Origin of the sequence: Oricola cellulosilytica (genome assembly GCF_019966575.1) — a bacterium.
Classification (GTDB): domain Bacteria; phylum Pseudomonadota; class Alphaproteobacteria; order Rhizobiales; family Rhizobiaceae; genus Oricola; species Oricola cellulosilytica.
Map to the genome: position 1 here is coordinate 420,332 of NZ_JAINFK010000002.1, position 197,958 is coordinate 618,289.

171 protein-coding genes, 2 tRNA genes and 4 pseudogenes are annotated in these 197,958 nt (G+C 60.9%); 68 read left to right on the plus strand and 109 right to left on the minus strand.

Going from position 1 to position 197,958, the window contains the following annotated elements; all coding sequences use genetic code 11:
* Positions 1-195 precede the first annotated feature (195 nt).
* Positions 196-432 carry a hypothetical protein gene (locus LC298_RS06710; protein WP_131567900.1) on the plus strand — a complete coding sequence of 79 codons (237 nt, stop codon included), beginning with the start codon at positions 196-198 and terminating at the stop codon, positions 430-432.
* Between the two features lie 27 nt (positions 433-459).
* Here LC298_RS06710 and LC298_RS06715 read toward each other — a convergent pair whose 3' ends face one another.
* The gene (locus LC298_RS06715; RefSeq protein WP_131567898.1) at positions 460-951 is read right to left on the minus strand and encodes a CreA family protein; all 492 of its coding nucleotides are present in this window, start codon (positions 949-951) and stop codon (positions 460-462) included.
* Positions 952-1,104: 153 nt separating this feature from the next.
* On the opposite strand from LC298_RS06715, the gene LC298_RS06720 reads away from it, so the two are divergent.
* Together LC298_RS06720 and LC298_RS06725 are read left to right on the plus strand one after the other, a co-directional pair.
* Positions 1,105-1,995, plus strand: coding sequence for an NAD-dependent epimerase/dehydratase family protein (locus LC298_RS06720; protein WP_131567896.1), 891 nt, complete (start codon positions 1,105-1,107; stop codon positions 1,993-1,995).
* A gap of 171 nt (positions 1,996-2,166) precedes the next feature.
* Positions 2,167-3,612 carry a sensor histidine kinase gene (locus LC298_RS06725; protein ID WP_131567895.1) on the plus strand — a complete coding sequence of 482 codons (1,446 nt, stop codon included), beginning with the start codon at positions 2,167-2,169 and terminating at the stop codon, positions 3,610-3,612.
* On the opposite strand, the gene LC298_RS06730 is transcribed toward LC298_RS06725, so the two are convergent.
* Complete coding sequence (locus LC298_RS06730) at positions 3,597-5,291, minus strand: electron transfer flavoprotein-ubiquinone oxidoreductase (RefSeq protein ID WP_131568781.1); 1,695 nt, start codon at positions 5,289-5,291, stop codon at positions 3,597-3,599. The two genes, LC298_RS06725 and LC298_RS06730, sit on opposite strands and share 16 nt — an antisense overlap.
* 217 nt (positions 5,292-5,508) lie before the next feature.
* On the opposite strand from LC298_RS06730, the gene LC298_RS06735 reads away from it, so the two are divergent.
* The 3 genes from LC298_RS06735 (at position 5,509) to LC298_RS06745 (ending at position 8,365) form a co-directional block, all read left to right on the plus strand.
* The gene (locus LC298_RS06735; protein ID WP_131567893.1) at positions 5,509-6,123 is read left to right on the plus strand and encodes a hypothetical protein; all 615 of its coding nucleotides are present in this window, start codon (positions 5,509-5,511) and stop codon (positions 6,121-6,123) included.
* A gap of 46 nt (positions 6,124-6,169) precedes the next feature.
* Positions 6,170-7,027, plus strand: coding sequence for a uracil-DNA glycosylase (locus LC298_RS06740; protein WP_158284745.1), 858 nt, complete (start codon positions 6,170-6,172; stop codon positions 7,025-7,027).
* Between the two features lie 102 nt (positions 7,028-7,129).
* Positions 7,130-8,365: an MFS transporter gene (locus tag LC298_RS06745; protein ID WP_131567888.1), complete on the plus strand. Its 1,236-nt coding sequence runs from the start codon at positions 7,130-7,132 to the stop codon at positions 8,363-8,365.
* A gap of 3 nt (positions 8,366-8,368) precedes the next feature.
* On the opposite strand, the gene LC298_RS06750 is transcribed toward LC298_RS06745, so the two are convergent.
* Positions 8,369-9,325 (minus strand): DMT family transporter, encoded by a 957-nt coding sequence (locus LC298_RS06750; RefSeq protein ID WP_131567887.1) that lies wholly within the window; start codon positions 9,323-9,325, stop codon positions 8,369-8,371.
* Between the two features lie 45 nt (positions 9,326-9,370).
* Positions 9,371-10,852 carry an amidase gene (locus tag LC298_RS06755; RefSeq protein WP_223385570.1) on the minus strand — a complete coding sequence of 494 codons (1,482 nt, stop codon included), beginning with the start codon at positions 10,850-10,852 and terminating at the stop codon, positions 9,371-9,373.
* 227 nt (positions 10,853-11,079) lie between these two features.
* Here LC298_RS06755 and LC298_RS06760 point away from each other — a divergent pair, with 227 nt between their 5' ends.
* Positions 11,080-12,636 carry a globin-coupled sensor protein gene (locus LC298_RS06760; protein ID WP_131567885.1) on the plus strand — a complete coding sequence of 519 codons (1,557 nt, stop codon included), beginning with the start codon at positions 11,080-11,082 and terminating at the stop codon, positions 12,634-12,636.
* Between the two features lie 137 nt (positions 12,637-12,773).
* Here LC298_RS06760 and LC298_RS06765 read toward each other — a convergent pair whose 3' ends face one another.
* From LC298_RS06765 to LC298_RS06775, 3 genes are all read right to left on the minus strand, one after another.
* Positions 12,774-13,211 carry a YqaA family protein gene (locus LC298_RS06765; RefSeq protein ID WP_131567883.1) on the minus strand — a complete coding sequence of 146 codons (438 nt, stop codon included), beginning with the start codon at positions 13,209-13,211 and terminating at the stop codon, positions 12,774-12,776.
* An 8-nt stretch (positions 13,212-13,219) separates the two neighbouring features.
* Positions 13,220-15,832, minus strand: coding sequence for a sensor domain-containing phosphodiesterase (locus LC298_RS06770; RefSeq protein WP_158284744.1), 2,613 nt, complete (start codon positions 15,830-15,832; stop codon positions 13,220-13,222).
* Between the two features lie 382 nt (positions 15,833-16,214).
* Complete coding sequence (locus tag LC298_RS06775) at positions 16,215-18,527, minus strand: xanthine dehydrogenase family protein molybdopterin-binding subunit (RefSeq protein WP_131567878.1); 2,313 nt, start codon at positions 18,525-18,527, stop codon at positions 16,215-16,217.
* A 177-nt stretch (positions 18,528-18,704) separates the two neighbouring features.
* Between LC298_RS06775 and pepN the strand changes: the two genes are divergently transcribed.
* The gene (gene pepN / locus LC298_RS06780) at positions 18,705-21,350 is read left to right on the plus strand and encodes an aminopeptidase N (RefSeq protein WP_131567876.1); all 2,646 of its coding nucleotides are present in this window, start codon (positions 18,705-18,707) and stop codon (positions 21,348-21,350) included.
* Positions 21,351-21,563: 213 nt separating this feature from the next.
* Complete coding sequence (locus LC298_RS06785) at positions 21,564-23,876, plus strand: PAS domain-containing sensor histidine kinase (RefSeq protein ID WP_131567874.1); 2,313 nt, start codon at positions 21,564-21,566, stop codon at positions 23,874-23,876.
* A 9-nt stretch (positions 23,877-23,885) separates the two neighbouring features.
* Here the strand turns inward: LC298_RS06785 and LC298_RS06790 are convergent, their stop codons facing one another.
* From LC298_RS06790 to LC298_RS06860, 15 genes are all read right to left on the minus strand, one after another.
* Positions 23,886-24,377 (minus strand): EF-hand domain-containing protein, encoded by a 492-nt coding sequence (locus LC298_RS06790; protein ID WP_131567872.1) that lies wholly within the window; start codon positions 24,375-24,377, stop codon positions 23,886-23,888.
* 66 nt (positions 24,378-24,443) lie between these two features.
* The gene (locus LC298_RS06795) at positions 24,444-27,407 is read right to left on the minus strand and encodes a bifunctional [glutamine synthetase] adenylyltransferase/[glutamine synthetase]-adenylyl-L-tyrosine phosphorylase (RefSeq protein WP_131567870.1); all 2,964 of its coding nucleotides are present in this window, start codon (positions 27,405-27,407) and stop codon (positions 24,444-24,446) included.
* A gap of 62 nt (positions 27,408-27,469) precedes the next feature.
* Positions 27,470-28,879, minus strand: a complete 1,410-nt coding sequence (locus LC298_RS06800) for a sensor histidine kinase (RefSeq protein WP_131567868.1) — start codon at positions 28,877-28,879, stop codon at positions 27,470-27,472.
* On the minus strand, positions 28,876-29,547 hold the full coding sequence (locus LC298_RS06805; protein ID WP_131567866.1) for a response regulator transcription factor: 672 nt from the start codon (positions 29,545-29,547) through the stop codon (positions 28,876-28,878). Before LC298_RS06805 ends, LC298_RS06800 begins: the two co-directional genes overlap by 4 nt.
* Positions 29,548-29,697: 150 nt before the next feature.
* Entirely contained in the window at positions 29,698-31,224 is a 1,527-nt protein-coding gene (locus LC298_RS06810; RefSeq protein WP_131567864.1) for a Do family serine endopeptidase, read from the minus strand.
* 212 nt (positions 31,225-31,436) lie between these two features.
* The gene (locus LC298_RS06815; RefSeq protein WP_131567862.1) at positions 31,437-32,657 is read right to left on the minus strand and encodes a bifunctional alpha/beta hydrolase/OsmC family protein; all 1,221 of its coding nucleotides are present in this window, start codon (positions 32,655-32,657) and stop codon (positions 31,437-31,439) included.
* Between the two features lie 32 nt (positions 32,658-32,689).
* Complete coding sequence (locus tag LC298_RS06820; RefSeq protein ID WP_131567860.1) at positions 32,690-33,166, minus strand: cytochrome c-type biogenesis protein; 477 nt, start codon at positions 33,164-33,166, stop codon at positions 32,690-32,692.
* A gap of 4 nt (positions 33,167-33,170) precedes the next feature.
* Entirely contained in the window at positions 33,171-35,168 is a 1,998-nt protein-coding gene (locus tag LC298_RS06825; protein WP_131567858.1) for a heme lyase CcmF/NrfE family subunit, read from the minus strand.
* Positions 35,165-35,617, minus strand: coding sequence for a cytochrome c maturation protein CcmE (gene ccmE, locus LC298_RS06830; protein WP_131567856.1), 453 nt, complete (start codon positions 35,615-35,617; stop codon positions 35,165-35,167). Before ccmE ends, LC298_RS06825 begins: the two co-directional genes overlap by 4 nt.
* Positions 35,614-36,795 carry a c-type cytochrome biogenesis protein CcmI gene (gene ccmI / locus LC298_RS06835; protein ID WP_131567855.1) on the minus strand — a complete coding sequence of 394 codons (1,182 nt, stop codon included), beginning with the start codon at positions 36,793-36,795 and terminating at the stop codon, positions 35,614-35,616. Before ccmI ends, ccmE begins: the two co-directional genes overlap by 4 nt.
* Positions 36,796-36,889: 94 nt before the next feature.
* Positions 36,890-37,336 carry an RT0821/Lpp0805 family surface protein gene (locus tag LC298_RS06840; protein WP_131567853.1) on the minus strand — a complete coding sequence of 149 codons (447 nt, stop codon included), beginning with the start codon at positions 37,334-37,336 and terminating at the stop codon, positions 36,890-36,892.
* A gap of 100 nt (positions 37,337-37,436) precedes the next feature.
* The gene (locus LC298_RS06845; RefSeq protein ID WP_131567851.1) at positions 37,437-38,813 is read right to left on the minus strand and encodes an ATP-binding protein; all 1,377 of its coding nucleotides are present in this window, start codon (positions 38,811-38,813) and stop codon (positions 37,437-37,439) included.
* A 25-nt stretch (positions 38,814-38,838) separates the two neighbouring features.
* On the minus strand, positions 38,839-39,522 hold the full coding sequence (locus tag LC298_RS06850; RefSeq protein WP_131567849.1) for a response regulator transcription factor: 684 nt from the start codon (positions 39,520-39,522) through the stop codon (positions 38,839-38,841).
* Between the two features lie 84 nt (positions 39,523-39,606).
* Entirely contained in the window at positions 39,607-39,885 is a 279-nt protein-coding gene (locus LC298_RS06855; protein ID WP_223385571.1) for a hypothetical protein, read from the minus strand.
* 108 nt (positions 39,886-39,993) lie between these two features.
* Positions 39,994-40,203, minus strand: a complete 210-nt coding sequence (locus tag LC298_RS06860) for a hypothetical protein (protein ID WP_223385572.1) — start codon at positions 40,201-40,203, stop codon at positions 39,994-39,996.
* A gap of 164 nt (positions 40,204-40,367) precedes the next feature.
* On the opposite strand from LC298_RS06860, the gene LC298_RS06865 reads away from it, so the two are divergent.
* The gene (locus LC298_RS06865; protein ID WP_158284743.1) at positions 40,368-40,844 is read left to right on the plus strand and encodes a GNAT family N-acetyltransferase; all 477 of its coding nucleotides are present in this window, start codon (positions 40,368-40,370) and stop codon (positions 40,842-40,844) included.
* Positions 40,845-40,931: 87 nt separating this feature from the next.
* Here LC298_RS06865 and LC298_RS18175 read toward each other — a convergent pair.
* A pseudogene (locus tag LC298_RS18175) lies at positions 40,932-41,105 on the minus strand (BrnA antitoxin family protein); the annotation flags it as partial.
* Between the two features lie 363 nt (positions 41,106-41,468).
* On the opposite strand from LC298_RS18175, the gene LC298_RS06870 reads away from it, so the two are divergent.
* Both LC298_RS06870 and LC298_RS06875 read left to right on the plus strand, forming a co-directional pair.
* Entirely contained in the window at positions 41,469-41,687 is a 219-nt protein-coding gene (locus LC298_RS06870; protein WP_131567843.1) for a hypothetical protein, read from the plus strand.
* A gap of 254 nt (positions 41,688-41,941) precedes the next feature.
* On the plus strand, positions 41,942-42,835 hold the full coding sequence (locus LC298_RS06875) for a LysR family transcriptional regulator (RefSeq protein ID WP_158284742.1): 894 nt from the start codon (positions 41,942-41,944) through the stop codon (positions 42,833-42,835).
* A 6-nt stretch (positions 42,836-42,841) separates the two neighbouring features.
* Here LC298_RS06875 and LC298_RS06880 read toward each other — a convergent pair whose 3' ends face one another.
* Together LC298_RS06880 and LC298_RS06885 are read right to left on the minus strand one after the other, a co-directional pair.
* Positions 42,842-43,528 carry an RES family NAD+ phosphorylase gene (locus LC298_RS06880; RefSeq protein ID WP_131567840.1) on the minus strand — a complete coding sequence of 229 codons (687 nt, stop codon included), beginning with the start codon at positions 43,526-43,528 and terminating at the stop codon, positions 42,842-42,844.
* Complete coding sequence (locus tag LC298_RS06885; RefSeq protein ID WP_223385573.1) at positions 43,525-43,932, minus strand: helix-turn-helix domain-containing protein; 408 nt, start codon at positions 43,930-43,932, stop codon at positions 43,525-43,527. The genes LC298_RS06880 and LC298_RS06885 overlap by 4 nt, the downstream gene beginning before the upstream one ends.
* A gap of 421 nt (positions 43,933-44,353) precedes the next feature.
* On the opposite strand from LC298_RS06885, the gene LC298_RS06890 reads away from it, so the two are divergent.
* Complete coding sequence (locus LC298_RS06890) at positions 44,354-45,418, plus strand: sensor histidine kinase (RefSeq protein ID WP_131567838.1); 1,065 nt, start codon at positions 44,354-44,356, stop codon at positions 45,416-45,418.
* A 3-nt stretch (positions 45,419-45,421) separates the two neighbouring features.
* On the opposite strand, the gene LC298_RS06895 is transcribed toward LC298_RS06890, so the two are convergent.
* Positions 45,422-45,841 carry a response regulator gene (locus tag LC298_RS06895; protein ID WP_131567836.1) on the minus strand — a complete coding sequence of 140 codons (420 nt, stop codon included), beginning with the start codon at positions 45,839-45,841 and terminating at the stop codon, positions 45,422-45,424.
* Positions 45,842-46,145: 304 nt separating this feature from the next.
* Positions 46,146-46,739 (minus strand): hypothetical protein, encoded by a 594-nt coding sequence (locus LC298_RS06900; protein WP_131567834.1) that lies wholly within the window; start codon positions 46,737-46,739, stop codon positions 46,146-46,148.
* Positions 46,740-46,888: 149 nt separating this feature from the next.
* Here LC298_RS06900 and LC298_RS06905 point away from each other — a divergent pair, with 149 nt between their 5' ends.
* Together LC298_RS06905 and LC298_RS06910 are read left to right on the plus strand one after the other, a co-directional pair.
* On the plus strand, positions 46,889-47,443 hold the full coding sequence (locus tag LC298_RS06905; protein WP_131567832.1) for a hypothetical protein: 555 nt from the start codon (positions 46,889-46,891) through the stop codon (positions 47,441-47,443).
* A gap of 148 nt (positions 47,444-47,591) precedes the next feature.
* A complete protein-coding gene (locus tag LC298_RS06910) occupies positions 47,592-48,371 on the plus strand; it encodes an alpha/beta fold hydrolase (protein ID WP_158284741.1) in 780 nt (259 codons plus the stop codon).
* Positions 48,372-48,387: 16 nt separating this feature from the next.
* Here the strand turns inward: LC298_RS06910 and LC298_RS06915 are convergent, their stop codons facing one another.
* The gene (locus tag LC298_RS06915; protein WP_131567828.1) at positions 48,388-50,415 is read right to left on the minus strand and encodes a bifunctional DedA family/phosphatase PAP2 family protein; all 2,028 of its coding nucleotides are present in this window, start codon (positions 50,413-50,415) and stop codon (positions 48,388-48,390) included.
* Positions 50,416-50,660: 245 nt separating this feature from the next.
* Between LC298_RS06915 and LC298_RS06920 the strand changes: the two genes are divergently transcribed.
* The 3 genes from LC298_RS06920 to LC298_RS06930 are packed head-to-tail and all read left to right on the plus strand — an operon-like array spanning position 50,661 to position 52,690.
* Complete coding sequence (locus LC298_RS06920; protein ID WP_131567826.1) at positions 50,661-51,623, plus strand: DMT family transporter; 963 nt, start codon at positions 50,661-50,663, stop codon at positions 51,621-51,623.
* 54 nt (positions 51,624-51,677) lie between these two features.
* Positions 51,678-52,259, plus strand: coding sequence for a peroxidase-related enzyme (locus LC298_RS06925; protein WP_131567824.1), 582 nt, complete (start codon positions 51,678-51,680; stop codon positions 52,257-52,259).
* A 53-nt stretch (positions 52,260-52,312) separates the two neighbouring features.
* Positions 52,313-52,690, plus strand: a complete 378-nt coding sequence (locus LC298_RS06930) for a DUF983 domain-containing protein (protein ID WP_131567822.1) — start codon at positions 52,313-52,315, stop codon at positions 52,688-52,690.
* A gap of 18 nt (positions 52,691-52,708) precedes the next feature.
* On the opposite strand, the gene LC298_RS06935 is transcribed toward LC298_RS06930, so the two are convergent.
* Positions 52,709-53,041: a GYD domain-containing protein gene (locus LC298_RS06935; protein ID WP_158284740.1), complete on the minus strand. Its 333-nt coding sequence runs from the start codon at positions 53,039-53,041 to the stop codon at positions 52,709-52,711.
* Positions 53,042-53,129: 88 nt separating this feature from the next.
* Between LC298_RS06935 and LC298_RS06940 the strand changes: the two genes are divergently transcribed.
* Positions 53,130-53,858 carry a DUF998 domain-containing protein gene (locus LC298_RS06940; RefSeq protein ID WP_199223244.1) on the plus strand — a complete coding sequence of 243 codons (729 nt, stop codon included), beginning with the start codon at positions 53,130-53,132 and terminating at the stop codon, positions 53,856-53,858.
* Positions 53,859-54,383: 525 nt separating this feature from the next.
* A complete protein-coding gene (locus LC298_RS06945) occupies positions 54,384-55,145 on the plus strand; it encodes a helix-turn-helix transcriptional regulator (RefSeq protein WP_131567817.1) in 762 nt (253 codons plus the stop codon).
* Between the two features lie 146 nt (positions 55,146-55,291).
* On the opposite strand, the gene LC298_RS06950 is transcribed toward LC298_RS06945, so the two are convergent.
* Both LC298_RS06950 and LC298_RS06955 read right to left on the minus strand, forming a co-directional pair.
* The gene (locus tag LC298_RS06950; protein WP_131567815.1) at positions 55,292-55,759 is read right to left on the minus strand and encodes a hypothetical protein; all 468 of its coding nucleotides are present in this window, start codon (positions 55,757-55,759) and stop codon (positions 55,292-55,294) included.
* A 102-nt stretch (positions 55,760-55,861) separates the two neighbouring features.
* The gene (locus LC298_RS06955; protein WP_131567813.1) at positions 55,862-56,086 is read right to left on the minus strand and encodes a hypothetical protein; all 225 of its coding nucleotides are present in this window, start codon (positions 56,084-56,086) and stop codon (positions 55,862-55,864) included.
* A 352-nt stretch (positions 56,087-56,438) separates the two neighbouring features.
* On the opposite strand from LC298_RS06955, the gene LC298_RS06960 reads away from it, so the two are divergent.
* Positions 56,439-56,699, plus strand: a complete 261-nt coding sequence (locus tag LC298_RS06960) for a hypothetical protein (RefSeq protein WP_131567812.1) — start codon at positions 56,439-56,441, stop codon at positions 56,697-56,699.
* 386 nt (positions 56,700-57,085) lie between these two features.
* Here LC298_RS06960 and LC298_RS18100 read toward each other — a convergent pair.
* Positions 57,086-57,184 (minus strand): annotated as a pseudogene (locus tag LC298_RS18100) (toxin-antitoxin system HicB family antitoxin); the annotation flags it as partial.
* An 84-nt stretch (positions 57,185-57,268) separates the two neighbouring features.
* Between LC298_RS18100 and LC298_RS06965 the strand changes: the two are divergent.
* Both LC298_RS06965 and LC298_RS06970 read left to right on the plus strand, forming a co-directional pair.
* On the plus strand, positions 57,269-57,538 hold the full coding sequence (locus LC298_RS06965) for a hypothetical protein (RefSeq protein WP_131567810.1): 270 nt from the start codon (positions 57,269-57,271) through the stop codon (positions 57,536-57,538).
* Between the two features lie 66 nt (positions 57,539-57,604).
* The gene (locus LC298_RS06970; protein ID WP_158284739.1) at positions 57,605-57,757 is read left to right on the plus strand and encodes a hypothetical protein; all 153 of its coding nucleotides are present in this window, start codon (positions 57,605-57,607) and stop codon (positions 57,755-57,757) included.
* A 40-nt stretch (positions 57,758-57,797) separates the two neighbouring features.
* Here LC298_RS06970 and LC298_RS06975 read toward each other — a convergent pair whose 3' ends face one another.
* Both LC298_RS06975 and LC298_RS06980 read right to left on the minus strand, forming a co-directional pair.
* Positions 57,798-58,448, minus strand: coding sequence for an SOS response-associated peptidase (locus tag LC298_RS06975; RefSeq protein ID WP_131567808.1), 651 nt, complete (start codon positions 58,446-58,448; stop codon positions 57,798-57,800).
* 484 nt (positions 58,449-58,932) lie between these two features.
* On the minus strand, positions 58,933-59,460 hold the full coding sequence (locus tag LC298_RS06980) for a hypothetical protein (RefSeq protein ID WP_131567806.1): 528 nt from the start codon (positions 59,458-59,460) through the stop codon (positions 58,933-58,935).
* Between the two features lie 462 nt (positions 59,461-59,922).
* Between LC298_RS06980 and LC298_RS06985 the strand changes: the two genes are divergently transcribed.
* The 4 genes from LC298_RS06985 to LC298_RS07000 all read left to right on the plus strand — a co-directional run bounded on the left by LC298_RS06985 (position 59,923) and on the right by LC298_RS07000 (position 64,577).
* Positions 59,923-62,094: a transglycosylase domain-containing protein gene (locus LC298_RS06985; protein ID WP_131567804.1), complete on the plus strand. Its 2,172-nt coding sequence runs from the start codon at positions 59,923-59,925 to the stop codon at positions 62,092-62,094.
* A 58-nt stretch (positions 62,095-62,152) separates the two neighbouring features.
* The gene (locus LC298_RS06990) at positions 62,153-62,740 is read left to right on the plus strand and encodes a DUF1214 domain-containing protein (RefSeq protein WP_131567802.1); all 588 of its coding nucleotides are present in this window, start codon (positions 62,153-62,155) and stop codon (positions 62,738-62,740) included.
* Complete coding sequence (locus tag LC298_RS06995; protein WP_131567800.1) at positions 62,733-63,281, plus strand: DUF1254 domain-containing protein; 549 nt, start codon at positions 62,733-62,735, stop codon at positions 63,279-63,281. Before LC298_RS06990 ends, LC298_RS06995 begins: the two co-directional genes overlap by 8 nt.
* A gap of 312 nt (positions 63,282-63,593) precedes the next feature.
* Positions 63,594-64,577 (plus strand): DUF2336 domain-containing protein, encoded by a 984-nt coding sequence (locus LC298_RS07000; protein WP_131567798.1) that lies wholly within the window; start codon positions 63,594-63,596, stop codon positions 64,575-64,577.
* A gap of 11 nt (positions 64,578-64,588) precedes the next feature.
* Here the strand turns inward: LC298_RS07000 and LC298_RS07005 are convergent, their stop codons facing one another.
* The 3 genes from LC298_RS07005 to LC298_RS07015 are packed head-to-tail and all read right to left on the minus strand — an operon-like array spanning position 64,589 to position 67,391.
* Positions 64,589-64,948 carry a DUF1491 family protein gene (locus LC298_RS07005; RefSeq protein WP_131567797.1) on the minus strand — a complete coding sequence of 120 codons (360 nt, stop codon included), beginning with the start codon at positions 64,946-64,948 and terminating at the stop codon, positions 64,589-64,591.
* A gap of 12 nt (positions 64,949-64,960) precedes the next feature.
* The gene (locus tag LC298_RS07010) at positions 64,961-65,902 is read right to left on the minus strand and encodes a peptidoglycan-binding domain-containing protein (RefSeq protein WP_131567795.1); all 942 of its coding nucleotides are present in this window, start codon (positions 65,900-65,902) and stop codon (positions 64,961-64,963) included.
* Entirely contained in the window at positions 65,880-67,391 is a 1,512-nt protein-coding gene (locus tag LC298_RS07015) for a sensor histidine kinase (RefSeq protein ID WP_131567793.1), read from the minus strand. The genes LC298_RS07010 and LC298_RS07015 overlap by 23 nt, the downstream gene beginning before the upstream one ends.
* A gap of 449 nt (positions 67,392-67,840) precedes the next feature.
* On the opposite strand from LC298_RS07015, the gene LC298_RS07020 reads away from it, so the two are divergent.
* Both LC298_RS07020 and LC298_RS07025 read left to right on the plus strand, forming a co-directional pair.
* A complete protein-coding gene (locus LC298_RS07020; RefSeq protein ID WP_131567791.1) occupies positions 67,841-68,182 on the plus strand; it encodes a DUF5330 domain-containing protein in 342 nt (113 codons plus the stop codon).
* A 144-nt stretch (positions 68,183-68,326) separates the two neighbouring features.
* The gene (locus LC298_RS07025) at positions 68,327-68,752 is read left to right on the plus strand and encodes a SufE family protein (protein ID WP_131567790.1); all 426 of its coding nucleotides are present in this window, start codon (positions 68,327-68,329) and stop codon (positions 68,750-68,752) included.
* 21 nt (positions 68,753-68,773) lie between these two features.
* On the opposite strand, the gene LC298_RS07030 is transcribed toward LC298_RS07025, so the two are convergent.
* Together LC298_RS07030 and LC298_RS07035 are read right to left on the minus strand one after the other, a co-directional pair.
* A complete protein-coding gene (locus tag LC298_RS07030) occupies positions 68,774-69,568 on the minus strand; it encodes a DUF6456 domain-containing protein (protein ID WP_131567788.1) in 795 nt (264 codons plus the stop codon).
* A complete protein-coding gene (locus LC298_RS07035) occupies positions 69,561-70,007 on the minus strand; it encodes a helix-turn-helix domain-containing protein (protein WP_131567786.1) in 447 nt (148 codons plus the stop codon). Before LC298_RS07035 ends, LC298_RS07030 begins: the two co-directional genes overlap by 8 nt.
* Positions 70,008-70,519: 512 nt before the next feature.
* On the opposite strand from LC298_RS07035, the gene LC298_RS07040 reads away from it, so the two are divergent.
* Together LC298_RS07040 and LC298_RS07045 are read left to right on the plus strand one after the other, a co-directional pair.
* On the plus strand, positions 70,520-70,657 hold the full coding sequence (locus LC298_RS07040) for a hypothetical protein (RefSeq protein WP_158284738.1): 138 nt from the start codon (positions 70,520-70,522) through the stop codon (positions 70,655-70,657).
* 457 nt (positions 70,658-71,114) lie between these two features.
* Positions 71,115-71,675: a hypothetical protein gene (locus LC298_RS07045; protein WP_131567784.1), complete on the plus strand. Its 561-nt coding sequence runs from the start codon at positions 71,115-71,117 to the stop codon at positions 71,673-71,675.
* Positions 71,676-71,695: 20 nt separating this feature from the next.
* Here LC298_RS07045 and LC298_RS07050 read toward each other — a convergent pair whose 3' ends face one another.
* From LC298_RS07050 to LC298_RS07090, 9 genes are all read right to left on the minus strand, one after another.
* Complete coding sequence (locus LC298_RS07050) at positions 71,696-72,667, minus strand: IS1595 family transposase (RefSeq protein WP_131567782.1); 972 nt, start codon at positions 72,665-72,667, stop codon at positions 71,696-71,698.
* Between the two features lie 807 nt (positions 72,668-73,474).
* Complete coding sequence (locus LC298_RS07055) at positions 73,475-73,894, minus strand: Ros/MucR family transcriptional regulator (RefSeq protein ID WP_131567780.1); 420 nt, start codon at positions 73,892-73,894, stop codon at positions 73,475-73,477.
* 208 nt (positions 73,895-74,102) lie between these two features.
* Complete coding sequence (gene mnhG / locus LC298_RS07060) at positions 74,103-74,444, minus strand: monovalent cation/H(+) antiporter subunit G (RefSeq protein ID WP_131567779.1); 342 nt, start codon at positions 74,442-74,444, stop codon at positions 74,103-74,105.
* A 1-nt stretch (position 74,445) separates the two neighbouring features.
* Positions 74,446-74,931, minus strand: coding sequence for a cation:proton antiporter (locus LC298_RS18180; RefSeq protein WP_131567777.1), 486 nt, complete (start codon positions 74,929-74,931; stop codon positions 74,446-74,448).
* The gene (locus LC298_RS07070) at positions 74,928-75,401 is read right to left on the minus strand and encodes a Na+/H+ antiporter subunit E (RefSeq protein WP_131567775.1); all 474 of its coding nucleotides are present in this window, start codon (positions 75,399-75,401) and stop codon (positions 74,928-74,930) included. The genes LC298_RS18180 and LC298_RS07070 overlap by 4 nt, the downstream gene beginning before the upstream one ends.
* Positions 75,398-77,002: a Na+/H+ antiporter subunit D gene (locus LC298_RS07075; protein ID WP_131567773.1), complete on the minus strand. Its 1,605-nt coding sequence runs from the start codon at positions 77,000-77,002 to the stop codon at positions 75,398-75,400. Before LC298_RS07075 ends, LC298_RS07070 begins: the two co-directional genes overlap by 4 nt.
* 18 nt (positions 77,003-77,020) lie before the next feature.
* Entirely contained in the window at positions 77,021-77,398 is a 378-nt protein-coding gene (locus tag LC298_RS07080; RefSeq protein WP_131567772.1) for a Na+/H+ antiporter subunit C, read from the minus strand.
* Positions 77,398-77,817 (minus strand): Na+/H+ antiporter subunit B, encoded by a 420-nt coding sequence (locus LC298_RS07085; protein ID WP_131567770.1) that lies wholly within the window; start codon positions 77,815-77,817, stop codon positions 77,398-77,400. The genes LC298_RS07080 and LC298_RS07085 overlap by 1 nt, the downstream gene beginning before the upstream one ends.
* A 2-nt stretch (positions 77,818-77,819) precedes the next feature.
* Complete coding sequence (locus tag LC298_RS07090) at positions 77,820-80,177, minus strand: putative monovalent cation/H+ antiporter subunit A (RefSeq protein ID WP_131567768.1); 2,358 nt, start codon at positions 80,175-80,177, stop codon at positions 77,820-77,822.
* A gap of 237 nt (positions 80,178-80,414) precedes the next feature.
* Between LC298_RS07090 and msrB the strand changes: the two genes are divergently transcribed.
* From msrB to LC298_RS07115, 5 genes are all read left to right on the plus strand, one after another.
* The gene (gene msrB, locus LC298_RS07095) at positions 80,415-80,825 is read left to right on the plus strand and encodes a peptide-methionine (R)-S-oxide reductase MsrB (protein ID WP_131567766.1); all 411 of its coding nucleotides are present in this window, start codon (positions 80,415-80,417) and stop codon (positions 80,823-80,825) included.
* Positions 80,826-80,840: 15 nt separating this feature from the next.
* Positions 80,841-81,551, plus strand: coding sequence for a haloacid dehalogenase type II (locus tag LC298_RS07100; RefSeq protein ID WP_131567764.1), 711 nt, complete (start codon positions 80,841-80,843; stop codon positions 81,549-81,551).
* Positions 81,552-81,639: 88 nt separating this feature from the next.
* Positions 81,640-83,769, plus strand: a complete 2,130-nt coding sequence (locus LC298_RS07105; protein ID WP_131567762.1) for a S9 family peptidase — start codon at positions 81,640-81,642, stop codon at positions 83,767-83,769.
* A 106-nt stretch (positions 83,770-83,875) separates the two neighbouring features.
* Positions 83,876-84,247, plus strand: coding sequence for a flavodoxin domain-containing protein (locus tag LC298_RS07110; RefSeq protein WP_131567760.1), 372 nt, complete (start codon positions 83,876-83,878; stop codon positions 84,245-84,247).
* A complete protein-coding gene (locus LC298_RS07115) occupies positions 84,247-84,414 on the plus strand; it encodes a hypothetical protein (RefSeq protein WP_158284737.1) in 168 nt (55 codons plus the stop codon). Before LC298_RS07110 ends, LC298_RS07115 begins: the two co-directional genes overlap by 1 nt.
* 6 nt (positions 84,415-84,420) lie before the next feature.
* Here the strand turns inward: LC298_RS07115 and LC298_RS07120 are convergent, their stop codons facing one another.
* The 3 genes from LC298_RS07120 to trxC form a co-directional block, all read right to left on the minus strand.
* Positions 84,421-84,726, minus strand: coding sequence for a YciI family protein (locus LC298_RS07120; RefSeq protein ID WP_131567758.1), 306 nt, complete (start codon positions 84,724-84,726; stop codon positions 84,421-84,423).
* A 15-nt stretch (positions 84,727-84,741) separates the two neighbouring features.
* Positions 84,742-85,323, minus strand: coding sequence for a TetR/AcrR family transcriptional regulator (locus tag LC298_RS07125; RefSeq protein ID WP_131567756.1), 582 nt, complete (start codon positions 85,321-85,323; stop codon positions 84,742-84,744).
* 150 nt (positions 85,324-85,473) lie between these two features.
* Positions 85,474-85,911, minus strand: a complete 438-nt coding sequence (gene trxC, locus LC298_RS07130; protein WP_131567754.1) for a thioredoxin TrxC — start codon at positions 85,909-85,911, stop codon at positions 85,474-85,476.
* Positions 85,912-86,109: 198 nt separating this feature from the next.
* Between trxC and LC298_RS07135 the strand changes: the two genes are divergently transcribed.
* Both LC298_RS07135 and LC298_RS07140 read left to right on the plus strand, forming a co-directional pair.
* Complete coding sequence (locus LC298_RS07135) at positions 86,110-86,430, plus strand: hypothetical protein (RefSeq protein WP_131567752.1); 321 nt, start codon at positions 86,110-86,112, stop codon at positions 86,428-86,430.
* A 51-nt stretch (positions 86,431-86,481) separates the two neighbouring features.
* Positions 86,482-86,907 (plus strand): GNAT family N-acetyltransferase, encoded by a 426-nt coding sequence (locus LC298_RS07140; RefSeq protein ID WP_131567750.1) that lies wholly within the window; start codon positions 86,482-86,484, stop codon positions 86,905-86,907.
* Between the two features lie 85 nt (positions 86,908-86,992).
* Here the strand turns inward: LC298_RS07140 and LC298_RS07145 are convergent, their stop codons facing one another.
* From LC298_RS07145 to LC298_RS07160, 4 genes are all read right to left on the minus strand, one after another.
* Entirely contained in the window at positions 86,993-87,811 is an 819-nt protein-coding gene (locus LC298_RS07145) for a c-type cytochrome (RefSeq protein ID WP_223385574.1), read from the minus strand.
* A gap of 115 nt (positions 87,812-87,926) precedes the next feature.
* Positions 87,927-88,376 (minus strand): c-type cytochrome, encoded by a 450-nt coding sequence (locus tag LC298_RS07150; RefSeq protein ID WP_223385575.1) that lies wholly within the window; start codon positions 88,374-88,376, stop codon positions 87,927-87,929.
* Positions 88,377-88,557: 181 nt separating this feature from the next.
* Positions 88,558-89,160: a superoxide dismutase gene (locus tag LC298_RS07155; protein ID WP_131567746.1), complete on the minus strand. Its 603-nt coding sequence runs from the start codon at positions 89,158-89,160 to the stop codon at positions 88,558-88,560.
* A 132-nt stretch (positions 89,161-89,292) separates the two neighbouring features.
* A complete protein-coding gene (locus tag LC298_RS07160) occupies positions 89,293-90,159 on the minus strand; it encodes a branched-chain amino acid aminotransferase (RefSeq protein WP_131567744.1) in 867 nt (288 codons plus the stop codon).
* 143 nt (positions 90,160-90,302) lie between these two features.
* Here LC298_RS07160 and LC298_RS07165 point away from each other — a divergent pair, with 143 nt between their 5' ends.
* Both LC298_RS07165 and LC298_RS07170 read left to right on the plus strand, forming a co-directional pair.
* Positions 90,303-90,953, plus strand: a complete 651-nt coding sequence (locus LC298_RS07165) for a haloacid dehalogenase type II (RefSeq protein ID WP_131567742.1) — start codon at positions 90,303-90,305, stop codon at positions 90,951-90,953.
* Positions 90,954-91,141: 188 nt separating this feature from the next.
* Positions 91,142-91,867 (plus strand): L,D-transpeptidase, encoded by a 726-nt coding sequence (locus LC298_RS07170; protein ID WP_131567740.1) that lies wholly within the window; start codon positions 91,142-91,144, stop codon positions 91,865-91,867.
* A gap of 70 nt (positions 91,868-91,937) precedes the next feature.
* On the opposite strand, the gene LC298_RS07175 is transcribed toward LC298_RS07170, so the two are convergent.
* On the minus strand, positions 91,938-93,557 hold the full coding sequence (locus LC298_RS07175; protein ID WP_131567738.1) for a helicase HerA-like domain-containing protein: 1,620 nt from the start codon (positions 93,555-93,557) through the stop codon (positions 91,938-91,940).
* 151 nt (positions 93,558-93,708) lie between these two features.
* On the opposite strand from LC298_RS07175, the gene LC298_RS07180 reads away from it, so the two are divergent.
* Positions 93,709-94,053, plus strand: coding sequence for a DUF2267 domain-containing protein (locus LC298_RS07180; protein ID WP_158284736.1), 345 nt, complete (start codon positions 93,709-93,711; stop codon positions 94,051-94,053).
* Between the two features lie 92 nt (positions 94,054-94,145).
* Complete coding sequence (locus LC298_RS07185; RefSeq protein WP_131567734.1) at positions 94,146-95,519, plus strand: TIGR03808 family TAT-translocated repetitive protein; 1,374 nt, start codon at positions 94,146-94,148, stop codon at positions 95,517-95,519.
* Between the two features lie 4 nt (positions 95,520-95,523).
* On the opposite strand, the gene LC298_RS07190 is transcribed toward LC298_RS07185, so the two are convergent.
* Positions 95,524-96,534, minus strand: a complete 1,011-nt coding sequence (locus tag LC298_RS07190) for an asparaginase (RefSeq protein ID WP_131567732.1) — start codon at positions 96,532-96,534, stop codon at positions 95,524-95,526.
* 110 nt (positions 96,535-96,644) lie between these two features.
* Here LC298_RS07190 and LC298_RS07195 point away from each other — a divergent pair, with 110 nt between their 5' ends.
* Positions 96,645-97,382: a DUF3750 domain-containing protein gene (locus tag LC298_RS07195; protein ID WP_131567730.1), complete on the plus strand. Its 738-nt coding sequence runs from the start codon at positions 96,645-96,647 to the stop codon at positions 97,380-97,382.
* A 28-nt stretch (positions 97,383-97,410) separates the two neighbouring features.
* A complete protein-coding gene (locus LC298_RS07200) occupies positions 97,411-97,836 on the plus strand; it encodes a GFA family protein (protein ID WP_131567728.1) in 426 nt (141 codons plus the stop codon).
* A gap of 39 nt (positions 97,837-97,875) precedes the next feature.
* Here LC298_RS07200 and LC298_RS07205 read toward each other — a convergent pair whose 3' ends face one another.
* Positions 97,876-99,390: a phosphomannomutase/phosphoglucomutase gene (locus LC298_RS07205; protein ID WP_131567726.1), complete on the minus strand. Its 1,515-nt coding sequence runs from the start codon at positions 99,388-99,390 to the stop codon at positions 97,876-97,878.
* A gap of 180 nt (positions 99,391-99,570) precedes the next feature.
* Here LC298_RS07205 and LC298_RS07210 point away from each other — a divergent pair.
* Together LC298_RS07210 and LC298_RS07215 are read left to right on the plus strand one after the other, a co-directional pair.
* Positions 99,571-99,647 (plus strand) — tRNA-Pro (locus LC298_RS07210).
* Between the two features lie 124 nt (positions 99,648-99,771).
* Entirely contained in the window at positions 99,772-100,908 is a 1,137-nt protein-coding gene (locus LC298_RS07215) for an anhydro-N-acetylmuramic acid kinase (protein ID WP_131567725.1), read from the plus strand.
* On the opposite strand, the gene LC298_RS07220 is transcribed toward LC298_RS07215, so the two are convergent.
* Positions 100,898-101,761 carry an NAD(P)-dependent oxidoreductase gene (locus tag LC298_RS07220; RefSeq protein WP_131567723.1) on the minus strand — a complete coding sequence of 288 codons (864 nt, stop codon included), beginning with the start codon at positions 101,759-101,761 and terminating at the stop codon, positions 100,898-100,900. The two genes, LC298_RS07215 and LC298_RS07220, sit on opposite strands and share 11 nt — an antisense overlap.
* Positions 101,762-101,900: 139 nt before the next feature.
* Between LC298_RS07220 and gndA the strand changes: the two genes are divergently transcribed.
* The 3 genes from gndA to LC298_RS07235 all read left to right on the plus strand — a co-directional run bounded on the left by gndA (position 101,901) and on the right by LC298_RS07235 (position 105,657).
* Positions 101,901-103,325: an NADP-dependent phosphogluconate dehydrogenase gene (gene gndA / locus LC298_RS07225; RefSeq protein WP_428977554.1), complete on the plus strand. Its 1,425-nt coding sequence runs from the start codon at positions 101,901-101,903 to the stop codon at positions 103,323-103,325.
* Between the two features lie 242 nt (positions 103,326-103,567).
* The gene (locus tag LC298_RS07230) at positions 103,568-105,241 is read left to right on the plus strand and encodes a peroxidase family protein (protein WP_158284735.1); all 1,674 of its coding nucleotides are present in this window, start codon (positions 103,568-103,570) and stop codon (positions 105,239-105,241) included.
* Positions 105,242-105,261: 20 nt separating this feature from the next.
* Positions 105,262-105,657, plus strand: coding sequence for a hypothetical protein (locus tag LC298_RS07235; RefSeq protein WP_131567718.1), 396 nt, complete (start codon positions 105,262-105,264; stop codon positions 105,655-105,657).
* A 68-nt stretch (positions 105,658-105,725) separates the two neighbouring features.
* Here LC298_RS07235 and LC298_RS07240 read toward each other — a convergent pair whose 3' ends face one another.
* Together LC298_RS07240 and LC298_RS07245 are read right to left on the minus strand one after the other, a co-directional pair.
* Entirely contained in the window at positions 105,726-107,765 is a 2,040-nt protein-coding gene (locus tag LC298_RS07240; protein ID WP_158284734.1) for an AfsR/SARP family transcriptional regulator, read from the minus strand.
* Positions 107,766-107,826: 61 nt separating this feature from the next.
* On the minus strand, positions 107,827-109,002 hold the full coding sequence (locus tag LC298_RS07245; protein WP_131567714.1) for a YcaO-like family protein: 1,176 nt from the start codon (positions 109,000-109,002) through the stop codon (positions 107,827-107,829).
* A gap of 523 nt (positions 109,003-109,525) precedes the next feature.
* Here LC298_RS07245 and LC298_RS07250 point away from each other — a divergent pair.
* Positions 109,526-110,266 carry a helix-turn-helix transcriptional regulator gene (locus LC298_RS07250; RefSeq protein ID WP_158284733.1) on the plus strand — a complete coding sequence of 247 codons (741 nt, stop codon included), beginning with the start codon at positions 109,526-109,528 and terminating at the stop codon, positions 110,264-110,266.
* 21 nt (positions 110,267-110,287) lie between these two features.
* Positions 110,288-110,755: a PAS domain-containing protein gene (locus tag LC298_RS07255; protein WP_131567710.1), complete on the plus strand. Its 468-nt coding sequence runs from the start codon at positions 110,288-110,290 to the stop codon at positions 110,753-110,755.
* Between the two features lie 18 nt (positions 110,756-110,773).
* Here the strand turns inward: LC298_RS07255 and LC298_RS07260 are convergent, their stop codons facing one another.
* Complete coding sequence (locus LC298_RS07260) at positions 110,774-113,026, minus strand: mechanosensitive ion channel domain-containing protein (protein ID WP_131567709.1); 2,253 nt, start codon at positions 113,024-113,026, stop codon at positions 110,774-110,776.
* Positions 113,027-113,289: 263 nt separating this feature from the next.
* Between LC298_RS07260 and LC298_RS07265 the strand changes: the two genes are divergently transcribed.
* Both LC298_RS07265 and LC298_RS07270 read left to right on the plus strand, forming a co-directional pair.
* A complete protein-coding gene (locus LC298_RS07265; RefSeq protein WP_428977541.1) occupies positions 113,290-115,269 on the plus strand; it encodes an autotransporter assembly complex protein TamA in 1,980 nt (659 codons plus the stop codon).
* Complete coding sequence (locus LC298_RS07270) at positions 115,269-119,582, plus strand: translocation/assembly module TamB domain-containing protein (RefSeq protein WP_131567706.1); 4,314 nt, start codon at positions 115,269-115,271, stop codon at positions 119,580-119,582. Before LC298_RS07265 ends, LC298_RS07270 begins: the two co-directional genes overlap by 1 nt.
* A gap of 301 nt (positions 119,583-119,883) precedes the next feature.
* Here the strand turns inward: LC298_RS07270 and kynU are convergent, their stop codons facing one another.
* The 3 genes from kynU to LC298_RS07285 all read right to left on the minus strand — a co-directional run bounded on the left by kynU (position 119,884) and on the right by LC298_RS07285 (position 124,423).
* Positions 119,884-121,077 carry a kynureninase gene (gene kynU / locus LC298_RS07275; RefSeq protein WP_131567704.1) on the minus strand — a complete coding sequence of 398 codons (1,194 nt, stop codon included), beginning with the start codon at positions 121,075-121,077 and terminating at the stop codon, positions 119,884-119,886.
* 8 nt (positions 121,078-121,085) lie between these two features.
* Positions 121,086-123,011 carry a 1-deoxy-D-xylulose-5-phosphate synthase gene (dxs, locus tag LC298_RS07280; protein WP_131567702.1) on the minus strand — a complete coding sequence of 642 codons (1,926 nt, stop codon included), beginning with the start codon at positions 123,009-123,011 and terminating at the stop codon, positions 121,086-121,088.
* Positions 123,012-123,100: 89 nt separating this feature from the next.
* A complete protein-coding gene (locus tag LC298_RS07285) occupies positions 123,101-124,423 on the minus strand; it encodes an NAD(P)H-dependent oxidoreductase (protein WP_131567700.1) in 1,323 nt (440 codons plus the stop codon).
* A 148-nt stretch (positions 124,424-124,571) separates the two neighbouring features.
* Here LC298_RS07285 and LC298_RS07290 point away from each other — a divergent pair, with 148 nt between their 5' ends.
* Positions 124,572-125,570, plus strand: a complete 999-nt coding sequence (locus tag LC298_RS07290) for an MraY family glycosyltransferase (RefSeq protein WP_131567699.1) — start codon at positions 124,572-124,574, stop codon at positions 125,568-125,570.
* A gap of 12 nt (positions 125,571-125,582) precedes the next feature.
* Here LC298_RS07290 and galU read toward each other — a convergent pair whose 3' ends face one another.
* Complete coding sequence (galU, locus tag LC298_RS07295; protein ID WP_131567697.1) at positions 125,583-126,455, minus strand: UTP--glucose-1-phosphate uridylyltransferase GalU; 873 nt, start codon at positions 126,453-126,455, stop codon at positions 125,583-125,585.
* Between the two features lie 253 nt (positions 126,456-126,708).
* Here galU and cysQ point away from each other — a divergent pair, with 253 nt between their 5' ends.
* The 3 genes from cysQ to cysN are packed head-to-tail and all read left to right on the plus strand — an operon-like array spanning position 126,709 to position 130,361.
* Positions 126,709-127,500: a 3'(2'),5'-bisphosphate nucleotidase CysQ gene (gene cysQ / locus LC298_RS07300; RefSeq protein WP_131567696.1), complete on the plus strand. Its 792-nt coding sequence runs from the start codon at positions 126,709-126,711 to the stop codon at positions 127,498-127,500.
* A 51-nt stretch (positions 127,501-127,551) separates the two neighbouring features.
* Positions 127,552-128,454, plus strand: coding sequence for a sulfate adenylyltransferase subunit CysD (cysD, locus tag LC298_RS07305; RefSeq protein ID WP_131567694.1), 903 nt, complete (start codon positions 127,552-127,554; stop codon positions 128,452-128,454).
* Entirely contained in the window at positions 128,454-130,361 is a 1,908-nt protein-coding gene (cysN, locus tag LC298_RS07310; protein WP_131567692.1) for a sulfate adenylyltransferase subunit CysN, read from the plus strand. Before cysD ends, cysN begins: the two co-directional genes overlap by 1 nt.
* A gap of 17 nt (positions 130,362-130,378) precedes the next feature.
* Here cysN and LC298_RS07315 read toward each other — a convergent pair whose 3' ends face one another.
* The 5 genes from LC298_RS07315 to LC298_RS07335 form a co-directional block, all read right to left on the minus strand.
* Positions 130,379-132,346, minus strand: coding sequence for a polysaccharide biosynthesis protein (locus LC298_RS07315; RefSeq protein WP_131567690.1), 1,968 nt, complete (start codon positions 132,344-132,346; stop codon positions 130,379-130,381).
* Between the two features lie 228 nt (positions 132,347-132,574).
* Positions 132,575-133,684, minus strand: a complete 1,110-nt coding sequence (locus LC298_RS07320) for a type 1 periplasmic-binding domain-containing protein (RefSeq protein ID WP_131567689.1) — start codon at positions 133,682-133,684, stop codon at positions 132,575-132,577.
* Positions 133,685-133,743: 59 nt separating this feature from the next.
* A complete protein-coding gene (locus LC298_RS07325; RefSeq protein ID WP_223385577.1) occupies positions 133,744-134,547 on the minus strand; it encodes a lytic transglycosylase domain-containing protein in 804 nt (267 codons plus the stop codon).
* Between the two features lie 19 nt (positions 134,548-134,566).
* Complete coding sequence (locus LC298_RS07330; protein ID WP_131567687.1) at positions 134,567-134,920, minus strand: hypothetical protein; 354 nt, start codon at positions 134,918-134,920, stop codon at positions 134,567-134,569.
* 152 nt (positions 134,921-135,072) lie between these two features.
* Positions 135,073-138,927: a DUF5801 repeats-in-toxin domain-containing protein gene (locus tag LC298_RS07335; RefSeq protein WP_223385578.1), complete on the minus strand. Its 3,855-nt coding sequence runs from the start codon at positions 138,925-138,927 to the stop codon at positions 135,073-135,075.
* Between the two features lie 264 nt (positions 138,928-139,191).
* Here LC298_RS07335 and LC298_RS07340 point away from each other — a divergent pair, with 264 nt between their 5' ends.
* Positions 139,192-140,187, plus strand: coding sequence for a transglutaminase-like cysteine peptidase (locus LC298_RS07340; protein WP_131571668.1), 996 nt, complete (start codon positions 139,192-139,194; stop codon positions 140,185-140,187).
* Positions 140,188-140,208: 21 nt separating this feature from the next.
* Here LC298_RS07340 and LC298_RS07345 read toward each other — a convergent pair whose 3' ends face one another.
* The 5 genes from LC298_RS07345 to LC298_RS07365 form a co-directional block, all read right to left on the minus strand.
* The gene (locus LC298_RS07345; RefSeq protein WP_158284808.1) at positions 140,209-140,802 is read right to left on the minus strand and encodes a ribbon-helix-helix domain-containing protein; all 594 of its coding nucleotides are present in this window, start codon (positions 140,800-140,802) and stop codon (positions 140,209-140,211) included.
* A gap of 42 nt (positions 140,803-140,844) precedes the next feature.
* Positions 140,845-142,134, minus strand: a complete 1,290-nt coding sequence (locus tag LC298_RS07350; RefSeq protein WP_199223350.1) for an HlyD family type I secretion periplasmic adaptor subunit — start codon at positions 142,132-142,134, stop codon at positions 140,845-140,847.
* A 15-nt stretch (positions 142,135-142,149) separates the two neighbouring features.
* The gene (locus LC298_RS07355) at positions 142,150-144,324 is read right to left on the minus strand and encodes a type I secretion system permease/ATPase (protein ID WP_223385579.1); all 2,175 of its coding nucleotides are present in this window, start codon (positions 144,322-144,324) and stop codon (positions 142,150-142,152) included.
* Between the two features lie 22 nt (positions 144,325-144,346).
* Positions 144,347-145,798, minus strand: coding sequence for a TolC family protein (locus LC298_RS07360; RefSeq protein ID WP_131571662.1), 1,452 nt, complete (start codon positions 145,796-145,798; stop codon positions 144,347-144,349).
* Positions 145,799-145,966: 168 nt separating this feature from the next.
* Positions 145,967-146,593: a L,D-transpeptidase gene (locus LC298_RS07365; protein WP_223385580.1), complete on the minus strand. Its 627-nt coding sequence runs from the start codon at positions 146,591-146,593 to the stop codon at positions 145,967-145,969.
* Between the two features lie 488 nt (positions 146,594-147,081).
* Here LC298_RS07365 and LC298_RS07370 point away from each other — a divergent pair, with 488 nt between their 5' ends.
* A complete protein-coding gene (locus LC298_RS07370) occupies positions 147,082-147,576 on the plus strand; it encodes a LacI family DNA-binding transcriptional regulator (protein WP_131571654.1) in 495 nt (164 codons plus the stop codon).
* Between the two features lie 697 nt (positions 147,577-148,273).
* Positions 148,274-149,377: a glycosyltransferase gene (locus LC298_RS07375; RefSeq protein ID WP_131571651.1), complete on the plus strand. Its 1,104-nt coding sequence runs from the start codon at positions 148,274-148,276 to the stop codon at positions 149,375-149,377.
* A 295-nt stretch (positions 149,378-149,672) separates the two neighbouring features.
* Here LC298_RS07375 and LC298_RS17985 read toward each other — a convergent pair whose 3' ends face one another.
* The 6 genes and pseudogenes from LC298_RS17985 to tnpA form a co-directional block, all read right to left on the minus strand.
* Positions 149,673-149,846, minus strand: a complete 174-nt coding sequence (locus LC298_RS17985; RefSeq protein WP_280176626.1) for a hypothetical protein — start codon at positions 149,844-149,846, stop codon at positions 149,673-149,675.
* Between the two features lie 61 nt (positions 149,847-149,907).
* Positions 149,908-150,318: a plasmid pRiA4b ORF-3 family protein gene (locus LC298_RS17990; protein ID WP_317851174.1), complete on the minus strand. Its 411-nt coding sequence runs from the start codon at positions 150,316-150,318 to the stop codon at positions 149,908-149,910.
* Positions 150,315-150,418: pseudogene (locus LC298_RS18185) on the minus strand (transposase domain-containing protein); the annotation flags it as partial. The gene LC298_RS17990 and the pseudogene LC298_RS18185, both read right to left, overlap by 4 nt.
* Positions 150,414-151,196: pseudogene (gene tnpC, locus LC298_RS07385) on the minus strand (IS66 family transposase); the annotation flags it as partial. The pseudogenes LC298_RS18185 and tnpC, both read right to left, overlap by 5 nt.
* Positions 151,193-151,636 (minus strand): IS66 family insertion sequence element accessory protein TnpB, encoded by a 444-nt coding sequence (gene tnpB / locus LC298_RS18190; RefSeq protein WP_131571648.1) that lies wholly within the window; start codon positions 151,634-151,636, stop codon positions 151,193-151,195. The gene tnpB and the pseudogene tnpC, both read right to left, overlap by 4 nt.
* Positions 151,633-152,031, minus strand: a complete 399-nt coding sequence (tnpA, locus tag LC298_RS07395) for an IS66-like element accessory protein TnpA (RefSeq protein ID WP_131571645.1) — start codon at positions 152,029-152,031, stop codon at positions 151,633-151,635. Before tnpA ends, tnpB begins: the two co-directional genes overlap by 4 nt.
* 115 nt (positions 152,032-152,146) lie before the next feature.
* Between tnpA and LC298_RS07400 the strand changes: the two genes are divergently transcribed.
* Both LC298_RS07400 and LC298_RS07405 read left to right on the plus strand, forming a co-directional pair.
* A complete protein-coding gene (locus LC298_RS07400) occupies positions 152,147-152,368 on the plus strand; it encodes a hypothetical protein (RefSeq protein WP_131571643.1) in 222 nt (73 codons plus the stop codon).
* Between the two features lie 14 nt (positions 152,369-152,382).
* A complete protein-coding gene (locus LC298_RS07405; RefSeq protein WP_131571640.1) occupies positions 152,383-154,386 on the plus strand; it encodes a DUF4214 domain-containing protein in 2,004 nt (667 codons plus the stop codon).
* Between the two features lie 63 nt (positions 154,387-154,449).
* Here LC298_RS07405 and LC298_RS18105 read toward each other — a convergent pair whose 3' ends face one another.
* The 19 genes from LC298_RS18105 to LC298_RS07500 form a co-directional block, all read right to left on the minus strand.
* A complete protein-coding gene (locus tag LC298_RS18105) occupies positions 154,450-155,568 on the minus strand; it encodes a glycosyltransferase family 4 protein (RefSeq protein WP_131571637.1) in 1,119 nt (372 codons plus the stop codon).
* Between the two features lie 38 nt (positions 155,569-155,606).
* Positions 155,607-156,851, minus strand: coding sequence for a class I SAM-dependent methyltransferase (locus tag LC298_RS07415; protein ID WP_131571634.1), 1,245 nt, complete (start codon positions 156,849-156,851; stop codon positions 155,607-155,609).
* 12 nt (positions 156,852-156,863) lie between these two features.
* Complete coding sequence (locus LC298_RS07420) at positions 156,864-162,443, minus strand: glycosyltransferase (RefSeq protein ID WP_131571631.1); 5,580 nt, start codon at positions 162,441-162,443, stop codon at positions 156,864-156,866.
* Positions 162,433-163,725, minus strand: coding sequence for an ABC transporter ATP-binding protein (locus tag LC298_RS07425; RefSeq protein ID WP_131571628.1), 1,293 nt, complete (start codon positions 163,723-163,725; stop codon positions 162,433-162,435). The genes LC298_RS07420 and LC298_RS07425 overlap by 11 nt, the downstream gene beginning before the upstream one ends.
* A complete protein-coding gene (locus tag LC298_RS07430; RefSeq protein ID WP_131571625.1) occupies positions 163,722-164,507 on the minus strand; it encodes an ABC transporter permease in 786 nt (261 codons plus the stop codon). The genes LC298_RS07425 and LC298_RS07430 overlap by 4 nt, the downstream gene beginning before the upstream one ends.
* 17 nt (positions 164,508-164,524) lie before the next feature.
* Positions 164,525-165,475 carry a GDP-mannose 4,6-dehydratase gene (locus LC298_RS07435; RefSeq protein WP_131571622.1) on the minus strand — a complete coding sequence of 317 codons (951 nt, stop codon included), beginning with the start codon at positions 165,473-165,475 and terminating at the stop codon, positions 164,525-164,527.
* 8 nt (positions 165,476-165,483) lie between these two features.
* Positions 165,484-166,470, minus strand: a complete 987-nt coding sequence (gene gmd, locus LC298_RS07440) for a GDP-mannose 4,6-dehydratase (protein ID WP_131571687.1) — start codon at positions 166,468-166,470, stop codon at positions 165,484-165,486.
* Positions 166,471-166,493: 23 nt separating this feature from the next.
* Entirely contained in the window at positions 166,494-167,909 is a 1,416-nt protein-coding gene (locus tag LC298_RS07445) for a mannose-1-phosphate guanylyltransferase/mannose-6-phosphate isomerase (RefSeq protein WP_131571619.1), read from the minus strand.
* The gene (locus LC298_RS07450) at positions 167,906-169,339 is read right to left on the minus strand and encodes a phosphomannomutase (protein ID WP_131571684.1); all 1,434 of its coding nucleotides are present in this window, start codon (positions 169,337-169,339) and stop codon (positions 167,906-167,908) included. The genes LC298_RS07445 and LC298_RS07450 overlap by 4 nt, the downstream gene beginning before the upstream one ends.
* 258 nt (positions 169,340-169,597) lie before the next feature.
* Positions 169,598-169,672 (minus strand) — tRNA-Gln (locus LC298_RS07455).
* Between the two features lie 564 nt (positions 169,673-170,236).
* Positions 170,237-171,568: an HlyD family type I secretion periplasmic adaptor subunit gene (locus LC298_RS07460; protein WP_131571616.1), complete on the minus strand. Its 1,332-nt coding sequence runs from the start codon at positions 171,566-171,568 to the stop codon at positions 170,237-170,239.
* Between the two features lie 27 nt (positions 171,569-171,595).
* Entirely contained in the window at positions 171,596-173,425 is a 1,830-nt protein-coding gene (locus LC298_RS07465; RefSeq protein ID WP_223385581.1) for a type I secretion system permease/ATPase, read from the minus strand.
* A 119-nt stretch (positions 173,426-173,544) separates the two neighbouring features.
* Positions 173,545-173,910 carry a hydroxyisourate hydrolase gene (gene uraH / locus LC298_RS07470; RefSeq protein ID WP_131571614.1) on the minus strand — a complete coding sequence of 122 codons (366 nt, stop codon included), beginning with the start codon at positions 173,908-173,910 and terminating at the stop codon, positions 173,545-173,547.
* 2 nt (positions 173,911-173,912) lie between these two features.
* The gene (uraD, locus tag LC298_RS07475) at positions 173,913-174,425 is read right to left on the minus strand and encodes a 2-oxo-4-hydroxy-4-carboxy-5-ureidoimidazoline decarboxylase (protein ID WP_131571611.1); all 513 of its coding nucleotides are present in this window, start codon (positions 174,423-174,425) and stop codon (positions 173,913-173,915) included.
* Entirely contained in the window at positions 174,422-176,758 is a 2,337-nt protein-coding gene (gene xdhB, locus LC298_RS07480; protein WP_131571608.1) for a xanthine dehydrogenase molybdopterin binding subunit, read from the minus strand. Before xdhB ends, uraD begins: the two co-directional genes overlap by 4 nt.
* Positions 176,755-178,170, minus strand: coding sequence for a xanthine dehydrogenase small subunit (gene xdhA / locus LC298_RS07485; RefSeq protein WP_131571605.1), 1,416 nt, complete (start codon positions 178,168-178,170; stop codon positions 176,755-176,757). The genes xdhB and xdhA overlap by 4 nt, the downstream gene beginning before the upstream one ends.
* Entirely contained in the window at positions 178,170-178,697 is a 528-nt protein-coding gene (locus tag LC298_RS07490) for an ureidoglycolate lyase (protein ID WP_131571602.1), read from the minus strand. Before LC298_RS07490 ends, xdhA begins: the two co-directional genes overlap by 1 nt.
* A 3-nt stretch (positions 178,698-178,700) precedes the next feature.
* Positions 178,701-179,624: an allantoinase PuuE gene (gene puuE, locus LC298_RS07495; RefSeq protein ID WP_131571600.1), complete on the minus strand. Its 924-nt coding sequence runs from the start codon at positions 179,622-179,624 to the stop codon at positions 178,701-178,703.
* 89 nt (positions 179,625-179,713) lie between these two features.
* Positions 179,714-180,301 carry a biotin transporter BioY gene (locus LC298_RS07500; RefSeq protein WP_131571597.1) on the minus strand — a complete coding sequence of 196 codons (588 nt, stop codon included), beginning with the start codon at positions 180,299-180,301 and terminating at the stop codon, positions 179,714-179,716.
* A 121-nt stretch (positions 180,302-180,422) separates the two neighbouring features.
* Between LC298_RS07500 and LC298_RS07505 the strand changes: the two genes are divergently transcribed.
* Positions 180,423-181,331 carry an MBL fold metallo-hydrolase gene (locus LC298_RS07505; protein ID WP_131571594.1) on the plus strand — a complete coding sequence of 303 codons (909 nt, stop codon included), beginning with the start codon at positions 180,423-180,425 and terminating at the stop codon, positions 181,329-181,331.
* Here the strand turns inward: LC298_RS07505 and LC298_RS07510 are convergent.
* Positions 181,328-182,140 (minus strand): DUF1499 domain-containing protein, encoded by an 813-nt coding sequence (locus LC298_RS07510; RefSeq protein ID WP_131571590.1) that lies wholly within the window; start codon positions 182,138-182,140, stop codon positions 181,328-181,330. The two genes, LC298_RS07505 and LC298_RS07510, sit on opposite strands and share 4 nt — an antisense overlap.
* Before the next feature lie 147 nt (positions 182,141-182,287).
* Between LC298_RS07510 and LC298_RS07515 the strand changes: the two genes are divergently transcribed.
* Positions 182,288-182,689, plus strand: a complete 402-nt coding sequence (locus tag LC298_RS07515) for a hypothetical protein (protein ID WP_131571587.1) — start codon at positions 182,288-182,290, stop codon at positions 182,687-182,689.
* 22 nt (positions 182,690-182,711) lie between these two features.
* On the opposite strand, the gene ppdK is transcribed toward LC298_RS07515, so the two are convergent.
* The gene (gene ppdK / locus LC298_RS07520; RefSeq protein WP_131571584.1) at positions 182,712-185,375 is read right to left on the minus strand and encodes a pyruvate, phosphate dikinase; all 2,664 of its coding nucleotides are present in this window, start codon (positions 185,373-185,375) and stop codon (positions 182,712-182,714) included.
* 368 nt (positions 185,376-185,743) lie between these two features.
* Here ppdK and LC298_RS07525 point away from each other — a divergent pair, with 368 nt between their 5' ends.
* Positions 185,744-187,969, plus strand: coding sequence for an EAL domain-containing protein (locus LC298_RS07525; protein WP_131571581.1), 2,226 nt, complete (start codon positions 185,744-185,746; stop codon positions 187,967-187,969).
* 66 nt (positions 187,970-188,035) lie between these two features.
* Positions 188,036-188,728 (plus strand): hypothetical protein, encoded by a 693-nt coding sequence (locus tag LC298_RS07530; protein WP_131571578.1) that lies wholly within the window; start codon positions 188,036-188,038, stop codon positions 188,726-188,728.
* 108 nt (positions 188,729-188,836) lie between these two features.
* Here the strand turns inward: LC298_RS07530 and smc are convergent, their stop codons facing one another.
* The 5 genes from smc to LC298_RS07555 all read right to left on the minus strand — a co-directional run bounded on the left by smc (position 188,837) and on the right by LC298_RS07555 (position 195,206).
* Complete coding sequence (smc, locus tag LC298_RS07535) at positions 188,837-192,298, minus strand: chromosome segregation protein SMC (RefSeq protein WP_131571574.1); 3,462 nt, start codon at positions 192,296-192,298, stop codon at positions 188,837-188,839.
* A 72-nt stretch (positions 192,299-192,370) separates the two neighbouring features.
* Positions 192,371-193,030: a DsbA family protein gene (locus LC298_RS07540; RefSeq protein WP_131571677.1), complete on the minus strand. Its 660-nt coding sequence runs from the start codon at positions 193,028-193,030 to the stop codon at positions 192,371-192,373.
* A 138-nt stretch (positions 193,031-193,168) separates the two neighbouring features.
* On the minus strand, positions 193,169-194,062 hold the full coding sequence (locus LC298_RS07545) for a mechanosensitive ion channel family protein (protein WP_131571571.1): 894 nt from the start codon (positions 194,060-194,062) through the stop codon (positions 193,169-193,171).
* 51 nt (positions 194,063-194,113) lie between these two features.
* Positions 194,114-194,533 (minus strand): secondary thiamine-phosphate synthase enzyme YjbQ, encoded by a 420-nt coding sequence (locus LC298_RS07550; protein ID WP_263289055.1) that lies wholly within the window; start codon positions 194,531-194,533, stop codon positions 194,114-194,116.
* A gap of 28 nt (positions 194,534-194,561) precedes the next feature.
* Entirely contained in the window at positions 194,562-195,206 is a 645-nt protein-coding gene (locus LC298_RS07555) for a glutathione S-transferase N-terminal domain-containing protein (protein ID WP_223385582.1), read from the minus strand.
* Between the two features lie 222 nt (positions 195,207-195,428).
* Between LC298_RS07555 and LC298_RS07560 the strand changes: the two genes are divergently transcribed.
* Positions 195,429-196,361, plus strand: a complete 933-nt coding sequence (locus LC298_RS07560) for a DUF5996 family protein (RefSeq protein WP_131571563.1) — start codon at positions 195,429-195,431, stop codon at positions 196,359-196,361.
* A gap of 29 nt (positions 196,362-196,390) precedes the next feature.
* Here LC298_RS07560 and LC298_RS07565 read toward each other — a convergent pair whose 3' ends face one another.
* Positions 196,391-196,684, minus strand: a complete 294-nt coding sequence (locus LC298_RS07565) for a GYD domain-containing protein (RefSeq protein WP_131571560.1) — start codon at positions 196,682-196,684, stop codon at positions 196,391-196,393.
* Between the two features lie 150 nt (positions 196,685-196,834).
* Here LC298_RS07565 and ung point away from each other — a divergent pair, with 150 nt between their 5' ends.
* Positions 196,835-197,551: a uracil-DNA glycosylase gene (gene ung, locus LC298_RS07570; protein ID WP_223385583.1), complete on the plus strand. Its 717-nt coding sequence runs from the start codon at positions 196,835-196,837 to the stop codon at positions 197,549-197,551.
* Positions 197,552-197,958: the final 407 nt, after the last annotated feature.

The window sequence follows — 197,958 nt, forward strand, 5'->3', positions numbered from 1 at the left end:
GCGCCACGTCCACGACATCGACGAGGTGCTCGTCGAATGCAACTGGCTGGCGCACTACGCGCGGGAAAAGACCGCCGACCCTCCCCCTTGAGGAGAGGGATACCCCGCCGCCACGAATCCGCCCAAATCGAAGCGCCCGCTTGATCGCGCGGCGCCGTTCGGGCTTGCCGCACCAACACGTGTGGAGGAAAATCGATGAAGAAGATCATTGCTCTGGCCGCAGCGCTTGCATTCGCGACGCCAGCCCTCGCCGCGCAGTGCCCGGGCGACATGGCCGCGATCGACGCCGCGCTCGGAACCGCCAGCCTCACCGACGAACAGATGGCCGAAGTGAATGAACTGCGCGCGCTCGGCGAAGAGCAGCACGCGGCCGGAAGTCACGCGGACTCGGTCGAGACACTGGCGAAAGCCAGGGCTATTCTGGGTATCTGACCGGTCGTGCCGCCCGGCGCCGTCCGGCTATCGGGTGACGGGCGGCTCGACCTCGCCATAGAGCGGCACGGTTGAGATCGACATCTTCGCCGAACCCTCCTGCACCTGGCGCGAATGCGACAGGTAGATCAGCGTGTTGTTCGAGCGGTCGTAGATGCGCTTGACCACCAGCTTCTTCCAGATCAGCGAACGGCCGCTCTTGAAAATCTCCTCGCCGTCCTCGTCGAGATCAATGTCGCCGATCTCGATCGGCCCGGTCTGGCGGCAGGCGATGGAGGAATTGGACGGATCCTCGAACCAGTTGCCCTTCTGCAGACGGTCGATCAGGCCGCGATCGAAATAGGCGACGTGGCAGGTCACGCCCTTCACCTCGGGGTCGGCGACGGCCTCGATCTTGATGTCGTTGCCGAGCCAGTCGACCCCGACCTCGCCCACCTCCTCGGCGGCGACACTCGCCGGGGCGGCGAGCATCGTTACTCCAAGAATGGCGGCGGCAGTTTTGCGAAGGGCGTGGTGCATGGCGGATCTCCTGCAGACGTAAGCGTTCAGCCTCATCTTGGTTCCCCGGCAGGAAAGCGCAAGGCGCGCAGCGGCGGCACCCGGCGCGGAACGCCGTTGTGAATGCGGACTCACCTGTTAGATAGACCCGAAACATGAGGACGGGACGCAGACATGAAAAAACGCATTCTCTTCACAGGCGGTTCCGGCAAGGCCGGGCGGCACGTCGTTCCCTACCTGCTCGACCGCGGACACCGTGTCGTCAATGTCGACCTGACGCCGCTTGACCACCCGGATGTCGACAACCTGACAGCCGACATCACGGATTCCGGCCAGATGTTCAACGTGATGACGTCCTACGCCAACTTCGACGAGTTGGAGCCCGGGACCGGCGTTCCCGCATTCGACGCCGTGGTGCATTTCGCCGCCGTGCCGCGCATCCTCATCCATCCCGACAACGAGACGTTCCGCGTCAACACGATGGGCACCTACAACGTCATCGAGGCGGCGGTGAAGCTCGGCATCCGCAAGATCGTGATCGCGTCGTCGGAGACGACCTACGGCATCTGCTTCGCCGATGGGCGGGCTGACCCGAGATCCCTGCCCCTGGAGGAGGACTACGACATCGACCCGATGGACAGTTACGGGCTGTCGAAGGTCGTCAACGAGAAGACCGCGCGCGCTTTCGCGCGGCGCTCCGGGTTCGACATCTATGCGCTAAGGATCGGCAACGTGGTCGAGCCGCACGAGTATGCGGAGAATTTCCCGACGTACTTCGCCAATCCCGAAATGCGGCGGCGCAATGCGTTCTGCTATATCGACGCCCGCGATCTCGGCCAGATCGTCGACCTGTGTATCAAGGAGGACGGCCTCGGCTTTCAGGTCTTCAACGCCGGAAACGATACCAACGGGATGAACATTCCGACGGAGGAACTCGCAGCACGCTTTTTTCCGGGCGTGCCGGTCACCCGCGAGATGGGCGAGAACGAAGCGCTGTTCTCGAACAGGAAGATCAGGGACGTGCTCGGTTTCACTGAGCAGCACGATTGGCGGAAATACGTGTAGGGCTGACAATCGCTGCGCAACGGCGGCAGCCACGGCAAGATATGCCAATGGACAGTTCTCGCGACTTGACCAATCAATAGCCTTCGGAACGCCGAATTTCCGAATTATCTGCACTGGCATCGACCGATCCGCGGCCATTGGGGCTTCGCGGCGAGAAGGAAGGGTATCCGTTTGGCGCAGGCAGCATTCGATCAGAGCACACAGCCGCAATATGGCGGGAGCGAGAGCGAGTTTCGCCTCGACCTGGCGCTACGTGCCGCTCAAATCGGCATCTGGGATTGGGACCTCCGCACGGATCGAATGGAGTACACCCCGCGCGCCCGGGAAATATTCGGGTTTGGCGATAACGAGGAGATAACCCTCGACCGCGTTCGGGGCACCACCCATCCTGATGACGCAACCCGGACGAGAGCGCTGGCTCGCCGGTCGCTCGACCCGGCGATCAGAGAGCGTTCGCCTTATGAATACCGGATCAGACGCGCCAACACCGGGGAAGTCCGCTGGGTCCTCGCCTTCGGCGAGCCGATTTTCGCCGAGGAGAACGGAATTTCGAAGGCGGTCCGCTATGTTGGAACCGTCCAGGACATCACAGACCGCAAGGCAGCCGAACACGCCTTGCGGGAAAGCGAGACGCGTCTCCGCCTTGCCATCGACGCCTCGAAAATGGCGGTATGGGAAGTTGATCTCGCCACCGACGAAGTCAGCAAGTCAAAGAACCTGAACCGGATCTTCGGCTTTCCCGAAGAATATACACCGACTCTCGACGAACTTCGTATGCGATATGCGCCCGGGGAACGCGAACGCGTTCAAAAGGCCGGTCGCGCCGCGATGGACAACGGCATGGCGGAGTTCGAGATCGAATACGAATGCGTGCGTCTGGACGGACAAAGGCGCTGGCTTCTGCTACGTGCAGAAATCATTCGAAAGCCCGACGGCACACCCACACGTGTCATCGGCGTTCTTGCCGATATCGACGACAAAAAACGGACAGCCGAGCAGCAGAAACTCATACTTGGCGAGCTTAACCACCGCATGAAGAACACGCTTGCTGTGGTCCAGTCAGTGGTCTCCCAGACCTTCCGCGACGAAAAAGTCGATCCGGACATCCTTCGCAAGTGCCGCGAGCGCATTCATGCGTTGGCAAGCGCGAACGATGTTCTCGTGCACGGAAACTGGTCGCATTCCGACCTCGGCATGCTGGTTGCCAAGATCATCGAACCGTTCCACGACCGGAACTCGGACGCATTCAAGCTAGACGGTCCCGACCTGCAGCTTCCGTCAGCCATGAACGTACCGCTTGCAATGACCCTGCACGAGCTGAGCACCAATGCGGTGAAGTATGGCGCGCTATCGCGCGACGGCGGCCAAGTGGAAATTACCTGGCGGGGGGGCCACGACGGCGCCATCACCATCGACTGGCGCGAGCGCGGCGGCCCGAAAGTCAGGCCGCCGGCGAAAACCGGATTCGGAAGCCGGTTGCTCGAGAAAGGACTCTCGAGTCAGCTTGGTCGCATCGACCTGGATTACCGGCCCGATGGGCTGCTTTGCAGCATTCAACTTTCAACGCTGGAGAACGGTGCAACGACCGACCTCTCGGCGCATCACATGTTCGGATAAACAGGTCCTTCACCGCCCTGCGGTACCGTCCACCTGATGTTCTGGTTCGGGTCCTTGATGTCACACGTCTTGCAGTGAACACAGTTTTGCGCGTTGATCTGGAAACGGACATTGTCGTCCGGCTTGCGTTCGGCGTCGGCCGGCACGGAGTTTCCGTCCGAATCCAGCCACTCATAGACGCCGGCGGGGCAGTAACGCGCCGACAATCCGGCAAATTCCGCATATTCGGACGTCTTCTGCAGGGCCTCGTCTTTCACCTTCAGATGGACCGGCTGGTTTTCCTCATGGTTCGTGTTCGACAGAAACACCGATGAAAGCCTGTCGAAGGTGAGCTTGCCGTCAGGCTTGGGATAGGAAATCGGCTTGAATTTTTTCGCCTTACCGGTCGCTGCATAGTCCGGCTTGCCGTGTTTCAGGGTGCCAAGCGGCGACCAGCCTCCCGTGATCTGGTTAATCCACATATCGATGCCACCGATGGCCACTCCAAGCGCGGTTCCAAAACGCGACCAGAGCGGTTTGACGTTGCGCACCCGCTTGAGATCCTTGCCAATCTCTCCGTCGCGCCACTCGTTCTCATAAGCATCGAGCGCGTTATCTTTCGACCTTCCGGCGGCGAGTGCCTCCGCCGTCTTCTCCGCTGCCAGAATTCCGGACAACATTGCGTTGTGCGAACCCTTGATGCGCGGGACATTGAGAAATCCGGCGGAGCATCCGATCAGCGCGCCGCCTGGGAAGGAAACCTTCGGCACCGACTGCCAGCCACCCTCGGTGATGGCGCGCGCGCCATAGGCCAGTCGCTTGCCGCCCTCGAACGTGCCGCGAACCGACGGATGGGTCTTGAAGCGCTGAAATTCCTCGAACGGATACAGATACGGATTCTCGTAGTTCAGGTGCACCACGAATCCGACGGCAACCTGGTTGTCCTCGAGGTGATACAGAAACGATCCGCCGCCGGTCTTCATGTCGAGCGGCCAACCGAAAGAGTGCTGCACGAGCCCGGGCTTATGGTGTTCCGGCTTGACCTCCCAGAGTTCCTTGATGCCCAGTCCGAATTTCGGAGCGTCGCTATTCGCATCGAGACCGAACTTCGCGATTAGATCTTTGGCTAGCGAACCGCGAACGCCCTCCCCGATCAGCGTGTACTTGCCGTGCAGTTCCATGCCCCGGGCAAACATTGGCCCCGGCGTACCGTCCCTTTCGATGCCCATGTCGCCCGTGGCGACCCCCTTCACCGAGCCATTCTCGTCGTAGATAATCTCCGCGGCGGCGAAACCGGGGTAAATTTCGACGCCCAGCCCCTCGGCGCGCGCGGCCAGCCAACGACAGACATTGCCAAGCGATACGATGTAGTTGCCGTGATTGTTCATTAGGGGAGGCATCAGGAAGTTCGGCAAGCGAATCGATCCTCCCGGACCGAAAAGCATGAACCGGTCCTCGGTGACGGCCGTCTTGAACGGGTGATCAGCGTCGTCGCGCCAGTCGGGAATGAGCTTATCGACCCCGACCGGATCGATAACCGCGCCGGAGAGGATGTGAGCGCCGACCTCTGCGCCCTTTTCGAGGACAACGACGGAAATTTCGGGGTTGATCTGCTTCAACCGGATCGCAGACGCCAAGCCAGCCGGGCCTGCCCCAACAATCACCACGTCGAACTCCATGCTTTCGCGCGGTTCGTTCATCGGATTACCGGCACCGTTCCCGTCACTCATTCATACCTCCGTTGCGGCCGACTGTTTCCCTTAGGCCGCTTGATATCTCCAATTCGCGCCGACCATAATCCACGCCCTGCTCTTCGCAAGGATATTGTGCCGCGCGTTTCGCCGCACGTTATCGACCCTGTCCTGAATGCCAGACCTGCGCGCTGTCATAACAAGCCGATTCGCGCTAGAATTTTTTATGGCGACTCATCTCGTCCGCATGGCTGTTGCGACCGCGCTGATATGCCTTCTTGCCGGCCGGGCGCGCACAGAAAGCGACATTGCTCCGGACAAGACCTTCAGCCGGCCCGCTCCCTATATGTTCTCTGACGAGTTGGGGGGATTTTCCATCGTTGCCGTCTCCGGCGTCGGGACCCGCTCCGACCCGGTCCTCGTCTCGAAAATTGTGCGGACCCACACTTCGGCTACGATGATCATCCGCGCTACGCGCCCAATCAATGCGTTCGGCCAGACCGGCTACTTCTCCACCGGCACCGTCCACATCGTCCTCGATATCATGAACGATACGGGCGTCCCTTGGATCGGTTTCGAACTTGAATTGCAGGAAGAGTACGAGCAGCCGAGCGTCTACGGAGATGGCCTTTCATTCGATCAACGTAGGCAGGAAGAAATGCGCGTGTTCTCGAGCGCGTTCGCGCATGTCCGCCGGGATTTCGAGCCGTTCGACCGACTTCTTTTCGAGCAAGGCGCACTCGATCACCGCGCCCGCGCCCGGTTTCGCTTTCTGGTCACCGACCTGACGCCGACATCCGTCTTCTATATCAAGTTCGATCCGCGCATTCCGGCCTCGTGACACCGTCGCGCTTGATGGTTTGGCCATCCTCTGCGAAAGGATGAAGATGAAGAACACCACCGGTCCGTCACGGGGCGAGCTGGAGAACCTGCTGCGCTTCTATGCGGAAAGCGGGCTCGACTTCCCGCTGGCCGATGAACCGGTAGACCGTTTCACGCCTGTCGAGCCCCCGGCTCGTGAGGCCGCACAAGCGGACCCCGGGGAAAAAGCGGCGCAAACGGCTCATGACGCGCGATCGGGCGGAGACCTTCAGCCGACCCTGACGCGGCTTCCGGCGATTCCGGACGCGGAAGCGAGTGCCCTCGCCGAAAAAGCGGCGGCCGGCGCTGAAACGCTCGATGAACTGCGCGGGGCGGTCGAGGCATTCGAAGGCTGCAATCTGAAAATGACCGCGCGTTCGACGGTTTTCGAGGGAGGAATGCGCGGAGCGCGCCTGATGATGATTTCGGACGCACCTGGCCGAGACGACGATACCAATGGCGAAGCCATCACTGGCCCCGAGGGGGCGCTGTTTGACCGCATGCTCGCCGCAATAGGACTCACACGGGACGATTGCTATCTTGGTTTCGCGGTCCCGTGGCGCGTGCCCGGCAACGGCGCGCCGTCGCCGCTTCAGGCGTCTATCTGCAAACCCTTCGCGGAACGTCAGATCGAACTCGCCAATCCTGAATTGGTCGTTCTGCTCGGGAATGGCGCGGCGCGAATATTTCTGGAGCGCACGGGCAACATCCTGCAGGTTCGCGGCAAATGGAAAATATTGAGAACCCGGAACGGTTTCGAGGCCCCCGTGATCGCGACACTTCAGCCGCGCTACCTGCTGGAACAACCCGCCCAAAAGCGCTTTGCCTGGGCTGACCTGCAGATGATCCGAGACAGGCTGGCAGAAACCGGGAGCGGCGTCTGACGGCGCATTTGCGGCATAAATGGTCGCCCGCTTTCGATGCGTCGACCGCATATCCGCGTTACGCCTTAGCCCACTCGAAACGAGCCGTCCGGGAGTTTGCACGTGGTTCAACTCGTTCTTCCCGTCCTGGGTCTCCTCGCGTCTACGTTCCTGCTGCTGGCCGGCAACGGTCTCTCCGGAGTCCTGCTCCCCATTCGCGCCGCTATCGAGGGTTGGAGTCCGTTCGTCATCGGCTGGATCGGATTCGGCTACGCGCTCTGCTTCAGCGCTGGCTGTCTCGTTGTGCCTCGACTGGTGCTCCGGGTCGGCCATGTCCGTGTCTATGCCGTGCTGGCGTCGCTTCTGGCGATTTCCGCTTTGCTGCACGGGCTTTTCGTGAACCCCTATGCGTGGATGGTCTTCCGCGGTCTCGCCGGATTTTCGCTGGCCGGAACCTACATGATCGTCGAGAGCTGGCTGAACGAGAAGACAAGCAACGAGGCGCGCGGCCAGATGTTTTCGATCTACATGGTCTGCAACATGGTCGGCCTCATGTCCGGACAGTTCTTGCTGATAACCAGCGATCCGGGGGGCACGGCTCTCTTCATGATTGCGGCGCTCCTGTTCGCCAGCGCCGTTATTCCAACCGGGCTCTCCAACGCGTCTTCACCTAAGCCTCTGACTGAGGTCTCGCTGGACCTGCCGAAACTTTTCACCAACTCTCCCCTGGCGTTTGTCGGTGTGGCGGTGACAGGATTCACGTTCGGGGCCTACGCGTTCCAGATGCCAGTCTACCTTCAAATGACAGGCATGACGGAAGCACAGATCGCAACGCTGATGGCCGTTGCCATGGTCGGCGGGATGGTATTCCAGTATCCACTCGGGCGTCTCTCCGACCGTATGGACCGGCGCTACGTGATCCTCGCAACGGCCTCGGCGGGAGTGCTCCTTTCCATCCTGTTTGCGGCCGCCGGGGCAACGCTTGCGGTCATTCTCGGCCTGATGTTCCTTTTCGGCGGCGTGCTCATGCCGCTATATTCGCTGGTGACCGCCTACGCTAACGACCACGCCTCTCCGGATGAATTCGTCGAAGTCTCATCCGGCCTGCTGGTGGTCTACGGGGCCGGATCAATGGCTGGCCCGGTCGTGGCGGGCACGGTCATGAGCACCATCGGCGCCAGCGGTTTCTTCGTCACAACCATGCTCTGCTATCTGGCGTTCAGCCTCTACACTGTCTGGCGCATGACGCGGCGTGTGGCAGTTCCGCAGGAGGAAATGACGGACTTCACCTATGCCCCACCCTATGCCCCCTCGCAGACGCCGGAATCGCTCCAGCTCGACCCGCGCGCGGATGACTGAGGCTTATCCCTGCGGCGTGATCGCTCGGCGCGAAGCCGCGCGTTCGAGGCCGAGGCGATGTTCGCGGATGATGATGAAGATTCCGGACGCCGTAACGATCGCGGAGCCTGTCAACGTGGCCCAACCCGGAACCTCCGCGAATACGAAATAGCCGATGGTGATGCCGAGAATGACGGACGTGTACTCGAACGGAGCTATCGTCGACGTATCGGCGTAGCGATAGCTTTGGGTCAGCAGGATCTGGCCAAGTCCGCCACAAAAGCCTGACAATACCAACGCGATCGTCTGGACCCGGTCCAGTGCCTGCCAGCCGAACGGGACTGTTGCGAGCGCGAGCAGGGAGGCCGTGACCGAGAAGTAGAGCACGATGGTCGGAGTGCGTTCGGTGTCCAGCAGACGCCGCACCAGGACCATGGCAAGGCCCGCGATGCACGCCGACGCAAATGTCGCGGCGACGCCGAGCGCCTCGCTTCCGCCAAAATCGCCACCACCGCGAAACAACTGCAGCTTGGGCCATGAAATCACCAGCACCCCCAACAGGCCGACGATAACGGCGCCCCAGCGATAACGGCGCACCACTTCGCCCAGGAGCACCGCACCCAATATGACGGTCACGAGCGGCCTTGCATATCCGATGGCGATCGCGTCTGGCAGCGGCAGCCGGGTGAGACCATAGAAACCGAGCGTCATCGCGGTAACGCCGACCATGCCCCTCATGACATGCCCCATCGGTCGATCCGTCTTCCACGCGCCGAGGAACTGCCTTGTGGCGAGCAGATAGGCGCATATCGGCAGCATGGCGAAAAAGGAGCGGAAGAAAACGATCTGCCCCGCCGGCAACTGGCCGGCATATTTGATTGCTGTCGCCATTCCCATGAAGGCACAGACCGACCCGACTTTCAGGCCTATGCCGAGAAGAGGATTTTTTTCCGAGGCTTCGAGAAGACTGGTGGATGACATCGCCGCCCGTGCGTAGCGCTGTTGCGCGCGTATGGATAGTGTCAGTTATTGCGGTTCAAGGAGCGGTGCCCGTCTGTCGCGCCAACCGACCTGTGCCTCCAGCTGCGCAGCGAGCGAAAAGAGCGTCTCCTCGTCACCCATGCGGCCGACCGCCTGAATGCCGAGAGGCAGTCCCTCCCCCGTGACATGGACCGGCAGCGCGATCGCCGGCTGACCTGTGACGTTCTGGATGGCCGGCCAGTGAGTGAACCACAGGCTCTGATCGATGAGCTTGTCGATGAGCGGCGAAAGGCGAAGCGCCGGCGTCAGGTGGAGTGCATCGAGCAACTGCTCGCTGAGCAGATCAAGCCCGCGCGGATCGAGACCGCCGCACGGCAGGGGCGGATGTGCGATCACCGGCATCAGCACGGCATCGAAGGCCGCCGTCTGCGTAAGAATTCCATGGGTCACTTCCTGCATGCGCAGGACCGAGGCGGAGAATTCGCCGCCCCCGGTCAACTCGCCATATCTGCGCAGGACTCGCGCAATTCGTCCCAGTGTTCCGGCTCCGCGAAGACGAACACCCTCCATCCGCATTTGCCCGGCAAACGAAACGGCGACGATCCGCGCGAAATCGGCGAAGAAATCGCGTGTGACCGGCAGATCGATTTCCTCGACGCGGTGCCCTGCCTCTCTTGCGAGATCGGCAGCCCTCTCCAATGCCGTTTGCGTCTCGTCGGACACGGCAAGACCGAGGGGCGAAGTGCCGTAGATGCCGATGCGAAGCCCTTTCGGACGCCTGTGTGCGGCCTCGGAAAATGTTCCAGCCGGCTGGCTGGCCTGATACGGGGAGTAAGGGTCGGGAGCGCTGGCGAGGTCAAGGATAGCGGCCGAGTCGCGCACGGAACGGGTGACGACATGCTGTGCTAACAGGCCGAACCAGCCCTCGAGAAAATCCGGTGTGAAGGGTACGCGCCCACGGCTCGGCTTCATCCCGACCAGACCGCAACACGCAGCCGGCACCCGGATCGAGCCGCCACCGTCGGAAGCGTGCGCGACCGGCACGACCCCCGCCGCCACGAGCGCCGCGGACCCGCCGGAAGAACCGCCGGTTACGTGGCCGGTATTCCACGGGTTCCGGGTAACTCCGAAACGTTCTGTCTCGGTCACCAGTCGCAGACCGAATTCGGACGTTGTCGAGGTCGCGAGCGGGACGAATCCGGCCGCCCGGAACCGCTCTACCAGCGTCGAATCCTCAGTTGAAATGTTCGGTCTGACGCGGCTGCCCCAATGGATCGGCACACCGTTGATAGAAATTCCGAGATCCTTGATCGCCATCGGCACACCAGCGAAGGGTGCCGCCCGATGCACCTTCTTCGCGGCAGCGCGAGCGCTGTCGTAAAGATGCTCCGCAATGGCATTGATGTAAGGATTGACCGCCTCGGCGCGGGCGATTGCCGCTTCCATCACTTCGGCTGGCGAAACATCACCTTTCCTGATGTGCGCTGCCAGGCCCGTCGCGTCGCTGGCCCAGACAATATTTTCCACGTCTCCCAACCTTACCCCCTCTTAGACGAAAGGCTGCGACAAAATGGTCTGCCAGAACAAGCCTCGAGTAAATTACTGATTAACAATTTTCCTAAATTCTTGCGTACATGCGATGACCCGGCAATTGCGCATTCCTTTGGTGCGCAGGGGGCATGATGCCCACCCCCTATTCTCCCTGTACGGATGGTGCGCGGAGTAACTTCTCTTGATAGTGTGGAGCAAGCATCATGGAACAGACGCCAGCCAAGATCAAAGCAGCCGGCGAGGATATCGACGGCAGACTTTCGTTCTTGGGATTGGATCAGAAGAGCCGGAAAAAACTTTCCAGCCTTCGGCCGCTCATCGAAAAAGAGCTCCCCAGCGCGCTCGATAAATTCTACGGCCTCGTGAAAAAGACGCCCGAGACCAACAGGTTCTTTCGCGACGATGAACACATGGCCGGCGCCAAAAATGCGCAGCTCGGACACTGGGCCGCGATTGCAAGCGGGAAGTTCGATGAAGATTACGCTGATAGAGTTCGGAAAATCGGAAAAGTTCATGCTCGCGTTGGACTGGAACCTCGATGGTATATCGGCGGGTACGGCGTCATAATCGAACATCTCGTCAAGGCAGCGGCCACTTCATATTGGCCAAAGACCGGTTTCTTCACAAAGGGAAATCCGGGCCCGGAAGAGTTTTCCGAGGCGCTGTCGATTCTTCTTAAGGCGATAATGCTCGACATGGATCTTTCTATCTCGGTCTATATCGACGAAGCCGAAGCGGCCAGACAGCGGATAAGTGAAGACGCGCTGAAGGCGCAAAAAGATATTGTCGAGAGCTTTGGGAAGGCGATCCGTCACCTGGCCGAGAAAGATCTGACCTACCGTTTGGCCGACGACATGCCCGAAGCCTATGACGGGCTGCGAATGGACTTCAACGAGGCGCTTGCCGCTCTCGCCGAGACGATCCGGAACATCGGCGACTCGGCCGAGCAGATTTTGAGCGGCTCAGAGGAAATCAGGTCTGCCGCCGATGACATGGCGAGGCGTGCCGAACGGCAGGCCGCGTCGGTCGAGGAAACCGCCGCGGCCGTAGAGCAGATCACGGCGACCGTAAAATCCTCCTCGGAACGCGCCGAAGAGTCGGGCAAACTCGTGCGACGCACCAGGGCTAATGCGGAACAGTCCGGCGAAGTTGTTCGCAGGGCGGTGGAAGCCATGGACCGCATCAACAAATCCTCCGATGAAATCGCCAAGATCATCACCGTCATCGATGACATAGCGTTTCAGACCAACTTGCTGGCTCTCAATGCGGGCGTAGAAGCAGCGCGCGCGGGCGAGGCCGGCAAGGGCTTTGCCGTGGTCGCGCAGGAGGTGCGGGAACTGGCACAGCGGTCGGCCGGAGCTGCAAAGGAAATCAAGGACCTGATCACATCTTCCGGTGAAGAAGTGAAAAGCGGCGTCTCGCTTGTCAATGAGACCGGCGAAGCCCTCGAGTCGATTGTCATGGAAGTGTCGGAGATCGACCAGAACGTTTCGTCGATCGTCGAGGCCGCGCGTGAACAGTCTGGCGGCCTCGCGGGGATAAACAGCTCGGTTTCCTCAATCGACGAGGGCACGCAACAGAACGCGGCAATGGCGGAGCAACTGACCGCGAGCAGCCACTCGCTCAGCGATGAGGTAAGGACGATCAATGAAATGCTGCGCCAATTTGTTGCCGGGTCCCAAGGCTCGGCTTCGCCAGCCGCCGTCGCGCACGTATCCGGGAAAGGGACTGACAGCGCCTCGGCTCGCGACGCCGCCTAGAACACCTAGCCAGTGTCGCACGGGGAGTACGGCATTGGCTGCGGAGGAATGGACATTTCTGATCGCCGCATTTTGGCAGACTATGAACCAGGCGAGGCTCAGCGCTTCGGCAATCGGCCTCCTCAGGATTCCGTCCGCTAGACTAGCTGCAGTGTTATCGCTGCCACGACCATGTAGCGGGTAGTCTTTGCGATCGCGACGAGCGCCAAAAAACTGGGGAGCGGCTCGCGCAGGACCCCGGCGATCACCGTCAAGGGATCGCCGATCACAGGCATCCAGCTTAGCAGAAGCGACCACCGCCCGAACCGGTGATACCATTGTGATGCGCGTTCCATCTGGGCCGGACTTGCCGGAAACCACCGCCGGTGGCGGAACTGTTCAACGCCGCGCCCCAACAGCCAGTTCACCACCGATCCCGCTGTATTCGCGATGCTGGCGATTGCGACCAGCCAGAATACCGGGTAGGCACCCGTGCCGATCAGCCCGGCGAGGCCCAACTCCGAAAGTCCGGGCAACACCGTGGCGGCCGCGAAAGCGCTTCCGAAAAGGGCCAGATAGACGCCTAGGTCGGTCAACGGCCCGCTCAGGCTGAATTGGCCACCAGGGTGCGGCCGCCACTGAAGAGTTCGTCCGCGGTCACTGAGGTCCCGATGTGCTCCCCCTGGCCGTGTACGCAGCCGGCCGCCGTGAGCATCGCCATCTGCATTTCTCCCTCGATACCATCCGCGGTGGCTTCGATACCCAAGTCCTTGGCCAGACCGGCGATTGCGCACATAATCGAGGAAGATTGCGGATCCTCGTCAAGGCGTTGCGCCAGACACGCATCAATCTTCACGCCGTCGAACGGGAAGCGACACAGATTATTGAACGCGGCGTCGCCCGTGCCAAAGCCGCGCAAGATGATCCGCACTCCCAGTTTCCTGAGGGCATGCAGTTCGTCGAACGAAGCTGCATCGTCGCGCGTCAGAACCTGGCCACAAATGGCGAGTTCCAGCCGCCGGCCTTCGAACCGGTATCTCTCCAAGGCGGATCTGACCTGTTTCAGCAAGTCACCCTGCCCAAGCTGCCGCATTGAAACGTTGATGCATAGCGCCTTGTCCCATTCCCATGCGCAAGCGTCCGAGATTGCCCTCTCGATGATCATGCCGCCCAGTTCCGTCGTCGCGCCAATCTCCTCTGCGGCGCGAACAATTTCGGCGGGCGTCAGGTCGCTATACGTGGAGTCTCTCCAACGAACCGAAACTTCCGCGCCCGAGAAGCTGCGATCGCGCAGTTTCATGATCGGTCGATAGACGAGGTCGAGAGCTTTCTGCTCAATTGCCGCCCGCATCGCCGCAGCTCTTTCGCGGCGACGTGCCATTTCCTCAGCAATGGCCGTGTCGAAGAACCGATAATCGCTGCGGCCGTTTTGTTTCACCTTGTACAAGGCGCTGTCCGCTTGGGCCAGAAGCGTTTCGGCATCGCAATCCGTCGGAGAAGCAATTGTAATACCGATGCTCGCGCCGATCTCGGTGGTATGCCCGTTAATCTTAAACGGACGTGAAATGTCGCGAACGATCCTGCCGGCTATCTTCGCAAGGTTGTCCTTCGAAATGTTGCGATCGCGGAAGATGACGGCGAACTCGTCACCGCCAAGCCGGGCAACGAGATCGGAGGGCCGGACGCAAAACCGAAGACGCTCGGCGACCTGGACCAGCAGCGCATCGCCCACTGGATGCCCGAGCAAGTCATTGACCTGCTTGAACCTGTCCAGATCGAGCAGCATCAGCGCCATTTGCTGGCGGCCCGACCGCACGTTCTCAATGGTGCGCTCGATCTCAAGGTTGAAGAGGGAGCGGTTCGCGAGCCCGGTCAAGGTGTCGTGCAGGGCAGCATGCTGGATGCGCTCGGCCGCCTCCACCTGCGCCGTTATGTCGGCATGAGTCCCGACCCAACCGCCGCCCGGCATGGGGGCATGTACAGACGAAACGATACGCCCGGATCTCAGTCGCAGTTGGGAAACCTGCGTTTCCCCATCGCGCATCTTCTGGATCAAACCGCTGACCATCTCGTCGACGTCGCCCTCGAAATCTCCGCGCTCCTTCTCGGACTCGATGACGCGATGGAATGAGACCCCCTTCTCGATTTCACCGTCGGGCTTCTCGAAGATATCGATGTACTGTCGGTTCCAGACCGTCAGCCGGGCATTGCTGTCGAAGACGCTAACCCCTTGAGTCATATTGGAAAGCGTCACGTCCAGTTCTTCATAATGGAGGCGTGCAAGCCGCTCGGATTCCCGGAGTCGAAGCTCGGATTCCTTCCGTTCCGAAATATCCTGAAATGCGCCGACGAGACCTGTCAGTTGTCCGCCATCATATACCGGCGCCCCGACCGCGCGCACCCAGGTGTGGCGTCCCGTCGCCGTAATGAACGGCAATTCGACGTCCCACCCCCTGCCGGACTCTGTACCCTTTTCCACAGCAGTCTGAATGATCGGTCGGGCTTCCGGCGCGTAGAATTCGATGGCCGTATCAAGCTGCGGTTCATAATCCGCTGGAACCTCATGGAGCCTCTTCGTCTGGTCGGTCCATGTCAGCTTGTTATCGGGAAATTCGAGTTCCCATCCGCCCACGCCGGACACGCGGGTCACCTGCTCTAACAGCTTCCATTGACGCCGGATTTGCGCGTCGCGGATCTCCGCTGCTTCGGCCAGTTCCCTGGTGCGCCTGCTGCTGTCATGCGCGCGGATCAGTCCCTCCACGGCGGTCGCCAGCCGCTTGAGTTGGGAGCGCTCATAGGCGGTGGTCATCCGCGGTTCGCTGTCGATAACGCACAGCGTGCCGAGAACATGTTCACCGTCGACCGAGATTGGGCATCCTGCATAAAAGCGAATGTGCGGTTCGCCGGTCACAAGCGGATTATCAAGGAAGCGCGGATCCTTTCGCGCATCTTCGACGACAAGGATATCCTTTCCCATCAGAGCATGGGCGCAAAACGCGACACCCCGCGAAGTGCCGTCCGCGGCCAAACCGCACTTGGCCTTGAACCACTGCTCGTCCTCGCCGACGAGCGAGATCAGTGCTACCGGACAATCGAATACCCCTGCGGCCAGCTCGACGATGGCGTTAAATTCCGGCGTACGCTCCGATCGGAAGATTCTGAGTTCACGCAGGGCATTCAGTCGCGCCTGTTCATTGAACGGTAGAGGATAATTCACCTTACTCTCCATCATGCCATGCCTTGCCTCGGCGTGCCAAAATGGCTCCAGGCGTTTCCACCCGGTACAGGAACAGTCGACCTTTAATAAAACACTGGAATTTATGGTTAAGGGTCAGTGAACGAGCGCCAAAGTTCGCGCCGAATGGGGCGGCCGCGCCGCCTTACGTACGGCAGAACTGGGTAAACTTCCTTATCGCCCCTAGGGAAGGCGTGTGCTTCAGGCTGGTGACCAGCTATGGCTAAAATTTGGGGTGTTTTTCTGTATATTTTGTTCACGAATACGTTATCGGGCGGGCGGGCCGCTCTCCAATCGGCGGGCGCTAGCGGCGTGCCAAAAATGCGGTACTGCCCATCCTGCAGGCGTGCCGACAGAATACCCCTCACTCCCTTGCTCGCCGGATCGCCTCCCACACGGCGGCCGGGGTCGCTGGCATGTTGATATGGGTCACCCCATAGGCGCGGTACAGCGCGTCTGTGACTGCGTTCATCGCGGCCGGAGCAGCTCCAATCGTGCCGGCCTCCCCGGCACCCTTGATGCCCAGCGCATTGGTGATTGAGGGAACGTTGCGCGTTTCGAAAGAGAAGTTCGGTACATCGCCGGCGCGTGGCAGAGCGTAGTCCATGAAGCTGGCCGTGAGCAGTTGTCCGGTTTCATCATAGACAGTTTGCTCCAGCAGCGCCTGTCCGATGCCCTGCACAACACCCCCATGAACCTGACCCGCCAGAAGCATCGGGTTCACGGTCATGCCGAAATCATCGACAATCGTGTACCGGACTACTTCGGCGATGCCCGTGGCCGGATCGATCTCGACCTCGCAGATATGCGTTCCGTTCGGATATGTGGCCTCGTCCTGCTTGAACTCCGCCTCTGCCTTGAGGTCAGCCGGGTCGGTTGCCGCTTTGGCGATGTCGGCAAGCGAGATCGCCTTGTCTGTCCCGGCGACAACGGCTTGTCCGCCGGAGAGTTCAATATCGTCTGGAGAGGCTTCCAGCTCTTCGGACGCGATCTTGCGGATCTTGGTCGCCAGCGCCTCGCCGGCGCGATACGCCGATACACCACCGAGCGGAATGGAACGCGACCCGCCCGTTCCGCCACCTTTCGCGATGCGGTCGGTGTCGCCCTGAATGACTTCGACCGCGTTAATATCGAGACCGATCGTCTCGGCGACGAACTGCGCGTAGGCCGTCGCATGACCCTGACCGTTCGACTGCGTGCCGATATCCACCGTTACCGTTCCGTCATCCTGAAGAGCGACGAATGCGGGCTCCGAACCGGCAAAGGCGCAAGCCTCGATATACGAGGCCATTCCTATGCCCCGGACCCTTCCGCGGGCCTTCGAGGTTTCGAGGCGCGCCGGGAACCCTGCCCAGTCGGCGTTTTCCATGGCGCGGTCCATGTGGCCGGCGAACTCGCCGACATCGTAGAGTCGCCCGCCCGGGGTGCGATACGGCATTTGGTCCGGCCGGATGAAATTCCGCCGGCGTATCTCGTCCGGGGCAAGCTGCATGTCCCGCGCGCACGCGTCGACCAAGGTCTCGATCAGGAACGCCGCTTCGGGGCGTCCGGCGCCCCGATAAGCGTCGACCGGGCATGTGTGCGTGAATACGCCGGTGAGGGTAAAATCGAGCGCCGGAATATCGTAGACGCCGGTCGACATCGTCACGCCGAACCACGGAATGGCGACGCCGAACTGGTGCGTATAGGCGCCCATTGCTGCCGTCAGATCGATCCTCAATCCCAGGAACCGGCCCTCGCCATCCATCGCCATTTCCGCGTGAACGACATTGTCGCGCCCATGCGCATCGGTCAGAAAGTGCTCCGTTCGATCACCGACCCACCGAACGGGCCGCCCCAGCCGCTTCGCGGCTTCCAGCACGAGCGGGTATTCGCGGTATACGAACCCCTTCGGTCCAAAACCGCCGCCCACATCCGGCGTGATGACGCGCAGTTCCGCGTCGTCGCCGAGAATGCGGCTGACGATGTCGCGGGTGCCGTGAACCCCCTGCGAACCGACCGTCAGCGTGTAACGGTTTCTTTCCCCGTCCCAATCACCGATGGCGGCACGCGTCTCCATGTAATTGGAAACGAGGCGGTTCTGGACAAAATCGATAACCGTGACATGGTGGGCGTTCTTGAACGCCTCGGCCGTCGCGTCAGCATCGCCAAGGGTGTTGACATAGGCCCGGTTGCTGTCAGCGTCCGGCCACACGGGCGGCGCGCCGTCGGCAAGCGCCTCCCCGGTGTCGATGACAGCCTCGGCGCCTTCGAAACTGATCTCCAGCAGTTCGGCGGCATCGCGGGCCTGTTCAACGGTTTCCGCGACGACGAAAGCGATCGCATCGCCAACATAACGGACCTTGTCGCGACAAAGCACGGGAATGTTGCGATACGGCGCCTTTATGCCGTCCGGCCCCTTTCGCATGCCCATTGCCGGGAGATCGCTCATATGGGCCACGTCCTCCGCGGTCAGGATCAGTTTCACGCCGGAGGCGGCGAGCGCTTCGTCGAGCGAGTCGATCACGAACGAGCCGCTCGCCATGGGCGAACGGACGACAACTGCATGGAGCATGTTCTCCTTCGCGATGTCCCCGGTGTAGCAGCCGGCGCCTCGGACGAAGGCGTCATCCTCCTTTCTCCGAAGCGGCGATCCGACGAGCGATTTCGACCCGAAACGGGGTGGAGCGACATTCATCTTGATTTCATTCCCTTGATCCGTCATGCCGACCCGAAAGCAAATGCAGGCGTGGGCCATCAAGTTTGCGAACATATGCGACGCTGTCCGATTGTCGAGCGGATAGATGCGGTCGCGACTTTCCCTCATTAGCAGCCATACATTCGGTATGGCGCCGCGACGAAGCAGGATCGACTTATGCGCACCGAAACCGGCCCCGTCATTCGCCTCGAGGACTACCGGCCCAGCGATTACCTCATCGATACAACCGGGCTGCATTTCACGCTGCATCCAACCGCGTCCAAGGTTCGCGCGGTTCTTGCGGTGCGACGCCGCGAGGGTGTCGCCAGTGGGGCGCCGCTGGTGCTTTCCGGCGACGATCTGGCGCTCGACGCGCTGCGCGTCGACGGTGAAGCATGGCCGGACGAGCACCACACCGCCACGCCGGATGCCCTGACGATCCGGAATCTGCCGGACGCCCGGACGTTCGTTATCGAGATCGAGACCATCCTCGATCCGTCGGCCAACAAGCAACTGATGGGTCTGTACCGGTCATCCGACACGTACTGCACACAATGCGAAGCCGAGGGTTTCCGGCGGATCACGTACTATCTCGACCGGCCCGATATCCTTTCGGTGTTCACGGTCCGCATGGAAGCGCGCGTGGAGGATGCGCCGCTGCTTCTGTCGAACGGCAACCGCATCGAATCTGGCTTGCTGGACAATGGTTGGCATTATGCCGTTTGGCACGACCCCTTCCCCAAACCTTCCTATCTGTTCGCACTGGTTGCCGGCAATCTGGGCGTGGTGAAAGACAGTTTCACGACGATGTCGGGCCGCCAGGTCGCACTCGAAATTTATGTCGAGCACGGCAAGGAGCCCCGCGCCGGCTACGCCATGGATGCGCTCAAGCGTTCAATGCGCTGGGACGAGGAGGTGTTCGGCCGTGAATACGATCTCGATATCTTCATGATCGTCGCCGTGTCCGACTTCAACATGGGTGCGATGGAGAATAAGGGACTTAACATATTCAACGATAAATATGTGCTGGCCGATGCGCGCACCGCGACCGACGCGGACTACGCCAATATCGAGGCGATCATCGCACATGAGTACTTTCACAATTGGACAGGAAACAGAATCACTTGCCGCGACTGGTTCCAGCTCTGCCTGAAGGAAGGCCTGACGGTCTTTCGCGACCACGAATTCTCCGCCGACCAGCGATCGCGGACGGTTAAGCGCATCAGCGAGGTGAAGCTCCTGAAGGCCCACCAGTTCCCAGAGGACGCAGGGCCGCTGGCGCATCCGGTACGACCGCGCCGCTATACCGAGATCAACAACTTCTACACGGCGACGGTCTACGAAAAGGGTTCGGAAGTCGTCCGGATGATCCGCACGATCCTCGGCGTCGAACAGTTCCGCAAGGGGCTCGATCTCTATTTCGAGCGTCATGACGGCGACGCCGCGACCATTGAGGATTTCCTGCGCGCCTTTGAGGATGCCAGCGGGATGGATCTTGGCCAGTTCTCGCTTTGGTACGAGCAGCCGGGCACACCGAACCTGATTGTCGCATCCGAGTATGATGCGCAGGCGCAGCGCTTCACCCTGAGAGTCGATCAGAAACTGAAGCCACCGGTGGAGGGTGCGCCCCACGCCCCGATGCACATCCCGGTCAAGTTCGGGCTAGTCGGCGAAGCCAGTGTCGACCTTACCTGGAGTGCGGTTTCGGGAGCCGATATCAGTGAGGATGTGATCCACCTCCGCGAGCCGCGCCACGAGATCGTCTTCTACGGCATCGCGGAACGGCCGGTAGCCTCCCTTCTCAGGGGGTTCTCCGCGCCTGTGACCGTCTTCCCGGAGCCCGATGACGACGCGCTTACATTCCTCGCGCGCAACGATCCCGACGAATACGCGCGCTGGCAGGCCCTTGCGTCGCTCGTGACCCGGCAGATCAAGAACGCGGTCGCCATCGGCATGCCGGTCTCCGGGCCAGTGCTCGGCCGGACTGCCTGCGAGGTTCTGATGGAGATCGCCGACGCCGACGGTTACGAACCGGCATACCGGGCGCTGTGCCTCACCCTGCCCGGCGAAAACGACGTTGCCCGCGAGATTGGCGATGACATCGACCCCGAGGTCGTCCACGCGATCCATCGTGCCGCCTCGCGGCAGTTGGGCGCGCATGGAGAAACACTATTCGCAAGGCTCTATCACGGCCTTGCTCCGAACAGTGCCTATTCGCCGGATGCCGAAAGCGCGGGGCGGCGTTCGCTGCGCAACATCGCACTGAGCTATCTGTGCCATGCGAGAGCAGAGATCGACTTGGCTGCGGAAGCCTTTGCGGCGGCCGACAACATGACCGATCGGGCCCATGCGTTGGGACTTCTGGCCCACCTGGCCCCCACGAACCAGGCAACCCTCGACGCCTTGGATTCCTTCCGCACCGAGTTTCGCGACGATCCCATCGTGATGGACAAGTGGCTGATGATCCAGGCAACCGCGCCCGGCGCGACAACCTTGGAAACCGTCAGGAAGCTGACCGCCGAGCCTGCCTTTTCATGGGACAACCCGAACCGCATCCGCTCGCTGATCGGAGCGTTTGCAACCGGAAATCCCACGGGTTTCAACCGCGCCGACGGCGAAGGCTATCGCTTCCTCTGCGAGGCGATCGCGCGCATCGACGCGAATAATCCGCAGGTCTCTGCGCGCCTGCTCACAGCGATGCGGTCATGGCGAAACCTTGAATCTGGCCGCCGCGAACAGGCCCGCGCCGCAATGGCCGCGCTCGCCGAGCGGAAAAACCTTTCCCGAGACCTGAAAGACATTCTGGAACGAACACTCGCCTGACGTGCGATCGGAGAGTTTCCGAGACTGCAGAATTTAGGGATGGACAGCCCGAATCACTTTTGATTCATTAATAGCGATTCGGGGGTGCGGTATCCGAATCATGTCTCGGAAAATAGTTACAATGGGGGCGTATCAGCCGGTGTCTTGAAAGGCGCTGCTTGCGCCGGGGGATAAATTTTGTCGATTGCGGGGATAGATCAACCCACACCAGTCATGACCGGGCACGCCCGGTTCCTTGCGGGCCCGACCTATGAGCGCCTGGAGGCTATCGAACCGATCCTCAAGCGGTCCATTCCCGTCCTGATCACGATCTTCCTGCTGGTCATCTTCGTCGCCCGCGCAATGGCGCTGATGAATGACCGTGCCAGCACGGCCCATAATGGCGAACTCTTCCTGTCGCTCATCTCCGGTGCAGCCAAGTCCGGCGTGGACACGGCTCGCCAGAACGGCTTTACGCCCATAAGAGGAAGAGATTTCGAGCAGATTCTATTCCGGGCGCTTCCGGAAGAAGCCACCTTTGCGGGCCGGTTCGTCGCCGTGACGGACGAGGACGGCACCATTGTCGCGACGCGCGGGGCACAGGGCGAACTTCGGGATGTCCACCTGCAGACGCAGCTTGTGGGGGCCCAACCGCTCTTCATGTTCGGCGAGGAAGCCGGCGTCCAGCGCGTTGCCCTCAATGGCGAGCCCTACTATGCCGCCTTCGCGAAAATCGGCGAGGGCAACGCCGTGGTGGCCGTACTGCAGTCCGACAGGAACATGTTCTCGTCGTGGCGGAAGCGCGTCTCTCTCAATGTGACGTTGTTCGTCGCCAGTTCTTCGATCCTCATCATCCTGCTCTATGCCTATTTCGGACAGGCGGCGCGCGCGACCGAAGCCGACGAGACGTATTGCGAAGCGCAGAAGCGCGTCGACCTCGCCCTGACGCGCGGCCATTGCGGGCTGTGGGACTGGGACCTCGCCCGGGGGCGGGTCTACTGGTCGCGGTCAATGTTCGACATGCTGGGGTACCCGCAGAGTGACGAGATCCTTTCCTTCGGCGACGTCAAGGCGCTGGTGCACCCCGAAGACATCGATCTTTTCGACTTGGCGCAACGCGCCGCCGCTCAGGAAATCGACCGCGTCGATCAGCTTTTCCGGATGCGCCACGCTGGCGGACATTACCGCTGGATGCGCATCCGCACCGAGCTGGTCGAGAAAGGCGCAACCGGCGTCCATCTCATTGGCATTGCCGTCGACGTGACGGAGCAACACCGCCTCGCCGCCGAGAACGCCATCGTCAACGAGAACCTGCGTGCGGCCATCGAGAACACCACGGAATCGTTCGCGCTGTGGGACGAGAACGACCGGCTCGTGCTCTGCAACACCAAGTTCCAGGAATATAACGGCGTTCCCGCCGAAGCGCTCAAGCCCGGAACCCCGCGCGAGGTCATCAGCGCGATGATGCGCCAGCCGGTTTCTGAAAAACGCATTGCGAGCGCCAAGAACCAGTTCAAGGCGCAAACGTTCGAGCGCCAGATTGCCGACGGAAGGTGGCTGCAGATCAACGAGCGGCGCACGAACAGCGGCGGAACGATCTCGATCGGAAGCGACATCACGCAGCTCAAGGTCCAGCAGGAACGCCTGATTGACGGTGAGCGGCGACTAATGGCGACGATCGACGACCTTTCGATCGCCCGCAAGATCTCGCAGCAAAAGGCCGGAGAACTGGAGGAATTGAACGCGAGGTTCCTGGAGGCGCGCGACAGGGCCGAGGCGGCCAACATGGCGAAGTCCGGTTTCCTCGCCAACATGTCGCACGAATTGCGCACCCCGCTGAATGCAATCATCGGTTTTTCCGAGATCCTGCAATCGGGGATGTTCGGCCCGCTTGGCTCGGACCGGTACATGGAATATGCGAGCGACATCCACGCCAGCGGCACATTCCTTCTCGGCGTCATCAACGACATCCTTGACATGTCGAAGATCGAGGCGGGGCGCATGACGCTGGAGCACGAAATGCTCGACCTGCGCCCGCTGATCGACGAGACCCTTCTCATGGTCGCGATACAGGCCGAGGAGAAGAACATTTCGGTTGAGCAGACGATTGACGAAACGATGCGCTTTTTCGCCGACCGTCGGTCGATCAAGCAGGTTCTGATCAACCTGCTTTCCAACGCCGTAAAATTCACCGACGAGGGCGGCAGCATCCGCATTCGCGCCAAGGGCCTATCCAGCGCGGTGCAGATATCCATCGAGGATACAGGATGCGGAATACCGGCGTCGGCCATCCGGCGCCTCGGACGTCCGTTCGAGCAGGTTCAGAACCAGATGACCAAAAACCACACCGGGTCAGGACTGGGGCTCGCGATCTCGAAATCGTTGACAGAACTGCATGGGGGTTCGTTGAAGATCCGCTCGAGGGCCGGGGCCGGCACTATCGTGTCCGTGCGCATTCCCTGCGGAACCGGCGACAATTGTGCCGAGGCACCGGAAGCAGACCCTTCCGGCCAGGCGCAGCAGCCGGACTTGCCGGCCACCGCCTGAACGAATGAGTCAGTTACGGCCGTAGCGGCCCCGATGATGTCCGCCTCGGCCGACGCCGTGCTTGCGAAGCTCGTCCTCCTCGATTGCGCCTGAATTGTCGCGGTCGGCCAGCGCAAACATCTTTCGCTGCCGATCTTCGATTTCGGCGAGGGAAACAGAACCGTCTTCGTTGGAGTCGAAGCGCTCGATCATCCGCCCGGCGCGCCGCTGCAAACGCTCGCGCAACATCGCATCGGCCATCTCCTCCGCGGTGATGTTGCCGTCATTATCGGCATCGGCCGCCGCGAAACGCTCCGAACCCGCAGCGATAAACTCGTCGGCGGTGACGGTGCCGTCATTATCGGTGTCGGCGCGTTCGAACATGCTTTCCATTCCGTGTCCCCCGCCACGGTTCATGCCATGGTCCCAGCGCGCTCCGTCATCAGCATAAGCCGCCCCGAGAGATCCGGCGGATACTGTGAGGCCTGTGAGAAGAATGAGAATGCGGGATCGGGTTTTCATGAAAGTCGTCCTTGCATCGTTCGTCACCCCCGATGCTCGATAAGGACGCCCCGGTCGCGCTTCCCTTCACGAACCGGAACGCGGATCTCCGAGAACCCTGCGGAAAATTTCCGCAACCTGTTTCCCGGTCTCCACAATGTGCGCCTCGAGCGTTTCCACTGCGGGAAAGCCAAGGATGGCACATAGACGGTCGGTCAATCCCTTGGGCGCGGTGTTCGGGTCGAAACCCTTTTGGGTACACAGACGCACCAACTGCATGATCGCCGTATAATCCGAAAACGCTTTCGTCAGCCGTTCTCTTTCCTGCGGTCCGAGAAAGCCGTCTTCGGATGAGGAAATGATATGGGCGGCGTCGTGGCCATTCAAATTACCATTTCGTAATTCCGCCAGGATCAGGAATTGCGCAATGAAATCGATGTCGGTCATGCCGCCCTCGGTGCGCTTGACATCCCAGACCCCGGCAGGCGGCTTGTCGCGCAGAAGGCGACCGCGCATGGCCACGATGTCGGCTTTCAAGGTGTCGAGATCGCGCGGTTCGTTCAGAATGGCACGGATCTCCGCCTCCACCCTTTCGGACAGATCGCCGTCGCCGGCCACCACCCTGGCGCGGCAAAGCGTCTGGTGCTCCCATGTCCAGGCATCATTTCGCTGGTAGCGGATAAACGCTGCGAGCGAGGTCGCGAGCGGACCCTTGTTGCCGGACGGACGCAGGCGAAAGTCGACCTCGTACAGGACCCCCTCCGCCGTCGGCGCAGACAAGGCTGCCGTTAACCGCTGCGTCAGGCGGATGAAGTAGCGCGAAGCGTCAAGCGGCTTGGCACCGTCGCTCTCCGCGTCGGCGTCCGCCAGATCGTACAACACGATCAGGTCGAGATCGCTGCCCGGCGTCATCTCGCGCGAGCCGAGGCGGCCAAGCGCGATCACGCAAACGGCGGCGCCGGGGATGACGCCATGCTTTTCCTCCAGTTCGGCCTTCGCCGCCGCGAGCGCTTCATCCACCACAAGGTCGGCAAGGTCCGAGAACGCCTTACCCGCCAGACCGGGTTCGAGGCTGCCGGTGAGCAACCGCACCCCGATCAGGAATCGCTGTTCGGCGGCAAAAATTCGCAGCCGGTCGAGCGTGTCCTCATATACGCGCGCCTCGCCGAGGAACGCGTCGAGCCGCTCGCGCTGCGTTGTCTTGTCCGGCACGCCGCTGAAAAAAGCGGGATCGAGCATGCCGTCGAAAACCAGCGGTCGCGCCGTAATGATCGACGCCAGTCTCGGCGCCGACGACATGATCAGCGCAAGCAGCTCGATCAGACGAGGGTTCGATTGCAACATGGAGAAAAGCTGGATGCCGGACGGCAATCCGGAGATGAACCGGTCGAACCCGATCACGCTCTCGTCCGCCTGGCCGCCCTGTCCGAATACACGAAGCAACTCGGGAGTGATTTCGGTGAGACGGGCCCGTGCCCGTTCCGACTGCAGGGCCCGGTAGCGTCCCATGTGCCACTGGCTTACGACACGCCAGATGTCGGCCGGACGTTCGTAGCCAAGGCGGGAGAGCGTCTCCACCGTGTCGGGATCGGGCGTGTCGCCGGTGAACGAAAGGTTGCCCTCGGCTCCGAGCGCAGCCTCATGTTCGAAGAGTGCTGCGTATTGGGTCTCGACGCTGCGCAGCGTTCTCGTCAGATCGTGCCGGAAATTTCCGTCGCCGTCGTAGCCAAGCAGCCGGGCAACCTGTTCCACCCCTTCCGGATCGGCAGGCAATTTGTGCGTTTGCTCGTCAGCAATCATCTGGATCGCGTGCTCGGTCCGGCGCAGGAACGCGTAGGCCTGCTTGAGCGTTTCGGCGGCTTCGCGCGATATGCCGCCGCCGGCCGCGAGCGCATCCAGCATGGCCACCGTGTTGCGCTTACGCAGTTCAGGCGCGCGTCCGCCGAATATCAGTTGCTGGGTCTGGACGAAGAACTCAATCTCACGGATGCCGCCACGGCCCAGCTTGACGTTGTGCCCCTCGATGGCGACCTTGCCGTGCCCCTTGTGCGCGTGGATTTGCCGCTTGATCGAATGGACATCGGCAATCGCGGCATAGTCGAGATGCTTGCGCCAGACGAACGGACGCAGCTCGTAGAGAAAGCGCTCGCCGGCGGCGATGTCCCCTGCCGCCGGTTTCGCCTTTATCATCGCCGCGCGTTCCCAATTCTGGCCGCGCGCCTCGTAATAGACGAGTGCGGTCTCGAAAGGCAGCGCAAGCGGTGTGGAGCCCGGGTCGGGACGCAGGCGCAAATCGGTGCGGAAAACGTATCCGTCTCCAGTGCGCTCCTGCATGATGCGCACCAGACGCCGCGTCAGTCGCGCCATGGTCTCGCCGATCATGGAGCGGTCCGGCCATTTTACGCCCGGCGCATCGGGATCGAACAGCACGATGAGATCGATGTCGGAAGAGTAGTTGAGTTCGTGTGCGCCGAGCTTTCCCATGGCGAGCACGATCCAGCCGGTGTCTTTTTCCGGTTCACCAGGGTCCGCGAGTTCGAGCTTTCCAGCCGCCTCCGCGTCCTGGAGAAGAAAGCCGATTGATGCGCCAAGCGCCGCCTCGGCGAGGCGCGACAGGAAGCCGGTGGTATCCTCGACGGTGAAGCCGCCAGACAAGTCGCCTAGGGCCACCAGCAGATGCACGGCGGCCTTGGCGCGCCGCAGTTCGGTCATCAGGGAGGCTTCGCCTTCCGCGATACCGTCGCCCCGGCGCATCGCATCGACGGATTGGAGGATCGCTTCGAGCCGTTCGCGCACCGGCAGGTCGTACAGACCTTCCAGCAGAGAAGTCTGGCGTTCGATCTGGTGTGACAGGAACGGCGACAGAGCCATTACAGCTGTCAGAAATCCGGAAAGCGGCGCGTCTGCCTGCACCGTTGACAGCAGGCGGTGCGCCTGGGCGCGATTTGCGGCTTCGATCAAAGTATCACGCGCCTTGGCGGTTGCCTCGTCGCTGCCGGGAAACAATGGCTTGACCGGAACACCAAACCAAACCGAACCGTCGTCAGCCAATGTTCAACCTCCTTTCGCGAGGGTCACACGCTAAAGAGCTTCATCGCCAAAGGAAATGCGATTCAGGTTCTGGAGATCGGGAAAGACAACACCGCTTTCAGCCCTGGCTCGGCCTCGCGCAGTTCGAGCGTGCCGCCATGGAGGCCCACGATTGCCGAAACGAGACTGAGGCCGAGGCCGGAGCCCGGCTTTGTCCGGCTTTCATCCAGCCGCACGAACCGGCCGAGAACGCGCTCGCGCTCGCTTTCGGGAATGCCAGCGCCCTGATCGGCGACCGACAGCCGCGCCATCCCGGCGCGCTTGTCCCGCTCGGCCGCGAGCACAATCCGGCCGTCTTCGGTTGCGCCGTATTTCAGCGCATTGTCGATCAGGTTCGTGATTGCCTGTCCGATCAGTTCGCGGTTGCCGGCAATCGGCAACGGTCCCTTTACTTCGTTGACGAGCGTCATGCCGGCATCTTCGACCAACGGCTCGTAGAGCTCGGCGACCTCGGAAACAATGACGGCAAGGTCGACTTCGTCGAGCTTCTGTTTCGAGAAGCCGGCCTCGACGCGTGAGATCAGGAGCAGTGCGTTGAAGACCTTGATCAGCTGGTCGGCCTCGACGATCATGTCTTCCAGCACGGTGCGATAATCGGTCTCCTTCGGGTCACCGGCAAGCGCCGCCTCCGCCCGGTTGCGCAGACGCGAAAGCGGCGTTTTCAGATCGTGGGCGATGCTGTCGGACACGTCGCGCAGACCGTCGTTCAGTTTCGAGATCTTGGCGATCATCGAGTTGAGGCTTTCCGAAAGCCGGTCGAATTCGTCGTTGGCCCCGGTTACCGGCAGGCGCCCCGAAAGGTCGCCCGCAACTATCCGTGCGCTTGCCTCCGACACGCGGTCGATCCGCTGCAGGGCGCGGCGGCCGACGAAGAACCATATCAGGAAACCTCCGACCGCCATGACGGTCAGCGCGGTGATCAGCGCCCGCCTGACAATCTCGCGGAAGCGCTGCGGCTCGCCGAGGTCGCGACCGACCAGAACCCGCATGCCGTTGCTGAACACGATCACCTGCGCGAGCGCACGCGGCGCCCTCTGCGGATCGTTGATCACGCTCACGTCGTCCCCGTATCGGGCGTAGCCGAACGGCGCTTGCGTCCATCCCTCGCTGTCCAGAATTCCTGGCTCGAGGGCCAGCACGTTGCCGGCAAGAATCCGGCCAGTGTGGTCGGCCACCATGTAGAGATTGGCGCTCGGCCGGCGCGACCGGCGGTCGATCTCGCGCACCAGCCTGCGCAGTCCGCCGCGGCTGTAGACGTCGCCGAGGGTTTCTATCTCCTCGGTAACCGCGTTTCGGGTTTCGTTGATCAGGAAGCGGGCGGTGGACCCGGTCATGTAAAAGACAAGAACCACGGCGCAGGACGTGAAGAGGACCAGGTACAGCGCCGACAGACGCGTCGCGGTCGTGTTTATGGTCGAGGAAAACCGGCTCATTCGCGCATCATGTACCCGGCGCCCCGGATCGTGTGCAGCAGCGGCTTGTCGAAGCCCTTTTCGATCTTGGACCGCAAGCGGGATATATGCACGTCGATGACGTTGGTCTGGGGATCGAAATGATAATCCCAAACATTCTCCAGAAGCATGGTGCGGGTCACCACCTGCCCCGAGTGGCGCATCAGATACTCCAGCAGCCGGTATTCACGCGGCTGGAGCATGATCGGCTCATCCCCGCGCCGAACCTCGTGCGCCAGCCGGTTCATGATCAGATCGCCGACCTGGTAGCTGGTATCCTGCTCGGCTCCGCTCTGGCGCCGCAACAGCACTTCCAGCCGCGCCAGCAGTTCGGAGAATGCATAAGGTTTGGTCAGATAGTCGTCGCCCCCTGCCCGCAATCCGGTCACCCGGTCGTCAACTTCCCCCAGAGCGGAGAGAACGAGGGCCGGCGTCATGTCGCCCTTGGAACGAAGGGCGGAGATCACGGAAAGGCCGTCGCGTCGCGGCAGCATCCGGTCGACCACCAGCGCGTCGTATCCGCCGCCATCCGCCATGACGTAGCCCTCGTCTCCGTCATGGGCGACATCGGCCATATGGCCGGCCTCGGCCATCGCCTTCTTCAGATAGGCCGCGGCCTCGCGGTCATCTTCTATGATCAGAACCTTCATCGGTTGCTTATCGCGTTACTGCTCGAAAATGAGAAGCGCCCGCGGCAAAAAAGAGACGGCAGCAGGTTGAGGGGGGAAGCCTGCTGCCGCCGTATTTGCCTGCCCGGGGGGATGACATGGTTATGTCCGGACAGCCAAATTTTCGCGTCGTCAGCCGCGGTTAAGCGGTATCGCTGCGAACCGGCTGGTATCGTCGCGCTCAAGCAGCATCAGAGCCGCCTTACGGCCGGATTTGGCCACTTCATCGAGCGCTTCCTCAATGTCTGAAGCGGACTTGACCGGCTTGTTGTTGACCTCGCGAATGACCTCGCCGGCCCGGACACCCGCTTCCTCGGCGGGGCTGTCCGGCTCGACCGCCGTGACCACGACACCGTCACCGTCCTCGGCCGGAGCAATCGTCAGGCCGAAGTCCGATAGCGCGGTTTCCGGTGCTGCTTCCGGCGCGGCGTCCGCGGCAGCAACGGTCGGTCCCGGCAGTTCACCGAGTTTCACGTTGATGGTCTGCTCCTTTCCGCGGCGCAGAAGCGTGATCTCGACTTCAGTGCCGGGATCAAAGGCGGCAATGCGGCGCGACAGTCCACGCGGATCCTTCACCGCATCGCCATTGACCGCGGTGATGATATCGCCGGCGCGAATCCCGGCCTTTGCGGCTGGCGCATCGGCCTGCGGGTCCGCCACGAGCACGCCATTCGTCCCATCGAGGCCGAGGGCGTCGGCGATTTCGTCCGTCACCGCCTGAATGCGGATGCCGAGCCAGCCGCGTTCAACAGAGCCATCGTTCATGAGATCGGCAACCACGCTCCGTGCTGTCGACGACGGGACCGCAAAGGCGATGCCGACATTGCCTCCCGACGGCGAGAAGATCGCGGTGTTCACGCCGACGACTTCCCCGCTCAGGTTAAAGGTGGGACCGCCCGAGTTGCCGCGATTCACGGCGGCGTCGATCTGGATGAAGTCGTCGTAGGGGCCGGCGCCAATGTCGCGGCCGCGCGCCGAGACGATGCCCGCCGTCACGGTGCCACCGAGACCGAACGGGTTGCCGACCGCGACGACCCAGTCGCCCACGCGGGTATTCGCATCATCGGCAAAATCGACATAGACGAACTCGCGCGCTTCCTCGACCTTGAGCACGGCAAGATCGGTGCGCGGATCGGAGCCTATCAGTTCGGCGTCGAGTTCGGTTCCGTCATCCATGACGACGGTGAATTCGCTGCCGCCTTCGATGACGTGGTTGTTGGTCACGAGAAAACCGTCCTCGGAAATGAAGAAGCCGGAGCCCTGCGAGGTCGGACGCGGGCGGCGCGGACGCTGCTGATGGCGCTCGGCACGCGGACCGTCACGGAATTGCGGACCGAATTCGCGGAAGAACTTCTTGAGGGGATGGCCGTCCGGCAGATCATCGAAATTCCGACCGCCAAAACCGAAGTCGTCGCTCGATGCCGGCTGAATATCGGATTTCACGCGCACCGAGACCACGGCGGGCGACACTTTCTCGATGATATCGGCAAAGCCCGGAGCGGCGGCCGGCGTCTCGACCCGCACGGCCTCAGCGGTGGCCGGCGTCATCGAAGTGCCGGAAAAGCCGGCAACGCCTGCGCCGAGAACGGTGGTCGCGAGCAACGCGGCGGCGATCTTCGTTTGTACGGATTTACGGGGAGATTTGGGTGTTGTCGTCATCAATTCATGTCCTCGGGTTTGAATTGGAGTGCCGGCAGACCCGGCTTTGACGAGAGATATAGGGCCGAAAAAATTACATGCCGCTTTCCGAAACATGAAATTTTCGTAAGGTTTGGAGAGGTGGAGAGGGAGGACATGATCGGCGGGCGAACGTGTTTGCGGGCTTGCTCACCTTGCTGAGCGGTCGAAGGCATTTCAGTCCAATGCGAGCCCTAGTCGATCCGCGTTACGATCTTGGAGCTTGATTCGAGCGTCCGGTGCACCGGGCATTTGTTGGCGATTTCCTCCACCTTGGCGGCGAGATTCGGCTCGACGTCGCCCTCGATGGTGATCACCCGCTCGAACCGATCGATCTTGCCGCCTTTCGCCTTGTGTTCGTCAGTGCATTCAGCACAATCCTTGGCGTGCACCTTGTCGTGGCTGACATCGACAGTCACCGCTCCCAGATCGAGTTTCTTGTGGTCGGCATACATGCGCAGGGTCATCGATGTGCATGCACCGAGCGCCGCGGAAAGCAGGTCGTAAGGCGACGGGCCGCTCTCGGCGCCGCCCACTGACGCCGGCTCATCGGCGAAGAACCGGTGCACGCCCGCCTGCACGGTGTTCTGAAATTTCGACTGCCGGGTCTCGCTGACGCGCACATGCTCGATCGGCTCGACGCCCTGCGGCTGTTCCTTCGGCAGGAAGCGGCTCGCCCAGCCGGCGATCACCTGCGCGGCGAATTCGGCGTCCTCGGGCTTGGTCAACAGGTGGTCGGCCTTGTCGAGCGAAACGAAGCTTTTGGGGTGTTTCGCGGCCATGAAAATGCGCGTCGCATTGTCTATGCCCACCGTGTCGTCGACGGGCGAGTGCATCACCATCAGCGACGCCTTGAGGTTCGGCAAACGGTCGAGCAGGTTGGTCTGGCGTGCAGCGTCGACGAACGCCTTGCCGATCCGGAACTTGCGGGCGGCGAGTGTCACTTCGGCCGAGCCTTCGCGTTCTATCGTCTCGAGATCGCCTCGGAAATTGTCAAGCACGTGCTCGGCGTCGGCGGGAGCGGCGATCGTCACGACACCCTTCACTTCCGGTATTTCGTGGGCTGCGGAGAGCACCGCCGCCCCACCCAGCGAGTGGCCGATCAGCAGAATCGGCGCCTCGATTGTCTGGCGCATATGATTGGCCGCGGCCACAAGATCGGCGACGTTGGAGGTGAAGCTGGTGTTGGCGAACTCGCCTTCGCTCGATCCGAGCCCGGTGAAGTCGAAACGGAACACAGCGATGCCGAGGCGCGACAGGTTGGCTGCAATCCGCTTGGCGGCGAGAATGTCCTTGCTGCAGGTGAAGCAGTGGGCAAACAGCGCGCAGCCGCGAATCTCGCCGTCCGGCAGATCGAGGCGCGCCGCCAGCTTCTCGCCCGTCGACGACGGGAACTCACGTTTTTTGGATGGCATGGCCGCTCTCCGTGTCCAGGATCGATAAGACGCTAGCGGTCGCCATTCTCCACGTCAGTTAAAATCTTGGAGAGGCGTTCCTGCTCGGCGGCCGTCAGCCGCGCCCCCTGTGCCGGCTGCCTCCGGGAGCGAAATACGAACATGGCGGCGATACCGCCGAGCAGCAGGACGATCAGTGGCGTTGCCCAGAGCAGTAAATTCTGCGCCGAGAACCGCGGCGCGAGCAAAACGAACTCCCCGTAACGCGCGACCACGAAGTCGAGAACCTCGCCATCCGTATCGCCCTCGACAAGGCGCTCGCGCACGATAATGCGGAGATCGCGTGCGAGATCCGCGTCGGAGTCGTCGATGGACTGGTTCTGGCAGACAAGACACCGAAGCTTGGCGGAAATGTCGCGGGCCCTCTCCTCCAGGACCGGGTCGTCCAGGATCTCGTCCGGATTGACGGCGAGCGCTGGCGACACGGTCAGCAGGACCGCCAGGACAATCGAGGCAAGGCGATGAATCATTCGACTATTCCGCCGGCACGGGCGCGGCGGCCCGTTTCGGGCGCTTGCGCGAGGGCACTGGCGCGCCGACACGCAATCGCCGGTCTGACAGCGAGAACGCGCCCGCCAGAATCATGATCACCGCCCCGAACCAGATCAGCGTCACCATCGGTTTCCACCACAAGCGGACGACGATCTCGTCCGTACCCTCGGTGCGGTCGCCAAGGGCGATGTAGATCTGGCTGAACAGCCGCGTATGGATTCCCGCCTCGGTGGTTGGCTGTTGGCGCGCGGTATAAATGCGCTTGGCCGGTTCGATGGTGGCGACAGGGGCGCCGTCGCGCGTCACGCTAAAGGTCGCGACATCGTCGACATAGTTCGGGCCGCGCTGGCCGGTCAGACCGTCGAACCGTACCGAATAGCCGGACAGGTCCGTCACATCACCCGGCGACATGCGCAGCACCTGTTCCTGTTCGAACGCGGTCACCGAAACGACGCCGAGCGTCATCACGCCGACACCGGCGTGAGCGAACGCCGTACCCCAGACCGAACGGGGCAGACCGCGGAGCCGTGCCGACGCAGTCTTCACTCCGGCTTTCGGCAGACCCGACTTCTGCCAGACGTCGGCAAATGCGCCGAAGACGAGCCAGAAGCCGATCATGATTCCGATCGCGGCGAAAACAGGCGCGCCGCTGGCAAAATAAAGAACGGCAAGGCCCGCGAGCAGGCCCGCGCCGGCAAAGACGAACAGGCGCTGCCCGGCGGCGGCAAGATCGCCGCGCTTCCACGCCAGAACCGGCCCGAACGGTATCGCCAGAATTAGCGGGATCATCAGCGGCACGAAGGTCGCGTTGAAGTACGGCGCGCCGACCGAGATCTTCTCGCCGGTCACGGCTTCGACCGCGAGCGGATATAGGGTGCCGACGAACACAGTCGCCGTTGCAGTCGTCAGCAGCAGGTTGTTGAGGACCAGCGCTCCCTCGCGAGAGATCGGATGGAACATGCCGCCATTCGACAAGGTCGACGACCGCAGCGCGAACAGGAAGAGCGCTCCACCGATGAAGAAGACCAGAATGCCCAGAATGACCACGCCGCGTGTCGGATCGCTGGCGAAAGCGTGAACCGAGGTCAGAACGCCCGAGCGCACGAGGAACGTGCCGAGCAGCGACAGCGAAAATGTGAGAATGGCGAGCAGAATCGTCCAAATCTTCAGCGCCTCGCGCTTTTCCATCACCAGCGCCGAGTGCAGCAGCGCGGTTCCGGCCAGCCACGGCATGAAGGAGGCGTTCTCGACCGGGTCCCAGAACCACCAGCCACCCCACCCCAGTTCGTAATAGGCCCAGTAAGAACCCATCGCGATTCCGGCAGTCAGGAAAACCCAGGCGGCGAGCGTCCACGGCCGCACCCAGCGCGCCCAGGCGGCGTCGATCCGGCCCTCGATCAGCGCGGCGATCGCGAAGGAAAAGCACACCGAAAAGCCGACATAGCCCAGATAAAGCAGCGGCGGGTGGATCGCGAGGCCGACATCCTGAAGGATCGGGTTGAGATCCTGGCCCTCGAAGGGAGCCGGCGACAGCCGTTCGAAAGGATTCGAGGTCAGCAGTATGAAGCCGATGAATGCGACCGAGATCGTGCCTTGTACCGAGATAACCGTGGCCCGCAGACTGGGCGGCAGGTTTCCGCCAAAGGCCCCCACGAGCGCACCGAACAACGAAAGGATCAGAATCCAGAGCAGCATCGAGCCTTCGTGATTGCCCCAGACACCGGTGATCTTGAAGAGGAGCGGCTTTTGCGAATGGGAGTTCTCGAACACGTTCAGGATTGAGAAGTCGGAAACCACATAGCCCCATGTCAGGACCGTGAAGGAAAGCGCGATCGAGGCGAACACCGCAAAGGCCAGATTGGGCGCCATTGCTATCGAGCGCGCATCGCCAGTTCGGGCCCCCATGAACGGTATCACCGTTTGCGCCAGGGCGAACACAAGCGCCAGGATGAGTGCGTAATGGCCGAGTTCAATGATCATTGCGTTGCCGTCCCTTCCTCGCCCTGCCAGAAGCCCTGCTCTTTCAGGCTGTCTGCCACCTCTTTCGGCATGTAAGTCTCGTCATGTTTGGCGAGCACAGTGTCGGCGAGGAACGTGCCGTCCGGTTGCAACCGACCCTCGGCCACGACGCCCTGCCCCTCGCGGAAGAGATCGGGCAGGATACCGGCATAACGAACCACGATCCGTTCGTTCGTATCCTCGACCGCGAACTCCACCTGTGAATCTTCGCCCTGCGTAACCGAACCGGTCTCGACCAGTCCGCCGAGCCGAAGCCGCCCGGCGTTTTCCTCCGGCGAGGCCAGCAGTTCTGACGGCGTCCGGAAAAACGTCACCTGCTCGCTAAGCGCGGTCAGCACCAGCGCAACAGCAACGCCCAGCAGCGCGAGAGCGCCGAAGATCACGGTAAAACGCTTCTGCTTGCGGGTCATTGGTCTATGGCTCCCGTCGTCAGGCCAAGAGTTGCGGCGAACTCCTCGATCACCTCCTTCTTGGGAGCGTCCTCCTCGAACGCCTCCGATGCCCGTACTATGGCGGCCTCAGCGTCGGCAATGCGTCCGAGTACCGCATAGGAGCGAATGAGGCGCTGCCACCCGGCCAGATCATCAGGATTTTCGCGCAGCTTGGCATCGAGCCTCTCGACCATGGAAGCGATCATCGCCTGCCGGTCTTCAGCATCCATGGCCTGTCCCTCGCGCACCGTCTCCTCGTCGAGGGCGGGCGCGGCTATATCCGCCTGCGGTGCTGCAGCCACCGCCGTATCGAACTGGCGCAAAGCATTAGCGGCGCCGGCGCGCCACTCGGGTGCCGCTGTTGTGTCGGCAGCAAGTTCTCGCCAGCCCTTTACGGCATCGTTCATACGGCCCGACTCGGCAAAACCGAGCGTGGCGAAAAACCGCGCCCGGCTATCTGTCGGATCCAGTTCCAGGGCCCGGGCGACAGCCGCCCGGGCGGCCGTATTCATCGATCCGCTCGCGAGCATGTAATGCGCCTGGGCAAGGCCCGACTGACGCTCGGCTGTCTCGCCCAGCAGGTCGATGGCCCGTTCATAGGCATTTCGCGCATCCCATGGGCGGCCGAGCCGCAGATACATCGGTGCCAACACCGCCCAGCCCCTTCCGTCATCCGGCGTCAGAGCAAGCTGGTCTTCGGCCTGCTTGACCAACCGGCTGATTTCCACACCCTGCGCCGTCTGCGCGGCAGCCTGCCTGGCCCTTTCCTCCTCGATGCGCGCGAGAAGCGGCTGCGCCTTCATGCCCGGCGTCCCGAACCCGCCATAGAGAAGAGCCGCGGCAGCGGGCACGAAAAGCGCCAGAGCGACCGCCAGCCCCCTGCCTTTCCAGGCCGCATGCCGGTGCGAGGAGCGCATGGCATCCTCAACGGCCAAAATTCGCCGTCCGATCTCGGCGCGCGCATATTCCCCCTGTTCGGCATCGACGGCGCCGCGGGCGATGTCCGCATCGAGTTCGCGCATCTGCTCCTTGTAAAGCGTCAGGTCGTAGAGATGCTCGTCCTGCGCGGCCGCGGCGGGTTTGGCGCGCAACGCCGGGGCGAGCGCAACGAGGAGCATCACGATCGTGAGAATGGCGGCGGAAACGTAAAAAATCATGGCAGTCAGATACCGATCCCTGTCAGGCCTGCCAAATCACTTCACCGACAGACTTCAACTACATATTCGCAAAATGCGATATATGCCAATCCCGTCAGGCGAGCGGTGTCCAGCTGCCGTTCGGGTTGCGGCATGCCGCGCCGCGATTTTCCAGCGCCGTTCCCTCGGCGTAGACGGTATGGGTGTACTGTCGGCAATCCTGCGACCCGACGCGGTAAGGCTGCGAGGCCACCACCTCGCCGCGGAACCGCTGGTCGCTCCGGCCCCAGGTCACAGTCTCGCCAGCGGGGGTGCGTTCCAGCGCGCGATATTCCGCCTCCAGCGCCTTGTGGCGGGCATCGAGGCTCAATTGCTGTTGGACGGCGGGAGCGATAATCCCGCCGTTGAGCGAGGTGATAAGGACGTCGCTGTGCGACCGGGCCTGCCCGGCCTGCGTCGCGCCGAAAGCCAGGCCCGGTACGGGCGAACGCGCGGACGTGGTGCATCCGGACAGAGCCGCCACGGCGGCCACGAGGGTCGTGATTACGAGGTTTCTGGGCATGAACACTTGTAAACCTGAACGTGGTTCCCGGGGAACATGACAAACTGTCATGCCGATAACTGTGTCGGCATTTTGTCCCTACAGCGGCAACTGCCGGGTTTCAATGGGAGGCAGCTGGAAGAATGACCTCGGCGCGCAATCCGCCCGCCCTGCTCTCGCCCAATTCGATGGTGCCTCCATAGGCCGACGCGGTTTCCGCGACGATGGCCAGGCCCAGCCCGGTACCGGGCACCGATTCATCAAGGCGCTTGCCGCGTTTGAGAGCGGTATCGCGCTCCCTGGCGGGGATCCCCGGCCCGTCATCCTCGACGGCAAGCTTCAGCCAGGTCTTGCCCGCGTCGTCGGCGAAATGGTCAAGCGAGACATCGATGCGCCCGCGGCTCCATTTGGCCGCGTTTTCCATCAGGTTACCGGCGATCTCTTCGAGATCCTCCTTCTCGCCCATGAACACCGGCATCGCTCGCGTGGTTTCAAGTTCGACGGATTTTTCCGGATTGAGCTTGCGCATCACCCCAATCAGTTTCTCCAGCACCGGGCGCGCATCGGTGCGAAAGACGATGCTCTCGCGCTGGGCGGCAATGCGTGCGCGCTTCAGGTAGTGCTGGACCTGGAAATCCATGGCGCGCGCCTGCTCGGCGACGATCGTCCGCGACGGACTCTTCTTCGCGCCGGCCTCGTTGAGCAGAACCGACAGCGGCGTCTTCAGCGAATGCGCCAGATTGCCCACCTGCGTGCGCGACCGCTCGACGATGCGCCGGTTGTTGTCGATCAGCGCGTTCATTTCGTCGACAAGCGGCTGGATCTCCCTTGGAAACCGGCCTTTAAGGCTTGTCGCCGCGCCGCTTCTGATCTCCGCCAATGCCCGGCGCGCGCGGTCAAGGGGGCGCAATCCGAGCAGCAGAATGCCGACATTGATCAGCACCACCCCTGCGCCGAAGGCCAGAAGAATCAGGCCCACGCGACGGGCAAAATCGCGTATCGCAAATTCAAACTCGTCCTGGTTCCCCGCCAGTTGAAACCGGGCGATACGGCCTTCGCCGAGCTCGATCTCGGTTTCAAGGACCCGGATATTTACGCCGCCCGGCCCTTCGGCGAACCAGACGCGCTGGAATTGCTCGTCGAAGCCCAGTTCGGACAGCGGCGGTCCTTCAAGCGTCTCGCCGGAAAGCGAAGGCGAGGCCAGCGGCGGCCCCTCGACATTCTCGATGGGCTCCACCCGCCAATACCAGCCGGAAAGCGGCTGGAGAAAGCTCGTACTGCCGAAATCGGGAAAGCCGGTCAGTTCGCCGGCGTCGTCCACCGAGATCGCGCCGACGAGATTGTAGAGCTGCGCCTGCTGCAGGTTTTCGAAACCGCGTTCGGAATCGCTGCGGTACAGGCCGATCAACAGCCAGCCGAGAAACGCGATCGCCGCCACCGTCCACAGGCTCGACAGGAGAACGACCCGGACGGCAAGGGAATCGAGCCGGAGATTCAATCGCTTATCCCGGAAAGTTCAACGCTCATACGGCTTTCTTGTCCGCTTGCTCCGGAGAACTCATCCGGTATCCGAGTCCGCGGACGGTCTCTATCAGGTCATGGCCGAGCTTCTTTCGCAAACGGCCGACGAACACCTCGATGGTGTTCGAATCGCGGTCGAAGTCCTGATCGTAGAGGTGCTCTACCAGTTCGGTGCGCGAGACCACCTTGTCGAGGTGATGGGCGAGGTAGGAAAGCAGCCGGAATTCATGCGACGTCAGCTTCAGCGCCACCCCGTCGACCGTTGCCTTGGAGGATTTCGTGTCTATGGCGAGCGGCCCGCAGCGAATCTCCGACGAGGCATGTCCGGCGGCGCGGCGGATCAGCGCACGCACCCGCGCCAGCACCTCCTCGACGTGAAACGGCTTGGTGACGTAATCGTCGGCGCCGGCGTCGATCCCCGAAACCTTGTCGCTCCAGCGGTCGCGCGCTGTCAGGATCAGCACCGGCATCGCCCGGCCGTCCTCGCGCCAGCGCTGCAGCACGCTGATGCCGTCCATTACCGGAAGCCCGATGTCGAGGATCACGCAGTCATAAGGCTCGGTATCGCCGAGGAAATGCCCCTCCTCGCCATCGTTCGCCGCATCGACGACGTAGCCGGCATCCTCCAGCGCCGATCTGAGCTGGTCGTTCAGCGAAATGTCATCTTCGACGACGAGAATGCGCATGGCGCAGACCTCCAACTGTTTTCGAAGACGCTATATCAGAGGGGAATGATCGCAAACCAGCTTTTGCTGCGCGATCCTCGAGGATCAGCCGCTGACGACCACTTCCTCGCGGCGCGGACGCTGTCCGTTCTGGCCCGGAATCAGAAGCACGACGCGACAGACGGTCTGCCCCCCCTCCGTCACGGTCTGCGCACTGGCAAGCTGCGCGCCACGCTGTTCGGCTATCCGCTGCCCGACAGCGTAACAATCTTCGGCGGCGATCTGCACAGGCTCGCCGAAGCTGTCTGTCAGGCGCAGCCGTTCAGCGCCGGCGGTTGCCGATGCGGCGAGCAATGCGACTGCGGCGATGGTGGTACGAAACATTTCTTCTTGTTCTCCAACTTGGCCGCCAAACTAGCCGCGCGCGCCTGAACGGGACATGAATAATCAGTCTTAACGCCCAGTATTCAAGCCCCGTCCGAGGCTGAAAGTTCAACCGATTCGGCTATTTGCACCCACTCTCCCCACAATCGCAACGATTGCGGCCACTGCCGAGATGGTCTGGAGAATCGATTCCGTCAGCACCGCCTGACTGCCCGCATCGACCGGCATGCCAGCCATCATGGCAACGGTCGCTGACACGCTCACCAACGCTCCCCAGATGGTTTTCGACAAATACCACGGTTTCTGATCGTTCATCATCTTTCCTTTCCTGGTTGAAGAGATGCTCACGGGAGAATGACCGTGCGGCGCGCGGAAATGCCCGCGCCTGCCGCCCGACTGATCTGGGCGACCGAAAAATCGAGGGCCGCTCCAGGGGTATCGAGGGCCAGCGCCGTCACCGTCGGCGCGTCGAGCGTGAAGTCTTGCTGACCGCTTTCGGCTTCGAACGCTGCCGTTCCGCCAACAAGCTGGCGAAGGCCGGCAATGTACGCCTTTATGTCATGGTGTCGCCGCGCGGCGATCTGATCGGCTTTTATGCGCTGAACGCCCACGCGGTCGATTATCGCGATATTCCGGCGAGATACGCGCGAAACAGACCCGGGCACGGCGCGATTCCCGCCGCCTATATCTCGATGATCGGGCGCGACAGGCGGTTTCGCGGCGGCGGTTTCGGCGCGGATCTCCTCGCCGACGCGCTCCGGCGCATCGAGGCGGCGGCCGGCCGGATCGGCATCGCCCTCGTCAAGCTCGACGTGCTGGATTGCGGCGATCCGGAAAAAGTCTCCAGCCGCAAGGCGATCTATCAGGGCTTCGGCTTCCAGCCCCTCCCCTCCAATCCGCTGCGCATGTTCCTGCCGATAGCAACGGTGAGGCTGGTGCTGGCGGAAAAAGAAAGTTGAGCAGGCAGCGCCACTCCCCCACCCCCGCCGTCCTTGCCCAACCGCGCCGTATGCGGGCAAACTGCTACAAGAGCTGGCAGCGCCCCCTCCTCTCGACCGCCTGATACTCTCCGCCAGATCGGGAAACACCTCGGCAAAAGGCTTTGCCCGGGCAAGCTCTTCATCGGACGCTTCCCAGGTATCGGGATCGTCGGCGATCTGCTTCTGGATATTCGCCTCTTCCTGGTCCGTAAGGGGTTTGGCGTTGAATTTGCCCTTCATTGGCGGCTCCTCTCGCTACGGCGCACCGCGCACAAGCAAGCACGGAAGTCACCCGGCGAGCAAACTCCGGCTGGGCGGCGCTGATCCTCGCCGGAATGGCGGTGCTTGCGTGGCCACACTGGCACCCCCTCCCTTCCCAACCGCTGGCGGTCTGGGATGCGGGAATCGTCACGTTCGCCATCGGCGGCTGCAACGGGCGGTTGGTTGGTCGAACAGCACGGCGGTGGTATATTGAAAGCTCCCCTTTCCACGCTGTCGCGATTGCTCGCGCGCCGTCCGTCCCGTCAGCGGCTGGTGGAAGGTGCAGACTCCCGGCCGACGGCCGGGGGATCGCCTCCACCGTAGGTTAGGGAGGAGGGGCTGATGGCAAACAAGCAACTGCGATTTCCAAACGGATACCGCACGTCGTCGTCGAACATCACCAGGGTGAAGGTCTTCCCCGAGCGCTCGCTCTCATGGAACCGCGTCTACGTCGTGGTGATTGAGAATGACAAGATCGTCTATGAGGGGCTCGTCGAACTGGACAAGATCGAAGTGAAGAAGCCGCGCATCCGAAAATCGCGCCAGAAGGCGATGCTTTGAGGGCTGTGGAGGGCACGCCGGATCGGCATCGCCGTCGTCATGCTCGACGTGCCGGATTGCGGCGATCCGGAAAAGTTTCCAGCCGCAAGGCGATCTATCGGGGCTTCGGCTTCCAGCCGCTCCCCTCCAATCCGCTGCGCATCTTCCTGCCGATAGCAACGGTGCGGCGGGTGCTGGCGGAAATTGGCGCTTGACCCCCCATCCTTGCCCAACCGCGCCGTATGCGGGCAAACTGCCGCAGGGGTGGTGGAGCGATGTTCGACTGGAACGACATGCGTATCTTCCTTGCGGTCGCCGACGAGGGTTCGACGCTTGCCGCGTCCAGAAAGCTCGCCATCAACCAGACGACGGTCAGCCGGCGCATCCGGGTGCTGGAACATGCCCTCGGGCTGACCCTGTTCGAGCGCGACACGCGGGGCTATGCGCTGACTTCGCAGGGCAGCGCGATGATCGGCCTTGCCCGGGAGATGGCGGCCGTCGCCGAGAAGACGGTTTCGCGCGCCGACCATCTGGGGCGCGCCTCGGAAGGCCGGATAAGGGTCACGGCGGCCCATTCCAGCATGGCCCACTGGGTGCTGCCGCTGATCGCGGAATTCCGCAAACACAACCCCGACATCCATTTCGAGACGAACGCCGCCGAACACTATGTCTCCCTGGAAGACGGCGAGGCCGATGTCGCCATCCGCGCCGCCGACGCGATTCAGGGCGACACGTTGATCGCCAGAAAACTGCCGCCGGTCAGATGGGCGATCTACTGCAGCAAGGCCTATCTGGCGGCCAGGGGCATGCCGCGCTCGCTGGACGAGCTGGCAAGCCACCCGGTCCTCAGCTACCCCGAGCCGATGGTGGAAGGCGTCAAGCTGATGAAGTGGCTGCAGCAACATATGGACAGCGCCCGGATCGTCAGCACGGTCGATTCCGTCGTCACCATGTCGGCTTCGCTCAGGACCGAGGAGGCGGTCGGCGTCCTGCCCTGCGTCGAGGGGGATTCCCTGCCCGATCTCGTGCGGTGCTTCAATCAGGAGGAACTGACGAGCGGGCTCTGGCTTGTCGCGTCGCGTGACGCCTATCAGGAGCCGCGCGTGCGCAAGTTCCTGAAGTTCGTCGGCGAGAACTTTCCGAAGGACGGGGCGGAGGCACGGTTCTGAACCGCCCTACCCCTCCCTGATCTCCGGCCCCTTGCCGTCCTTCCATTCCAGGAGATAGCCGCCGCCACGCGTCACCTTGCGGAACGCGACGGTCGAGAACACCGCGACGCAGTTCCCGCCCGCGCGGCGCACCGAGGGATAGGCGATGCCGTGGCCGCCCCTCGCCCGCACCTCGCGGGCGACCTTTTGGCCTTCCGGGTAGCCCTTCGCCGGGTCGGGATCGAGGCAGGGGTGGCCGGGCTCCCGGTGCAGATCCGCCATCCAGCCCTCGACATGGGCGATGAGCTGCACGTAGCGCGAGCGGTTGTCGGTGCCGCCGGCATTGCGGATCTCGCGGTCGAGGTGAAAGGCGATCTCCGCCAGGCTGGTCTCGATCTCCAGCCCCGCATACCAGGCGCCGCGCCCCTCGCCGTTGAAGCGGTTGCCCCCGGCGCGCGTATAGACCAGCGCCGCGTTGACGAAGGAATGGCCGTAGCCGAAATCGGGCGTGAGCAATTCGCCCGGCGTCACCTCGTCCAGTTCACCGCGTTCGGCCATCAGCCGGCCGCTGGTGCGGGCCTCCAGCGCGGTGAGTATGGCGATCTCGGCCGCATCGTCGGCCAGCGGCGCGACGGCCGGCTCGTCGGCATAGGCCTGCGCGATCAGCCGGTGGGTGTTCTTCTCGTCGAAGGCGGCAAGGGGTATTTCGCTCACGCGCCGCCCCGCAGGGCGTCGACATGGCCGCGGATGCGCATCATGGCGGGAATGCCGCCGCCGATCATCATTTCGACCGGCGTCTTTCCGGCGAAGCCGGCATTGGCGCTTTTCGGCCAGCCGTAGGTCAGCGGGCCGTCAAACAGCAGCCGCAAGCCCTTGAAAAGCCCGACCAAAAGGCTCGCGCGCATCATCTGGTCCTGGTTCAGCGCGCCGCGAAAGCTGCCGTCCTTCATCCGCGACCATGTGCGCGGGGTGACGCCCGCCAGCGCCGCGGCTTCCTCGTTGGTGAGACGCCAGTGCTCGGCGACGCGCGCCAGCGCCTTGGCGATCACCGCGCGCTCGCCCGCGGTCGGTTCGAAGATTTCCGGCCCCTCGTCCGGCATCAGCGCCGCATTGGCCATGTCACGCCTCTTTCCTGCATCTCTTCGCCATATGGCAATATATGATTCGCCATATGGCAGGTCAAGAAATGGCGCGCGGGCTGCGGCGTTAACGCTTCGTTAACTTTTTTTAGCAAAAGATTACCGGCTTGGCTGATTTCCCCATCTGCCAGGAATGTCCCCTACGGAGAGATTCCTGGCCGCGTCTTGTTGGCAGCCGGACGCCTCGGGAATCTCTCCACCCTCCACGACAATGGTTAACGCCCCGTAAAACGCCCGACGAAGCGCGGCGGGAACGCCGGATCTGTGCACAATACCCGCCCGCCGCCTCGCGAATCACCCTCGGCAAAACAAAATCTTCCGGCGCAAGGCAAGAAATCACAGTTATTTTATACCTATTCGCGAAGATTCTCCGGCGCGAATCGCGTAATGACTCTCGCTCATGGACAGGACGGATCATTCGCTGGAGTTTCTCGACAATATCGGGATCCCGGCATTCGTTATCGATGTCGAGCGGGATGGCGGCCTGCGCTACGTGATGATCAACGCCGCCCACACGCAGGTCACCGGCCTCACCAACGCCGTCCTTGCAGGCAAGACGCCGGAGGAGCTTCTTCCGGAGCGCGTCGCCGAAACGGTTACCGAGAACTATCGCCGCTGCATCGACAGCGGCGAGTGCTACACCTACGAGGAATGTCTCAACCTGCCGGAGACCACGCTGTGGTGGCAGACGACGCTCTCGCCCTTTTTCACGAACGGCAGGGTATCCCGCCTGGTGGGATTTGCGATCAATGTCACCGAGCGCAAGGAAACCGAATTCGAGCTTTCCAAGAGCTATCACCGGATCAAGCGGCTGAATGACGAGATCGATGCGGTGGCGTCGACCGCCGCGCACGATTTGCGCGGTCCGCTGCGGCAGATTTCGATCGTGTCGGAAGTCCTCATGCAGGATTTCAACGATCTCGGAGACGGAAAGTTGGAATTGCTGCAAACCGTATCGGGCATGACCAGCAAGGCGCTGAAGCAGATCGACGAGGTGCTTTCCTACCAGCGCCAGCTCGGCATGGGCGAGGTCGCGCTATCGGACTGCGATCTCAGCCGGATCTGCGCCGACATCGTCGCGCTTCTCGATCCGATGGGGGACAAACAGATCGACTTTCCGAAGTCCGTCGTCATGACCGACCGGCCGGCGCTTCAGCTCGTCCTGCGCAACCTTTTCGACAATGCGCTGAAACACTGCCGGACGAAGGTGGCGCTCACGCTGGCTCCCGATTCCGAACCCGGCTGGATCAAGTTCATCATGTCCGACGACGGCTGCGGTTTCGACCCGAAAGACTTCCCGGCCGGCTCGGCGCCCGGCTCGAACGGATGCCCACCGACCGGCGGTTTTGGCCTTGCCGCCGTGCGCAAGATCACCGAGGCCCGCGGCGGCGCGGTCGCAGTGGAGGAACCGGTATTCGGAAAGGGCGCGACGATCAGCGTTACCTTCAGGGGCGAACGCGCCTGATCGTCAATGCCGCGTAAGCCATTTGGCGGCAATATCCTCGATCATCCGGTCGTAGCCGGCCAGCGAGTCGGGCTTGACCTCGTATCCGTCGGCGCCAAGCTCCTTGGCACGTCTCTGATCGCGCGGACTGGTGGAACTCGACAGCATGACGACCTTGGTCTCGCCGCCGTCCCGTAGTTTGCGTATGCGCGAGAGCACCGCGAAACCGTCCGGGGCCGGCATCCTTATGTCGAGAAGCACCAGGTCGGGCCGACTCTCGGCGACCGCGGGCGCCGCGCTGGCGCTCTCGCCGATCTCGATCAGGTGGCAATCCTTCATCGCCGCACGCATCTTGCCGATGATAAGCGAGCGGTCGAACGCGTTGTCGTCTACCACCATAATGCGTCCGCCAGGAAATCTCTCCTTCGCAACAGCCGCCATCATCGCTGTCCTCCGCCTCTCCGCCCCCTGCTGTTTCAATGACTCGACTACGGTTTCCCTTACCGGCGCCCATACTCGCCCGGGACTGAACCGTTCCAACGCACGATAACCTCTCTCGCCGCCAAACGGAATCCCGGCGCGGCGCGGGCCGCCCGACTTCCCACAATTTCTTTCGCCCAACCTGGGTCGATCTGTCCGCACGCTGCATAAAAATGGCCCCGTTTCCTCGGTGCCGCGATTGCACGCGCGTCGCCCGTTACGCCGGTGGTTGACCGGGGCGCATACCGCCTGACCGGGCCGGGCTGCCTCACTTCCCTTCCCCCCGCCGCTCGCGCACGACCTCGATGAAATCCTCCGCCGAGCCGTCGCGGGCAAAGCAGGTCTCGATATTGGCGATCCGGCTCGAAACGCTGATTTCCGGAAAGCCGATCCGTTCCATGTCGGCGCGCATGGCGGCGGCGACCCGCTCGAACCCGGCACGGCCGTAGCCCTCCTCGTCGCGCAGGCGAAGGATCGCGACGCAATCGCTGATCGACTCGTTCATCAGATGCTCGGGGCCGTTGCGCGGCGGATGCGGCCGGTCGACATCGCCTGTCTGGTGGTGGGCGCATTCGTGGAAGTCGATGAAACGCTGGAAGTCCGGCGGCGTGGCGGAGTAATTGGAGCGATAGACCACCGGCTCGCCGTCGCCGTCCCGCGCCGCCATGCCCGCGGCCAGGTCCGCGCGCCCGCCGTCACGGTCCTCGAAGCGCACCGGCTCGCCCTTGTCATTGACACAGGCGGGCGGCGCGACAACCTCATAGGGAGGCTGGCCGCTCGCCGCGGCCTCGCCTGCCCCCTGCGCCCATGCCTCGCCGCAAAGGGCGAGCACCGCAATCATGGCTGGAAGAATTTCGCGCATCATCGGTTCCTTGTCCGCCGGCTCCGCGTCCACCCTACCCTCGCAAGGGTCTCGGGCGGGAAGCAGCAGTCGCCGGCCTTCCCCCAAATAGCATTACGTAAGGTAATGATGTATCCTTTCCCCGGGGCGCACGGGAGAGGAGACACATCATGTCCCGTCACTGGCTAATTTCAATCCCTTTCGCATTCATCATACTGCTCGGCGGCCTCGGGCCCGCCGGTTCGGACGAACACGGCAAGGCAAACGTCTGCGAAATCCTCGGTTCGCTCGCCAGGGCAATGCCGGCCGCACCGGCGGGTGGCGCCGGGGTTTCGCTCGGCGACTACATCGAATGCGTCAAGGCTTGCAAAAGCGAATTCTCGGGTCCCGATCTGACGGTGTGCATCGAGGGGTGCCGCTTCATCGAAAGCGGCGTCGTGCAGGGAGGCGTCGTGCAGGGGGACGTCGTGCAGGGGGACGTCGTGCAAGACAGTGAAGAGCCGGGGGTCGCGTTCTCCAAAAAGGATGAGTTGCGCAAGGCGGTGATCCGGGTCGCCAAGATGCTGCTCGATCTCGGCATCGACGAGCTTAAATGCTCCAGTATCACCACCGTCGACGCAGCCTGCTGCCGGGCATGGAACAATCTGCTGAGCACCGTGAAGGGCGGCGGCAACACGTTCGACGCCGCCAACCGCGTGCTCGTCGAGTGCTCCGGAATCGGCTGACGGACTGGCACCTGCGGCGCGGCGCCGAAGCTGCCGCGCCACTCCCTTCAGGGGCGGAGCCAGAAAATGGAGCCCCCCGGGCGATTTGATCCCGATGCGCCGTGCGGCTAGCCTTGCCCTCCGCGCCACCACGTCTCCCGGAGGTCCGATGTTTCACCGGATGGGAAATCAATTCGTGCACTCGGTCTCGTTCGGCGCCGGGGAACCGCCGCTGGTGGCCATTCCCGGTTCGATCGCGAACTGGGAAATATGGCAGCCGCCTCTGGAAATTCTCAGCGAACGCTGGCGGGTGATCGCACTGGATCATGCCGGCGTCGGTCAGACAAGGGTTCCACCGGACGAGATCAGCTTCGAGACGCAGGTCGAGACCGTGCTGTCCGTGCTCGACTCCCGCGGGATCGACGCCTGCGTGCTGGCAAGCGACTCGCACAATGTCGCGGTGGCGATCGAGGTCGCGCTGCGATGCCCGGGGCGCGTCAGGGGGCTGGTCCTGATGGCGGGGCTTGCCTGGGGGTTCGACACGCCCGAGACGCGCCGGTTCATCGAGGCCCTCGAGGCCGATTTCGGTGCCGCCATCGGGTTTTTCGCGCGGGCCTGCCTTCCCGAGGAGAATTCCGGCCATCTCCGGCAATGGCTGACCGACATACTGAAAAGCACCGGCCCGGAACGGATCGTCGCCCTTCTGCGGTCCTATTTCCCGGTCGACTTGCGGGACAGGCTTTCCGATATTGCGGTGCCGACGCTCGTCGTCGCCGGCGCCCTCGATGCGCTTTCCGCGAACCGGAAGGATTTCGAGTATCTGGCATCGCAAATTCCCGGCGCGCGGCTCGAACTGATCGACGGTGCGGGGCATATCCCGATGTTTTCCGAGCCGGAGAAGGTTGCGGCCCTGATCTCCGCCCATATGCGAGACATCACCGCAGGGTGACCGTGGGGCGGCCCGATCAGTTCCCTTGCTGCGTGGCAAGCAGCACTTTACCGTCCCAGCCCGGGCCTTCGACCAGCCGGTCGCGGAGGACTGTCCTCTCCGCCGCCATCGCCTCCGCCAGCTTCCGGCGCGGCGCATCGAAATCCGGTTGCGTCCGGTAGAGCGTGATGAGCGAATAGTACCCGTCGACGCGCTCCTCGACGGCGGCCCCGATCCAAAGCGGCTCGGCCTTGCCGTTCACAACGCGCAGATCGACGCGCCAAATGCGAAGCACGAGGCGCGAATTTCCCGGGCCTGCCGCCTGCGGGCGAACCAGCATCAGGCTCGGAAGCCTGCCGTTCGAGAACTCCGGCATCACCGGCAGGTCCGCCGCCGCGGCGTCCGGCGTCAGCCACTTGAGCGCGCTCAGCGACGTCCACGGCGCGGCTTGGCTCCAGCCCACGCCGGCAAGCGCGGTCTCGAGCCCCTCGAGGCTGCCGGCCCACTGGAAGTTGATCGGCTCGGCGATTTCGCCGGTCAGGTCGATGCGCCTTGCGGGTTGCCGCCGCCAATCGGTGGCCCACCAGTTTTCGGCCCGCAAGACCGGCTGGCGGCTCTCGATCGTGTAGCGCTCGAGGTCTGCCTCATGGGTCCGGTAGGAATGAAATCCGCCGACTGCGATCAGCCCGACGCAGGCATACGCGAAAAGCCCGCCGGGATGGATCGGTTCGGACGGGCGGCGCGTATAGGCAAAGCCCAGAATCGCAAGCCACGCGCTGCCGAACGCCAGACCGCCAGCGACATCCGAGAACCAGTGCGCGCCGAGATAAAGACGCGAAAAGGCGATCAGCGTGATCACCGTCGCCGACGCCAGCGCCACGGACACGCGCCATCTGCGGCGCAGGTTGTAGGCGACGAGAATGGCGAGGAAGCCGTACAGAACGAGGTTCACCGTGCTGTGCCCGCTCGGGAATGAAAACGCGCTCCAGCCGGAATAAAGCGTCTCGTTCGGACGCGCCCGGTGCAACGCCACCTTGATGGCGGTGTTGAGGGCCGATGCGCCGGCGATCGCCACCAGCCAGTAGGCAGCGGTCCTCCAGGCGCGCTGCGCCACGAGCCAGAGCAGCACGCCGATTGTGACGGCGATCACGACCGTGGTGTCGCCGAATTCCGTAATCGCGATCATCACGGTGTCGGCGGGTCCGGTGCGCAAATCCTGCAGAGCGCGAAAGATGGCGGTGTCGACGAGGACGAGCGGATCGCCGCTTATGACATCCTCCAGAATGCCGAAGAAGAGCCATGCCGCGCCAAGCAGGAACAGGCCGAACACGCCGATCGTCCGCGCCTCGTGGCGGGCCATGTCAAGCGCGGCGCCAAGCTTGCGGCCGAATCCGTCGTCGCGGGCATTCGCCCAGGCCTGAATCCTGTCGATACCGGCGGTCAGGAGCGGAATGCCGCGTCTCAGCGCCCAGCGGACGAGACGCGAAACGATCCAGCCGGCGGCGATCGCCACCACGAGGAGTATGGCGACCGGCTTGGCCGCCTCGCCGAGGACGCCGAAGGCCGCCCCGACAAACACGCCCGGCAGTACATGCGCAGGCGCCCAGACGAGGGCCGAAAACACATTGACCCTATAGAAGCGGCTGACGGGCATGCCGAGCATTCCGGCCATAACGGGAACGAATGTGCGCACGCCGGGCGTGAAGCGCGCGAGAAAGATGCTCTTCCCGCCATGGCGTTCGATGAAGGCCTCGCTGCGCGCAACGGCTGCCGGATAGCGGCTGAACGGCCAGATCCCGAGCATCTGGCTCTTGTAGCGGTGGCCGAACCAGAACGACAGGCCGTCTCCGGCGATCGCGCCGGCGGTCGCGGCGATAAGCAGCGGCCAGAGCACCACGACGCCGCTCGGGACCAACGCGCTCAGCGCAAGGATCAGCGCCGTGCCGGGAACGACAACGCCGATGACCGGGATGGCTTCGGACGTCGCGAGCGCGAAGACCGCCCAATAGGCGACGTGAGGGTGGGCACTGAGAAAGGCGATCGCGGTTTCGATGAGGGACGTCATGTATGCGGAGATGCCCGGTGTCTGGACCCGTTCAGGGCCTCGCATTATCCCGATACACTCGACGGGACGAAGGTTCACCGGTCGGTAGCCGATGGCGCGGCCAGCACGCAAGGATTATCGCGCGGACGGTCCGCCGGTCCTCTCGCCCTTGCCCCCCTGAACCCGGGATGACCCGCTTCCCGCTTTGGCCTATAGGCTTGGACGGCGCGCAAACGGATTCGCGCGATTCACGGAGAGGCACCGGCATGGACGGCGGGAGACATTCGCCCGGACGCGGCATCGGCTTTGCGGTCGTCGCCTTCGCGCTGTTCGCAACGCACGACGCCATCATCAAGGGGCTCGGCGCCGGCTATTCGGTGTTCCAGATCATCTTCTTCGCCATGCTGTTCTCCTTCGTCGCCGCCGCGATCCTGGTGCTGGCCGACAGTTCCACCGGCAATTTCCGGCCGCGCCATCCGTGGCTGATCCTGGCGCGCTCGCTGCTGTCGGTGACCGGCATGAGCGCCGCCTTCTTCGCCTTCGTCTCGCTGCCGCTGGCGGAGGTGTATGCGCTTTTGTTCGCGACGCCGCTGCTGATCACCGCGCTGTCGGTGCCGCTGCTCGGCGAAACCGTCAGGGCGCAGCGCTGGGCGGCGGTCGTCGTCGGCCTGATCGGCGTCATCATCGTGCTGCGCCCCGGCGCCACGGCGCTGTCTCCGGGCCATGTCTCGGCGCTTGTCGCCGCGCTCGCCAGCGCGCTGTCGGCGATCATCATCCGCAAGATCGGCGGCGAGGAGCGCTCCGCCGTGATGATCCTCTATCCGATGCTGGCCTCGCTTGCCGTGATGGGCGCGGTGCTGCCCTTCGTCTACGTGCCGGTGGAACTGCCCGCGCTCGGCCTGATGGCGGGCGTCGGCCTGCTGTCGGTCGCCGCCCAGCTCGGCACCATCGCCGCCTACCGGTTTGCGCCGGCCGCCGTCATCGCGCCGATGCAGTACAGCCAGATCCTGTGGGCGACGCTCTACGGCATCGTGTTCTTTTCCGAACGCCCCGACGCGATGGTCGCGGCCGGCGCGGCGGTCATCATCGCGTCGGGCCTGTTTATCGTCTGGCGCGAGAGCCGCGCCAATGTCTCGCAGCGCACGCCGGTGCTGCGCAGCGCCAATCCGCGCTACGACGCCGGGCCCTCGCCGAAGCCGCGCCTGCTGCGGCGCAGGGACAGGGGATGACTGTTTCCTCAGCGCCGTCGTGGCGCTAGCCTGCGGCCAAAACCGGAGCCGCCCATGACCGCCGTCGACACACCGCCGATCAGCCGCTATCCCGTGCCCGCCCTCACCGACCTGCCGGACGACATCCGCCAGCGCATGGAGGCCGTGCAGGAGAAGGCCGGCTTCATCCCCAACGTCTTCCTCGTGCTCGCCCACAGGCCGGACGAATTCCGCGCCTTCATGGCCTATCACGACGCGCTGATGGAAAAGGAGGGCCCGCTCTCGAAGGCCGAGCGCGAGATGATCGTCGTCGCCACGTCGAACGCCAACCAGTGCCAGTATTGCGTCATCGCGCATGGCGCAATCCTGCGCATCCGGGCCAAGAACCCGCTGATTGCCGATCAGGTCGCGATCAACTATCGCAAGGCCGACATCACCGGCCGCCAGAAGGCGATGCTCGACTTCGCCATGAAGACTGCATTCGAGGCGCATGCGATCGGCGAGGCGGATTTCGAAATCCTCGCCGGCCACGGCTTCGACGCGGAAGCGGCGTGGGACATCGCCGCCATCGCCGCGTTCTTCGCGATGTCGAACCGGCTGGCGAACTTCACCGGCATGCGCCCGAACGACGAATTCTATGCGATGGGGCGGAGCTGAGTCCCTCGCCATCGCCCTTGCCCCGCTATTGCGCCTCGACACCGGAGCCCGCCATGAAAGACGACCAGTACCCGCCGATCCCGCCGAACATCACCGGCCCGCGCGCCAGGTGCCCGCGCTGCGGCGAAGGGTCGATCTTCACCGGCTTCCTGACGCTGAAGAAGGAGTGCCCGGTGTGCGGGCTCGACCTTTCCTTCGCCGACACCGCCGACGGGCCGGCCTTCTTCGTCATGCTGGTCGCCTGCGTCCCTGTCGTCGCCTTCGCGGTGTGGATGGAGGTGTCGATGGACGCGCCCTACTGGCTGAACGCGCTGCTCACGGTGCCGCTGCTCGTGCTGTTCTGCATCCTGCCGCTCAGGCCGCTGAAGGGCTGGCTCGTCGCCAGCCAGTATTATTACGGCGCGCGGGAGGGCAGCCTCGACCACGATTGAGAGCGAAACCGCTCTCTCTCACCCCGTCGGCGGCTTGAAGCTGGCGGCGGCCTTCTTTGCGGCCCCCATCGCCTCCTTGGCTTCCGCCGCGGTCATCAGTTTCGTCGTCGCCCCGCCGGAAAACGCGCCGGACGCGCCGACGGCGAAAGAAGCCGCCGCCATCGCCTTGTCGTCGGGCGCCTCGATCAGCGCGATGACATCCTCGGCCCCGAAACAGAAGAACAGGTTATGGAGCTTGCCGCCGACTGCCTCGACAAGCGGACGCGCCGCGGCCTCCCGGTCCTGGGGATTGTCGACCATCGCCTTGATGGCGGCCGGGCTGTAGCGGGCCTGGAACAGGTAATGGGGCATGGGACCCTCCTTTTCCTGAAAACAGGAGAGTTTACCACGGATCGGCCAGCCTGACCCGCGAAGGCCCGGGCAGCGAGCGGCGCTCGGAATGGGCGTCTCACCCGATGACGATCTGCCGCCCTGCGATGAACCAGACATCCGGTTGGCGCGTTGCCCCTTCGTCAATTGGAGAACTCAGCTCGTGCGCGAGGACATGAAACTGCCTGAAGCCGGCCACGAGCCCGCGCTCATCGTCGCCTTGGGATGGTTTGCCATTGCCGGCTGCGTCGCAATGGCGGCATCGATCCTGATTGCCGATTTCGTGGTACCCGAGCATAACTGGATTGCCGATACGATCAGTGACCTGGGTGCCGGGAAGTACGAGTTCATTGTCGATATCGGCATCTACGCGTTTTCCGCGTCGCTCATCGCGATCGCCCTGCTCGCGGCACACGTCCACATGGGCGGATGGGGCTGGAGTCTCGGAATAGCCGGTTTCGCGTTCCTCGCGCTTATCGTCTTTCTCGTGGGGGCACGCAACGAATATGGTGATCGTGACAGCGACGGGGTCGTGATCCACATCTATCTGGTCTACGCGCTCGGCGTCCTAATGGCTGCGATTCCCCTGCTGATGGTGAAAGGGGCCGGCCGGGCCGGAAAATTCTATGGCCGCACGCTGGTCGGAATCGCTGTTGTCTGGGCGATCTCCGCTCCGGTCTTCTTCTTCCTGCCCAGCAGCATCGACGGAATCTACGAGCGTTACCTTGGTCTCGTCGCCTTCAGTCTCGTGATCACCCTCGCGACGCTTTTCATCAAGTTTGCGCGCCGGCTCCAGTGACTGGCGCGAGGCCTGCAGTGCCTGCAAGCCGTCGCCGGGTGGAGGTGCATGCCGAATGGCCCTGCCCTCACCCCCGAGGTGCGCGGGACGCGGCGCCAATGCGTAGGCGGCACCCTCACCGGCCCGCGGTCGTGCTGTCGAGGAGCTTGCCGGGCCGGACCGGGAGCTGGCGCCTGGCTCGCGCAATGATGGGGCATAAGCATTGCGCGCATAACCGGGCGGACAGTCATCCCTGGTCCTCCGCTTCCCGGGGGAGGGGAAGGCCCCTCTTCCCGCGGCGGAGTCATGTGTCTTGCGCCGCTTGCAGAAGAGAGAACCGCCAGTCTAGAAAACCGGGGCCGCCGTACAAGCTGGCAGAACTGATAGGTCTTGCCCTGCTCCATTCGCCTGGCCCTTTCGACGCTATATCCGCCGTCCTCATACCCCAGTGCTCGGAGCATAATTTCTACAAATTTGCGGATTATTCTAACGTTGCGTTATATTCTTCTTCGGGCCACGGATCCGCATGAATACAGGGCGTTATGCATGAAGAACCAGCTGATTGATTTTCTTTCAGATCTGCGCGCGTCGGAAAATCTTGCGGATTTGTGGTTTACAATCGAGCGATATTTCACCGAGCTGGGTTTCGAGACAGTCAATTGCGGGGTGATAGACAAGGCCGATGGCGCGGTCGTCGGGGTGTTTTCGAACATGAGCGCCGGTTGGCTGGATCATTATGTCGATCAGGGCTACATGGCCCATGATCCTATCGTCGCGTATCTCCACCGGCATAACCGGGACGCCATTTACAGCCAGGCGCGAAGGCCGCTGTTCTACGGCGATCGGCCGGAGATGGCCGCCCGACTGTTCGACGAGGTTGCGGAAGAAGGCGTCATCTCTTCGCTGCTATCCCCGTTTCACCATCCGAACGCGCGGCGCGTGCTGGCCTTCAACATCGCCAACAGACTGGACGAACCCGAGTTCGCCCGGCTGCTGCGCCGCAACGAGAGGGAGTTGATGGTCGGGCTCGGCCTCGCCCACAGCTTTCTGACCGGCTCGCTTCCCGACGAGCAAAAATCGACACCGTGGTACCGAAGCCTGAAATCGGCGAGCGGGCTCACGAACAGGGAACTGGAAGTCCTGCGCTGGCTTTCGACGGGCGTGCGAAACGACCGGATCGCCGAGAAGCTCAACATCTCTCCCGCCACCGTGAATTTCCATGTGGGGGGCATCAAGAAGAAGCTGGGCGCCAAGACCCGCGAGCACGCCGTGGCGCTGGCGATTTCCGCCGGTTGTTTCCAGCCGTAGAGGGGGATTGGCCTGATGGCCCCCTGCCCTCAACCTCAGGTGCGAGCGCAGCGAGCCTCGAAGGATCAAGCCCCGTCTGCCGCCTTCTCCAGCACATCCTCGGCTCAGGTGCTAAGGCTCTTGCCGAAGAACGCCGCGGCGGTGCGTCAATCGCCGATCTGCCCAAAGTTCCTGAATCTGGCGCGCAGATCAATATTCGAATTATCGTTAGGGATACTGTCTTCGATCACCAGTGCCGCATGAACCAAGTGCGTGGACGGTGATTTGATCAGAAACGGGCCGTTCGGGACATTGCGGACCTTTACATAACTTACCTTTCCGTCCGTACCTAGGACCTTGATCTCGATGCGGCCCATGTCTTGGGCGCGCGTGCCTGCGTCCCCCGCACCCGTGCTGAACCTGCCAATGATTTCCACGGCCGCTCCTTCTCCAAAGCCTCCTGTCCAAAAATGACCGCCCTGCGCCCTGCGGAGTTCGTCGTCATTGAATCTATAAACTTGAACCGGAGCCTTTACTTCAGCCGGCGCATCCCGCAGCGGCTCCTCCTCTCCTAGAGATGGCGTTGCAGCTGCCGTAAGCGCAGCAATTATCATAGGTGAGAATTTGTTTTTCATTTCGACTACCTCTTTAAGAGTGCCTGTGGTCCACCACGCTCGCAGTCCCGCGACGTTTCTCGTTAAAGGTACGTCTGACGGCGTTCTATTGGCGCCCGGAGTTCAGCAGTTGTTCCTTGAGGAATTAGCGCAGCGTTGTCCTTCCCGGTCGTCGATGTCATTGAGGGACTGATTGTAGTCGTTCTGGTCGGCGAATCCGATTTCCTCGAGCACCTGCTGCCTTTCCAAAAGTTCTTCGCGTTCACGATCCCCCTGCTCGTCGGCGGTGGCCACCGGTACACTTGATACCACCATCAGCACTCCCATCGTAGACACCCAAGATTTCATGCTCCTTCTCCTCGCTCATGTACAAGTGGAACTTGCCCGACCAGTCTAGCTCGTCAGTAAGGTGCAACAAGCTATCAGAATTAATAGTCGGTCTTTGTCGAAACGCGGTTCGCCTGCGTTCGAGACACCGAGCTAGAACGATATCTGCGATACGACCGGCCTTTGCCCGCGGCGTGAATCTGAGTTTTTGGTCGAAGCAGGCGAGCCAAATCGCGAGAACGCCTGCTGAAAACGACCGCGGCAAAGTGCAAGACCGACTAATATTCATCAAGTAGACATTATTGGAAATTGACAATCAAGACATTCCAATCTAAAGTAAAAATTCTTCTCTTATTTGATTGAGGAGATAACAATGCCCCACCCCAAACTACTAATTTCGCTTGTGCTTTCCTGCGGATTGCTGGTCGCCGGCGCCCAGGCGCAGGAAAGCAGCATGAGTTCGCAGTTTGCCGAGGGCGCCGTCGGCGTGAGCTGTTCGTCGAAGGACGGGAAGGTCGACTGCTTTTGCACCGGCGGCTGCAAGCGGACACAGCATGACTGCTCTTGCACCGGTCTCCAGTCCTCGACGATAAGCAACGAGATGCTGAGAGAGCTGCTGCTAAGGCGCGAATGATCGCAGCGCAAGGGAAGCGGCAAGAGTGGCCACCCGCCTGAAACGCGGGCGGCCACCTTCCGGTCATTGCCGGCAGGTTCCCGGACACGTGCCCTCCCAGGCGCGTTGATCGGAAAGCTGCGCGGGCGCGCCTTCTCTCGCCCCTGCCCTGCGGGGGAGAGGTGGCGAGCGCAGCGAGACGGTGAGGGTGAGAAGCGGACGGCGCAGCCGGCCAATCGACAACGATTTGTCGATTGGAGCGACGAATGCCCGGAGCGAAAGCGAAGGGCCGGTCGATCGAGGCAGCAAACCCGCGGCTCGACCTCGGCAAGTTTGCCAAGACTTGTGAGCGCCCGCGAACCAAGCGCGGCTGGGTGGGGGTGAGAGAAGATGGTTTGCCAAAACCGTCAGCCGGCCCCGCCCGCCGCCTTTTCCAGAACCTCCTCGGCCCAGTTGTTGAGGTTCTTGCCGGAAAGTTCGGCGGCGAGCGCCGCGCGGGAGCGCACTCACCAAAAGACCCGGTTGCGGAACGAGCGAGAATCATAATAGGAATTTATTCCGGAGACGGCATATCAAAATGGAGATCAGCCATGGCCGCCCGCCGCCACACCCGCCGCAAGGAATTGCATTCGCTACACGTCAAACGGTTTGTCAAACTCTGCGTCCGCTGCCACGGCGAGATGATGCCGATCTCTACCGAACTGCATCCGACTTCGCCCCAGGCCAAGGCGATCGACCGCCTTTCCGACGCCATCAAGAATGCGATCCGCGAGGTCAGCGGCGAGGAGCCGCCCTGGCCGGGCGAGGCACACGGCGCCGGCCCCGGCTGGCGCGATCCGGACGGGACCCGATCCAACTAGTTGGAATGCAACAGCTTGGAGCCGTCGCCCACGCTTGCCCGGTCAGAAACCGGAAAGGGCAAAATCATGGATATCGTCCATATTCTCAATGTCGCGCACAAGGAGGCGGTTCGCTGCCGCCGCCACTTCCTCGCCTATCTCATCGGAATGGCGCTGATCGAGGCGCGGGAAATCGAAATGTCCGGTGAGCCGGACGGTGAACGTTTGAGCGGCACCTGACCCCAGCGGCCGGGAACGGATGTGCCGGCCCCGGCCGCATTTACGCAAATTCTTCTTCCATCACCTCGATCAGCCCGTCATCGGAAAGCGGGCGCTGCAACGCTCTTGCCTCCTCCCAGGGCGCGGTCAGCCAGGTCTCGATCTCGTCCGGCTTGGTCAGGATCACCGGCATCGCCTTCGGGTGGATCGGCGCGACGACGGCGTTCGGTTCGGTCGTGAAAAACGCGTAGAGATCGGCCGTGACCTCGCCCTCCTTCAGTTTGCGGACAGAGGTCCAGTTCGTCCAGATCCCGGCAAAGAAGAACAGCGGCCGGTCGTCGCCGATGGCAAACCAGTGATTGCCCTTGCGGCCGGTCTCCGGGTCCTTCTCGCGGGCCGGTTCGGCAAAGGAGGTTGCGGGAACGAGGCAGCGATTGTCGGTGCCCAGCCAGCGCCGCCAGTGCGGCGAAGCGGCATTGCGGACGTTCGTCACGCCCTTGTCGGTCTTTCTGCCCTTCAGCACGAATTGCGGCGACGGCATCCCCCAGCGCGCGCGCACCAGCTCCCGGCCGCCTTCCGAGTGGCGGACGATCGCCGCCGGATAGTCGGGCCAGACCTTTCCGGGCTCGAGATTGCCGGCGTGGTTGGTCATCGCGCCGGCCAGCTCGATCATCGCCGCGGGGCCTTTCGAAAGGGAATAGAGATTGCACATGCGGCCATATTACACGGCCCGGACGACGCCGGAACCGGTCGCGAACCTTGTGCAAAGGTCAAAGTAGCGCTTGTCAGTGGAGAAACGACGCTGCCAATCTGCCAAGTGACGCAAAGTCACGGTCGTTGAAGTTCGGGCACCAATCCGAGCAGAGGCCTTACGCTAAGCGGAAGTCAGGAGTGAGGGCGTCGGCCAAACCGAATTCCCTCACCCCTGGCGGTCCTACTTCAGTCAAGACTGAATTACAGTAGTTGTAAGTGGCATTTTTTGCCACAGTCAACGACCGCTCCTTGGTCTCCTGTTGAGAAACTTTGGCCTGACTGAAAATTCGCGATGTTTGTCGGCGGATCGGGACCACCTCCGGGCCAGTAGTTTTATCACCAGACCCGCCTTCGCCCGGAATATGGCGAGCGCTGGTTCTGCTCGGAGGCCGAGGCGCGAAGGACTGGCTGGCGCAAAGCCCGGCGGTAGCTTGGGCTCAGGATTAGTTATTGGGCTTTTTGAAGTCGGGATCGAGTAATTGATACGGGGACAATACGAATTCGTCGCTGAAGTTATACCCGAGCTTTTCCATCACCACTCCTACTTCGTTGACGTCCGCCTCTTGGAAGGTTTTTCCACCATCGAATGTGTATTTTATCCGCATGGATGACCGAATTTGCGCAATCTGCTCCTCAATGCGCTCCATACCGTTCCGTAGTTCCCGAATTTCTTGATTATTTTGGCCTTGATCCCCTCCCAACTCTCGCAGTTCCCGCGCGATTTCGAGAGCTAAGTTGGCACGCTCCCGTTCCAACGAGATCAACTGGGTACTCAAATTTGCATTGATCGAAGTTACAGTCGAATTGAGATCAGAGAGGTTGACAGAGAGCGTTTCAACAGCCGTGGTCAGGCCTCTGACCTGCTTTTCCGCGACATAATCGGCAATGTAGAAGGAGCCGACCCAGATCGGTATGGCCGCCAGCACGATGCTGGCAAGCGTCTTCAGGAGCCAAGGCAACAAACTCTGCATCTCATGTCCTCGCAGTATGAATATAGGGTTTGGCTGGAGATATTCCCGCCCCGCTACTTCACGATTACATCAAATCGCCTTTATGGAGCGCCTGCAACTCATATCGAGGAACTCAGGCCTGACGACGAGAGGAGGCACAAGCTGCAGATAAGCAATTCCCGCGTCTTCGTCCCCCCTCCGCCGGTGATCGAATATTTCAGTTCCACCTCCCCTATCGCGAAGCCAGCAAAGATCGTGCAGATATCGGGAGGTTCGTTGCTCCACATAAGAAACCGCCCCCCATTCACCACTTTCCCCCTTGCCGCTTGAGTCCCCCGCGCAAATGCGGCATGACTCGAAGCGAAGGGGTGCTCAACTGGTTGCGACGGCAGATCGCCGCCGCGGCGCAGGTCCGCAGGCCGCCGGCTCCGGCGGGCGCGCGGGCCGGACCTTTGCCAACCAGGTCGTGGACTCGGACAATCGATGGAAAATCCATTCAAGAACGGCGATGACGGCGACGGCGCAAAGCCGCTGAAGAAATCGTCCTTCCTGCTCGAGATCGACGCCTGGATCGATTCCTCGCTCTACGAATCGCGGTTCGCCGCCGGCCAGGCCTGGGAGGAAATCGTCATCTTCTTCCGCCGCTTCCGCGCGCGCGGCATAAAACGCTTCTTCGTCGAGATCATGAGCGAGGGCGCGACGCTGGGCGCGGGCGGCCTCGTCGTGCTGCTGGCGCTCGCCCTGCCCGCCTCCGACGAGATCGCCGGCAACTGGCGCGACCAGGAGGATTTCGCCGTCACCTTCCTCGACCGCTACGGCCGCGAGATCGGCAAGCGCGGCATCCTGCACACCGACGCGGTGCCGATGTCGGAACTGCCCGACCATCTGGTCAAGGCGGTGCTGGCGACCGAGGACCGCCGCTTCTTTGACCATTACGGCCTCGATTTCGTCGGCCTGGCGCGGGCGATGACCGAGAATGTGCGCGCCAATTCCGTCGTCCAGGGCGGGTCCACCATCTCCCAGCAGCTCGCGAAAAACCTGTTCCTGTCAAACGAGCGCACGCTCGACCGAAAGGTCAAGGAGGCGTTCCTGTCGCTGTGGCTGGAGGCGAACCTCACCAAGGAGGAGATTCTCAAGCTCTATCTCGACCGCGCCTATATGGGGGGCGGCACGTTCGGGGTCGCTGCGGCGTCGGAATTCTATTTCGGCAAGAATGTGCGCGACGTGTCGCTTGCCGAGAGCGCGATGCTCGCCGGGCTGTTCAAGGCGCCGGCCAAATACGCCCCGCACATCAACCTGCCAGCGGCGCGCGCGCGCGCCAACGAGGTGCTCACCAACATGGTGCAGGGCGATTTCATGACCGAGGGCCAGGTCGTCGGCGCGCGGCTGGAACCGGCCGACGTGGTGCTGCGCGACACCACGGACAGCCCCGATTATTTCCTCGACTGGGCGTTCGGCGAGGTCAAGAAATTCGTCCTCGAGAACCGCCTGCGCACCCGCTCGATCACCGTGCGCACGACGATCGACACCGACCTGCAGCGCGCGTCCGAGGAGGCGGTGCAGTTCTTCCTCAGGCAGAACGGCAAGGAGTACAACGTCTCCGAATCGGCCGTGGTGATGATGGAGAACAGCGGCGCTGTGCGGGCGATGGTCGGCGGGCGCGACTATGGCGAGAGCCAGTTCAACCGGGCGACCGACGCCGAGCGTCAGGCCGGCTCGTCGTTCAAGCCCTATGTCTATGCCGCGGCGCTGGAGCACGGCCTGTCGCCCGACGACGTCGTGCGTGACGGTCCGGTCACCTGGCGGGGCTGGTCGCCGCAGAACTACAACCGCCAGTTCTCCGGCAACGTCACGCTGGCGACCGCGCTGGCCAAATCGATCAACACCGTGCCGGTGCTGCTGGCGCGCGACTATCTGCGCGGCACCGAACCGATCGTCGAACTGACCCATGCGATGGGCATCACCTCGCCGATCATCTCGCACCACACGATGGTGCTCGGCACGTCCGGGATGACCGTGCTCGACCAGGCGACGGGCTATCTGACCTTCGCCACCGGGGGGCTCGCCGGGCGGCGCCACGCCTTCACGCAGATCATCAGCGCGTCCGGCGAGGTGCTTTACGACCGGCGCAACTCCGGCCCCGACGGCACGCGGGTGATGTCGCAGGCGAGCGCCGAGGCGCTCAACCGGATGCTCGCCAACGTTCCGGCGTGGGGCACCGGGCGGCGGGCGGCGCTGACCATGACCACCGCGGCCGGCAAGACCGGCACGACACAGTCCTACCGCGACGCGTGGTTTGTCGGCTATACCGGCAATTTCACCGCCGCCGTGTGGTACGGCAACGACAACTACACCCCTACGAACCGATTGACGGGCGGACGGCTGCCAGCAATGACTTGGCAACGGATCATGAGTTACGCACACAATGGCATCGAACTAACTAGCATCCCGGGTGTGGCGCAGCCCGAGATTCCAGCCGAGGATGCAGATGTGGTGGCCGAGGCGGTCGACGAAAACGGGACATCTAGACCTGATCGTCCCCGCACTCTGTCGCGGCCGATGACGCGCTTCCTTCAAGATCTGCGCGAGGACTTTGAAAACGCCGAACCTCTTGGAACGTCCGATCTTACCGTCGCCCGGGCGCACAAACGCTGAATGGGAAATTGTCTTCTGTACACGGTGAGCGTTCGTTGGGGGCCGACCGGGGTGCGTCATGATCCGTGACGCAATTTCGATCAGCTACGCGGTCATTCTGGCATTCGTTCTTGGCGTGTGGTCGGCCGTATGGGCGACCGCCGATTTACCCTTTTACAGCGAATTGCAGGTCAATGGCTGGCGGGCTCATCCGTCAGTCGGTGGCGACAATCCCGACCCCTATTCGACTGCTTTTCTAGCGCGATCCGGAAGATTTCAGCTAGCCGCTGCGGAGGGATTACAGTTTATATCGCGGGAGGATTCCGATGGTGAAGCGCTTGACGGCGCATGTATCTATCGGATCAGCGGAAATACACCCCTCACGCGCCTCTGGACGCTGCAGGTTGTCCGGGACGGGGTCCCAATCGATAGTGCTGCACTCGGCATTCCAGTCTCCACCCATTCACAAGCCTTGGTGCGGGATAGGGACGGATTTTTTGGCATAGTAATCTCGCCGACTCCAAGACCCGGAAATTGGATCTATCCCGGGCCCAATGGACCGTTTCGGCTCATCCTGACGCTTTACGACACGGCGATTGCCAGCAGCCGTGGGCTTTCGGAGATCGTCATGCCAACAGTCGAACGCGTGGATTGCGACAGTGGCTAGGTTTCTACTAATGACATTCCTCGGGCTGACTGGCGCCGCGCTGGTGCACCTGGCGATTGTACTGATGCTTCCGCGCCTCTCTGAAAACGATGTCTGGCGGCAGATTGAGACGGAGACGGCGCCTTACCGTGCCTTGCGGCTGGACAGCCAATCGGACCGGCTTGCCATGGCGAAGTCACTTGATCCGATGTTTGCCGAGTTCGTCTGCCGCTACGATCTGGCGGAAGGGATGTTCACTATCACCAACGACACAAACGCTGATTTCTGGTCGGTTGCCATCTTTGATGATCATGGCCGGATCGTGTTTGCGTCGAATGACAGAATCTCTCCCTCGCGACGCATCCGGCTGGGAGTTGCCATGCCCTCGCAGATACGGGCAATTCAGCAGGATCCGCGCGACGAGCTTCGCGGTTCGATTGTCGCGGAGTCTCGGCGTAGCGAAGGGTTTGCCATAGTCAGGCTCTTTCGCCCTGATCCGAGTTGGGAGCAGGTTGTCCGAAACTTTATTGCGCAAACGCAATGCGCGCCTGTTCCGGTCTAACCAACGTTATTTCTCGCGTGTCTTCGACTTAGCGCCGGACAGGCATTTCGGGGGTCTTGTCTTCTCGTGCCAGACCCCGGTGAAAATGACGACTTTGCCGATAAACCCGGCCCGGCCGTCTGGCCCGCGCGGCGTCCGATGCGCCGATGAACGCACCGAGCTCTTCGGAAACGCTATAACTTGCGCCATGCACCCTTCCCCGCTCGCAGATGTTCCTGAACGTAAGGACTGCAGCACCATGGTTAATAACTTGCTAATGATTGGCAATTACCTTCGCACCAACATTGATCAGGCGGGGGCCAAGATACGAGGATGCGCAGTCCGGGCGGCGAGCGGGAGCTAACGGGAAGCGACGCGACAGCTGTCGAGGCGGTGAGGCAATTCTGCCGAAGGACCCGAGCTGGTCGCGAAGAGAAGACGATGCTTGCCGATCTGGTGTTGCCGCTGCTGCCGCGCATTGGCGACGAGGCGCGGCGTACCGTCGCGACGCTTCTTGCGGGCTGCGGTTTCGCGCCGAAGGCGCTGCTTCTGGCGCTTGCCGATTTTCGTGTTGCCCTCTGCTCGCCGATCCTGACCCGGAGCCCCCTTCTCACCGACCCGGAACTGCTGGCAATCATTTCGCAGCATGGCGAGGAGCATGCGCGCGCCATTGCACGGCGCCCTGCCCTCAACTTTCCGGTCGTCAGCGCCCTGCGCGCGATGAACTCCGCCGGCGTGGACCGGGCGTTGGACCTGCGCCAGCGCGTGGACCCCGCCACCAGCCGGGATGCCGCGCAATCGCCAGCGACGCTCAATAATGCTTTCACGCCGATCCAGTCCGGAAACCCTTCTCCCTATAAACCGCAGGTTGTCGCATCGAGCGAAGCCGTGACGGGGTTGCCGCGAAGGACCGGGACCGACCATGGCGAGTTACTCGAATTGGCACGAGAGCAAAACCGAACCCTTCTGCATACGGCCTTTGCAGACGGGCTGTGCGTGACCGTCGCAAGCGCCGCTGCGCTCTGCTCCGATCCCACATCCAGAAACCTGATCCATGCCCTGCGTTTCCTGGAAGCGCCAACGCCCGTCGCCGGTGGGATCTTCCAGTGCCTGGCGCCAGCCCTGTCAAAGCAGGAGGGCGTGATGGCGAGATTCGAGGCCGTTTACGAGGCGGTAACTCCGGAACAAGCCGCCCGGAAGGTTCTTCAGTGGCGCAGCGACGATCTTCTTGCCCTGGCTCGCGAAGCGCTCGCCGCCAATGATTCCAGCGCCAGCGGCATGGACGATGGCGAAACGGCCCGTTCCATCGCATCGTAGAAGACCCAACCCTAAGCGATATCGAAGAACTCCTCGGGGCTGCGTCCTGACGCGTCGATCTCTATCGCCCAGAAATCGGGATCCATTCGCGTCTCGCGCTCAAACCTGGCAGCAAGATCCTCGTCGGTCAGAGCCTCACCCAGCAATTCGAACAGGCGCCCGCCGAAAGGTGTCTTCTGGCGTTCGGCGATAACGCTCTGGGGGGCCTGCCCGTAGAGCGAGGTGCCATTCCCGCGAGGGCCGGGCATGCACAAAAAAATCGCGCCGGCGTCGTCCGAACCCCGCTTGAGGACAGCCGCAAAACCACCCTCCGCATTGACCCGGCGCATAATGGAAGAAACAAAAATCGCCGATGTGACCCGGCCGTTCATCGTGCCCTCATCCTACTGAATGAGGCCGACCGTTCTCATCTTGTCAAGCAGCCCATCATCGACCGAGCCAGTTACCGGCAGCCGGAACAACGCCTGAAACTCGCGAATAGCCTGTTCGGTCTGCGCACCGGCCACACCGTCGACCACAACGTCCGAATTGCCGAACGCCCGCAGCGCCGCTTGTATCTTGACAACTTCGGCAGACGGTATCTGTGACGGCAACGGTTGGCTCATCGCCTCGCCTTCGCCGGCAAGCAGGCTCGCGACCGTGGTCGCTGCCTCATGCAGATGGCCAGCCGATTCATCCGTACCAGGCCTTGCTTCCGGGATCGCGGCCGTCACGTCCATGTTGTTGAGCATGGATGTTCGCAGTTCGGTGTCGGTCAACTCGATGCCGCGCAGGCCCGCGTTCTTCTTGTACGCTTCGATTGCGGAGTTGGTCATCGGGCCCTTCAAGCCGTCGACCGCTCCGTCATAATAACCCAGTTTGGCCAAGAGTTCCTGTATACCGGCGACGTCTGCATCCCCACCTTCCGCAACCGTATTGCGCGGCGCACCGGCTCGAACCACGACAGTCGAGCGAGGCTGCGGAACTGGCACAGCAGCAGGCGGAGAAGCTGCCGCCGAAGTCCGGCCAGAGACTTCCGGTTCGATCACAAAACGCGTCACATTGGGTTGGGCGGCTTTCGAACCGGGGACCGCGCCAGCGTCCTCTGGCGGGCGGCTCGCGATGCGGACCGCTTCACTGGCTGGGCGGGTCTCGAAAATGGCGGACGGATGGGCGGCCTCCTGAAAGAAGAGCGCATTTGACCCAAAAAAAGCCATCGCGACGGCGAAGGCGGTTACGCCTCCTGCCGCTGCCGGATTAGCCGCCAGCCGCTCCCCAACAAAGGATGCCGTGGCACCAAGCGCCGATGAGACCGTCAATCGGTCATCCTGCGAGTCGAACCGCATGTTCCTGCTTCCCGGATTGTTCTTCACCTTGTCCCGCCGGATACTGCCCACGCTTCTCAGATCCTCCACTTTCCACGTTCCTGACTTTGCCAGCGAAGGAAATGGCACGATCGGGTATGTAAACTGTTACCTTGGTGCCTTTCTCCGGTGCACTTTCGAAGCGAAGGTCTCCTTCGTGAAGGGCCGTCAGACCCTTGACGATCGCCAGTCCGAGCCCCGTCCCCTCGCACGTGCGCGTATAGGCATTGTTGACCTGCGCGAAAGGTGAACCGATTCGCCCAATTTCATCTTCGCTCATCCCGATGCCGGAGTCGGTAACGCAAATCTGGAAACCGCGCTCCCGCCGCTCAGCATCGATGCTTACGTGCCCGCCTTCGGCACTGAACTTGATAGCATTCGACAGCAGATTGATGATGATTTGCTTGACGGCACGGCGGTCGGCGTCCGCCTCCGAGATCTCCGGGGCAACATTCGCGGCGACCGTCACGTGTCTCTGCCCGGCTTGCGGTGTCAGCATGGACACACAGTCCTCGATCGTGCGGCTCAAATCGAATGATTCGCGATGTATCGTATATGTTCCGGCATTCAGCTTGGAGACATCGAGAATCGTGTTCACGACGGACAGAAGATGGTTTCCGGAACTGTGAATCAGATCGACATATTCGCGCTGACGCCGATTGGCGAGCGCTCCAAACAGATCACGCCTCAAGATATCGGAAAATCCGATGATGGAGTTGAGCGGCGTGCGCAGTTCGTGACTCACCGTAGCGATAAACCGCTGACGCGCTATGATGTCCTCCTCCACACGAACGTCTTGTCCGTCCTTCAGAGAGACGGTGATCAGAATTCCGCAGCCAATCCGCCGAATCGCGAGTGTCGCCCGCTCGAAGGTATGTGGCTGCCCCGCTTCATCCATGGTGAGACGCGCAGATATCTCCTGGTCGTCGCGAACACCATGAGCAGCGTCGGCGATCGCGCTGAGCACGATGATCCGCTCGGCCAAGTGAACATGCTCAATAAACGGACGGCCTGCTTTGAACTGCGCCGCTCGCGCGCCGTCACTGAAGCGGATCGCACCGTCAACGCCAACCGTGATCGTCGTAACGCCTGGTGTCAGGGATCCGGTAGTGGAGGCAGAAGGAGAACCGCCGTCCGACATCTCCCAGATTTTCCCGAGACGCGCCGCCGTGCCATTTCCGCCGGCGACAAAATAGATGATTGCGCCGCATGTCAGCGCAAGCACCGGCGAAATCCAGGCAAGCGTCCCCGTCAAAGCAACCCAAACACCCACCGCGAACGGAACTGCGCGCCAGGGGGCCGGCGCGATACCGATCCATGCCAGAGCCAGCACGGGAATTGCGACGAATACAAGTGCGATCGCCATTGCAGCGCCGTAGGCTCCGGGTGACCCGACTCCGGTCACCAGCACCGAGAGGGGCATTACGAGAAAGATGGCCGAGGCAGCGAGGACGATCAGGCGTTCCGCCAACAACTGTCTCAAAGATCTGTCGCGTGGCGACCGGTCCGCGACCCTTCCGGTCCACCGCTCGGCAATTTCGCCGAGTACTCGCTGGTACTGGCCAGAATAGGACCCAAAAATCGCCAAAACTTGCAACTCGCTACATATGCATTGCGACGACCATTGCCGCGCCCCGAGAATTGCAGCTAGCCTTTAATGAATGGATAAATCCACGGTATCCCGACCTCCAGCAATCCGCAGAAACGGCCGTTCAACGGCATATTCGCCGAGGCTTTAGCGAGTATGGTTAACGCCCGGTTGAGAAAGCAAGCTACTGAAAACGCGGGAAATTCGTCCGATGACTAAAGTTTTACGAAAAACCGCTTCAAAAGCGGCCCATGGAACTTCGATAGTTCCAACGGATTTCGATTACCGACGGCAGCGGGAATCGGTTTGATTAGAGGACTACGGGGAACACGATGCGTTTTCTCTTGAAATTGCTGGTCTTGGGCTTCATCGCACTTGCAGTGCTGCCAGCGTTTGCGCCTGCCGAATATCGCACCGCCACCGCTAACCACTCTGGCAGTGACGCGCCATCGGCATTTCAGGTCGCATCGCTCGTCGGTCAGGCGGTTGCCGATCTTCGCTCAATCTGCGAGCGCAACCCTGCAATGTGCAGCACCGGCGGCGAGATTTTTTCCTACAGCACTGCGCGGGCACGGGAAGGGTTGGTCATTGCCTATGCAATGTTCCGGCACGGTCATCCTTCGATGAACAAGTCATCCAGTAAGGAGACAACTGTCGGCGACACTGCAATCTGATCCATCTCCAGCGTTCCCCTCCCCTGGCGTCCCGACCGCAACTCTGCGGACCGATGTTCTTCCATTTGTTCCCGATCATATCTAGATAACGGAGAGACCGGGAGGTGCCCGGTCGATCGACAACCGTTATCCGGCAGGCCGTTCATGCTTCCGAACATCGCAACGATAATCGATGACTTCGAGTTTCTCGATGAGTGGGAAGACAAGTACCGCTACGTCATCGAACTGGGACGGCAGCTTCCAGAAATGCCGGAGAGCGAGAAGACGCCGGCCAACAAGGTCAATGGCTGCGTCAGCCAGGTCTGGCTTGTGCCGGAGATCACCGGCGCCGAAGACCCCGTCGTGTATTTCCGGGGAGATTCGGACGCTCATATCGTCCGGGGTCTCGTCGCGATCATGATCGCCGCGATGTCCGGCAAGCAGGCATCAGAGATCGAAACCTTCGACGCCCAGTCGTTGATGCACACCCTCGGTCTTGAGGAAAACCTGACGCCGCAGCGTTCAAATGGTCTGCGATCGATGATCGCCCGCATGAAGGACGAAGCCCGGTCGGCCGCCCAAGCGGCGTAGCAGCGAGGTTGGCGGCCGGGATCATATGGAGGGGCGGTAGCCGTCTGACCCCCAGTGGCGGATCGTCCACGCGCGTTCACGCCTTTCCGGATGATAGTGCCGATCGAGCGCACAGAGCGCCGTCTTGAGCATGAGCTTCGCCGAGCGTCGCGGCCAGCCGCGTTCGCGCTCCACCTGTTCCAGCCCCTTAAGGAAGCAACAAATATCCAGCAGTGGACCACCAAGGTCCGGGCCGACGGCAGTGACCGCCGCATCGACGCGCCTCCGGGCGGCAAGGACCCGGTCAGGAAAGGTCATCATCTCATTGCGCCATTTGCGCCGATTACCGGCAACCTGCGAGCCTTCCCACAGGGCCGTAACACGCGGCTGCAGCATTGCCTGCTCAAAATCCACTCGAAGCCGCTCGCCCGCGCCCAGTTCGCGTCGTTCGAGCCATGCAGTTCCATCGGAACGCCGCATATGAGCGAGCGACGAAAGCGGCGACTCATCAAGATTGACGGTAACCTCGATCGATCTACCATCGGACGACGCCTCCTTGCCCATCCGCTCGCCATGTTGTGCCTGGAACGAGCCCCCCGACCAGCGCGTTAGCGCCGCCCGTCCGGCGTCGGTGACGCGAAGGCGGCCTTCGCGCAGCCCTACGGACCCGCCCCGCAGCATTGCGTCGATCGTCGCACGAGGCGTGCGCACCGCGCGGTCGCCTTCGAAACGCATCAGAAGAGTTTCGGGATCTCCGGTTGCCTCGAGTTTCGCGTCCCGCCTTTCAAGCATGCGAAGGAACCGCATCGCTCTTTTCTGCATCCGTGCGTCACTCATCTTCCGAGAACTCTCCACACTCTGCAGGCAATGCAATCATCGCGAGTTTCTCGGTGCGCGCGACCAGGATGTCGAAATCCTCGTCGTCGCGCAGATCCTCAATCGCGTGACACGCGTGAACGACGGTGGACCTGTCCCGGCGAAAGCCGTCGGCTACCCAGTCCATTTTCATCCCGAAGGTCACATGAGCCACGTACATCCCGATCTGTCGTACCCGGCAAACAGGCTCAGACGTTCGCCTTTCCGAGCGAAGCTGCCGACTGCTGACGTCGTAAAAGACCGACAGCAGGTCAATCAGCCCCTCGCAAAGCTCCAGCGCCTGCTCGTAGCGCCTGCATTGGCGGCCGACGGACCCGTATTCCTCGAAAGAAGTGTCGGGAACACCCTCTTCCCAACCCCTGGTTCCGGCAACCAACCGCACCGGTTTCAGTTCGCTCATGTTTCGTAACATCCGCATTTTCCCGTTATAGGATTTTATTCCTAATTATATACGTGACAAAGTACGGCTGATTCGATAAACAGGGAGTGCGTGACAGGCCGGATAAAAGTTTCCACATCGGAAACTAAATTTTCGGGAGTGTCTTGTAGTCCTGCTAAAAGTGGCAAAATATGCATCTTGTGCATTTGATGCACAAAGATTCGGTGGAGGTGTCGGGGATCGAACCCGAGGGAGAGGATCGGTAGCCGCCTCCGGGACTCCAGTCCCACACCCCCACTGAGACAGGCTCCCGATGGCGGAGCCTGAATGCACCCGCAGAAATGCGGTGCGCCAGCCCTCCGGGCACAAGGCAGGGCGGTGGTTTAGGTGGTAGGACACCGAATCACCGCCCTTCCATCGCGGAAGGCACGCCCAGAAAAGGCGACTCGCAGATTGCGGTCAAGCGCTAGGATCGCCCATGAGCAAAAACCCAATATGTTGTGTGTGACTGTGTGGAAGCTGGGGATAAGACCATGCCCGATAAAGACCGCCAGGAAGATGAGGCCCGCTTCAACGAGACGCTCAAGCGGATGCTGGAGACGCCGCCCGATCCTAAGGGTGGTAAAAAACAAGATAAAAGCAAGCAGACCAAGACCAAGGAAAAAAACTAAAGACTTGAGAAGTTTGCGTATGTTGTGAATATTCTCCCCTTGAATCGGGCGGAGAATCAATGACACGGAAAACAGGTCCTGTTGTGCAGCCACGGGATGTGTCGTTGACACTTCATCGAGTTGATCAGTTCTACAGGACTATTCGAACCTTGATTAGGTCTGCTGCCGTCGTGGTAGCGATCGTTTTTTTCATGCGAGGGCTTGCGCCTCTGGCAGGTAAGGAAACCGTAGTATCTTTGGCGGTATCCTTCTTGGCGGACATCAAATTCATTCTATCTATTACATTGGCGGGAGCTGCAGCTGCGTGGGCAGTCGTTGAACGCAAGCTTCGGCACAGGAAAACGGAGTATTTTCAGGAGCGAATAAGAGGTCTGGAGACGCAAATTGACCCCGGTAGGTCGTCTTCAGGTTTGACGCCGGCGGGCAAAACGAACCCTGATGATCGGAGGCCGTAATCATGGAAAATGAGGCTGTTTGGGCGGTTCTTACGCTAGTTGCGCTCTGCTTGTTGTTTTACGGTCCTTGGCAAGACGTATGCACAGATTACGCGCGGCAAGTGATGTTCGAAAAGCGTGATGCGCTTTTCGATATGGGGGTGCGTGGAGAGATTGACCTCGGCTCCCCTCAATATCGAACCATCCGTTCATCTTTGGAGAAGGGGATTCGGTTTGCGCACGAACTCACGTTGCCTCGGTTCTTACTTTTCCGCTGGAACCTGCGCCGAACAAACTTGAAAAGGTCCGAGAGCGCGCTGTTTGATGCCATTGCGATGATCGAGAACCCTGAGACACGACGGAATGTCACGCGCCTTGTCGGCGAAGCGCAGCTGGCCTTGATCTTAATGGCTATGGCCAAATCACCGCTGACCGTGGTTATTTCGATAGTTGGCGCGTTGCTAATCAAGTTTAGGAATGGCTTCAAGAAGTGGATACGCGAGGCGGTGCAACCTCTCGCTGAAATGGTGCAAATCGAGGCCGAATATGCGCCGTCTAGCGTTTCAGATTCTTACGTTTCCTGAAAAGCCTACGCGCTTTCTGCTTAAGCGTAACCGGCTTCGTTAGTCCGCCGATAGGTAAGGCGCTTGCCGCCGATGCGTGACAGCAGATCGTCGTGGCGTTCTGTGTCAGTCACCTTGAGCGCGGTGCGGCGGTTGTAGCGGAAATCGAACTCGGCAAGGTAGCGGTGCAGATGCGCTTCGCCGCAATGCTGATAGACGCCGATCATACCGCGCTTGAAGATCGAAAAGACGTTCTCGATGGTGTTCGTGTGGACCACGGCCTCACCCTCGCGGCGGGCATATTCGCCAGCGGTGTGCTTCACGGTCTTGTGCGAACCGTATTCCTTGCCGGTCTCCCAATAGAGGCGGGACTCGTCGGTATAGAGTGTCGAGGCGCGGTCGGCATTGCGGACAAGGATTTCACGAACGGACGCTTTGGTCGCGTGCTGGACATGAACGGTGCGAACCTTGCCGCCACGTTCCACAAGGCCGACAACGGCATTCTTGCCGGGCTTCTTGCGCTTCAAGAGCGGACGGCCTTTGCGCTGGGGTGAGACGTAACCGTCCTCGCGGCGTCCAATGTAGGTTTCGTCGGCCTCGATGGTCTTGCCTTCGCCGCCCATGGGGCCGGAAGTGGACACATCCCCTTTCATGGCTTCGCGGATACGATGCGCCATGAACCACGCGGTCTTGTAGGTGACGCCCAGCATGCGGTGCAACTGGTGCGCGGACATGCCTTTCTTTGACGAGGCAAGCAGGAAGGTCGCCAGAAGCCACTTGTTGAGCGGGATCTTGGAACGCTCGAAAACGGTGCCGACAGTGATGGAGAACTGCTTGCGGCACTCCATGCAGTTGTAGAGGCCGGGACGGTGCTTCTTGCCTTCCATCTTGGTGATGCGGGCCGGGTCGGCATTGCCGCAATGCGGGCAGAGCGGCCCATGCGGCCAACGCTGCGCCTCAAGGTGCTCGCGGGCTGCGTCAACGTCGGTGAAGATAGGGGATTCGAGTTTCATGGCTATCAATCTTTCTGATCGTCAGCGCGCTAGGCTTGAGGGTTTAGAGCGTGCGCGATTTGGACCTGAAGTCGTTCTAGTGTGGGGCGATCAAGAACCACCGTTATCCCCGGTTCGCTGCCCTTCAGTTCAAACGCGAGCGAAAAAGCCCCTTCTTCCAAGTCGTCTGCGAAGGCTTCCGAGACTTCTACGATCCGTCTGTAATTGGGTTTCTGCACCATAGCGTCCTCCCTGCCTCCTAAACCTATGGATTCCCTCGTACTTTGTCAAGTATATAATTGAGATTTTATTCCTATATCAGGCTGAACAGGTGTGGATAAAAAAATTGCGCGATTTGCTCATATTCCTTGCGGCGCCGGGGAGATCGCGGTGTGGGGCCAATAGACTTATCCACGCTTGCCGGGGCGCGAATACGATTCCTGCGACTTCAAACCAAGGAGCGCAGAAACGTGTCCAGCCCCAAACCGCCACCATATTCCGAAACTTTGCGTTGCCGCTTCCGCCTCGCGCGCTCACCCCTCGACATTCTGATCGCCATGGAGACCGGGGAGCGTGGGTTGCGGAGCGCCACGTCTGAACAACTTCGAGAGTGGTCAAGTTCGCTCACTCTGGCCGTCCGCCGCGAACGTGCGAAGGCGTCAATGAGGCATTGGTCCTACGACCTTAACCGGCACATAGTGCTGAAGAGGGCCGGCGACCGCCTGCGCGACGAACTGGCTCGCCGGAAGGGCGAGCGTATCTGAAGAAATAGAAAAAGCCGCGAGCGTCCGCCCGCGGCTTTTCTCAGCCGAGCCGATTATCGGATGGTCACCGCTTGGAACCGCGCTTGCGGCCAAGTCCCATCTCGCGCGCCAGCTTGGAGCGCTGCGCGGCATAGGACGGAGCAACCATCGGATAGTCGGACGGCAGGCCCCACTTCTCGCGATAGTCTTCCGGAGTCATGCCGTAATGGCTCATCAGGTGCCGTTTCAGCGACTTGAACTTCTGTCCGTCTTCAAGGCAGACAATATAATCATCAGTGACCGAGCGCTTGGGGTTCACTGCCGGGCGGGGCTTCTCCTGGACTTCCTCGGCGGCGCCGCCAAGGGTCTTGCCCAGGGCCAAATGAATTTCCGAGATCAGAGACGGAAGTTCGGACGATGGCACCGAGTTGTTGCTCACATAGGCCGAAACCACATCAGCTGTCAGTTCGGCGAGAAGATCATTTTGGCCCGCATTTTCCGTCATTTTTGTTTATTCCCATTATTCCCGATTTGTATTTTTCGTTACTTCATATAAAGAAGCGCGCGCATCTCATACCTGCGCCCATGCGATTATGACACCTATCACAACTTGTTGCATGACGAAAGTAAAAATCGCGGCAACTTTCACAACTTAAGGTTGCAATTACGATATTCTCCAAACATTCCTAGCGTATAGGATGCATTCCTGAAGATCAGCGCAGCGTTTTCGATTCACGCATTTCATCAAGCACTGACGTTTTTGCTAACCCGTACCCCACTACATAGGCAGATTTTGCAAGCAAATGCGCTGAAATTGGGGCCGTGAGAAGAAAAAACACGATTCCGGCAAGTGCTCGCGTCACCGTTGCTGTGTCACCCGCATGCACGGCAAGCGCAAGCAAAACGAGTCCCGAGCCAAGTGTACCGGCTTTGGAAGCGGCATGCATCCGAGAATAGATGTCGGGGAAGCGCCACAGCCCGAGTGCCGCGACCAGCGCAAAGAAGGCGCCGCCAAGCACCAGCACCCCGGCGATCACGGTCGTCACCATTTCCATCTCAGCGCCTCCCCTCGCCCGGCTTGCCCTTTGGCGGTGCATTGTCGCCCGGTTCATGGCCGCCGGTTCCGGACTTGCCGGGCGGCGTCGCGCGCGGACCGGGCGCCGGCGGGTCGAGATCGATCCGCGACGTCACCGCATCGGGCGTGAGGGCGTGCGCCTCCGCCGTGATCAGCGGCGGCGTGCGCGTATCGCGGCGCGTCTCGATCTGGCCCCGCGCGAGGATGAAGCGGGCGAAGGCGACGGTCGCCAGGAAGCCGACTAGCCCGAGCGCGATCGCGACGTCGAGATAAAGCGTGTAGCCGGTCTTGATCCCGAGGACCGCGATGAAACCGATGGCAACCGCGACCAGCATGTCCAGCGCAAGAACCCGGTCCGGCAGCGTCGGGCCGTGGATCACCTTGAAGACGCTGAGCAGAAAGGACGCCGACAGCATCGCCAGCGCGATCTGCACGGCGAGGTCGAGAAACGCGGCCGAGGAGCTCATCGGAACGCCTCCAGGATCTTGCGCTCGAAGCCGTCGGCGATGTCCTCGCGGGTCTGGCCCGGATCGGAACAGTCGAGCGCGTGAACGTAGAGGTACCGCCGGTCATCGGACACATCGACCGACAGGGTGCCCGGGGTCAGCGTGATGAGATTGGCGAGCAGGGTGATCTCGAAATCGCGGTCCACCTTGAGCGGATAGGCGAAGATACCCGGCTTCAGGTTCATATCCGGCTTGAGGACGAGAACGGCGACCCGCACAGCCGACAGGACGAGTTCGTAGATAAACAGCCCCATCAGGGCGATGACCCGGCGCGAGCGGGAGAAATAACCGACCGAGCCGACCTGCTCGCGGATCAGCGACAGCGCGAGCGCGCCAAGCGCAAAGCCGAAAAGCAGATTGATCGCCTCAAAGGATCCGGTGATCGCACCCCATGCCAGCGCCATCAGGAGATTGACGAGATAAAGGGTCATGGTTCGGTTTGCTCCGTAGTGAGCGGTTCTGAGCCCGGCGGAAAGACTGCTTCCACATACCGCGACGGCGCCTTCAGTTCGGCAGCAATTCGATCCGTCACCCGCACCACCGGTTCCGGATATACGCCCACCGCCACGGTCAGAAGCAAGAGCGCCGTCAGCGAACCGGCCATCGCGCCGCTCGTCGCAGCGGGTGCGGGCTGCACCTCGCCTGCCCCTTTTTGAGCGGTGTCCCGTTCGCGCCAGAACGAGAAGGCGAAAACCCGCGCAACCGCGATGGTTGTCAACAAACCCGACAGGAGAATGGCAAAAGCGAGCCACCATGCACCGACATCGAGGGACGCCTTCACCAAAAGCGCCTTCGGCCAAAGTCCCGAGAACGGCGGCAGTCCAGAAACCGACAGGAACAACATCAAAGCCAATGCCGCGAGCCACGGCGCGCTCGAGTAAAGTCCCCCTGCTTCGCGCAACGTGAACACCTTCATGCGCTCCACCATAATTCCGACCAGGAAATAGAGCGCCGTCATGACGATCATCGAATGGACGGCGTAGAGCACTGCGCCCGACAATCCCGTCGCACTGCCGAGCGCGAGGCCTGCCAGCATGCTGCCGATGCCCGAGATCACCAGATAACCGAGGAGACGCCGGATATCGTTCTGAGCCAACGCGCCCATCGCACCCAGAACCATGGTCAGGGCGGCGATAACGGCAATGGTTCCGGCAAGGATGTCGCGCTCGGCTCCAAACAGCGTCAGGAATATGCGAAGCAGGGCGTAGACGCCGACTTTCGTCAACAATCCCGCAAACAGTCCGGAAACAACAATACGCGGCGTGTGGTATGAGGCCGGCAGCCAGAAATTCAGCGGGAAGGCGGCAGCCTTCATGGCGAAGGCAAACAGCAGCATCGCGGTGATTGTAAACAACGGTCCAGAGTCTCGCACGGAAGCGGCCTTGCGCGAGATATCCGCCATATTCAGCGTTCCAAACACGCCGTAGATATAGGCCACCGCCAAGAGAAACAGCGTGGTCGCGATCAGGTTCAGAAATGCGTATTTAGTCGCGCCGTCCAGTTGCTCGCGCTCCGACCCCAGTACCAGCAGACCGAAGGATGCGATCAGCAACACCTCAAACCACACGTAGAGATTGAAGATGTCCCCGGTCAGGAATGCCGCGGTAACACCGCTCAACATCAGCAGCAGAAAGGGATAGAACCCGTAGCGGCGGCCGGTCCGACTGATGTCCTGCAACGCATAAACGCCGCCAGCAAACCCGAGAATGCCCGTAACCAATGCCAAAAGCGCACCCAGCATATCGGCCGCAAAGGTGATGCCGAAGGGCGGCAGCCAGCGGCCCATGGTCATGACCACCGTTCCGTTCGTATAGACATGCCAAAACAAGCCGATATCGGCGGCCAGCATCGCCAGCAGACCGGTGATTGCCACAAAGGGCTGACGGCCTGTGTCCTTGCGCGTCATCAGGCAAAGCGCGCCAAAAACGAAGCCGACCACGAGAGGGGCGACCACCAGCCAGTCCGCGAGCGGCGGAAGCTCCACCACCATCGCTTGGGAAATATCAACGTCGTAGCTCGCGTCCAATGCCATCCGATTGCTATCCAGTCCTCAATAGCCGAGCGGCGGCGCGGGTTCGTTGGGGGGTTCGGCTTCGCGCATCTCGTCGGTGTCGTCGGTTCCGAGTTCCTGATAGCTGCGGAAGACGAGTACGAGGAGAAAGGCGAAGAACGCAAATGCGATGACAATCGCCGTCAGGACCAGCGCCTGCGGCAAAGGATTGGCAACTGCCTCGACCGGGAATGCCTTCCCTTCCGGAATAATCGGAGGCACTTCGCGCGTGATCCGTCCGTTGGTGAAAATCGTCAGATTGACGGCATTGGAGAGGATCGCCACGCCAAGCAGAATGCGGATGATGTGGCGCGACAACATCAGATAGATGGATACGGCAAAGAACAGGCCGGTCAGGATCGCCATGGCCGTTTCCATCAGTCGCGCTCCCTCTCTTCGAGCGCGAGCGCAGTTGACGTGATCGAGCCGAACACGACGAAATAGACGCCAATGTCGAAGACCAGGGGGGTCGACAGCGCCAGTTCGACACCGAACACCTCCGGATAGATCCAGAGGCCGGTGAGGAAGGGTACTCCGGGAAACACTGACAGGATGCCGGCAACCGAGGCCAGAAAGAGCCCGAAGCCCGAAAGTGCCATCGGATGAAAGCGGATCGCGCGCCGCACCGGCGAAACCCCGAACGCGATGCCGTAGATCGCCATCGCCGATGCAGCAATCAACCCGCCGATAAAGCCGCCGCCCGGTTCGTTGTGTCCACGCAGGAGAACGAATATCGAAAACAGGATCATCAGGCTCGACAGGTAGGGAGCGACGGAGCGAAAGATCAGCGTGCGCATGGTTACCCGGCCTCCTGAATGGGTTCAGCAACTTCCTTCGTAGGGGCTGCGGCATTGGCCGCCCGCCGTTTGGGCAGAACACGGATCAATGCCAGGATCGCGAGACCGGAGACCATCACGACGGCGATCTCGCCGAATGTGTCGATGCCGCGGAAATCGACAAGGATCACATTCACGATGTTCCGTCCGTGCGCGATCTGGACCGAATAGGTGTTGAAGAACTCCGTCAGCTCCGCATTGAATTCGGTAGCCAGCACCGCGAGAAGCAACAGGGTGAACCCTGCGCCGCTCGCCAGCGCGATCGCACCATCGAGGAAGAATTGCGCCCATGAGCGAGGATCCTGCGGCGACAACCGCAAGCGGGTCATCGCCAGCGCGAGTATGACCACCGACAGGGTCTCGACCATGAACTGCGTGAACGAAAGGTCGGGGGCGCCCATCAACATGAAGAGGACCGCCACCGCAAAACCCTGAATGCCCAGGGAAACGATGGCGGTCAGCCGGTCTTTCGCCCAAACCACCGCAAGGAGACCGAGAGCCGCAATCAGAATGACTGCCCATTCGTAGAAGAAAAGCGTCGGAAATTCCGGAAGTTCGGGCCATTCATCTGCGAGCCCCATGGGTATGAAGATGGCAAGAACGAGCAAGATGAACGTCGCAGTGACGTAGTACTCCATCCGGCCGTTCTGCACCCAACGCGTCACAACGGTGGAAAGACGAACGATCCCGTCGATCACCTGATCGAAGCCGCGGTCCGGCCCCCAGCCGATCGCAGTCAGCAAGCCCGCCATCCCGCTGCGCAGCCGGTCGAAACCCAGATAGAAGGCGATCCCGAGCGCGACCGTCGCCAGCGAAAGATAGAGCGCGGTACCGAGATGCGGCACGACCGAGATCGTGATGTCGGCATCATGTCCGGCGACCGCCCCGGCCATCGGATTCGAGATCAACCGGTGGAATTCGGATGAGAAGAGCGCCGAAAAAAGGCCCGCAACCGCCAGCACGACCGGCCCCGCCCACAGTAAAACCGGGCCTTCGTGAGGATGTTCGGGCGTCTCGACCTTCGGGCCGAAGAACGGCTTTATTGCGACCGCAAAGCCGACTGCGAACATGAGACCGTTGCCAACCATCGCGACCGCCAGAAACGTTAGCGACCACGGATCGAGCGAAGCCAGCCCGTAATACATCTCCTCCTTTGCCAGAAAACCGAAGAATGGCGGCAGACCGCCCATCGAAAGAGCAGCCAGGATCGCAGCGCCGAACGTGAGCGGCATAGCCGTCATGAGGCCGCCAAGCCTGGTGATGTCCCGCGTGCCGGTGCCGTGATCGACATTGCCCGCCACCATGAAGAGGCATCCCTTGAACATCGAATGAGCGACGAGATAGAGGATCGCGCCCTCGATCGCCTTTTCTGTGCCGAACCCGGTCAGCATGACGAGGAGGCCCAGCGAGGCCATCGTGGTATAAGCAAGCATCAGTTTGAGGTCGGTCTGTCGAACGGCTAGCAGCGTTCCCGCGATCAGCGTCGCGCCGCCGAAGACGGGAAGAACCGTCTCCCAGGGAACCGTGTCCCCCATCGCCGGATTGAGGCGCATCAACAGGTAAACACCGGCCTTTACCATCGTTGCCGAGTGCAGATACGCCGACACCGGAGTGGGCGCCTCCATTGCGTTCGGGAGCCAGAAATGCAGTGGAAACTGCGCCGACTTCGTAAAACAGCCGCCGAGCACCAGTACAAAAGCGGCGAGGTAGAACGGACTATCGCGCAACAGGTCGCCCGATGCGAGCAACAACGACAGTTCGCTCAGTCCGGTGATATTCCAGATCATCAGCAATCCGGCGAGAAGGGAAAGTCCCCCGAGGCCGGTCACTACCAGAGCCTGGATCGCCGAACGTCGCGACCGCTCCTCCGCATGATTGAAACCGATGAGCAGGAACGACGTGATGGACGTCAATTCCCAGAATACGAAAAGCATCAGAAACGAGTCCGACAGGACCAGTCCCTGCATCGCACCCATGAACATCAGAATAAACGAGAAGAACCGTCCCTGATGCCTGTGACCTTTCAGATAGCCGCCCGAGTAGAGCACTATCAGCGTGCCGATGCCTGAAATGAGGAGCGCGAATGTCAGCGAGAGGCCATCGACGAACCATGAGAAGTTGACGTTGAACGAGGGAAGCCACCTGACGCCCCCGGTAAACCGTTCACCCGCCGCGACGCCTTCGACAAAGCCCAGAAAATGCAGAAACAGTCCCGCGGGAGCGAGGGCCAGTATCCAGGCCGCGTTATGCTTGAACAGCCGCGTCAACGCCGGTGCGAATATTGCTGCAACGAACGGCACAAAGAGCGCGTAGAAGGTCATATCCTGTCACGCACCCTGTGTCTAACCCGACGCATGCGATGGCATTGCTTGAGTGGCTGGTTTCATCGTGCCACGAACTACGTGGAGTTAAAAAAAACTACAAGTCCCCGCGGTGCGGCGGGATGCCGTGGCAAGACTTGTACAACGCTTTCTGGCGGCAGGCACCGCGCCACGCCTCTGCTACCCGGTTGCCGCGCCCCGCGGCCGCCCTTATGTCTGTTGCCGAGAGGTACCCCGATGTCAGATACGAAAACGCCGAAAGTCCAGAAGACGGTGCAGGAATGGCGAGAGCAACTCACACCCGAGCAATTCCAGATAGCTCGCAAGGGCGGCACGGAGCGTGCGTTCACGGGTCCCAACTGGGACACGAAGGAAGCCGGCCTCTACACCTGCGTATGCTGCGACAGCCCGCTGTTTCGCTCAGAGACGAAATTCGATTCCGGGACCGGTTGGCCCAGTTTCACGGCTCCTATCAGCGACGATGCGGTTACGGCGCACAAGGACCGGTCCTTCTTCATGGTGCGCACGGAAACCCGTTGCGCGGTATGCGACGCTCATCTCGGACACGTTTTCAACGACGGACCGCAACCAACCGGGCTTCGCTACTGCATGAACGGAACGGCGATGAACTTCACTCCCGATGCATGATGTTCGGCTGAAGCGATGCCTTCTCCGCAAGCCTTGTTCTTCGACGTCTTCGGGACCTGCGTCGATTGGCGTTCGGCGGTAGAGGCGCTTGTCTCCCAGATGGTTAGGGAAAAGGGTTGCCAGATCGATTCATTTGCCTTCGCCGACGCCTGGCGCGCGAGATACCAGCCCGCAATGCAGGAGATCCGGGCCGGGCGGAGGTCCTATGCCGATCTCGATGTTCTTCATCGAGAGAACCTCGACGCCACGCTCCGCGAGTTCGGGCTCACCGACCGGTTCGACGTCCATGACCGGGCCGATCTCAACAAGGCCTGGGAAAAGCTGACACCATGGCCGGACACGGTGGCAGGGCTCTCGCGCCTGAAGTCGCGTTTCATCATCGCGCCCTGCTCGAACGGCTCTATTGCGCTGATGACCCGCCTGTCGAAGTTCGGCAACCTTCCCTGGGACTGCATTCTCGGCGCCGGTCTCGCGCGCGCCTACAAACCCGACCCGCAAGCTTACCTGCGTTCGTGCGCGGCACTGCAACTGGATCCTGCCGAGGTCATGATGGTCGCCGCGCACAATGATGATCTGGCGGCGGCGCGGAATGCGGGCCTTCAGACCTGTTTCATTCCCCGAACCATCGAATACGGGCCGGACCAGACCACGGATCTGAGGGCGGAAAGCGACTGGGAAATCGTCGCGCGCGATCTGGAGGATCTGGCCCTGCACCTTGCCTGCTGACCCCCATTGTCTTGACCTCCAGTGCGTCCCATGTTCGGGACCAGATCTGCTTCCCACCCGTTTCATCCCCGTGACCGTGAAAGCCCCGATGACCAGATATCCGTTTTCCTCCGCTGCTGCTGCCAATGCCCCCCGCGCCGAAAAACGGCCGGTGACCGATACCCGTCACGGCATCACCCGCACCGACGACTATGCCTGGCTTCGCGCCGACAACTGGCAGGAGGTGTTCAAGACGCCGGAGGTTCTCGACCCCGCGATCCGAAAACATCTGGAAGCCGAAAACGCCTATCAGGAAGCCCTGATGGCCGACACGAAGGCGTTGCAGAAGACGCTGTTCGAGGAAATGAAGGGCAGGATCAAGGAAGACGATTCCACGGTTCCCTCCCCCGACGGGCCCTGGGCCTATGCCTCATCTTACCGCAAGGGCGGCCAGCAGCCACTGTTTCAGCGGATGCCGCGCGGCCGCGCAGAAGCGGAAGAAGATGAAGACGAACGCCGCACGACACTGCTGGACGGGGACAAGGAAGCCGAGGGCAAGGCATATTTCCGGCTGTCGTCGGCCGATCACTCGCCGGACCACCACAAGCTTCTGTGGGGCTATGACGACAAGGGATCGGAGTTCTTCACCCTGCGCGTCCGCGATCTCGACACGCTGGCCGACTACGAGGACATGATCCTCGACAGCAATGGCGGCGGGGTATGGGACGCGGCCTGCAAGGGATTTTTCTACGCCAAGCTCGATGCCAACCACCGGCCCTCGAAGCTCTATTATCATGCGCTCGGAACGCCGCAGGAAGACGACCGGCTCGTCTACGAGGAAGCCGATGCGGGGTTCTTCATGGATGCCGGCGGTAGCCGCCTGCATGATTTCATCTTCATCAGCGTGCATGATCACGAAACGAGCGAATACCGGCTGATCCGGGCCGACGATCCGGATGGCGAGCCCATGCTCGTCGAACCGCGAAAGACAGGCCATGAGTACAGTCTCGAGGAAGGCGGCGACGTCTTCTTCGTTCTTACCAATGCCGACGGCGCGAAGGACTTCAAGATCATGACGGCGCCGGTCGACGCGCCGCAAAAGGCCAACTGGAGCGAACTTGTCGCCCATCAACCCGGACGGCTGATCATCAGCGTCCAGGCCTATCGCAACCACATCGTGTGGCTGGAACGCGAGAACGGCCTGCCGCGCATCGTCGTGCGCGACCGTTCGACGGGCGAGGAACACGGGATCGCGTTCGACGAGGAGGCCTACTCGCTCGGGCTGGTGGGCTCGTATGAATACGAGACCGAGGTCATCCGCTTCACCTATTCGTCGATGACGACGCCGGCGCAGGTTTTCGATTACGACATGCGGACGCTCCAGCGCGTGCTGAGAAAGACCCAGGAGGTGCCGTCCGGCCACGATCCGGAGGATTACGTCACGCGCCGCATCATGGTGCCCTCGCATGACGGCGCCGAGGTTCCGGTGTCCCTGCTGCACCGCAAGGACACGAAACTGGACGGCAGCGCCCCGTGCCTGCTCTACGGCTACGGATCCTACGGCATCACCATTCCCGCGTCCTTCAACACCAACTGCCTGTCGCTGGTCGACCGCGGCTTCGTCTATGCGATCGCCCATATCCGCGGCGGCAAGGACAAGGGGTTCGGATGGTACGAGGACGGCAAGCGGATAAGGAAGACGAATACCTTCGAGGATTTCGCCGCCGTCGCGCGCCACCTGGCGAAAGAGAAATACACCTCCGCCGACCGGATCATCGCCCAGGGCGGGTCGGCGGGAGGCATGCTGATGGGCGCGGCCGCAAATCTCGCGCCGGACGCATTCGGCGGCATCATCGCAGAGGTGGCCTTCGTCGACGTGCTGAACACGATGCTCGACGACACCCTGCCGCTGACGCCGCCGGAATGGCCGGAATGGGGCAACCCGATCGCTTCGAAGGAGGACTACGAAACGATCGCCTCCTATTCGCCCTATGACAACGTCGCCGCCCTGCCCTACCCGCCAGTGCTGGCGGTCGCCGGGCTGACCGACCCGCGCGTCACCTATTGGGAACCGGCGAAATGGGTGGCGAAACTTCGGGAGCATTCCACCAGCAACGGCCCCTTCCTGATGAAGACAAACATGGATTCGGGGCACGGCGGCGCGTCCGGGCGGTTCTCGCGCCTCGAGGAAATCGCCTTCAACTACGCCTTCGCGCTGAAGGTTGCGGGCAAGGCGTGAGGCATCAGGTTTCGCGTGGTGTTCAGAGGGCGAGAGCAGGATAAACTGTCTGCTAGCGAACCGGCAGCGCTCTGGGCGCGGCGCTCAACGTCAAGCGGAGATCGTCATGAAAGGCGTAATCTTCTTTTCGAGCAGATATGGCAGCACCGCGCAGTATGCCCAGTGGATCGCCGAGGCCACCGGCTTGCCCTCGTTCGACGTGGAAGAGGAGAGCGCCAATCCGTCGGATTACGACTTCCTGGTGCTTGGCAGCCCGGTCATCTACCACAAGCTGATGTTCCACAAATGGGTGAAAAGGAATCTCGCCAGCATCATGAGCCGGCCGGCGATCCTGTTCAGCGTTTCGGGCGCCGGGCCGGGCCGAAGCTGGATGGCTGGATCGCGAAAAGCCTTCCGGTTGACATCGTTTCCCACGTGGAGCACTTCGCCTTGCGCGGCCGTCAGAATCCGAAGGAGCTTACCTGGTACGACCGGTTGATGCTGATCGTCGGCGGATTGAAGAATCCCGATCCGGTCGCGAGCAGGGAAGAACAGAAGGGTTTTAACTACATGGACAGATCCAGCATCGGCCCCATTGTTGAAATGGTCGAGCAATGGGGGAACGGCAAGGCTGGAAACAAGTCCGGCGATTCCATTTCAAGATGAACGGCTCTAGCTGGCTGGCAGATCGGTACCCTTCAGGAAGTCCAGCGAGGGAATTGTGCGCTTGGGATCGATTTCGTGGATTTCGGCCGCCACCACGCCCTGGGCGACGAAAGGATCGGCTTCAACACGAGATTCAAGCGCCGTTCGTGCCTCGCCCTGAGCCAGAACCGCGCCGCCGGCTGCCGGTCCCAGCGAGCCTGCGCAGAGAAATACTCCGTCGGCGAACCCTTGCGCAATCCAGGCATTGTGCGCGGCCATATAATCCTGGGCGGCGGCCTTGTTGGATGAAAATCTCAGGAAAATTACGAACACCGGAACCCCCTGCTTTCAATTGCGGATATCGGGCTCGAACAGCGTTCCGAGCCAGATTTCGATCTCCCCGACCTCACGGCGGATGAAGTCCTCATCGGGGAAGGCGGTCATCATCACGGCCACTCCCTGCACCCGGCCAAGCAGGTGCATCGCCAGCGAGTCTGCCCGATCGCCCTGACCACCCGCGCGGAACTGATCGGACAGCCACTCCCGGTACATCGCGAATATCTCTGCCGCGCGGCCGTGTGCGGCATGGTCGAGCTTGGCCAGTTCCGTGCTGAGCGTGCCGACGGGGCATCCGAAAGCCATGATCTTGGTGCGGTTTGTAACGAGAATGCGAACGAAGGACAGGATGCGGTCCTTGGGCGCATCGTCCTCCTCGGCCCAGTTTCCGAGCATCGCACGGGTGTTTTCCATCCGGCGGTCGATCACCGCGTCGAGAATCTCGTCCTTGGTCCTGAAGTGGTAGTAAAAATTGCCCCGGGAGATTCCGAGCGCGGCAGCGATATCGGCAAACGAAGTAGCCTCGAAACCGCCGGCGTAGAAAAGCGCATCGGCTTTTTCCACGATCTGTTGACGTGTCGAGAGGGCTGGCATGGGAGCGCGGCGTCCTGTTGGTGTCGCGAACAGAATTAGGTCATTTGTCCTAATTAATCAACAGGTGAGAGCGGCGGCGGCCGAACCTGAGGCCAGGAAGTTCGTAACGAGCGGTTTTGCGGCGTAACAGAAAGCCGTTCCGCGGCCGGCCTATCCCAGATGCTGCCTGATCCAGCCAGTGATCTGGCTGGCGGACATCGCGCCCGACTGACGCGCAATCTCGCGGCCGCCGGAATAAAGGATCATTGTCGGAATGCCGCGAATACCGAGCTTTGCGGCGGCCTGCTGCTCCTTGTCGGAGTTCAGCTTGAGAAAGCGTACTTTCGGCTCCATTTCGCGAGCTACCTGTTCAAAGGCCGGCGCCATCATCTTGCACGGGCCGCACCACGGCGCCCAGACGTCAACCACGATGGGCACGGAAGAGCGCGCCACCTGCTTGTCGAACATCGCCGTATCCGCCTCCGCGGGATGGCCCTGGAACAGTTTCTCACGGCAACTTCCGCAGACGGCCTTTTCGGCGGGACGGTCGGAAGGAAGCCGGTTCACTGCGGCGCAGGCGGGACAAACGACTTGAACGCGATCGGGCATGAGCGGCTCTCCGGACTACTTCTTTCTTTAAATCTAGGCGAAGAGAGAAAGCGCCCCGTTGATTCCAGTCAACTCCGCTTCGGCCGCGTAAAAGCCGATCGCTGATTATTGCCGGAGACGTGACCGACGGCACAGAAACTCACGCCATAATTTGCAGGTATGGATAGCGCGAAGACGCGAATACAGGAGATCAAGCAGATGCCGTTTCGTTCAATCCTTGCGCTTGCGGTGATATTCCCCGCCGCATTGCTATCGCTGCCCGTCGATGAGGCCGCGGCGCGCACACTGACCAGCACCAAGGCGGGTGTGCGTTGCAGCTATTCTACGGCGCCATACGGTGTGTTCGTCGGGTTCTTCCTCGGATATGAAGAGTCAAAGTTCAATTTCAGCGATGCGATCCGGCAATTTACCACCCAACGCTGCTTCGCCAGCGCAACGGAATGCGATAACTGGCTCTACACGATGCAGTCGAAATATTCCGTCGGCGCGTCGCAGGCGCGCTGCCGCTACAAAGGATGAAGACTCAGCACCAGCCGGAAGACCGCTTGCGGAGGAAATGAAGACCGAGCGATGATCGCATTGGTGGAGAACGAAGACCAGGAGCGGGTCGCAAAAATCATCGAGCGCGAGCTTTTGAGCTCGCTGGCCGCCGCGAACACTCAAACGAGAAACGAAACCATTGTCCTGGCATCACGGGGCGACGACGGCACGCTTCGGGGCGGCCTCACCGCCTCGACCTCCTACGGCTGGCTGCTAATCAAGACCCTGTGGGTCGAGAAAAGGCTTCGCGGAAGGGGCCTGGGGCAAGCTCTTGTAAAGCGTGCGGAAGAAGAGGGACGCCTTATCGGATGTCATGGCGCCTGGCTTGACACATCAAACCCCGCCGCCAAGGCATTTTATGCGGGGCTCGGTTATGAAGTGTTCGGTGTACTTGAAAACGTTTCCGGCCAGGTTCCAGCAAATCATCGACGCTGGTTCATGAGAACCGCCCTTTGAGACTGTTTGTCTCGCAATCCACGTTCTGCGCGCAATCTGCCGACGAGCGGCAGGCGAATGGCGTGGGCCGCTTTGCTACCGACGGCTATTTCTCCGATGCGTGTTCCGGGACCGCCTTAAGATAGGCGGCGATGGCCGCCCGGTCCTCGGGCGAAAGCATCGCCATGTTTTCCTGAACCTTGACCATCGAACCGCCCACGGAATCGAAATCAGGCGTGAAACCGGTTTCAAGGTAATAGGCGATGTCGCCGACGCTCCACGAGCCGATACCGCCCTCGCCGGACGTGATGTTTGGAATGCGGCCCTCGCCTTCCGGATTGGGCGCGCCGGCGAGCCAGCGTTCCCTGATAAGACCTCCGGCGAAATCGCGCGGCGTATGGCACTCTCCGCAGTGGCCGAGTCCCTCGACGAGATAACGCCCGCGCAGCAGCACCGCATCGTTCCCGTCAATGTTGATGACCGGCGAAGGATCGGCGTAGAGCAGCTTCCAAACACCGATACCGCGCCGGACGCTGAAGGGGAATGCGAGATCATGCTCCGGCGCCTTGCTATCGACCGCCGGGAGCGTCTGCATGAATGCCCATAAATCGGCAACGTCATTGTCACTGATGCGGGCATAGGAGCCATAGGGAAAGGACGGGTAATAGTGATAGCCCTCCGGCGAGACGCCGAGGCGCATGGCAGCAGCGAAATCCTGGAGCGACCACGCGCCAATGCCGTCCGCTGCATGCGATGAGATGTTCGGCGCGATGAAATCGCCGAACCCCGTCTTCAAGACCACTCCGCCGCCCAATTTCAGTTTGTCATCGCCCTCGGCCTTCTCGGCGGCGTGGCAGGATGCGCAACCGCCGGCCCAGAATACGAGTTCTCCGCGGTCCGCCACGCCCTGGGGCATTCCGGCCATGGCTTTGGCTTCCATCCTTTTCGGGGAGGTCAGCCAAAAAAATGCAAGCCCGCCCGCGATTGCGGCCAAGAGCGCAATCAGGGCGAGTTTGCGGAACAATATCAGGAGCTATCTGCTAATTCTTGACGCGATACCCTTCATGACAGTCCTTGCACGTCCCGAGCACCGAGCCCGCCGCGGCCTTGAACGCATCCAGATCGGCGGGGCCGTCCTTCCCTGCTGCCTGCATCGCAGCAGCCGCGGCTGTCTGGAACTTGTCGAGTTCGGCCTCAAATCCCTCCATGTCTTCCCAGATCTTCGGGGAAGCTGTGGTATTCGCGTCCATGTCACTGCCCTCCGGGAAGTAATCGCCGAAGGCAGTGGCCGCGGCGTTGAAGGAGGCCAGAGCGGCCTTGGCAGCGGCTGCGTTGTACGGAATTTCGCCTTTCATCATGCCGCCTGACAGACCGGCAGCCGCGCCGTTGGACTGCATAAGCGCCTTGCGGGTCGCCACAGGATCTTCCGACGCAACGGCCGTCACACCGGAAACTGCAAGCATAGACAGGACAAACAGGGACTTTCTCACAAGAACCTCCTCGGTTTAGAGATCAGACATGCTTCAAGACGCACAGACTGCGATAATTAATTCCCTTTCGCCTATCACTGTTCTGTGAAGCCGAGACAGCGGCCGGTTACACTGCGTCAACAAAAAATGAACGCCGCCGCGGATTTTCCGGGGCGGCGCTTCTATTCGTTTGGAAACGGGATCAGGACGTAGCGTCTTCGTACATTTCAAGGACATAGTCCCAATTGATCAGGTTATCGACGAAGGCTTCGAGATATTTCGGCCGCGCGTTCCGATAGTCGATGTAATAGGAGTGCTCCCACACATCGACGCCGAGCACCGGCTTGGCGCCATGCACAAGCGGGTTCTCGCCATTGGGCGTTTTCATGATGGTGAGCTTGCCGTTTTCCACGGCGAGCCATGCCCAACCCGAACCGAACTGCGTGGTGCCGGCATTGATAAAGTCGGCGCGGAACTGATCGTAGCCGCCCAGATCGCTGTCGACAGCCGAAGAGAGCTTGCCCGGGAGGCCGCGTCCGCCGCCGCCCTTCTTCATCCATTTCCAGAAATGAATGTGGTTGTAGTGCTGGCCGGCATTGTTGAAGAGGCCGGGATTTTTCCCATGCGACTGCTTAACGATTTCCTCGAGCGAAAGGCCATCCATCCCGGCTTCGGCCGCCAGCTTGTTGCCATTGTCGACGTAGGCCTTGTGGTGCTTGTCGTGATGGTACTCCAGCGTCTCCTTCGACATATAGGGCTGAAGCGCTTCGTAATCGTAGGGAAGGTCGGGAAGGGTAAAGGCCATCACAATTCTCCTTTTTCAAATCGTTCGTAACAACAACGCGAGGCAACACGATCCGTTCAAGCCGCTCATCTCGAAACACATAGAAGTGTGGGACGCCGGCGGCAACAAACGACGCGTATTTTTATTGCCGACTCAGCCGTGTGCCCAATCCCAATATGACTGCCGTGCGGTTGCCGCGACGGGGCCTGGTTGAAGTTGGCGATCCTCGATCCTGATGATGGGAACGACCTTCGAATGGTTGCCGGTAGTGAAAATCTCGTCGGCGTCCATGAAATCAGCGACCGTCAGCGTTCTTTCGCTAACACGGTGTCCGCTCTCCGCCAGCAGCCCGATGATGCGGGAGCGCGTGATTCCGGAAAGAAACGTGCCGTTGGGAGTGGGCGTGACCACCTCCCCGTCCTTGACCATGAAGACGTTGGACGAACCGGTTTCGGCAACGTTGCCGAGCATGTCTCGCACCAGACAATTGTCGAACCCTCGCTGCTTGGCCTCGAGGATGGCGCGCCCGTTGTTCGGATAGAGGCAACCGGCCTTTGCATTCGTCGGCATGGTTTCAACGGTCGGCCGGCGGAACGGCGAGACGGTCACCGAGAAACCATGGGAGGGTATCATCGGAGCTTCGTAGAGGCACAGGCAGAAGCGCGTCGACTCCGGATCGGCAGGGACCGACATGTAACCGCCGTGTTCAGCCCAATACATGGGCCGGATGTACACCGCTGTCTGGCCGTCGAACTTCTTCAGCCCGTCCCAAGTGAGCGCGACAATCTCCTCGACGCTCATCGTCGGAGCGAGACCGAGCGCCAGCGCCGACGCGTTGACCCGTGCGGCATGCCTGTCGAGATCGGGCGCGACCCCCTCGAACCAGCGCGCGCCGTCGAAGACCGACGATCCAAGCCACATGGCATGGGTGCGCGGACCGACAATCGGGATGTTGCCCGCATGCCAGTCGCCATCGACATAGGTCCATGTGGTGGTTTGCGCCGAGGTGTCGACGGGCATCGCATTCGCTCCGATGAGTGCTTCTCGCGGCAGGCAAACCGGATTTCGGCCTGCGCGTCAATGTCCGAACGGGCCGGCCGCAGGTTGCTGCTATTGACCGGCGGGGGCCGATTGCCCAAGGTCTCCGCAACCGGAAGAGAAAAATGCCTTTGAATACATATGTCTTCGACGCCTACGGAACGTTGTTCGACGTTCATTCGGCAGTCCGCAAACATGCCGACTCCATCGGCGAGGAGGGTCCCCAGCTTTCGGAGATATGGCGCACGAAACAACTCGAATATTCATGGGTGCGTGCGCTGATGGGCTCCTACACAGACTTCTGGAAGCTAACCGAAGAAGCGCTCGATTACGCGTTGGCGGCAACGCCCGGGGTGGGCGCACATTGGCGCGAAAAGCTTCTCGAGGCCTACTGGACGCTCGATTGTTATCCGGAAGTACCCGGCGTGCTCGCCCGGCTGCGCGAGGAAGGAGCCAGTACAGCCATCCTGTCGAATGGCTCGACAGAGATGCTCGGTGCGGCGGTGACGTCGGCCGGTCTCGACGGACTTTTCGATGCGGTTCTGTCAGTAGACGCGGTGAAAACCTTCAAGACCGCGCCCCAAGTCTATCAGATGGTCACGGATACGTTCGAGGTAGAGCGCCCGGCGATTTCCTTCCAGTCATCGAACCGCTGGGACATCGCCGGGGCTGCGCGGTATGGCTTCAATGCCGTCTGGATCAACCGCGTCGGTCAGCCGGACGAATATCCCGCCTATACACCGGACAGGGTTATCGGGAGCCTCGCCGACCTGTAGCATTTTTGCCACGAACGCAAAAAACAGTTGCTTTTGTGCAACGATTTCGGGCTTTCGCGAATTGTGACCAAAATTCGCCACGATAGGGAAACCATACCCACACCCGGTCGCGTCATCATGAGTGCCGGCACCTTGAAACCACGACATTCCGCGTCTCAGCGGATCTGTCGAACAGTCACGGGAAAAGAATGAATACGATTTCGCGCCGTAAATTCCTCAGCAGATCCGCTGTTCTGACAGCGGGGCTGGCTGCCAGCGCCTGCAGCACGATCAACGTTCCGGGACCGGTCACGACACCTGCAAGGCGGTTCGGCGGCAGTCTTGGCCTTCAGCCGGATCTTCCGCCGAAGGAGGTGATGTACGCGGCAATGAGCGACGGCGGGTTCAATATACCTGCTATTCCCTACGAGCAGATCCCCGAACAGTTTCACCGCCAGGTCGTGCCGAACCGCACCGGAGAAAAGCCCGGGACGATCATTGTCGAGACGGGATCGCACTTTCTTTACTACACGCTGCCAAACGGCAATGCGATGCGTTACGGCGTCGGACTCGGACGGGCGGGCTTCGAATGGTCCGGCCGCGCGATCGTGGAGCGCAAGAGCCACTGGCCAAAATGGTTCCCGCCGGAAGAAATGGTGGACCGCGAGCCGCGCCTGGAGCCCTACCGCGTGAGTTACGACGAGGCGACCGGTGAGTATAATGGCGGAATGGAGCCGGGCATCAACAATCCGCTCGGCGCTCGCGCCCTTTATCTGTACGAAGATGGCGTCGACACGCTTTACCGTATCCACGGCTCGCCGGAGTGGAACTCGATCGGCAAGTCGGTCTCATCCGGCTGCGTGCGCCTGATCAACCAAGATATCATCGATCTCTACAGCCGGGTGGAGACCGATACGCCGGTGCTCGTCCGCTAATCCTTCCGAGCCAAATTCGCGGCGACCCGCCGCGATGAACGCCGGCCTCGTGCCGGCGTTTTCGTTTGCCTCAGAACCCCTTCTTCAAGCTGCCGAGAATACCGCGCACGAGCGCACGGCCGAGCTGGCTCGAGACCGAGCGGGCGAGGGATTTCATCGCCGCCTCCGTGACTGTCTGACGGCCCGAGGAACGCCGGCGCGTGCTTCGCTTGCGGCTCGAACTCTTGCGCCGCGAGGATGAGGAGCTGCGCCGGCGACGGCCGTCGCGGTCATCATCGTCATAATCGTCATCATCGAAGTCCGGCAACGTCCAGCGCGAGCGGCGGTCCTCGCGATGTTCCTCCTCCTCGCGCTGCTGTTCGCGCTCTTCCGCGGCGGTCGCCTCTTCGGCCCGTTTCGCCAGCATCTCGAACGCCGACTCGCGATCCACAGTCTCGTCGTACTGCCCGGCAACAGGGCTCAGCTTGATGAACTCGCGCCGCTCACCGTCCTCGAGCGGACCCAGCCGCGATGACGGCGGCCGGATCAGCGTGCGCTGGACGACGCCAGGCACGCCCTTGTCCTCCAATGTCGAAACGAGGGCCTCGCCGACGCCAAGCTGGGTGATGGTCTCATAGGCGTCGAAATCGGGATTGGGCCGAAACGTCTCCGCCGCGACCTTCACCGCCTTCTGTTCGCGGGGCGTGTAGGCGCGCAGCGCGTGCTGGATGCGGTTGCCGAGCTGCGATAGGACGCTCTCCGGCACGTCGAGCGGGTTCTGCGTCACGAAAAAGACGCCGACGCCCTTGGAGCGGATCAGCCGGACGACCTGCTCCACGCGTTCGATCAGAATCTTCGGCGCCTCGTCAAACAGCAGATGCGCCTCGTCGAAGAAGAAGACGAGCTTCGGCTTGTCCGGGTCGCCGACCTCGGGGAGTTCCTCGAACAGTTCGGAAAGCAGCCACAGCAGAAATGTCGCGTAGAGACGCGGGTTCATCATCAGCTTGTCGGCCGCCAGAACGTTGATCGCTCCCATTCCGTCGCGGGTGGTGCGCATCAGGTCGGCGATCCGAAGCGCCGGTTCGCCGAAGAAGAACTCGGCGCCCTCGCGCTCCAGCACCAGAAGCGACCGCTGGATCGCCCCCAAGGACGCCGTGGCGACATTGCCGTAGCGCGCGGAAACCTCCTTCGCGTTGTCGCCGATATGGGTGAGCAGCGATCGCAGGTCCTTGAGGTCGAGCAGAAGGAGCCCGTCTTCGTCGGCGATCTCGAACGCTATGTTGAGCACACCTTCCTGGGCTTCCGTCAGGTTCATCAGCCGCGACAGGAGAAGCGGTCCCATCTCGGAGATCGTGGTGCGGATCGGATGTCCCTTTTCGCCGAACAGGTCCCAGAAGATGACCGGGAACTCCTGAAACTCGTAGGGATCGAGCCCGATCTTGTCGGCTCGCTTGAGAAGGAAATCCTTGGCCTCGCCCTTGGTCGCGATCCCCGAGAGGTCGCCCTTCACGTCGGCGCAAAAGACCGGCACACCCGCGTTCGAAAAACTCTCAGCGAGAATCTGCAGAGTCACCGTTTTCCCGGTTCCCGTCGCGCCGGTGACGAGACCGTGCCGATTTGCGTAGCGCAGCGCCATGAATTCCTGGCGCTGGAACTCGTCGTCAGGCTTGCGGCTTGCGCCCAGAAATACCTGGTCCGTCACGTCCCACATCTTCGATTCTCCCCTCTCGGTCTTGAATGGTCTATAGAGACCGCCCTCTTCGGCGGCAATGGCGAGAAAAACCGTGCCCCTCGCCCGATTCCCGCTTTACGGGGCCCATTCTTTACGCATATTACGTAAACGTCAAAATTTGGAGACTAAAATGGACGAACTCATCGCACGTATCACATCGAATGTCGGCATCGACGCCGATACCGCCAAAAAGGCCGTCGGCATGATCATCGGGTTCCTCCAGCAGGAAGGTCCGCAGGAGGATGTCGCCAAGATGATGGCCGCCATGCCGGGCGCGCAGCAGGTGGTCGACGAGACGCCGGATGCCAGCGGCGGCGTCATGGGATTGGGTGCGGCGCTGATGGGAATCGGTCTCGGCATGGGCGAGATCTCCGGCGTGTCGAAAGAGACCGTCGCCTATGCCAAGGAACACGCCGGCGAGGAGCCAGTCGATCGGGTGATTGCCTCGATCCCGGGGCTCAGCCAGTTCGTCTGATTACGTTCGAATGCCTGCGAGCCCGGCCATAGCGCCGGGCTTTTTTCGTGCGGCACACGACTTGCTCCTTTCTTTCCGAAGGAGCATTTTCGATGCAAAGACGCCGATTCTTGTCCCGTTTTGGCACAGTTGCGCTTGCCAGCGCCGTGCCTGGGACAGCCTTAGCCCAAATGGCACCGCCGCCTCTGGCGATTTCCCAACTTCGCGGAACCCGAAGCGCGACCGACTACGGCGTCGTGCCCGGCGCGATCGACAATCAGTCCGCCCGCTTCCAGGCAATGGTGGACGCTGCGGCACGCGACGGAATTCCGCTTTTTCTTCCGGCGGGCGACTATATCCTCTCGAACATAACCTTGCGCTCCGGCGTGACCTTAAGCGGCGTTCCCGGCCGCACCCGCCTGATCTACGGTGGCGGCGGCTTTCTTCTCCACGCGGAGGAGGCCCGAACCCTCACCCTCGAGAGCCTTACACTTGACGGGGTCAACCGCCGGCCGGCCGACTATGCCGAAGGCCTCGCCGACTTTCGGGCGGTCACGGACATTCGCATCGACGACTGCACGATCGGCGGGGCAGGCAAGCACGCGATCTACCTCGAGCGTTGTTCGGGGCGCGTGCGCGAGAATGCGATCTCGGGCGCCCGGCAATTTGCGATCTTCGCAGTCGAGAGCAAGGGGATCACCATCTCCGACAACGTCATCGAGTCGTGTGCCAATGGAGGAGTCGTCATTCACCGGTGGCAGCAGGGCCGTGACGGCTCGATTGTTACCGGCAATCGCATTACCAACACGGGAGCTGCGAACGGCGGAACGGGCCAGTGGGGCAACGCGATCAACCTGTTTCGCACCGACGACACCATCGTCGCCAACAACATGATTTCCGGAAGTGCCTTTTCCGCAATTCGCGGCAACTCCACGCGGGGTGTGCAGATCATCGGCAACAATTGTAGATCGAGCGGCGAAACGGCCATCTATGCGGAGTTCTCCTTCGAGAACGCGGTGATCGCCAACAACCTTGTGGACGGTGCCGCCAACGGTATCTCGGTGACGAATTTCGACCATGGCGGGCGCGCGGGGACAGTCAGCGGCAACATCGTCCGCAACCTTGTCGCTACCGGTCCCTATGTTCCCGACGCGCCGGGCTTCGGCACCGGCATCGCCGTCGAGGCCGACGCGACGGTTACCGGCAACATCATCGAAGGCGCGCCACTTTTCGGCATCAATGCCGGCTGGGGGCCATTCCTGCGCGACGTGGTCATATCGGCCAACACCGTGCGCGACGCCCGCTACGGCATCGGCGTGTCGGCGGCCGAGGGCGCCGGCCGGGCGCTGATCCGCGGCAATGTCGTGTCGGCGCGCGAGGCGGCGATCGTGGCGCATGCGTGGGGCGAGCCGCTCGGCCCCGACCTCGCCCGTGATCCGGCCGCCGCCCCGGCCAACGTCACGGTGGCCGACAACACGGCGACGTGACCGATCAGTCCGGCTTGTAAACCGCCCGCATTTCGCCGACCTCGGTGCCGTTCCAGTTCCTGATCCTGCGGGATGTCATCGCCTGCAGCTGCTCGTAACGCGCATCGGCCTCATCGAACAGCCGCGCTAGCGCCGATGCCAGCATAATCTCTGTCGCCGGGCCCGATCCGTCAGTGCATTTGATGGCGAGGCCGAGTCCCATTTCGGGGATTGCGGCGGCGTAAACCCCATCGGCTCCCGTCTTAGCGAAGATGCAGCCCTCGCCCGCTTCCATGACCTCAGTGCAGAAGCGTTTCGTTCCCGCCACGTACCACGGATGCTCCATGCATGCCGCCATCAGCCGTCTGGCAGCCACCGCGCGGTCCTTGCCGAGTCCGTGGCCCGTCGCCGCTTTGGCAAAGCCGTGCGCCAGTGAACGCAAGGGTACCGCATATGTCGGGATGGAACAGCCGTCGACGCCGCACTGGGCTTCACCAATCTGTGTCCCGGTGAGGTCCTCCAGGGCCGCCTTTACCTGGCGCTGGATGGCGTGGTCGCGCCCGACATAACCCTCGGTTTCGATACCCTGGTGGGCACAGGCGCAAAGGAATCCGGCATGCTTGCCCGAACAGTTGTTGTGCAACTGGTTCGGCTTCTTTCCTGCGCCGGCGAAGTCGATCAGGTGCTTATGGTTGAACAGTGGCCAGTGCGTTCCGCATTCGAGATTGCTCTCCGACAAACCTGCTTTCTCGAGCATCGACTTCGCCGTGGCGACATGATCCTCCTCGGACGAATGGGAGGCGCAGGCAAGCGCCAGCTCCCGATCCGTCAGACCGTAGCGGTCGGCTGCACCGCTCTCGACCAGCGGAAGCGCCTGGACCAGCTTTGCGGCGGAGCGCGGAAAGACGAGGTCGTCGATCTTGCCGGCCGACCACACGACACCGCCGTCGGCGTCGCACACGGCTATTGCCCCCCTGTGCCGCGTTTCGACCACACCGCCGCGCGTCGATTCAACCAGTACCGGATTTGCCGTCATCGTGCCTCTTCGCCTGTCCTCGGTTGCATCCGCGATTGCATTCTTATTCTCCTCGCCCGACTATGTTTCCGGCCAGCGGACACCGCTACACCAGTTCGGTACCAATTCCGATGCGTATGATCAGGTTTATTGCCGTATTTATCCTGCTCGCCTTCCTTGCGCCGATGGCGGGCGCGGCTGCGTGGTGGTCAACCGTCGACCGGCCATCCTCCTGGCGCTCGGCCGACTGGTCGGCGACCGGCTTACTGCCCGATCCGGTGACCAGCGAAGATGCGGCAATCTATGTCCTGTCGGCACGCACAGGTGGCTTCAAGGGAGCGTTCTCCGTTCATAGCTGGATCGTGGTTAGGGAACGCGGCGCCACGCATCACACGCGATACGACAAGGTGGGCTGGGGCAGCCCGATCCGCCGCGACGGCTATGACGCCGACGCTGCCTGGTATTCGAACAAGCCCTGGATCGTCGCAAAACTGACGGGTGACAAAGCCGCGCGGGCGATGCCCCGCATACGGACCGCCATCGCCTCCTATCCCCATTCCAACAATGGTGACTACCGCATCTGGCCCGGCCCGAACTCCAACAGTTTCGTCGCCCACGTGCTGCGCGAGGTGCCGGAATTGGGAGCGGTTCTCCCGCCGAACGCGGTTGGCCGCGATTATCTTCCCGGCGGGGACTTCTTCTCCGTCGACCCGGACGGGAGGGACGTCCATTTGTCCCTTTTCGGTCTCGCCGGTCTCTCCGCGGGTCTGCGTAGCGGGTTCGAAATTCATCTGCTCGGCCAGACGGCGGGGATCGATATCCTGCACCCTGCCCTCAAGATACCGGCGTTCGGCAGGGTGGGGTTTTAGCGCACGGACTGCAACCAATGGAGGACCGATGGGCGAGAAACTGGAACTGAGCGGACGGTGCCTCTGCGGCGCAGTCAGTTTTGACGCGACCGCCAGCAGGCCCAGAGTCTCCGTTTGCCACTGCGACATGTGCCGCCGATGGTCGGCGGGGCCGTTCATGTCGCTCAATTGCGAAGCCGTGACGTTCGAAAACCAGGACAATATCGGCCGGATTCGGTCGTCGGACTGGGCCGAACGCGGCTTTTGCACGAAGTGCGGCTCCAACCTTTTCTATCACCTCGTCGACAGCGGGGATCACCAGATGGCGGCCGGCCTGTTCGACGACCAGTCGAAGCTGCGCATGTCGCTTCAGGTGTTCACGGACCGCAAGCCGGACTTCTACGATTTTGCCAATGAAACGAGGAAGATGACGGCGGCGGAGGTGATCGCCCTCTACGCTCCCGCATTGGAGTGACAGGGCTGCCCCGACAACAGGCGGCTGCAGCGAGGCCCATCAGATCGACTGGTTGTACTCGCCCACTTCCTCGTTCTCGCGCAGCACCGCGTCGACGGCCCGGAACATTGCGATCTTGCGTTCCTCCGACACCGGGCTTTCGACGACGACGACCAGTTCCGGCTTGTTCGACGAGGCGCGCACCAGCCCCCAGGTGCCGTCATCGGCGACGACCCGCACCCCGTTAACCGTCACCAGGTCGGCGATCCCCTGCCCGGCGATCTTCTCGCCTGCCGCCTTCATCGCCTCGAACCGCTTCACCACCCGGTCCACCACCTCGTATTTCACCTCGTCGGCGCAGTGCGGCGACATGGTCGGCGAACCGTAGGTCAGCGGCAGGTCGCGGTAGAGTTCGGCCATCGATTTTCGCGGATTGCGGTCGAGCATCTGGCAGACGGCGATAGCCGTCACCAGCCCGTCATCGTAGCCGCGGCCGATCGGCGGGTTGAAGAGGAAGTGCCCGGACTTCTCGAAACCGGCGACCGCGCCCAGTTCCTTGACGCGTCGCTTGATGTAGGAGTGGCCCGTCTTCCAGTAGTCGGTGACGGCGCCGTTTTCCTTCAGCACCGGATCGGTCATGAACAGGCCGGTCGACTTCACGTCGACAACGAAATTCGAGGCCGGATACACGCCCGAAATGTCGCGACCGAGCATCACGCCCACCTTGTCGGCGAAGATCTCGTTGCCCTCGTTGTCGACCACGCCGCAGCGGTCGCCGTCGCCATCGAAGCCGAGACCCACGTCGGCGCCGGTCTCCAGCACATGATCGCGGATGGCGTGCAGCATCTCCATGTCTTCCGGGTTCGGATTGTAGCGCGGGAAATCGAAATCCAGCTCAGTGTCGAGCGGGATCACCTCGCAGCCGATGCGCTCCAGCGCCTGCGGCGCGAACGCGCCCGCCGTGCCGTTGCCGCAGGCCGCGACGACTTTCAGTTTTCGTTTTATTTCAACGCCTTCGACGAGATCGTCGATATATCGATTCCGGAAACCTTCGACCGCCTCATAGGTGCCGCCGCCGGTCAGGTCGAAATCGCCGCCAAGCACAATGTCGCGCAGTTGCGCCATTTCGTCGGGGCCGAAGGTCAGAGGCCGCTCGCAGCCCATCTTGACGCCGGTCCAGCCGTTCTCGTTATGCGAGGCGGTCACCATGGCGACGGACGGGCAGTCGAGCGCGAACTGGGCAAAATAGGCCATCGGAGACAGGGCCAGTCCGATATCCCGGACATGGGCGCCTGCCGCCATCAGCCCCTGCGCCAGCGCCAGCTTGATGCCAAGCGAGTAGGAGCGGAAATCGTGACCGATGACGATATCCGGCCCGGCGCCGAGCCGGCGGATCAGCGTGCCGAGCCCCATGCCGAGCGCCTGCACGCCGAGCAGGTTCAGTTCCGGCGGCTTGCCGGAAGCCGGATGCCCGAACCACCAGCGCGCATCGTATTCGCGGAATCCCGTCGGCTTGACGAGCGGCCGGGTCTCGAATTCAAAACTATTCGGCGACAGGTCAGTGCTCGGCTTCATCTTTCGCCTTCCGTTTGGTCGTTCTCCGGCGTAGTGCAGGCAGCCGTGGAGGGAGAGTTATCGCTGATCCGGGTTGACATCTTCCTTACGTGTCACGGGCGGAGCGAAAACGTCGAAACATCCAAATCTCCGGCTTGCGGGAAGGAGTGTGGGGCGTTATAGACCGCAACCGCTTGGTCACGGAGTGTAGCGCAGCCTGGTAGCGCACCTCGTTCGGGACGAGGGGGTCGCAGGTTCAAATCCTGCCACTCCGACCAAAATCCCCTCAACAAACTGCACTTACCCAGCGGCACTGCTTGCGGTGTTTCGCCCGCGGGTCGAACCTGCAATACACGACAAACGTTCCATCAATGATAATTGCGGGAGGGGAGACGAACGCAGATGCAGGCAGCATGGGCTATCGGCCTGATGACCGGGACCGTCCTCGACGGCAATATCGACATCGCGATGGTCAAAACGGATGGCCAGGCGATCGAGGCTTTCGGACCGTGGGAGCTCGCCCCCTACCCTCCCGGCATTCGCGACCTTCTCGAAAGGACGCTCCAGGCGGCGCGCGAATGGCAATTCAGCGGTCCCGAGCCGGAAATCTTCCGTGAGGCGGAGAAAGCCCTTACGGAAGCGCAATCCCATGCGGTGAACGATTTCCTCAAGAAACACGGATATGCGGCATCGGACATAGCGGTCGTCGGATTTCACGGACAGACGGTGCTGCATTCCGCGCCGAAGAACGGCATACCTGGCCGAACGCGCCAACTGGGCGACGGCCGCCGGATGGCCGCGATCACCGGCACGAACGTCGTTTACGATTTCCGCTCCGCCGACATGGCGGCCGGCGGCCAGGGCGCGCCGCTCTCGCCCGTCTATCACCGGGCGATGCTGAAGAAGATCGGCGCGGGCGCCGACACCGCGATCCTCAATCTCGGTGGTGTGGCGAACGTCACGTGGTGCGACGGCGACGAGATGATTGCGTTCGACACCGGCCCCGCCAACGCGCCCGTCAATGACTGGATCGGGCGGCATGGCGGCGCCGACATGGACGTCGACGGGAAGACCGCCGCGGGCGGGAGGGTCGACGAAACCCGATTGCAGGCGCTCCTGGACCACCCCTATCTCTCGGCCCCCTACCCCAAGTCACTGGACCGCTTCGACTTTCCGGCTTCGATGGCGGACGGAATGAACCTGCCCGACGGTGCGGCGCTCCTGACCGCATTCACTGCCGGCGCCGTCGGACGGGCGCTAGATCTATTGCCGCGCCGCCCGACGCGGTTGGTCGTTTGCGGCGGCGGGCGCAGGAACCCCACCATGATGCGGGACATCGCAGAGCGCGCCGGGGTCGAGGCGGTTCCAGCCGAAGCGGTGGGCCTGCGCGGCGATGCGGTCGAAGCCGAATGCTTTGCCTATCTCGCAATGCGGTCGGTGTGGCGCCTGCCGATCAGCTACCCGCACACAACCGGGGTCGAAGAGCCGAAGACCGGTGGCGTGCTTGCCTCCGCGCCAGGCTCGACGCCTATCGGTTGATCAGCTCAAGCCAGCGGAAATAGGCGGAATGGTCGAGGTCCGCCCCGTCCCGGTTCTCGACCAGATCCGCGAATGCCGCCTCGGTTTGCGCCGCAATCGGAAGCCGCAAGCCGGACGTCTCCGCCTGCGCCATCACATTGCGCAGGTCCTTCAGTTGCGCGGTAGTTTTCCCGCCGGGCGTAAAATCGCGCGCGATCATCCGCTTGCCGTGCAGTTCGAGTATCCGGCTGTCGGCAAAGCCACCCCGGAGCGCCGCGTGCAGGCTCTTCAGGTCGCATCCGGCCCGCTCGGCCAGAATGAACGCCTCGGCGACAGCCCCAATGGCGGCTCCGACAATCAGCTGATTGGCGAGTTTGGCGACCTGCCCCGCTCCCGAGGGTCCGAGCCATGTCGCCCGGCCCATCGGAACGAACACATCCTTGGCGTTCTCGAAGACGTCTTTCTCGCCGCCGGCGAAGATCACGAGTGTGCCCTGTTCCGCCCCGACCACCCCGCCGGACACGGGACAATCGAGAAAATCGCGCCCGGTATCGCGGGTCCAGGCGGCAAGGCTGCGGTCGCGCTCGGGTTCCGTGGACGCCATATTGACGATCAGCGCTCCGGGAGCGGCGGCCTCGATCGCGCCCGCGTCCTTCAGGACCGCCTCGGTCGACGCGCCATCGAACAGCATCGATACCACCACCTCGACGCCCTCCGCCGCTTCGGCCGGGCTGCCGTGCACCGATGCCACGTCGGCGAGCGCCTCCGCCTTCTCGCGCGAGCGGTTCCACAACCGCAGTTCGTTGCCTGCTTGCGCCAGCCGCCGCGCCATCGGCGCACCCATCAGGCCGGTTCCCAGAAACGCGATCTTCATGGCTCTTCCTCCCCATCGCGCCCGCGCCAGTCCGGATGGCCCGGCGAATTCCGTTCGCGTCAAAATTGCACTATTCGTGTTCAGTGTTTATCGCCGCCACCAAGCTCGGGGAACCGTTTCCGTCGATAAGGAGTCAGGAATTTTGACAGATGCAGCCAAAGCAGGGATCGGCCTGATTGGCCTTGGGACCATGGGTTCCAATCTGGCGCTCAATATCGCCGAGAACAGCGTGCCGGTCGCGATCTTCAATCGCACGACCGAGACAACGCACGAATTCGCCCGCGCCGCAGGACCGCTGGCGAAACGGATCGTCGCGTGCGAGACGCTCGAGCAGCTTGTCGCGGCGATCGAACCGCCACGCGCGATCATCCTGATGGTTCCCGCCGGACCCGTGGTGGACGAGCAAGTCGCCGCGTTGCGCCCCCTGATCGAGGACGGCGACATGATCATCGACGCCGGCAACGCGAATTTTCACGACACCAACCGACGTGCGGTCGAGGCGGCAACGAACGGCGAGCTCTTCCTCGGCATCGGCGTCTCGGGCGGTGCGGAAGGCGCCCGCCACGGCCCGTCCATCATGGCAGGAGGGCCGAGGGAGGCCTGGGATCGCGTGGCCCCGATTTTCGAGGCGATCGCAGCGCGATATGAAGGCACGCCGTGTGCAACGTGGATGGGCGAAGGTGGCGCCGGACATTTCGTCAAGACCGTGCACAACGGCATCGAATATGCCGACATGCAGATGATCGCGGAAGTCTACGGCGTCATGCGCGACGGAATGGGCATGTCGGCGCCGCAATGCGGCCAGGTCTTCGCGCGCTGGAACGAGGGTCTGCTGAAATCCTACCTGGTCGAGATTTCAGCTCGGATCGGGGAGGCTTCGGATCCGGAAACCGGAAATCCTGTCCTCGATATCATCGCCGACCGGGCGGGCCAGAAAGGTACCGGCCGGTGGACGGCTATCGAGGCCCAGCACCTGGCGGCTCCGGTTACGGCCATCGAGGCGGCGGTTGCGGCACGCAATATGTCGGCGGCGTCGGAGGTGCGGGCCGAAGGCGAAAGGATCTTCGGCGCCGCGCCGCGGGTTCTGGAGAATGGAGCCTTGTCGATCGACGACCTCGAGGCAGCGCTGATCGCCGGAAAGATCGTCTGCTACGCGCAGGGTTTCACCATGATCGCACGCGCTTCCGCCGAATTCGGCTGGGCATTGCCGCTGCCCGATATCGCAAGGGTCTGGCGGGCCGGATGCATCATCCGCTCGTCGATGCTCAACGATATGGCGACGGCGCTCGAGGCCAATCCCGACAGGAACCTGATGTTCGCCGATTTCTTCTCATACCTGCTGAAGGCCAAGCATCCGGCGCTTCGCACGACGGTCGCGGCTGCGGCGCAGAACGGCCTTCCGATGCCCGCACTGACCGCCGGCCTCGCCTACTTCGACATCATGCGCACGGAACGCTCGACCGCCAACCTGATCCAGGCCCAGCGCGATTTCTTCGGGGCGCACGGTTTCGAACGGATCGATCGGCCAGGCCAGTATCACGGACCATGGGGCGCGAGCGGTTGAGCAGCCCGAGCGCCTGCAGCCCTGTCCGTTGTGCAGAGATTGGGACGGAGCCGGTGACCGGAACTGTGGAAACATACGACAGGAAGTAGCCTTACCGCCGCAACTTCGACCGAATTCACGGAGAAATCACGCAGCTTGAATACCCTTCCTCCATTCGCTTTTCGAGTGGAGGCGGCCGAATGGCGCACGGGGCTTCTTTTTCATCCAGGACGTACGGATATAACGAACCGGTCCAGCAGCTGATGAGCCCGGTTTTCTATCTTAGCGGGGAAACGCCCCCCACAGAGGGGATATTCGGGTGGCGTCTCGGCATGGAGGCTGAAAGGCGCGGCAAGCCGAAAGCCGAACTTGTTCTTGAGGTCCTGCAGCGCCTTGCCAGGAAAATGGCGCTCGACGGAATGTTCGTCGGCCCCGACTCCAATAATCCCGACGTCCCCGCCGGCTATACCTATCTCGGACAACTGATCGCGCACGACGTGATCTTCAACAACACCGCCGATCTTGCCGGCCAGCGCGAGGAACACGAACGCCCTTTTGCCTCGCCTGCCCTTGATCTGGACTGCCTGTACAGGGGCGGGCCCGAACGGTCTCCGATAATCTACGCATGGGCCAAGGACGCCGATGAAAGGTGTCTACTGCGGATGGGCAAAACCTCGGGCCGGGCTTACAGGGGCCCCGACACCGGCAGCAAGCATCCATCAGCCTCGGCTGATCCCGTCGCGATGGATCTGCCCGGCCTTTCTCTATGCCCCGAGGCGACCAGCTCGTCCGAAGTGCCCGAAAAGGATCCGCAGGGCCGATGCCCGGCCGACCGCCTGATCGGCGACCCGCGCAACGACAACAACCTCATCCTCTCGCAGATCTGCGTGCTGTTTCACCGTTTTCACAACAAGGTGTGCGCGGAAGTGGCAGGCCAATCCGATATCCGTCCCGGCAAGGAGGTATTCGAGATTGCGCGAATGGTTGTGATCGACACCTATCGCCACATAGTGCGTAACGATTACCTGAGCCACATCCTCGAGCCGCGCACGTGGATGGTCCAGCAGAAGGCGCAAGCCCGCGGCGAGCACTTCTATGCAAAACGCCTCGCGATAGACCCCACGACGCCGCTGCCGTCGGAATTCTGGCTTGGCGCCATGCGCATCGGCCACGCGATGGCACAGCCGGTTTACGAAATAAACGGCGTCCAGCCGCAGCCGGTCTCGCTGGCCACGGTGATGAGCTTCCGGCGCGCGAACGTGCACAATCCGCAAAACGTCGCGGGACAGCCGGTAACCAACGACTGGCTGGTCGATCTGGATCGATTCTTCGCCGCCGACGACCACGAGCCTGTCATCGCCAGCCGGCGGATCCGTCCGGCCATCGCGCGGGCGCTCTATTCCGGCAAATCGCTCCAACCGGCGGACCTGGAGGGTGTTCGGAGCCTCTACGAGCGGCTCGGCGGCGTGCCCTTCCGCGATCTGGCGAGGGGGTATCTGCGGGGCCTGCCCAACAGCCAGTACCTGGCCGCGATGTTCGGGGTGCCACATCTCAGCCGCTCGGAACTGATTGGCGACGATCGCTCCGGACTTCGTGGCATGTACGGCGCCAGCATCAAGAACCCGCTCCAGGAAGCCGATTTCGACGCTATCGGCGCGTTGGCGGATGACACCCCCCTGGAATGGTATCTGCTGCGCGAGGCTGAAGTGCAAAATGGCGGCCGCCGGCTTGGCGCGCTCGGTTCGGCCATCATCGCCGACATCCTGTTTTCGCTGCTGGACCGTGCCGCCGAGCAACCGCCGCGGCAACTCGGCTTCTGGAAGCGGCAGATATTTGGAGAAACCCATCCTGCGACCATGCGGGGCATCATCCGCTATGTCGACGCCGAACACACGGAAAGGAGAGCGGGACGGCCAGGCTCCCAAACAATGGCTTAACGAGGAAGGAAGGACAGGACATGACACATTCGGACTCACCGGCCCCCATCGAGATGACGATGAGCGATCGCGAGGCGGCGGGGCGGCTGATAATCGACCTGGCGCTTGGCAATGTTCCAAAACCGGAGAACAACGAGGATGCGCTTCAGCTTCTCGCGGCGCACGGGATTGAACTCGAGAATTTCACGACCTCCGGCAAGCAAATCCGGTTCGTCAGCCGCGACGAGGCGCTCTACATCGTTCTCCCGCCTGCCGAGTTGATGCGGAGCCGGATCGAGGAATACTCGGAAAGCGAGGGTCCCTACCCTCTCCCGGACGAGTATCGCAGCCAGATTATGGGGGATGAGGATGCGCTCGATGCGCTCGAGATGTTCTATTTCCGGGTGGGTGATTACACCTTCGGCCAGTGCAGATAGGCATCGGCCGCGCCAGCCCGTCAGGATGGATTTGCCTCCCGTCGTCCTGACGGGCGCTCACTCATGCATCAGATTTCCGGTTGCCACAAGATTTCGTCGCCGACGGGGAGACCGGCAGCCTGGAGCCCTGATCGCAGACGCAGCCACGTGTCCCTGTTGCGAATGGGAAAACATTGCAGGAACCACTGCATGATGCGTTCCTCGGTCGGATCCACGTCGACCGACCATAACCGCTGCGTATCGCGCACGAACAGACGAGCGGTTTGTCGTGCCTCGTCCGTCATGCCGAGCAGACCCTCGGCGGCGGCCTTCCATCCCGGCAGATTGGATATCGAGGGGCTTGCCCTTCCGGCCGCCATGACGCAACCTTCATAATCGCCGGCCATGAACCTGATCCCCACCAGATAGCTCCAGTGCGGCTGCGGGAGGAACGGCGTGAGGAGAGTCGCCTTCCCAACCAGCCGTTCGGCTGTCTCGTGGCGATCCATGAAAGCTGCCGCCTGCGCCGCCGACATCAGCAGAGATGGGCTACTGGGATCAAGCTGCTGGCACAGATCGAGGTGTATCTCCGCGCGCGCGAACCGGCGCAGCATCATGTTGCACCAGGTGGCAGTGAGATGACTTCGTGCGTCCAGCGGATCCAGTTCTACCGCCTTGCGCACGAGATCCAGTGACTTCTCGTGGATCGCCTCGTCGCGCATCAGTCCAGGCAACACGATGTGCCGCGAATTGTAGATGTTGGCCAGGCTGCTGTAAGGCGGCGAAAATGCCGGCCACTCCTCGATCACCTGCTCAATCAGCTTTTCGGCCTCGAATTCGGACTTCGGCTGCCAGAACCCCATGAGGTGCTGCGCCTTAAGCCAGGTCATGTACGGCCTCTGCACGTAATCATGGCTACCAACACCCCGGCGCAAGGCATCGGCGGAGATATATACGTCGAGCGTCGCGGCGATCCTGCGCGTTATGTCGTTGAGACGCTTGCCCCAATCGTCGACTGAGAAAGAGTACATCTCCGACCACAACATCCGCCCCCGCAACGTGCCGACCAGGCGGATCGAGATCGCAACATCGTTGCCGTGGTTCACGAAGCTGGCTTCGAGGCGGTAGTCGGGACCGTGCCCGTCCACCGCCTGGTCAGTCGAATCAGCCTCGACGACTACCCACTCGCGGATCTTGCTGAGGCAAGTAATAAGTTCACTACGGAAGCCAAATGCAACGAAATGGTCAAGCTGGTCTCCCTCGCGAGGCATGGAAAAATTCACTGAAATAACCGGCAGCGCCAGGCTATCCTCCACCGTTGCCGTCTTGGTCTTTTTCTTCGGCCGCCCGTTCTCCGATGACACTGGTTCAAAACTGCCCATCTTCACACGGGCGATAAGTGCCAGCGTTTCTTCGGATGGCTCCATATCGTATTCGGCCGCGAGGTGATCCCAGAGTTCGGTATATTGCCGGATTGCCGCCGCGGTGTTGCCTTTGCGCGCGTAGCTCTCGATAACGGCGCGGTGCGCTTCCTCGTGGCTGGGATCGATTGCGAGCAGTGCCTCCGCGGCAGCTTCTGCGAGCGGTTCACCCCCTGAATTGCGAACCATGCCTTCAAGAGCCTTGCTTATCTGGGTGCGATAGCGCTGGCGGCTCACTGACAGCCAGATCTGGAACTCCTCGTCCAGATCGTCGAAGCCCTCGAGGATATTGTCAGGCTGAATCTGACCGGACCGCAATGGAGCGCAGATTTCACCGACCCCAAGCTGACGCTCTGCGGAAATGACATCGGTGTCGAACGCATCCTCATGAAGCCTGACGTCCGACCTATCAACATCCAGCGGATCTAGCCCGTGATCCTCGAAGGCTTTCTTGAGTTGTTTCAGACATTGCCGGAGCGAGGACCTCGCATGGTCCGGATCGCTCGCGCTCCAAAGCAAATGGGCGAGACGTTCACGGCTTTCGGTAAAGGTTCCGCTCAGGACAAGGTAAGCGACCATCGCTTGCGCTTTGCGGCTGGGCAGAACGATCCTGTTGCCCTCAGTGTCAGTGAGCTGAAAACCACGAGCGAGAGCAAGTTTCAGCCGACGCTTCGGAGCCGATACGCCTTCAGGGGTCATGTCCACCATTTGACCACGCATCCACTCATAGTTCATCTGGGAGTACCGAATTACCTGACCACAGGGAAGCCTATATCAATGGAACGTCCCTCCAAAGTCCGCCTTCAACGGGCGGCCTTTTCCGCCCGCCGGGTACGACGGAAGAATGGCCCAGCCGGGATGAAAGAAACTGCGGACAGGTCACCCGGACGGCATGGACGCCGGACGGTGCCCGATCAGGCACTTGGACGAATACGCTTTCCGTCTTGCGCATGACCGTGTCCATGAAGGCATTCTCACGCTGACTCGCTGGCTGGATCAGGGAGACGTCGGGCGGCCCCAACGTGGGCAAGTCAAGACCTTCCAGAAAGGGCAGATGCGTGTGTGGCGGCGGGACTCCGGGCTCATGCCTCATTCGCAACCGTGTGAGCGAGATTGCCAAATTCACCTGTGCCATTTCCAGGAACGCCCGGCCAACGGCTTCAGCCACGGACAATCGCGCAGCGTAGCCGATTGCCCTCGCGCGACCTGTACGGTCGATATGGGCGGCTGCCACGACATGGGCAGGATATTCGGACGATAGGCGGAAAAACGTGGTCGTGCGGAGAAGTGGGCCGGCCGCGCCTGACAACCGACCGGCCAGATCGGCGCCGCCATCACGCCCGAGGTCGAGAGGGCTCGCCGGCACTCCTTCGCGCCACCATCGGGCGGCTGCATCCCGCTCCACGAGTTCGAGTGTTGCCGCTAACAGCGCCTTTTCCAGCGACGCATGAACCGCTGCGCCCTCGCTGGGCGGTTGGCGCGAATTTCGAGCACGAAAGCGAAGAAATCTCTCCTTCTGCTCCGGCGTCGGCTCGGCGAGGCGGGCTATCCCCCCTTCCCAACCTGATAACACCTGCAAAACTGTGCCAGTCGATCGGGTGGCCAAATGTTCGAAAGACTCGCCGATGCAGGCCAGAAACGCCTCGCCCGGCGAGAAGCCTATCCCGTTCGCTCCGGTCGATTTCTCCGAGCTGTCGGCCGACGGCATCGTCGCCCCAATCGAGGTCAGTTTCGAAGCACCTGGCACCGGCAGCTCGAACATGTCCGGGAGTTCACAGGCGCGCTGCAATGCCGAAACAAGAAACGGACGGCTTATGCGGGAGGCACGCGCCTCAAATGCGATCGCTAAAACGGGATGAGAGGGAAAGGGGAAGGCTGCAGGTTCACCGGCCTCCTCCAGCCACGTCAAAATCCCGGACAACAGTTCGGTCGAATAAAGGTTCATCGATCCGCATCCGCCTCCCCTCCAGACGCGGGGCGGCAATGAAGATTGCGGCGCACAAGACGAAGGAAATCACCAGACATGCGCGGAGGAAACAACTTCAAGTGCGCGGTCGTAAGAGACATAGTGAAATCAACACAATAACCCACACTGGCCGGAGCGTGGCAAGTCTTCATCAAAGTCAAGCGAATCATTCATCATCTTGCACCGCACAATTCTGACGACGGAAAAAATCCAGGAATTTCTGTATCTTAAGAACGATTACCTCACTGGGTCATCAAAAATTCCGCCAAAACCCGGAGGTAAATTGCCGGCTTGATTAGAGATAAAACTAAATCAAGTATTCTACGGAGCCATATTCCCGGGCGTAAGGCGGTGCGTTCGATTAGCAAATATTAAATGCAACTTCTCCGAAATGCAGTTAGTTAACCGAAATTGTGTCTCGATGCTCCTTTCTGCCTTGACATCCTCGGGGAGACGTTCAGAACGTTGGTATTTGGCAACGATCCAGAGCCACCATATCCTCATGCTTAAAAATGTTGGTGCCTTGAACGACATATCCGATGCCGATCTCGTGAGCGAGATCGCGAAATGCGAAACCAGCTACGACATATTGCGGCTTGCCCGGGAAATAACCAAGCAGCACGGCTACGATTTTTTTTCGATCTCGCGTTTGCCGACCGGAGACGAGAGATATTTGTCCAACCTGTCGATCGTCAGCAACTGGCCGCCTGAACTTGTAAGCACGTTCGATCAACTGGGACTTCTGGACGACTGCTCAATCTTTGAGGGCCTGCGCAAAAGCACCCGTCCGCTGGTGTGGAATCTCGAGGATGTGGCAGACGTCAGTTCCGGCCAAAAAGGCGCGATGATTTACGACCTGTTCTCGACCTTCGGGTTGAAGAAGGGAGTATTCTTCTCCACCCACGAACCCTCCGGGAGACGGGGCACCATTTCATTTTCTGGCACGAGGGACGCGCCCACCGAGACAGAGATGATGGAGTTGAGTTACCTCTCCAACCTTCTGTACGAGAGAGTCGTCGAGATCAGGGCTCCCGCGCAAGCGCCGGAACAATTGCTGAGCGTGCGAGAGCGCGAGTGTCTCGTCTGGACGTCGGCCGGAAAGACAAGTGCCGAGATCGCGGCAATTCTCGAGCTCTCCGAACATACGGTTAACCATTACTTAAGTGCGGCATGCCAAAAGCTGGGGGCAGTAAATCGGGCCCATGCGGTTGCAAAATCCATAAGGTCCGGCCTCCTCGATTAGTGACCTTTTCGGAACAACAGCATGACAGAGTCCGCTGATCCGCAACTTTACATAGAAGTCGTCGATAAACCCAGGGAGCCTCAATCCCTGGAGGAAATCGGCCTTTCCGACGCAAATCTCCTCGACGCGCTATCCCAGTTCGACCTTTACGGCGTCTGGCGGCTCGAGTTGGAAACAGGCCTCCTTTACTGGTCACCTGACGTCTTCAAGATCCACGAGATGTCATACGCAAAGGGTCCTGTGGATTTGCGACGCGCTATCGAGGCGTACCATCCGGACGATCGGGAACTGGTTACCAGTTGCGTCGATCAGGCAGCGAAACGGAAGTCGGGGTTCCGGTTCGTGCTCCGCCTCAGGAGGCCTGGCGGCACCTATAAGCTCGTCAAGTCGAACGGGCGCTACCGGAAGCGCGCCGATGGCACCGAAGAGGTTTACGGGACCTTTTCCGAGTTTCAACCCCCGGTTCGAGCCGTCGCCTTCGACAAGTAATCGAAGGACTGTCCGGCCTCAGTCTTCTGTCTCCGTCACTTTCCCGGCGGGCTGTTTTTCGATTGTTGCGGGTTGCGGCTCCTCCGGGGGCCGCACATACACGCGGTGCGGATAGGGAATCTCGATGCCCTTCTCGTCGAAGACGCCCTTGACGATCTCGGTATAGGCGCGGCCAACTGCCCACTGCTGGCCGGGCCGCGTCTTTATGCGGGCACGAATGTTGACCGAGCTGTCGGCGAGAGCCACGACGCCCTGCATCTCGAACGGCCCGGAGATGGACGCACCGTGCTCGGTCGCCTTGAGCCGCTCGAATGCTTCTTCCATAGCCTCCTTCACTGCCGGAACGTGCTCCTTGTAGGCCACGCCGATTTCCGCCACGTGGTAGGCAAACCGTTTCATGAAGTTCGAGACAGTGTCGACCGCGCTGAACGGCACGATATGGTAGACGCCGTTCAGGTCACGCACACCGACTGATCGAATCGTCAGCTTTTCAACGGCGCCCGTCGTCCCTGCGACGGTCACGACATCGCCTTCATTGATCGCGTTTTCGAGCTGGATGAATATTCCGGTGATGATGTCCTGCACCAACTTCTGCGCTCCGAAGCCGATGGCCAGGCCGATAACGCCGGCGCCGGCCAGCAACGGCGCTATATCGATCCCGAGTTGCGAGAGTGCCATCATCGAACCGAACACGACGGCAACCACGCTGAAGGCGTTCTTGAACAGCGACAGCAAGGTACGCGTTCTGGCAGTCACGTTTTTGCCCGGAAGATCGAGCGTCAGGCGATTGTCGATCCACGAGACGACCAGAGCCCAAACGACGAGAACGCCCGCGATAATCAGGATCGCGCTCATGAACCGTCCCGACAAGTCAAGCGCCTGATCGCGCCCGAGGAGGGATTCGACGTCGATCGCGCGCCATGCGTCGAGAACGTAGATCATCGCGGCCAGCACGACGAAGACGGCAACGATTCTGAAGATCAACGGCATGAAGACGTTGAGCTTGCCGCCGAAGCCGGGCAGCGAATGCTCGAGCCAGGCAGGCGCAGCGATCCGGGCGCGGGCGGGGGTTCCGATAAAGCGGAACGCAAGCGCTACGAGGGCACCAGCGATGACGGTGCGCACCGTTGCGCCGCCGATCAGGTCCCCCATCAACGCCGGATAAACGACGGCGATCACGTAGCACACCGCGACATAAAAATAGGCAAGAGGCGGCCAGAGCTTCTGCCAGAGCGGAATGCGGTCACCGGCCTCCGCATCGGCGGGTTCCTGAGGCGGCGTACCCTCAGCCGGCTGCGCCAGGGCATCTTCGCGAATCATTCGCGACACCTGGCGGATCGCGAAAATTGCGAGGCCGGCGGCAAGTGTCACCACGATCAGGCGGAGCGACCTTCCGAACAGGAAAGTCGTCCACAAATTGGCGATCGGAACGGCAACCGTCAGGCCGTAGACCAGCAGACCGGCAATCAATGAGAGCCAGCGATAGGCGGTGGCCTGCACCGGCTGCGACAAATTGAGCAGGGCATGGTCCGGGCGCCGCGGCCGCACGAAGAGCCGAATGACGATGCCGACTGCGCCGGCAACCAGAAAGGCGTTGAGATAAAGCGACTGCTCCACGGTGATCAGTCCGCCGCCGAAGGCCGTGATCGCAATGACGTTGCCGGCCGCATAGGCGATCGCAAGCGCCAAGCCGTCAGCCAGAAGGTTGATCAGGACGGTCAGGGTCGCCCTTACCGCCCTGGTTTTCGCCCGGATCCATTTCTGCGGCTGGATCAGGCGCGCCAGGATGAAACTGGCGAGCCAGAAAACCAGTACGGTGGCGACGATCGTGCCGAGGAGCGGCAGCGCATTTTCATTCATGCGTCGGCGCTTTTCGTCCGGAAGCGTCGCAAAAAGCGTTTCGATTCCCCGCAGGTCACGCCAGACCTGCTGCACGCTGGCGTAAGCCCCTTGCACCATGCCGGTCGTCGCCTCGGCGACGGAACGCACCAGAGACGAATCCGCGGACTGGGTTGCAGCCTCCGGGCCGGATGCAGCCTGTTCCTCCGCCTGCAGTCCCTCCAGCCGCTCGATCAATTCGGCGCGTGCAGCGTCATCCTTGATGATGTCGACGAGGGTGTCGATCGCGCTTCCGACCTCGGGCGCGGTCTCCGCCGACACACCGTCGCTCGACGTAAACAGCGACTGCGCCGACGCAGGAACCATCGCCGCGGCGAGGCAAACCGAGAGAACCAGAACCAGGAAGCGGAAAGGAGGAGTCGTGGCCAGCATGAGATCCGTGTCGTCAGGAAATGTCCGGAGCCAGACCTAACCGATTATGCGCCCACAGCAACCTGTACCCCGCAGCGACCCGGCATCACAGAGGCGTTAACACAATTCCTAAACTTTTCGTTATTTTCCCCGCCCGCCTCTATATAGTGCAGCCTGACAGTCGGGTGTCCGGTGTTTCGCGCGGCGAACGCGCACTGCGTCGCCGCCGCTTTTCTGTCGCAAGCGGATGTATTAGTAGCGGGCAACAGGACACGAGCGCCGGATTGACTACACGTTACGCGACATTGCGACCGAGATCTCGGCGCCGCGAACAACTGAAGGTGCGCTTCGCGGCGACATTCGGTGTGCTGGCGCTCGCCAGCCTTTCGGTGGTTTGGGTCCCCGCACCCGCGGCCGCGCTGGAACTTTTCGGATTGTGCCTGTTTGGGAAGTGCACGCCGAAGGACGAAAGCGACGGGCTGATCGACCCCAAATCGTATGATCTGACGATGACCGTTCTGGTGAACGGCGCGGAAGACCGGGATCTCGAAAAGGCCGTCAAGAATGCATCGCTGTTGTGGCTGGAGCGAGAGAAACCCGCCGCCGGCTCAGCTGGACTGCTCACGCGCGCGAAGGCTGACTACAAGCGCATCCTTGCCGCGCTCTACAACGACGCGCGGTATTCCGGGGAGATCTCGATTACATGGCAGGGCCGCGAGGTGTCCGGCCTGCCGGCGGGAACCGACTTTCCAGAGAATGCGCAATTCGAGGTGCTGGTCAACGCAGAGGACCGCTTTGCGTTCGGGGTGGCCGACATCGTGAACCCGGCTCCGCCCTCCCTCGACCGGCGGGACCGGGTTGCGTCCCCGGCCGAGGAAGGTTTCCTCCCGGGTGAGCCCGCCTATGCGGGAACGGTCAAGCGCGCAGGCCGTCTTGCTGTCCGGGCGTGGCGGCAACAGGGCCATGCAAAGGCCGAAGTTACCGACCAGGCGATCACGGCGCGCCATAACGAGAAGCTTTTGAACGCGCGGCTTACCATCGCTCCGGGACCGCGCGCCGTTTATGGCCCCGTTAGCGTCTCCGGGACGAAGCGCATGCACGCGCCTTTCGTTGCCCGGCAGACGGGGCTGATTGAGGGTCAGGAGTACGATCCGGACGACGTGAAGCGCGCTGAAGAGCGCCTTCAGAGACTGGGCGTCTTCCGTTCGATCTCGCTGAAAGAGGACGAGGATATCGGGCCGGACGGTACCCTTCCCTTTTCGCTTACGGTCCAGGAGCGCAAGCTGCGCCGGATCGGCATCGGTGCGACCGTATCGACCATCGACGGCGTCGGCGCTGAAGCATTCTGGTTGCACCGCAACCTGTTCGGGCGCGCCGAACGTCTTCGCTTCGACGCCCGTGTTTCGGGGATCGGCGACACGATCGACTACAAGGAATTCGACTACTATCTCGGCTCGACCCTTACCCTGCCGGGCCGCTTCACGCCTGACACCGATGTAACGATCAAGACCTTCGCGGAACGCGAGGTGCTCGATCTCTATACCAAGAATCGGCTCGCGGGGTCCGTTTATGCGGAGCATTTCTACAGCGACGAGGTTACGCTTCGCGCGGGTAAATTCGTCAGTTATGGAGAATACGACGATGTCTTCGGCGTTCGCCGCTTCGGCGTTGTGGGAGGCGAGATCGGCGCGAGATATGACACACGCGACAACGAACTTGACCCGACGCGCGGCTTTCTGGTCGATCTGGCTGCCAAGCCCTTCTACGAATGGGAATTCGGAAACGCCATCGGCAAGGCCGAGGCCGAAGCGCGCATGTTTGTTGGTCTTGGCCCGGACGACCGCACGGTGCTCGCGGCGCGATTGAAGGTCGGTTCGATCGTCGGCGCGCCAATCGTGGAAATTCCTTCGGACGAACTGTTTCTTGCGGGCGGCGGCACCTCGGTTCGCGGCTATCCCTACCGGAGCATCGGGGTTCCGGCCCCTGGAGGCGGCATATCGGGCGGGCGGTCGCTGTTCGAGACATCGGCTGAAATCCGCCAGGGAATCACGAAGTCGATCGGGCTGGTCGGGTTCGTTGATGCGGCGCAGGTGGATGCCGGATCGATACCCGACTTTTCCGGCGACATCCGCGTCGGAGCAGGCCTTGGCGTTCGCTACAATACCGGCCTCGGGCCGATCCGCCTCGACGTGGCCGTGCCCCTCAACCGGCAGCCCGGCGATCCGGCCTTCGCGATCTACGCCGGAATTGGACAGGCATTCTGATGCGCGGTTTGCGAGCCCTTTCGCGTCTTTTTCTGATCGTGACCGCGTTCGTCTGTGCGGGCAGCGCCGCGCGCGCGCAGGAGGAAGAGGAGAAATCGCGGTTCATACGCTATGTCGAAGAGCAACTGTCGACGCCCACAAGACAGATCAGGCTGAACGGCATCCAGGGTACGCTGTCTTCCAATGTCTCCTTCGACAGCATCACGATCTCGGACGAGGATGGCGTCTGGCTGACCATCGTGGAACCAACGCTCGAGTGGCAGCGGCGTTCGCTTCTCGGCGGCAAACTCGACATACAGAGCCTGACGGCCGAGCGCATCGACTGGCCGCGCATGCCGGCGCGGGACGAAGCCGCTCCTGCGCCCGAGGCCTCCGGTTTCCAAATTCCCGAACTTCCGGTTTCCGTGGTGATCGAGGAATTGCGGATCACGGAAGCCGAATTCGGCCAGCCTGTCTTCGGCCTTGCCTCGGTGCTCTCGCTGGAGGGAAGCATCGCTCTCGAGGACGGGAACCTCGATGCCGGTCTCGACATCAGGCGTCTGGATGGTCCCGGAGGGCAAATGGCCCTAGGGGCGACCTATGACGGCGGAACGGAAACGCTGAATGTCGACTTTTCGCTGGATGAACCCGCCGATGGTGTCGTCGCTAATCTTCTCAACATTCCGGAACGTCCGCCGGTACGGCTCGCCATCAACGGCACGGGGCCAGTCAACGACCTGAACATCGAGCTTGCCTTTGACGTCGACGGAGAACGTATCGCCTCCGGCTCTCTCGAAATGAACGAGCCGCTGTTTTCCGACGACCTTCGCGCTGATCTGGTTCTGTCGGGGCCCATCCAGCGCATACTCCCAGAGCAGCATAGGGCGTTTTTCGGGGACGAGACGCGGCTTTCCGCGGACGTCACGCTCCGCAGCGGCGGCGGCATTGATCTGAGGAACCTCCAACTCGATTCCGGCGCGCTGGACATAACCGCGTCGGCTTCGACCCTCGATGACGGATTTCCGCGAGAGATCACTGCCGACATCAACCTGCTATCGCAGGACGGTCAGCCCGTCCGGCTCCCGCTTTCCGGAGAGCCGGTGACGATTGGCCGCGGCAATCTGAAGCTGCGATACGGAACCGAAACCTCGGACGGATGGCTGCTTACCGGTTATTTCGACGATGTGAACGCGCCGGATATCGCCATCGACAAGATTGAGATTGGCAGCGCGGGCGACGTGACCGGATTGCGGAGCCCGGACGAACGCGCCATTGACTATACGCTCGACGTGAAAGCCGAGGGGGTCCGCCCGGCCGATGAAGGCGTGGCGAAAGCCCTCGGCGAAACGCTGACGTTGGAAGCGAGGGGCGCCTGGCGCTCCGGCCAGCCCGTGAGACTCGACGAGGCGACAGTCGTCGCGGATGCGGTTCGCGTGCAAGCCAGCGGCACTCTCGCCGCCCTCACCTTCACCGGGACCGCCCGGGTCGAGGCGAGCGACCTGACCGCCTTTTCACTTATTGCAGACCGCGATCTGGCGGGATCGGCCTCGCTGGCAGTGAACGGAGACGCGGCGCTGGTGGGCGGGGCGTTCGATCTGGCTCTCGACGGCACGCTTTCCGATCCGAGCTTGGGTAACGAGACCGCTGACCGGCTGCTCGCCGGTACGAGCACGCTTTCAGGAAAGGCGGCGCGGTCCGACGAGGGCCTCCGATTCACTCGGTTGCATATTCTCAACGACCAGGCGCGGATCTCCGTCGACGGACTGTATGCGTCGACCGAAGCAAACCTTCGCGCGAACGCCGACATCTTCAGCATTTCTGTATTGCAGCCGGAAGCGACCGGCAGCCTCGCCCTTACCGCCGCGATCGACAAGCCAGCGGGCTCGCGGCGCGACGCGCCTCTCGACGTCACGGCAGAACTGACACTGAAGGACGCCCGGCTGCAGGCGCGCTCGGTGCCGCGCGCGAGTGTCTCGTTCGACGGCAAGATCAGTGGTCCGGAGATTACCGGCCAGATATCGGGCGCAGGCTCGGTTGGCGGTGAAACGATCGACATTTCCGGCACATTCAGGAAGGAGGAAGCCCGACTCGTTCTGGACGGGTTCCTCGCGCGTGTGGGCCTGAGCAGGCTGGACGGCGATATCGCTTGGGAAGATGGGCTGGCCGAGGGCGAACTGTCGATTTCGTCCAATGACATATCGGGCCTCGCCGCCCTGGCGCTGATTGACGCCGAAGGCTCCGTGAACGGCGATGTGAAGCTGGCAAGCACAAACGGCAAGCAGGATGTGGTCGCCGACCTTCTCGTACTCAACGCGCGCTTCAACCAGTATCGCATCGGCGAAGCCGATATCGACGCGACACTTGTCGACGTTAGAGGAACGCCCGTTATAGATGCCACGGTCACAGGTAATCATATCAAGGCAGCGGGCGTTCTCATCGAGCGGATCGTCGCGAGTGCGAATACTTCGGGCGCGGTCACCAATTTCGACGCCGACGCAACTCTGCAGAATGGCACGTTGGTGGAAACGACCGGCAATATCGAGACAACCCGGGACGGTTTCGACGCGCAGATTCAGCAGTTGTCGGTGCAGTCACGCTACGGCGATATCCGCCTGCTGGGGCCGGCGTCGATTAGCAATGCGGATGGTGTCACGCGTATCGAGAGTTTCAGCGCCGATGTCGCAGGCGGGCGGATAGCGGCTTCGGGCACGGTGGGAGAAACACTCGATATTCAGGCGAACATCGATGCACTGCCGCTATCGGTCGCCAACAGTTTCCGCCCCGATGTCGGCCTCGCCGGCACCCTGTCGGGCACATTCAATACGCGTGGAACGCCGGGCAATCCGCGCGTTGCCTTCGATGCGCGCGCCACATCGGTGAGCGCGGCGGCGCTGGAATCGGCAGGGATCGCGCCTATCGATGCGACCGCATCCGGGGAATATGGCAATGGAACGGTGCAACTCTCCTCCTTCAACGCCAGCAATAGCCAGAACCTGGATTTTTCAGGCGCCGGTACAATCCCGCTTTCAGGGTCGGGCCTTGCGCTCAGGATAAGCGGCACGGCGCCGCTCACTTTTGCCGAACGTTTCCTGGCCGGCCGGGGCACCAGCCTTGGCGGCACGCTGAGGATCGACGCCTCGGTCACCGGCAGCCTTTCGTCTCCGAATGCCGATGGCCTGTTTTCGCTTTCCGGCGCATCGATTACCGACCCCCTCTCAAACCTTCGGCTGACTCAGGTGGGCGGCGTTGCCGGTCTGCGCGGCGACACAATCTCGATCAATTCGCTGTCCGCACAGCTGGCCGGTGGCGGGGCGATCACGGTCGGCGGAACAGTCGGCATTGGAGGCGGTTTGCCGGCAAATCTCCGGATCACCCTTCGCGACGCGGTCTACAGTGACGGGGAACTCGTCCGCACCCGGCTCTCCGGCGACCTCGCAATTTCCGGCGAGCTGGCGAACGGACCGCTGATTTCGGGACGGGTCGACCTTGAGGAAACCGAGATAACGCTGCCCGAGACCCTGGCAGGCGATGCGGACCTTCTGCCGATCGACCACGTCAATCCGGACAGGGATACGCTTGCCACCCTGAGGCGTATCGAGGCGGCTCTTCCCAAGGGCGGCAGCGGCGCCCCGCGGGCTCCCGTGCGCCTGGATGTCACCGTGAACTCGCCAAACCGGATTTTCGTGCGCGGACGAGGTGTGGATGCCGAATTCGGCGGCAGGGTCCGTGTGACTGGTCCGCTGACGGCGCTTCAGCCCGTGGGCTCGTTCAACCTGATCCGCGGGCGGCTGGCGATCCTCAGCAAGAGACTGGAACTGACCGAGGGACGTATAACGCTTACCGGATCGCTCGATCCGCTGATCGATCTGGTCGCACAGGTGCAGGGTGACGACATCGTCGCTTCGATCCGGCTGAGCGGGCGGGCATCGGATCTCAGTCTCGACCTGTCAGCCTCGCCCGAACTGCCGGAGGACGAGATCCTGGCTCGCATCCTTTTCGGAGAGAGTATTACGAACCTCTCCCCTCTGCAGATCGCAAACCTCGCGACCGCGGTCGCCTCGCTTGCCGGCGGGGGAAGCGGCGCTGGTCTGGCCGGGCAAATCCGGGAAGGTATCGGCGTCGATGATCTGGACGTGGTGCAGGACAGCGACGGGAATGTCGCGATACGCGCCGGCAAGTACATTCAGGACAACGTCTATCTCGACGTCCAGGCCGGCAGCACAGGCGCTGAAGCCTCCATCAACCTGGACATTACCGATAGCCTTACCGCCAAGGGAACGGTCGATACCCAAGGCGATTCAAAACTGGGCGTATTCTTCGAGAAAGATTACTGACTCTCGATGCGGTTTACCTAAGTTTAACCACATCGGAAGCCCGCGGGTCGTAGCCGGAACGTCTTCCCCTGCGTCAACGTTGACCATATGTCCCGGCTCATGAGGAGACGGTAAGATGGAGATGTTGGATCTTCTGCTGATAGCCGCAATGGTCGCCTTCACCTTGATCGCGATCGCGAACGGAATGTCCTATCTGCGGCCCTCGCAGCGAGCGCCCCGCGGGTCGCGCGCCATCGATGTCCCGAGAGAGGGAAAGAAAACGGGAAAAGGCGGTCCAAAGAGAACGGGCGTCCCGCCGCGTTCAGGTCACCGCAGCCTTCCGGCGAAATTCCGGCCGGTCCCAGGCCCCCGAGCCGATAATGTCGGCGAGCGCGGCTGCCGCATTTTCCACGTCCTGGATCGAAATATATAATGGCGCGAAGCCGAACCGCATCACGTCCGGGGCGCGGAAGTCGCCGATCACGCCCCGCTCGATCAGCGCCTGCATGATCGCATATCCTTCCGGGTGCCGGAACGAGACCTGTGATCCGCGCCTCTGCGCGTCGCGCGGACTGGCGAGTTCTACGCTTGGACACTGACGTTCCACCGCCTCGATAAAACGATCGCATAGTTCGATCGAACGCGCGCGGACAGCATTCATGTCAATGCCGTCCCAAATCTTCAAAGCTTCCTCCAGGATCGACATCTGGATCACCGGCGGGGTGCCGACGCGCATCCGGTCGATGCCGACGCCCGGCCGGTAGTCGCGGTCGAAAGCAAAAGGCGCCTCGTGGCCGAGCCAGCCCGACAGGATCGGTTCAATGCCTTCCACATGGTCCGGACGGACATAGATGAAGGCGGGCGCCCCCGGACCACCGTTCAGGTATTTATAGGTGCAGCCGGTCGCGAAATCGGCGTTGCAACCCTGCAGATCGACCGGCAGCGCGCCAGCCGAGTGCGCCAGGTCCCAGATCGCGACCGCCCCCATTTCGTGCGCCTTCGCCGTGAGCGCGGCCATGTCGTGCAGGCGGCCGGTGCGGTAATCCACCTCGGTCAGCATCACCGCCGCCACGCTCTCGTCGATCGCCTCGGCGACGGCCTCCGGTTCGACAACCTTGAGCACATGCCCGCGTCCGAGCGAGCGGATCAGCCCGTCCGCCATATAGAGATCGGTCGGGAAATTGCCGCTGTCGGAGATCACGACCGAGCGGCCGGGCCGCATTTCGAGCGCCGCCGAGAGCGCCTGAAAGACCTTGATCGACAACGTGTCGCCCATCACGACCGTGCCGTCCGCGGCGCCTATCAGCCGGGCGATCCGGTCGCCGATCCGGCGCGGCTGCTCCATCCATCCGGCCGCGTTCCAGCCGCGGATCAGCAGTTCGCCCCATTCGGCGGAAATCGTCTCGGCGGCGCGTGCGGCGGCCTTCACCGGCAGGGGGCCGAGCGAGTTCCCGTCGAGATAGGTCACGCCCTCGGGCAGATGGAATTGCGCGCGCGTGCGGGAAAAGATGTCCATGGATGCGATCAGGCCCGAATGGTGGTTGTCTTGATGCGATCCATGCCCAGCGCCGACAGCGCCGTGCGGACGATGCCGGACTTGTCGAGGCCGGCAAGTTCATACATGCGGGCGGGGCTGGCCTGATCGACAAAGGCGTCCGGCATCACCAGCGGCCGCACGCGCAGTCCGCCGTCGAGCAGGCCGTTCGTCGCCAGGAACTGCATGACATGCGAACCGAAGCCGCCGACCGAGCCTTCCTCGATGGTGATCAGCACCTCGTGCTCGCGCGCCAGCAGTGCGATCAGATTCCCGTCCAGCGGCTTGGCGAAGCGCGCATCGGCAACCGTCGTCGACAGGCCGTAGCCTTCGAGTTCCTCTGCGGCGAGCATGGCGTCGTTGAGCCTCGTGCCGAGCGAGAGCAGCGCGACCTTTGAGCCCTCGCGGACGATCCGCCCCTTGCCGATCTCCAGGATCTCGCCGCGTTCGGGCAGATCCACGCCGACACCCTCCCCGCGGGGATAGCGGAAGGCGAGCGGACCTTCGTCATAGACGGCGGCGGTGCGAACCATGTGCCTCAGTTCGGCCTCGTCGGCGGCCGCCATGACCACGAAGCCCGGCAGGCATGCGAGATAGGCGATGTCGAACGAGCCGGCATGGGTCGCGCCGTCGGCGCCGACGAACCCGGCCCGATCGATCGGGAACCGGACCGGCAACTTCTGGATCGCGACATCGTGGATAACCTGGTCGTAGCCGCGCTGAAGAAATGTCGAATAGATCGCGGCGAACGGTTTCATGCCGTCGGCGGCAAGACCGGCGGCGAATGTCACCGCATGCTGCTCGGCGATGCCGACATCGTAGGTTCGATCAGGGAAGACCTGCTGGAAGATGTCGACCCCGGTGCCCGAGGGCATTGCCGCCGTTATTGCGACGATCCTGTCGTCGTCTCGTGCCTCCTGCACCAGCGACTGGCCGAAAACCTTGGTGTAGGTCGGCGCATTCGGTTTCGGTTTGGCCTGCGCGCCGGTGATGACGTCGAACTTGGCGACGCCATGATACTTGTCGGCGGCCTCTTCGGCGGGGGCGTACCCCTTGCCCTTCTGGGTCACGCAATGGATCAGGACCGGGCCGGAAATGTTGTCGCGCACATTGCGCAGGACCGCCAGCAGCGTAGGCAGGTCATGGCCGTCGATCGGCCCGATGTGGTAAAAACCGAGTTCCTCGAACAGGGTCCCGCCAGTGACGAAGCCGCGCGCATGCTCGACCGCCCGGGTGATCGCCCGGTCCATCCGCTTGCCGAGATAGGCCGTCAGCTTCTTGCCGAACTCGCGGAAGCCCATATAGGCCCGGCCCGAGGCCAGCCGCGCCAGATACGCGCTCATGGCGCCGGTCGGCTGATCGATCGACATGTCGTTGTCGTTGAGGATGACGATCTGGCGCGCTTCGCGCGAACCGGCGTTGTTCAGCGCCTCATAGGCCATGCCCGCCGACATCGAGCCGTCACCGATCACCGAGATCACCTGACGCTCGACTCCCTGCAGCCGAGCCGCCTCGACCATGCCCAGCCCGGCGGAGATAGACGTGGAGGAATGCGCCGCGCCGAACGGATCGAATTCGCTTTCGGCGCGCTTGGTGAAGCCGGAAAGCCCATTCTCCTGGCGCAGCGTGCGAATGCGGTCGCGCCGTCCGGTCAGGATCTTGTGCGGGTAGCACTGGTGTCCGACATCCCAGATCAGCCGGTCATGGGGCGTATTGAATACGTGATGGATGGCGATCGTCAGTTCGACCACACCCAGGCCAGCGCCAAGGTGCCCGCCGGTCCGCGAAACAGCGTCGATCATCTCCGCACGCAGTTCCTCGGCAAGAACGGGAAGCTGCCGGTCCTCGATCGCGCGCAGCTTCGAGAGATCGGTGACCGTGTCCAGTAGCGGCGTATTGGGTGTGTACGTACTCAATGGCTATGTCCATGTTCGGCACCGGCATAGCCGAAATCGCCGGGCAATCACAAGCACGGCGTTTTCTCCCCTCAAGACGGTGGGGAAGCTCAGCCCGACAAAGCATCCTGCCGCGACCGCAACTTCGCGATCAGCGATCCGTCTGCGGGTTTCGCGTTGTCCCATGTCAGCAGGTCACCCTTTGCGATGGCCTTCACTGCGGTTCCGTTCTCGAGCAATCCGCAAGGCACGGCACGTCTTGAACGCGCTTCCGCGACGGTCATGGTCCATGAGCGATAGTCGTAGAGGCCGATGGCGCCCAACTTCTCGCCGGCCGCTATGTCGCGTTTCGCGACGGCGCAAACCTCCGCGACGGGCTTGGGCAACGGCGCCATGTCGCGGCGTCCGTGCAGGACGATACGCGCGGCGGTCAACGGCACTTCCAGCGAGGTCAGATGGTAGGGCCGGTGAAAAGTGAAATACGGCCCCTCCCCCATTTTCAGGTCGGCCATGCGCTCATGAATGCGCGGATGTTCCGCTTTGATGACGGCGAACACGCCCGGCGAAACGCCCTTGCCGATGGTGTAATCGACGCAACCGGGCTTGGAGAGCACGCCGCCGTCTTCTTCGGGAATGAGCACCGAGGAAAGCTGATCGACCGTCGCGCTCGGCCCGTGCATCCCCGGTATATCGGGAACGAGGCCCGTCGCATTGGCGATCGCCGCCATTTCGACCATCGTCTTGGAGCCCTCGACGAATTCCACCAGCATGCGCACATTCATGTTGCGCCGGTCGGCCTCTTCCTGAAAATCGTCCGGAACCGCGTCGAAATTGAGCGGGTTGTTCTTGCCCTTTCCCGCGGAAACGACCGAATGCCCCATCGCGGTCAGGAACTCGATCAGTTCCATGCAGGCGGACGGCTCGTCGCCGGCGCCAAGCGAATAGACAACGCCGGCCTTGTCCGCCTCGTATTTGAGATAGGGACCGATGCAAACGTCGCACTCGACGTTCATCATGACGAGATGCTTTCCGTGCCGGATCGCCCGCATGCCGATGTCGGCACCCGCTTCCGGCACCCCCGTCGCATCGATCACGACATCGATCAAACCGTGCGACAAGCCGAGATCGAGATCGTTCGTCACGGCGATCTTGCCGCTTTCGATAGCCGCCGACATCTCGTCGTGGGTCGAGACCTCCCGCGTCCGGCCCGGCTCGCCATAGGCCAACGCGGCCCCCGCCGCCGCCCTGCCGGGCGTCCGCTCGACGACCGCTCCCACGCGCACACCGTCCATCTGTGCCACCTGCGTGAAAATGTCGGTTCCCATCTCGCCGGTTCCGACAAGACCTATGCGGATGGGTTTGCCCTGAAGCTCGCGCTCGCGCAGCTCAGCGGCTAGTCCGGTCAGGGCGACATTGGGTGGTGAAATTGGCATCTGATCTCTGAGTGGTGCGGAGCATCGGTGCCGCGCGCCCGGTTTCTCCGCCAAAGCGCAGCCGAACGCAACACCTGTCCCGGTTTACACCGGACTGAAAATCCACGAAACGAAAGTCATCGCCTTCCACTCAACAGCGGTTCCGAATTTGCTCACCATCCTGCCGCCAGTCATTGCAGCCCTCGCGAGCCTGTTGCTGTGCCTCGCTGTGCGCTCGGGGAAGCTCGCCTTTTTTCCGGTCGCGCAGGTCAATGCACGCAGCCTGCACGATGTTCCCGTCCGCACATCGGCCGGCCTTGCCATCATCGCCGCGACCATTGCCGCATGGTTCGTTTCCGTGTTGCTTGGCGGAGAAGCGGACCTCTTCGCGGTGATGACAGGCGCTGCCGTCATGGCGCTGACCGGACTGGCCGATGACATAAAGGGGCTATCAGCCAGGTTCCGGTTGGCAGTACAGATCCTTGTAATCGCAGCGCTTTTGGCGTCTGCTTACCGATACCAGACATGGCTTCCATGGGCGGCCCTGCCGGTCATCCTCGTCGCAATCCTCTGGTTCGTGAACCTCTTCAACTTCATCGATGGTTCTGACGGACTTGCCGCCAGCCAGACGATTTTCGGTGTCTTTCCGCTGGTCGCGGCGGGTGCGGCGGGTCATGTCGAGGCCGGCGCGGAAGTTGGAACAACGCTCGTCGCCCTGATGTTCGCGGCGGCGGCCTTTCTGATCTTCAACTGGCCGCGCGCGTCGCTGTTCATGGGCGATTCCGGGAGCCTCGCCATTCCCGTTCTGCTCGCCGGCACGGCATTGTTTTCGCCGGATCCCGCCATGTCCGGCCTTCTCCTGGCCGTGGGCTTCGCGCCTTCGGTGGCCGACGCCACGCTGACGCTTGCGATCCGCTTCCTGGCGGGCGAGCGCTGGTGGGCGGCGCACCGGACCCATGCCTACCAGTTGGCGGCCCGCAAGACCGGCACTCATCTCACCCCGCTCGTCGCGTTCTGGCTCGCCGGTCTCCTTTGGCTCGCACCGCTCGGATGGCTCGCGGCAACAGGTGCGCTCAGCCCGTTCGCGGCGCTGGCCGGCGCGTATCTGCCGGCGATCGCGGTATCGGCGATCGTGCAATGGAAACTGCGCCGGGCGATCGCCGCCTGACCGGAGTCGGGCTCAAAGGTCGAGCGAACGGACAAGTTCCGCCAGTTCCTGGCGTGTCTCGTCGCTTTTCAGCGCCAGCATGACGTTGGCCTCGAGGAAACCTGCCTTGGAGCCGCAATCAAAGGTGCGGCCGGTAAACGCGACCCCGAAAAACGGATCGGTTTTCATCATGCCCAGCATCGCGTCGGTCAACTGGATTTCTCCGCCCGCGCCCGTCGACTGGTTGGCCAGCAGGTCCATGATCCTGGGCTGAAGGATATAACGGCCGTTGATGTAGAGGTTCGACGGCGCAGTGCCGGGAGCCGGTTTCTCGACCATGTCGGTGATCTCGAAGGCCGCCCCCTTTTCCGCGCCGGTGGCGACGATGCCGTAATTGTGCGCCATGTCCGGCGTCGTTTCCTGCACCGCGATAATGTTTCCACCGACCGCTTCGTAGGCGTCCATCATCTGCTTCAGGCAGCCAGGCTTTCCGTCCATGACCATATCGGGGAGCAAGACTGCGAATGGTTCGTCGCCGACAATGTCGCGCGCGCACCACACGGCGTGGCCGAGGCCGAGCGGCTTCTGCTGGCGGGTAAACGAGATCTGGCCCGCGTCCGGCTGGTCACGCTCCAGTTGAGCGAGGGCCTCCTCCTTGCCACGTTCGCGAAGCGTGGCATCCAGTTCGAACTGGAAGTCGAAATGATCCTCGATCAGTCCCTTGCCGCGCCCTGTCACGAACACGACGTGCTCGATCCCCGCCTCGAAAGCCTCATCGACGGCATACTGGACCACCGGGCGGTCGACCACCGTCAGCATTTCCTTGGGCATCGCCTTGGTGGCGGGAAGAAACCGCGTTCCGAGACCTGCGACAGGGATGACGGCTTTACGGACGCGTTGGGACATGACGAAGTGTTTCTCCTTGCGGTAGGGTGTTGTCTATCACCGAAGCAAACTAGACACGCCAACCCAAAGTTCCATTAACACGGGAGACGATGAAAGGCGTCACAACCACGGCCTTGTGTCCCAGGGCTCCCTGACGCTTGTATTCGGGCGTACTCTTCAATAGTTGCCACATGGACGGCCATATATCCCTTCAAGCGCGGTTGATGCGCAGACCGCGATACGAACCCAACGGACACGGCTTCTCGAGATCACTATGAGCAAGTTCGTAATCGGCGATATCGTGGATGTGACGCTTGCCGCCGGCGACGCAGCAATGGAAATCTACGGGCGCGATCACGAAGTCGCGCTCAAGGAGGATGCTTCACCGGTGACGGAGGCGGACCTGTCCGTCGACCGCATCCTCGTTTCCGCTCTTGGCGAGCGCTTTCCCGCAATACCCGTCATCACCGAAGAGAGGATCTCCACTCAGGTAGCGGCGTCCGGAGACGGACCATTCTTTCTCGTCGATCCTATCGACGGGACGAAGGAATTCATCCTCGGTACGGGAGAGTTCACCATCAACATCGCGCTGATCGAGAACCGGACGCCCACTGCCGGAATCGTCTACGCACCCGCCGTCGACAGGCTTTTTGTCGGCCAGATCGGCTCGGGGGCGCGCGAACTCTCGCGAACCGGCCGGAGACGCGATATCCGGGTCCGCCAATGCAGCGGGTCGATGACGGCCATAGCCAGCCGCTCGCACCTCACGCCGGAGACGAAAGCGTTCATTTCAGCAAATAAAATCGAGCATTGCGTGAACGCCGGTTCGTCGCTGAAATTTTGCCTTGTCGCGGCTGGCGAGGCGGACATTTATCCCCGCCTCGGGCCCACGATGGAATGGGATACTGCCGCCGGTCACGCGGTTCTCGCTGCATCGGGCGGACAGGTTTTGACTTGCGAAGGCGCGCCGCTTAGCTACGGCAAACCCGAATTCAGGAATCCTTTCTTTATCGCTTCCTCGCTGACTGCAACCTATTCGATCCCCGCGCCTGGCAAGAGAGCCTGATCCCGGAAAACGGGTGCGCCGGGCCAGCGATCTCCCGGAGACACCTTTTACATGAAATCCCTCACTCATCTGCAGAGACTTGAGGCCGAGAGCATCCACATCATGCGGGAGGTCGCCGCCGAGGCCGAAAATCCCGTCATGCTCTATTCGGTGGGTAAGGATTCCGCCGTCATGCTGCACCTGGCCATGAAGGCGTTCTATCCGTCCAAACCGCCCTTCCCTCTACTCCACGTGGACACCACCTGGAAGTTCCGCGAGATGATCAGCTTCCGCGACCAGGTGGCGGAGCGCTACGGCCTCAAGCTTCTTGTTCACATCAACGAGGACGGCATTCGGCAGGGCATCGGCCCGTTCAGCCACGGATCGGCGCTGCACACCGACGTGATGAAGACCCAGTCTCTCAAACAGGCTCTGGAAAAATACAAGTTCGATGTCGCCTTCGGCGGCGCGCGGCGCGACGAGGAGAAATCCCGCGCCAAGGAGCGCGTCTTCTCGTTCCGGACGAGCGATCATCGCTGGGATCCGAAGAACCAGCGGCCGGAACTCTGGCGGCTCTACAACGCCCGCAAGAGCAAGGGCGAGTCGATCCGGGTTTTCCCGCTGTCGAACTGGACCGAGCTGGATATCTGGCAATACATCCATCTGGAGAAGATCGATATCGTGCCGCTTTACTTCGCGGCCAAACGTCCCGTCGTCGAGCGCGACGGCGCGCTGATCATGGTGGATGACGACCGGATGCCGCTTCGCAACGGCGAAGTGCCGGAAGAACGGATGGTCCGCTTTCGCACGCTCGGCTGCTACCCGTTGACCGGCGGCGTCGAGAGCCATGCGGCCACCCTGCCCGACATCATCCAGGAGATGCTGCTCACTACGACGTCTGAACGGCAGGGGCGGGTCATCGACCACGACCAGTCGGCGTCGATGGAGAAGAAGAAGCAGGAAGGCTATTTCTGATGGCACACAAATCCGACCTCATCGCCAGCGACATCGATGCCTATCTGAAAGCCCAGGAAGACAAGTCGCTGCTGCGTTTCATCACCTGCGGCAGCGTCGATGACGGAAAATCGACGCTGATCGGCCGCCTGCTATACGAATCCAAGCTGATCTTCGAGGATCAGTTGAGCGCCCTGGAAGCCGATTCCAGGAAGATGGGCACGCAGGGCGACAAGATCGACTTCGCCCTTCTCGTCGACGGACTTGCTTCGGAACGCGAACAGGGCATCACGATCGACGTGGCTTACCGGTTCTTTTCCACCGACAAGCGCAAGTTCATCGTCGCCGACACGCCGGGGCACGAGCAATACACCCGCAATATGGCGACCGGGGCTTCGTCCGCCGATCTCGCGATCATTCTGATCGATGCGCGCAAGGGCATCCTGACCCAGACGCGGCGCCATTCCTTCATTGTCTCGACGCTCGGCATCAAGAATGTCGTTCTGGCGGTCAACAAGATGGATCTTGTCCACTACTCGCAGCAGGTCTTCAGCGACATCGAGATCGCCTATCGCGCCTTTGCCAGGGAGCTCGGCGGCATCGAGCACATCACCGCCATTCCGATGTCCGCGCTGGAGGGCGACAACATCGTCGAGCGCAGCGAACGGATGGACTGGTACAACGGCCCGGTGCTGATGGAGCATCTGGAAACCGTCGCCGTGCGCGATGACAGCCAGGCCAAGCCCTTCCGCATGCCGGTGCAATGGGTGAACCGCCCGAATCTAGACTTTCGCGGCTTTTCCGGCTTTATCACCAGCGGAAAAATCGCGCCCGGCGACCGCATCAAGGTTCTGCCCTCCGCTAAGGAAAGCACGGTTGCGCGGATCGTCACCATGGATGGCGATCTCTCCCAGGCGGCAAGCGGTCAGTCGGTCACGCTGACGCTCAAGGACGAAATTGACGTTTCGCGCGGCGACACGATTTGCAGCGCTGGCAACCCCGCCGAAGTGGCGAACCAGTTCGAGACCACATTGCTCTGGATGGCCGACGAGCCGATGTTTCCCGGCCGCCCCTATGTGATGAAAATCGGCACCTCGACCGTCAATGCCACCATCACCCGGCCGAAATACCGCATCAACGTCAACACGCTCGGTCACGAAGCCGCAAACGACCTGGATCTGAATGAGGTCGGTGTATGCAACATCTCGACCGATCGTCCGATTGCATTCGATCCCTATTCCGAGAACCATGACACCGGCGCGTTCATCCTGATCGACAAGATCACCAACGGTACGGTTGGGATGGGCACGATCCATTTTGCCTTGCGCCGGTCGTCAAACGTTCACTGGCAGGCCCTCGAGGTCGACCGGTCTGCGCGCGCCGCGATTAAGGGGCAGAGACCGGTGGTGTTGTGGTTCACCGGGCTCTCCGGATCGGGCAAGTCCACCATCGCCAACATTGTCGACAAGAAGCTGATCGCCGTCGGCGCCCACACCATGATGCTCGATGGGGACAACGTCCGGCACGGACTGAACAAGGATCTGGGCTTTACCGATGCCGACCGCGTGGAGAATATCCGGCGCGTGGCGGAGGTGGCAAAACTGATGACCGACGCTGGCCTTATCACACTGGTGTCATTCATTTCGCCCTTCCGGGCCGAACGACGCCTGGCGCGCGACCTCATGGCGGATGATGAGTTTCTGACGATCTTCGTCGATACGCCCCTGGCGGTTGCCGAGCAACGCGATGCCAAGGGCCTCTACAAAAAGGCCCGCGCGGGCCAGATCAAGAATTTCACCGGCATTGATTCCCCTTACGAACCACCGGAAAACCCGGAAATCCGTATCGATACCACGACGACATCGGCCAGTGAGGCGGCGGACGAGATATTGAGGGAACTGACACGCCGCGGCATTGTCAGCACATGACGAAAGGCCGCCGTTGTTCAGCGGCGGCCTTGGCCCTTCACCGGCAGTACGGCGACATTTCCCATCGCCACAAGGTCCGGGTACTGGTGCTTGTGAAAGTCCTCGATCAGGGCGAAGAGGAGCGCGCGCAACTCCGATGGCGTTGCCTTCGGAAGCGCTTCCATCAGTTGCGCGACAATCTCGTCGATTCGCAGGTGGGCCTTGGTAAACCGCTTGGCCTTCATGATCTTGGGATGCTCGGTCGGAGTGGCCGAAGCGACGTCGTACAGCAATTGTTCCGTGAGCTTCTCCCCGCTGCGCATTCCGATCTCCTTGATCTCGATGTCGCCTCCGGGATCTTCCTCGGTCTTCGGCCGGAGACCGGCCAGCCCGATCATGTTGCGGGCGAGTTCATATATCGATACCGGCTCGCCCATATCGAGCAGAAAGGTTTCGCCACCCTTTGACAATGCGGCGGCCTGGACAATGAGCTCGGCGGCTTCAGAGATCGCCATGAAGTATCGCATCATGTTGCGATCGGTCACGGTAACGGGGCCACCAGCTTCGATCTGCTGCTTGAACAGAGGAACCACGGAGCCGCTGGATCCGACCACGTTGCCGAAGCGAACGGCCAGAAACACCTGACCAGTTCCGTTTGCCGCGGCGAACTCCGCGAACTTGCGCACCAGCAATTCGCTCAGGCGTTTGGTCGCACCCATGACGCTCGTGGGATTGACTGCCTTATCGGACGATATGAGAACGAATTGCCTCACCCCGGATTCGTAGGCCAGTCTGGCAAGCACTTCGGTTCCGCAAACATTGTTGCGGATGCCCTCGGCAATGTTTTGCTCTACCAGATCCACGTGCTTGTAGGCCGCCGCATGCAGGACGAGGTCGATAGAATTGTCACGGAACAGCGATTCGACCAGCATTTCATCGGATACGGAACCGAGCACGGGGTGGAGCGGGTAGGCGCTTTGCGATGAGTTCAGGGTCTGAAGGATGCGAAAGAGGGCAAACTCGTTGTTGTCGACGAGGAACACCTCTCGTGGATGATAGGCATCGACCAGACGCGCCAAATGGCTTCCAATCGAACCGCCCGCCCCGGTGATCACCAGCCGCTTGCCGCGTACCACTTTCTCCAGCAGCGCCACGTCGGGAGGAACTGTCGAACGCCCCAGCAACTCGCCAATATCGAAATCACGCAAGCTGCCAACGTCGTAACGCCCTGCAGCGATGTCCGAAATCGAAGGCAGAACCCGCACCTTCACCGGCATCCGGCCCAGATACGAACCGATTTCCAGCTTCTTGGCGCCCGAAACCGATGGAAGGCTCAGAATGATTTCCTCAACGCCGAGATTGAGGATCAGCGTCTCGATATGGTCGCGCGGGAAGACCCGAAGGCCGGCAACGTCGCGGCCATGCAGCTCGGGATTGTCATCGATGAAACCGAGCAGCTTGGTGCGTCCGTCCGATTGAAGCGCCGCAGCAAGCTGGGTGCCTGCCTGACCTGCCCCATAGATCAGGGTTCTCCGGCCCTCGGCGCCATCGTCGGTTGAAAACAGGAGCCATTTCATGGAAAACCGGCTCACGAGAACGATCATGAAACCCAGCAGCCAGTAGAGTATCGGCACCGAACGCGGAACACCGGTGCCGCCGTAGCTGGCGGAAAAAAACGCAACGGCCGTCCAGACCAGTGCTGCGATCGTCATCGCCTTGATGATCGTCCACAAGATGCGCTCGGGCAAATACCGCATGACCGCCCGGTACAACCCGAGGCGGATGAAGACCGGAATCGCGGTCAGCGGTGCGGCAAGAAGCGAGGCCAGCTGTCCGGCATTGAAAACGTAGTCGAAGCCAAGCCGAAGCTTGAATGCGACCGCCGCGGCGAGCGTCAATGCTATAACGTCGAAGAAGACCTGGAGCGCCTGCTTCTCTCCGCGCGACAACTGCGCGGAGATCGCCCGGGCAAGTTTCCTGCTCTTCAGGAAGAGAGGCTGTGTCATGCGCAACCCGATCACCTGCCGCCCGCCCGTGATCTCAACCCGCTGATCTGCGCCTTGAATGCAATAGCTGTCATACTAACCGATTCTCTTGGCAGGAAGCGCAGAGCATTTCCAATCACGGATTATCTCGTCTGCTGGCTCAAGTTGAGAACGGACTTATCCACACGATTAGTTAAGCGCATTTCGGGCTTTGGCTGAGTATGATGCCGGAAATGACTTCAACCGGCTCTAAAACCCTTCCAACGGTGGGCTGAACGGAACGATTTGACTGTCTCTTACGATCGACAGTTCGTATATTCTTTCGACGTCCCCATTCTGGCGAAACCGGAACCTGCCGGTCGAACCCAGGAAACCTGCCTGATTTGTGACCGCCTGGGGGGTCAGCGCCTGAGGGCCGCCGCTGCGAACGATACCCGCAGCAACCGCCACGAAGTCATATCCCATCAGCGCCGACAGGCTGGGATCCTTGCCGTATTTGGCGCGATACGGGGCTGCGACGAACTCGCGGTTCGCCAGGTCGATTGTCGCGATGAGCGCGCCGTTCAGCGGCTCGGCGCGGACCAGTCCCTCATCCCATGAAAGATTTCCGACAATTGCCTTGTCTCTGGTCTTGCTCGTGCCCACCGATTCGACGATGCGAGCAATCTTGCTGTCGTTTCCGGCAAATGCCAAAACCGATGCCTCGCGAACACCTTTTGCAGCTCGTTTGGCGATCTGAACGGATGTCTGCGATTGAGAATAGCTGATCGTCCCTACCGGGGCGAGTTCGCCGATGCGAGCCGCAAGCTTTTCCGCATCCCGCCCCTGGCCTTCCGGTACGAAGAGCACCACCGAACCAGGTTTGGAGGCGAGGGCGAAACGCACGCCGTAAACCAGGCTGTCGGCGACGGACGGGCGAAACGGGAACGGCGCACCTCCCATGTTGGAATCCGAAGGGCCAAAAGCCAGCACCGGGAAGGCGCGCTTTTCGACTTTGTTCAGGTGTGCTGAATCGCCGAGCACGCCCATCAGTTTCGTATCCTGCTTTGTAGCCGCGCTCACTGCGGCGGCCACGGGTGCATCGTCGGCGGCCAGATCATAGACAGCCAGAGTCAGCGCCCCGCCGCCCAGGTCCTCTATTGCAAGCTCAGCGCCACGGCGTATGTCGGTTCCCTCGCCCTCACCAACGAGCGGCACCGCCAGCGCGATGCGCGAACTTCCCTCCCCGATCAACTCCGGCTGCGGCAAACCGGCTGCCGCCTCCTCGATTGAAAGGGCATCGAGCGGAGCGGAAGTTTGACACCCCGAAGCGGCAAGAAGAACTGCAATGACAGGCCAGCATAGGTTCCGGATGGGCATTGGAAAGATCACAAGATAATTTTCGGCGATTACATATTGCTGTGGCCCGAATGGCCCGGTCAATCGAACAGTTTCTTTCTCTGTTCGATTGCGTGGCGCGCCACGCGAACAGTCGCCGTCTTCAGGCATTTCCGGTAGCCGGGGCCGGCCACAAAACTTCGAGTGACGCAAACCTGATAGGCTTCGACTTTTCGGGAAGACTCAACTCTCATCTTTGGCGAGGCAGTCGACACGGGTGTTGAAAAACCGAATGTCGCCTTGGGAACAATGCCCGTGACGCCAAAACCCTCACGCTTGAGAATCGCCCTGGCCTTTTTGCAGTAGTTGACGGAGCGGACGGAAAATCGGGTCTCGCGGTGTCCGGCCCGATACTTCATCACCGTCGCGCAAAGGTCGCCTCCCGTGAGCCGATAGGCCTGTGCGAGATAACGCACACCGAGTTCAATGTTCTTTTTCGGATCTGCTAGGTCATCGAGGGTGCCGGAAAAACCAAGCATGGCCGCTGTCGGAGGCATGATCTGCATCAGGCCGACCTCACCCGCCGCGCCACGCGAGTTGGGGTTGAAATTGCTTTCTATTTCCATCACCGCGTGGGCAATGTGCGCAGGAAGGCCATCCTGTCGGGCGAAATCCTCCGCCATGCTCTTGTAGGTGGAAACACTGGATGCAGCTTCGGATGTGCCCTGCCCGGTGTCGACCGGCGTTTTCGAAACAGGGGCGTCCGGGCGGGGCGGTACCTCAAGCGCAACCAAAGCCATGTCCAGAGTATCCGCGTGGCCGCTCAGTGACGACAGGGCGAGGGCCAGAGTTCCGGCGAGCAGGGCCGACGGGAAAAAGACAAGCAGTTTGCGCCTTGCCGCCATCAACCTCTCCCGCTTGGCGTCAGTACATGTATTGCTGCATCCTCTGATAGAAGCAGTCGCACTTGTTTATGTATTCTTCGTCCCGATATCCGGTGCGGAGATACCCGTACGCCTTGCCGCAGGCGACCTTCGTCTCGGACGCCCAGGTGAATGCCGGGCTGCGCGAATTGATCCAGGCCGGACTTGCGGCGACGTTGACCGCCTCCGTCATCCGCAGAACGACTTCGCCGGTCAATTGACCGGGGTCCTCGATCAGAAGCATCGCCGAGGAGTCGACAACCGGGCATATCGCTCCATACCGAAGAAGATCGGCTGCGCTTGTCACCGATGTGAGCGCGATAACTTGTGTCAGTGCCAGAATGATTTTCTTCATACCTGCCCTTCCCCTGCGGCCCGTGCGAAACACAGTATATGCGACTGCTTCCGGATTGCCACGGCCGGATCGCACCCAATTCGAATTTCCCGAACTCGTTGCAGGAGTGCAACGAGTTCAATGCTTGATCTGCACCCACCGCGTGCGCCCACTCACACCGTGACCGGCGCCGCCGGATCGTCGTCATTGAACAGGATGGTGACCGCCGTGGGGTGCGTCTGAATGTTTGCAATGGTCACCCAGTCAGCGCCTGTTCCCGCACCATCGACATCCACCTGGAGATCGCCTGCATTCGTGTCGGCCCCGCTGCCGTCCCTGTCGTACCGGACGTAGGCGCTGAGACCAGACGCGCTGATGTCGGGCAGGATGTCCGTGAGGTCGACAATGTCGCCGGCAGCATAATCCACGATTACATCGTGTATTCCCAGTCCCGCCTCGGCGACCGCACTCGCCTCGAAAAGGAATGTGTCGTTGCCGGTTCCGCCCGTCAGCGTGTCGGCTCCCAACCCCCCTGCCAGAATGTCGTCGCCGGACCCGCCCGACAGGATGTCGTCGCCACCCAAGCCGGCAAGTATATTATTGTTACCATCTCCCGTTAGTGAATCGATGCCATCCGTACCTATCTGGTTGGTTCCGTCATCTGGAATGATATGGATATCAATGGAGGAGTTCACCGTATCGCCATCATGGTCCGACCCAACGATTGGAAGCTCCATGTCTATTGATTGGAGCGCAGCATCCACCTCGAAGGTAAATCCGCCCAAGGTGAAATTGCCTGTTCTCGCGCTGCCCGCGATCTCGACCGCGTCGAACGGCGTGTTCGAATTAATCAGATAATAATAGCCTTCCGGGAGGCCTACCACGGATATGATCCCGTTTGCGTCAACAGTCGTGACAATCGACACTGTATTGTCATTAGGATCGGTCCAAGTGTAGATCGTTCCGCCGCCCGAGATCACAAGGCTAAGCTGGTTGAGCGAGAGGTTGTTAAGGTCCGGTTCTGCTGAATAGAACGAGACTTCATTCAGAGAAAGCGCAATGGTCGAATCACCGGATCCATCAAGAATGAGCACGTTGTCATCATCGGCGTCGAGCGCCTTAATCGTGAAGTTCGCCTTGGCCTTCCCGTTAATGCGATTGATCTCCTGATAAAAGACCTTGATCGGATCATGCGTATCGAAATCGAATCCGTTTTGCGTCGTAGCAAGAGGCAGCACATTCGTCACGAAATCGAAACGGATAACATCGTTGCTGTCGAGGCTCTGCCCGCCTCCCACGCCAAACCGACCGTTGCTCGTGTTTACAGTGGACAGAACGCCATTGTCGGCTGCGGTCGCAATAACGCCGTCCGAACCCGTGCCGTCATCAATTGGTTCTTGGGTCAATGCGTAGCCGGGCTTGTTCCCACCAGAAATCCCGACCAGACTTGCTGAGTCGAACTCAGCACCAATGCGGAGTTGGCCTTCCAAGTCAACAATATAGGTATCCGTGGCCGGATCAAGCGTAATGGTGAAAGCAAGCGTATTGGTGCCCGATGCACGCGCCTCGACAATCGTATCGCCGCTCGCTGTCGCAACGATGTGATAGAATAGCGTTTCACCGCCGAACTTGATCGCCTGACCGCTTTTATCAAACACTTGCTGGCCATTGATCAGCGCCGTGTCAAATTCGACCTTGCCCGGTTCGTCAGCCCCCACCGCCGATGCGAAGGATAATTCGAATGTCTGCGCATCGCCCGAGCCGGGAGCGCCTGAATTGAAAAGGAAACTCGCCTCCGGATAGAAGATTGCCGGCACGTCGTTTTCGACCTTCACCGTCAGCGAGCCGGCGTCGATGACGACGGTATCCCCGTCACCGTCTGCCGCGACAAATCCGGTAGAGATGTCGATGATGACCGACCGGTCGTCATCTCCAAGTGCGGTCAGGTGATCCACCTGGTCGAGCAGTTCGAACGTGAATTGGTCGTCCGCCGGATTGTCCGGCGTACCGGTCCCGCCCGTCTGGCTGATCTTGAAGATGATGCGACCGTCGTCGGCAACGCCATGTATCTCGGTCGCCGACACCACATTCCATGTGATTGCATCCCCTTTGGACGTGATGCCCGTCACTGTCGAGCCGTCGAAGGAGACTAGATCGTTGTTGAGTGTAATGGCGCCCGCGCCGTCGGCGCCGAAATTGACCAGCGTCGCGATGGCCGCGTAGGTCAGCACCACCGTGGTCGTCTTGCCACCCTCGTCATTGCCGGTCGAGCCCTCGATGCCAGGCAGAACCACCGCCGGATTGTAATTGTCGAGCGCATCCTCGTGGACGGGGTTCGAAATCGTAACGGCATTGTTTGCCGGACCGTCATCCTGGAAACGGAACGCACCGCCGATCTCGGCGGTAGCAGTGGCGGTGTCGAGATCGCCGTCGGTGATCTTCGCCGTCAGCACGATCAGGTCCGCCGCCATCGTCTCGGCAGCCGCCCCCGTCTCGGCCGGGTCGGCCGGATCGTCGTGACGGATCGCCCGGTTCTGGATCAGCGTCACCTCGCCGGTCGCCGGATTGAGGTCGATCGTGAAGGCCACCGTGCCGGTGGCGCCCGCCAGATAGCCCTCGATATCCCCGCCGCCATTGACGCGAAGCAGGATGGCATCGCCCGAAAGCGTGTCGAAAAGACCACTGGACGTCCCGTTTCCGCCGGCGATTCCCAGCGAATAGACCAGCGCGCCGGCGTCCGGAACGTTGTCATCATTGAGATCCAGGAAGCCATCGCCGCCGAAAGCGGGGCTGAACAGGCCGGCAAAGGAAACCGGCCCCGCCGCGTCGACGACGTCTGTGTCGTCGGTGACAAACACGGGAGACTCGGCGTCGGCCACAAGCGCGACGGACGGCACATCGTCGATGTTTACATAGTTGAAGGTCGTTTGCGCAGTGTTGCCGTCTCCGTCCTCCGCCACCAGAGGAACGCCACTGATAATCGCAAAATTGTCGGCATCGACGCCAAACTGATGCGGGAAACCCTGCAGGAGCTCGATCACGATCACGCCTGCGCCTTCGGTCCCGGCAGGTATGTTCGAGGCAAGACCGACTGTGATCTTTATGAACGGAGTCGCGGAGCCGTTCACGAATCCGAAGATGGTTTGTCCGTCCGGAGCGAGCACCCAGTTGAACACCACCGGGTCTCCGTTGGCGTCGAGGATGACAGCGCCGTTTGAGTCGAGAACGGCGATTCCGGTCAGATTGGACCCGAAACGAAGATCCACGACCGGCGACGTTCCAGCGCGAATGACGACATCGGCCGTATCGTTCTCGGTGTCGAGAGGCTCGTCGGTGCCTCCCACCAGCCCGCGGTCCGAGACGACCGGCACGTCCGGGTTCACCCGAATGATACTCAGCGCCTCACGTGATTCCGCCAGCCCCGCGAAAAGCTCCCGGTTTTCAAGCTCGGGGAACTGGAGCGCGGTCGGCGGCAGCAGGCCGAGAATTCCGGGCGCGGGACCGATGCCGCCCTGGACGGCATCGAAGTCGCCGCCGGAACTTGAAGGATTCCCGGAAACCGCCACGAGCGCGCCATTGGGTCCGGCAGCAATGTCGATGCCGCTCGCATCGAGAGCCGCCACCAGCGTTTCCTGCGGAAGCAGAATATCGCCCAGATAAAATGTCGGGATATTGACCGCGCCGCCGACGATGACGATCTCGGTGCCATCCGGCTGGCGCAGAACCAGATCGCGGCCGACGACGCGAACATTCTCCAGCGACACGCCGCTTGGCAATCGCACGACATTGCCGGGTCCCGGAATGATCTGGGAAGGCACTTCGGCTTCCGCGGTTTCCGCCTCCGCTTCCGGATCGGGTTCGGGAGCCGCGTCGACCGGCGCCAGATCGTCGAATTCGCCCGCCGGGGCATCGTCTGCCTGGGCTACGACGATTTCATCTGCACCAGAGAGGCCGGGGCGGTTAACGCTTTCCTCACCATCAAGCCGGAAATCGCCATCTGCGTCACCGCGAAAATTGTCGATCGCCATTACTCAACTCCCCAAATACCCGGCGATATCCAAGCAGCAAGATTTGGGGGGTGGCAATCCTTTCGTAACGGAAGCGCATAACATGCAATGCGTTGGGTTAAAAAATTAACCGTTGGTTAACATATCGGCATATTATTTTATGTCGTCCTGCCGCCCGATCGTTCCACTTTTACGCGTTTCGTTTCCACCTCGTTCACCGCGTCCCTTGAGAGCGCCTAAAGGGAAGAACCGTAACCTGTCCCAAAAAAATCCAGGGACAGCGTCATGCGTAAACTTGAACATGCTGCGAAACATCTGCGGGCCGCGGGCCTTGGGCTTGTGATGGCTGGCGCTGCCGCCGGCGCTACGGCGGGTGAGCCAGACTCCCGGCTCGCGGAGGGCTGGGGCTATCGCGTCGCGGGTGTCTTCTCCATTGCCGCAGACACGGCAAGTCCCGATCATGCTATAAGGCGGATTGCCCTCAGTCGGGTGCCCTCTCCTTCCGCACCGCCGCGATCTCCGGTATTGTCCCGCTCGAGCACGAGAAGCGGCATCGACGATCACGCCGGTTCGGGATCCACCGGAACTGCCGGTTCAGGCTTCTTCGGAACTGTCGCCATTCCGTTTTCCGGCATTGCGAGTGAAGCCAGCTGGCTGAAGGTCAGGAATGCAGGTATTTCAGCTTCACCCTGCAAGGGAGACCCGGTATGCGAGGCACGCAACGGTCTGTCGAAAGCCACGCTGCGGCTGGCAGAGAACGGCGCATTTTACGAAAAGCTGACGGCTGTCAATCGCTACGTGAACGACGCCATCAGATACGAAAGTGACCACAGCATTCGTGGTGTGGAAGACTACTGGGCCTCACCCGCCGAAACGATGACGCTCGGGCGTGGTGATTGCGAGGACTTCGCGATCCTCAAATACGCAATGCTGCGGGAATTGGGAGTGCCGGGGCGGAGCTTGTCACTCGTGATCTTGCGCGATACCGCCCGCAATCTCTATCACGCGGTCCTCGCCGTGAGCACAAACAAGGGCAACTTCATTCTCGATAACGTTCGGGACGCCGTACTGCCCGACGTCCGCATCCGGAATTACCAGCCGCTTTATTCCTTTTCCGACGGGCGATCCTGGATCCATGGCGTGCAGAGTGATCAGAAACTGGCCGGAGCACCGCGGTTCGTCGGGGATGTCAGTCCCGGGGAAAGCGCCGTCCTCACCACCGTTGAGGCGCCTCTTCCGCCCAGCCTGATCTCAGACCTGAGGCCGGTCTTTCGCCCCTGAACGGCCAGCCTTCGCGGGTGACTATGAAACAATGTAGCCGACAACGAGATCCTCGACCCAGCAAGGAGCGAGGACGGCGTTGAGTCTGCCCCTGACACGGCGATCATTGAGGCCGAGCGCGAATCCGAGAGACAAGGGCGATTGGTTTGCAAGCTTGAGACGCTCGACCAATTCATCCATGTTCATATCAAGTTGCAGCCGCAAGCGATTGTCTACCTTATCAACCTCCGCCGCCGGCATGTTCGCGCGTATATAGCCAATAAAGGCGGGATTATGGGCGCGGACCTGGCGGGCCGTCGACAGGACGAAGACCGGAGACGGACACGCCGCCACCATCGCCCGGACATTGGCCATCGAATTGCGATCGCGAAAATTGCGAACATCTCGCTCCAACCAACTGATTGCGAAGGAGCGGACCTTGGCCGTCAGGTTGAAATTTTTCTCATCCGGCGATCCGGCGATACTCGAAACGATATCTCCCAAGGGAATGTGTTCTTCATCGGATATCCTTTTCAAAACATCCCAATAGACGCGCTCCAGCTTCAGACCATAGCGCCTTCCCGAAGAACTCAAGGCACGAAAGAAGGGCGAATGCTCCTCCCCAGTGGTCTCCATGATTGCCTCTCGCAAGCTATCCGGCATGGCTGGTGACACTCTTTAACGCTCTGTAAGCGCCTCGAGACGCGCCTTGTTTATGGGTTTCAGGAGATAGGACAGTATGGTTTTTCTGCCCGTTAATATGTCCACCGCGCAAATCATCCCGGGCGTGATGCTGTAGGCTTTTCCATCACGGCTCAGCTGGGAAGACGCCGTGCGGACACGAACCTCGAAATATGCCTCTCCGGTCTTCTGATCAGTCACGCTGTCGGAACCGACATTGACCACTTCGCCCTCCAACCCGCCATATATCGAGAAGTCGAATGCCGTCACTTTCACCAGGGCTTCCTGTCCCGGTACGACGAAAGCCACATCCCGCGGAGAAATGCGGGCTTCCACCAGGAGTTCGTCAGTGCTCGGAACCAGACCGGCAACCACGGTACCGGGCTGGACGAAGGATCCAAGGGTATTGATCTCCATCGTATTGATGACGCCATCCACCGGCGCTCGGATTTCCGTTCGCTCCACTCTGGTGGATTCTCCGCGTGCGGATTCTTCGAGAACCGATAGTTCAGCCAGCACTTCCGTCTTTTGCTTGAGAGCTTCCTGCCTGAATTGCAGGTCCAGGTCCTGCAATTGGAAATGGGCCTCCCTCACCGCGCCCTCGATGCGCGGTATCGTTTCCTTCAGCACGCTGATCTCGCCCCGGTCGTTGTTTACAGCGCGCTGCACCCGAATGAGTTCGGTTTCCGCTACGAGTTTCCTTCTTGCCAGCGGTCCAATCAGGTCGAGTTCCCTCTGGTTGATCGCGAGACTGCCTTCAAGACGCGCCAGATTCGCACGGGCTTCGTCGAGTTCACGCTCTTTTTGAATTACGCGCTGCTCAAGCACGGAACGCGTGTTTCTCTGCGCCTGCCTGCGGACCGCGAGCAGTTCCCTTTCGCTCTCGCAAATTCCCGAAGCAACGGTCTCTACAGACTTGGGGCAAGCATAGTCTGTCTCAAAGTCGCCAATCTCCTCCAGATACAGTCTTGCCGCCTTTGCGGTAAGGGACCGGGCACGGGCCTCGACCTCGCCCAGGCCCGCGGTCGATGTTGAATCATCCAGCCTTATGATCAGATCGCCCTGTTTTACCGACTGGCCGACACGCGCGGCAATTTCCGCGACCACGCCCGGCTCCGTTGCTTGAACAATCTGTGTTTTACCCGCCGGAATGACGCGCCCTTCTCCGCGGGCGACCTCATCGATCTCCGTGAGATATGCCCAAACGCCGAAACTGAGGATGATAACCACAATCAGACCAATCAAGGTCTTTGCGGCGCCTGCCACGTTATCACGCCTCCGGTTCACGTCCCGCTCCCGATATCATCCTTTCGTCTGCGCCCCCTCTGCGCGCGCCGAGAGGGCTTCGAGAACCTTTGCCTTCGGACCATCGGCAATAATCTTTCCACGATCCAGCACGACAAGGCGGTCGACCAATTCCAACAGACTGTAACGATGAGTGGAAATCAGCAAGGTCACCTCGGGTTCGAGCGCGACCCTCAGGGTGTTTATCAATTGTTTTTCCGAAGCCATGTCCATGGCTCCGGATGGCTCGTCGAGGAACACGATTTTCGGCCTGGTCAGCAGCAGCCGCGTGAGGGCGACGGCTTGCCTCTGGCCGCCCGACAGACTCGAACCTCGTTCCCCCACTGCGAGATCATAGCCGCGCGGATGCTGCGCCGCCATCTCGTCGACGCCGGTTCTACGCGCGGCAGACACGATTTCCTCGTCGGTGGCATCTTCTCTGCCGAGCAGAAGATTTTCCTTCAATGTCCCCGAAAACAGGTCAATGGACTGCCCGACGAACGAAACCGCCGATCGAACTTCCGCGGGATGGAACTGCTTCAGATCGATTCCATCGAGTAGAACGCGACCCTCCTGAGCGGTGTAGAGGCCACAAAGCAATCGGCCTACGGTTGTCTTACCCGAGCCGATGCGACCGATGATCCCGACGCGTTCGCCGCTCTTGATCGATATGTTGAGGTCTCTCAACACCCATGCATCGCTCCGGGGGTATTGAAAGCCCACGCCCCGAAACGCCAGATCGCCGGTCGTGACCTGGCGGTTCACGAAGCCGACGGTACTCGGGCGATCTTCAGCTTGCTGCATGATGCCGTTCAGAATGCGCAGAGACAAACTGGCCTGGCGGAAACGCGCCAGGGTAAGTGCGGTTTGCGAAAGGGAACCGACCGTCCGGCTGGAGAGCATCACGGTGGCAATTATTGCTCCGGTGGTGATATGGCCGGCCGCAAACTCGAAGGCCCCCGCTATGACCACCAGGATCGTAACAAATTGCTGAACGAACTGGGTGGAATGTGTCGCGCCGGACGACAACTGCTTTATCTCCTCCCCCGTTTTGGAGGAGCGTTTAGTCAATTCCGACCATTTCCGCAAAAGGGGTACTTCCGCACGCAGCGACTTGACGGTTTCGATCGTGGAAATGGTTTCCACGAGAAGCGACTGGCGCTGGGCTGCTTCGTTGGCGGCGCGTGAAACCCGCTTGCCGATGCGGTACTGCGCGACGAGGCCAATCCCGACCGCGAGAAAGAAGGCCCCTAGCGGTATGACAAACAGCCACCCGGCCACCAGGTAGATAACAAACAGGAAGACGAACATGAAACATGCGTCGATAAAGGTGGCGATCGTGTTGGACGTGAAGAATTCGCGCACGAATTCATACTGACCAATCCTGTTCGCGTATTCGCCGGTCGACGCGGGGTATGCCGACAGACTTGTGAACATCACCTTCTCGAACAGCGCGTAGGAGAGTTTCACGTCCACCGCCCGTCCGGTGCTGTCGATGATCGAAGCGCGCGCGGCCTTGAGCAGCAGATCGAACAACACGGCAAGACCAACGCCTACGGCAAGAACGAGCAGGCTCGAGGTGGCCTTGTTCGGTAAGATCCGGTCGTAGACATTCATGATGAAGATCGGTGAGGCCAGGGCCATCAGATTGATGAAGAACGCCGCTACCGCCACGGCGACATAGGAGCGCCAGAAAGGAGCGAGTGTGGCGTACAGCCAATGCGGTCGCTCCATTTCTTCGGCCTCGCCGAGTTCGGCCCGTTCGGCGGCGTTGGAATACGCAACCGAAAAGACGAAGGCGCGATCTATGCCCAAACGACGGAGATCGTCGAAAGAGGCTTCATATCCCTCGATCGCGCCTGCCGTCGGTATTTCCAGATGACCGGGATGAGGTTCGGCCACTACCGGCAGGAAACGCCCGTCGGAAAGTTCGAAGATAGCCGGCAGTTCGAGGCGACCCGGCCTCAGCGCATCGCCGGACATCCTGACAACCGCAAGACCCGCTCGGCGCGCCACCCGCTCGACGTCTTCAAGTTGCAGGCGTTCCTCCGGTGCCGGAACGCCATCGAACAGGACCGTCAGCGAGCTGGGACGATTGAAATAACCGGCTATCGCCTGGACAGCGTCGCGAAACTCTACCGTTTGGACCGGTGACTCGTGGAGTTCACCTGCCTCCACATATGATCGCTTCAATGACCGTCACCATACCGGCAGTTCACTTTCTCCGCACAGGGCTCAGCAGATCCATCGGAAGTTCGTTGACCTGTCGCGAGGGTACGCGCGCATAGGTTTCCGTCGGAGGCGTTTCCGGAACCTGGAATTCGGTTCTGGCGTATGCCTCCGCCTGCTGGGGCGGTTGTACGTTCATATGACTCAGCAACCGACCGGTCGCGGCCATAAGGCGATACTCGGCAAAAAGTGATGCATATCTGGCCGTCACCTCCAGAACGCCGACATTAAACCGGGTATTCTGGGCGTCGAGAACGTCGAGCAATGACCGCTGGCCGATGGTGAATTGCTGGCGATAGGAGTTTACGAGCCCGGCGTTTTGTGCAGCTTGCTGCCTGAGGGTGCCCGCGAGACTGCTTTGCCGCTGACGCTCGTCCCAGGCCAGACGTACGCTTTCCTCGATATCGCGATGGACTTCATGCAGCACCAGTCGCTGCTCGCTGGCCCGCCGGATCTGCTCCTGTTCATTGGCCTTGTCTATACCCCCTCGATAGAGGTTCCATTTTGCGACAATGCGGGCCTGCAGGTCGGTGGTCGAACCGTCCGCACCATCGATATCGTGTCCGGCGCGGGCGCGTCCCTCAAGAAATATTTCCGGGGCAAATTTGGACCTTGCCGCATCGACGAGAGCGTCTGCCGCGTCGATATCGGCGTTGGCCAGGTGGATGCGCGGGTTGTTCGTGCGAGCTTGGCCGATTGCGTCATCAAGCGACCTGGGAAGCGCATAGGCAACGGACGGAGGAACCGCCACGTTTTCCAACGGCTTACCCACCAGCCTTAGGAAACGAATTTGAGCGGCGGCCAGATCCTGCTCGCTCTGCTTTAGGCGCGCCTCCGCGGCAAGCACCCGCTCGCGAACCTGCTGTCGGTCTGCTTCCGTCAATGTACCGCCGGCAATGCCGGACGATATGTTGCCCTGAATGGAGCGATGGAAATTAAGGTTCCTGACGGCTTCGTTTACGATTCCCGCCTGCACGAGATATTCGAGATATTCGCGCACCACCTGGAGGCCGATATATTCGCTGCGCTCCAGGACTCGGAACGAGGCGCTGTCCACGCGCGACGCCTGCCGCTCCAGCTCGGCGCGGCGTCCCCCGCCGTCAAAGAGCTTCTGCGTTACCACACCCGAGACTTCACCGGGAGAGAGACTGTCGTTCTCGATTCCAAGCGCACGGCGCGACGGATTGTCGAGCCGGCGTGCACCGGCGGAAGCCTCGAGGTCGACGCTGGGAAGATAAAGTCCTCTCGCCTGTCGGAGCTCGAATTCGATGGCCTCCCGATTTTCAACCGCCTGTCCGATTTGCGGATTTGCCTCGACGGCGACCGCGATCGCCTCCTGCAACGTCATCGCTGCCGCATTGAACGAGACCAGCGCGGACGCCGCACCAAGGATAGCCGTTGCAGTTCTCAAAACACGAAAACTAATCGGAGATCGCATTATTATCCATTCCTCAGATCAAACCGCCAGTTCGCCAATGGCTGGAATCTCACCAATTTCGATAGGATGTAGCAATTTTTGACGCCAACGCCCAACAAAAACATTACGTAACGACAAGCATGTTCCGTCTGTGTGGCAATGTAACAACAATAAGGCCGTTCGCTCCGCTCATCGAACAACCACAAGGTCGCCCAGCCTGATGTTCTCGTAGAGGTCGATCACGTCTTCGTTGAGTAGCCTTATGCACCCCGACGACACGGCGCGGCCGATCGTCCAGGGCTCATTGGTGCCGTGTATCCGATACAGGGTCGCACCCAGGTATATGGCGCGGGCCCCAAGTGGATTTCCTTCACCCCCCTCCATCCTTGCCGGGAGTATCCGTCCGGCGGCCGCCTCGCGTTTTCTCATCTCGGCGGGCGGCGTCCAAGCCGGCCATTCCATTTTCCGGCTGACGCGCTCGGATCCCTTCCATTCGAACCCTTCGCGTCCCACACCGATCGAATACATCACTGCCTTGCTGCCATCGACGACGCGAAAGAGCTTTCTGCGGGATGTCTCGATGACAATCGTGCGAGGCGGGTATTTGCTCGGGAACGCGACCACTTGTGGAGAGTTGACAGCGCGGTCACGGGGGCGAACCGAAAGCTGGAAAGTCCCGCTGCCCGGGTCGGATATCCAGCGACCCGTGCGGGGATCAAACCGCAGCGTCTCCGCTCCCGCCGCAAATACCGTCCCCAGCGTCAAGGCGCAGATCAGCCCAAACACTGCGCTCAGCCTGGCAAGAATTCCCGACATCCGGCCCCCTCCTTCCCTGCCAAGGGCATGGAAACTGGGTGTACAAGCAGAATTGGGAGCAAGATCGCTGAAACAGGCCGGGTTGACAACCATGTTCGAGCGAACCGGTGGCGATCGGGCGGCATTGCATCCAGGGCGCTCGAACGGTGATGTTGGCTGGGGATGTAGTCTGCGTCGAACCAGCATCTGGCCGTTTTCCCTGTTTCGCGGGAAAAAACAGGGAAAATCCTCAATATCATATCATTTCTGGTGAACTTGGAGGCAATCGCCTTGCAATTCCAATGCTTTAGGACGGTTTCCCTACTTCTCAAAACAGGGAAAGATTTTTCCATAACAGGGAATCTAGATACGAGGACGGACATCGTCTGACGCGTTCGCATACGCGAAAGAAGAACGGTACGCGCTACACCTACTACGTATCCGCCGACTCCACGCGAAACACTCGATCCCGAGCCAGGCTACGCATTCGCTGCGATATTCTGGAATCGATGGTTCGAGACCGAATCCTGCCGCTGATATCGGATACGCAACGTCGCACCGAGTGGGCTGACGCTGCCGGACTTCCCCCGGACGCCTTCCACACGTTCATAAACTGGCGGGGCCCGGAAGATCGCGTCGAGCGGGACCACCTTGTCTTCTCGCTGGTCGAGAGAGCCGAGATCGGAGACGGCAGGGCAAAATTGATCCTCAATCCCGATTATCTGATGCGGCACATCCTTGGCCAGGACCGATTACCGGAGCCGAGAGCAATCAACACACATGTCATCGATCTGAGCGATCCGATCCTCGCCTATCGGTCCGACGCTCCGAAACACCGCATCATTCACAGGACTCAAACTCCGTGCAACCGCCGTGAAAACGGTAGGCGATGGTTTGCACTGCTCGCCACCGGAAAGGCAAAAGACATGTACGAAATCGCCACAGCCCACGGAGTTTCACAATCCACCGTCAGCCGTGCCATTGCGGAAGCCTTGGAGATATAAGGGACGAAGTTGCAAGAATTTTTCCTCCTGTAAGAAATCTCGAGAATAGCAGATGCGCGAAGTAGGTATTCAACCGACGCTACGATGGATCTTGGCACTTCCGCCGCAAAAGATTTTTTAAATTGGTGGCCGATCAGGATGGGCAGGGACCGATTGGAAGCGATGATCGACACCACTTTTCTTGCTGTCCAGAGGCGAATCTGGTCAGATGACGAGACGAGTTTTCGATCTCGGAACTTAATGAATGGATAAATCTAGGGGCCGTGACACGTGTGTTTGGATTGTTTGCATGATTTTTTAGTGTTAAACGATTTATACGGTGGGATATTCATTACTATATCTTCTTATATCTCTCTTGTGTTGATAATTATATTGATATACAAATTGTTATTTCTCCTTAAATGACTAATTATATTATAGTTTCTAAATTGTTATTTTTTAATAATGCGGGTCACACACGTATATAGGCCCCAATTAATTAGAGCTGTATAGAAAGGTCACAGGCGAAATGGTGTCGCAATGAAACCGGCACACGCAACCAGCCCGTGTTGCTGATCAGGACCCGAAAACTCTAGCGTCCGCCGAGGGTGCATCCGGTAGCGCTTCAAAACCGGAAGAGGCGCAACGATTTAGTTGCGATAGTATTTCTAGACGGATACTCCTTGGCCCTCATAGATAGAGAAACCATACTTCGCCGATGAAAGTCCTGCATGTTTTCAAGACCTACCTGCCGGAGGATTTCACCGGCATTCCCCGCGTTATCCACGCGATCGCCGAGGGGTTGACGCCGCTTGGCGTGGAGAGCCATGTCTTTGCGCTGTCCGATACGCCGGACCGCGCACCGGCCATGATAGGCAGTCATCATTTGCACGTGGCGCAACGCGACATTCACATCGCATCGACAAGCTTGTCGATATCTGCGTTCTACCGGTTTCGCGACCTCGCCCGCGATGCCGACGTTGTGCATTATCATTTTCCCTGGCCGATGGGCGACCTGCTGCATTTCTTGCACGGCCGCGGCAAACCCACCATCATTACTTATCATTCGGATATTGTCCGGCAACGTTTGCTCCTGCCGTTCTACAGACCAATCATGCACCGTTTCCTTTCGGCTGCGGACGCGATCGTCGCCACGTCGCCGAACTACATGGGAACGAGCCCGGTACTGGAGCGGCATCGTGACAAGGTTTCCATCATCCCCATCGGCCTTCCTGAGAGGACGCCACCCGACAGTGAGGACCTGGAAAAGTGGCGTAGGCGGCTGGAGGATGGCTTTTTCCTGTTTGTCGGCGATCTACGCTATTACAAAGGCCTGCCTTTCCTCATCGAAGCAGCGCGACGGACCAGCATCCCCGTGGTGGTGGCAGGACAGGGAGCTGCGCCGGATGCGCCGGACAATGTAAAATACGTCGGCGCCGTTTCAGACGACGATCGCGAGGCGCTTCTGTCGCTGTGCCGTGCCTTCGTCTTCCCTTCCCACCTCCGGTCGGAGGCATTTGGCGTTGCTCTGCTGGAAGCCGCCCGCGCCGGAAAACCGATGATCAGTTGCGAGATCGGAACCGGAACGAGCTATGTGAATATCGATCAACTTACCGGACTGACGATTCCACCCGCCGATGCCGAAGCGCTTTCGAACGCCATGCGCAGGCTGGCCAAGGACGCGGACATGGCAACCGCGATGGGGAAGAGCGCGCGTATGCGATACGACAGCCTTTTTCAAATACCCAGGATGCTCGATTCATATAGGGACATCTATTGCCGTGTGACAAATAGCACCGACGAATTCCCAACTTCCGCTTGAAGCCGCGGGGGGCCGAGGTCATACTCGATTGAAATAACCTCATCTGTACTGAACAACTCCTGTGTGGGCAGTCTCTACGGATGCCAAGCGCCCTGTCGCACACACCGATGAAATGACCGCACCGAAGATGCCGGCCCGGACGCTGTTTTGCTCGCTGTTGTCAATCGGTCAGTGGACCATCGGGCGGGGCGCATTGAGCCTCGGAGCATCCTGAAGCTACATCCGGTACCTCCGTAGTAGCGAAGTAAGCATCCGATGAAGACCGCCGCCTGAACGTACTCATTAGTGGGTGCGGTTATGTCTCTTTGCGACCTCGGCTTTGCCGAGGGTTCGGCGACGGGCCGAGTTTTTCGATCCCTTTGCGGATTTCGTCTTCTTCGATCATTTCCGGATCAAACGGACGGCCAAACCAGCGCATGAGGTCGGGATGCTGCTCGTGCTGTGGATCGGCCATGGCTTCGACGAACACGTCGAAGCCGGGAACGCTACCGACGTCGTCCGGCGGGGCGCGACCGGCACCGTCGATGTAGTTAGCGGGGGTATTCTACAGCGGTATCGGCATCGGTGATCGCCTCGATCGTGATCGTGTGCTGACAGTTGTCTCCAAAGTGGTGGGTGTAGGTCAGTTCCGTGACGCCCAGATCAATGAGCGTGCCGAGCTTCATGCTCTTCGCGGAGTAGTTTCTGTCCCACTGGCTGTCCCATTCCGGATCGGAGATGGCATATCGTTTTCCATGGGTCCGGAACTCGAACAGGTGACAGTCCTCGGACGGCATGGCCGCCTGCATAACATCGTGCAAGGCCTTGAGCGTTGCCGTCAGCGTTACCTCGGCGCGCCGCCAGATGGCGGGCTGCCAGTCATCGAGCTGGATCTTCACACGGGCAATTCGGTCGACATGGCTCATGCCTCCAGTCTTGCAGATTGCGGCTTCCGGTTTCACGGCAGGAGATCGGCCAGCCGGTTTTGCGGCGTGTCGGCGATGCGGGCGAGCACTCGGCGAGGCAGGCTTGCGGATCGACATCGTTGAGCTTGGCGGATCCGGCCGGTGGTCGTGTTGCCCTTCGCCAGAATGGGCACCGTCGTATCGTCGCCGTGAAGCCGGTCGGCCGCCAGCACTTTCTCCTCGATCAGGGCATGCAACGGCCGCAAGGCGATTGTGCACGCCCCGACCTGGTCGGCCAGCGTTGACAGGCTGAGCTCGATGCCTTTGCGGGCATAGCGCTTGCTCTGCCGGTTCAGCGGCTGGTGCTGACCGAACTTCTCGAACAATACCATGGCAAGCAGGTTTGGCCCGGCAAAGCCGCGCGGCATGACGTAGAACGGCGCCGGGGGCTGCGTGTTCGTCTCGCACTGCCGGCACGAGAACTTCTCGCGCGCCGTCTGGATCACCTTCCACTGGCGCGGGATCACCTCCAGCGTCTCGGTGACGTCCTCGCCCAGCCTGGACAGATTCGTCGATCCACAGCAGGGGCAATTCTCCGGCGCCGCAATGACGACGCGCTCGCGCGGCAGATGTTCGGGGAAGGGTTTGCGCGAGGGGCGCTTGCGCTCGAACGACGTCACCACGGTCGATCGGGAAGCCTGCTCCGCCGCCAGTTCGTCCTCGGTGGCGTTCGCCTCCAGATCCTCCAGCTGCATCTCGAGTTGATCAAGCAGCCGTGCCTTGCGCCCGGACCGATGGCCGTAGAGCCTGCGCCTGCGCTTCTCGATCTCCAGCTTCAGCCGCGCAATCATCGCATCGGCGCTGGACTTGACCGAAGTCGCACGGGCGGCAAGCGCCTCGGCTTCGATACGCGCGGCACGCTCGGCGAAGATCATCGCATGGGCAGCGGCAAGGTCGGAAGAGAGCAATTCAGCGGTCGACACACAGCGATGGAATCACATCCACCGCCAGGTACCAAGCAAAAACATCGGCCCGATGAGGCCGGCCGCCAGGTTCTCTGCGGCATCCGGCAATCGATGCCTTCGAGCAGATAGCCGAGCTGCGCCGCCGTGATCGTGATGACCCCGTCGGCCGGCGACGGCCAGATGAAGCGCCCGCGCTCAAGCCGTTTGGACAACAGGCAGGCGCCCTGGCCGTCATGCCACAGAACCTTGATCAGATCGCCGCGGCGGCCGCGGAAGACGAACAGGTGTCGTTGTGGGGATCGCGCTGCAACATCTTCTTCAACACCAGCGACAAACCGGGAAAGCCCTTTCTCATGTCGGTGTGGCCCCTTCGCGAGCCAGACCCGCACGCCACTGGGAAACGGGATCATCGCCGCTCCAGCACCGCAAGAACGCGAGCCAGCGCATCGCCATCGACCTCGGCGTCTACACGCACGCACAAATCCGGACCGAGATCGATCTCCATCAAACCGCGTCCCTTTGCCAGCGCCGCTGCCGTGGCATCGTCGGGCGAAAGCCGATCGGCTGTCTTCGTCTCCGCAGTCACCTCCACCGGCAAGAACGTGCCGGGCCCGTGATTGTGCCTCACGCCGACGGCGAAACGCCATCGGTAAAGCAGCGAACGAACAATATCGTGGCGACGAGCCACCTCCGTCACCGTGACACCCGGTTCCAGCGTTTCCGAAACCAATTGCTCCTTCAGAGCCGTCGACCAGCTTCGCCAGCGGCCCGGCCCATTTACTATCTCCGTTCGATGGACGAACACGTGGTTATCCCCGCTATTTGCGTCCTGGCAATCGAATCCACCACGAAATCAGCGATTCATTCCCGCACAAGCAAGGCGGTCCTCACCGGAGGACTACGTAGCGAAGGACTCAACAGTGCCAAAACACGCATCCAGTAATGCAGCGCCGGCCGGCGACGGCAATATCGCGATCCGCGAGGAATACGAAGCGGCCATAGTGCTCGATACGGTTGCAGCCTACGACCTCTTCATCGCGCGGCATCCGTATCATGAATTGGCCGCTAAAGCGCGGCAGAGGCGGGACGTATTGTTAAGGAATGTCGATCAGGATGGGGCACCTGACGGCGAGGAACGTTAGCAAGAGGACGTCTCATGAGCGGAACGGGCCACACAAACACAAGCGTAAGCACAACGGGCAGTCAGTTTGTCGACGGCCTTCTCAGCGGCGTCAAATGGGGTGATTCGACACTCTACTATTCTTTCCCTGCAAGTGACGCCGAGTACGACTATTCGGGCGCGCCGGCCACATTTGCGCCGGTCACCTCGACGATGCAGAAGACCGCCGCCCATTTCGCGCTCAATACGGCCCAAGGGAGCAGCGCGAACGACGGGTTCTCGTTGGAGGGTTTCACCCGCCTCAATGTGGTCCACACGACCACGACCGACGCCCACATCCGCCTCGCACAGTCCGACGATCCCTTGACCGCCTATGCATATTATCCCTCGACAGGGGATTGGGGCGGCGACGTCTGGGTCGGCACGAGCTACAACTACACTTCGCCACAGGCAGGGAACTACGTCTGGCACACCCATCTGCACGAGATCGGCCACGCCCTCGGCCTGAAGCACGGTCAAGAAACGAGCGTCTATGGCGCCCTGCCGTCAAGCTACGATTCGATGGAATATTCCGTCATGACTTACCGCTCCTATGTGGGAGATCCTCTCAGCGGCGGCTATTCCAATGAGACATGGGGGTATGCTCAGACCTATATGATGGCCGATATCGCGGCGCTGCAGCATATGTACGGCGCGAACTTCGCGATAAACAACGGCGATACGGTCTACAAGTGGAACCCGTCTTCCGGGGACACGTTGGTGAACGGCGCGGTCGCGATTAATCCGGGCGCCAACCGGATTTTCGCCACGATCTGGGATGGCGGCGGCACCGACACTTACGATCTGAGCACTTATTCCACGAACCTGACCATCGACCTTCAGCCGGGGGGTTACTCATATTTCGGTGCCGTCCAAATCGCCAATCTCGGAGACGGCAACTACGCACGGGGGAACATCTTCAATGCCCAGCTCTACCAGGACGATGTGCGTTCACTGATCGAGAATGCGATCGGTGGCTCTGGAAATGATACGGTTACAGGCAATCAGGCCAACAATATTTTGACAGGGAACAGTGGCAACGACACTCTTTACGGCATGGGCGGAAGTGACACGCTAGTTGGCGGCGACGGCGACGATGTCAACGATGGTGGCGCGGGGACCGATACTGCCGCCTATGATAGCCTTTCGCGGACCCACTCAATCTCTTGGAGCGGCAGCAACGGGAGAGGCACCGTTTCCGGGGGCGGTACGGATAGTCTCTCGAGCATCGAGTTACTGTCGTTCGTGGATGGCTATTTCCTTTCCGGCAATGCGGCAATTGTAGCCCGCATGTACGACTCCGCATTGGACCGCGATGCCGATTATGGAGGATTGTTCAATTGGATCGCTAGCCTCGACGCCGGCTTGGGCGGTATCGGCCTAGCCGAGTACTTCGTAACGTCGCAGGAGTTCACGCAGACCTATGGCGCACTTGGAAACACCGAATTCGTCACTCTTCTCTATGAAAATGTGCTGGACCGGTCGCCTGATCAGCCGGGCCTTGATTACTGGGTGGACCTGCTGGACTTTGGTTCGAACAGCCGGGCGGAAGTGCTATACGGGATCTCGGAGTCGGTCGAGCACATATCCATTATGGCGAGCGATCGGGTCTCGGGTTCCATTTGGCTCGGCGACGACAACGCTATGGAAATCGCAAGGCTCTATAATGTAGCACTTGATCGCGCCCCGGACGCGGATGGCCTGTCTCAGTGGATTGCCTCTTACAAGGAGGGGCAACGACTTGAGAATATTGCAGAGAGCTTCGTCAATTCGGCTGAGTTTGCAGCGAAATATGGTTCGCTCAGCCATACAGATTTCGTGGCGCTGCTCTACAACAACGCACTGGACAGAGAGCCAGATCAACCGGGACTGGACTATTGGGTATTAGCGCTGGACAACGGTCAGGTGACAACTGCAGACATGCTCATCGGATTCTCCAATTCCACGGAATTCAAGGTTTTCTCTGAGTCGTATATGGACGACGGCATTATGCTTGCATAACGGCCATGACGGTTGACCGACCGGTACCCGAGGCTCTCCAAAAAGCGGAAGAGAAAAAGGTTTTCATTTCAGGACCTGACGCCGTCGTACGGCTTGGAACAGGCTGAGCATCCGGTTGGCGGCGGCATCCCAAGAGAAGCGCCGAGCGTTTTCTCTTGCCGCGGCAGCCAATCTGTCGTGGATTTCGTCGCTCGTGAACAAGACGTGAATCCCTTGCGCCATCTCTCCTATGTCGAGAGGATCGACCAGCAGGCCGCCCGCGCCCGTCACCTCCGGCAATGATCCTCGATTGGACGCAAGGACAGGCACGCCGTACTGCTGCGCCTCGACAACGGGCAGGCCGAAGCCTTCATAGAGAGACGGAAATGCCAGAAACCGCGCGCCGGCATAGAGGTTGGCCAATTCAGGGTCATCCACTCGGCCTGCAAGGCGCACATGCCCAGCGGCAAGCAAGGGGTCAAGCGCTTGCCGGATCGCGCTATCGCGCCAACCGTCACCACCAGCGATCACCAAGCGCCAATCCGCACACGCCGCTCGCCGAGCACGGGAAAACGCCTCGAGAAGTCCTACCAGGTTCTTGCGAGGTTCCAGCGTGCCGACGAAAAGAGCATACGGTCCGTCTTGCAGGTCTAGGCGGCTGAAGAGGTCCAAACAGTCGGTGGGCGCAGTATACGACGCACCAGGATAGATTACTTTTGCATCCCGACCGAGGACAGCTTTGACGTCATGTGCAGTGGCGTGGGAATCTGCGGCGATGAAGTCAGCGCGCGCAACTGCGGCTCGCATCAGGACTTGGTCGGCCAGTCGCCGGCCGATCGTCATGGTTTCCGGGTAGCGGTGCCAAACCAGATCGTGGATCGTAACCAGCGCGGGCACAGAAGCCGGAAGAAATGGCGGTAGCCGGTGTGCTGGTCCCCAAAAAACGTCTGGAGGTGCCTTCCGAACAGCAAGAGGAAGAGCTGTTTCCCCCCAGACAACGCGTCCCGGCCCTCCGGAAAAAGCGCTTGTGACGTGGTTAGCGGCGGCGATCGCATCGAGCGGCGAAGGGTGGCGGTTGGCCGGCCAGTAGAAAGTGAAGGAGACGCCTCTCTCGGACAGGGCGCGCGCGGTCTCGACTAGAACGCGACCAATGCCCGTGATCGCGGGAACCGTGAGATTGCGGACGTCAACGCCGATATGCACAGGAACTCATAGGGCCAGGCTTGGTTGGAAGCGCGGGTTCATATGATCTCTATTTCCGGAAACGGAAAGATGAACTTCCCTCCGCTCGCGAGGTAGTCTCGTTCGCGGCGCAGAATACTGTCTTTGAAGTGCCAAGGGAGGACTAGAAAATAGTCAGGTTCCATGGCTCTGGCCTCCTCTTCCGAAATGATCGGAATGTGACTTCCTGGAGTGAAACGCCCGAACTTTTCTTCATTCACCTCCGCGATTGCGGGAATCTGTGCAGCGGTCAGATTGCAGAATTGCAGGACGACGTTTCCCTTGGTGGACGCTCCATAGCCAAGGATCTTCTTGCCATCAGCCACCAGCGCATCGATCAAGTTGCTGAGGTCCTCGCGGTGACGAAACACCCGTTCTTCGAAGTCACGATATGGACGTGGTGTGCTGAGTCCCATTCGATCCTCCTGCCCCAGAAGCCAGTCTATGACGGCATGGTTAGCGGCAAATCGGCTGTTGCTCTTCTTGGTGGCAGTTACTGCAAAACTTCCGCCATTGACATTGTTCATAACAACATCAACGATCTTGAGATCCGCAGCATCGAGTATCTTCTGGATCGGGCCGAGTGAATAGTATTCGATATGCTCGTGGCATATCGTGTCGTACGAGTTGAGCCGCAGCATCGACGGCATATAGCTCTGCTCAAAATGCCACACTCCATCCGGCGCCAGCACATCGGCGACTTGGCGGGCAAAGGCGACCGGATCTTCGAGATCGTAAAACATTGCAATCGAGGTCACGATTTTCGCGCCTTTGTCACAGACGCTGCGATAGGCATCTGCCGAGAAAAAGTCCGAGACCAACTTCACATCGTCAGGATAAAAAGACGCGAACTTCTTTCCCGTAGGGTCGATGCCGATTCGCCTCACGTCCGGAACCGCATATGCCTTGAGGGTCGTGCAATCATTGCTCCCGATATCAAGTACGACATCGCCGGCGGATATTGACGTCAGCCGCTCAAGATAGCGCACTTTGTTGGTCAAGTGGTCGACCATCGACTGATTGAGGCCGGATCGATACCCGTAGTTATCGCCATACATTTCGCTCGCTTCGTAGGAATGCTTGAGCTGTAACAGCCCGCTTGACGGCGACCACACAAGTTCTAGAGGCCCAACAGTAACTGGCTCAGAGGATGATTTCGGAAAGACACCAGTGAGCGCCTGGTGGCCCAAATTGAGAACCGATATCAAGTCTTCCGATTTGCCGACGCGGCAAGATCTTATGGCAGTGTAATTGACGTCGGACATTCGGGATCTCCTTTATACAGCGAGTTGCAGGGGTTGCGGTTGCTCGACATCGAGAAGACCTGCAAAAACATCCTCTGCGGGTTCGGATGCAGCGGGGTGACCGTTTTCATGTGCCTCTTGATAGATAGGGATGAGGCGATCGCGGCAAGCCGCTTGAAATGCGGGCAAATGCCTGAATCGGCGCACCAGCCGTGCGGGAGAAAAATATTCGGCGTTGCCTTCGGGGTCATCCTTGCAAAATATTTCACAAAATGAATCAGTAATATGCGGAGTATAATAGGTTCGCCACCTATCAATCTGCTCGCGATCACCTCCCATCAATTCAGCAGTTTCATAGGCTTCGGGCAAACGTTCTAATATCCATAGCGTCGCATATTTCATCCATGATACATTCATATTTACGACCAATTGCGGCGTCCCAACCCATACCCCAGCTTCATTCATCATATGGTTGAGAACATAATGCGTTGTCGGAATGCACGTCCGCATCGTTGAAAAGGGCCGTCCTTCCGTGTTTTGCGAATATGCAAGCAGAGCATGATCTCGGCGAAAAACCAGCGTATAAATAGCGGTGAAAAAGTTCTCGTTTCGCGCACAAAAATCACGCACCTCCCCCGCCATATCAGGCTCTGGCGGAACGATAGGGGTCGCCTCGGTAAAAAATTTGTCAAAATTATTCACCGTTCGTGCGTCATCAATCCGCGTAAAGCTGTAGTTCAGATAGCAAAGTGCTATATTTGGATGCTCGTCAATCGCGAATAGAACCCGTTCAATCGCACCTGGCACAATCAGGTCATCATCACCCAATATCCAGATATAATCCCCATGCGCGCTGTGGGCTGTCTCGCGCAGATTACCGAGCATCCCAACATTGACGCGATTACGCTGATAGCGAAAATCAGAGCGCGCCAAATAGGGCTGCACAATGTCGGACGTACCGTCGCTAGATGCATTGTCGCAAACCAGAAGTTCGACATCTTTGAGAGGTTCGGGATAGAGACGCGCCCAGTTTTTCAGTGCGACATCCAGCCACGGCGCGCGGTTATAGGTGCTGATGCAAACGGATAGCTTCGGGCGTGGCGTGAGGCGCATCGCCTGAGCTCGCTCTGCAATGTCGCTCTCGCTCATCGATAAGGGAGCCTTGGGCAAAGGCGCGGTGGCCTGAGCCATATGCCCTGCAACCTCGAACGCATAATCACCCCATGTCTTAAAGTCGGGCGTAACCGCCTCTTGCGCTAGGTTATTTCGCAGCTCTATGTCATCGGATAGAGTTTGGATGGCCCCGGCTAATTCATGTATATCGCACACATCTACTGTCAGGCAGCCCCCAACCTGGGCAACTTCAGCCATCGCACCAAAGTTGGCGCAAATACATGGCTTGCCGTTCCACAGGCTTTCCGCTATGGGAAGCCCATAGCCTTCTTCGACCGATGGATAGATTGTAAAATCTGCATCATTGTAAAGCTGTCGCAATTCTGCGTCATTTGGGCTCTTTATCCAGTCAACGTTTGGAGTAGCGACAATGAGATCATTCAGCCGCTGAGAATATGCAAGGTCAAGCGTATCCTCGCGCCCAGCAATGACTAATCGCAACGATTGACTCGTCTTTTCACTTGCCAAATTAAATGCCTTGAGGAGGGTCTCATGATTTTTCCGCGGCTCCAATGATCCAACGGCCAATATCCGGACGAATTTATCTTCCCTACCTTTCTTTGTTTCTCTTACCCTTTTAGAGTCCGAAAATTCCATAGGTAGAGGCGCCGCAATAATGCGATGCTCGCCAAACCCTTCAGCTTTAGGTTCTCGTTGCAAGAATGATATAAGATCAATTCTTGAGTGCTCGGAAATTGGCAATACTACATCATAATTTATCAACGTACGCATATAAACTCGGTGCGTTTCACGGATGACTTGGTGGTAAATATTATGCATCTTCCACGGAATTGCGTCATAAAATACAATCGCTGATTTAAGTCCATATTTAGCAACGTTCGATACAAGTGCAATTTGTTCGTTCTCAGATAGGTTGGATGGAAGTTCCGGCATAACGAACCAAGCGCCCGCACCTGCTTCCTCTGGCTCTACCCAGGACGACCACCGGTCAGGCTCCGGGCCATTCCACTTGGCGAGATGCAGCAGATCCTCATGCGATGCTGGCACAAACTGGCCAAAATCTTTACCGCGAATGACGGGGATCAGCCGCAGCCCCTGCGCCATAAAACTGCGGGCCAGCATACGGGTAACACGCTGAATTCCCGTGTTATTTTCGTAATTGCGTGTATGATCGATCCAGTAGTAAATAGCCCCTAACCTGTGCTTTGGTTGATCGAGCGTTCCGATCTCATTTAGCATTGATCTCGCATAATCGCTCCACGACGGTTTGGCGCGCGCGATTGCCTGCTGCGTCAACCGGAGGTGTAAATCTGGTGTTTCGATCATCTGGGCAATAGCGGCTTCCAACACCTGGGGATCGCGCACATCCACACCAAGGCAGCCGCCACCCGACGCCACTTCTCCCATCGCGCCAAAATCGGCGCAAATACAAGGCTTACCGTAAGATAGAGATTCAAGAATGGGTAGTCCAAATCCTTCTTCGAGCGAGGGAAAAACCGTAAAAAAACAATCTTCATAAAGGGCCGCCAATTCTGCATCGGTGACATTGCCTTTGTTGATGATTGCTTTACTTGTCGCGGCAAGCACTTCATTTTTAGTATCTGAGTGAAGATTGCCAACCAGAACAAGCCGCCACGGGCTATCAGGATTCTTGGTTAGGTAGCTTTGAAACGCATGTATTAGTGCAAGCTGATTTTTCCTCGGTTCAATCGTGCCGACGCAGAGGATGATTTCTTTTGTTTCCTCTAGTCGCAGTTCGGGGTCGCCCGCAAGCGGGGCAGCAGGCAAGAGCAACGGACGGACGGGGGGCATCGTGTTTGTATCAGCGCGTTCATGCGTGCGCCAATAGGCCTGCAGATCATCGCCAGACCAGCGAGATATAGGCCAAACCATATCTGCAAGACGAATCTGCTGCATATAACGCGCATGTTTGTCGGCCATCTTGCCATATTCGCCACGACGCAGCGGTATTGCATCGTAGAATACGAAACCGCTTCGCAGCCCTTGACGCCGCGCCCAACCGATCAGGTCAAGCGTCACTGCATCGGAGTGCGGCGTGATGTGCGTGACCTCTGGGACGATCAGCCAGCCGCCGTCTATTTGTGAAGGCAATTCCGCATCACCTGAGGTAAACTCAGGTCCATTCCATTTTGCCAGATAGCGCCGCTCATCCTCGTTGATCAAAACGCAGGATTTTCCCACATCGTCCCATTTGACATAGCGCACCCGCTCACCAAGCGCCGCCAGCGCACCCGCAATGCCGCGCGTTACCCGCTGCATACCCGTATTGACCGGGCACTGAATGGTGTGATCGACAAAGACATAAAACACCCGCTTTTCGGCAGGCACAAAATGTGTTCTTTTATTCGCAGATTTCTGCAGTTGAAGGTTGTGAAGCTTAGGTTTCACCAATGAAGTTGATTTTTGCGACTTTTTCATTCGCTCGAAAAGAACGATTAAGTGCAAACGATTGTTGAGCGCGGGGAAGCGCGCCAAAAAGCGCTTCGCTAGCGCAGATAAGCGTTCGCGCCTGCGAATATTTACTGCAAGCGTGAATAACATCGATCTTGCAATACGTCTTGGACGTGTTCCTGGCTTCAGCGTCACCCACGCCCATACGCCGTGCGCAATCCAGCGCGGTACTTTCAAGAGCCAGCGAATAGTACGTGACGCACCTCGCAGCGGAGCTGTGAGGCGCCAGGACATGCTGTTCCTGAGCTCATGGATCTCGGCTGCTCGCGCTTCAGCCAACTGCCAATGATGGTGGTTAGCCTGGTGAATCTCGTGAAGCTCCTTGCGGGTCGACTCCAGAGCGGCGGTCGTCGCAGCATGTGCCGTTTTCACCTCCCGCAGCGCCACATCGAGCCAAGCTCGATTGTTCGCAGCCTCCGCCGCCTGAGCTGCCAGGGCCTTCTCCATGGCGGCGGCGAAACTGCTTTCGAGCGAGGCTTTGGCGTGGCGTTCCGTGGTCAGACGCTCCGTGAGCGCTGCAATTTCGGCCGCGCGCGATTCCTCCAATTGGTAATGATGATGGTTGGACTGTTGGATGTCATGGAACTCTTTACTTGCAGCCTCCAACGCGGTTTCGGCAGCTGATAACGCGAGGGACGCCAGATCACGGAAGCTTCTGGAACGCCTTTCGACTGGGGGGCTGCCGCGTTCGATTTCTTTCAGGAAGCGCGCAAAGCTCGCCTTGCCGGGCTCCAAACGAAGAATGACCCTCGCTGCGGAGCGATAAGGCTCGGGCAACGCCTCCGGGTCGAACCAGGCGGAACGAACAGGAACAATAGCGGCAGGTAAGCCTGTCAGCACTTCCCGGAGGAAAATCAGGAAAGACAGCAGAAGATCGTCCGGCCAAACGCAATCCTTGCGCTTACTCGAAATTGCTCCGTAATCGATAAGCCTTGCGCGCCCATCCTTCCCGATCAGCACATTCCAGGTTCTAACGTCATTGTGATAGAGCCCTGCCTCTTCAAGAACGCAAAGCTGCTCCAGAACATCGCGTATGATCCCGACCGGATCATATCCGCCATCTCCCGACGCAATACGCCGATCTAGGCTTTCGCCTTCGGCCAAGTCGCGAACGAGCCACGATTCGGATTCGCTCTCGCCATGACAGTGCAAATTCAGGGCGCCAAAATTCGGCGGCGGATTTGTTAAAAAGGAAACCTCATTGCCGAATTCGGTCTTGTTTGGCGCAAACTGTTTTGGGATATCGAGAAAATATTGCTTGGCCAGTAGCCGATCCGAAAAAAAGAAGAGGCGGCTGCCTTCGTGGACATCAGGGGCTACCTTGTTGGAAATATTCGTCCAGCTTTTGAATGCCTGAAGGTTGTCATTCAGATACCAGAAATGATTGCTGGCGAAATAGAGCGGCCGCTGCAAGGAGGAGAGATGCGTCGGGTGGCGGGCAAGCTCATGCACGAAAGCGACGTCCGCCAGAAACTCGCGCGGGCTCTTCGGCTGCGCTGCGGCCCAATAAAGAGGCTCCTCCGACAGAGCCATTTCGAACAACGCAGCGGTCGTTTTTCTGCACAGTTCACCAATCAACGCGCGCACGAAAGGTACGCCTTTCTCATGTGCGATATGATGGAAAACAGAGAAACCAAGGACGAGGTCGTACTGATCGAATCCGATAGTCTGCAGAAAGTCTTCGATCCGCGCCGTTTCGAATGACACGGAAAGGTCACTATTTTCTTCGGCAAGCGCCTTGCAGAGAGAAATGTTCGTATCGAGATAGTCTATGCCGCTCACTTCCGCGCCGAGTTTAGCCAGGCCAAGGCTGAAGAATCCTTGCGCACAGCCGAGATCAAGCACGCGTACTGGACGGTTGAGTTCTTTCCTGAGCGCCTCAAAGACCGGAGCGATACGCCCGAAACGATCCTCGCAATTGCGCGATACGCCCACAGAAAGTTCCGGATACCCAAAAACAGGCTGATAGACTTCTGGAAGGGCATTTACGAGCTCACTAATCGTCATAAGCTAATCCATTCAATGTCTCGAAATGTGCGTTAAAGTCGCACAGCCCCCAAAATCCCATTTTACGTTCAATTGTCACGAGCACAGAATCATAGCGCCGGTCCAACGGCAGGAGGTTTTCTTGCGGCCCAGTCGATATGCCGAAGGAAACGAGATAGTGCCCTGCATTGAGGGGCATAGGCATGGAAAATCGGAACATGTGACGCTCCCCGGCTTTGGCGGCAATGTGGGTGCGTCCTTGGCTCGCCAGAAAAGAATTTGTTCCATAGATAAATAGGCCGTCATGGCTTTTCAGAAGCACACCTGGCGTTATGTCGTCGTAATCATGCTCGAATATAACTGAAAAATAGAAATCCGTTGTAGCGTTGCTTTCAATAGTATGCGGATAGTCCTTCTGTCCCGAACGGACAAGGTAGTCCAATATGCGCGCCCCACCGTGGCCCCATCGATGTTCTTCCTTGCGATAACCGAAACGTGTATGAAAGCATTCCTGTTCTCTGCTCAACATAACAGGTGCAGTATCGTCGGATTTTGAGTTCGGCGCCTGCCTCTTACCGAATAGACTGTCGAAATACAGATTACAGGCATCCCGTGGCGCGCCATCAAATTCCGCCTGGCCATATTTCATGAAGATAGCACGGTCGCAATGCTTCACGACTGTATCCATCGCATGGGTAACGAAGAGAAGCGTCGTTCCGGCTTTTCTGAAACCAGCGATGCGCTCGAAGCACTTTGCCTGGAAATAGGCGTCCCCCACGCTCAGCACCTCATCCACGATAAGCACCTCCGGCCGCGCCGCCGTCGCCAGCGAGAAGGCGAGGCGGGCCTGCATACCCGAGGAATAGACGCGCAGCGGCTGGTCGAAAAACTCTCCGAGTTCGGCGAAATCCTCTATCCCGGACATCAGCCGCAAAAGATCTTCACGGGGAAATCCCATCAGCCCGCCGGCCTGATAGACATTCTGCCTTCCGGTGAACTCCGGATTGAAGCCAAGACCTAGTTCGAGAATGGCGCTGATGCGGCCATTGACGCCGATGGCGCCGGTCGTCGGGCGCACCGTGCCGGTGATCATCTTGAGCAGCGTCGATTTGCCCGCTCCGTTCTGGCCGATCAGCGCCAGCGCCTCGCCGCGCTTCAAGGAAAAGCTCACATCCCGCACTGCCCAAAATTCGTTCACCGGCTTGGCCGGAAGGCCGAACCAGGTAGCGAAACGGCCGAAACTGGTCGAGTAGCTCGCGTAGCGTTTCGAAACATCAGTAGCGGTGAGAACAGGCCCACTCATAGAACATCCACGAGTTCGGGGCTGGCGCGCCGAAAAAGAACAAAGGCAAGTCCGAACAGCACCAAGGCTGTCGCCATCGGCCCGAAAAGCGATACTGGATCAGGCCAACGGTTGAGGAGAAGTGCATCCTGGTAAATGCCGACAAGCGCTACCATGGGATTGATCTCAAGCGCCCATAGCAAATGCTCGGGTACGATATTCCTCGGATAAACGATAGGAGTAAGCCAAAACCAGAGTTGGAGGATTACCGTCATCACCTGCCCGACATCGCGCGAGAACACGTTGAATATTCCGAGGATCACGCCCAGACCAAAGGCGAACAGGGCGATCAGTAAAACGCCAAGCGGCAGAGCAAGCCACGCCACTCCCGGTGGGTGGCCGAAAAAGAGGAAGACGATCGCGATCGCCGCCAGCAGCAGCACGTGGTTGAGCAAGGCGCCTCCGAACACGATGACCGGCAGGCAGATACGCGGAAAGGCGATCTTCTTGAGCGTGCCGGAATAGTCGACAAACACGGTCAGGCAGCGATTGAGAATCTCGCTGAACAGCGTCCATGCGGCCAAGCCGGACAAGAGGTAGATCGGATAGGCCGCCTTGTCTTCAATGCCGGCGAGCTTGGCACCCAGCACCTCCGCCAAAACTAGAGCGAAGATCGCCGCCTGGGCAAGCGGATGAAGTACGGACCAGAGAAGGCCAAGTTTCGAGCGTGCGTAACGGCCGCGCAGTTCACCGACGACTGAGGCAAGAACGAAATATCTGAAACGCCAGAGCGCAGTAAACATTAGCCCACCTGTCCTGATCAGTGCGTCGCCAATCGCGTCCGGCAGTACACCAACACGTCGGTTAGCGTCTGCTCTAACTGCTGCTTCGGCTCCCAGCTTAGCAGGTTCCGCGCCTTCCCTGCGTCGCCCACAATGCGAGGCAAATCGCTGGGACGAACCCGGGAAGAGTCCTGTTCAACCCGAATTGTGGCAGAACTGCGCGAGAGGAGTATGTTCAGCACTTCAGAGATGGGGCGTCCCTCGCCCGAAGCGACGTTGAGGATCGTTCCAGGCACGACCATCGCCGACTTCGCCACTGCCAGGGCGTAGGCTGCCGCCACGTCACGAACGTCGAGGAAGTCCCGTTCCACGGCAAGGTTACCAACGCGGATGACTGGTTCAGCCAGCCCCGCTTCAATACGGGCGATCTGTGTCGCAAATGCCGGCGCAACAAAATCTTGGGATTGTCCCGGACCGATATGGTTGAAGGGACGCATGCGGATACACTTGAGACCGCGCTGTGCAAGTGCGCCAAGCGCAAGGTCAGCCGCCGCCTTGGTCGCTCCATAGTCGTCGAGAGGAGCCAGAAGCGTGTGTTCATTGAGCGGCAGACCAGTCTTGGCACTCGCACCGTAGATCAAGCCGGTACCGACATTGATGAGGCAGCAATCCGGCGCGTTCGCAAGAATTGCCCCAGCGACATTAAGGGTACCGTCCAAGTGAACGCGCCAGGCAACCTCTGGAGAGCTCGCGACAACCGACGGCACAGCAATGCCAGCTAAATGAACCACGTGAGTTGGTTGATATCGTGCAACAATATCATTGACTGACTTCTGGTCAGTCACATCAAGTGCTTCAGTGCCTCCGACTTCCACCTTGGCAGTAAGCAACAAATCGATGTCAGATCCAAACATACAGCGTAAGGCATGCGCTACATAAGGGCCCACGAAACCAGCAGCGCCTGTAATCAGTACCCGCGTCTGGGCCATCGGCGTTCCTAAAGGCATTCGTGTCGCTTCAAACGCAGGAGGTCGGCCTCCACCATCTCCGCGACCATGTCTTCCAGAGGCGTTTCCGCCTCCCAGCCAAGCCGCTCCTTGGCCTTGGCCGGATTGCCCAGAAGCACATCCACCTCCGCCGGGCGCATATAGCGCTCGTCCACCGTGACATGATCTTCCATGGTCAGACCAACGTGACCAAAGGCTAGCTCGCAGAAATCGCGAACGGAAACAGTGCGTCCGGTCGCGATTACATAGTCATCCGGAACTTCCTGTTGCAGCATCAACCACATCGCCTTTACGTAGTCGCGCGCATGGCCCCAGTCCCGCTTTGCGTCGAGGTTGCCCAAGGCAAGCCTGTCTCGCATGCCCAGCTTGATACGTGCAACGCCATCGGTGATCTTGCGGGTGACGAACTCGATACCCCGCAAGGGCGACTCATGGTTGAAAAGGATGCCGCTCGAGGCGTGCATGCCAAAGCTTTCGCGGTAATTCACCGTCATCCAATGGGCATAGAGCTTGGCGGCGGCATAGGGAGAGCGTGGATAAAACGGCGTCTTCTCGGATTGGACAGGCTCCTGAATGAGGCCATACATTTCCGATGAAGAGGCCTGGTAGAAGCGGGTGCCGGGACAAGCCAAGCGCACTGCCTCCAACATGTTGGCGGCACCAAGTCCGGTCACAGTCCCGGTCAAGAGAGGCTGCTGCCATGACGACTTGACGAAGGACTGAGCCGCCAGATTGTAGACTTCGTCAGCACGAATTTCTTCAACGATGCGGATCAGGCCGGACAGATCCGTCAGATTACCATCGTGCAACTGAATATCTTGTTGGATTCCGAACCAATTCAGGCGGGTGCCCACCACATCGGCTGAAGCGCTGCGACGCAAGAGGCCGTGAACCCGATATCCTTTCTCAAGCAGAAGTTTGGACAGGTAGGCTCCGTCCTGTCCCGTCACGCCCGTAACCAGTGCCGTCTTATTCACAAGCTGCTCCACAATCTTAAGTGTCACGACCGTCCGTAGACGTCCTGAAACCGCACAATATCATCCTCGCCCAGATATTCCCCACTCTGCACCTCGATGAGCACCAGGGGTAGAATGCCCGGATTTTCCAGGCGGTGCCTGTGGCCGCAGGGAATGTAGGTCGATTGATTTGTAGACAGAAGAATCTCTTGGTCCCCGTTCACGACCTTGGCGGTGCCCGAAACCACGACCCAATGCTCCGCACGGTGATGGTGGGCCTGAAGGCTCAGGCGATGCCCGGGCTTGACCTCTATGCGCTTGATCTTGAAGCGATCGCCTTCCTCCAGCACCGTATAGGTGCCCCACGGGCGATGGGCTCTGCGGTGAAGCTTCGACACCTCATGTCCCTGCGCCTTTAGGCGGGCGAAGACGGATTTTACATGTTGAGCCTTGTCTTTGCGGGAAACGAGCAGTGCGTCAGGCGTGTCAATGACGAGAAGATCAGAGACGCCGACGAGTCCAACGAGGCGGTCTTCCGAATGTACGAAGCAATCGGTAGCCTCCTCCAGCACCACATCTCCGGTCGCACGGTTGCCATCCGCGTCCGCCGCCACGAGTTCGGCCATCGCGGCCCAAGAACCAATATCGGACCAGCCGCAGGAAACCGGGACGCAAGCGATATCTTCAGCTTTTTCCATAACGGCATAATCGAGAGAGATTGCCGGCGTCGCGGCGAAATGTTCCCGGACAACTTCGCGTGTCGCGTGGTCGCCGTGCCTTCCGTTGCGAGCCTCGGCCACTGCCGGTTTCACGTGCTCAAGGATTTCCGGACAATAGGTGGCCATCGCCTGCAGCATCGTCCCGGCGCGAAAGCAGAACATGCCGGAATTCCAGAAATGACGCCCGCTCGCTAGATATTCCTCCGCGGTAGCAAAATCCGGTTTTTCGACAAAGCGCAGAACGGTTTCGCCGTCGACTTCGATATACCCAAAACCTGTTTCGGCCCGTTCAGGCACGATGCCGAAGGTCACGATCTTTCCCGATCGCGCCAATTCCGCGGCTCTCGAAACAGCAGAACGGAACGCCCCTTCGTCAGCAACCAGATGATCGGCCGGCAGAACGAGCAGAATCGCGTCGTCGCCCCAGGCCTCGGCCGCGTGAACCGAAGCCAGGGCGACCGCGGCGGCGGTATCGCGCCCGACCGGTTCGAGCAGATAGGTATTGCGCGTCCCGGCTACAGGCGCCTCGTCGTAGGCATCAGCCGTCAGGAACAGGAACTCGCGGTTCGTCACGGTCACTATCTCGCCGACACCGTCGATCGCTGCCGCGCGTCGGTAGGTCCGGCCGATCAGCGTGCCGCCATCGGGCAGTTCGATGAAGGGCTTCGGATGCATTTCCCGCGATAGGGGCCAGAGCCTGGAGCCGGCGCCGCCGCTGATGATAACCGGTACAAGTGTCATTGTTCTCCGCTTGCAAATTCTCGTGCCAGAGCGATGCCGCCCGCCAACAGCCGGCTCGCCTCGTCGTAATCCGGCGCCTCGACATAACATCTCAATTCGGGCGCATTGCCCGATGGGCGGTAGTGGACGACGCTGCCCGATCCCATAATTAAACGGACGCCATCTGTCCGGTCACAATATGTGACCGGCCCGCAATGCTGAACGAGCGTCCCGAGCCCCTCGCCCTCGCCAAGGCTGGCCAGAAAGGCGGCGCTGACCTTAGGGCGAACGTCCTGAAGACGGTCGCTGAGGGCGGTTCGAAAGCCGAACTCTGATGCAGCGATGGATAGTGGCTTGCCGCGCTCTGTAACCACGCTCAAACAAGCCAGGACCGGCAACATGGCGTCGCGAGTCGGCAGTGCCGCAAGGGCGCGTCCGCACCTGACTACCGGGGTGCCAAGCAATACGCCGCCATTCGCCTCGAAGCCGACAACGCAAGCCGCACCGCCCTGGACGGCCTCGTTCATGCCGGCAATGACATAGGGGGACCCGACACGCGTGCGGATCACCTTGCCGAAGCGACTGCAGGCCTCGAGGGCCGAATTGGCGGTGACAGGGACAACAATGCAGTCAGCACCCAGCCAGTACGCGGTGATGGCGCCGACCAGATCGCCGCGCACAAACCGCCCTAGCTCATCGGCGATCAAAGGACGATCGGCATCGCCGTCCGTCGATACGATAGCATCGAAGCCGCCATCGCGGACCCAGCCGGCAAGTCGTTCACGGTCCTCAGGCGCCAGCGCCTCGGTATCAACGGGAACAAAATGGTCCGACCGGCCCAGAGGGCGGGTTTCGGCACCAAGGTCGGAAAGGATATCGATAATCAGGTCGCGCGCGACGGAAGAATGCTGATAGACGCCGACCTTCAGACCGGAAAGCGCGCGAGGTTCCAGAAACTGAGCGTAACGCGCCCGATAGGATTCCAATGTCTGCGGGCCGATCTCCCGAGCCCTGCCGGCGCCCTGTGGCCGGTTCCCGCTCATCTGCTGACAGCAAGCGACGATAGCCTGTTCGTCAACCTTGTCGATTTCGCCCATCGCCCGATAGAATTTCAGCCCATTGCGATCGGCCGGAATGTGACTGCCGGTGACCATGATAGCCGGCGCGCCCAGGTTCATTGCATAAAGGCTCAGTGCCGGCGTGGGCAGCGCACCGCAATCGGCGGGAGAAAAGCCGGAATCGGTTATCGCCTCCATGCAGAGCGCGGCGATTTCGGGGCTCGAGTCCCGCAAATCACGTCCAATACAAACCGTGCCGCCGCGGCGAATCTCGCCGCGGCCGGCCACGGTGCCGAGGAACGCGGCCGTGTAGTCGTAAGCCGGCCCGGAAGCCAACTCGACCGCCAGCCCGCGAAGGCCGCTAGTGCCAAATTTCAGTGATGTGTTCGAGATTGCCATGGCACCTTCGTTCCGATGTCATTGGCCACTAAAGGAACATCCACGCAATTCCAACCTACTTTCTTTAAGTCCACAATTCCTACGGGTTGACCGACAATCTACGCTGGGCAGAGAACCTGTCTACCGAGCCCGCAGAACTCTGTATCCAGGAAGTTAGAGCGACATCCAATGGGACCGCTCGTCTTTTCTGACCGTGGGCAGCATGTTGGTGAACGCGAATGGAATACGAATTGAACTGATGCGGTGGATGTCTGGCTGGGGCGGCTGGATTCGAACCAGCGCATGGCGGTACCAAAAACCGCTGCCTTACCGCTTGGCTACGCCCCAATTCCGTTTCGCGGCTTTTTCCGATCGCACTTGCATTGCCACCATGAAAACCGACTTGCTTCGGATCAACCAATCGCAGCGTCGTACCGCTGACCAGCCGGTATAGGCGCCGCATTTTCGTGTCAAGGCTCTTTGGCGGGCATTGGGTTTCGGACACAAATGCTGTAAATGCCGCACGGTTCGTAACCGTCGTATTGCCGCCGGCAATCGACTCCTTTCACATCGTTTCCTTCAGTTCTTTCTTTCCAGTTGCCGCAGACAACCGTTGCGAACGTATGAAACCGGCGGCGCCTGAAACGCGGAGACCGCCGCTCGTGACCATCATGCTGTGATGGGAGTTCCGGTGAGCGCTGCAATTCTCGGAATACGCGATCCGAATAACGCCCACCCGATAGCCCGGATCAGATTTCGGGATCAACCCGGTTCTGCGTGCGATCTAGCCCGTCGGTGCGTTCCTGCGTGACGGCGAAGCGGAGTCAACCGACTTAGCCCGGTTCGGCGATCCGGGATCATCCGCCCCACCCACTCGCTCAACCTACGTGGCTGAACAGCCCAAGAACTCTGCTATTCCTCCCGAAAGGCACGACTGAAAGAATCCATCATCGGTTTCACCAGATACTCGAAAAAGGTCCGTTCGCCGGTCGATATAAAGGCCTCCACAGGCATTCCGGGATAGATCTGATCACGTTTTATTTCCGGAGGCAGATCTTCATTGATACGCAGACGGGCGACGTAAAATGCCTGTTGTGTCGATTGGTCCACGGAGCGATCGGGCGAAACGAATGCCACGGTTCCAGAAACTTGCGGCGTAGTGCGGGCATTCAACGCGATGAAGCGCAGCTCGGCGTGCTGTCCGATCCGCACCAAATCTATGTCGGAAATGTCCAGACGTGCTTCCACGATGAGTTCGGAGTTTGTCGGCAGTAGATCAGCCAACTTCTCGCCCGGTCGAACCACGCTGCCAGGTGAATTGTGATAGATTCGAATGACAGCCCCATCGGACGGCGCACGCACGGTCAAACGGGACGCCACATCTTCCGCCGCCCTCATTTCTTCTTCGGTCTCCGTTATCCCAGCGGAAACTTCATTCAGTTCAGTAAGGGTGGACTCCACCCATCGTGTTTCCTGCCTGACAAGCTGTTCCTTGGCCTCGGTGATACGGGACCGCGCCTCTTCAATCTGCGCAGAGATTGCCCCGATCTGTCCTACGAGATCCGATTGAGTGCGAAGCAAGGCAGTGTATTCAGAACGATTGGTAAGGCCTTGCTGGAGCAATTCTTTCTTGCGAGCGGTCTCTTCCTCTACAACGCCCAGCTGCTCACGCAGCGAGCGCAGCTGGCTTTGTAGACCCTTTATCACCTGCTCCGACGCCGCGGCACGCTGCTGCAAGATTGCGATCTCCGAGGTGTATCGGTCGAGGCGGGCCGCGTACTCGTCTTGCTGCTCCTTGAGCACTCTTTCCAGACCATAGCCTTCGGCCCGGGCAACGAATTCCTCTGGGAAAGCAATTCGCGGCGCCCGATCGCGCTGCGCCTCCAGACGCGCCTTGCGTGCGCGAAGACTTATCAGCTGGCTTGCGAGCGAGTTGACGACCGCCCTCTGCCGCGTGTCGTCCAACGTGAATAGCGGGTCACCCGCCTTGACGAGTTCTCCTTCGCGAATGTTGATTTTCCGAATTATTCCCCCCTCCAGATGCTGGACGGCTTGGTTCTGGCCCGCAGCAGCGATGATTCCACTTGCGATGGCCGCACCTGACAACGGAACGGTTGCAGCCCAGTAGCCGAATCCTGCGGCAAAGAGCACAAGCGCGAGATAGCCGAGACCGGCAATGCGGACGGTTCCGGTCCTGACGTCCCGCGCCCAGTCTTCCGGCTGAACTCTTCCGGCTTCAAGCATCGTGGATACCCATCTGCAACACCGATATCACTCCGTGTCGTTACCCCGTTTCAGCGGACGAAGGCCGGGGCCGTACGAGGCAAACGGCGACTTTTTGCGCGGCGATATCGCACTGCTACTGGGCTCGGGCACCGAACGGTTCGCGCCTTCCTCGTTTCCTCGACCGGCAATGATGCGCGGCCCGGATTGACCGGCAAGTTTTCTCTGTTGGCGTTCCAATACCTCTTCATGAGGGCCGAAATCGTCCAGCTTCCCGTCATTGAGAACCAACAGGCTGTCCAACATCTGGGCAGGCAGGGTCCGCTGCGTGATCAAAAGGACGGTCGTGCCGTTCTTGCGCGCTTCCTCGACTGCCTTGTTGAGGGCTGCGTCTCCGGCATCGTCGAGATTGGAATTCGGTTCGTCGAGGACCAGAATTCGCGGATCGCCGTAGAAAGCCCTTGCAAGGCCGATCCTCTGGCGTTGGCCGCCCGACAAGGTCACGCCGGCCGGTCCGATCACGGTATCGTAGCCGGCCGGCATCGACTGAATCAGATCGTGGACATGGGCGCGCCGTGCAGCCTCAAGTATTGCGGCGCCATCCGCGGCTGGATTAAAACGGGCGATGTTCTGCGCAATTGTACCGGGCAATATTTCAACCTCTTGCGGCAGATACCCGATATGGCGGCCAAGCAAGTTCGGATCCCAGTTCCGAATGTCCGCGCCATCGATCCGTACCACTCCGGCCGATGGCCTGACAGCGCCAACCATCAGCCGCGCCAGTGTTGACTTTCCCGCTCCGCTCGGCCCGACGATACCGATGACGGACGCGGCAGGAACATGCACGGTAACTCGTTTCAGGACCGGTTCGCTTCCGGACGTGGCATTCGGCGCGAAGTACACGAGATTTTCAAGGTCCAGCCGGCCTTCGGGCGGCGGAAGTTCCGTATAGTTGCGGGGCTTCGGGAGCGTTCCGGCAGTGTCGGAAAACCGCCGCCAACTGCCTCTCACGTCGGTTATCTGACGCCAGCTTCCCGTGATCTGATCAATGGGCTGAAGACCGCGCCCGGCAATTATCGAAGATGCGAAGATCATTCCGGCGGTCATCTCGCCACGAAGCACCAACCACCCCCCGACTCCCAATACGCCGATCTGCAGGCCCATGCGAACAAACCGCGATAATCCCGTAAAGAGGGAATTCGTGCGGGCTATGCTGTCGTTCGCCGCGAGTGAGGCCACGTGATGTGTCGCCCAGGCCTTCAACGCGTTGTCCATCATTCCCATTGCACGGAGTGTCTCCGCGTTTCTTGTAAACGATTGCGCGGTGATCATCTCCGCGATGGCCCGTTCGGAGGCCGATTTTATGTCCGACGCCGTCGCCTTCTGATTCAAGAACGCAATTGTCGCCAAAAGCACCGCGCCGCCGGTTGTGATCCCGAACAGCAGCGGATGGACCAGCCAGAGCAATGCGATGAACAACGGGGCGAACGGAAGGTCGAACAACACGAAGACCGATCGGGACCCGATGAAAGCGCGCACGGTGGAAAGATCTCTCATGGACTGGATATCGCCCAGGCTCGCGCGTGACGATTCCATGGCCGCCTGCAAGGCCTGGCGGCTATGGGCAATGTCCAGCGTGGCCGCAATTCTATTTGCGTAAATTCCCCGGACAACCTCGAGGACAGCAAGGAGTCCGAGCGCTCCCACTGCCAAAATTGTAATGAATGCGAGCGTGTCGAGACTCGATGACGGCAGGACGCGATCGTAAACCTGCAGCATATACAGCGGCATGACGAGCAGCAGGATGTTCGTGAAGAAGGAGAAAACGCCAATTTCGACGAATGCGCGCCGCATTTTCGCATTTGGTGATGGCGTCATCGAGATTCCAGGCAATGGCCCTCAGGCCGTCGAATCATGCGGTATCGGGTCTCGGCGCCATTTTACGACTCTCGGAGCGAGGCGCTAGGCTGAATTCAGTTTTTGCAGGCCAGTCTCGGTCAGCTTCCCCTGTATGTAGCGTAGCTCCATGGTGTGACCAAAAGCGGCACATGGTATCCCGCTTCCGGATCGCCGATGGTGAAGCGAACCGGAACGGTGTCCAGAAATGGCGCGTCGGAAGTGTTCGCGCCGGGTCGGTGGGCATAATATGCAGCTACCTCGAAATGGATCTCGTAGGTGCCCTTCTCGATTTCGCCGGTTGCGAGCAGCGGATCGACAGTCCGGCCATCGGCGTTGGTGACCACACTCTTCACCACCTCCAGCTTCTCTGCGCCAGGCGAAGCCTTGTAGAGCGTCAGGCGCATTCCGGCGGCGGGATGTCCGTTTGCGGTGTCGAGCACATGTGTCGAGAGTTTTCCGGCCATTGCTACTCCTCTACCAGATCGTTTAGCCGGAAATGGCCAATGCGGGCGATCTGGGCCAGGGCTTCCCTCATTTCGGCATCCGCGTCGTTTTCCAGCCTTCGTTCGAAGGCGGCCATGATTGAATGCTTGTCGTGGCCGCGCACTGCGAGAATGAACGGAAATCCGAACCGCGCCGTGTAGGCATGATTCAATCCATGAAAGCGGGCATATTCATCTTTCGTCAGGCTGTCGAGGCCGGCGCCTTTCTGCTCTGATGTCGACTCGGGCGTCAGTTTTCCGGCAATTGCGACTTTTCCGGCAAGGTCCGGGTGCGCGCGGATCAACCCAAGTCGCAATGTCTCATCAGCGCGATCGACCGCCGCGACCATGGCCGCATGAAGCTCGTCAACACTCGCAAACGGCCGTTCATCAGCCGCGCCCGCCGCCACCCAAGGCGAATGCTCAAAGATCCCGCTGAGTTTGTCGATGAACTCATCTTGGGAGACCTGATTCAGTTTGCACAGGGAAATGCTCATGCGACGCCCGTCGCCGAACCGCGGGCCCGGATGTCGTCGACTGCTTCGAGGATATGCTCTGGGGTCGCCGGCGCCTTGAGTTTTGGCGAGATGCCGGGTTGGCCGCAGGACGCAATCGCATCTCGAATTGCGAGCCAAACCGAAACCGCCAGCATCAGCGGGGGTTCGCCGACGGCTTTCGACCGGAACACCGTCTCCTCCCCGTTCGGAGCATTTTCGAGGATCGCAACGTTGAAGTCTCTCGGCACATCTCGCGAACCAGGTATCTTGTAGGTCGACGGGCCGATGGTGCGAAGCCGCCCCTTTTCGTCCCACCAAAGTTCTTCGCAAGTCAGCCAACCCATGCCCTGCACGAAGGCGCCCTCGATTTGGCCGAGATCGACCGCCGGATTCAGCGACGCACCACAGTCCTGCAAGAGATCGGCGCGCAGGCAGCGGCTCTCGCCGGTCAGCGTGTCAATCGCTACCTCCGCCACCGCCGCGCCATAAGTGTAATAGAAGAATGGACGCCCCTTGAGCGTCTTAACGTCCCAGTGGATTTTCGGCGTGGCGTAATAGCCTGCTTCAGACAATTGCACCCGCGCCGCCCAAGTATGTTTGGCCAGTTCGGCAAAGCTGATCGAACGATTGCCCGCGTGAACGCGTCCCTCGCGGAAAACGATCTCCTCCGCCGGCACCTCGAGGTGATCCGCCGCTACATTCGTCATACGGCCCTTTATCGCCGTGGCCGCATTGTAGGCGGCCATTCCGTTAATGTCGGAACCCGTCGATGCCGCCGTCGCGCTGGTGTTCGGCACCTTGCCTGTGGCCGTCGCCGTGATCTTCACCGTCTCGATGTCGACCTGGAACACTTCGGCCACAACTTGGGCAACCTTCATGAACAACCCCTGCCCCATCTCGGTTCCACCATGATTCAGGTGGACCGAGCCGTCCTGATAAACATGGACAAGCGCGCCGGCCTGATTGAGCGAGGTGAGATTGAAGGAAATGCCGAACTTCACCGGCATCATCGCGAGGCCGCGGCGCAGAACCGGCGACGTCGCGTTGTGAGCGTCGATCTCGGCGCGGCGGCGCTGCCATTCGGACGTCGCTAGGATCGTCTCGGTCACTTCGACAAGACGGTTGTGTTCGACCGGCTGTCCGTAGGGCGTCACTTCTCCGGTTTCCGGACCGTAATAGTTGATCGCGCGTACCACATTCGGATCGAGCGTCAATTCACGTGCTACCTGATCGATGATGGTCTCGATCGCGATTATACCTTGCGGGCCGCCGAAGCCGCGAAAGGCGGTATTCGAAACGGTGTTGGTCTTGCAGGCATGGCCGACAAAGCGGGCTGCCGGAATGAAGTAGGAGTTGTCGCTGTGGGTAAGCGCGCGCGTAATGACCGGACCCGTGAGGTCCGGTGTGTTGCCTGCCCGCGCGAGATATTCGATATCCAACGCCTCGATGCGCCCGTTCTTCCTGACGCCAGCCTTCCAGGTCGCCACCATGTCGTGGCGCTTGCCTGTCGCGCTCATGTCGACTGACCGCTTCAGGCGCAGCTTCACGGGACGCCGGGTCTTGCGTGCCAGCAGGGCGGCCGCGGCTGCGATGATGGTGGCCTGGCTTTCCTTGCCGCCAAAGCCGCCTCCCATGCGGCGAACGAACACATCGACCGAGTTGGCAAGGCCGCCCAAGACATGCGCGACGTGATGCTGCACCTCGGTCGGATGCTGCGTCGAGGAATGCACCGTCATGTCGCCGTCTTCGCCGGGGATGGCGTAGGCGATCTGGGTTTCGAGGTAGAAATGGTCCTGACCGCCAATTTCGAGACGGCCCTCGATGAGCTGCTCCGCCGATGCCAGACCGGCCTCCACGTCGCCTTCAGCGACGGTCTGAGAGGGGATCACATAGCTTTCAGCCTCGTGCGCCGTCTCGACATCGAGCACGGGCTCGCGTTCCTCGACGTCCACATGAACCGCTCGCGACGCCTTTACCGCAGCTTCGAACGTTTCGGCGGCCACGACCCCCAGGGGCTGGCCGACATAGTCCACGATCTCGCTTGCAAATAGCGGCTCCCCGGGAAGGATCGGGCCGATGTCGTTGTGGCCGGGAATATCATCGGGCCCGCAAAATGCAACGACGCTCTCTATCGCGAGCGCGCCCGCGGGGTCGAGCGCGATGAGCTTCCCGTGCGCGACCGGGGAGGTCACCAGCGCTGCGTGGAGCGTACCCGGCAGTTCCGGCATGTCGTCGATGTAGTCGGCTTCGCCGGCGACGTGCTTCCTCGCGCTATCGTGCGCGATGCCCCGCCCGACCGTTGCGCGCTGAACGGATCTGACGTCGATGTTCACAGCGCCATCACCTCCACGGTTTCACCAGCGGCATCATGCGCCAGGCGCTGGATCAGCGCACCGGCGGCCTTCATGCGATACTCCGCGGAACCGCGCCAATCGCTCAGCGGAGAGAAGTCGTCGGAAAGCGCCTCAACCGCCGCACGCGTCGATTCTGAGTCAAGAGGACGTCCGATGATTTTGTTTTCACTGGATTTTGCACGCTTCGGAATCGCCGCCATGCCGCCATAGGCGATGCGACACTCGCTCACTGTGTCGCCCTCCATTCTAAGCCAGAACGCACCGCACACAGTCGATATGTCCTGGTCATATCGCTTCGACAGTTTGTAGACGCGAAAAAGTTCACCGTCCTTCAGCCTCGGCAGCGTGACCGAGATAATCACCTCGTCGGGACGCATCGCCGTCTTGCGGTAGTCGAGGAAGAAGTCCTCAAGCAAGATGGAGCGTTCACCGTCTGCCCTCGAGGCCAGCGTGATCGTCGCGCCCAGCGCGATCAGCGGCGGCGGACCGTCACCGATCGGGCTGGCCGTGCCAATGTTGCCGCCAATGGTTCCCATCGACCGAATCTGCGTTGATCCGAAGCGTCGGATCAACGTGGCAAGACTCGGATAGTCGTCAGCGACGGTCGCCAGAACTTCTTCCCAGGTCACGGCGGCGCCGAACGTCCACTCGTCACGGGTTGCCGTTATTGCGCGCAGCTCGCGCACATGGGCGGTCGACACAATCCGGTCCCAGCCGGAATGGTAGTCCGCCCGCGCAACGCCGAGATCGGTGCCGCCCGCAAGAAGAACGGCGTCCGGATATCTCCCGCGTAGCTCCAACAAGCCGGCGAGGTCTCCCGGCTGGTGCAGAACACAGCCACCAACCGCGATCTCGCTGCGGAGCGGTGGAAGTACCGATCTCGCGATGGAAGCGGGTTTGGCCTTCGCAGCCACTTTCGTCGCTTCGACGATGGGCCGGTAGCCGGTGCAGCGGCAGAGATTGCCGGCAAGCGCGTCATGGATTGCAGTTTCCTCCGGCTCGGGATTTTCCTCAATTAGGCCAGTGAGAGCCATGACGATGCCGGGTGTGCAGAAACCGCATTGCGACGAACCGTTCTGCGCCATCGCGTCCTGGAGCGGCGTTAGGGCGCCATCGTGCTTCAGACCCTCGACGGTGGTGAGTTCGGTTCCATCGAGCTGGGCGGCCGTCATGATACAGGCGTTAGCCGCCTGGCGCGGACCGTCGCCACGGCGAAGCAATACCGTGCAGGCGCCGCAGTCGCCCTCCGCGCAGCCTTCCTTTGTTCCCGTCAGGCCGGCGTGCAGCCGAACGAGGTCGAGCGCGGTGGTATCCGGGCGCACGGCGAACTCGACGGTTTTTCCGTTCAGCACGAAACGGATCGCTTCAGCGGCCTTGGTTTCTGCGTTCATTATGCCTCTGACTCTGCCTCTGCACCGGCGATCGCGTCAATTCGGTAGCGAATGCCAGAATAGGTGTGTTCCTCGAGATTGTCCCCCGGACCCTCACGATCAACGATCAGGAAATCGCTCTCCGCGCCAAGCGAAACCAGCGGGTGGTGCCAGACATTCTTCGCATAGTTCACCCCAGTGCCCGCAGAACAAATGAAAACCTCGGGCATGCCCGGAGTTCCGGCCCGATCGGGCGCGACAATCACCAAAAAAGACAGGTCCGACAGCGGATAGAACATCTGACTGCCGAGCGGATGCCGCTCCATCATCACAATTTCGATGGGAGGTGCGAAGGGTTGTCCGCGAAAAATGCTCACGATAGGCCGACCACCGCCATCGGCAACGTCTACGTTGGCCAAGGCATGAAAGCGCTCCGTCGAGCCCTGGTTGATCAGCCGGCGTTCCGCGCCCGCGATTTCAACCACCTCTCCATAGGGCGCGAATGCGGCCTTTGTCAGGGCTCGGACGGGAAGCGCCTCGGCACGCATGGATCAGCCCGCTTTCGCCGGGTGCGTCTTCAGCCAATGGCGGGCGATCTCGATCCGCCGCGCGATCCAGACATCCTCGTGCGATTGCACGTAGTCGAGAAAGCGTGCGAGCGCCGCCGCCCTGCCCGGCCGCCCGACGAGCCGGCAATGAAGGCCAACCGACATCATCTTCGGCGCGCCGTCCCGGCCCTCGGCCAGCAGAACGTCGAAGCTGTCTTTCAGATACGTCAGGAACTGGTCCCCGGAATTGAAACCCTGTGCGGTGGCGAAACGCATGTCGTTGGCATCGAGCGTATATGGGACGATCAGATGCGGTCCCTTCGGCCCATCCACGTAATAGGGCAACTCGTCGGCATAGGAGTCCGCCGAATAGACGAAGCCGCCCTCATCCATGACGAGGTCCAGAGTGTTGGACGAGGGTTTGCCCTGGTAAATGCCGAGCGGACGCTCGCCCGCGATTTCGGTATGCAGACGGACCGCTTCGCGAATGTGCGCGCGTTCGGCCTTCTTGTCGAAATCCTTGTATTCCAGCCAGCGCAGGCCGTGGCTCGCGATCTCCCAGCCGGCTTCATTCATCGCGGCGACCACCTCGGGATTGCGCGCCATCGCAGTCGCCACGCCGTAAACGGTCACCGGCATGGCCCGACCCGTGAACATTCGCCACAGACGCCAGAAACCGGCGCGCGATCCATACTCGTAAAGCGACTCCATGTTGAGATTGCGCTGCCCGGGCCAGGCCTCCGCTCCGACGATCTCCGACAGCAGCTTTTCGGAAGTCGAATCTCCGTCGAGGATGCAACTTTCGCCGCCCTCCTCGTAGTTGACGACGAACTGCAGGGCGAGCTTCGCGCCTTCCGGCCATTGCGGATCGGGCGGTGTCCGACCGTAGCCGATCATATCTCTTGGATAGTCGTTTTTTGAATACATGGTCGAAAATTGCCTCGCGGTGACCGCGTCCGCAAGTAAAAAAGCCGCGGACGATGCCGCGGCTTTTTTTCAGAGATATGGTTGCCGGACTATTTGCGGCGGAGGAGTGCCCAGACAGCCGGTACGAGGCAAGCGGCCAGCGCCGCCTTGATCACGTCGGTCACGATGAACGGGCCGACGCCCCAGGCCCAAGCCTTCTCGACCCCGTAAGCCGGATGGAAGGCAATCCACAGCGCGCCGAGTACGAGAATGATTGCCGTTCCGACCAGGTTGACGCCGAACAGCTTGAATGCGTTGTGTGACAACCCTTTGTCGGCCGCCCATCCCGTCAGGCCTGCAGCAACCACGAAGCCGGCGAGATAGCCGGTCGTCGCGCTGGCCGCGAAATAACCAAGTCCGCCGCCATTGGTGAATACCGGCAGGCCGACAGCGCCTTCCGCGAGATAGGCGAGCAGCGTGGCGATCGCGAGATTCCGCCCGTAGGCAGCGGCGATTGTGAAGATCGCCAGGGTCTGCAGCGTCGTCGGAACGGGCCACATCGGAACCTTGACCTGACCCGCGATGGCGATCAGCGCGGATCCGGCAAGCACGAGAAAGGCGTAGGTTGCGTAGCGCAGCGTCTTTTCCTGCGGAAGCGCGCGCACGACAAGCGATTGATGAGCAGTGGAATATGCCATGATTTTTCCCTGTTTAGACGACCCGCGCCGGGAGACGGCGGCCGCTTTGCCTATAGCGACGAAGCTGGTAGTCAGCAAGGCCGCTGCATGGGCACAATGTTGACAGGACACCAGTCGGACCATGGACGACCTGAACTTCGACCGCGCATTCGAGCCGGCCCATGGCGAAGCCGTGCCGGCGGGAGAGGCCATCCTGCGGGTGACCGTGAACAATCCAGGGCCTTTCACCTTCCACGGCACGAACAGCTACATCGTCGGGCGCGACACGCTGGCGGTAATCGATCCGGGTCCAGATGACGATGCCCATCTCGCCGCATTGCTCACTACCATCGGCGGACGGCCGGTCAGCCATATCCTCGTCAGCCACACGCATGCCGACCACTCACCGCTGGCCGCGAAACTCAAGCAGGCCACCGGCGCTATTGTTGCTGCCGAAGGCCCGCATCGGGCAGCGCGCCCGCTGCATATCGGCGAGGTCAATCCGCTCGACGCATCTTCCGACACAGCCTTCGCGCCGGACATCCGTCTTGCCGACGGCGACCGCATCGATACCGGCGAATGGGCAATCGAGGCCATCGCCACCCCAGGGCACACGGCCAATCATCTCGCGTTCGCGTTAGAGGGAACCGGCACACTGTTTTCGGCGGACCACGTTATGGCCTGGGCGACCTCCATTGTTGCGCCCCCCGACGGCGCGATGGCGGACTACATGGCGTCGCTCGACCGGCTCGCCGCCAGGGACGACGCGCGCTACCTTCCCGGCCACGGTGGCCCGGTCGCGAAGCCGGACAAGTTCGTCCGAGCACTGAAGGCGCACCGAAAAATGCGCGAACGGGCCGTTCTCGAACGTATCCGCAAAGGCGACCGGACGATTGCAAATATGGTAGCGGAGATTTACCGCGACACCGATCCGCGCCTGCATGGCGCAGCCGCCCTTTCGGTGCTGGCCCATCTGGAAGATCTGGTCTCCCGCGGGCTGGTAGTGACGGACGGCCCCGCGGCCATTGATGGGGTGTTCGCCCCTGCTTAGGCCGGATCCGCCTTGACGATTCCGACCAACTCAAAATCCAACCGGCTCAGGAAGCGCTCGACGAGAAGCGCGTTCCAGCCCAGATCATGCGGCACCCCAGGGGTGCGCGAGCGAATGTCGAGATAGCTCGTCTCCCCCTCGTCGGTCACACGCAGAACGGTTTGTCCGGGGATGCCGATTACGGGAGCCTGCGACGCAAACTCTAGAACGAGCTCGTCATCGGTGCCAATGCGTCCAACGCTTGACTGCAGGGTCCATCCGAACGTCTGCGCCACCTCTGTCACCGTCTTGTGGATCGCGTCGGGCGCCGCGCGATAGCGTCGGCCAGTCAATCCCGGATATCCATCCTTGAGCGTTGCTGCGACAACCGCCGGTGATGCGCCCGACATGTTTCGCGTTTCCGAAGCGAAAAGCGGCGGGTCGACGAGGTCCGTCGAAACCTCCGCCTGCCGAGGCCGCGCAGTCCAAAGAAAGCCGCCGGCCGCGAAGGGCGCGAATGTCAGCACCGACAAGAAGATCGCCCATATGACCGCGCGGCCACCCCTGGTCCCCCGCGACCACAAGCTTTGGAGGGCGGCGGCGATCAGAATCAGTCCGGCGAGGGCCGCCGCCAGGACGCATGCTCCCAGAACAAGAAACACGGACGTGTCGGCAATGCCAGTTCTCAGCGCAAAAATGGAGACCAAGGCCAGAAGGGGTGCGAAGGCGGCGAAACGCAATGCCCAGAACGCCGTCCGCGAACGCGGCCGCGACGGCAGCCGGCGCAGATAGAGCGGTTCGCGGTATCGTCTGGATCGGGCGAAGACCATGGCAAGCGGTTAGCGCGAAACGTAACCGCGTGCAAAGCCAATCGTCATCCAGGGGACACTTCAGCCGGACGCCCTATTGCTGACAAAATGCGAAGTCTCACTGCGGCCAGCTTGGAGGGGTCCACAGTCAACAAGGGAGACGCAGACATGGCGTCCGCTGACATGCACACCGCGACCACCAATCCCGAACCCGCCGAGCGAGAACGCCAACCGTCGAAGAGCGACCTCGTCGACCTGGAAGTCGTCGAACTCGAACTGGCGCTCGACCACCAACTCCTGCAGGAATTCGGTTTCGAACACTGTCTTCAAGAGGCGTGCGCGGCGACCCAATTCGACTTCCTGTTCCAGCTTCCGGTCTTCGACCAGATCCCGGGCCAGCGCATCGCGGTTCTTTCCACGGGGATCGACGGCAAGCTTCTTTTCGCCGTCCTCAACGACGCCGGCAACGATGTGGAAATCGTTCAGGAAAAGGATATGCGGCCGGAAATCACCAGCTTTGCATTGGCCTTTATGGACCTCTTCAGCAAGCTCGGTCAGCCGGAAAGCTGATCCGTCTCCCGCGCACACCAGGTCAGCCGCCGCCGTTGGCAAGCGTTGCCTGTGCAGCGGCGAGCCGCGCCACCGGCACGCGGTATGGCGAACAGGATACGTAGTGCAGCCCGACGGCCTCGCAGAACTGGATCGATGCGGGGTCGCCCCCGTGCTCGCCGCAAATGCCGAGCGTGATGTCCGGCCGGGTCCGCTGGCCGCGCTCGCACGCCATGCGTATAAACTCTCCAACACCTTCAACGTCGATGGTGAGGAACGGATCGCGGTCGATGATGCCCTTCTGAAGATACTCGTTCAGATACACTCCCGCGTCGTCACGCGAAATGCCGAAGGTCGACTGGGTCAGGTCGTTGGTGCCGAACGAGAAGAATTCCGATCCTTCGGCGATCCGGTCCGCCCGGATTGCCGCGCGGGGTAATTCGATCATCGTTCCAACCAGATATTTGAATTCGCGCCCCCACTCTTCGATCGCCGCCTTGGCTATGACGTCGATCCGGTCCTTGATGTATTTGAGTTCGCGTTCGTACGCGACGAGCGGAACCATGATTTCCGGCACTACGGTTTCACCGGTTTTCTTGCCCGCTTCCAATACAGCCTGGAAGATGGCCCGCGCCTGCATCTCGATAATTTCCGGATAGCAAATGGCTAATCTCACACCGCGATTGCCCAGCATCGGATTGACCTCGTGCAGTTCCTCCGCCTTTTGCCTGATCTGCTCGACTTCAACGCCCATCGCCAGCGCCGTGTCCTCCATTTCGCGGCCGAAACGCGGAAGAAATTCGTGCAGGGGCGGATCGAACAATCGAATCGTCACCGGCTGACCGCTCATGATCTCGAACAATTCGAGAAAATCCGCCTTCTGCATGTCCTGCAGAGTATCGATAGCCCGCGCCCGCGCGTCGTCATCCGACGCGAGGATGAAGGCTCGCATCGCACGGATGCGATCGTCGTCATAGAACATGCGCTCGGTGCGGCAGAGGCCGATGCCCTCTGCGCCGAACTCGCGCGCAACCCGGGCCTCGTCTGGCGTTTCGGCGTTGGTGCGCACCTTCATGCGCCGGATCTCGTCGGCCCATTCCATGAGTGTGCCGAAATCTCCCGAAAGCTCCGGCTGCACGGTGGGCAGTTCACCCAGCAGGACCTCGCCCCTGGTGCCGTCGAGGGTGATGACATCGCCGGACTTCAGCGTGCGACCGCCGGTGATCAGGATACCTTTCGAGACATTCATCCGGACAGAATTCGCACCCGAAATGCAAGGCTTGCCCATGCCACGGGCAACGACGGCCGCGTGGCTGGTCGTCCCTCCATGGATCGTCAAGATACCCTCCGCCGCATGCATCCCGTGGATATCCTCGGGACTCGTCTCGGGGCGAACGAGAATGGTCCTGCGGCCGACCGCACGCGCCTCCTCCGCCTCCTCGGACGTGAAGACGATTGCCCCGGACGCGGCTCCGGGCGACGCCGGAAGGCCGCGGCCGATGACCGTGCGCTCCACATCCGGACTGATCATCGGATGAAGCAGTTGCTCAAGCGAAGCCGGGTCGATGCGCCGCAGCGCTTCTGGTTTCGAGATCAAGCCCTTTTCCGCCATATCGACGGCGATGCGGACGGCGGCGCGCGGCGTTCGCTTTCCGGTCCTGGTCTGCAACAGCCAGAGTTTTCCGGTTTCAACGGTGAACTCGATGTCCTGAACGTCGCGATAATGGTTCTCAAGGCGCCTGGCGACATCCTTCAGCTCCTGAAACGTCACCGGTAAAGCGATATCCATCGCGGCCCGTCCGGAATCAGTTGACTGGGCCTTGGTGAGTGGATGCGGGGTTCGCGCGCCGCCGACCACATCCTCGCCCTGGGCGTTCGGCAGGAATTCGCCATAGAGTCTGTCGTCGCCCGTCGCGGGATCACGGGTGAACGCGACCCCGGTCGCGGACCCCTCGCCCATATTGCCGAATACCATCGACTGCACCGTCACCGCAGTTCCCCAGTCCGCGGGAATTGCGTGCAGCGCGCGGTAAGTTATGGCGCGCGGGCTCATCCAGCTTTGAAGGACGGCAGTGATGGCACCCCACAGTTGCGCGAACGGGTCCTGGGGGAATTCCTCTCCCAGTTCATCGCGGACCAGCCCTTTGTAGCGGGCAATGATCGCCTGCCAGTCCCTGGCGCCTAGATCGGCATCGCGGGTCATTCCCATCTTGCGCTTCACGCAATGGATCACATCCTCGAACATCGACTGCTCGAGGCCCATAACGACACTCGCATACATCTGGATGAAACGGCGATAGCTGTCATGGGCAAATGTCGTATTGCCGGTCGACCGTGCCAGCGCTTCCACGGTGTCGTCGTTCAGGCCGAGATTGAGCACTGTATCGAGCATCCCCGGCATAGAGTCCCGCGAGCCGGAACGAACCGAAACGAGCAGCGGGTGATCGCCTGCTCCGAACGTTCTTCGGGTCACGCGCTCCAGCGCTTGCAGCGCGGTTTCGACCTGCCGCTGAATGCCGTCTGGCATCGACTTGCCGTTGCTGTAGTAATGCTGGCAAAGGTCCGTGGCGATGGTAAAGCCGGGGGGAACAGGCAACCCCAAACGCGCCATCTCGGCCAGACTTGCACCCTTCCCACCGAGCCGGGCGCGATCGCGTGCTGACCCGTCCGCCTTTCCGGCTCCGAAACTGTAAACCCAGTTGGCCATGTGCCCTGCGCTCTCTCCCCTTGCCGGCGTCAGCCGGAGGCAATCTCCGAGAGAACGCATAGCGCATTTTGCTCAGGTTTTGGGATCATTTTTGCCGCACTGCAGCAAGAAATTGGCCGCCCAGCGCGGCGGCGATCAGCCCGCACCCAACCACTGAGCGAAGGGCCAACTTCTGGATGAGGCTCGAGCCGAATTGCGGATCGGGGGAACCGTGACAAGCCCTAGTTAAACGACGTTTCGCAGGTTCACGTTCCAGATGCGCGCCAAAACCAATCGTGAACAGAGCCGGGAAAATCCGAACGCTGCGAAAAGCTTGATCTTAATTCTTTTCATTCAAGGTGGATTTTCATCCCTCAGAAAAGCCCAACGTGCGTGAACCCGATTTGAACCACATTGACAGTCCAACATTTTCGGGAATGTCGACACTGGACCTCGGAGTTCGACGTTCGCTGCTTTGGATCCTCGCAGTGCCCACGGCGCTCGCCGTCGGGATCCTGGTGGCAGGGATCGCCTATTATACCCCGACGGCGATTATAGATAATGCCTTGCACGAAGCGATTCTGCGAGCGGAAACAACCGCGAAGCAGATGCAAACAATGCGAGCATTCTACTCGGAAAGCGTCGTCTCAAGGGCCACATCAGCCGGGACGAGAGCATCACCAAACTACAAATCGGATCCTCTTGCCATACCGGTGCCGACTACTTTTCTTCTCGACGTTGCGAAGGCCTTCAGCAACCAAGACATCAAAGTGGATCTGGTAAGCCCATATCCGTGGCCGGGCCGCCAAGATCGACAACTCGATCGATATCAGCTGGAAGCGTGGGCCTTTCTCACGCAGAACCCGAGCGGAAAGTTTGTCAGACGCGAGATGATCGATGGTCGTGAGACCCTGCGTGTCGCGGTTGCTGACAAGATGAAAGAATCCTGTGTCGCCTGCCACAATGCCAATCCTCTTTCGCCGAAACGCGACTGGAAAGTCGGGGACGTCCGGGGACTGATCGAAGTAGAGCGCCCGATCGATGACGTAACGCATGGCGCGAAAAGCCTCTCCTGGACCCTCGTTGGCGGAACCGTCGCGGGTGGCGTCGCCCTCCTGATCGCCCTTCTGGTGATTGGTCAGCGCCTCGTGCGCCCGCTGCGACAATTAACAAACTCGATCAGGGACATAGCTCAAGGTTCGGACCAATCCGAGATTCCACACGTTCGCAGGCATGATGAACTTGGCCTGGTGGCACGTTCTCTACTCGTTCTCCAGGAGCAAACCAAAAAAAGGGCCAGGGCGGAGGCAAAAATCCGCCACATGGCACATCATGACTCTCTCACGGGCCTACCGAACCGGACCCTCTTTCAGATCGAGCTGGAAAAAGCGTTGAAAGACCGGCGCGTCGGGGGCGATTTCGCGGTCCACTGTCTCGATCTCGACAACTTCAAGGCGGTCAACGATACGCTCGGTCACCCGGTTGGCGATGCTCTCCTGGTCGAAGTCGCCAAACGCCTTAAAGGCTCATTGGGAGCGGACGACAAGATCGCCCGGCTTGGTGGCGACGAATTCGCGATTATTCAACAGAATGCTTCAGATCGCGCTGTCGCCGAGAAATTGGCGGAAGACGTCATCCATGCGCTGAGCCATCCCTACTATATCCATGGGCGCCAAGTCGCAACGGGCGTGAGTGTTGGTATCTCGATGTCCACGGAGAAGACCGTGAGCGCCGACCAACTCCTCAAGCATGCTGACATGGCGCTCTATCGCTCGAAGAATGACGGACGGGGTGTCTACCGCTTTTTCGAAAAGGTGATGGACGCAGAATTCCAGTCACGTCTGGCGCTGGAGATGGATTTGCGCTGTGCGATAAACAACAATGAACTCGAGCTCTTTTATCAGCCGATTATCAGCCTGGATTCCAACCGTCTCTGCGGCTTTGAAGCCTTGATCCGCTGGAATCATCCGACGAGGGGCGTTGTTCCCCCTACTGAGTTCATCGGCATCGCCGAGGAAATCGGGTTGATCGATTCGATTGGAGCGTGGGTTCTCAAGTCGGCCTGCGCTGAGGCCGCCACTTGGCCTAGCGACCTGAAGGTCGCCGTCAATATCTCACCGGTCCAGTTCAACAGCAAGCTTATCGTTTTGAGTGTGATTTCGGCGCTCGGGGAAACCAACTTGCCGCCAAGCCGGCTCGAACTCGAAATTACGGAAGCTGCAATGCTGGATGACAACGTGCTGACCCTGCAGACTTTGCACGAACTAAAATCGCTCGGATGCCGGATCTCCATGGATGATTTTGGCACCGGCTACTCCTCGCTGAATTACGTTCAGAAATTTCCTTTCGACAGAATCAAGATCGACCAATGCTTCGTGCGAAACATGTCGGAGGAGGATCGCTCGAATGCAATTGTGCGCGCCGTTACGGGATTGGGGGCCAGTTTCGGCATGAAGATTACAGCAGAGGGCGTTGAGACGCGTGCGCAACTGAAGCAACTGCAGATAGAGGGCTGCAATGAGGTTCAGGGATATCTTTTCAGTCCTCCTCGATGTGCTCGCGACACACGCCGCCTGATCGATCGCGTCCGAGAACGGGCTCGCATTCCAGCCTGATCCAGTCTGAGGCTGGGGCTGTCCTCATTCAAATCCAAGGAACCGAAAGTCGTCGCAATGAAGTCATTGGTCATCATCAGCCATCTGCTTGCTGTCATCTTCGGCGTAGGTGGCGCATTGATCCTTGATATCTACCTCCTCCGGCACATTCGCGGCCGTGTGATCAGGGGGCAGGACGTCGAGTTTGTAAACTTCATGAGTGCCTTGGTGAAGACGGGTCTTATCGCGATCTGGGCGACGGGCATTATCATCCTCAGTATCGCCCCGGACGGACCTGCCTCCGTTCTATCCAACCCGAAAGTGCAGGCAAAGCTCGTCATTGTCGTCGTCCTGACCCTTAACTCGCTATTCATTGAGACCGTCGCGCTACCGCTCATACGAAACAACGTAAAGCATCCGCTTTTTCACAATGTATCGAGTTTCCAGCAGACAGCGATCCTTTCTTTTGGCGCGATCTCTACCGTGAGCTGGATGACGCCTTTCGTGCTCGGACTTACGCCTGAATTGAACACCGTCGTCCCGGCCCATGTGATCCTCGGCGTTTATGCTACGCTTGTCGGCGCTACTGCCCTGGCTACGCAGTTTCTTGTCAGTTTCATGTATCGTCCGAGGAGCAGCCAGCGGCCAGCGCGCCGGCAGACCGCCCGCCCAAGCAAGAGACAGGAGTTGCTAAAAGGCGATGCCCCTGTTCACGCCGCCATGCATGAGGCGATCGAAAAGGCCTACGCGAGGCCGGGGCGAAAGGCAGCGCGAAAATAATACCGATTGCCTACTGCACTAGGTGAAGAACCCCACCGATGAGGATCGCAAGGCCGGAGTGGCTCTTCGCGGGGACCTGAGGCAGAGCCGAACAGTTCACGTCCGAGTCTAACTTGCCTCGCGCAGCTCCTCCGCCTGCTGCAGATCCACCGACACGAGCTGCGAAACGCCCTGTTCTGCCATCGTCACGCCGAACAGCCGGTCCATGCGGGCCATGGTGATCGGATTGTGCGTAATGATCACGAAGCGTGTATCAGTCTCTCGCGACATCTCGTCCATCAGATTGCAGAACCGTACGACATTGTGATCGTCGAGCGGTGCGTCCACCTCGTCCAAGACACAGATCGGCGCCGGATTGGTGAGAAAGACGGCAAAGATCAACGCCATCGCCGTCAACGCCTGCTCGCCGCCCGAGAGCAGGGTCATTGTCTGCGGTTTCTTGCCAGGCGGGCGCGCGACAATCTCCAGGCCGGCCTCGAGCGGATCGTCACTTTCGATCAGTTGCAGATCCGCGGTGCCGCCACCGAACAGATGCGTGAACAGCCGCTTGAAATGCGCGTCCACGATTTCGAAGGCCTCCAGGAGACGTTCCCGTCCCTCGCGATTGAGACTCGAAATTGCCGTGCGCAATTCGCGAATCGCTTCAATGACATCATCGCGTTCCCTGACAAGCGACTCGAGCCTCTCGACCAGCTCCGCCTGTTCCTCCTCAGCGCGCAGGTTCACAGCGCCAAGACGCTCGCGCTCGATCTTTAATTTGTCGAGCCTGCGTTCCACAACATCGACGTCGGGCATGGTGTCTCCGGATGTCAGCCCGGTCATCTTGAACGCTTCGTGCGGAGCGCAATTCAGCGCCTCGCGGATGCGCGTCTCGATGTCCTTGCGGCGTTCGGCGGCGGCGGTCAATCGTTCCTCCGATCGCGCGCGCTCCTCGCGGGCTGCGGAGAGCGCGGTGATCGAATCCGTGGCAGCGCTGTCTGCATGCCGGGCTGCCGTCTCGGCCAGGGCGAGCGCGTCGCCGCCTTCGCGCTGAGCCTGCTCGGCCTTCTCGATTTCGCGAACAAGTTGGCGACGACGCTCGGGCATTTCGTCCGGCGCATCGTCCATTGCCGCGAGTTCGCCGGAGGTCGCCGTCTTGCGGGCCGTTAGAACCTCGATTTGCCGATCGGCATTGGCGGCCCGCGACAGCCAGTTTTCGCGCTCCGACCGCAGCGAGACCAACCGGCGCTGACGGGCCTCTTTCTCGCGGGAGAGCGACTGATGATTTGCCCGCGCTTCGGTCAATGCCGCCCGTTCGGCGAGGACGATGGCGTTCTGACGTTCAACCTTGCCGTCCAGCTCCGTCAGATCAGGCTCGCCCGAAAGCGCCGTCTCGGCTTCGGCGAGCACGCCGGCGGCTTCGTCCATATCAGCCTTTGCGCGAACGAGGCCCTCGTCCAGAACCGCCTTGCGCTTCGACAATTCCCCGGTCGCCCGTTCAGCGGCTGCCAGCGCCTCGCGCGCGTACCGCACTTCCGTCTGCGACCCCTTCACGGCTTCCCGCAACCGGCGCTCCTCATCAGCGGCGGCGGCAGTCGCGGCGCCGGCCTCGGAGGCTGCGTTTTCGGAAGTCCGGAGCGCCTTGGTGGCCTCGATGATCTCCGCGTCCAGTTCAGCCAGCCGGTTCTTCTGGGCGAGACGTTGGGCCGCAGGCGTCGGCGCATCGGCGCGGGCGGTGTAACCGTCCCACCGCCATAGCGCGCCATCGCACGAAACCAGACGCTGGCCGGTCTTGAGCGATTCCGCCAGGGAGGCCCCCTGCTCATGGTCTTCGACTATGCCTATCTGGTTGAGCCGTCGCCGAAGCGCATCGGGCGCCTTGACATGATCGCCGAGTCCCTCGACACCCTGCGGCAACGCGGGATCGTCGGAATGCGCAGCAGCGCCGGACCAATAGGCGGGAGCGTTGCCGTCAAGCGGCAAATCGAGATCGTCGCCGATCGCTGCTCCGAGCGCGGCTTCAAAACCTTTCTCCACCTTAATTTGCTCGACCACAGCCGGAAAGAGGTCCGCCGAGCCGGCATTCAGCATCTTCGAAAGGGTCCGCGCCTCCGTTTCCAGCCCGTTCAGGCGCGTCCGCGCTTCTGCCAACGCGGGCTGCCGCTCGGCTTCCGCTTCACGCGCCGCGGCCAAGGTGCTCTCCGCCTGTGTGACCGCGGCCTCCGCGTCCGCCGCAGCACTTTCCGCCGCGTCGAGGAGCGCACGTTTCTCGGTCGGGTCGGCAAGATCCCGAATTCGACCCTCGATTGCGGACAGCTCCGAGACCAGTGTGTCATACTGCCTGGCAAGCCGTTCGCCCCGCTCGCCGGTCTCCCGGATCCGACGTTCAAGCTGTGTGCGGAGCGCGCCCGCCTCCGCCCGCTCCCCCGTGAGACGCGACAACTCGCTTTCACTGCGTGCCAGCGCTGCCTCGGCAGCTTCGAAAAGCTTTTTCAGCTCCGCCTCGCGATCGCCGGTCGCCGCTTCCTCGGCGGTCAGTTCCGCCTCTTCGGCCGCGAGCCGTTCAATCGCTTCGGCGTTCTCGCGCTTCATGCCCTCCTCGCGCTCGATATCGGCGCCAAGCTGCGCGATCCGAGCCTCCAGCTCGCCGCGCCGCGCCTCCTGGCGGCGGGCATCTTCGTCAAGCTGGTTCAGGGCGATCGTCAGGCGTTGCAATGCGGCAGACGCCGAAGCCGCGACATCGCGCAGCTCCGGCAGCTTCTTCTGCGCGATCGCCTGCACCTTGGCCGCTTCCATTTGCAATTGCGCGCGCTCGCCGACCAAGGAGGTGGCAGAGGCAAGGGCGGTTTGCGCCTCGGCCTCCTGCGCTTTTGCCAAGGTCCACTTCAGGTGCAGCAGTGTCGCCTCGGCCTGCCGGACATCGCGCGACAGCGCCTTGAAGCGATTGGCCTGCCGTGCCTGACGCTTGAGGCTCTCGATCTGGCTTTCGAGTTCGCCGACGACATCCTCCAGCCGCTCGAGATTGGTCTCGGCACCCCGCAGGCGAAGTTCGGCATCGTGGCGGCGCGAATGCAAACCGGAAATCCCGGCGGCTTCCTCCAGCAGCGCCCGCCGGGCCTGCGGCTTGGCCTGGATCAGTTCGCCGATGCGACCCTGTCCGACCATCGACGGCGACCGCGCGCCGGTCGACTGATCGGCAAACAGAAGCTGAACATCCTTGGCGCGGGCGTCCCGGCCATTGATCTTGTAGGCTGAGCCGGCCTCGCGCTCGATCCTCCGTGTTACCTGGAGGGTGTCATCCTGGTTGAATGCCGCGGGGGCGGTGCGGTCGGCATTGTCCAGGAACAGGGACACCTCGGCGGTGTTTCGCGACGGCCGGCCGCCAGAGCCGGAAAAGATGACGTCATCCATGCCGGAGGCGCGCATGTTCTTGTAAGAACTTTCGCCCATGACCCAGCGCAGCGCCTCGACAAGATTGGACTTGCCGCAGCCATTCGGTCCGACCACGCCGGTGAGGCCGCCCTCGATGATGAATTCGGTCGGTTCGACGAACGACTTGAAACCGAGGAGGCGGAGCTTTTCAAAGCGCATCAGCGCACCCGCCCCCTCACGTCACAGTCCATTCCACGCGTGCCACAAGGCACACGCGGCTCAAGCACCCCGTCAGAGCAAGTCGTCGAAAATGGCCGACATCTGTTCAACTGTTAGCGCCCCGGAATACTTCTTTCCGTTGATGAAGAACGTCGGGGTGGCATTGACGCCAAATTCCGCCGATCCGCGTTCCCGCACCGTGTTGATGTCATCCAGAAGCTTCTGATCGGTCAAGCAGGCTTCGAAGCTCTCCTGTGTAAAACCAGCCAGTTTGGCGATGTTCATTAGCGGAGCGCGCGCATTTTGCGCTCGGGCCCATTCGTCCTGCTGCTTATACAGTACATCGATCATCGGCACGTATTTGCCGGCGGGCGCGCAACGCGCCAGCATGAAGGCTGCCGCCGCGCGCGGGTCGAAGGGGAATTCGCGCAGGATGAAGCGAGCCTTGCCCGTGTCAATGTACTTCTCCTTGATCGCGGGCCAGGTCTGGGTATGGAAGCGGGCGCAGAAACCGCAGGTCATCGATGCGTATTCCACAACGGTGATCGGGGCGTCCTCCGATCCGACGACGATCTCCTCGAGCGGGCCCGTCTCCATCAGCTTGTCGACATCGACCTCACCTTCGGGCGACGGCGCGGACTGCGCCCATAACAACTGAGGCACCGCGACCGTTGCGAGAACGGCGGCGCCGGAGAGCAAGGCTGAACGGCGCGTGAAAAGAGTCTTGGTCATGGATAATCTTCCTGCTTCAAAGGTCTCGAGCCGGTATATGTCAGGGAACGTGGCAGGACCATGGCCTAAATACCCTGCGTTAGCGCCGCAGATCGTCACAATCCCGTTATGGTCTCCCGCAATGCCGCGCTTTCCGCGTCACTCCACCGCAGCGCCCGCGTTCTCGCGTTCATCGCCGGCGTGATCGAGGCAAAGGCTCTCCTTGAAGGTCAGCGTGCGGTAGGGGAACGGGATCTCTATGCCGGAATCGTCGAGCGCACGTTTGACGGCCGAGATCACCTCGTCACGCGATTTGCGGATGTCGACGGGCTTTGAACCGGTCCACCAGGTCACCTCGAAATTGACAGAGGAATCGGCAAATTCCTGCGCGAAAATCTGGACCGGACGGTTGTCGCTGATAACCGTCCCACAACCCTCCACCGCACCACGGATTATGTCGCGGCACTTGTCGACATCCTCGTCATAGGCGACGCCACAGACAATGCTCGTGCGCCGCTGGTCGAGGTCGGTGCGGATTGTAAGCGGGTTCTTGAACAACATCGCGTTGGGCACGACGACCAACTGGCCATCGGTCTGGCGGATATGGCTTTCCCGGATCGAAATGTTCTCGACCTTGCCCTCGAGCCCCTCGCACTCGATGAAATCGCCGATCCGCATCTCCTTGCGGAAGAGGATAATGATGCCGGCGAGAAAGTTCTCGAAGATATCCTTGAAGGCGAAACCGATCGCCACGGACCCTATGCCGAGACCCGCGAGAATACTGGCGGGGGTGAGGTTGGGAAAGACGACGACTGCGGCGATCATCAGGCCGAGGATCCAGATACCGATCGAGGCAAGGAGCGAAAACAGGTTCTTCAGGCTTTGGCGCAGGGAGGTCCGGTCAAGCCCACGCCGCAGCAGTGCCCGGACACCCATCGCTACCAGCCAAGTGAGGACGATGACGGCGATGGCCACCGCAATCTGGGGAAGAAGCGCTACCGCTCCACGGGCGATCTCGTTGATCTGCTTGTAAATGATGCTGATTGGATCCATCGGTCTCGCCCCCTCACCACAGGACAACCTACGCACGAAAGAACGATCGGTTCAATCGGTTAGATGCAGAACGATCCGGCGGCGGTGAGGCCTGTCGCGATGCTCGAACAGATAAATACCCTGCCACGTGCCGAGCAGAAGCCGGCCATCGGTCACCGGGATGCCAAGCGAGGTTTGCGTCAGCGCCGCCTTGATGTGGGCGGGCATGTCATCATTTCCTTCCGAGCGGTGCGTAACCCAGCGCATCGAGGGATCGTCGGCCGGGGGCGCGAGACGCCGAAAGAACTCGTTGAGGTCGCGGCGCACGTCCGGGTCGGCGTTTTCCTGAATGACGAGGGAGCAGGACGTGTGGCGCACGAAGACTGTAAGCAGCCCCTCCGCGATGCCGCTTTCCTGGACGAACGCGGACACCTCGTCCGTGAATTCGTAAAGGCCGGGTCCGTTCGTCCGGACGGTGATTTCTCGTTGCATGATCTGTCCTCACCTCCGCGCTCTTGTCCTACGGAAAACGAACTCCTGGCTCTTCCGGGTTCCATACCGGATATTTCTCCATCACCGCGGCAAACGGCTCCGACCGGAGGAATCCGTCCAGCCATTCCCGCAGCGGCGGCTCGGCGGCGGCGTCGAATCTGCCGCGATCAATGTGCGCGAACTGGCGGACGAAGGGCAGGATCGCCATGTCGGCGAGCGAAGCGCGGTCGCCGAACAGCCAGCCGCCATGGCACGCGAGGATCGGCGCAAAGCCGTTGAGGCGGGCCATCGCCCTCTCCCACGACCTGTCGGGCTCGGCGTCCGGAAACCGGTTCGGATATTTCGCCCGATCCAGATCGCTCTTGAAGCCGCCGTTGATCTCGTCGATCAGCGCGACCATGGTGTCGAGCGATCCGGCGGGCGGCGACAGCCAGCCTTCGGGATCGTTTTCCCGCAGCGCCAGCAGCATGATGTCGAGGCTTTCATCGACAACCGTTCCGTCTCCGGTGACGAGGGCCGGAACGGTTGCGCTGGGCGAGGCTTGAAGGAAGGCCTCGGGCTTTTCGCGTAGCAGGATCTCGCGAAGTTCCACCGTCATGCCCGCCACCCTGATCGCGAGGCGAGCCCGGATTGCATAGGGACACCGGCGAAAAGAATAGAGGATCGGAGCCATGCCCCTTCCTGTCATGCTTCCGCCCCTGTGGGAAGGCACCGGGGGCGCCGTTCAAGCCGAAGCCTAGTGGTAGAAAAGACGAGGCCTTTCAGAAGCCTGGCGGAATGTTCGGTCAAACTGATTCAAATGCGGCCAGCGGGATTTGCAGACAGGCAAGCCTGTTCGAAGGGTCCGCGGGACTTTCGTTTGCCGAAACCTCGGCCATTGCCTTAACGTCACGGCATGGGTGGCTGGCCGAGACTGGACTATGCACGCTGGCGTGGAACCGGCGGAAGCCTTCACATGTGGACGCAGATCGTCGGAAAGTTCCGGCTGGCGCAGTCACCGTGGGTGAACCATTCCTGGCATGCCACCCTGTATGTGAACGCCCGCGGCCTGACGACCGGCCTGGTTCCCGGCAGCCATGTAAGTCACGAGGTGCAGTTCGATTTTCTTGACCATCAGTTGACCGTTTCGAACACCCTCGGCGTCAGCGAAACGATGGTTCTGGAAACGATGCCGGTGGCGGCCTTCCACGCCCGTTTCCTGGAAATGCTCGAGTCAACCGGTGCGGCAACCGAGTTTCACGGAGCGCCCAACGAGATTCCCGATCCGGTGCCCTTCGCGCAGCAGACCTGGCCGGGCGACTACGATCCGGAGGCGGCGCGCGATTTCTGGCACGCGATGGTGAATGTCGACCGCGTGTTCACCCACTTCCGTTCAGGCTTCCTCGGCAAGGTTTCCCCGGTGCACTTCTTCTGGGGCAGCTTCGACGCCGCCGTCACCCGGTTCTCGGGACGCCGAGCGCCGCTTCATCCGGGCGGCCTTCCAGCCCTTCCCGACGAGATCTCCCGGGAGGCCTATTCGCATGAGGTCAGTTCGGCGGGGTTCTGGCCCGGAGGCGACGGCTTCGAGGAGGCGGCTTTCTACGCCTACGCCTATCCGACCCCGGATGGATTCGAAGAGGCGCCGATACGACCGAGAGAGGCCTTCTGGAGCCCAGAGGGAGGCGAGTTCCTGCTCCCCTACGACGCGGTTCGGCGAGCTGACGATCCGGACGCCGCTCTGATGGCGTTTCTGCAATCCACCTACGATGCCGCGGCCGATCTCGCGGACTGGGACCGCGCGGCGCTCGACTGCCCGGTCGGCCAGCCCCGCGTCGTGCGGGAACTCTAAGGCCAGCGCCGGCGGGACGCCGCGCGCGCTCAGGCCATCGAGGCGACGATCTCGCGGTAGGCCGCCTCAGGGAAAGCCTTCAGCGTATGGGTGCGCACATTCCCCATCATGCCCAGTTGCAGGGCATAACGCGCCATCACAGCGTCGTCCGGCGCCTCGACCACAGCGACCATGTCGTAGTCGCCCATCGTCAGGTAGAACTCCCTGAACTTGCCGCCGATGTCGGCCAGCGCCTTCTTGGCGGCATCGAGCCGCTTCGGGGAATCGCGAACGGATTTGACGCCCTGCTCGGTCCAGTTGATGAGAAGGATATAGACGGTCATCGCACACCTCCCGCGCGGCAACGGCCGCGCCGGAAAGCCGGCGCGCACGCCGCGACGTCTGCCCTCTCCAAAATTCGATGCTACGCTCCCCGGCAACCATCCACAAGCAGGCCCTGCGCGGCGCTTATCAAGGGGAGCGCGCCGGGATATATGACGGCGAGGACGAGAGATGCTGCGGGGACCGGGATGGTCAAGCTCAACGAAAGCTGGCGAACGCCGCTGCAGGGCGAGTTCGACAGCCCCTACATGGCCGCGCTGAGACAATTTCTCGTCGGCGAGAAGGAAGCCGGCAAGCGCATCTTCCCGCCCGGAGGCGAGTGGTTCCACGCGCTCGATGCGACGCCGCTGGAAAACGTGCGGGCCGTCATCCTCGGACAGGACCCCTATCACGGGCCGGGACAGGCGCACGGGCTCTGCTTTTCGGTGCGGCCGGGGGTGCGGGTGCCGCCGTCGCTCGTCAACATCTACAAGGAACTGCGCGACGATCTCGGAATCGAACCGCCCGGGCATGGCAATCTGGAGAGCTGGGCGAAACAGGGCGTGCTGCTGCTGAACGCGGTGCTGACCGTCGAAGCGCACCGCGCCGCATCCCATCAGGGCAAGGGCTGGGAGCAATTCACAGACGCGGTGATCCGCCTCGTCAACGCGCGCGAGGAACCGGTGGTGTTCATTCTGTGGGGTTCCTACGCGCAGAGAAAGGCCGCCTTCGTCGACCGATCCAGGCACCTCGTTCTGAAATCACCGCACCCTTCGCCGCTCTCGGCCCATAATGGCTTCTTCGGATCGAAGCCCTTCTCGAAGGCGAATGCGTTCCTGAAGGAGAAGGGCCGCGAGCCGATCGACTGGCGGTTGCCGGAAGCGGATTGAGGGTGGTTGGGTGCGGACCTCCCTCTCTCCCCTTGCGGGAGAGTCCGGTGCTTTCCCTCCCCCTTGTGGGGAGGGATTGCCGGAGCTTGTGAGCGGCAGCGAATTAGCGACGGCTGGGTGGGGGTGAATGAGCGCCGGTGATGGATACCCCCACCCGGCTGCGGCATGCTCGCGCGGCCTGTCCTTGGGCTTGCCGAAGGCAGGATCCGAGGGCTCGCTGCCTCGCATCCCTCCCCACAAGGGGGAGGGAAAGGGCAAGTGAGATTTTCACCGCGCCTCGCCTTCGAAGCCGGTCTTTCAAACACTTTTTGGTTTTTGGCTGCTCACGAACTGTTGAGGGCGTCGAGGGCGAGGATGTGGCAGTCCTTCAGCGTCTCGCCGACAAGTGTCTTCGGCCGCTCACGATA

Coding starts and splice junctions, on each gene's coding strand:
- LC298_RS07115 (WP_158284737.1), top strand. CDS start 84,247: ATGCTGATCGTCGGCGGATTGAAGAATCCCGATCCGGTCGCGAGCAGG.
- LC298_RS07195 (WP_131567730.1), top strand. CDS start 96,645: ATGCGTATGATCAGGTTTATTGCCGTATTTATCCTGCTCGCCTTCCTT.
- LC298_RS07165 (WP_131567742.1), top strand. CDS start 90,303: ATGCCTTTGAATACATATGTCTTCGACGCCTACGGAACGTTGTTCGAC.
- pepN (WP_131567876.1), top strand. CDS start 18,705: ATGCGCACCGAAACCGGCCCCGTCATTCGCCTCGAGGACTACCGGCCC.
- LC298_RS07085 (WP_131567770.1), bottom strand. CDS start 77,817: ATGCGCACGCTGATCTTTCGCTCCGTCGCTCCCTACCTGTCGAGCCTG.
- LC298_RS06905 (WP_131567832.1), top strand. CDS start 46,889: ATGTCCCGTCACTGGCTAATTTCAATCCCTTTCGCATTCATCATACTG.
- LC298_RS07230 (WP_158284735.1), top strand. CDS start 103,568: ATGAGCCCGGTTTTCTATCTTAGCGGGGAAACGCCCCCCACAGAGGGG.
- LC298_RS07190 (WP_131567732.1), bottom strand. CDS start 96,534: ATGACGGCAAATCCGGTACTGGTTGAATCGACGCGCGGCGGTGTGGTC.
- cysD (WP_131567694.1), top strand. CDS start 127,552: ATGAAATCCCTCACTCATCTGCAGAGACTTGAGGCCGAGAGCATCCAC.
- xdhA (WP_131571605.1), bottom strand. CDS start 178,170: ATGAACGCAGAAACCAAGGCCGCTGAAGCGATCCGTTTCGTGCTGAAC.
- LC298_RS07070 (WP_131567775.1), bottom strand. CDS start 75,401: ATGACCCTTTATCTCGTCAATCTCCTGATGGCGCTGGCATGGGGTGCG.
- LC298_RS06990 (WP_131567802.1), top strand. CDS start 62,153: ATGATCCGTGACGCAATTTCGATCAGCTACGCGGTCATTCTGGCATTC.
- LC298_RS07110 (WP_131567760.1), top strand. CDS start 83,876: ATGAAAGGCGTAATCTTCTTTTCGAGCAGATATGGCAGCACCGCGCAG.
- LC298_RS07550 (WP_263289055.1), bottom strand. CDS start 194,533: ATGCAACGAGAAATCACCGTCCGGACGAACGGACCCGGCCTTTACGAA.
- LC298_RS06740 (WP_158284745.1), top strand. CDS start 6,170: ATGAAGAACACCACCGGTCCGTCACGGGGCGAGCTGGAGAACCTGCTG.
- LC298_RS06875 (WP_158284742.1), top strand. CDS start 41,942: ATGTTCGACTGGAACGACATGCGTATCTTCCTTGCGGTCGCCGACGAG.
- LC298_RS07460 (WP_131571616.1), bottom strand. CDS start 171,568: ATGCTTGAAGCCGGAAGAGTTCAGCCGGAAGACTGGGCGCGGGACGTC.
- LC298_RS07170 (WP_131567740.1), top strand. CDS start 91,142: ATGAATACGATTTCGCGCCGTAAATTCCTCAGCAGATCCGCTGTTCTG.
- LC298_RS06930 (WP_131567822.1), top strand. CDS start 52,313: ATGAAAGACGACCAGTACCCGCCGATCCCGCCGAACATCACCGGCCCG.
- LC298_RS06940 (WP_199223244.1), top strand. CDS start 53,130: ATGGGCGTCTCACCCGATGACGATCTGCCGCCCTGCGATGAACCAGAC.
- LC298_RS06800 (WP_131567868.1), bottom strand. CDS start 28,879: ATGAGCCGGTTTTCCTCGACCATAAACACGACCGCGACGCGTCTGTCG.
- LC298_RS07125 (WP_131567756.1), bottom strand. CDS start 85,323: ATGCCAGCCCTCTCGACACGTCAACAGATCGTGGAAAAAGCCGATGCG.
- LC298_RS07365 (WP_223385580.1), bottom strand. CDS start 146,593: ATGTCGGGAATTCTTGCCAGGCTGAGCGCAGTGTTTGGGCTGATCTGC.
- LC298_RS07020 (WP_131567791.1), top strand. CDS start 67,841: ATGCGTTTTCTCTTGAAATTGCTGGTCTTGGGCTTCATCGCACTTGCA.
- LC298_RS07435 (WP_131571622.1), bottom strand. CDS start 165,475: ATGGCCCAGACGCGGGTACTGATTACAGGCGCTGCTGGTTTCGTGGGC.
- LC298_RS07545 (WP_131571571.1), bottom strand. CDS start 194,062: ATGGATCCAATCAGCATCATTTACAAGCAGATCAACGAGATCGCCCGT.
- LC298_RS06925 (WP_131567824.1), top strand. CDS start 51,678: ATGACCGCCGTCGACACACCGCCGATCAGCCGCTATCCCGTGCCCGCC.
- LC298_RS07010 (WP_131567795.1), bottom strand. CDS start 65,902: ATGCGGTTCGACTCGCAGGATGACCGATTGACGGTCTCATCGGCGCTT.
- LC298_RS07315 (WP_131567690.1), bottom strand. CDS start 132,346: ATGACACAGCCTCTCTTCCTGAAGAGCAGGAAACTTGCCCGGGCGATC.
- LC298_RS06975 (WP_131567808.1), bottom strand. CDS start 58,448: ATGTGCAATCTCTATTCCCTTTCGAAAGGCCCCGCGGCGATGATCGAG.
- msrB (WP_131567766.1), top strand. CDS start 80,415: ATGTCAGATACGAAAACGCCGAAAGTCCAGAAGACGGTGCAGGAATGG.
- smc (WP_131571574.1), bottom strand. CDS start 192,298: ATGCGCTTTGAAAAGCTCCGCCTCCTCGGTTTCAAGTCGTTCGTCGAA.
- LC298_RS07040 (WP_158284738.1), top strand. CDS start 70,520: ATGCCCGATAAAGACCGCCAGGAAGATGAGGCCCGCTTCAACGAGACG.
- LC298_RS06895 (WP_131567836.1), bottom strand. CDS start 45,841: ATGATGGCGGCTGTTGCGAAGGAGAGATTTCCTGGCGGACGCATTATG.
- LC298_RS06775 (WP_131567878.1), bottom strand. CDS start 18,527: ATGAATGTCGCTCCACCCCGTTTCGGGTCGAAATCGCTCGTCGGATCG.
- trxC (WP_131567754.1), bottom strand. CDS start 85,911: ATGCCCGATCGCGTTCAAGTCGTTTGTCCCGCCTGCGCCGCAGTGAAC.
- LC298_RS07205 (WP_131567726.1), bottom strand. CDS start 99,390: ATGAAGCCGAGCACTGACCTGTCGCCGAATAGTTTTGAATTCGAGACC.
- LC298_RS07500 (WP_131571597.1), bottom strand. CDS start 180,301: ATGGCATATTCCACTGCTCATCAATCGCTTGTCGTGCGCGCGCTTCCG.
- LC298_RS07005 (WP_131567797.1), bottom strand. CDS start 64,948: ATGAACGGCCGGGTCACATCGGCGATTTTTGTTTCTTCCATTATGCGC.
- LC298_RS06915 (WP_131567828.1), bottom strand. CDS start 50,415: ATGACGTCCCTCATCGAAACCGCGATCGCCTTTCTCAGTGCCCACCCT.
- LC298_RS07510 (WP_131571590.1), bottom strand. CDS start 182,140: ATGGTCTTCGCCCGATCCAGACGATACCGCGAACCGCTCTATCTGCGC.
- LC298_RS07145 (WP_223385574.1), bottom strand. CDS start 87,811: ATGGCCGGAATGCCCCAGGGCGTGGCGGACCGCGGAGAACTCGTATTC.
- LC298_RS06985 (WP_131567804.1), top strand. CDS start 59,923: ATGGAAAATCCATTCAAGAACGGCGATGACGGCGACGGCGCAAAGCCG.
- LC298_RS06805 (WP_131567866.1), bottom strand. CDS start 29,547: ATGAAGGTTCTGATCATAGAAGATGACCGCGAGGCCGCGGCCTATCTG.
- LC298_RS06885 (WP_223385573.1), bottom strand. CDS start 43,932: ATGGCCAATGCGGCGCTGATGCCGGACGAGGGGCCGGAAATCTTCGAA.
- LC298_RS07155 (WP_131567746.1), bottom strand. CDS start 89,160: ATGGCCTTTACCCTTCCCGACCTTCCCTACGATTACGAAGCGCTTCAG.
- LC298_RS06790 (WP_131567872.1), bottom strand. CDS start 24,377: ATGAAAACCCGATCCCGCATTCTCATTCTTCTCACAGGCCTCACAGTA.
- LC298_RS06720 (WP_131567896.1), top strand. CDS start 1,105: ATGAAAAAACGCATTCTCTTCACAGGCGGTTCCGGCAAGGCCGGGCGG.
- LC298_RS06850 (WP_131567849.1), bottom strand. CDS start 39,522: ATGCGCATTCTCGTCGTCGAAGATGACATTTCGCTGAACGACCAGCTC.
- puuE (WP_131571600.1), bottom strand. CDS start 179,624: ATGTATTCAAAAAACGACTATCCAAGAGATATGATCGGCTACGGTCGG.
- ccmE (WP_131567856.1), bottom strand. CDS start 35,617: ATGACCCGCAAGCAGAAGCGTTTTACCGTGATCTTCGGCGCTCTCGCG.
- LC298_RS06810 (WP_131567864.1), bottom strand. CDS start 31,224: ATGACGACAACACCCAAATCTCCCCGTAAATCCGTACAAACGAAGATC.
- LC298_RS06935 (WP_158284740.1), bottom strand. CDS start 53,041: ATGCCCCATTACCTGTTCCAGGCCCGCTACAGCCCGGCCGCCATCAAG.
- LC298_RS07340 (WP_131571668.1), top strand. CDS start 139,192: ATGCGTAAACTTGAACATGCTGCGAAACATCTGCGGGCCGCGGGCCTT.
- LC298_RS07335 (WP_223385578.1), bottom strand. CDS start 138,927: ATGGCGATCGACAATTTTCGCGGTGACGCAGATGGCGATTTCCGGCTT.
- LC298_RS06890 (WP_131567838.1), top strand. CDS start 44,354: ATGGACAGGACGGATCATTCGCTGGAGTTTCTCGACAATATCGGGATC.
- LC298_RS06910 (WP_158284741.1), top strand. CDS start 47,592: ATGTTTCACCGGATGGGAAATCAATTCGTGCACTCGGTCTCGTTCGGC.
- LC298_RS07200 (WP_131567728.1), top strand. CDS start 97,411: ATGGGCGAGAAACTGGAACTGAGCGGACGGTGCCTCTGCGGCGCAGTC.
- LC298_RS07220 (WP_131567723.1), bottom strand. CDS start 101,761: ATGAAGATCGCGTTTCTGGGAACCGGCCTGATGGGTGCGCCGATGGCG.
- LC298_RS07030 (WP_131567788.1), bottom strand. CDS start 69,568: ATGAGTGACGCACGGATGCAGAAAAGAGCGATGCGGTTCCTTCGCATG.
- LC298_RS07320 (WP_131567689.1), bottom strand. CDS start 133,684: ATGCCCATCCGGAACCTATGCTGGCCTGTCATTGCAGTTCTTCTTGCC.
- LC298_RS07415 (WP_131571634.1), bottom strand. CDS start 156,851: ATGTCCGACGTCAATTACACTGCCATAAGATCTTGCCGCGTCGGCAAA.
- LC298_RS07420 (WP_131571631.1), bottom strand. CDS start 162,443: ATGACGATTAGTGAGCTCGTAAATGCCCTTCCAGAAGTCTATCAGCCT.
- LC298_RS07490 (WP_131571602.1), bottom strand. CDS start 178,697: ATGCGTGCCGAGGCGCTTCCCGTCCGAGCCCTGACAAAGGCCGCATTC.
- LC298_RS06965 (WP_131567810.1), top strand. CDS start 57,269: ATGGCCGCCCGCCGCCACACCCGCCGCAAGGAATTGCATTCGCTACAC.
- LC298_RS07185 (WP_131567734.1), top strand. CDS start 94,146: ATGCAAAGACGCCGATTCTTGTCCCGTTTTGGCACAGTTGCGCTTGCC.
- LC298_RS06980 (WP_131567806.1), bottom strand. CDS start 59,460: ATGCAGAGTTTGTTGCCTTGGCTCCTGAAGACGCTTGCCAGCATCGTG.
- LC298_RS07215 (WP_131567725.1), top strand. CDS start 99,772: ATGCAGGCAGCATGGGCTATCGGCCTGATGACCGGGACCGTCCTCGAC.
- LC298_RS07325 (WP_223385577.1), bottom strand. CDS start 134,547: ATGGCGGCAAGGCGCAAACTGCTTGTCTTTTTCCCGTCGGCCCTGCTC.
- LC298_RS06860 (WP_223385572.1), bottom strand. CDS start 40,203: ATGATGAACGATCAGAAACCGTGGTATTTGTCGAAAACCATCTGGGGA.
- mnhG (WP_131567779.1), bottom strand. CDS start 74,444: ATGGAAATGGTGACGACCGTGATCGCCGGGGTGCTGGTGCTTGGCGGC.
- LC298_RS06970 (WP_158284739.1), top strand. CDS start 57,605: ATGGATATCGTCCATATTCTCAATGTCGCGCACAAGGAGGCGGTTCGC.
- cysQ (WP_131567696.1), top strand. CDS start 126,709: ATGAGCAAGTTCGTAATCGGCGATATCGTGGATGTGACGCTTGCCGCC.
- LC298_RS06760 (WP_131567885.1), top strand. CDS start 11,080: ATGGAACAGACGCCAGCCAAGATCAAAGCAGCCGGCGAGGATATCGAC.
- LC298_RS07035 (WP_131567786.1), bottom strand. CDS start 70,007: ATGAGCGAACTGAAACCGGTGCGGTTGGTTGCCGGAACCAGGGGTTGG.
- LC298_RS07180 (WP_158284736.1), top strand. CDS start 93,709: ATGGACGAACTCATCGCACGTATCACATCGAATGTCGGCATCGACGCC.
- LC298_RS07515 (WP_131571587.1), top strand. CDS start 182,288: ATGGCGTCCGCTGACATGCACACCGCGACCACCAATCCCGAACCCGCC.
- LC298_RS07255 (WP_131567710.1), top strand. CDS start 110,288: ATGACAGAGTCCGCTGATCCGCAACTTTACATAGAAGTCGTCGATAAA.
- LC298_RS07075 (WP_131567773.1), bottom strand. CDS start 77,002: ATGGCATTGGACGCGAGCTACGACGTTGATATTTCCCAAGCGATGGTG.
- LC298_RS07250 (WP_158284733.1), top strand. CDS start 109,526: ATGCTTAAAAATGTTGGTGCCTTGAACGACATATCCGATGCCGATCTC.
- LC298_RS07405 (WP_131571640.1), top strand. CDS start 152,383: ATGAGCGGAACGGGCCACACAAACACAAGCGTAAGCACAACGGGCAGT.
- LC298_RS07345 (WP_158284808.1), bottom strand. CDS start 140,802: ATGGAGACCACTGGGGAGGAGCATTCGCCCTTCTTTCGTGCCTTGAGT.
- LC298_RS06950 (WP_131567815.1), bottom strand. CDS start 55,759: ATGAAAAACAAATTCTCACCTATGATAATTGCTGCGCTTACGGCAGCT.
- LC298_RS06960 (WP_131567812.1), top strand. CDS start 56,439: ATGCCCCACCCCAAACTACTAATTTCGCTTGTGCTTTCCTGCGGATTG.
- LC298_RS07375 (WP_131571651.1), top strand. CDS start 148,274: ATGAAAGTCCTGCATGTTTTCAAGACCTACCTGCCGGAGGATTTCACC.
- LC298_RS07565 (WP_131571560.1), bottom strand. CDS start 196,684: ATGACCGTCTATATCCTTCTCATCAACTGGACCGAGCAGGGCGTCAAA.
- LC298_RS07045 (WP_131567784.1), top strand. CDS start 71,115: ATGGAAAATGAGGCTGTTTGGGCGGTTCTTACGCTAGTTGCGCTCTGC.
- LC298_RS07270 (WP_131567706.1), top strand. CDS start 115,269: ATGCGCGGTTTGCGAGCCCTTTCGCGTCTTTTTCTGATCGTGACCGCG.
- LC298_RS07105 (WP_131567762.1), top strand. CDS start 81,640: ATGACCAGATATCCGTTTTCCTCCGCTGCTGCTGCCAATGCCCCCCGC.
- LC298_RS07465 (WP_223385581.1), bottom strand. CDS start 173,425: ATGACGCCATCACCAAATGCGAAAATGCGGCGCGCATTCGTCGAAATT.
- LC298_RS07175 (WP_131567738.1), bottom strand. CDS start 93,557: ATGTGGGACGTGACGGACCAGGTATTTCTGGGCGCAAGCCGCAAGCCT.
- LC298_RS06825 (WP_131567858.1), bottom strand. CDS start 35,168: ATGATCATTGAACTCGGCCATTACGCACTCATCCTGGCGCTTGTGTTC.
- LC298_RS07560 (WP_131571563.1), top strand. CDS start 195,429: ATGGGTGGCTGGCCGAGACTGGACTATGCACGCTGGCGTGGAACCGGC.
- LC298_RS07090 (WP_131567768.1), bottom strand. CDS start 80,177: ATGACCTTCTACGCGCTCTTTGTGCCGTTCGTTGCAGCAATATTCGCA.
- LC298_RS07285 (WP_131567700.1), bottom strand. CDS start 124,423: ATGCCAATTTCACCACCCAATGTCGCCCTGACCGGACTAGCCGCTGAG.
- LC298_RS07260 (WP_131567709.1), bottom strand. CDS start 113,026: ATGCTGGCCACGACTCCTCCTTTCCGCTTCCTGGTTCTGGTTCTCTCG.
- ung (WP_223385583.1), top strand. CDS start 196,835: ATGACGGCGAGGACGAGAGATGCTGCGGGGACCGGGATGGTCAAGCTC.
- kynU (WP_131567704.1), bottom strand. CDS start 121,077: ATGGACATCTTTTCCCGCACGCGCGCGCAATTCCATCTGCCCGAGGGC.
- LC298_RS06715 (WP_131567898.1), bottom strand. CDS start 951: ATGCACCACGCCCTTCGCAAAACTGCCGCCGCCATTCTTGGAGTAACG.
- uraH (WP_131571614.1), bottom strand. CDS start 173,910: ATGGCCGGAAAACTCTCGACACATGTGCTCGACACCGCAAACGGACAT.
- LC298_RS18180 (WP_131567777.1), bottom strand. CDS start 74,931: ATGAGCTCCTCGGCCGCGTTTCTCGACCTCGCCGTGCAGATCGCGCTG.
- LC298_RS07370 (WP_131571654.1), top strand. CDS start 147,082: ATGGTTCGAGACCGAATCCTGCCGCTGATATCGGATACGCAACGTCGC.
- LC298_RS07000 (WP_131567798.1), top strand. CDS start 63,594: ATGCGCAGTCCGGGCGGCGAGCGGGAGCTAACGGGAAGCGACGCGACA.
- LC298_RS07240 (WP_158284734.1), bottom strand. CDS start 107,765: ATGGTGGACATGACCCCTGAAGGCGTATCGGCTCCGAAGCGTCGGCTG.
- LC298_RS06945 (WP_131567817.1), top strand. CDS start 54,384: ATGAAGAACCAGCTGATTGATTTTCTTTCAGATCTGCGCGCGTCGGAA.
- LC298_RS07245 (WP_131567714.1), bottom strand. CDS start 109,002: ATGAACCTTTATTCGACCGAACTGTTGTCCGGGATTTTGACGTGGCTG.
- LC298_RS07505 (WP_131571594.1), top strand. CDS start 180,423: ATGGACGACCTGAACTTCGACCGCGCATTCGAGCCGGCCCATGGCGAA.
- LC298_RS07050 (WP_131567782.1), bottom strand. CDS start 72,667: ATGAAACTCGAATCCCCTATCTTCACCGACGTTGACGCAGCCCGCGAG.
- LC298_RS07100 (WP_131567764.1), top strand. CDS start 80,841: ATGCCTTCTCCGCAAGCCTTGTTCTTCGACGTCTTCGGGACCTGCGTC.
- uraD (WP_131571611.1), bottom strand. CDS start 174,425: ATGAGCATTTCCCTGTGCAAACTGAATCAGGTCTCCCAAGATGAGTTC.
- LC298_RS06820 (WP_131567860.1), bottom strand. CDS start 33,166: ATGATTCATCGCCTTGCCTCGATTGTCCTGGCGGTCCTGCTGACCGTG.
- LC298_RS07160 (WP_131567744.1), bottom strand. CDS start 90,159: ATGCCCGTCGACACCTCGGCGCAAACCACCACATGGACCTATGTCGAT.
- LC298_RS07330 (WP_131567687.1), bottom strand. CDS start 134,920: ATGAAGAAAATCATTCTGGCACTGACACAAGTTATCGCGCTCACATCG.
- ccmI (WP_131567855.1), bottom strand. CDS start 36,795: ATGATTTTTTACGTTTCCGCCGCCATTCTCACGATCGTGATGCTCCTC.
- LC298_RS07135 (WP_131567752.1), top strand. CDS start 86,110: ATGCCGTTTCGTTCAATCCTTGCGCTTGCGGTGATATTCCCCGCCGCA.
- ppdK (WP_131571584.1), bottom strand. CDS start 185,375: ATGGCCAACTGGGTTTACAGTTTCGGAGCCGGAAAGGCGGACGGGTCA.
- LC298_RS07540 (WP_131571677.1), bottom strand. CDS start 193,030: ATGACCAAGACTCTTTTCACGCGCCGTTCAGCCTTGCTCTCCGGCGCC.
- LC298_RS07235 (WP_131567718.1), top strand. CDS start 105,262: ATGACACATTCGGACTCACCGGCCCCCATCGAGATGACGATGAGCGAT.
- LC298_RS06815 (WP_131567862.1), bottom strand. CDS start 32,657: ATGCCATCCAAAAAACGTGAGTTCCCGTCGTCGACGGGCGAGAAGCTG.
- LC298_RS07445 (WP_131571619.1), bottom strand. CDS start 167,909: ATGACACTTGTACCGGTTATCATCAGCGGCGGCGCCGGCTCCAGGCTC.
- LC298_RS07555 (WP_223385582.1), bottom strand. CDS start 195,206: ATGGCTCCGATCCTCTATTCTTTTCGCCGGTGTCCCTATGCAATCCGG.
- LC298_RS07025 (WP_131567790.1), top strand. CDS start 68,327: ATGCTTCCGAACATCGCAACGATAATCGATGACTTCGAGTTTCTCGAT.
- LC298_RS07360 (WP_131571662.1), bottom strand. CDS start 145,798: ATGCGATCTCCGATTAGTTTTCGTGTTTTGAGAACTGCAACGGCTATC.
- tnpB (WP_131571648.1), bottom strand. CDS start 151,636: ATGATCCCGTTTCCCAGTGGCGTGCGGGTCTGGCTCGCGAAGGGGCCA.
- galU (WP_131567697.1), bottom strand. CDS start 126,455: ATGTCCCAACGCGTCCGTAAAGCCGTCATCCCTGTCGCAGGTCTCGGA.
- LC298_RS06870 (WP_131567843.1), top strand. CDS start 41,469: ATGGCAAACAAGCAACTGCGATTTCCAAACGGATACCGCACGTCGTCG.
- LC298_RS06900 (WP_131567834.1), bottom strand. CDS start 46,739: ATGCGCGAAATTCTTCCAGCCATGATTGCGGTGCTCGCCCTTTGCGGC.
- LC298_RS07430 (WP_131571625.1), bottom strand. CDS start 164,507: ATGTTTACTGCGCTCTGGCGTTTCAGATATTTCGTTCTTGCCTCAGTC.
- LC298_RS06955 (WP_131567813.1), bottom strand. CDS start 56,086: ATGAAATCTTGGGTGTCTACGATGGGAGTGCTGATGGTGGTATCAAGT.
- LC298_RS06920 (WP_131567826.1), top strand. CDS start 50,661: ATGGACGGCGGGAGACATTCGCCCGGACGCGGCATCGGCTTTGCGGTC.
- cysN (WP_131567692.1), top strand. CDS start 128,454: ATGGCACACAAATCCGACCTCATCGCCAGCGACATCGATGCCTATCTG.
- LC298_RS07080 (WP_131567772.1), bottom strand. CDS start 77,398: ATGGAAACGGCCATGGCGATCCTGACCGGCCTGTTCTTTGCCGTATCC.
- LC298_RS07055 (WP_131567780.1), bottom strand. CDS start 73,894: ATGACGGAAAATGCGGGCCAAAATGATCTTCTCGCCGAACTGACAGCT.
- LC298_RS07425 (WP_131571628.1), bottom strand. CDS start 163,725: ATGAGTGGGCCTGTTCTCACCGCTACTGATGTTTCGAAACGCTACGCG.
- LC298_RS06735 (WP_131567893.1), top strand. CDS start 5,509: ATGGCGACTCATCTCGTCCGCATGGCTGTTGCGACCGCGCTGATATGC.
- LC298_RS06785 (WP_131567874.1), top strand. CDS start 21,564: ATGACCGGGCACGCCCGGTTCCTTGCGGGCCCGACCTATGAGCGCCTG.
- LC298_RS07140 (WP_131567750.1), top strand. CDS start 86,482: ATGATCGCATTGGTGGAGAACGAAGACCAGGAGCGGGTCGCAAAAATC.
- LC298_RS06750 (WP_131567887.1), bottom strand. CDS start 9,325: ATGTCATCCACCAGTCTTCTCGAAGCCTCGGAAAAAAATCCTCTTCTC.
- LC298_RS06730 (WP_131568781.1), bottom strand. CDS start 5,291: ATGAACGAACCGCGCGAAAGCATGGAGTTCGACGTGGTGATTGTTGGG.
- LC298_RS06840 (WP_131567853.1), bottom strand. CDS start 37,336: ATGCCCAGAAACCTCGTAATCACGACCCTCGTGGCCGCCGTGGCGGCT.
- LC298_RS06710 (WP_131567900.1), top strand. CDS start 196: ATGAAGAAGATCATTGCTCTGGCCGCAGCGCTTGCATTCGCGACGCCA.
- LC298_RS06855 (WP_223385571.1), bottom strand. CDS start 39,885: ATGTTTCGTACCACCATCGCCGCAGTCGCATTGCTCGCCGCATCGGCA.